Consider the following 228,959-nt stretch of genomic DNA (forward strand, 5'->3'; position numbering starts at 1 on the left):
TGCGCGCGTCTGGAATGACAGCCGAGCAGATCAACCGGAACTCGTATCAGACTGTCGCCCATCGCGAAGCTCCGCTCTTCATCCAACAAAGAGGTAGCTTCTCAAGGCGCGAGAGACTTCGGACGATCGCCTCAATCGGATTGGGCAATATTCCTTTGCGGCGCGGTTCAGGCGGCGGGCGCGTCTCCGACGATTCCCGCGCCGATCGCCAGCCAGACGAGATGGGCGTCGGTGCGCGCGCCGATCTTGGCCTTGATCTGATAATGATAGTTTTGAACCGTTTTCGGACTGAGATTGAGGATCGCGGCGATATCCTCGGTGGTTCGGCCCGATGCGACGAGCCGCAGGATTTCCGTCTCTCTCGGGCCAAGCTCGTCGATGAGCGCGCGACCCGCGCCCAATCGCTCCGCCGCGATCTCGCGCGCAACATCATCGCTGAGCGCCCGGCCGCCCTTGGCGACGATCGCGACGGCGCGAAGCAGTTCGGCGGCGTCGCTGCTTTTCGTGACATAGCCCGAGGCGCCGGCTTCGAAAGCTTTCAGCGCGAAGGCCGCGCCGCCATGCATGGTGAAGATCAGTATGCGCGCGCTCTTGTCCCACTGGCGGATGTGACGCACCGCCTCGACGCCGCTCGCGCCAGGAAGCGACAGGTCCATGATCACGACGTCAGGCGAAGTCTTGCGATAGGCCTGATAGGCCTCCGTGGCATCCCCGGCTTCGGCGACGATTCTATAGTCCGGCTGGCGTTCGAGCAGCCGGCGATATCCTTCTCGAACGATCGGATGGTCGTCGACGAGAAGTATCGTGGTCATGCGAGCGCGACGCCTTTCAATGGCGCGGGCCCGACCGGGATCAGCGGCAGGCGCGCAACGACGCGGACGCCGCGCGCGGCGTCGCTAATCGAGAGACTTCCGCCGAAGGCCGCGATGCGCTCGCGAATCCCGAGAATGCCGTGGCCGGAAGCGGTCGCGAGGCGCGATGCGTCGCCGCCGCCGTCGTCCTCGACCGTCAGCGCGACGAGTCCGTCGATTGAAGCGGCGCGCTCGATCCGCAGATAGACATTCTTCGAGTCGCCGTGCCGCATGGCGTTGGTCAGACATTCCTGCGCAATACGATAAAGGCTGGTCGACATCGCCTGCGGCAGGTCGGAAAGCTCGCCGAGCAGTCGAAGATGGACGACGGCCTTTCGCTCGGCCTTGGCGTTCCAGCTGGCGGCGAGCTGAACCAGCGAGGCTTCGAATCCGAGTTCCTCGAGGTCCTGCGAACGCAGTCGGGCGAGCGCGTCGCGCAGCGTCGTCATCATGCGCTTGGCGACGCGGGCGATGGCGCGCGCGTCTTCCGCGACGCCGTCGTCGATCTTGGCCGCCGCCGTCTCGATCGAGCCGGCGAAGGCGAGGGTCGCCGTCAGGCATTGGCCGAATTCGTCGTGAAGATCGCGGGCGAGGGCGCGGCGTTCCTCCTCCTGAACCTCGAAAAGCCGCTTGGTGAGCGCGGCGCGCTCCGCCGTGGTTTGCGCGAGCCGCGCGGCGAGATCGTTGACGGCGCGCGCGATCAGTCCGAATTCGCCTTTGCTGACGGCGTCGAGGCGGCGGTCGTAATTCCCCTGCTCCAGCTGGCGCAGTCCTTCGACAATGGCGCGCGTCGGCGCCAGCGCATGGACAATGGCGGCGGCGGCGAGCGCGCATATGCAGATCGCCATTGCGGCCGCGACGCTGACGATGATCGAAATCTGCCGCCAGGCCTGCCGGATCGCCGCGTCCGGCTCCGCCCTGACCGAGATTGCGCCGGTTTCGGGTTGCCGCACGGTCAAGGGGCGGATGATCGGCGCATGGGCGCCGAATATCATCTGATAGGCGGTCGAAAACCATTCAGGCGCCGCCGCGCCGACTCCCTCGAGCTGGCTGCAGAGCGTGCGCGGCTCCTCGTTCCCCGGCCCGTAGCTGATGCAAACGCCGGGCGAGACAAGCTTCAAGGTCGCCAGCGACTCCCAATCCGGACGCGGCAGAATATTGTCGCGCCGCATGCTGCCGCGCCACAAAATGGCGTGCCAGTAGAGATTCTCAAGTTGATGCGCGACGCGCTCGGCGGATCTCGCCGCTTCGGTTTCGATCGCGCGATGGGCGTCGACCATCACCCAGCCCGCGGTCAGCGTCAGAGAGAGAAGGGTGATGGCGACAAGCTGCAAGACGAGCCTGATGATCAACCGCATTGGCGCATTCCTTGCTGCGGGGATTTGTCACACAGTAGAACAGGAATTGCGAGAAGCGCCAATGCGCTCGGCTCGTTTCGGCCAATGATCGGGCAATTTGCCCGAGCGGCTACAGCCGATTTGAATTCCTTGAAATATTCGGCGCGGCGAGAGCGGATATGCTAATGTAAAGCCTGGACGAAAACGCCAGCGACGCTTCGGACCGGCCGGCGAGGGCCCATGCGTCTTCGCGTCTTCGCGCGCCCATGGACTCCGGCTTGTGATCGAAAAGCTCGAATTCCTCATCGCCGTCGCAAAAGAGAAGAGCTTTTCGCGCGCCGCGGAGATTTGCGGCGTCACTCAGCCGACGCTCTCGGCCGGCGTCAAACAGCTCGAAGACACGCTCGGCGTGTTGCTGGTCAACCGTTCATCGCGCTTTCACGGGCTCACGGCCGAAGGCGAGCGGGTGCTCGAATGGGCGAAGCGCATCGTCGGCGACGCGCGGGCGATGCGCCAGGAAGTGCGAACGCTCAAGGAAGGCCTTGCCGGCCAGTTGAAGATTGCGGTCATTCCCACGGCGCTCGGCATCGTTTCGGCGCTGACCACGCCTTATCGCGAGAAGCACCCCGGCGTTCGTTTTTCGGTGATTTCCGCTTCGTCGAGCGAAGTGCTGACCATGCTCGACAATCTCGAGATCGACGCCGGCATTACTTATCTGGACAATGAGCCGCTCGGCCGCGTGCGCACGGTGCCGCTCTGCTCGGAGCGCTACCGGCTCTTAACCTTCGCGGACAAGCCGCTCGGCGACCGCGAACGCGTCACATGGGCCGAGGTCGGGCGCATCGACCTCTGCCTGCTGACCCCGGATATGCAGAACCGACGCATCGTCGAGCAGCTCATTCGCAAGGGCGGCGCGGAGCCCGCGCCGGCGCTCGAATCGAACAGCGTCATCCTGCTCTTCGACCATGTGAAGTCCGGACGCTGGGCGACCGTTCTGCCCGAGAAGCTCGCCAAGACGCTGGAGATCGCGCCGCCGCTGCGGTCGATCCCGATCGTCGAGCCGGAGGCGGTCCATGAAATCGGCCTCGTCGCGCCCCAGCGCGAGCCGGTGATCCCGCTGGTCGCGGCGCTGGTCTCGGAGGCCAAGAAGCTCGCCGAAAGTCGAGCGCTTGGCGATTGATAGGCTTGCCCTATCGCGCAACGAAGGCTCGCTATTGATCACGCCCCGGATTTCCGGCACTGTCCTCGGAACCAATCCAAAAAGGGCGACCGTGACGCGCAACGCCCTGGACTGAAAGGGAAGAAATGGCTGGCGCTGCTCAGTATAGCGACGAGCGCGCGCGGGAAATCATCGCTGCTCATATGGGTCTTGAAGGACCCGCGATGCCAATTCTGCACGCTCTCCAAGAAGAATTCGGCTATGTGCCGGACGCCGCCGTCAAGCAAATGGCCGAGGCGCTCAATATTTCTCGCGCCGAAATGCATGGCGTCGTCACTTTTTATCACGACTTCCGCCGCGCCCCGCACGGCCGCCACACCCTCAAAATCTGCCGCGCCGAATCCTGCCAATCGATGGGCGCGGAACGGCAGGCCCGCAATTTCCTCGACAGATTGAAGCTTGACTGGGGCGGAACGACGCCGGATGGCGCTCTGACCGTCGAGCCGATCTATTGTCTGGGCCTTTGCGCGCACAGCCCGTCGGCGCTCTATGACGGCGAGCCGATCGGCTGCGTCGACGCCGAAAGGCTCGACGAAATCGCCGCGGAGGCGCGCGACTGATGACCAAGGTTTACATCCCGCTCGATATGGCCGCCGTCGCGATGGGCGCCGACAAACTGGCCGCCGCCGTCGCCAGTGAAGCCGCGGCCCGCGGCGAGAAAGTCGAGATCGTCCGAAACGGCTCGCGCGGCATGCTCTGGCTCGAACCGCTGATCGAGGTGGAGACTCCTTCCGGCCGCGTAGGCTATGGACCGGCCAAGCTCAAGGATGTCGCGTCGCTGTTCGACGCGGGCTTCCTCTCCGGCGGCGCGCATGCGCTGTCGATCGGCAAGGTCGACGATCATCCCTGGATGACCCGGCAGAACCGGATCACCTTCGCGCGCTGCGGGGTCATCGACCCGTTCTCCATCGATGAATATGAGGCGCATGGCGGCGGCGCCGGTCTCGCGCGCGCCTTTCAGATCGGTCCGGCGGCGACCATCGAGGAAGTCACGAAATCGGGCCTGCGCGGTCGCGGCGGCGCCGGGTTCCCGACCGGAATCAAATGGAAGACGGTCGCCGACGCGCCCGCCGACCGCCGCTATGTCGTCGTCAACGCCGACGAGGGCGACAGCGGCACTTTCGCCGACCGCATGATCATGGAAGGCGATCCGCTCTCGCTGATCGAGGGCATGATCATCTGCGGCTACGCGATCAACGGATCGAAGGGCTACATCTATCTGCGGTCGGAATATCCGCAGGCGGCGGTCGTGCTGGACAGAGCGATCGAGGTCGCGCGCGAGGCTGGCTGGCTCGGCCCCAATGTGCGCGGTTCGGGCTTTTCCTTCGACGTCGAACTGCGCATCGGCGCGGGGGCCTATGTCTGCGGCGAGGAAACTTCGCTGCTCGAAAGCCTCGAAGGCAAGCGCGGCATCGTGCGCGCCAAACCGCCGCTGCCGGCCCATGTCGGCCTTTTCGGCAAACCAACGGTGGTCAATAATGTGCTGTCGATGGCGACGGCGCCGATGATTCTCGAAAAGGGATCGCAGCATTACGCCGAACTCGGCGTCGGCCGTTCGCGCGGCACGATGCCGCTGCAGATCGCCGGCAATGTCAAATATGGCGGTCTCTGCGAAGTGCCCTTCGGCCTGACGCTCGGCGAGATCGTCAATGACATTGGCGGCGGCACGCGGTCCGGCCGGCCGGTACGCGCCGTGCAGGTGGGCGGGCCGCTCGGCGCCTATCTGCCGCCGTGGCTCTTCGACACGGTGTTCGACTATGAGGCCTTCGCCGCCAAGGACAGCCTGATCGGCCATGGCGGCCTCGTGGTGTTCGATGACACCGTCGACATGGCCTGGATGGCGCGCTTCGGGATGGAGTTCTGCGCCATTGAAAGCTGTGGCAAATGCACGCCTTGCAGGCTCGGTTCGACCCGGGGCGTCGAAACCATCGACAAGATTCGCGAAGGCCAGAATGTCGACGCGAATATCGAGCTCCTCAAGGATCTCTGCCATACAATGAAGTTTGGCTCGCTCTGTGCATTGGGAGGGTTTGCGCCCTATCCGGTTGAGAGCGCGCTTCGCCATTTTCCCGAGGACTTCCGCAAGCCGGCCCTTGAAGCCGCTGAGTGAGGTAGCCGCCATGACGCTCATCAAGGAAATCGATTTCGGCACGCCCGAATCACGATCCGAGAAACTAGTGACGCTGACCATTGACGGTAAGAGCGTCACCGTGCCCGAGGGCACCTCGATCATGCGCGCGGCGATGGAGATCGGCACCGAAATCCCCAAGCTCTGCGCCACCGACAGCATCAAGGCGTTCGGCTCGTGCCGGCTCTGCGTGATCGAGGTCGAGGGCCGCAACGGCACGCCGGCCTCCTGCACCACGCCGGTCGCTCCCGGCATCTCGGTCAAGACCCAGACGCCGCGCCTCGCCGCCATCCGCCGCGGCGTGATGGAACTTTACATTTCCGACCATCCGCTCGACTGCCTGACCTGCGCCGCCAATGGCGACTGCGAGCTGCAGGACATGGCGGGCGCGGTGGGCCTGCGCGATGTGCGCTACGGCTATGACGGCGCCAATCACGTTTTCGCCCGCAACAATGGCGAAGCGAATTTCGATTGGAAGCCGAAAGACGAATCCAATCCCTATTTCTCCTACGATCCCTCGAAGTGCATCGTCTGCAACCGCTGCGTGCGCGCCTGCGAAGAAGTGCAGGGCACCTTCGCGCTGACGATTTCCGGCCGCGGCTTCGAGTCGCGGGTTTCGTCCGGCATGGACGAAGCCTTCATGGAATCGGAATGCGTGTCCTGCGGCGCCTGCGTGCAGGCCTGTCCGACCGCGACGCTGATCGAGAAATCGGTCATCTCCGTCGGCCAGCCGGAGCATTCGGCGGTCACCACCTGCGCCTATTGCGGCGTCGGCTGCACCTTCAAGGCGGAGATGCGCGGCGAGGAAGTCGTCCGCATGGTCCCCTGGAAGGACGGCAAGGCCAACCACGGCCACAGTTGCATCAAGGGCCGCTTCGCCTATGGCTACGCCCAGCACGGCGACCGGATTCTCGACCCGATGATCCGCGAGTCGATCGATCAGCCATGGCGCGTGGTCTCATGGGACGAAGCGATCGGCTTCGCCGCCGAGCGGCTGAGGGCCACGCAGGAGAAATACGGCAAGAATTCCGTCGGCGTGATCACCTCGTCGCGCTGCACGAATGAGGAAAGCTACCTCGTTCAGAAACTCGCGCGCCAAGGCTTTAAGAACAACAACACCGACACCTGCGCGCGCGTCTGCCATTCGCCGACGGGTTACGGTCTGGCGCAGACCTTCGGCACCTCGGCGGGAACGCAGGATTTCGATTCGGTCGACGACGCCGACGTCATTCTGGTCATGGGCGCCAATCCGACCGACGCCCATCCGGTGTTCGGCTCGCGGATGAAAAAGCGCCTGCGCGAAGGCGCCAAGCTCATCGTCATCGATCCGCGCCGCATCGACCTCGTGCGCTCGCCGCATATCGAGGCGGATTATCACCTGCCGCTCAAGCCCGGCACCAATGTCGCGATGGTCACGGCGCTGGCGCATGTCATCGTGACGGAAAATCTCGTCAATCTCGATTTCGTGAAGTCGCGCTGCGACTGGGACGAATTTCAGGATTGGGCGGAATTCGTCGCGCTGCCGAAGAACAGCCCCGAGGCGATGGAAGCGACGCTCGGCGTTCCGGCGGCCGACGTGCGCGCGGCGGCGCGGCTCTACGCCACCGGCGGCAATGCGGCGATCTATTACGGCCTCGGCGTCACCGAGCACGCGCAGGGCTCGACCACGGTCATGGGCATCGCCAATCTCGCCATGGCGACCGGTAATCTCGGCCGCCGCGGCGTCGGCGTGAACCCCCTGCGCGGACAGAACAATGTGCAGGGCTCCTGCGACATGGGCTCGTTCCCGCACGAGCTGCCGGGCTATCGCCATATCTCCAATGACGCGGCCCGCCAGGCGTTCGAGAAGGATTGGGGCGTTTCGCTGGATCCGGAGCCCGGCCTGCGCATCCCGAACATGTTCGACGCGGCGATCGAAGGCACGTTCAAGGGACTTTACGTCCAGGGCGAGGATATTCTCCAGTCCGACCCCGACACGCGCCATGTGTCGCGCGCGCTCGGCAATATGGACATCGTCATCGTGCAGGACCTCTTCCTGGTCGAGACGGCGAATTATGCGCATGTCTTCCTGCCCGGCGCGACCTTCCTCGAGAAGGACGGCACTTTCACCAACGCCGAGCGCCGCATTCAGCGCGTCACCAAAGTGATGTCGCCGAAGAACGGCTACGCGGATTGGGAGGTCACTCAGCTCCTCGCCAATCGGCTCGGGTTGAATTGGAGCTACGCCCACGCCAGCGAGATCATGGACGAGATCGCGCGGCTGACGCCGTCCTTCGCCGGCGTGTCTTTCGAGCGACTCGAAGAGGCCGGTTCGCTGCAATGGCCGGTCAATGACGATTCGCCGGACGGCATGCCGATCATGCACATCAACGGCTTCGCGCGCGGCAAGGGCAAATTCGTCGTCACCGAATATGTTCCGACCGACGAGAAAGTCGGGCCCCGCTTCCCGCTGCTGCTGACGACGGGCCGCATCCTCTCGCAATATAATGTCGGCGCGCAGACCCGGCGCACCGAGAATTCGCAGTGGCATCCCGAGGATGTGCTGGAGATTCATCCGCATGACGCGGAGGATCGCGGCGTGCGCGACGGCGACTGGGTGAAGATCGCGAGCCGCGCCGGCGAGACGACGCTGCGCGCCAAGATCACCGATCGCGTCGCGCCGGGCGTCGTCTATACGACGTTCCACCATCCGACCACCCAGGCGAATGTGGTCACGACCGACAATTCCGACTGGGCCACCAATTGTCCGGAATATAAGGTCACGGCGGTGCAGGTCTCGACCACCAACGGGCCGACCGACTGGCAGGAGCAGTATCGCGAGCTGACCGAGCAGAGCCGGCGCATCGCGAGCACGATCGACGCGGCGGAATGACAGCAACGCCGTCGCCTACTCTTCGGGTGGAATGCCTGACGCGCCGTCACGATGTGACGGCGCGTTCTTCTCGCGTGATCCCCGAGGAGACGCCGATCGCCTTCACTTACGGCGGCGCCACCCATGCGGTGATGATGGCGACGCCGGCGGATTTGGAAGATTTCGCCATCGGCTTCGCGCTCACCGAAGGGTTGATCGACTCGCCGGAGCAGGCGGGAGAGGTCGAGATAATCGTCTCCGACGCCGGCATTGAATTGCGCGCCTGGCTCAAGGGCGGGCGACAGGAAGCCTATGCCGAACGCCGCCGTTCGATGGCCGGACCGACGGGTTGCGGCCTCTGCGGCATCGAGAGTCTGGAAGCGGCGACGCGCAAGCTGCCGACGCTCGACAATGCGCTCCGCGTAAGCGCCGACGCCCTGATCGAGGCGATGGAGCGGCTTCCCGCGGCTCAGACCTATAATCGCGAGACGCGCGCCATTCACGCCGCAGCCTTCTGGCATCCGGACACCGGCGCGCTGATCGCGCGCGAAGACGTGGGCCGCCACAACGCGCTCGACAAGCTCGCCGGCGCGCTGACGCGGCAGGCGATCGCCGCGACGCAGGGCGTGGTGCTGATGACCAGCCGCGTGTCAGTCGAACTTGTGCAAAAGGCCGCCCGAATGGGCGCGCCGATCATCGCCGCGGTTTCGGCGCCGACCGCGCTCGCCGTGCGCAATGCGCAGGCTTGCGGCATGACGCTGGTGGCGGTCATGCGCGGCCGGGATTTCGAAATCTTCACCCATCCGGGACGCATCCTCGAACAGGTTTCCGCACATGTCGCATGATTCGGTCGATAAGCTCGTCAAAATGGCCAACCAGATCGGCAAGTTCTTCGTGGCGCAGAAGCATCCCGAAGGCGTCGCGAGCATGACGGACCATTTGAGGAAGTTCTGGGACCCGCGCATGCGCAACGCGATCATCGCTCATGTCGATCATGGCGGCGCCGGCCTCGATCCAATCGCCATCGAGGCGGTGAAGCGCCTCCAAACTCGGGCTGGCGCCGCGGCTTCAGGCTTGCGCCCCGGCGAGGGCGGCGCCGACGGCTGATGAGAAGCATTCTGCGCCGGCAAAGCGATGACTGACCAAAACTGCCCCTGCCGCGCGATGGAGGCGCAACAGCTCGCCTATTCCGCCTGCTGCGCGCCTTATATCGAGCAAAGAGCGCCGGCGCCGACCGCCGAGGCGCTGATGCGCTCGCGCTATACGGCGTTCGTGGTCGGCGACATCGACTATCTTGTTGATACGCTCGCGCCGGAATCGCGTCACGACTTCGATCGCAAAGCGATCACGCATTGGGCGCGCAGCTCGCAATGGCTCGGACTTGAAATTCTTTCGACGGAGCAGGGCCTTCCGGGCGACGAAATCGGCTATGTCGAATTCATCGCGCATTTTTCCAGCGAGGGCGAACGCCATGCGCATCGCGAGCGTTCGCTGTTCCGCCACGATTCGCGAGACGGCCGCTGGTATTTTCTGGAAGAGGCCAATCGCAAAAGCGCGCCGATCGTGAAAGGCAAGCAGGCCGGCCGCAATGATCCCTGTCCCTGCGGTTCGGGCAAGAAGTTCAAGAAGTGCTGCGGCGCCGCCGCGTAAACCGGGCGTCGGCTTTCCATCGAGCCGCAAGATCATTTCGCATCGTCAAAATCTGGAACAAAGCGGTTTCGCCCGCGTTGCGTCGACGTGCTCTGTTGGAGAACGGCGATGGACTGGAATCGTGTCGAAGGCGTCTGGAAACAGTTCCGCGGCAAGATGCGCGAGAAGTGGGCCGAACTGACTGACGACGATCTTGCGCGCATGGACGGCAAGCGCGAGCAGTTCGAGGGGATTCTGCAGGAACGCTATGGCGCGGGCCGGGATCAAATCCGTGAAGACGTCGACGCCTGGCTCAAGACTCTGAATTGACGCCTCGGCTTCAACGCGCGGCGCGCGCCGCGGCCGCGACGCTGTCGTTCGGCGATCGCGAAGAATATCGAGCCTGCCCAATGCCGGAACATTCTCGGAAAGGGAGAGTTGTTTTTGTATTCTTCTCCAATGGAAGGAGAGCGTAATGAGTTCGAAGCCCAAATATGAAGTGAGCTGGCGACGGCTTATTGATGCGGCGTCTGGCGTCATCGCCAGAATGCTGCTCATCTACCCGGCGCTTCCGCGGGCGCGCCGAATCCATGTTCGCCAGCCGCGACGAGCGGAAATCGAACAATGGCTGCGCGATTGAATTTTGGTTCTTAGCGATTGCCGGCTGTTCATTCTCGGCAGGCCCGAAGGCGTCGGGAATAACAGCCAATCCCGTCGGCGAGAATTCATGCTTCTCTTCCGCGCCGCTGGCGCGCTGGCAAAGCTGATGGCCGCCGTTATTTTATTCTAGCGGGCCGGCAAGTCGCGCAAGCAGGTCGCGTATCCTGTCGGGCACGGGAGCGGATAGGCAGTCCCCGTATAAATCCCGCAGTTCAACCGTCATCTTGACATTAAAACCGAGCAGCGACAAAGGGCACGCGGCCTCCTTTCGCTTGTCGCGAAGCATTCGCCGCCGGTCTCCCGCTGCGCTCTGTTCGATCTTGCTGTCCATTTTCCAAGCTCTTGGAGGTCGGTCGCGCCCGGCGACTCCAATGCCCACGGCAGGCGAACGATTGTCGTTCCTGCATCCAACAAGGTGGCAGGTCGAATTGTTCCGTCGGAGGATGACAAACTTATTCTTCGTTCTGGAGCCGGGCGGAAGCGGAACCATGCGCTCCAAACAGAGTTGATTCGAGATGTCCTGATTTATGGTGATCCGGGATGGCGCCGCGGTCCTTCTGGAAGGGCTATCTGAAGCTTTCGCTTGTGACCTGCCCGGTCGCGATGACGCCGGCCGTCACTGAAGGCGAAAAGCTCCGCTTCCATATCCTTAATCGAAACACGGGCAATCGGGTCGTCAGTCAATATGTCGATTCCCGCTCCGGCGCGCCGGTTAGCGAAGACGACGCCGCGAAAGCCTATCCGCGCGACGAAAATGATTATGTGCTGATTGAGGACGACGAGCTTGACGCGCTCAACCTCGACAGTACGCGAACGATCGATATCGACGCCTTCGCCGCGGCGGACAGCGTCGACTGGATATGGCTTGACAAGCCGCATTACCTCATTCCCGACGACCCGATCGGCGTCGAGGCTTTTGCCGTGATCCGCGAGGCGATGAAGGCGACGAAGACGGTCGGCCTGTCGCGTCTGGTGATCTATCGGCGCGAGCGCGCGGTGATGGTCGAGCCGCGCGACAAGGGACTTGTATTGTGGACGCTGCGTTTCGCCGACGAAGTGCGCGATCAGAAGGATTATCTCGACAACATCCACGCCGAGGCGCCGAATGCGAAAGCTCTCGGCCTGATTTCAAAGTTGATCGAGGAGCGCAAGAGTCATTGGGATCCTTCGATGGTCCAAGATCCGGTTCAAACGCATCTGCTCGACATCATTGCTGGAAAGAAGAAAGAGCGAAGGCCCGCGCGCGGCAGGAAGCAGGCGCCGGCGAGTCCCGACAATGTCGTCAATATCATGGATGCGCTGCGTAAGAGCATCGATGCGGACAGGGGCGGCGGCAAGCGTCGTTAGGCCTTCGTCTTTCCGCGAGGCTTTCCCCATTCGATCGGCGCCGCCGCCGCTCGAAAGTCGGCCCAGGGATCGCTCTTCAGGGAATCAAGGCGCGCCAGAGTTTTGGCGATGGTGAAATAGGCGGGTCCGATCGCCGCGCTGAGCTCATCCCAGGCGAGCGGAACCGAGACGGGCGCGCCGGGACGCGCGCGCGGCGAATAGGGGGCGACGGCGGTCGCGCCGCGCTGATTGCGCAGATAATCGACCAGTATCTTTCCGCGGCGCTTCGACTTCGCGATCGTCGAAACGAATTTGCCGGGGCTCTCCTTCGCCATGGCGTCGGCGATGCTTTTGGCGAAGGCTTTCGCTTGCGGCCATTCCGCTTTCGGCGTCACCGGCGCCAGCACATGCAGACCCTTGCCGCCCGATGTCTTGACAAAGCCGGCGAGCCCGAACGCCTGAAGCCGGTCGCGCGTCTCTTCGGCCGCCGCGATGACCGACTCCCACGCGACCTCCTCGCCCGGATCGAGATCCATGATGATGACGTCGGGACGCTCCCAATCCGACGCGCTCGAGCCCCAGGGATGAATTTCCAAGGCCGCCGACTGAACCAGCGCGATCAGTCCGTTAAGGTCCTTGATGCTGAGCAGAGGCTCTTCTTTCGACTCGTTCGGATCATTGATGAGAACGATGTTGCGATCGATGCCCTTCCACGGATGTTTCTGGAAGAATTTTTCGCCATCAATGCCATTCGGACAGCGTAGCAGCGCCAGCGGACGATCGACGATGAACGGCGCGATATAGCGCCAGACTTCAGCGTAATAATCCGCCAGCCCCTGTTTGGTGACGCCTTCCTGTGGCCAATAGAGGCGATCCGGGTGAGTGAGCGTCACGGCGCTTGTCTCCGCTTTCGTTGCGGATGGTTTGGCTGGCGGCGCTTGCTCGCGTATCACGTCGCGCGCCGGCTTGTCTTCGCGCAGGCCGCGAAAGGAAGCGTGGCGAAGCAGATGATCGGCCGTCCAGCCGCGAAATTCGACCTCCGCCACCAACTCCGGACGCACATAGCGCACATGGCGCGCGGCCTCGGCGCTGAGCGGCGCGTCAAAGGGACTCGACGATCTGCGCAGCGGCTCGAGTTTGGCGAAAAGCTCACGCGCCATATCGGCCGTGAATCCTGTCCCGACACGACCGACATGGCGCAAGACCCCATGCTGATACACGCCGAGCGCGAGCGCGCCGATCGAGAGTCGCGACGCCGTCGACGGCGTATAGCCGGCGATGACGAATTCCTGCCGCGCAAAACATTTGGCCTTGATCCAGCTCTTCACGTGTCCGGAGCGATAGAGCGAGTCGCGCCGCTTCGACACCACGCCTTCGAGACAGAGCCGGCAGGCATGCGCCAGCACGACCGCGCCGCTCTCCTCGAAATGAGCGCTGAAGCGAACCTTAGCGTCGATCTCGTCGCCGAGCAGTCTCGCCAGCGCGTTTTTGCGTTCGAGCAGAGTCGCGCCGCGCAAATCATAGCCGTCGAGATAAAGCAAATCGAAGGCCCAATAGACGAAGCGGTCGCTGCGTCCTTCGCTCAAATCAGCTTGAAGCGCCGAGAAGTCGGAGGCGCCAGATTGCGCCTCAACGACGATTTCGCCGTCGATGAGCGCCGTGCCGAGCGGCAGCGCGCGCAGCGCCGCGACGATCTCCTCGCCAAACTTCCTTGTCCAGTCGAGGCCGCCGCGCGAGAGCAGGCGCACGCGCCCCGCCTCGATGCGCGCCTGAAGGCGATAGCCGTCGAATTTGATTTCGTGAACCCATTCCTTGCTCGCTGGCGCGGCGCCGGCGCTCGCTTGCATCGGCGCGACGAAATTCGGCAGCAGCGCCTCCTTCGCGCCATTTACGCGCGAGGGATCCAACTTCTGCGCGGGCGCGACTGTCGCCGTGGAGGAGCTTGTCTTATCTGAGCGGGACGCGGCGCTCTGTTTCAGCATGGCGCATTTCTTGGGGCGTCGCGACGGCGGGCCCTGCGCGACATCACCGATCGCGCGTCCGGTTTTCGCCGAGCGCGGCATTTCTTCGAGTATGTCTTCATCTTCGGGCGCTCGCGCAAAATCGTCTTCGGCTTTGATGAGAAGCCAATTGTCATGCTTCTCGCGCGGCTTTCGCGCCATGCGCACCAGATGCCAGCGGCCGCCGAGCTTCTTGCCCTTCAATTCGAATTCGAGATGGCCCTTGGCGAGTCCATTGTGCGGATCGCCGTCCGGAATCCAGACGCCCTTGTCCCAGACGATGACATGTCCGGCGCCATATTGGCCCTCGGGGATGGCGCCCTCGAAATCGCGATAGTCGAGCGGATGATCCTCGACCTGAACGGCGAGCCGTTTTTCGCCGGGCACGAGGCTCGGCCCTCTCGTGACCGCCCAGCTCTTCAATACGCCGTCCATCTCCAGTCGAAAGTCGTAATGCAGCCGCCGCGCGGCATGTTTCTGAATGACGAAGCTGGCGCCTTTCTTTCGCGCGCCGCGCCCCCGCGGTTCGCTGGTCGCCGAGAAATCGCGCTTCTTGCGATAATCGGCGAGCGACATGCGCGGTCAGCTCGCTTTCCGGCGCGTCGCGGCCATACGAGCCTTGCGCGCCGGCGCCGCGCGCTTGCGGGTCGCAGGCTTGCCCGCCTTGTCCGAAAGAGCCGCGCTCTCGCGCAGCGCGTCAAGCAGATTGACGACCTTGGCGTCGCGCGCCTTGCGCGGCGGCGCGACCGCTTTGCCGTCGAGCTTCGCCTTCACGAATTCGGCGAGCGCCTGTTCATAACGGTCTTCGAATTTCGACGGATCGAAGAATCCGCGTTTCGTGTCGATGATGTGCTTGGCGAGCTTCAGCATCTCGCCCTGAATTTTGACGTCGGGCGCGTCATCGAACGCCTGATCCGCGGATCGCGCCTCATAGTCGAAATGAAGCGTGATCGCGAGAAGCCCGTCGCCATGGGCGCTGATCAGAAGGGTGCGCGCGCGTCTAAACAGCGTCGCTTTGGCGATCGCCGCGACCTTGTTCCTGCGCAGGCCCTCGCGAATCAGCACGAAGAGTTCGCTCGCGTCGCTTTGCGACGGCGAGAGATAGTAGGGCTTATCGAAAAAGACAGTGTCGATCTCGGCCCAGCCCAGGAAATTCTCGATCGTCATGGCCTTGTCGCTCTGCGGACGAGATAGCGCGATCTCTTCGGGTTCGAGAATGACATAGTCGTTCTTATCGACCTCATAGCCCTTGACTTGATCGTCGGAGTCGACTGGCGCGCCGGTTTCGCTGTCGACGAAGGTTCGGCGCAGGCGATGGCCGGTCGCCCGGTTGATCATATGGAAGGCGATCCTGTCGGATGTCGACGTCGCTGAATAGAGCGCCACCGGACAGGCGAGCTCGGCGATCTTGAGAGAGCCCTTCCAATTCGCTCTCGGCGACAACGCACACCTCTTACGCTTGCGGGGCCATTGGCCACGGCTGTCGCATTACGCTTCCGGCGTTTTGGTCCTGTCAAGCTTTTCGGCAAGTTTCGAGGCGACCATCAAACCGACCGCCGCGCCAATGATCAGATGAAGATGAGGCTCAACTCGTTCTGCGACGGCCTTGGCGGCGACCGGCGCGAGCGATCCGATCGCCTTAACCATGTCGCCATTCGAATTGAGCAATTGGTCGGCGAACGACAGAGCGGAATGGTTCTGAGCTTCGAGTTCCGCCGCCGATCGCGTAACGCGCGCACCAAACCGAGCCGCCGTCGCGAAATGAACGACAATCGCGGCGATGAGAAAGGCGCCGGCGATCACCAGATTTCCAGCGATCTCGCCCCAGGTCGCGGTCGCGTAGGCATGGGCGGCGGCCGTGGCGAAGCCCAGCGCGAACAGAGCGAGGACGAAAACGATCGTGAAACGGGACGCGCCCTGCGTCGCCTTCTCGACGGTTTCGTCAACCCGGCGGAATATCGGGTCCAGGATCATCATCGTCGCCTAACGACTAGCTGCGGCCTTTCCACATCGCGCCGACCAAAAATCCCCCGGCGACGGCGAGCAACAGCGCAGTTATCGGCTGCTCGCGCACCGCCTCCTCAATGCTGGTCTTGAAGCCTTGGCTCGCGACCTTGGCTTTCTCAGCCGTTTCGCGCGATTGCCGCGCTGCAGTCGCCAGCGCTGCGTCGGTCTCGTCCATCTTGGCGTTCTCGTCATCGGCGAATGACGCTGCCTTGGCGGCGGCGTTCGCCGAGGCTTTGGCGATGGCGTCCTGCGCCTCGTGAATTTTGGTCGTGACTTGAGAAGTTGCATCCATCTCGGCTGCCCCGCTGGTCGCATATTGAACCTGCGGACAGTTTGATTGTTCCTCGACAAGCTGCGCTTTGGCTCGAATTAGTTCGAAAGATGAGCGGCGATGCCCGCTATTGGCGCCCGCATTCCACGACTTGAGGTTCGACGCGAGATAACGCCGCTAGGCCGAAGGGAAAAATGCGCCGTTCACTTGAATGGGCTTTCCACGCCTTCCGGCAAGGCGACGTCAAAGCCCTCGTTGATCCCCGAAAACATCTGATAGAAGCCCGATAAAACGACGAGTTCGACGAAGCCTTGGAGGCCGAACGCCCTAATGGCTTCATCCTGAACGCGCGACGGAATATTTCGCCACGACAATGTCGAGTCGAGCGCTTGCACGACAAGATCATAGGGTGGGGCGGCGACGGCGTTCACATCCTCGCCCCGCTGCAGCGCGCCGATGAGCGTCGATGGAACGCCCGCGGCTTCGGCGTGCTGAATGTGATCGATCCATTCGAAGGCGGCGCCGGTATGACGCGCGACGTAAAGCACGACAAATTGATAGATGTCGCGCGGCAGATGTCCTTCGAATTTCAGATAATAGCCGAGGTCCTCGATCCTTTCGCAAAGTTGCGGATGATTCATCAGCGCGGCGTAGGGGCCGCCAAAGCCTGCGCCCTGCGCCTTGCGCCGCTCGACCATGCGCTCGTAGAGCGCGCGATCGGCCGGCGATAGCGTTGAAGGATCGAAAGGCAATTGAGCCATCGGCGCTCGCTCACTCGTGGTAGGAATAGGTGGAGATCGCTTCGGCCCAATCCTTCACCGGCGTCGTGAAGGCCTTGTCGGCTTTGACATCGATGAGGCAGGGCCCATCGCCTTTGAGCGCTCTCTCGAAAGCGCCGGCAAGATCGCCTGGAGAGCGCACGGTTTCGCCGCGAGCGCCCAGGGCCTGCGCGAAACCGGCCCAGTCGTGGTCCGGCAATCGAGTCAGTTCGTCGGGCGTTGGCCCCAGCCCGTGCGCGCGCAGCCACACGTTCCCTAACGCCGCATTGTTGATGACGACATAGACGATCGGCAGCCGATAGCGCGCTGCGGTGGCGATTTCCATGCCGCCCATGCGCATGCAGCCGTCGCCGGTGATCGCCGCCACGCGCCGGCTTGGCTGCGCGCATTGGACGCCGATCGCGGCGCCGATCGCCCAGCCCATCGGGCCGAGATTGGTGGCGGAAACGTATGTTCTCGGTTCGTAAGACTCCCAATAATGGCCGGCGAAGGCGCGATGCGCGCCGGAATCGACGACGAGAACGCCGTCGCGCGGAAGCGCCTTTCTCAGCTCGCTGACGACGCGCGCCGGATGAATCGGAACCGCGTCGCTGTTGCAGTTTTCCGGGTCCTGCAGCCGGGGCGTCGACCGAATTTCCGAAACCCAAGTCGCACGCGCGGCGAGCGTCGGTTCGAGAGAGTCGCGCAGCTTGTCGCTTTGATCGAGTAGATAATCCAGATAGGCGCCGCAACTCCCGATGACGCCGCCATCCAGCGCATGCGTCCCGATCGCCGCAGGAAGCAAGTTCACGCAAATCGAAGCGTCTGGCTTCAGCTGCAGCGCCCAATGCATCGTGTCGCGCTCATTCAGTCCCGAACCCAAGATGATCAGCAAATCGAGCGATGGATCGGTCAGCGCGGCGCGGGCGTGATGCGTGCCCGCATAGCCGAAGACGCCAAGCGAAAGCGGATGGTCCTCTGGAAAAATGCCTTTGCCGCGCAGCGTCGTCGCGACGGGAATGCGCCACAGTTCTGCGAATTCCTTGAGCGCCGCGGCGGCGTTCGGATGTTCGACGCCAGCCCCGGCGAGAATCGCGATTTTTGCCGGCCGCTTGCCTTCGGCGCCGCCAGAAAAGTGTCGCAGCGACGATTCGGCGGCGGCCATCGACAGCGCGTCATAGTCGACCAGCGCCCGGTCGATCGGAACATGGCTCACTGAAAGGTCAGCGGCCAGACAGTCTCCAGGCAATGAGAGATGCACCGGCGCGGTCGGGCGAGTGCGAAGCCGCAACAGCGCGTGCTGGAACAAATGCGGCATATTCTTCGGATTATCGATTGACGAGGAATAGCGCGTCAGCGGCTTCATGATCGCGACGTCGTCGAGCGTCTGCGGGCTTGCGTCTTGAAACACGCCTAAGCCCTCGAGAAGCGTCGCGACTTCGCCGCTCAACAGAAGAAGCGGCGCGCCGTCCGACTGCGCGGTCGCCACGGCGGTGACGGCGTTGGTCAAGCCGGGGCCGCCGATGCAGAGCGCAGCGCCGAAATTTCCGCTGGCCCGCGCATAGCCGTCGGCCATATAGGCGGCGCCGCCTTCCTGCGCGGCGACGATCGGGGCGAGCGCCTTCTGCCTTCCTAAAGCCGGCAGAAAGGGATCGACGAGTCCGCCGGGCACCATGAACAAATGGTCGAGTCCTTCGCTCGCCAGCGCTTCGAGGATGAAATCGACCCCTAGCGGCATTGTCGCTCCAGTTCGGGATTCACGCGCCCGGCGTGGGCTGGCGAGTTTTTCGTGTGAAGCATAGTCGAACAAAAGCGTCGCGATCAATCGTGATTTGCGCGAATGGTCGTATGCGCCGCTTCGGGGGCGAACTAATTCTTAACGTCGATGGCGCGCGGCGCTTCCGACGCAAGCGTCTCGGCTTCGTCTTTCAACTCGACGCCGGTCAATTGGCGTCGGCGCGCCTCGTTGCAAAGATAAAGCAGCTTTCGCGTCGCCTCGTCATAGGCGAGGCCTTGCGGGCGGATGTTCGAGAGACAATTGCGCTCGGCGTCGGTGCGGCCGATGCGCGGCGCATAAGTGAGATAGACGCCTAGGCTGTCCGGCGAGGAGAGTCCGGGCCGCTCGCCGATGAGCACCGCTGCGAGTCTTGCGCCGAGCGTTTCGCCAATGTCGTCGCCGAGCGCCACGCGTCCCTGTTCGGCGAGCACGATCGGCGCGATTTTCCATGATGGTTGATTGAGAAATTGCAGTGTCTTTTCAAGCAGTGGAACGGCGTGCCGGGCGATGGCGCGTGCGGATAATCCTTCAGCGATAATGAACACGAGGTCGTAGTCGCCAGCCAAAGTTTTCAGCCGCTCGCGGGACTCGTCGTCCAGTCGCCGGCCCAGGTCCGGTCGCAGCAGAAAGCTGCGCCGGTCGCGCGCGGCGCTTTTAACGCGAACGGCCGCGAGCCCGCGCGACGTGAGTTCGTCGAAGAGGGTTTCCACGTCGAGCCGCTCTTCGACGGCGTCGCGCGCCTCGGCATGGGCCAGTTGAAAGTCCAGCGTGGCGCGCGTCGTGAGCGCCGCCCCGGCGCGCGGCAGGAAAATTCGCGCTGGCGTCGCCGAACGCAGCTTCGCAATCATGTCGAGCGGCGCCGGCCGACGATCCGCCATTCTCAGGCTCTTTCGAGAAGCGGCGCGAAGGCGGGGGGAAGCGCCGGCGCCTGCGGCTCGCCGCGCGCGTCGCTCAGTCCGACATCGTTCAGCCATTGCGCGAATTCCGGCGCCGGCGCGAGATTCAGCATGCGCCGTACGGCAAGCACGTCATGATAGGAGGTGCTCTGGTAATTCAGCATCACGTCATCCGCGCCGGGAACGCCCATGACATAATTGACCCCGGCGACGGCGAGCAGCGTCAGAATATCGTCCATGTCGTTCTGGTCGGCTTCGGCATGATTGGTGTGGCACACGTCGCAGCCCATCGGCAGTCCGAGCAGCTTGCCGCAGAAATGATCTTCGAGCGCCGCCCGCGAGATTTGCTTGCCGTCGAAGAGATATTCGGGCCCGATAAAGCCGACGACGGTATTGATCAGCAGAGGTTCGAACACTCGCGCGACGCCGTAAGCGCGCGCCTCCAGCGTCTGCTGATCGCAATGCCAATGGGCGTTGGCCGAAAGCGCGCTGCCCTGGCCGGTTTCGAAATACATCACATTGTCGCCGATCGTCCCGCGCTTTAAAGCGAGCGCCGCTTCATGGGCTTCACGCAACAGCGCGAGGTCGATTCCGAAGCTGGCATTGGCGGCCTGCGTGCCGGCGATTGACTGAAACACCAGATCGACCGGCGCCTGCCGTTCCATGAGCTGCAATGTCGTCGTGACATGGGCAAGAACGCAAGATTGGGTTGGAATGTTCAGCGTCGCGCGCAATTCGTCGAGAAGGCGCAAGAGTTCATAGCATTGTTCCGGACTGTCGGAGGCCGGGTTGACGCCGATGACGGCGTCGCCATTGCCGAGCAGCAGCCCGTCGATGGCGCTGGCGAGGACGCCGCGCGCGTTGTCGGTCGGGTGGTTGGGCTGAATGCGCGACGACAATCGTCCGCGCAGGCCGAGCGTATTGCGAAATCTGGTGACGACGCGCCGCTTGGCGGCGATGAGGATCAAATCCTGGTTGCGGCAGATTTTCGAGATTGCCGCCACCATTTCCGGCATGAGCCCGAAAGTAAGAGCCGCGAGCGCATCCTCATCGGCGGCGTCGGAGAGAAGCCAGTCACGACATTCGCCGACGGTCAACGACGCGATCGGCGCAAAGGCCGTTCGATCGTGACTGTCGACGATGAGGCGCGTGACCTCGTCTTCTTCATAGGGAATGAGCGCTTCGTTGAGGAAGACGCTCAAGGGGAGATCGGCGAGGGCCATCTGCGCCGCGACGCGCTCCGCCGCGCTGGTCGCGGCGATTCCGGCGAGGCAATCTCCCGAACGCAGCGGAGTCGCCTTCGCCATCAGCGTCTTAAGGTCTGGGAACCTGTAACTCGTGCCGCGAATCGTCGTCCCATACATGGCTCGACCTCGAACGACCATTTCTCAGGCTAGGGCGCCGACGCGAACATGTCACCTTGTGTCGGCAAGGTTTTCCCCAGCGCCGGCGCCGCCCATGGCCTTTGCGCCCGACCCGAATATACTCGCCGAGCCAAAGTTTGTTTGATCCCGCCGGAGCCGATGCCAGCCCAAGCCGCAGACCCCGAAACGCTGATCCGCGCGCTGCCGCTGTGGCGCGGGCCGATCGACATCGCGCCCTTGCTCGGCGGCATCACCAATAAGAATTATATCGTCACTGACGGCGACCGGCGCGTCGTCGTTCGGCTTGGCGGCGACATTCCGGTTCACGGCGTGATGCGCTTCAACGAGCTTGCGGCGAGCAGGGCGGCGGGCGCGGCGGGCATATCGCCGAAAGTTCTTTGTTCGGCGCCTACGGCGTTGGCGCTCGAATATATTTCCGGCTGCACTTATGACGCAGAGGATGTGCGCCAGAACCGTGGACGCTGCGTCGAACTCGTCAAGCGGGTTCATCGCGAGCTGGCGCGGCATTTGCGCGGGCCGACGCTGGCGTTCAACGTCTTTCACGTCATTCGCGACTATGCTCTTACGCTCGTCGACGATCAAAGCCGGATAGCGCCGCAATTGCCGCGCTTGATCGCGGCGAGCGAGGTTCTGGAAAAAGCCGTCGGCCCGATCGATCTGGTTTTTAGCCACAACGATCTCCTCGCCGCCAATTTTATCGATGACGGGCGCCGTCTCTGGCTCGTCGACTGGGATTATGCGGGCTGGAATACGCCGCTGTTCGATCTCGGCGGGCTCTCGTCGAACAATGGTTTCGACGCCGCGGACGACGCCGCGATGCTGGAAGATTATTTCGAAACGCCGCCTACGGATGCGCTGAGGCGACGGTTCAAGGCAATGCTCTGCGCCTCGCTGTTGCGCGAGACACTGTGGAGTCTCGTCTCGGAAAGCCGGTCCGAGATCGAATTCGATTATGTCGCTTATTCCGATCAAAATATCTCGCGCTTCGAGGACGCCTTCGCGGCGTTCCAGCAAGTGGAAAAAGCATGACCGACCTTCCGCATAGCGCGCAGATCATTGTTATCGGCGGCGGCATCGTTGGCTGCTCGGTCGCCTATCACCTCGCCAAGCGCGGCGTCGAGACGCTGCTCATCGAGCGCCATCAGCTGACCTCCGGCTCGACATGGCATGCCGCCGGACTGATCGGACAGTTGCGGACCAACGCCAATATCACCAAGCTGCTCGGCTATTCGGTGGAGCTTTACAACCGGCTCGAACAGGAGACCGGCTATGCGACCGGCTGGCGGCGCAATGGCGGGCTGCGCCTCGCCTGCAACGCCGATCGATGGATTGAAGTCAAACGGCAGGCCACGTCGGCGCGGAGCTTCGGTCTCGACATGCAACTCCTCAGCGCGAGGGAGGCGCAAGAGCTCTGGCCGCTGATGAATATCGATGACGTTATCGGCGCCGCCTTCCTGCCGACCGACGGGCAGGCGAATCCTTCCGACATCACTCAGGCGCTGGCGAAAGGCGCGCGGCTCGCCGGCGCGAAGCTTGTCGAAGGCGTCGCGGTCACGGAATTTCTCATCGAGAACGATTGCGTGCGCGGCGTCGTCACCGATCGCGGCGTCATCGCCTGCGAAAAGCTCGTGCTCTGCGCCGGCCTGTGGACGCAGCCGCTCGCCGCGCGCGCCGGCGTCGCCGTTCCGCTCTCCGCGGTTCACCATCAATATATCGTGACTGAAAAAATCGACGGCGTGACGAGCGATCTGCCGACCCTGCGCGATCCGGATCGGCTGACCTATTACAAGGAGGAGGTCGGCGGTCTCGTGATGGGCGGCTATGAGCCCAATCCCGTGCCATGGTCGTCTGGCGTCGTTCCCGAGGATTTCGCCTTTCGGCTGCTTGAAGACGACTGGGATCATTTCGAGCCGATCATGAATCTTGCGCTTGGCCGTGTGCCAGCGCTCGCCGAGGCCGGGATCAAACAAATGATCAACGGTCTCGAAAGCTTCACGCCCGACGGCAATTGGATGATCGGCGAAGCGCCGGAGGTGCGCAATTTCTTCGTCGGCGCCGGCTTCAACGCCTTCGGAATCGCCTCGGCGGGCGGCGCCGGCATGGCGCTCGCGGAATGGGCGGCCGACGGCGAACAGCCCTTCGATCTCTGGCCGGTCGACATTCGCCGCTTCGGCGCGCCGCATCGCGATCCGAACTGGGTGCGGGTGCGGACGCTCGAAGCCTATGCGCGCCATTACAGCATCGCCTGGCCCTTCGAAGAGTTTACGTCGGGCCGACCGCTGCGGCGCTCGCCTTTGTATGAGCGGCTCAAGGCAAAGGGCGCATGCTTCGGGGAGAAGATGGGTTTCGAACGGCCAAACTGGTTCGCGGATTTGGCGGCCGGCAAAGCGCCGCGGGACCGCTATTCCTTCGGCCGACCGGGCTGGTTCGACGCGGTCGGACGCGAGCATCGCGCCTGCCGCGAGACGGCGGCGCTGTTCGATCAGACGAGCTTCGCCAAGGCGCTCGTCGTCGGCAAGGACGCCGAAGCGGCGCTGTCCTGGATCGCCGCCAATGACGTCGCCAAGCCGCCTGGGGCCGTCGCCTATACGCAATTGCTGAACGCCAAGGGCGGTATCGAATGCGATCTGACGATCACGCGATTGGCGAGGGACCGCTATTATGTGGTGACCGGGACGGCCTTTGCAACGCATGACTTCGATTGGATCAGGCGATCCATCCCTGAAGGACTGGACGCGACGCTCATCGACGTCACTTCCGCGAATTCGGTATTGGCGCTGATGGGGCCGCGCGCCCGCGACATCCTGCGATCCTGCAGCGACGATGATTTTTCCAACGCCGCCTTCCCCTTCATGAGCGCCCGCGACATCCGCTTGGCCGGCGCGCCGGTTCTGGCGATCCGAGTCACCTATGTCGGCGAACTCGGCTGGGAGCTTCACATCCCCGTCGATTTCGCGGTCTGCGTCTATGACGCGCTGATCGAAGCAGGCGCGCCCTTCGGACTTGTCGACGCCGGCTACAGAGCGATCGAATCGCTTCGCCTTGAGAAGGGCTATCGCGCCTGGGGCGCCGACATCGGCCCCGATCACTCGCCGCCGATGGCGGGACTGAACTTCGCCGTCAAAATGAAATCGTGCGCGCCGTTTCAGGGGAGAGAAGCGCTGGTTCGATCCGCCGCCGCGCCACTGCCGCGCCTTCTCGCCGGTTTCGCCGTCGACGATCCCGACATCACGCTGCTCGGACGCGAAACAATCTATCGCAACGAAGCGCGCGTCGGCTGGTTGTCGAGCGGCGGCTATGGCTATTCGATCGGCAAGGCGATCGGCTACGGCTACGTTCGCTGCGCCGACGGCGTCGATCCGACATTCGTTCTCTCGGGCGACTATCAGCTCGAAATCGCCGGCGAGCGCCGACCGGCGATAGTCTCGCTGTCGCCTTTCTATGATCCGAAAGGCGAACGCATTCGCGCCTGACCGCGGCTTATAGATCACGCTGCGTTTAGGCGGAATCGCCTAAACGCAGATGACGTGATCGATCCCTAAAGTTTAGAGCGCGCTTTGCGCAAAAAACCGGCTTCCACTTTTTTCGTAGCGCGCTCTATGCTTCGAGCCGCTGGCCGGCGCCTGACGCCTTCCCGCCGAGTTCTCGCGGGGCGTCAAACGTCGCGAGCGTTTCCTCGACCGCGTCGAGCGCAAGATCTAGGTCGTCTTGGGAGATGACGAAGGGCGGCGCCAGACGCACGACGGTGTGATGCGTGGCGGTGGTCAGCACGCCTTTGTCGATCAGGCGCTCGCAAACTTCTCGCGCGCTTGCGTAGCGCGGGTCCAGCTCCACGCCCGCCCAAAGGCCGCGCCCGCGAATCTCCCTGATCGCCGGCAGGCGCATCGCGTCCAGACGTTGCAGCATTCGCGCGCCGAGCGTCTGGCTGCGTTCAACCAGCCGCTCATCGCGAATGATTCGCAGCGCTTCGAGGCCGACGGCGGCGGCGAGCGTGTTGCCGCCGAAAGTCGACCCATGCGAGCCCGGCGTGAACACGTCCATCACTTCGCGTTTCGCGACGAAGGCGGAAACCGGCAGCACGCCGCCGCCAAGCGCCTTTCCGAGCGTGACGCCGTCGGGGACGACTTTCTCATGTTCGAAGGCGAACCAGGTGCCGCTGCGCCCCAGCCCGGATTGTACCTCGTCGAGCATCAGCAAGACGCCGCGGGCGTCGCAGAGTCGGCGGAGCCCCAAGAGCCAGCCGTCGGGCGGCACGATGACGCCGGCTTCGCCCTGGATCGGCTCGACGAGGATCGCCGCCGTGTTTGGCGTAAGGGCGGCTTCGAAGGCCGCGAGATCGCCAAAGCGCGCCGAGCGAAATCCAGGCATGAACGGGCCAAACCCGTCGCGATATTCTTCCTCCGACGAGAAACTGATGATCGTCGTGGTGCGGCCATGAAAATTGCCGTCGGCGACGATGATTTCCGGATTGGCGATTCCCTTGACGCGATGGCCCCAGCGGCGCGCCGCCTTGATCGCCGTCTCGACCGCTTCCGCGCCGCTATTCATCGGCAGAGCGGCGTCGAGCCCGGTGACTTTGCACAGTTCTTCGAGAAAAGGGCCAAGCCGGTCATCGTAAAAAGCGCGCGACGGCACGGCGAGCCGCTGCGCCTGTTCGTCGAGCTTTGCCAGAATTCGCGGATGCGCGTGACCGAGGCTGACCGCCGAATAGGCGCTCATCATGTCGATGTAGCGCCGGCCCCCCGTATCCCACAGATAGGCGCCCTCTCCGCGCGCGAGCCTGACCGGCAGCGGATCATAGTTTCTGGCGACGTGCTTGTTCCTGAACGTCGTGCGATCCATTTGCAAGAGCTTTTCGCGCCTGCCCGCGTCAGGTGGCGACTGCGGACATTTGCGCCTTTCATGCTTACATAGGCAGTCGTGACATAAGGCGCCAGCCGCGTGAGACGGCGGTCATCGGGGAATAGAAATGGAGCCGCGCGTTCCGCATGCCGAATTGGCCGCCGAAGCCGCGGCCCTTCTGCAAGAATTCGGGGTGGACTCTCGCAGGTTCACGGGCGGGTCTCTGACCATTCGCTCGCCGATCACTGGCGAGATCATCGCGCGCGTCGAAGGCGCCGATTCAGCGATCGCGCAGCAGACGATCGCGCGCGCCGAGGCGGCGTTTCGCGTCTGGCGCAATGTCCCGGCGCCGCGTCGAGGCGAATTCGTGCGTCTGCTCGGCGAGGAGCTGCGCGCGGCCAAGGCCGAGTTGGCGCGCCTCGTCACGATCGAGGCCGGCAAGATCACGACCGAGGGACTCGGCGAAGTTCAGGAGATGATCGACATCTGCGACTTCGCCGTCGGCCTGTCGCGGCAGCTTCATGGACTGACCATCGCCACCGAGCGTCGCGGCCATCGGATGATGGAGACCTGGCATCCGCTCGGCGTCGCCGGCGTGATCACCAGCTTCAACTTTCCCGTCGCGGTCTGGGCCTGGAACGCGGCGCTCGCCTTGGTCTGCGGGAATTCGCTTGTGTGGAAGCCGTCGGAAAAGACGCCGCTGGTCGCGCTCGCGTCGCAGGCGCTGGTCGCGCGCGCCGCCGCGCGTTTTGGCGACGCGCCGGATGGTCTTTCCAGCCTGCTCATCGGCGGTCGCGAGATCGGCGAAGCGCTGGTTGAAGATTCGCAGATTCGACTAGTGTCCGCGACAGGTTCGACCGCCATGGGACGCGCCGTCGCGCCGCGCCTCGCGCGTCGCTTCGCGCGATCGATCCTCGAACTTGGCGGCAACAACGCCGCGATCGTCTGCGCCTCCGCGCCTCTCGATCTTGCCGTGCGGGCGATCGCCTTCGCGGCGATGGGCACGGCAGGCCAGCGCTGCACGAGCCTGCGCCGGCTGATCGTGCATGAAGACATTCATGACGAGCTTCTGAGCAGGTTGCGACGCGCATATGGCTCGGTTCAGGTCGGCGATCCTCGCGACGGCGGGACGCTGATCGGACCGCTCATCGACGAGAGCGCGTATGCGGCGATGCGCGCCGCGCTCGACGAGGCGCGCGGCGCGGGCGGCGCGGTCTTTGGCGGCGAACGCGCGTTGGCCGAAAAATATCCCGACGCTTTTTACGTGCGTCCGGCGCTTGTGGAGATGCCGGGCCAGACCGAGGTCGTGCGGCGCGAGACATTCGCGCCCATTCTCTATGTGATGAAGTTCCGTAGCCTCGGCGAAGCGATCCGATTGAACAATGATGTCGCCCATGGCCTGGCGTCGTCGATCTTCACCGCGCGTCTGGATGAGGCCGAATATTTCATGGCCGCCGACGGCTCGGACTGCGGCATCGCCAATGTGAATATCGGCCCGTCCGGCGCCGAAATCGGCGGGGCCTTCGGCGGCGAGAAGGACACCGGCGGCGGTCGCGAAGCTGGGTCGGACTGTTGGAAGGCCTATATGCGCCGCGCCACCAACACGATCAATTATTCTGGCGAATTGCCGCTGGCGCAGGGCGTCAAATTTGATTTGGAGGCATAGTCGGCGCCGGCTTGTTTGCAGCCATGCGAGCCTGGAGGCTCGCGGTCCAGGGTGCGCCGTTCTTGGAACGCGAGCCTCCAGGCTCGCACTGCCTCCGCCGGTCGCGCTCGTGGTTTTGCGACGCCGACGACTTAAATGACGAGATGGCAAACCTCGATCGGTCAGGGCTGCGATGAACGAACCTTTTGCTTCCGCCGACGCCCTTCGGGCGATGTTCGCCTCGGCGATTTCGGAAATGTATCAGGCCGAAGCGCCGCAGTATCGCGCGATGAAAGCGCTCGTGGCCGAGACGAATCGGCAATGCTTGGCCGATGAGCCGCAACTGAAGCAGCGCCTTCTCGAGAGCGGCGAACTTGAGCGACTCGACGTCGAGCGCCATGGCGCCATTCGCATCGGCACAGCCCAGGAGCTGTCGATGCTGCGTCGGCTCTTCGCGATCATGGGCATGGCGCCGGTCTCCTATTACGACCTGTCGATCGCCGGACTTCCGGTGCATTCGACCGCCTTCCGGCCGATCGGCGAAAGCGCGATGCGTGCGAGCCCGTTTCGGATATTTGCCTCGCTGCTGAGACTGGATTTTATCGCCGATGCGCAAGCACGGGAGATCGCTGCAAAAATCCTTGCTCAGCGCGATATATTCACGCCGCGATGCCGCGAACTGATCGACATTCACGAAAGGCGCGGCTTCGACGATGAAGAGGCGCGGGAATTTGTGATTGAAGCGGCGAAGACATTCCGTTGGAGCGGGCAGGCGACAGTCTCTTCAGCCGTCTATCGCAGGCTCCATTCGACGCATCCGCTGCTCGCCGACATTGTTTGCTTCAAGGGGCCGCATATCAACCATCTCACTTTGCATGCGCTCGATATCGACGTCGCGCACGCCGCGATGGCGGCGCATGGCATGAATCCGAAGGCGATCATCGAAGGACCGCCGCGTCGCCGCTGCCCGATCCTGCTGCGTCAGACGAGCTTCAAGGCGAATGCCGAGCCTGTCGACTTCACCGAGGAAGATGGTCGGCGCCTAAGCGGCGCCCATGCCGCGCGCTTCGGCGAGATCGAGCAACGAGGCGCCGCGCTGACAGCGAAGGGGCGCGCGCTCTACGACAGGCTTCTCGCCGAAGCTCAGTCCGAGGCTCCGCTCGCGCCGGATGGCGCGAATGCGCATGACTTCCATGCAGCGCTGACCCGGCGCTTCGCGGCGTTTCCCGACGATCGCGAGACGCTGAGACGCGAGAAGCTCGCCTATTTCCGCTATTCTCCCGATGCTGGAGCGCGGACAGGGGAGATTACGTCCCCTGCTTCGGTGGACGATCTCCTGCGGATCGGCGCGCTGCGCGCCGAGCCGATCCTTTACGAGGATTTTCTGCCCGTCAGCGCCGCCGGCATTTTTCGCTCGAATCTCGGCGACCGGCGCGCTGAAACATTCATCGAGCGCGCCGACCGGCGCGCCTTCGAGACGGCGCTCGGCGCGCCAGTCCTTAACGAACGCGCGCTCTATGAAGATCAGGAAACGCGCTCCTTGTCGGCAAGCCTTGAGGCGCTCGGCCTCGATGCCGTCGCCGCGCTTCAAATTTGAACAGGCGCATTCGGCCGATTTTGGCGCGGCGGAAAGGGACTGACCATGGACAGCGCGCGTTACCACAAGGCCAGCATCGGCAACCATCTGCTCCAGCCGGAAACGCTGATGCTGAGCTATGGCTACGACCCGGCGCTGTCGGAAGGGTCCGTCAAGCCGCCGGTGTTTCTCACCTCGACCTTCGTGTTTCGGACCGCGGAGGATGGGCGCGACTTTTTCGACTATATGGCCGGCCGTCGCGCGCCGCCGGAAGGCGAAGAGGGCGGCCTCGTCTATTCGCGCTTCAACCACCCCAATCTCGAAATCGTCGAGGATCGTCTGGCGATCTATGAACATGCCGAATGCGGTCTGGTTTTTTCCTCCGGCATGGCGGCGATCGTCACGACAATTCTTTCCTTCGCGCGGCCGGGAGAAACGATATTGCGCAGCCGTCCGCTCTATGGCGGCACGGAGGTTCTCATCGACAGGACTCTGGCGCCGTTCGGTCTGACGGGCGTCGGCTTCACCGATGGGCTCGACGAGGAAAACATCCGCGCCGCAGCCGCCCGCGCGATGGATATCGGGCGGATTGCGATGATTTTCATCGAGACGCCGTCCAATCCGATGAACAGCCTCGTCGACATTGCGCTGGTGCGGCGCATCGGAGAGGACATCGCGGGCAAGCAGGGCGCGCGGCCAGTCATCTGCTGCGACAACACGCTGCTCGGCCCGGTCTTCCAATCGCCGCTGCGGCATGGCGCCGATCTGTCGCTCTATTCGCTGACCAAATATGTCGGGGGACACAGCGATCTCATCGGCGGCGCCGTCGTCGGCGATTGCGCGCATCTCAAGACGATCCGATCGATGCGCAGCGCGATCGGCACGCAGCTCGATCCGCATTCCTGCTGGATGCTCGGCCGGTCGCTCGAAACGCTGTCCTTGCGCATGAACCGGGCCGCCGAGAACGCGGCGATCGTCGCGAATTTTCTCGCCGGCCATCCCAAAGTGGCCTGTGTCCACTACCCGCCGCTGCTGCCGCGCGATCATCCGCAGCGCATGCTGATGGAGCGTCAGTCGACTTCCGCCGGATCGACCTTCTCATTCGAGGTCGTCGGCGGGCAGGCGGAAGCCTTCGCTCTTCTCAATCGACTTCAGATTTTCAAGCTCGCCGTGAGTCTGGGCGGCTCCGAATCCCTGATCTGCCATCCGGCGACCACGGTGCATTCGGGCCTGACCGAGGAGGCCCGGCGGGAAATCGGCATCACCTCTTCGCTCATTCGCGCGTCGATCGGCATTGAGCATCCCGACGACCTCATTGCCGACCTCACGCTGGCTTTTGGCTGAAAAACCCGAGCTTACGGCGTCTCACGGCCAGAGGGCGTCACAAGCTTCGCGTAAGACCCTGTTAAATGTGGAGGCGTAGACATATGTAACCAATCAGTTGTTTGGTTCCGAAATCGAGCAGAGACTGGACAATGAGAGTAGCGAACGAAGTGCGCGACGATCGCACCGTTTTGAGCATCCAGGAAGATCGCATCGATGCGCATAACTCAGGCGAGCTCAAGAATCTGGTGCTGAAGACGCTCGAAGGCGGCGCAAAGAATGTCGTGATCGATCTCGCGCGAGTTCAATTCATCGACAGTTCGGGTCTGGGCGCTCTGCTCTCCGGCTACAAGAACGCCAATCTGCGCTCGAGCGGCTTTGCGTTGGCGGGCCTGCAGCCGCGCGTGAGATCGATGTTCGAGTTGACCAGGCTGCATCGCGTTTTCGACATTTATCCAAGCCTGCAACTGGCGCTGAGCGCCTGAATGGGAACGGGCGGTGATCGACATGTGCGAGACGGCGGTCAATCTGGACATCGTCGTTCCCAATGAAACGCGATATTTGCGTTTTGTCGGCGCGATCGCCGAACAGCTCGCCAAAGAGTTGGATATTCAGGAGGATCAACGCGACGCGCTCGCGTTCAATCTCAATCTGGCGCTGACCGAAGCCGTCGCCAACGCAATTCAATACAGCGCTGCGGCGCATTCGAAGGATTCGGTTCGGATCAGTCTTTCCGTCAAGGACGCCTATCTTTCAGTGCGCGTCTTCGATCATGGCGGCGGCTTCGATCTTGCTTCCGTGCCGACGCCTGATTTTGACGAACTTCGCGAACGCGGCCGCGGCATATTCTTCATCCGTTCGGTGATGGACTCGGTTCAATATCGCAAGACGGATTCGGGCAATGTGCTCGAAATGCGCAAGAAGATCGCATAGCCCTCCCGTGTTTGGCCCTCCAGAAACATCGGCGCCCGATACATTCCGCCCCGTTGACTGGGATGCGTCGGTGCGCCGCTTCCTGCGTCGCGCCGGACGCCGCGTCGGGCGCGAATTCTCGGCGGAGGCGCTTCGCCGACTGCCCAAGTCCTATCGCTATCTCGTGCCGGCGCCGCGCGCCGCGCGCGACCTTGCGCTGATCGAGGGCGGCAAAGACAGCGGGCGTGAAATCGTTGAACTCCGTCCGCTGCGCGGCGTCGGCGTCGGGCGCTACGAGATTCGCCTCATCGGCGCGACGGAGCGTTCGCTCGACGAACTCCTGCCGATATTGCAGAATTTAGGCTTGCGCGTCTCGGACCAAATTCGGTTCGAGCTCGATCTCGGCGTCGGGACGCGGTTTATCCGAAGCTTTACCGTTGAGCCTTCGGCGCCAAGCGCCATCGGCCTTGCCCATTGCCGGCGGCGATTGTTGCGGGCGCTCGAAGCGGCGCTTGCGGCGGAGGTCGAAAGCGACGCCTTGAACGGCTTAATCCTCGCGACCGAACTCGACTGGCGTCAGATCGATCTCTTTCGCGCTTATTGCAATTACTATCAGCAGCTCGGCGTGAGGCTGGGGCGCGCCCGCATCTATCAGGGGCTCTTGCGAAGTCCGGCGGCGGTCAACCTGCTCTATCGCTATTTCGAGGCGCGGTTCGAACCGGATCATGAGAGGCGCGACTCGTTTGAGATAGAACTTGAATTGCTCACGCCGATCCGCGCTCAACTCGTCGACGTTCTCGACAAGGTCGTCGACGGCAGCGACGATCGCATTCTGCGCGATCTCTTCAATCTCATCGACGCCACGGTGCGCACGAATTTCTACTTTTCGGGAGAATGGGCGCGCAACTTCATCGCTTTGAAGATCAGCAGTCTCGGCGTCTTCAACATGCCGTCGCCAAAGCCAATGGCGGAAATCTACGTTCACTCCGCGTCGATGGAAGGCATCCATCTTCGCGGCGCGAAGGTGGCGCGTGGCGGCATTCGCTGGTCGGACAGGCCCGAAGACTTTCGTAGCGAAATCCTCGCCCTGATGCAGACCCAGATGATCAAGAACGCCCTCATCGTGCCGCAGGGCGCCAAGGGCGGCTTTATCCTGAAACTTCCCTACACCGACGCGACGCAGCGCCAGCGGCTGGGGAAAGCGGCCTATTCGCAATTCTTGCGCGGGCTTCTCGATCTCACCGACAATCTGAAGGAATCGAAAATCATTCGGCCGCCGGAGCTTGTCGCTTATGACGATCCGGATCCTTATCTCGTCGTCGCCGCCGACAAGGGCACGGCGACCTGGGCCGACGTCGCCAATGAGATTTCTCAATCTTATGGCTTCTGGCTGGGCGACGCCTTCGCTAGCGGCGGCGCGCATGGCTATCACCACAAGAAATTGGGCATCACCGCGCGCGGCGCGTGGGTCTGTGTAAGGCGGCACTTTTATGAGCTTGGCCGCGATGTCGACGCCGAGCCCTTTACCGTCGTCGGCGTCGGGTCGATGGATGGCGACGTCTTCGGCAATGGCATGTTGCATACGCCAAACATCAGATTGCTCGCCGCCTTCGACGGCCGGTATATTTTCCTCGACCCCAATCCCGACCCGCTGGTTTCCTTCGCCGAGCGCCGCCGTCTGTTTGACCTGCCGCATTCGACGTGGCGCGACTATAATCCAGCGCTGCTCTCGCCGGGTGGCGGCGTTTATCGGCGCGACGCCAAGGATGTCGCGCTCAGCCCCGAAGTGCGCGCCTGGCTCGGCGTGCGGCACAGCACGACCGACGGCGAGGCGCTGGTTCGCTGGCTGCTGACGGCGCCCGTCGACCTGTTGTGGATGGGCGGCATTGGCGCCTATGTCAAGGCGAGTTCCGAAACGAATGAAGGCGTCGGCGACCGCGTCAACGACAGCGCGCGGGTCGATGCGCTGCAGCTTCGCGCCAAGATCGTCGGCGAGGGCGCCAATCTGGCGTTCACCCAGAAGGCGCGCATCGAATATGCGCTGAAGGGCGGCCGCATCAACACCGACGCCGTCGACAATTCGGCGGGCGTCGATCTCTCCGATCACGAAGTCAATCTGAAGACTTTGCTGCGCATACGTCCTGATACGGAGGCGCCGGAAATTGGCGACGCCAATGCGCTTATTGCGTCCCTCACCGAGGACGTTTGCGCTTCGGTATTACGAGATAATGACCAGCAGAGTCTTTGCCTGTCCCTGGACCGCGCGCGGTGTCTCGTCAATCTCGACCCATTCATGGATATCGCCGAGCAACTCGAAAACGCCGGCTATATCAATGCGGCAGCCGAGGCGTTCCCGACGCGCAAGGATGTCGCCGCGCGCGAGACGAAGGAATTGACGCGGCCGGAGCTTGCCTTGCTGATGGCGAATGCGAAACTCGCGTTGAAGCAGCGGCTGCTTGAGGATGAATCTTTCCTGCAAGGATCCTGGGCCGAAGATTTTCTGGCGAATTATTTTCCCGAATATGTCCGATCTCATTTTGCGGAGCGGATCAAACGCCATTCGCTCGCGCGGGAAATCGCCGTCACGGCGATTTGCAACGCTGTGATTGATCAGGCGGGCGTCCGCTTTCTGCTGTTCGGCGAGGGACTGACGCCGGCGCTGCTGAGCTACGCCGTGAAGCTCTACCTCGCCTTCGATCGAATTTTCGAAGGCGACAGATGGCGCGCGGCGTTTCGGTCGCAGGGCGGGTTGGACGCCGCGCATGAATGTGGCTTGCTGCTTCAGCTTGAAGACGCTCTCGCCGACATGTGCCAATGGGCGATGCGGCGCGGCTATCGACTAAGCCCGGACGATAAAGAGATCGAACGCTGGCGTCTCGATCTTCGCGACTATCGGGCGCGCGTCGGCGCCAGTAAACCGGCGGATGGGCTGGGAGAGCCATACTTCGATCGCGTGGGCGATTTTCCTTTCCTTGTCGCGCTCAGCCGGGAGTCGGGAGAAGACATGCGCGCGGCAGGCGCCTGTTTCGATCAGGCGGCCAATCTTTTCGGGCTGAAAAAGCTTACCGCCTTTCTAGAGGAGGTGAAGCCGAGAGACCGATGGGAGCAGCAGTTGCAGGCCGCGCTCGACGCGAGGATGAGGGATGCGGCGGCGCGCATCGCCTCAATGCAGTTCCTGACCGGAATCGCCGACCCCCGCGCCTTATTCCGTAACGTCGGCCTGGAATTCCGGCTCGCCGGGCTTGAGCGGCTGGCCTTCAAGCTGGAATCCTCGATGTTCACGACGCTCACGCCGATCGCGGCCTTTGTCGCCGAACTGAACGCGCTCGTCGACGCCTGCGACGCAGCCTATCGCAAACAGGCCGGCGACCGCGGGGAGGGTGAGCGACGGCGCCCGGGCGTTTCGGCGCAATCGGGAGTTTCTTAGCGCGATGGAAACGCTCGCCGCCGATCGCGCCATTCTCGACGCCTTCGATGAGGCGCTGTGCATTGTCGAATCCTCAGGCGCCGTGCGAGCGATGAACCGCGCCGCCGAACGGCTGACCGGCTATTCCGAGAGCGAGCTTCGCGGCCGGTCTTTCTTCTCGCAGCTTGTCGCGCGGCACGGCGCCGATCGCGCGCCATCATGGTCGCCGCTTGTTCGCGAGCGGCTGTCCGTGCGCTTGCGACGCAAGGATCGAACCTCGATCGAGATTCGCTGCGAGATCGATCCGCTGGGCGACGACGGCGGCGGCGCGCTCATCAAGCTTCGTCCGATCGACGAAGAGGCGAGCGAGTCGGAGGCGCTCGACGACATCAAGGAAAAACTGGAAACGATCTTCGGCGGCATGGCCGACGGTCTCGTGGCGATCGACGAGGCCGGCGAGATATTGCTGTTCAGCAAGGGCGCTGAGAGGATTTTCGGCTATCGCGCCGAGGAAGCGCTCGGCGCCAATGTCAAGATACTGATGCCTTCGCCCTATCGCGATGCGCATGACTCCTATCTTGCCGCTTATAAGGAAACCGGCGTCAAGAAAATCATCGGCATTGGCCGCGAGGTCGTCGGTAGACGAAAGAACGGCGCGACCTTTCCGATGTATCTCTCGATCGGCGAAATCCGGCTCAAGGGAAAGCGCTATTTCGTCGGCGTCACCCATGATCTTACCAGACTGAAACGCGCCGAGGAGCAACTGCTGACGTTTTCCGCCGCGATCGAGCAAAGTCCGATCGCGGTGATGATCGCCAATCAGCATGGCGAAATTGAGTATGTGAACAGCCGCTTCGCCGCCCTGACCGGCTATCGGCCGCATGAGCTCATCGGCCAGAACCCGCGCATGCTTCAATCGAAGCAGACGGTGAACGATCAATATCGTCGACTGTGGGAAAGCATTTCCGCCGGCGTCGAATGGCGCGGACAGATTCAGGACAGACGCAAGGACGGCAAGCTCTACTGGGCGTCCGAAATCATCACGCCGCTGCGCGACGCCGCCGGGGCCATCACCCATTTTCTCGCCATCCAGCAGGACATCACCGAACAAAAGCGCGACAAGGAGGCGCTGCTCGAGAGCGAGCAGCGCTTCCGGCAGATCGCCGACATGGCCGGCGAATGGCTGTGGGAGCAGGATCGCGACGGCCGCTATACTTACAGCAGCGGCGCGGTCGAGGATGTGTTGGGGATGACGCCCGAGGAGGTCGTCGGCAAGACCTATCTCGATCTCTTCGCCAAGGAGCCGGCGAGCGGCGCCGTCGCAAACAGCGCGCCGAGCCTCATCGCGTCGCGCCGGCCGTTCCACCGCGTCGTCAATCATTACCGGCATAAGAACGGCGGCGACGTCTATACCGAGTCGACCGGCGCGCCGGTGTTCGACGACGACGGCCGGCTGGTCAAATGGCGCGGCGTCGACCATGACATGACGGCGCGCAAGAAATATGAGGACGCGCTGCGCGTGCGCAATCGCGCCATCGAATCCGTCCCGATCGGCATCGCGATCTGGGATGCGCAGGCGCCCGGCGTGCCCAATGTCTATGTCAATCCGGCGCTCTGCCGGATCACCGGATTCGCCCGCGAGGAGCTGCTCGGACACAGCATGCATCTGTTGCGTGGGCCGGCGACCGATCCCGCGGCGCTCGATGAAATCCGCAACGCGATCGCGCATCGCAAGAGCTGTCAGGTTACGGTGAAATTCTACCGCAAGGACGGCGCGCCCTTCTGGGACGAATTGTTCATCTCGCCGGTCGCCAATGAGGCGGGGCGGATCACCCATTTCGTCAGCGTTCACGCCGACATTTCCGACCGGCGCCGGGTCGAGGAAAGCCGCCACGAGCTTGAAATCGCGAGGCACATTCAGCTGTCGCTGCTGCCGAGCGCGCCGCTGCGCACGGCGCATATGGAAATCGCCGGAATCTGCGTGCCGGCGACTCATGTCGGCGGCGATTATTTCGACTATTTCGAAAATTCCGGCGTCATCGACATCGCCATCGCCGATGTTTCCGGCCATAGCGTCGGCGCGGCGCTGATCATGACCGAAGTGCGCAGCACGCTGCGCGCCGAGACTCGGCGGTCGACCAACGCCTCCTGCGGGCCGGCGGAGCTTTTGCGCGACCTCAATGAGCTGCTGCACGACGATCTCTTCGCCGCGGACCTCTTCATCACCATGTTCTATTGCCGCTTCCTGCCGCAGACACGGGTGCTGCAATATGCCAACGCCGGTCAGAATCCGCCGCTGCTGCTGCGCGCCGACGGCGCGGTCTGCGCGCAGCTCGACGCCGACGGGCTGGTGCTCGGGGTGATGCGCGGCGTCGATTTCAAGCAGGGGAGCATCGATCTTGCGCCGGGCGACAGGCTGCTGTTTTACACCGATGGAATCACCGAGACGCAGAACCGCCAGGGCGAGTTCTTCGGGGTCGAACGACTGTCCGCGTCGTTCATGCGGCATCGCGGCCTCGCACCGGGCGATCTGATCAAGGCGACGCTCACCGATGTGCGCGCCTTCCGCGGCGAGCCGCCAGCGACGGACGACATCGCCATGGTGGCGGCGGAAGTGCGCTGAGGCGTGGCGAATGCGGTACGCGCCAACTGACACGGATGGTGTCATTCCCGGCAGGCCGCGGGCCTGACCGGGAATCCAGAGCGAATTCAAGAATGCTGATTTTACTCTGGATTCCGGATCGCGCTTCGCGCGTCGGGAATTACAGCCGAGCGGTTGAAACGGCGCGACACAACGGGCGCGCGAAGATTTCCCGCCGCCTTGCGGCGCGGGGGCGAGCGGTCCGGGACGCCCCGGCCGTCGCTGGCCGCAGCGCTAAGAAATGTCTTCGACTGCCGGTTTCTCCCGGACACGGATCGCGTCGTCTCGCCGCCTCCGGGCTGAGGGAGCCGCTCCCCATCGTTCGGGTAACCGACGCCTGCGCCATCCTCGGATATTGCGGTCCGGGCTTTCAAAGCCTGCACATGAGTTTCGTTGAGCCTTGCGGCTCATCGAAGGGGCTCATGCGTCTCCGCGCAAAGGAGAGAAGCCCAGACCGGCGACGCGCCGCCGGACCAGGGAACGAGGGTCGTTCGTCCCGCCGGATCCGTCCTTCGCCGGCGCCGCCCGACCCTGAGCCGCGCCCTCGCTTGACGAAGGCGAGAGGAGGATAGGAATTTATTCCAGGAATGTCAAGACCGGTTGAAATCGGGCAGGGTCTTGAGTCCGAATTTTGATCGGTTGGGTAGGCGGTCAGGCTAGCGGGTCATTTTGAAATTTGGCGGGGTAGACCGGCCACCGGTTTATCCCCACTTTCGACGCTCCATGCTAAGCGATTGGCTGCGAGCACGAAACCGCCGATTCGTCCGCACGATCCCAATCAGCTCGCGAAACTGGTCATTGATATCGCTACTAGCGAGGCTCAAGATACGCCCGAATCGGACAAGGATTCGATGTCAATTTTGGGTAGAGCGGGCGGCTTAAAAGGCGATCGCGCGCGCCGAAAGTCTTTCTTCGGAAGCGCGAGCCGATATTGCTCGAAGCGCCGCCGCCGCAAGGTGGCATAGGGATGACGGCTGAGATCGCTATTTTGAACAAGACTGCGGTCGCATTGGCTGCCGACAGTGCAGTTACTATTTCCGCAGGCCGCAAAGAAGAAAAGATTTTTGATTCTGCAGACAAGCTATTTGAGCTTTCCAATCATAATCCAATTGGCATCATGATTTACAATGGCATGAGCTTCATGGAAGCCCCGCTCCCGTCCTTGATCCGTCAATTCCGCACTATTTGCCCAAGGGTCCATAACGTCGAGGACGCGGCCAACAAATTCTTATTATTTTTAAATGAGTTTGGAGAGCGCTCTCCGGAAATCGTCAAACAGGCATCGGTAAAATCGATAGTTAGTCAAGTTTTGACTGACATTATGGAAAGATTTAACAAGAAATTGCAAAATAGATTTTTTTCTCTCGGAAAAGAGGCGAGGCATGTTGAAGATTATCAGCCTATCTTCGAAGAGATTTTAGACACAGAGATCAATCTATATTTGCATGTTTTTAGGTCGTGCGAAAATGCATCTTTTGTCGGGAGCGATAGGCCTGTCTCTATTACAAGGTCAAAGAGTGATCTTCTTAAACGGCTGATTGCTGAGCAGATGCCGATTGCCAGCCAGGCTCAAGCAAAAAAACTGCTCGAAATTACAAAACTCTCTCTCCGAAAAAATATCTTGTCCCGCGGGAGAACAGGGATCGTTGTAGCAGGCTTTGGCGACAGGGAGTTGTTCCCAACACTATTTTCGTTTGAATTAGACGGAATGGTCTGCGATCGTTTGAAATATGTGAAGACTAATTGCGTTGACATTGATCGTCAGGGCACAAAGGCCAAAGTTTTGCCATTTGCTCAAAAAGAAATGGTGGAACGATTTTTGTATGGCCTAGATGACAAAATACAAAAAGAAGTTACAAAGTTCTGCCAAATAACTATCCCGGACATAAGAAATGGTATTATAAATGAGATATCGTTCGAAAACGAAGGAGACAAGGCGGAAATTGGGAATAAGGCGCAAGAAGCTGAGTCAGCGTTTTTGAGCGGTCTGAAAGAGAAGGCGTTTGAGAAAATACGCGACCAGTCACAGGCTGAAATCGAGGACATGGTAGAGTTTATGCCCAAGCCAGAGCTCGCAAAAATGGCGGAGGCCCTAGTTAACCTGACGTCGATCAAAAGAAGGGTATCGCGCGGAGTCGAGACCGTGGGCGGCCCAATCGATGTGGCGGTTATTTCTCAAGCCGAGGGATTTGTTTGGGTCAAGAGGAAGCACTACTTTCCGCCCGATCTAAACTCGCGGTATTTCGAGCGCGTTCGTGCTGGAGGAACAATGAGACAAGGGGAAAACGGCGATGGAAAAGCTCCAAAACCTAGAAGCTCTAATACAAGAACAAGAGCAAAAACAGAGGCTTAAAAGTGGGAACGACGAACCTTCTCCGCTGCTTCAGTCTGCAATTTCTGAAACGCGAAAAGACATTAAAAAGGCATTTGGCGCACAGAAAGCTGTAAGGCCGGCCAAATTAAAAATGAAAGTTTCTGCTTGACGGTCAAGCATCAGAGTCATTACGGCCATTGCCCCCAGTAAATTGCACTGGGGGCACCGCAGTACGTCGGCATAGTGCCGTGTTCCGCTCTCCTCTTTGCCCGTACTGGCCAGCGGGGGGGAGCGTTTACCGCGCTGTTACGCGGTCTTCCCGGAATTCAAAATGTGCTTCAACATGGTACGTCTCCATTACATCCAAAATGGAGTTGGGTGCATCTTTCGTATTTTCAAGAACCAAATTTCAATCTGACTCACGATTGCAGACGGCCGCCCATCGCGGCTCACACACTAAAGCCGTTAACTCCCCCGCTTCGATGGCGATGCGCGCTTCGTTCGGCGTTGGCGTTCCGCGTAAATTTTCGCTTCGGCGAAATGATTTTCGTGGCCCCTTATCTTCATGAAATGCGCGCAATCGGAGAGACAGTTCAGCAGTCGCGGCGACGCCTCGGGAAGCCTGATAATAAGCTCGATCAATCTTGCGATAATTTTTTGATTGGCGATGTCCTCGTCGGGCCGAACTTTTCCGGACGCGAGAATATGCGCCGCGATCTGCAGGACGCTTTCTTCCGATATCGGGACATGCCGCTCTGTCGCTTTAGCCACTGATGATCCTGCTGCGCGTCCAGGAGACGCCTGATGCGTTGCTCGTTTGATCGCTTCGTGCGAGCCGGAGGCTCGCGGTCCAGATCGCCCGGGACCGCTCTTGTGTTTAAGGGCGCTCAAGGTCGTCATTGCGAGGCGCGGAGCGACGAAGCAATCCAGAATCGCGGGCGGATTCTGGATTGCTTCGCCTCCGGCGCGCAATGACGACTCTCAAGGCTTTTTCCGATCGCGCGTCTTGCGCGCGATCGGGAATGATATCCGCGCCGTTCAAACGGATGTCGTCTGACGCATCATTGTGACGCGACGTGCGTCGCACGCGCCGAAACGATGGCCCCTAAACCCAACCCTCTCCCCGCAAACGGGGAGAGGGAGTCGCGCGTTGCGTCGATTCGGTTTTTTCCGCTCACGGATCGACGGTCAGAGTCTTTCCCGCCTTATTCGCCGCGATCCATTTGTCGAGTTCGGCGACATGCGTGCGTTCCTCGGCGACAAATTCCTTGGCGAGAGTCTTGATTTCGGGATCGGTCGTCGTGTCGAGAACGCGCTGGTAATAGTCGAGCCCCGCGGTTTCGGCGTCGCGGGCGATTTCGAGCGCCTGTTCGCGTCCGATGAACGGATCGGCCGCCCAGATCGCCGCGGTCTCCGGGCTCTCCAATTCGGGCCAGACGAACTCGTCCACTTTCATCTTGGGGATGTCGCGAAAGCCGCCGCGGGCGCGCGCCTCCGCGAGATGAAGCCTGGAATAATCCGCCAGGCGGCGAAACAGTTTGCACACTTCATGATTGCCGCCGGCCTCCATCGCGTCGGCCAGCAGCCCATAGCGGTTCGCCGCTTCGAGTTCGAGATTGATTGCGTAAGCCAGAAATTCCTCGACCGATTGCATCCCGTTCCTCGCTCGTCGATCCAATGGCGTTAACGCGAGGCGGGCGCGAAAGATTCGCCTCCCGCCTCACGCCAATGTTTTCAGGCGCTCTCGATCAGGCGTTGGCGCTCGGCGGGTTCTTCGCGGTCCATTCCTCGCGCGTGATCCAGGCTTCGAGAATCTTGACGTGCTCGGCTTCTTCCTTGACGAATTCCTTGGCCATCGCTTCGATCTCGGGCGATTTGGTCTTGGCGACGACGGCCCGATAAAACTCATAGCCTCGGCGTTCGCCCTGCAGCGCGGCCTTCAATCCGTCGAGCCGCGACAGCGTCGGATCGGCGGCCCAAATTTCAGTGCGCTCCGGGGTTGCATGATTGGGCCAGACGTAATCGGGCGGGATGACTTTCGTCAGGTCGATCGAACCCGCGCGCTTCTTGGCCTCGGCAAGGTGCAGGCGCGAAAAGCCGGCGAGCTGGCGAAACAGTCGCGCCACTTCCTGATTGCCGCACGCTTCCATCATCGACGCGAGTTCGTCGAAATGGATCGCCGCGTCCTCTTCGACCTTCACCGCGTAACCTAGGAATTCATCGACCGTGGCGATTTCGATGCCGCCGGTGAATCGCTTGGCGGCATGGGTAATATGCGGTCCCTGCGCCGGCAGGGTCTGATCGCCCTCGAATTTAACCAGGATATCTTCGTTGCGGACGAAACATTGGCAGGCCAGGCGATAGTGCGGCGGCATGTCATTGACTTCGGCGTTCTCGATCTCGGCCTTGGTGATCTTGCCGAGCTGGCGCAGCATTTCCTTTTCCTTCTCGGTCAGCGCGATCCCATATTTGGGATTCTGACTGAGATGCGTGACCTCGACGAGGCAGGAGCCGCATTCGCCGTCCTGACAATCGAAAGGAATGGGGATTTTGTGGGCCTTGGCCACCGCCAAAATCGTGCCCCGGTCTCCGGCGATGGCATAGACGGTGACGTCCCGCGCAAGGGCGGGCGATGAGAATGTCACATTGGCCACAATATTCGCTCCTTTTGTCCGATTGTCTGATCTCAGACAATGTCCCGCATCCGATGGGGAATCCGGGTCAAACGTAAGCTCTCCGGTGTTTTTTAAGAGCGGCGGCCGAGCCCGTTATCTTGCCCGACGCCGCGGGAAGCAGAAGTCTCGCCATGTCATGCGCCGCGGCGTAGGGCTTATTGTCGCATGCAGCCTGTATTGCTGATGCAAATCCATTGAAGCGGACAGGATTATTGTGCGGCGCGGGGCTCGTTCGGCGCAAAGCCAATCGATAATGGCCAATTCATCACGCCAGATTTAGAATTGTTCAAATTTAATCTCGGGCAGGGCGTGTCCGCATTTTCAATGGGTTGTTTCGTGCAAGGGTTAAACGTGACAGTTGATGGTCTTGATTGAACCAATGGCGGAATAGCTCGGCGGTTTCGAGGCGACGTTCGCGTCGCGACCATCGCCGCGGCGACGCCTCTTGACTCGCGGACAAAGCAGCCAATTTCACCTTTGTGCCCGTTGCTGACGGGGAGTGAAAACCATGGCTGTTTTTCGCATTCGTGAAGTCAAATTCATTGAGACCGAAGGCGGTCACGTGAAGCTGAAGCCGCTGCGCGAATATGAGCGCGAAGCCTCCGACGCGGCGAGCGTCATCGCAGAGGTCAGCCATTTCTTCGAATTGGAGCTGAGCAGCCCGAAGGCGCTCGACGTCGTCGATTTCGACGAGGTGATCATTCTCGACGAGAAGGGGGCGATCGTCGCGCGTTTCGGCGTCGCCGATTTCTGGGTGCAGGAATGGAACGCCGTCGCCGCCAAGGGCGACGCCATCTCCATGAAGGGTGAAGCTACTGCTCCGATCGCACGCACGGCTTAGGGCGAGGTCAGGAAATAACTGCGGCGCGCCTGGAGGCTCGCGGTCCGGGGGGCGCGTCCGGTCAGCGAGCCTCCAGGCGCGAGTCATAATTTGGCGCCGACTAAGCGGAATCGCCGCGAAACGCCGCTTCGACCTTGGCGATGTCGATTTTCACCATGCCGAGCATCGCCTGAAAGGCGCGCTCGGCGGCGGCGCGATCTTCATCCATGAACATGCGCGGCAAGGCCTCCGGCACGATCTGCCAGCAGAGGCCGTAACGATCCTTGAGCCAGCTGCACTGGATTTCAGAGCCGCCGCCGGCGAGGAGCTTTTCCCAAATCTCGTCGGTCTCGCGCTGGTCTTTCGTCATCACCGAGATCGAAAAGGCTTCGTTGCGGGTCGTGTCGCAACCCATGTTGAGCGCCTGATAGGGCGTCCCGGCGAGGGTGAAGGAGACCATTATCGCCGGCCCGTCCGGCGCGCGGCGGAAGGCGCCTTCGAACACTGAATCGGGAATGACCGAAACATAGAATCGCGCCGCTTCCTCGGCCTCATCCTTGAAGCCGAGACAAGTTCTGACTTTCGGTTGCATGACTGCTCCTTGCGTCGTATCCGTGATTCCAATGCGCGATCGGGTGAAGGTTCCTCATCCTAAAGGAGCGTGCGGAGCACGCGTCTCGAAGGACGAGGAACCTTCAGGCGCCGTCTTCTGGAACTCGCCCTCGTGCTTCGAGACGCCGGCCCGAGATCGGGCCGGCTCCTCAGCATGAGGGCGAGGATGGTTGCGCTTCATCCATTTGCGTTCGTCCTCGAATGAAAGACTCGACAAGGCCGATAAAGGTTGATATCAACATAAAGCGGCGTTGTCAAAATAGCCATGTCGAAGAAACTGCCGATCGAGGTCGTTCATGAGGTTCGCGACGCCTGTCTCTGTCTTGCGACGCAACGCGCGGCGCGGCGTCTCGCGCGGCGCTTCGATCGCGCCTTCGCGCCGCTCGACATCACCAATGGGCAGTTTTCGCTGATGATGGCGCTGAACGCGCCGCAGGCGCCGACATTGGGACGGCTCGCCGATTTTCTCGCGATGGACCGCACGACGCTGACCGCCGCGCTGAAATCGCTTGAGCGGCGCGGACTCGTCGTCACGCGTCTCGACGACAAGGACCGCCGCGCGCGCAGATTGTTCTTGACCGACGCGGGGCGCGCGACGCTCGTCGCCGCCGTTCCGATCTGGCGCCGCGAACATGAAGCGCTCGACGCTGAATTGTCGCAAAGCGAAGGCCAAGAGCTTCGCAAAGCGCTGCGAAAGTTAGGGGCTGCAACGCACACTGAAGGAAAGGACTCCCAGCATGACCGCCAATGTTGAGAAAAATGCGCCATGTTTGCGATCGATCACGCCGCATCTCATTTGCGCCGGCGCGTCCGACGCGATCGAATTTTATAAGAAGGCTTTTGGCGCCGAAGAGACCTTCCGCCTGCCGGGCGTCGACGGAAAACTGATGCACGCCTCGGTGAAGATCGGCGATTCGGCGGTGATGCTGGTCGACGAAATGCCGCAATGGGGCGCGCTCGGGCCGAAGGCGCTCAAAGGCTCGCCGGTGACGATTCATCTCATGGTCGACGATGTCGACAAGGTCTTCGCGCAGGCGGTCGCCGCCGGCGCGACGGTCAAGATGCCGGTCGCCGACATGTTCTGGGGCGACCGCTACGGCCAAGTCGTCGATCCCTTCGGCCATGTCTGGTCGATCGCGACGCATGTGCGCGATCTGACGCCGGAAGAGATCGCGGCGGCGGGAAGAGAGGCGATGGCCAAGGGCTGCGCCGAGGCGACGGCTTAACGCCAAGTTGAACGGCGGATCGGCGCGCTTGCGCCGATCCCAGCGCAGCCGATACCGCTTCTGGCCCTTTCGCCCGGTCTGGTGTAGGCATCCGCCTGCATGAGCACTGACGATGGCAAGAAACGCGGGATGTTTTCCCGCCTGTTCGGCGGCGGCCAGAGCGAGGCCGCGCCCGAACCGGCGGTCGAGGCCGCGCCCGAGGAGGAGAAGCGCTCCTGGTGGTCGCGGCTTTCGGGCGGGCTGTCGCGCACCTCTCAGGCGATCACCCAGGGCGTCGCCGACGTCTTCACCAAGCGCAAGCTCGACGCGCTGACGCTCGAAGAGCTGGAAGACGTGCTGCTGCGGGCCGATCTCGGCGTCGGCGCCGCGACTCGGATCACCGAGGCGGTCGGCAAGGCCCGCTATGAGCGCGACATCGACGCCGAGGAAGTGCGCGAAATCCTCGCCCGCGAAGTCGAGCGCGTTCTCGCGCCGGTCGCCGCGCCGCTCGTCGTCGACGAGAGCAAGAAGCCCTTCATCATCCTGGTCGTCGGCGTCAACGGCTCCGGCAAGACCACGACGATCGCCAAGCTCGCCGCCAAATGGCGCGGCGAGGGCAAGTCGGTGCTGCTCGCGGCGGGCGACACGTTTCGCGCCGCGGCGGTCGAACAGCTCAAAGTCTGGGGCGAAAGGCTCGGCGCCGAGGTGGTTTCCGGCGCAGAAGGCGCCGACGCCGCCGGCCTCGCCTTCGACGCGATCCGGCGCGCCAAGGAGCAGGGCGCCGACATTCTGCTGATGGACACGGCGGGGCGGCTGCAAAACCGCGCCGAACTGATGGCCGAGCTTGAAAAAATCGTGCGCGTGATGAAAAAAGCCGAGGCCGAAGCGCCGCACGCGGCGCTGCTGGTTCTCGACGCCACCGTCGGACAAAACGCGCTCCAGCAGGTCGATGTCTTCGAGCGCGTCGCCGGCGTCACCGGCCTCGTGATGACCAAGCTCGACGGCACCGCGCGCGGCGGCATTCTGGTCGCCATCGCCGAGACTTACGGATTGCCGATCCATTTCATCGGGGTCGGCGAAGGCGCCGATGACCTTGAGCCCTTCGCGGCGCGCGACTTCGCGCGGGCGATCGCGGGGCTTGAAGAAACGGCGGATGCGGAAAGTTAAACAAAGATGACGCAGGAAACGGCCGTAGCGGTCAAGAAGAAACTCAATCCCTGGCTGAAGCTCGCGCTGGAATTAGGACCGCTGCTGCTGTTCTTTCTCGCCAACGCCAAATATGGGATTTTCACCGCGACCGGCGTGCTGATGGTCGGCGTCGTGCTGACGCTTGCCGTCTCCTGGGCGATCACCCGTCATCTGCCGGCAATGCCACTTGTCACCGCGGCGCTGGTGCTGGTCTTCGGCTCGCTGACCTATTTTCTGCATGATGAAACCTTCATCAAGCTGAAGGTGACGATCCTTTATACGCTGTTCGGCGCCGGCCTCATCGGCGCGCTTTATTTCGGCAAGTTGCTGCTGCCGATCGTCTTCGACATGGCGATCCATATCGACGACGCCGGCTGGCGCAAGCTCACCATCCGCTGGGGCCTGTTCTTCTTCGCTCTCGCCGGGCTGAATGAAGTCCTGCGCCGGGTGCTGACCACCGACGACTGGGTGAATTTCAAGGTCTTCGGCATATTGCCGCTCACGCTCATCTTCGCCGTGACTCAGGCGCCGCTGATCATGCGCCATGAAATCCGCCCCGAGGACGAAGATAGCGAAGCGCATTTTTAAGGGTCGGTCGGCGCGGCGAGTTCCAAGCGAGCCTGGAGGCTCGCGGTCCAGCGACCTTCGAGTTTTGCAACCATGCGAGCCTCCAGGCGCGCAAAGCGGGCGCCACCATCCGCATGAGCGGTCGAATCGCCGAAGCGGCTTTCGATCTCGACGGCAATCATTCCTTTCGCCGGCGCCTGCCTGACGACGCCGATATTGATCAAGGACTTCAGTCATTTGATTGCACTCGACCGACCTGCGGGTTGCAATCGCGGCGCGTTCGGGCGAATAAAGTTCCAGGCTTTTCGGGGGCGAGTCGAATCATTGCCCAGTCTCATCCGCTTTCTGATCGTCGTCGCCGCCGTCGTCGCCATCGTCTATGGCGCCATGGTCGCGCTCGTCTCCTATGTGACGCCGCAGCCGCGCGAGATGACCTATACGATTCCGGCGCAGCGGCTGAACAAATGACGTCGGTCATTCGACGCCTGCGCTAGGCGAATCGGAGTTGAGCGCATGACTCCAAAGGCGGCGCGGCAGCTCGACGCCTTTCTTGATATGCTGGCCGCCGAACGCGGCGCGGCGCGCAATACGCAGGACGCCTATCGGCGCGACCTTTCCGACTACATCGCGCATCTTTGCGCAAACGGCGGCGATCCCGGCGCGGCGACGACGGAAGAGATTCGCGCCTATCTCGCCGCATTGACGCCGCGCGGCATGTCGGCGGCGACAGTGGCGCGGCGAATCTCCGCCATTCGCCAATTCCACAAATTTCTCTATGTCGATCGCCATCGCGGCGACGATCCCGCGGCGGCGCTCGAGGGACCGCGCCTGCGGCGCAGCGCGCCGGGCGTGTTTTCCACCGCGGAAATCGACCGGCTGCTCGCCGTCGCCGGCGAGGGGCTCGACGACGACAGCAGGCCGGTTCGCGAGCGTCTGCAGGCTGCGCGCCTTTATGCGCTGCTCGAAACGCTTTACGCCACCGGCCTGCGCGTCTCGGAACTGGTCTCACTGCCGAAAAGCGCCGCTTTTGCGCGCGATCCTTTCATCGTCATTCGCGGCAAGGGCGGCCGCGAACGCCTGGCGCCGCTGACCGATCGCGCCCGCCGCGCGTTGCTCGCCTATCGCAAGCTGCTCGAAACTTGCGCGCCCGAGCGCGCCGCCTCCGGCTGTCTCTTTCCCGCCGACAGTGACAGCGGCCATCTCACCCGCCAGGCCTTCGCCCGCGATCTCAAGACGCTCGCCGGCGCCGCCGGGCTTCGCGCGGCCGACATGCATCCGCATGCGCTGCGTCACGCTTTTGCAAGCCATCTGCTGCAGAATGGCGCTGACCTGCGCGTCGTGCAGGAATTGCTCGGACACGCCGACATTTCAACGACGCAAATCTATACGCATGTGCTCGACGAGCGCATGCGCGCCATGGTGCGCGATCTGCATCCGCTGTCGGAAGAAGTCGAGAAGCCGCGCTGAGCGAGAGCGGGCATTTTCCCGTTGAATATTGCGACGCGCAACGTAAGCTTCCGCGCGCATGTTCCGCGACCGAGGAGCTGGGCGATGGCGAAGAACGCGATGGACTTTCGACCCGAAGAAGAGAATGTCGCCTATATCGGCGCCGGCGTGACGCTGAAGGGCGAAATCTCGGCCTCCGACCTTATCGTCGTCGACGGCGCCATCGAAGGCGACGTTTCGGCGCGCGTCCTGAAGGTCGGGCAGGGCGGCGTCATTCGCGGCAATGTCAGCGCCACGGAAGCCGACGTGAGCGGCTGGATTTCCGATTCGGTCGAGATCAAGCAATTGCTGGTCGTTCGCGCCAGCGGCCGCGTCGAGGGCAAAATCGCCTATGGCGAGATCGAGCTGGAGAAGGGCGCCGTCATCGCCGGCGAACTGACCGCGCTCGAGGATTATCGCGCCGCCAAACCCGCGCCGGCGGCGAAAGCGGGCGCCGAACGCGCTGAACGCGTCGAGGTCGCGGCTCCGCCGGCAAAGCCCTCGTCTTCGTCAATCGAGCGCATCAATGAGGCGGTGCGCAGCGCCGCGGCCGCCAGGACCGCCAAGGGCCCGCTGTATCTCGCCGCAGAAAGCGACGGCAAGCGCACCGCGCCGCGCGCGCTCGTCGGCCGCAAGACGTCGGCCGGCGGCTGACAGGCCTGCGCGACGCGCTTGTGCGGCGGGAACCGGCAGTTTATAGAACGCTCCTTCCCGCTCCCTTCGTCTAGCGGTCTAGGACGTCGCCCTCTCACGGCGAAAACAGGGGTTCGAGTCCCCTAGGGAGCGCCATTAAAAACAATGGCTTATTCAAAATGTACGTATCAAATTTAGGTGTGTGCCCAACATTTGCCCGATAAGCGTCGGTGAACATGGGCGAACGTTGGCGCCGTAGGAACAGTTATGGGAGAGGCTCAGCGGCGCACGAAGCGTCTCGTCGAGATCGCAAAATTCAGCCGGCCGATGAAACCCGCGCGGTTCAATTTATTCTCGATCGGGGCGCGGATGGCGCATGTCCGGCTTCTCTCGGAAGAGCTTTCCTATTGGAGCGATCCAGAGGAGCGAGTGCTGGGTCTTGTCTTCCGAGACCGCGTGGACAACGATTTCGGCTGGGCGCTCTTCGCGCGGGACAAGGTCGGGCGCTTTCGTTGCGTCGACATTTGCGCCAGCATCCAGACCGAGCCTCGGGCCACGGAGGCGCTCCGAGAGCGGATCGAACGGGCTGTCCAGGCGGGCGACTTCAGCGCGCTCGGGCACCAGGGCGACGAAACCAACTATCCGGTCGACCTATTGAGGGTTCCAGAGGACACAGACCCCGCCGGCCTGCATCCATATTTCAAGCAGTTGATCGAAACGCCCGCTCGAGCCCCGGCCCGCGCCGTCTTCAAGGAGATTGGCCCGTGGCTCACGCCAAGCGACCCGCACTTCGTCAAGGAATTCCAGCAGACCGCGTTCGATCAGCGCCTTTGGGAACTTTACCTCTGGGCGGCGTTCAGGGAGATGGGCTTCGATATTGAACAGCCGGAAGCGCCTGACTTCCTCTGCTCTGAGACCGGATTCGCCTTCACTGTGGAGGCGACCACCGTCGCACCATCAACCTCCGGGGCGCTCGCCGAGCATCCAAATCCCAAAACGCCCGAAGAAATGAAGGCGTTTTTGGCAGGCTACATGCCGATGAAGTTCGGTTCAGCGCTCACGAGCAAACTGAACAAGACAGACAAGCGCACTGGCAAGAACTATTGGGAGCGCGACGAAACGGCGAATAAGCCGTTCGTCATTGCAATTGCTGACTTTCACAAGGCGAGCAGCGAGGAAGAGCCCGGCTCTATGGTCTACACGCAGTCGGCGCTATGGCCTTATCTCTATGGCCATCGCATTGAATGGGAGCTTATCGACGGAGAGATAGTCACGCGCGCCGTGAGGCATGAGACTCACTCGTTCGGCGACAAGATAATTCCTTCCGGCTTTTTCGATCTTCCCAGCGCCGAAAATGTCTCTGCAGTCCTGTTCTCGAATGCGGCGACGATAGCGAAGTTCGACAGAATGGGCGTCGTCGCCGGCTTCGCGACCCACAATCACCGCTACTTCCGTCGCGGCTTGCGGCAGAACCCGGACCCAAACGCCGCCCATGGCGTGCCATTCGCTGTTGAAGTGAATCCGGAAGGATATGAGGAATTCTGGTCAGAGGAATTACAGATGTTCCACAACCCCAACGCGAAACGCCCTTTGTCGCCGGAGGTTTTCCCAGATATTACGCATCACTTTTTTAAAGACGGGAACCAATACACGCTCGCATTGCCGGGAGCCATCCTGTCCTCGGAGACAGTGATTCTAGGCAAGACAGGGAAGCAGCAATAGTTGCACGCTTCATCTGTTAAGTGGCGCGCTACAAAGCGCGCTCCTATCGCGGGCGAAGGAAGGGACAGATGCCGCTGGAAATAAGGCGGCGCCTGGAAGGTGCAGGTTATGCCGGGCTGTCCACCGTATCGGGCGCAGAGGGGAGCCATGTGCGACGCTGCCCAGACCTTTGGATGTCGATAACTTGGCGAATCCCTGGGCGCGATCACCCACTGCCACCTGCATGCAGGACGGCTTCCTCGGCAGGGTTGGAGAAAGCACCGCAGGTTGGTGCGGGATCAAAACGCCCCGCCGTTACATTCACGGTCGGGGCGTTCACTTGCACCCCTCTCGCATGAAAAAGCCCGGTCGTTGCCGGCCGGGCTGGAGGTGATCTGACAAAGGAGGGTGACGGCCATGAGGAAACCGTCGACCTGCGTTCCACGGCCTCAGCCTTTTCCGCAGATCGTCCGCCTTAATGGCGCTGCGTTCGGCGCTCTTCTCGGCTTTTGGCAACTTGAGCAACTGCAGGCTGAGCATCGAGAGCCCCGGCCAGCGTCCCAATAATCTTTAGGCTCGCATAAAACGCGCCTTTTTCAAGTTGGCTCAGATAGCTGCGGCTAACGCCCGCCCTCTCTCACAACCCTCGTGTGCATGCTCGCTTTGCGGAACGTCAAGTGATGGGCGGAGGACAAGAATTTCTTTTACCCGTTATCCACCATTAGAAAACGGCGCGAAAGACGCCGCCGCCCTCAATGCCCGAACGATCGCCACGGCGCGGGGGGGACGAGCTTCGCAAAACACGTTGCGCGCGCCCCCTACGGGCTTCAGCCCTCACCTAATCGACATCAATAGTAATGACATTACATTTATTGTAATTAACGAGGCATATAGGTTTCCTTTCAAAGTATTTTCTGCCAAATCCACGTCCACACTATTCTTCAGCCAGAATTTGCGGTAGCGCTCAACAATAGCATAGCTGATACCAGAAACAATAAGCACTCCGACAAATCCTGCAACAAATGAATAAATATATTCTTCGACAGAAGCAGGGCTTATTCCAATAACCCTTGTCCTCACCGCCGAAAATGTTACCGCCGTAACGCCTACCAATGCCATCAAACGGCTCGATACTGATTTTTCCATTTCAACTCTCCTTCCGCCATTGTCCTTGCGCTACCTATGGCTGTTCAGGGGGAGCACGAGCCACGAGCAAGACGGCCCCCTTTGGGGGGACGCTCGGGTTGGGAGAAAGGCGGCCGCCGTCGAAATCGGCTGTCAGCTTCTTGCGCCCCACGGCTGGAAACGAGAGCGGCAGAATCGTAGTGTCGGTCATTGGCGGGAGAGGCTGGCGCGGAATGCGCGTAAGGTTGGCTTAGACACCAGAATCCTACGCCGTATCAGCGCTCTATGCCACGCTCGCCAGCCTCAAAACACTCGCTTCATGAATAATTGCGGCTAGATCGCTATTCTTCCAGCCCGCAGCACTGCAGCAGCGCCAACAGATCAGGTTCGACGCGGGCGGCGCGACGCACCGCATCGCGGTTGATCCGCCGCGCGAGGTGCTCCCGCGACATGGGCTTGCGGTAGCCCGGCCACTCGCGCTCCAGCACCCGCACTGCCTCCGGCGTGTTGGGCGGCCGCCATGTGGCCCGGTCGGGCAGGTGCCGCAGCAGCATGGCCTCGAAGCAGGGCTCTTGCCAGATGATCGCGATATCGTGCTCGGCGGCGAGACGGCGTGCGTTCGCGGCGCAATCGGGAGCGCGAGCGGCTTGGTCACCATCGAGCAGCATAAAACGCTCGGGCGGCGCAATGCGTGTGCGCCGCAGTTGCGCCAGCCGTTGGACGGCGAGCCGGACGCGGGCGAAGGGATCGCCGGCACCGCGCCCGAGGTTATGCACGACAAGATGGACATGCAAGCCTTCCTCGCGCAGCAGGTCTTGCAGCCGCCCCGCATAGGCCGCTTCGGATTCCCCCTCGCAACCGATGAATACCGGCCTGCGTTCGGGAATCGAAGGGGGACGCCGGCGTGTCATCCGATGTTCGGCACGCCGCCATAGATACCGCTCAGGTATTTCCGATAATGATTGTCGTCGCGGCGCACCTTCACGTCCATGAGGCTATGGGCGGAGGTGCGGCCCTGCCGGTCCTTCTCGCAGATCACGATTTCCTCTTTCGTGAGGTCATCGAGCAGCGAAGCCGAATGGCAGGAGAGCCAGAGCTGGCCGTCGAGCTTGTTGCGCGTGTGCGCGTCATGGAACCAGCGGATGAGCTCGGGCAGCACTAGGGGGTGAATGGCCGCGTCCATTTCGTCGATCACGACGATGCCGCCGCTATCGAGCGCTGTGTTGAGGAAAGGGAACATCTTGATGAAGGCGCGGGTGCCATGGCTTTCCAGCATCCACGGCATTTCGACATGCAGACCCTTGTGCTTGAACAGCAGGATCGGGCCGTTTGGGCTGTCCTGAAACCGCATCCCTTCGATGCCCACGTCGATCCGGCCCAGCTCGTTGTTGAGCTTCGACATCATCGCGGGTTGCGTCTTGAGAAAGTCGATCACGCTGGCGTCGCCGCCCCCGTGGATTGGTTCAATTTGGAAATAGACACGCCGCGCCACCTGCTCGAAGAGCTGGGCGGTCGGATGCTGGAATTTCGCGAAGGACGAAATCACCGTGTGATTGCCGGCGAGCGTTTTCACGAGGTGCTGATAGCCTGACAAGCTGAAGGAGCGGGAATCCTTCACCTGGCCTTCCGCATCTCGCTCGAAGACGCGCTGCCACTTGCCTTGCCCCTTCGGCTTCTGGCGCAGGCTTTCGCTGGCGATCCGGCGCACCAGCCCATCGATCACTTCCAGCTCCAACTCATAGCGGTAAAGCCCTTCCTCGACGGGCTCCCCGTCGATTGCCCGCTTTTGGACTTCCGATGTGAGGTTTACGGCCCCGCCAAATTCGATCGAGAAGCGCATCGGGCGCGAAGCGGATTCCTCGTCGTTGAAGCGCTCGCAGCCGCCAATGCCGGCACCGGTGTTCTGCACGCTGTCGCGGATCAACGTAACGAGGAACGTGAGCGCCCGCAGCAATGTCGTCTTGCCCGAAGCGTTCGCCCCGAAGAGCGCGACCACCTTGGGCGCGCGAATATCCGCACCCGCGAAAACCGGCGCGAAGCGGCCTTCCGGATCGGGCACCTTCCCGTCGATCGTCAGGTCGATGACCTGGCGATCCCGGATCGAGAAGAAATTCTCCACCTCGAGTTTATAGAGCATGGCGACACCTTGTCATGCTGAAATATAGTTTTCAACGCAATTCTGTCAAGAAGAGCGTTTCGGCCAGCGTTGATGGACCGCAAGATTGACCGCCAGGTTTCCTCAAAATACGGCAGCCGCGATGCAGATGGTCGAGAAGAAGGCGTGAGCGCATCTGTCGTAACGTGTGGCGATGCGCCGCCCGGCAATCACGAGCAGGGCGAATAGCGGGTGTCTCATGCGATATACACAATCCCGCGCGCCGATGGCAGCCAAACTGTGTTTTGGCGTGCAAATTTGACCCCCTAAGCCTGGGGATCGGCGTCCAAAATTGACCCCCTTGAGAAGTGTTTGCAGGTCTGTCCGCTTTGGCATCGAGCGGACGGTGGGGGGGATGCTTGTTGTGGAGACGATTGGCCGGATTCGGCGGGAGCATTTCCAGAAGGGCAAGTCGATCAAGGAGATTGCCCGCGATCTGAAGATATCACGCAACACGGTTCGCAAGGTTCTGCGGTCGGGCGAGACCTCGTTTTCCTATGAACGGGAGGTCCAGCCCCGTCCCAAACTCGGCGCCTGGAAGGCTGAGATCGACCGAGTGCTCGCGGCGAACGCAACGAAGCCGGCACGCGAGCGGCTGACGCTGATCCGTGTGTTCGAAGAGCTGCGGGCGCTTGGCTATGACGGCGGCTACGACGCGGTGCGGCGTTACGCCCGGAACTGGGCGCGCGAGCATGCGAGCGAGACGGCGAGCGCCTTTGTGCCGCTGAGCTTTGCGCCGGGCGAGGCTTACCAGTTCGACTGGAGCCACGAGATCGTTCTGATGAACGGCGTGACGATGACCGTGAAGGTCGCGCATCTGCGGCTCTGTCACAGCCGGATGTTTATCGCCCGAGCCTATCCGCGCGAGACACAGGAGATGGTTTTCGACGCGCATGAGCGTGCCTTTGCCTTCTTCAAGGGCGCCTGCGGCCGGGGCGTCTACGACAACATGAAGACGGCGGTCGAAACGATCTTCGTCGGCAAGGACCGGCAATATAATCGCCGATTCCTTCAGATGTGCTCGCACCATCTCGTCGAGCCTGTGGCCTGCACGCCGGCGTCGGGCTGGGAGAAGGGGCAGGTCGAAAATCAGGTCGGCCTTGTGCGCGAGCGCTTCTTCACGCCGCGCCTGCGGTTCAAGAGCTTCGACGAGTTGAACGCGTGGCTGATGGATAAATGCATCGCCTACGCCAAGGCGCACGCCCATCCGGAGCGCGCCGACAGAACCGTCTGGGAGGTCTTCGAGGAGGAGCGGCCGAATCTCATTCCCTATCGCGGCCGCTTCGATGGATTCCACGCTGTCCCGGCCTCGGTGTCGAAGACCTGCCTGGTCCGCTTCGATAACAACAAATACTCGGTGAACGCCGGCGTTGTCGGACGCCCGGTCGAGATCCACGCCTATGCCGATCGCATCGTCATCCGCCAGGATGGGCGCGTCGTCGCCGAACATGCCCGCTGCTTCGGGCGCGGCGAGACGATCTACGACCCTGGCACTATGTGCCGGTTCTGGCCAGAAAGCCGGGCGCGCTGAGGAACGGGGCGCCGTTCAAGGACTGGGTGTTGCCCGGAGCGCTGGAGCGTGTGCGCCGCAAGCTCTCCGGCTCCGACGACGGCGACCGTCAGATGGTCGCCATTCTCGCCGCGGTGCTCACCGACGGATTGCCGGCGGTCGACGGCGCCTGCGCTGAAGCGCTCGAAAACGGCGTCCATTCCGCCGACGTCATCCTCAACATCCTCGCGCGACGCCGCGATCCTGAACCGCCGGCAATCATCGCGACTCCGCAGGCGCTTCGCCTGCGGCATGCGCCGATCGCCGACTGCGCCAGATACGATCAGCTCAGGAGCCTGTGACCATGGAAAGAACCGAAGTCCTCGACATGATGGGCGAACTCAAGCTCTATGGCATGCGCGGCGCTTATGACGAGACGCTCGCCGTCGCCGTGAAGCGTAAACACGAACCCCAGCGTTTTGTTGGCGATCTGCTCAAGGCAGAGATATCCGAGAAGCAGGCGCGCTCGATCAAGTATCAGCTCACTGTCGCCAAACTACCGCTCGCTAAAGATGTCGACGACTTCGCCTTCAAGGACACGCCGATCAATGAGGCGCTCGTCCGCGATCTCGCCGGCGGCGCCTTCATCGCTCAGCAACGCAATGTCGTTCTCGTCGGCGGAACTGGAACGGGCAAAACGCATCTCGCGATCGCCATCGCCCGCAGTTGCATTCGCGCCGGCTCGCGCGGACGCTTCTTCACCACCGTCGATCTCGTCAATCGCCTCGAAGCTGAAGCGCGCGCCGGACGCCAAGGACGGCTCGCCGACTATCTGACTCGTCTCGACTTCGTCATTCTCGATGAACTCGGCTATCTGCCCTTCGCCCAGGCCGGCGGCCAGCTCCTGTTCCATCTCATCAGCCGGCTCTATGAGCGAACATCGATCATCGTCACGACCAATCTCGCCTTCGGCGAATGGCCGAGCGTCTTTGGAGATCCGAAGATGACGACAGCGCTGCTCGATCGTCTCACCCACCACTGCGACATCGTCGAAACCGGCAACGAGAGCTGGCGCTTCAAAAATCGCGCCTGATCATGCCGCCGCGTGCGTCGTAACTCCGGTCGGGCTACGCCCTCCTTCCGTCACGACGCGCGAAACAAAGGGGTCAATGTTGGACGCCGATACGGGGTCAAACTTCAACGCCGATTGACAGCCAAACGGCCCTCTCTGCATTTCCTGAATTACGCAGCGGCATTCATTGGCCGCCAATGGCGTCAAAGCCGCCACGCCGCCCAGTATTCTCCAGTAGAAACCGGTCAGCTGCGGGTTCGCTGTGCGGCCGTTTCCCGATAGGCTTGATGGGACACGCCTCGCGCGCGCTTACGCACAACATTCTCGGCTGCCGCAGGCGATCATGTTTTTGTCCCACGCGACCAGTTAACGGGAATTTTTGTCTCTCCTGCGGGAACGCATCTCGGATCGGTAGCCTTGGTTCCAAGCCTCTGAGCCTTCGTTCGCGCGCGGCTTCGGCGAATTGTGAGCGCGGGCGGAAAGGTAGCGACCTCATAGCGCGCCCCCTTGTTGAGGCGGCACGGACTCGCGCCAGCTTTGAATTGCGGTTGTCAGCGCGCGGCGCGAGGTCCACAGGCGCGCCTCGACGGCTGGCACATCAGCAGCCGCAGCCGCGGCAAGCAATGCAGCGGACTCGACGCACATGACTGACGCAAACTCGACGAGTGCATCGCAGGCGAGCAGCTGCGCGGCGGTCGGCTGCGCGGCCTCGATGGTGGGCGGGCGAACGGGCGCGTTCATCGACCGTCCTCCGCGAGGAAGCTGATCAGCGATTGAAGATCATCGCCCTTCGCGCCTGTCGCCCTTAGCTGGGCGAGCCATTTACCCATCGTCTCGCCCGCGGATTGATCGAATTTGTCGCGCGGACTTGCGTCAAAGTTGAACCAGCGACACCTTTCTTCGCCGGAAAAAAATTTTTCGACACCAGAGGGGCTGAGCTGCTTCGCAAGTTCGTCGAGACGGCGCGGATGACCGTTGTCGCGTTTGTGAAGCTTCGCATATTCCTTATTAATACGCGGCTTCAGATTCGCGACATGCTTTGCGCTATCATTTTCAGCCCTCAGCCGAGCGCGTCTGAGCCTCGCCCGCATGGTGTCCGGCTTAACGCCAGCCGCACGCGCCATGGCCGCGACGCTCTCTTCGCGCAGCGCTACGCCATCCTTCCGACGGCGTTCGCGTTGCTTGTCAGCGCGCCTTTGACGTATAATTTCCGCCCATTCCTCGGCGCTGAGATCGCAGCCGACTTGCCATGCTTCGGCGGCGAGCTTCTCCGCTGCGGTGATCTGAAGAGCGCGGCCGATATCTTCAGCGGTGAACCGGATGCGCCGCCCGCGGGCAATCGCATCGGCGACGCCTGCTTCGACGGCGGTAGCGATCTCGGGCGGGGCCTGATCAAGCGTGTCGAACAAGCGGTGGCGGCCGTAGCAGAGCGCGACGGCAGCGTTTGGCGCCGGCCAGCGGATGACCCTCACGCGGGTCGTCGTCGTCGTCGTGCGGTCGAAGCGACGATCGGTGACCTGAGTCTCCGACCGCCGGTCGACGTGGTCGCCAGGCGTAGCAGCCAGCAACTCATTGCCGGCGTAGTATCCTAACCTGCGCCACCACGCCGAATCCGGCGGATCATTCAGTCGGCGGCGAGCGATGCGTTGCAGGTCACCGACCCGCCGCCGAGCGACGAGCAAATGATTTGTGTTGACGCGGCGCGGCTCTTGTTGATCGGGGCAGATCGGCGTATTTTGCGCATCGCAAGCCGCCAAGCATTGCAAATTACGGGGGCCGCCGTCCGCATCATGCGGGGGTGGCCTTCCCCATTTTTGGGCGCCCATGGTATCAGGCGGCTTCCGTCGCGAGCGGCAGCGACGCGATCCAGCGGCGCAGGTCTTCGTCAGCGATGATCGTGCGGCGCCCGATCTTCCGGGCCAGGAGCCGGCCAGCGCGCATTTCGGCATAGATCGCTGTTCGAGATGAGGACGTGATCCGCTCAACGTCCGCAACAGAATAAGCCAGCGGGCGGAGTTCTTTCGGGGTTTCATCGGCCATTTTTGTTCCTCGAAACGCGCTGCAATTCAGCGCATGTGCAGGAACGTAGCCGCACTCGTCATCCAAGATTAGTCGTCACGAATAAATTCGCGTCATGATTTCCGCGTCATGATTTTTTGGGACGACCGGCGCGGCTCCATCCAGCGCTCGGCACGTCTTCGGCGGCGCCTTTCCAGGCGGTTTCGAATTGCCCTGGCCCTACCTTGAATGAATTCTTCGCTTCCAGGGCATATTCTTGTTTCGTCTTGGGTTGTGCGGGATGAGCTCTACGTTCTTCAGCGAGCCATTTTCGGCATGCTGAAAGATTTTTCGCGTTGGCCGTCGCTTCGGGCCAGAGGTCCAAAACTTCATCTCGCCAAAAGACAATGTCGTCGTGCCACTTGTCGTAATGTGCAATCCAGTATTCGCGATCGACGCGATTTCCGTTCCTAATGGCTGCCAAACGCCCAGCCCTGACCCAGGACATAAGCACCTGCAAAGCGTTTTGATCTTTTTGGGTGCCTGAAATGTTCGTAGGACCATACCAAACCGCTGCGCGCACAGTTCGAAATGTATTGATCATTGCCGGTTCACGATACGCGATCCATGAAAGGGTTTGGAACAGTGTCCAATCCGGCCGTTGAAAATCGATAGCGGCGACTTCAATTTCCCGACATTTGGCATCGTCAGTCGAAATCAGGTCCATCGCGTGCATCCGCGAGCATCGGGATGAGCGCAGGGAAACCGAGCGATGCATTCTCGGCTTGTCGGATGCCTCCTATCCCCACGCGTTCATTATGCCTTCGCCCGGTTCAGGATCGAGGCGACGTTCGACTTGTCCACAATCCCTAGCGTTGGCAACGCAGCGCGGACCGTCTCGGCGACGTAGTTCGGCGCTAGATGAGCGTAATGCTTTTCGGTCATGCGCGTGTCCGCGTGCCCGAGCTGCGCGGCGATGACGCCCATCGGAACGCCCTTCATCGCGAGTGAGCTGGCATAGGTGTGGCGCAGGATGTGGAAGGTCGCAGCGGGCGAGACCTTTGCCCGATTGCTGGCATCGGCGAGCGGGCGTTGCTGATGAGACGCTCCCCAAGGCGCGCCATCGTAGCGAACAAAGACAGGCTCACGGCCCACCTTGCCTGCCGTCAGGGTGGCGAATAGGGCGCGACCTTCATCAGTCAGGGCAACATGGCGCGGCTTTCCCGCCTTCGATTCACGGACGGTAATTGTTCCCGCCTCGGCGTTAAAGTCTATGGCGCGCATCCTGGTCAGCTCGCCATAGCGGCAGCCAGTGAGAAGCGCCGCCCGGACAAGATCACGAAAGGGGCCATTGCAGGCGTTCACCAGTCGCCGGCATTCATCCTCTGAGAGGAAGCGGACGACCGCGGCGTCGACTTCCCGAAACGGCTTCGCCTTGCGCCAAGCGTCATCGCTCGCCACCCGGCCCTCATGAAAGGCATGATTGAGCGCGGCCTTCAAGACAGTCAGCGTCCGGTTGGCTGTCGAGCGGCGCGCCCGAACTGCGTCGGAGTCCTTGGGATTAATTGCTTGCGACTTGCGCTTCTTTTTTGTCCTTGCCGCGCGCGTCAACTTTGGCGCCGTCGCTAAGCCAGTGTGCCAGTCGCGGATGCGCTTAGCCGTCAACTTGCTAAACTCGATCTCGCCAAGTTCGGGCCGAATGCGCAAGTTTGCAGCGGCCTTATCTTTTGCGACTCCTTTCGATCCTCGGCGTTCGCGGTCAGCAAAATAAGCGTCCAACGTCCTGCCGACGGTATAGGGGCCATGGTCCGGAGCGTGACCGAGTTCCTTGCGCGCCTCCGCCCGCCACCATGCGCGCGCCGCCTCCTGGGCCTGCGCAAAGGAGTGCAGCACCACACCGTCGGGGTCTTGCAGGTCGTCAGCGGTTCCGACCTTGGTCTCGTTGTAGCGGCCATCGCCGACAAAGCGGCGGGCAATCCAAGAGCCGCCGCCTTCCTTTGTGCGCCGGTATCCGATATGCAAGCCGGTTTCGAGGACACGCCAATAGGGCTTGCGGCGAGGCGTCAGTCTCAGACGAGCGGAGCGGGTTTCGAGGTTCGTGTCGCGGACGGTCCGAGCCATGGAAGGGCCTGCGAAATGGGAGAATGAGCTTGTGCCCAACTCGTGCCTAATATACGTATGCGAACATCGGCGGACACGCAAGGCGGTCAACGGCTTATTTTACAGGCTATACAAAGAGCGATGCCGTTCGCCAGCGTTCGCCGAAATGCGGGTTATCTCTCTCTCACGGCGAAAACAGGGGTTCGAGTCCCCTAGGGAGCGCCATCCAAGTCACTTATCATTGAAAAATCTGGATTACCCGGCCCATAGTGTCCCACTCTTTTGAAAAGTGGGACACTTATGTTCATCCTTTGAGCTTCGCCATGCCGGAGTCGGCGAGCTTTTTGCGCTGCGCTGCGCGCGTATAGCGCTCGACCTCTTCGAAGCTCTGGTGACCGGTGATCGCCATGATCTCGTAAACGGTCGCGCCCCGTTCGGCGAGGCGGGCGGCAGCAGCTTTCCGGAGTCCGTGCGCTGAGCAATGCGCCAGTCCCGCCTGTCGGCACCAGTCCTTGAACTTGTTGCCGAAGCCGTTTGCGGTGAATGCCTTGCCGAATTCCGTGGTCATGAAGGTCAGGTGTTCGTGCGGCATGGCGCCAAGACTGCGTTGCAGGTCAGGATGAACGGGGATGTCGATGTCCACCGGATTGCGATGCTCGTTTTTTGCCTGCCTGTAACGAATCCGTCCCCCGCGCACGTGCTGAGGCCCGAGGCGCACAACGTCCTCACGGCGGCATGCGGTGTAGAGAAGAATGTCGAGCGCGAGGCGCGCCTTCGTCCCGACGGGAAAGGAGGCCTCGTAGCGTTCGACTTCTTCCAGTTCCCATGAGTGATGGCCGGCCGAGGCGTACTTGATGCTTTGCACGCCAAGGGTGGGGTCAAGCTCGACGTGATCTTCCTCGATGGCCCATTTGAACATCGCCCGCATGGCCTTGAGCCGATGGTTTCCCGCGCTGGGTGCATCTTTCCGTTCGTCCCGGATCGAGCGGACGTGTTTTGCGCGCATCAGGGCGACCGGCTTGTGACCGTGTTTTTCGCAGATGGAGTCCAGGGCGCGGCGGCGCCATGACTGCGTGCTCACGTCCTTCGACGTGAAGGCCGTGCTCGCGAAATAGAGCCGGCACAGTCCGCGGAACGATCCGCGGCCTTCGCGTTCGGTTTCGGCACCGATAATCTGCCCGGCAAGCGCGTTCCTGTATTCTTCAAGGAACGCGGCCGTGCCGGGGGTCTCCCGGAGGCGGACCTTCTTCAGCCCCTTGCGGCGGACGTAAATGCGCACGTTCCCGTGGCGGTCTACGTCCTCGACCAGGTATCTGAGATCGACGCTGCCGGTTCCGTCTCGCATGCGGAAAGTCACCATCGAATGTTCTCCGAACATTTTACGGCTCGTCCCACGGGTTTTCCGGGCGGGACTCTCCATCAAGAATCGCCTCGAAGGCGGCGTCAAGTTTCCTGCGGTCCCATATCGTCCGGCTGTTGATCCGCTTCGGACGCGGCATGCGGCCGTCTTTCACCAGCTCGTCGAACAGCGATGGCGACACGCCGATATACGCAGCCGACTCCGTGCGCGACAGCCCGCGGGGCGGAAGTGAAGGCGGAAGTATCTCGGCACGGCCAGGCATGACTGATCCCATCGGGGCAGGCCCCCGTTTGCCTGCAATCCAGGTTGTACTTTCGTACAGGAGGAGCATGCGGCGGCGCTTGGTCATTAGCTGGCCACTCCGGCTTAATCCGCCGGAAAGCCAAGCGCAGCAAGGCGTTCAAGACTAATCTTAAGATGTTCTAAATATTTACATAGTACTATTGTAGGTAGTACGAGCTATTATACAGAGGTATAGAATGTCAAATATTCCTTGTTATATAAATCTTCGTCAGGCTAGAATCGTATTATCCGATATGGGGGTTGCTCTGAGCGACCGGCAGATGAAACGCGCTGCGGAAATGAGCGCCCATGGCAAGCGAAAGCTTCCATTTTTTATCGACCCTATCGACGGGAAGCTGAAAATAGAGAAGGGCACTCTCGTTAAAATCTACAGAGAGCTTCAGGTCGACGCCGAAAACAACAGCATTTCGTAAGTAATAAGCTATTGTGGCTCTGAATCCATTGTAATACTGTATTTTGTAATGTCGGATATTAGAAAAAGAATTAGAAACAAGGGAACGACTTATCAGGTTCGGTATTTGAGCAAAGCGGCCAATTCCGTTTACGCCTACGCGAGCTTTCCGACGCTCAAGGAGGCGCGAGATTTCGTCCACAACCTCGGCAGCCTTCGGCATGCCCCTTCGGAGACAATCCTGCGGGTGTCGGAAGGAGTAGATCGCTGGATAGACATTTGCGAGAAAATCGGGCGGGACGGCCGCGAAACGGTCGAGCCCGAGACGCTCAAGGAATATCGCCGCCGTGCGAAAGTCATGAAGGAGTATGACTGGCAGAAGTGCCTTCATGAGCTTGAGCGAACGGACATCGTCCATTTCCGTAACTGGCTTCTTGAAAACAAGACCCGCGACCTGGCGCGCCGTACTTTGTCGTCCTTTCATTCGGTGCTGATCGAGATGAAGCGGCAGGGAGTCACTGGAGATGACCCCGCAGCCGGGATCACGATCCGCAGCGGGCGATATGAGGACGAAGAAAGCGAAGTTGAAATTCCCTCAGACCAGGAAATGCGCGACATCCTCGGCGCGGCCGATGACCTCGCGAAGAAAAACAAGCAGTATGAAAAATGCTGGGCGCGGTACCGCCCGATGATTTATCTCGCGGCATTTTCCGGAATGAGGCCGTCGGAATATCGCGGATTGCCGTGGAGCCATGTGTTCGAGGACCGTGTCCTTGTGCGGCAACGCGCCGACGCCAGCGGCATTATTGGCCCTGTCAAATCGAAGGCGGGTCGCCGCACGATCTATCTGCCCGCGCGCGTAACCGAATTGCTGTTTGGATGGAAGGAGCGCTGCGTGAAGACGCCCGACGATCTCGTGTTCCCCACTTCCGAGGCGAAGCCTTTATCCTTGCGAAACTTCCGGCGGCGCGCGTGCGTCCCTTTGATGAAGGAAGCCGGATTTCTGCAAACGGAAAAAATTGACGGCAAGCGAGTCGAGTCGACGAAATACCGTCCGTACTCGCTGCGGCACTACTACGCTTCAAAGCTCATAGAGAAAGGCAAAGACTTGAAATTTATCCAGCAGGCGATGGGGCACGCCCAGATCGAAATGACGCTGAATATCTATGGGCATCTCATCAAGGATCGCGAAGAAGCACACCTGAAAACGGTGGCAGACATCGCGGCCGAATTACTCCCGGTCTAATTTCTTGTGGCATAACTGTGGCGAAGCAATCTCAACATATTGATTTCAAACACTTTGGAATAGCTTCCCAAGCTGAGGGCCGCGGGTTCGACCCCCGTCGCCCGCTCCATAATGAAATCAATAGCTTATCACCTATCTGATTTTCATAAACATAGATTTTTTGAGTTTCCTGCCACAAAACACCGCTCTTCGGAAACCCGCAGAAATCCGCCGTTCTCTTATTTAACCCGCGGCGGCTTGTGGCGAGTTTGTGGCGAGTTCCAGTTCTTGCTCGAATACGCGAGCCAACATTCTTCCATTCCGTGTGACCGACCAGCTCGTGGTTAATCTGGATACATGGAGAGATTCTCAAGCAATAAAAGCCTATGTCAGCAATAATAGTTAGATATTGAATAGCACAGGTGGCCTCAGGTGAGGGTTTTTGCCTCGACAAGGCTGTTTTTTGCCGCCCGCTGCATCCGTTCTTCTTCTTGGACGGTCAACGAATTGGCGGAAGGCGGGCAGCCCCTAAATCGTCCAGCGCAGACCCGCCAGCGCCACTGACGAGGATGCGGGGCGTATGTGTAAAGCGTAGCTTGACACAAAACACACATTCCTGCTAAGCTAAATCATGAAGATCAGGAACGTGATCCACAAGGGATTGCGTCGATTTATGGAGGATGACGACGCGAGCGGGCTTGCCCCGGTGGCAGTCCCCAAGCTGAGACGCATGATTTCCTTTCTGCAGGACATGGCGCGCGAAGATGAATTGCGCACCGTCCCGACCTGGAAGGCGCATCAGCTCACTGGCGACCGAAAAGGCACATGGAGCCTGTTCGTCACCAAAAACTGGCGACTGACCTTTCAGATTGACAGCGAGGGGATCGAGATCATCGACCTGGATTACGAGGACTACCATTAGGAGGACACCATGACCGCAGCGACCGGCATCCGTTTGAAGAGTCCCGCCCATCCCGGCGGATTCGTCAAAAGCGAGATCATCGAGCCCCTGGGGCTTTCTGTCACTGAAGCAGCCCGCGTCCTGGGCGTGACCCGTCCGGCCCTTTCCGCGCTGCTCAACGAGCGTGCCGCGCTGTCGCCTGAAATGGCGCTGCGCATCGAGAAGGCGTTCGGCGTCTCGATGGATACGCTCATGCGCATGCAGAACAGCTTCGACATCGCCGAGGCCCGCAAGCGGGAAGGGGACATCGCTGTCACCCGCTTCACCGGCAAGCCGCGCGATCAGCAGCCGTCATTGCAGTAAGCGAGCGCCGCGCATGTCTGAAAACAGTTCCATCGAATGGACAGATACGCCGTCGAATCCCGTAACTGGCTGCACCAAGATCAGCGCGGGATGCGATAGCTACGCAGTTTCATATTCAACAATTTCAAGACTGCGATAAAGCAGCGAAAGTAGGATACATGGCAGCGCAACGGAACCGCGAGGAAGCAGTCAACACTCAGCTCGCTATTCTCATTTCCCGCTACGGCGTCACCGCCGACGGCGAAACCATTCATGTTCACGGTAAACACCGCCCCGATGTCCTTTTCCAACTTCGCGGCCTTCGCGTAGCCATTGAAGGCAAATTTCCTGATACGCCGAACGCTCGCGATGTTGTCCTTGAAGACGCGCGTAAGCGCGTTCGCAGCGGCGTTGCTCACATTGCGGCGGCGGTCGTTTATGCCCCGCCCCTTCGGACTGCGCCGACGACGAAAATCATTGAGACCCTCGAAAAGACCCAGCTTCAATTTCGGATTGCCTCAGAAACCTACGAGAGCGAATCGTGGTTTTCAGGCCCTCCGATTGCGCTTATGGATGCCCTGCGCCGCGCACAGGAAGCCCTCACCAAAGATGACATTGTCGAGCAGACGGCGCGAGCCTTATCCGCTCAGCTAGAAACAGTTGCCCGCCTTTGGAACGGGCAGCCAGGGGCTTGCGACAGACTATCCGATATCCTGCGCATCTCCCCGCCACCTGAGGAGACTGAGGAAAAGCGCTTTGAGCGTAGGAACACGGCGGCCAGAGTTGCCGCGCTCGTCCTGGCGAACGCGTACATTTTTCAGGAACAGCTCGCGCAGACCGACGAGCGCGTTGACACGCTGAGAAAGATTGAAAAAAGCAGCAACATCATAGCAACCACATCCGAGCATTGGCGCTGGATTTGGGAGAACATCAATTATGTTCCGATTTTTCAGCTTGGCGAGAAGGTCTTTGACGAACTACCCGAAAGCCCCAACTCAACGATTGCCGTTAAGGCTCTGCTCGGCGAGGCGCAGGCGATTTGCCGCCAGCAAGCGGCGCTCCGCCACGATCTCATGGGGCGCATTTATCATTGGCTCTTGCATGAGGCGAAATTCCTAGGAACGTATTATACCTCGGTATCAGCAGCTACGCTGCTCTTGAAGCTCGTTTTTTCCCTTCCGTGGCAAAGCGATTTTTCTACGGCACGTCATTTGGCCGACTTCAAGGTTGGCGACTTAGCTTGCGGCACCGGCACGCTTTTGATGGCCGCCGCGCAGGCGCTCACAGACCGCTATATCAGCGACCGCGCCGCCAAGGATTTGTCTCTTAGCGAGAAGGACATCTCAAATCTTCATCAAACGCTGATGCAGAACGTCCTTTATGGCTATGACATCCTCCCTACAGCGGTTCATTTGACGGCTTCCACTCTGGCGCTCTTGGCTCCAAATGTGGCCTTCCGAAACATGAATCTCTTTGTCATGCCTATTGGGCTTGACCACGGGAGCCCGCGCCTCGGTAGTCTCGATTTTCTCGCGGGGCCAGAAATCAAAACGCAGTTTTCCCTAGATGACACGCAACTCGATACAGTGCGGACAGGTGCCGCGCGCTCCACCTACGCGAACGCCAAAGTGCCTGTGCTCGACCTGTGCGTCATGAACCCGCCGTTTGTTAGCAGCCGCTACGGCAACCAGTTATTCGGTTCTTTGCCGCATGTACGGGACGCCTTGCAGAAAGAGCTATCCAAGCAAGCCAAGAAGTTTGGCGTGAGTGCAACCGCAGGACTCGGCGCGCTCTTCGTTCCTCTCGCCGAGAAGCACGTTAAAGCCGGAGGACGCATCGCCTTCGTTCTGCCCGTGGCTCTCGCGACCGGCGAGGCGTGGGGCGCTATCCGAAAGAAAATTGCCGACAAATTCCATCTGGAAATTGTCATCACCAGCCACGATGCAGAGAGACCGAATTTCTCGGAAAACACGGCTCTTTCGGAAGTTCTTTTCATAGCGCGCCGTTTGGAGGGAAAACAGAAGGCGGGCGCGACTACCTACATCAATTTGTGGCGTAATCCCCGTTCCATCCACGAGGCGCTCGATCTCGCTGCGCGCATATCCGAGGGCATAGAAACTATCGGCGGGAAGGCCGGGCAAACCCATATCATTCGATCCGGCTCCGCTGTTCTTGGCGAAATTACAACCCTTCCAGCTCCGCGAGATTCGAGCAACTGGACAGGAGCCATCTTGCCCAGAGCTACCTCATGCAAGCCCATTGGGCGCTCGACGCGAAGAGCGAAGTGCGGCTCCCCGCAGACAAAAAATCCTATCCTATCGTTCTTTGCCGGCTCGATGAGCTTGGCGGTCTTGGCTACGACGCACGCGATATTTTCGACGCCTTCTCGGTCGATAAAACTGCCAAAACGTGGTCGCCATACCCCGCATTTTGGAACCATGACGCAAAGACGGTGCGAACAATCGCGCAAAAGCCCAACGCTGTGCTTCACGCTCTCACGGAGGCATTACCGGGTCGAAAGCTCAAAGACGCTGCGACAGTTTGGTCCAAAGCGGGCAAGACCCTCTTGGTTTCTCGGCTACGCACGAACACACATCGCGTTATCGCTATTGGTTTCGGCAAAAACGTCCTTGGCAACACATGGTGGGCCTTCGACGACTCCGCGCTCAGCGACAAGCAACGAAAGTCGTTGCTTCTATGGTTCAATTCAACACTAGGCATCCTTTCTTATTACGGCCGCCGCGCGATCACCGAAGGCGCGTGGATGCAGATGAAAAAACCCGCATGGTCGTCCATGCCTGTGCTTGACGTGCGGCAACTGAAAAAGCCGCAGCTCGACGCGCTTGCAAACGCCTATGACGCGGTTTCAAAAAAGGAGCTTGGTGCAATCGCACATCTTCACACGGACGCCACGCGACACGAGATTGACGCGGCGCTGGAAAAAGCTTTGTCGCTCCCTAACCTTTCCCCAATTCGTGAGCTTTTGGCACGGGAACCTGGCCTGTCCGCCGAGGATATTGCCGCCGCAACCGACGAGGCGGAGGACGAAGATCAAGAAGAAGTGACCGAGGCTTTAGAGCGTTCCTGACTTCTGCCCGCCGCAGCCTGGCGGCCTTCGACCCCTTCCAGGGGTGTAAGGCGAATACGGGCAGGCAGCAAACACCAATCGGTAGCAGCGAATGCTTCCGAACTTTTGATCGTTTCCCGCACAGGCAAGCCGCAGACGGCCTCTCATCCGGGGACGTGTGACCGGTCCCGCCTCGGGATCAACGCGGCTCGCTTCCGCGCTGCGCTTGTGCAGCTCCGCCCCGCACGGCGGCGCGCTGGCGCACGGCGTTTGATCCCTCGTCCAATGGTCCCGGTCCCTTTTGCCCCACGACGCCGCAATCACGCGGCCCGCAAGCAAAGGGAAACGACCATGACAAAACTTTTCGCACAGCCCTACGACATCACCGCCAACGGCTTCTTTTTCGAGACCGCAGGGGCACTGCGTTTCGCCAACAGGGAAGGGGGGCCGTTTCTGGCGGCCGAACGCTCGCGCATTCCGCCGCTCATCGAATTGCCTCGGCTTCTTTCGGCCACCGAGCGGCTGCTGGACGAAGACGACACCGACGAAGATTTGCGCCTGCTGCTTGCTCCCGGCTCATCCCTGGGCGGGGCGCGCCCGAAGGCGTCCGTCAGGGACAAGGACGGACACCTCGCCATCGCGAAGTTTCCGCGCCGCGACGACGAAATCAACACAGTCGCCTGGAAAGCCTTTGCCCTCACGCTCGCCGCCAGATCAGGGCTGCCGGTTCCGGACTGGCGGCTTGAATCGGTTGCAGACAAGCCGGTCATTTTGCTGCGTCGTTTCGACCGCACAGACGGCTGCCGCGTTCCCTTCCTGTCGGCGATGAGCATGCTGGGCGCGACCGATAACGAGTCCCGCAGCTATCTCGAATTCGTCGACGCCCTGCGGCGTCATGGCGCCGCGCCGAACAAGGATATGGAGCAACTTTGGCGCAGGATCGTCTTTAGTATTCTCATTTCCAACACCGACGACCATCTGCGCAATCACGGATTCCTTTATGCAGGCGGGCAGGGCTGGCGTCTTTCGCCTGCCTATGACCTGAATCCGGTTCCCGCCGACGTCAAACCCCGCGTGCTGACTACAGCGATCGATCTCGACGACGGCACCGCATCGCTCGATCTTGCGTATTCGGTTGCGCGGTATTTCGGTTTGAAAGAGGTGGAGGCAAAACAGATCGCGCGCAGCACAGGCGAAGCAGTGTCCAACTGGCGCGATATCGCCGCCAACATGGGGTTGGCGCCGGCTGAAATAAGCCGCATGTCGTCGGCCTTCGAACATGGAGACCTGGATGCGGCACGCGCGGCGTAGGCTTTGGGCAATTCGCTATCGTCGCGGTCACGGGCAGGCCGAGCATCTGCTCTTGACTATGGGTGGCACGGACGCGCCTTTTAAATGTTTCAACAAACGAACGTTTTCTTTACATCGCTTTGACGGTGGAAAATCAGCGTCGTCGACTCCTTCTAGAGACAAACTCGCATTGAAATAACACGCAGCTAGCGTTCTCATGCTCATCCCATACAGCAATGCGGCCTGTCGCACCGTGAGACAAGGTTTGCGTCCGATACTCCCGGGGAGGCTGTATGACGTATCTAACCCATATCGATCGCGTCGGGTGGTTGTTCCGAGTCATGCACACCTTTTGGCCATGTGTGTGCCACCACCAGTCTGTTATGTATGAGGAACACTCAGCCGACGCTGAGGTAGCGCTAAGACCAAGCGTTGTGAGTGCAAGCGCCAGTTTGCTCATTTGTTTTCCGAACCGTCGCTGGGTCCGCCATGACTGACTATCAATCGAGCGCATCGCTCTAACGCCTCCCACCGTACGAATTTGGTCCCCAGTAGTTGCAGGAGACAATCAAGCCACTCGTGCTGCAAGTTTTGTTGATACCGCGTGGGGACCCGTCAGGATTGAAAAAAGAATGCCTGCCATTTGGTTCTATCACTTCTTTAGAGCCATCTCGATGAGTGACAGTTGTACGCACAGTGCGACCAACAATTTGCCCCGCTGCCTCGAATGAGGGTAGGGCAGTGCAAACCACTATGGCAATGAATGCCAGCCTTCGACTCATCTCTCTTTTTCCTCGCGCCTAAATTGTTTAGGGGCGCTATCAATTTCCAGGAGCAAGGGATGTCCTGAACTTGGCTCAAGGTTTCGCTTAAACCAGCACGTTGCTTTAATACGATTTTTCGTACTTCAGTCCGGGCGGGTCAAATGTGGGAGACAACCCACCAGAGGGTGCCTTATTTTCACTGCTTGGTATCTCCCCGCGTTCCAGCTTTTCGAGGGCCGTAGGCGGCGGATTCGGTTCGACCGGGTTTTCTAAAGAGCGCTGCAGGTCACTTTTGGGCTCTGGTGGAGCTGGCTTATATTTATCAAGATCGCCAGCCAGAGCGGGCCAGACGATAAAAATGGCTAGCACACCGAACATTGATTTCATGATTCCCCTCAAACTTTTATTTGTCGCGCAATTTGTTGGCATAACGCGCGAAACAAGAGTTCGTTGCATGACCCGCGTCTGATAAAGGCCCTTTCCTCACGACAGCACTATCCAATCCTGAAAACCTACAGGTGGGACACTGTTCCCGAAAAACCTCAGGATTGGGTGGAAAGAAAACTGTCCCACTTTTACGATAACTACCTGATTTGATTGATTTGCAGCACTCCCCTAGGGAGCGCCAGTTGACCGGGAATTCCGCGGCCGCGCTTGTTAGCCCGGCGCCGTCTCCCGTGGCCAGAGTGGTCCATCACTATCATCGCCATTATCGCCATGCATGATTTTTGGCGGCGGGGTTCTCAGCCTCGCCGGCAAGCACGGCGGTGGTCCGGCAAGCGGCGCGCCGTTTGGCCGAGGAGTTGAGAAATGTTTTTCAAAGACGGTCGGATAAACGTAGTGGTGGTCGTTGCCGGCGTGCTTGCGGCGCTCGCATGGCTCTCCTTTCTGATGTTTCTCGTCGGCGTGCGCGCCGGCCGCTATTCTCTGTAGAATTGGCTTGAGGGAGGGTTGAGATGAAGTGTTTCCACACTGTTTCGGCCGCACCCGCGTTAATGTACTGTTGATAAACTGGAGTGAGTCCTCATCGAGGCGGTCGCCGATAATCGGCCGGCCCAAGAGGACAGCTCTATGAAGAAAACTTCGTTCGCTGCAATGGCTGCAGGCGCCGCAATCGTTCTCGCCAGTTGCTATACGCCCGCCAATCCGTCGCTGGGCGGCGTAGCCATGGCTCAACAGCCGCTCGCGATAGAATCTGAGCTTATTGTACTGCGTCAACTTTGTTGGAGCGGTAGTCGTCAGGCATGCATTCGGTTTGGAATGATGATCGGCGCTAATCAACAGCGACAGGCCGATTGGCGCCGAGCGCACCCGGATTGGTGGGAGTGGGAGCGTTGGTAAACGCGACGCGGCCGAAAAACGGTTCCCGGCAAAGCAAAATGGCCCACCGTTAGTAGAGGGTCGGGAAGCTTTCGCTATGCCGACTGGATGACGGCGGACCAACGGGGCCAAGCCGTCACACGATCCAAATGCGAAGCGAAATACAGATCCTCGCATTTGTTCAATAACCTCGCCAATGATTCCTCTTCCAGGCGAAGCGATCGTTCGGGCGGGCGCGCGCAATCACGCCGTCGAATCTGAACCGCAAAACTTCTGTCGAGAGCGTTGCGCCAAGCCAACGCTCTCGCCGCGTCAGTCGACGCGCCTTCTTCAAGCTGACCGTCAGCGATGCGGCAAGCTGATGCTCAGTCACGCTGTAGTTCAATTGAGCGGTCGTTTCATATGAGCGATCGATCGTAGGCAGACGAAAAAATTATTTTAGTCGGGGGAATAAAAGCCGGTCGAATGAAGTCTTCTCAGCGAGGCGGCGCTTCCTAGTTCTTGCCGTATCCCTCGTCGGAAGAGGAGATGAGCTATGGCGACAAAAATTGCGACGGCGTTCGCTGCCGCGCTCGCGATTGTGGCTTTGACGATGACCGCAAACCAAGACGCATTCGCGCGCGACGGCTATCGGGTTCACAGCGGAAAGGGAGGCGGCTTCGGATATTATGGCGGCTATCCGTATGTTTATAACGGCTACGATTATCGACGCGGCTTGGGGTTTTACGGCAGCAATCCCTCCTTTTATCGAGGATCGTCGGCGACCTATGACAGCGAGGCCTGCAAATACACAGTCTATTGGTGCCCATGAGCGCGCCGGCGGGCGTTCTCCCGCAGTGACGGCGCTGTGCGCCTGAGCGCGAGCTATGCTATCATTTTTTATGGCGACCTATATTGCCTTTCTGCGCGCTGTGAATGTTGGCGGCACGGGTAAGCTCCCGATGGCCGAGCTCTGGGCGATGTGCGTCGATTGCGGCTTTAAGAATGTCCGCACCTACATTGCGAGCGGCAATGTCGTTTTCGAAAGCGGCGCTACCGCTTCAGAGGTGAAAGTTGAAATCGAAAAGCGGCTTGCGGCCTATGCGGGAAAACCTGTCGGGGCGATCGTCCGAACCGCGACCGAACTGGCCAAAGTGCTATCGACAAACCCGTTTCCGAACGCCGAGCCCAAGCGAACCGTCGCAATTTTTCTCGACGCGTCTCCTCCTTCCGACGCCCTGACGCATGTCGTTGGCCAGCGATCGGAAGAGATACGCCTTGGCGCCCGCGAGATTTTTGTTCACTACGGCGCCGGAATGGCAAATTCAAAGCTGCGAATTCCGGCGGCGAAGGATGGCACGGCGCGCAACATGAACACCATCGCGAAACTCGTCGAGATGGCGGCGCAGTAATTTGGCGCGGGCCAATCCGAAGCGGACTTTCAAAAGATGTTGTCGATATAGGCCTTGAACGGCGAACTTGATTCTCCACTGACGCGTTCGATAGCGCGCGCTGACTACTGCGCGTCGGCTCGATCACATCGAGACGGGGCGGAGATGAGGCTGCGAAACAGCGCAATGTGCTGTCGCGGCATGGCGTCTTTCTCGGTCCTTTCGAGTTCGCTCCAATGAGCGACGACCCAGCGATCGAGCGACTCGAGCAGCGACATCGTCGCATCGATCAGCAATGATTGCGGCAGATCGGTCCGCACGACGCCCAGCGCCTGACCGCGCGCGATGATCAGCGCGACCCACTCTCTTGCCGCTCTAAAGAGCCGTCCGGTCGCCGATCCCTGCCTTGGATCGCTGCGCAGGCGATAGAACATGCCGCCAAATTGCACGAGCCAGGCGTTTCTATCGACGACCGCGATGGCGCGTCGATAGAGCTCCTCGAAACCGTCCCAGAACGTCTCCGCGTCGAGCGCCGCCGGATCGAAGCCGCCGATCTCCTTGAAGAGGACGGCCAGCGATCGCTCGATCATCGTCGTGAACAGATCGGCCTTGTCGTCGAAGTAGTAATAGAGCGAGCTTTTGCTCATCCCGGATGTTTCGAGAATGCGATTGAGGGAAGCGCCGTCGAAGCCGTGCGCGGCAAACTCTTCCGCGGCGCTCTCGAACAGGCGCTTCTGGCGTTCGGCGTCGAGCTTGTCGAGGCGGCGACTCATCGCATTGACCATATCTCAATCTTTCGGTAGAAACGACAGTGTGTACCATTGGTACACACTGTCGTCTGAGTCGATTGCCGAGGGGCGCGCGGCAGGCGTCCCGAAACGAAAGGAAGTCGCGATGAAGATTGCGATCAGCGGCGCCGGTATCGCCGGAGCGACGCTGGCCTATTGGCTGTTGCGCGCCGGGCACGAACCGTTCCTGATCGAGCGCGCCCCGTCGCTCAGGACCGGCGGCTACATCATGGACTTCTGGGGGGTCGGCTATGAGGTCGCCGAACGAATGGGCGTTCTCCCCGCCGTGCGGCAGGCCGGCTATCGGGTTGGGGAGGTTCGTTTCCTCGCTGACGACGGGCGCAAGGTCGGCGGCTTCGCCGTCGACGCGCTCCGCGATCTGATCGGGGGGCGAATGACGAGCGTGGCGCGGGGCGATCTCGCTGCGGAAATCTATCGCTCGATCGAGGGGCGCGTCGAAGCGATCTTCGACGACCAGATTTCCGCAATCGATGAACATGACGACGGCGTGCGGATCGCGCTGCGAAGCGGCGAGTGGCGCGACGCGGATATCGTCGTCGGCGCCGACGGGTTGCGCTCGCAGGTGCGCGAATTGATTTTCGGCGCCGAGGAGCGTTTCGAAAAGGACCTCGGCTATCGCTTCGCCGCGTTCGAGACCGCCGGCTATGAGACGCGCGACGAGAACGCCTATATCCTCCATGCCGCTACGTCGCGCCAGATCGGTCGCTTCGCGCTGCGCGACGGCCGAACGCTTTTCCTGCTCGTCTTCAGAAGCGAACTTTTAAACGGCGCCGAACCGCTAGGTCCAGCGGAGGCCAAAGCCGCGCTGAAAACGATCTTCGGCGACGCGGGATGGGAGTCGGGCCGTATTCTGGCGGCGATGGAAAGCGCCGATGATCTCTACTACGACCGAGTCAGCCAGATACGCATGCCGTCCTGGAGTCGCGGGCGGATCGCGCTCGTTGGCGACGCCGGCATGGCGGTGTCCTTTCTCGCTGGCGAAGGGGCCGGGCTCGCGATGGCCGAGGCCTATGTGCTGGCGGGAGAGATTTCGCGCTCGTCGGGCGATTACGCAAAGGCCTTCGCGGCCTATGAGTCCCGGCTTCGGCCCTTCATCGAGGGCAAGCAGCATGCCGCTGCGAATTTTGCCTCCACCTTCGCGCCGCGAACGGCGTTTGGGATTTGGTTCCGGAATCAGGCGACCAGATTGATGGCCTTGCCCGGCGCCGCCAATCTCATGTTGGGCAAGAGCCTCAGAGATGATTTTGCGTTGCCCGAGTATGCATGATCGAGACGGCGCTGGGGCTGTCGGCGCGGGCGCCACACTGGGTATCCAGCAAAACGGGGAGACCTCCGCGCCGGATCAACGGCAGTAATAGGACGGCATGACCCGCTGATAGCGAACCCAGGCGCCTCCCGGGCTGCCGTTAATTTCGCTTGCGACGCATCGCCGCCCCACTTTGACGAAGGGAGTCGTGTAGCCCCAGGGGTATTCCGCGGTGCTGGAAGGAAAGCCGGTTTGGGGATCATAGTTCCACGGCGCCGAAAAGGCCCAATCGCGGATCGCTGGGGCGCGGGACCAGTCCTCGCAGCACCATCCCTTTTCGATCCATGGTCCAAGCCGCGGAGGACCCGGCGCGCGCCAGACCTGCCGCCTATAGGCCGACGCCGCGTCGGGCGACAGCATGGCGGCGCAGAAGATGAAAAGACTTGCGGCGCATAAGGAACGCGAAGACACGGCGACCTCCGACTCCGATGGAGACGAGAATTTAAGTTGCGTGGGCGAATTTGATCAAGCGCGACCCTGCGACGATGAAGCCTGCGACATCAGCGCGCGTCGCCGGCCGGCCAAGCTGAGGAACCGGCGGGGGGACCTGCGCGTTTAATACAATCGCCTAGGCCAAGTAACGGGGCTTAGAAAGATTTGCGGGAGGGGCCATGAGCCGCAAAATATTGATCGCAGGCGCCGCAGCCTGCCTTCTCTCGACGGAGGCGCTCGCCGCCAACGCCGCTTGTCCGAGCGTTTCCGTGTCGCAACTGCAAAATGCGCTCAGAGCGGCGATCAGCGAGACGGGCTATGGCGGTGGCCTCGCGCTCGGCCTCAATATGTGGGCGACGATCGTGGCGCCGGACGGCGTCGTATGCGTCGTCGCCAATTCGAGCGGCGATCCGATCCAGGGTCAATGGCTCTCGGGCCGCGTGATGTCGGCGCAAAAGGCCTTTACCGCCGTGACGCTGAGCCTCGGCCTGACGCCGAATTCCGGCTCGGGCACGGCGCTGGCCTATGGCAAGCTCGCCTTGTCGTCGGCTAATCTTTACGCTGCGGTCAATCCCGGCGGCAGCCTCTATGGCCTCCAGCACGGCGATCCCGTCGCGGCGGCGGGGGCCTATGGCGACCGGATCGGCTTTGGCGCTTATCAGAGCGGCTTCGGCAGCTTTAGCGGCGGCTCGAGCAACACCGGCAATCTCATCTATACCGGTCCGACCAATACGACGACTTATGGCACAGGCGCCGACCCCATGATCGGACAGGTCATCGGCGGTCTGAATGTTTTCGGCGGCGGGCTCGCCCTCTATGCGGGGGGCAACGTTAAGGTTGGCGGCCTCGGCGTCGACGGCGATACGTCCTGCGCCGATCACCTTGTCGCCTGGCGCGTTCGCAAATATCTTAACCTCGACCATCTCAGGTCGATCGCCGGCGTTGGCGGCGCGCCCGACCGGCCAGACAATATCGTGTTCGACATCATCCCCAATCCGAACGGCGGCATGGGCGTCAGCCCCAGCGGCTGGGGCCATCCCTCCTGTCTTGGCGTCGCCAACGCCGCCGCGCAACTCATCGCCAACTCGCTGCCGCCGGTCTCGCCCTAACGCGCCGGCCGCCGGCGGTTGCGGAAAGCCGCCGCCGGAGGCGCGCCGGCTTTCATTGCCTTGTCTTGTTTTTCATCCTAAAAATCGCCCATGGCGCCTGCAAGAAAGCCTTTGCTCCCCGGCATGTCGGAGTCTCGCGTCACAAGCGCGAGAGAAATCGCTTGGCGAGTCTTGCTGAGCGGCGTCCTTTTGATCTGCGTCGCGCCCGCCGAGGCGCAAATCAGCGTAAGGCCGGAGGCGCTCACGCATTATTCCTATTGCGTCAGCCAGGCGAAGGATCGCGCCAGCGTCTTCCTGTTGGACCGCGGCACGCTCTATCGCTGCCGCGACGAAATCGCGGTTTCCTATTTCAATTACCTCGGACGTCAAAGGGCGCCCGAAAAGCGAGTCGTCGAACTTGAAGGCGTCTTTATTTATCGGCTGATCGCCGGCGTCGGCAAATGTTGGAACATGATCGAAGATCCGGCTGGCGCCCCGACGTCGGTCTACGGTTGCGACGTCTATGTCGAACTCTAAATCCCCTTTATTGCGGCTTGAATCGGCCGTGCATAAAATGACTTCCGTTCGCGCGCGTCGCGCGCGGACCTCCGCATGAGATAGGATGTAGGAATGCACGGCGTCGCAAAGAGCATTCGTCATGATTTTTTGAAGCAGGCCCATGTCGCGCGCCGGCGGCGCGTCTTTCGCGCGCAACGCCGACGCGCGGGCTTCACGCTTGTCGAAATGCTCGTCGTGCTGGCGATCATCAGCTCCATCGTCGGGCTCGTGGGACCGCGCGTGCTGAATTACCTGTCCGAGTCGAAGGTGAAGACGGCGCAGATTCAAATGGAGAATCTGGCAAGCGCGCTCGATCTCTTCTATCTCGACGCCGGCCGCTATCCCTCGACCGAAGAAGGCTTGAACGCGTTGGCGCAAAGGCCAGCGGGCGTGTCCTCCTGGAGCGGGCCATATCTCAAGACGGCGAGCGTGCCCAAGGATCCCTGGGGACACGCTTATCTTTATCGCTCGCCTGGCCAAAGCGGCCCCTATGACATCGGTTCGCTCGGTCCGGAAGGCCGCGAAGGCGGACCGGGCGCGATCTCGCGCGGCCCCTCTCAGGCGAAATGACCAAGGCGCCAAGCCTTTCGCAAGCGCAGGGAAAAAGGACACGCGCGGGGTTCGCGCTTCTTGCCGTCATTTGGGGCGTCGGGATCATTTCGATCCTCGTCGTTTCCTTCATGACGACGGGGCGTCTTCGCTTGCAGACGGCTCATAATATCGCGAGCGCGACGCAAGCGAATTACATCGCCGACGGCGTGATTAATCTCGCGACGCTGACGCTCATGGCCCAAAGAAACGCGAAAGCCGGCTTGCCGCAGAACGCGCCGATCCAAGACGGCGCGCCGCGCTACTGCGTCTTCGAAGGGGCGGCGATCGCGGTCGCCATCGAGGACGAGGCCGGCAAGGTTGATCTTAACGCCGCTTCCCCGGAATTGCTGGAGTTGACGCTGGTCGGACTCGGCGTCGAAGCCCGCGCCGCGAAGTCCGTCGTTCAGTCGATTCTCGCGTTTCGCGCGCCGCCCGGCCTCCTCGGCCAGCAAGCGTCGGCGCCGCCATCGGATAAGCCTTTCGGACCCAAGCAGGCGCCCTTCGAGACAGTCCTCGAACTCGATCAGGTGGACGGCGTCACTCCCCCGCTGTTTCACGCTCTCGTGCAATTGGCGACGACTTACTCGCGTAGCGCGGGCGTCGACGCGCGAGCGAGTCCGCCCGCGCTGTTCGCCGCGCTCGCCGGCTTTCAGCTCGCCGACGTGCAGGCGCTGCGCGCCGTCCCTTATCCCAATGCGCTCGATCGCGGCGATCGTCGTTTTCCGGCCCAATTCAATCAGCAAAGCGGCCAGAGCGCCTTCCTCATCCATGTCGAGGCGCTGCTCGCGACGGGCCAGACCGTCGCCAAGGATGCGGTCCTGGATCTGTCGTCCACGAGCGGGAAGCCGTTCGCGCTCAGGGAAATGCGTCGCGGACAATCGAAATATGTCGGTCGGCTTCGCGAGATGATCGCGACCAACGGCGCGGGCGTTCCCGATTGCTGATCGTTATCTGGATTCGCGATCAGCCCGCCAGGGGCTGTGCGACCAGGGATCGAACAGGGTGCGCCGGGTGGACTGCTCGATATCGTGCGGCCGTCCGATCGCCCGCGTCGAAATGTCGAGCAGCTTGCGCTTGAACTCCTCGGTAATCTCGCGCCCCTCGGTCAGCGAACGCACGACATGCGGTGTAATCATGATGACAAGTTCGGTCTTGTCGACGGCGTCGCCCTTGTCCTTGAACAGGTTGCCGACGAGCGGCACGTCCCCAACCACGGGCAATTGTGTGGCGGCGCGGCCACGTTGATCCTTCACGAGACCGCCGAGCATTAGCGATTCCGAATCGTTGACGACCACTTGAGTCTTGACCCTGCGTTGCTGAATGGTCGGAGTCGTGCTTCCCGGCGGCGTATTGGGATCGACGTTCGAGACTTCCTGTTCGAGTTCGAGCATCACCCGCCCGCTCTCGCTGATATGGGGCGTGATCTTCAAGATGACGCCGGTATTCGTGTAGTTCACCGAGTTGAATGTATTGCCGATGGCGGACACGCTGGTGAGCGTTTGCACCGGTATCTGGTCGCCCACCTGCAACATCGCTTCGCGATTGTCGAGCACGGTCAGCGACGGCGTCGAAATCACATTCACTTCGGTGATCGCGTTCAGCGCATTCAGCGTCACTTGCTGGTTCAGCGCCCGAAAGGCGTAGGCGAAGCCGGGGAAGTTGGCGGCGACGTTGACGCCGAGAAGATTCTGGCCGAGCGTCGTGTTCGCCGCCGGCCCCGCCTGGTTGCCGGCCACGCCGAATCCGAAGAGATTCGCATGGTTCTGCATGAACCAGCGGACGCCGAAGCGCAGCGTGTCGTTGAGCTTCACTTCGGCGATGGTCGCTTCGAGGAAAACCTGGTTTGGAAGGACGTCGAGTGTTTCGATCACTTGCCGGATGCGTCGATAGTCCTCGGGCGTGGCCATGACGACAAGCGCGTTCTTGGCCGGGTCGACGCCGACCTTGTAGCGATCATTGTCGAGCGAAACCGCCGGCGTGGGCGCCGCCGACGAGGCGGACTGCTGTCCCCCCGGCACGCTGAAGCCGCTGGGCCCGCCCGATCCCGTACCCGAACTCAACGGACCGCCCGAGCCGCCGCCTCCCAATCCGCCGCCTCCCAGGCCGCCGCTTCCCAAGCCGCCGCTGCTTCCCAATCCGCCGCTTCCTAAACCGCCGCTGGCGCCGCCGGCGCCGCCGCTCGCCGATAAGGCCCCGAGCGGGCTGCTCGACGGCTGGCCGCCCCCCGACGCGCTGTCGCCGGAGGACAGCGCGGCCGATCCGAAGCGGGGCGATACGCCGGAGTCGGCCTGCTGGCCCTTGGCGCCGAAGATGGAGGTCAGCACGACCATCAATTCCTGGGCGGGGCGGTTCTGGACGCGATAGGTGAAGAACTGTTTCTCACTGTGCTCGGCGCGCGCGTCGAGTTTTTGAATCCAGGAGCGGGCGCGGGCGAGATATTCCGGCTGCGATGAAATGACGAGAATCGATGAAAGCCGCTTGTTGCCGATGAAACGGATCATACCGCTCATCGGCCCTTCCTTTTCCGAGCCGAAGACGTTCTTCAAGTCTTCCGCCAGCATATCCGCGTCGCCGCTGCGCACCGGCACGAGCGCGAACGACATGCCGCGCATCATGTCGATGTCGAACATGCTGATGGCGTCTTGCAGCGTCGCGATGTCCTGCGCCGATCCGCTCAAGGTCAACGTCTGGCGGGCGTCGTCGGCGCGCACGATCGCGCCTCTCTCGGCGATCGGCTCGAGCACGCGTTTCATGTCCGAGGCGGAGACGTATCGAAGCTGCACGACGCGCGCCACGTCGCCGAGCGGCTGCGACGTCGGGGAGACGGGTTCGGCGGTAATCGTTTCGCCGGAGGTCGCCGCCTGATCGGCGGGAACCACCTTGTAGATTCCGCCGGCGTTGACCACTGCGGCGCCGGAGACGCGCAAGGCGGACTGGAACAGGTCGAGGGCGACGCTTCTGCGCACCGGATTGGCGGTATGGACCGTCACCTTGCCGTCGAGTTTGGGGTCGACCACGAAGTCGGCGCCGAGAATGTCGCCGATGACGATTTTCGCGGCTTGCGCTATGGGAAGATTGACGAGATTGAGGGTGACCCCTTCCTCTCCCGCCTGCTCGGCCGGAGTTGGGCGATTGCTGACCGAGCCGATGAATTTCCCCGTGCCGGCAGAAACGATCGTGCGGGCGGAGGGAGATCGCGACAGCGACACCGCATTGGGCCCGCCGCCGCCCGAACCTCGCGGCCCGCGCTGGATCGGCTCGACATTCCACTCGGCGACCGGCGGCCCGCCCAATGTCGAAGACTCGCATCCCGCGACGCTGACGGCGACTGCCAGAACCCATAGTCGAAGGAAACGACGCAAATCGCTACGACCTGACTTTGATGACGAGCTGAGCAGACCTCCGTCTCCGTTTAGCATTTTCACCAAGGCTTCGTCACGCGGGAGGCAACCTTGGGTGTCCCTCCCCCAGTACTTTGATTTACAATGGTGAGCAAGGAAATCGGAATCATCTTGAAGCGCGACTGCGGCGGAGCTTCCGTCGGACCGGTTGACACAAGCTTAAAAACCGATGCGCGGTCGCGCAGTTGCGCGTCGAACGGCTGGTATTGTGAATAAATCGAGATCATCCAAGCGCTGGGTTGAGGCAGCGCCGTAAGCTTGGGGGCGCAAACATTTCGAATTGGCTACGCGCATGTATTACCTAAAATGTTCTTCTGCCTGCGCGCGTCGGCGACGCGCGCTCGCCCCCTTGGCATGGGAGGCCTTACGCGCAAAAGGCGAAGGAATTGTGCTTGCGCCCCCCGCATGGGCGGCCTTGATCGGATTTTTCTATCTTCTCGCGCAGCCCGCCGAGACGCGCATTTTTTTTATTGTCCCAAGCCTTGCGCTCTTCGCCGCCCTCTGTCTGATTTCGCTTTTCGACGCGCGCTATTTCGTCATCCCGGACGGACCGGTCCTGTCCCTGCTCTTCGCCGGCGCGGCGACCATCCTGGCGAGCGCGCCACATGAGGCCGCGAGCCGGCTCGCGGCGGCGGCGACCGGCTTCATCGCGCTGCGGCTCTTCGGGCATGGCTATGAGGCGCTGCGCGGAACGCCCGGCGTCGGCGAGGGCGACGCCAAGCTCTTGGGCGTCGCCGGCCTCTGGGTCGGTTTCGCCGGCCTGCCGAGCTGTCTGATTTACGCGGCGCTGTCGGCCCTTGTCGCCGCGGCCTTCGCCGGCTGGCGGGAGCTGCTGCGCAATCCGCGCCAGCCGATCGCTTTCGGTCCCCATCTCGCCTTGGGTCTGTGGCTCGTCTGGTCGGTCGGCCCGCTCGAATTGGGCTGAGACGGCGTTATTGCCGGGGCAGGGCGACGGTGGCCGCCGCCTCGATCACCCGGCCGAGGCGATAGGCGCCGATCTTGATCGAAACCAGCTGGGGAAGACTGTCCGACTCGTTCCAACTTTGGCTCCAGCCGAGCCCCTTTGCTTCCCGCGATGGTCCGAAAAAGGCGAGTTCGAAGGACGCAACGCCCTTTAACAGCACCGTCCGGCGCATTCCCGCTCGACCGGAGCCCGCCGCTTGCTGACGCCTGTAGACGCCGGTCCAGACGGCGAGATCGCTCCCCTCGCCGCCGATCTCGACGAGGAGGAGGCCGCCCCATTGCGCGCCGCCGTCGCTGAGCGCGACAAAGCGGCATGCTTGCTGGGTTCCTTGAAAAATCACTTGCGGCGCCGATGTGGTTCGCGCCTCGGACGCCGGCGCGAAACTGCGCGCGAGGAGGCTGGCGACGCCGCGCGTGGCGGTTTCGACCTCGTCGAGCGCTTCGCTGGCGTGGTTCGTCTCCCAGGCGCGGCGGCCGATGCCGACGCCGCCCATGATCGTGGAGACGATCAGCGCCATCAGACTGATCGCGAGCAATAATTCGAGCAGGGTGAAACCATTGGGCGGGGGACGTTTCATGGCCCAGGCCTCGGCGGCGGCGGCGCGATCTTGAACGTCGAGAAAATCGCCGTTTCGCCATAGCCCGTAGGCCGCTCGATGACGAGCCGCGCGCGAAAGCTCTTCGCGATAGGCTCGCCGGCCGGTCCGTCGATGGTTTTGCCCGGCGCGACGAAAAGCCTCCAGCTCAGCCCGTCCGGGTAGCGGCCCGTCGTCACGCCGACGGGCGCGGGCGCCTCCACGCCGAGCCTGTCGAGATGCGACGCGCCTTGACGCGCCGCGCGCAGCAGAAAATCGGCGCGCGCTTCGTTGCGGGCGCCGCCGCTGACTCCCCGGAGAAGCTGCGTGAGAGCGAGCGCGAGGATGGCGAAGGCGGCCAGCGCCTCGATCAGCGTGAACCCTTCTCTCGATTTCAGGCGAGCGCGCATGTGGCTTCGCCGGTCAGCCAGTTGACGCCGATGGTCGCGCGCGCCTGCGGCGTCACCAGCGTGACGTCGCCCCCCGTCGACGTGCCGTCGGCGAAAAAGGAGATGGCGCCGAGGCGGTCGGTCAATCGCTGCGTATGGGCGATCTCGAGGAAAATCTGGGCGTCGGCCGGAAATTTCCCCTCTCCGCCGACCGGCGACGTATAGCTTTTTCGGGCGAGATTGAACACAACCGCGGTCTCGGCGTTGGTGGCGATGGCGCGGGCGCGCGTCGCGCGCAGACTCGCGCATAGGGCGCGCGTGGCGCTTTCGAGCCGCAGACGTCCGGAAGGCGGTCGCAGCAATTGCGCCGCCATGCCGGCGAAGAGCGCCATGAGCGCGACGACGACGAGCGACTCGAGCAGGGTGAAGCCCGCCCGGCGCCGCGACAGGCGACGACGCCGCGCCATTATTTCACCGCAAGCTCGTTGACGCCGAGCACCGCGTCCATCACCGTCATGATCAACCCTCCGACGACGGCGGCGATCAATATGGTGAGCGTCGGGGTGAGCAGGCCCATGGCGCGTTCGATGGCGCGCTGCCCCTGCCGCTCGAACATGGTCGCGATGCGCAACAGCATGTCGTCGAGCTGGCCGGTCTCCTCGCCGATCGAGATCATCTGCGGCGCCACGGTCGGAATATAGGGAATCCCGCCAAGCGCCGTGCTGAGATGGGCGCCGCCGCGCACCGCCTCGATCACGCCGGCAAGTTCATGGTTGAAGAAAGCGTTGACGACGGCCGCGCGCGCGCTCTCCAATCCTTGCAGCAGCGGCACGCCCGCTTTCAGCATTGAGCCGAGCGTGCGCGCGAAACGCGCCGTCGCGAATTGCGCGAGCAAGGGGCCGATCACAGGAATGCGCAGATAGAAGCGCGCGATCGCGATCCGCCAGGTCGGTCGCGTCTGCGCCATTTTGCGAAGCAGCAGCAGCGCGCCGATAATGATGGCGAGAACGACGCCGATCGTCCCGGAACTGTCTTCGATATCCAGGATGAATTGCAGGCCGGCCGGCATTTCCTTGCCATTGTCGGCGAAGATCGGCGCAATGCTGGGAACGAGCGAGCCGAGCACCACGCCGGTCGAAATCACCGCGAGCGTGATGAGCAGCGCCGGATAAATCAGCGCGCTCTGGATGCGCGCGCGCAATTCGAGTTCGCGCTCCAGCATGTCGGCGAGATCGTTCAACGCCGCTCCGACCTTGCCGACCGTTTCGCCCTCGCGCACGACATTCACATATTGGGGCGCGAAAACATCCGGCCGGCGCGACATGGCGTCGGAGAGCGACGCGCCGTCGACGATGCGCGCGAGCATCTCCTGCACGAGGTCGCGCAAGGCGGGGGTAGGGCTTTGCGCCGAGAGAATGCGCAGGCTCTGGTCAAGCGGCACGTCGGCGATTTCGAGCGTGGCGAATTCCCGCGTGAAGGAGGCGATCTGCGCCGCGTTCGGCGTGCGCCGTCGCATCGAGAATCGAGCCAACACTCCCTGCGCCGCCGCGCCGGCCGCGCGCGTTTCGAAAGGGGTAAGGCCGCGCCGAAACAGCGTCTCCTCGGCCTCGTCGCTGGTCTTGGCTTCGATCTCGCCTTCAAGCAGATCGCCGGCGGCGCTGTAGGCGCGATATTTGAACATCGGCATCGGCGTCATCAATCCATGCGCGTAACGCGGGCGACTTCCTCGATGCTGGTCTCGCCGCGCCAGGCTTTGCCCATGCCGCATTGATACATCGTCGTCATGCCGTTTTCGCGGGCCGCCGCCTCTAGGGCCGCGTCGGGCGAATTCTCGCAGACGAGACGTTGCATGCGGTCATTCATGATGAGGAGCTCGGCGATCGTCGAACGACCCGAATAGCCGAGATTACGGCAATGCGCGCAGCCCTTGGGCGAGGACAGACGCTCGGGCTCGGCGGCGAAACTCTCCGCCGCGAGCTGCGCGCGCCAGCGGTCGCGCGTTTCCAGCGGCGCCGCGCAATGCCGGCAGAGCCGCCGCACCAGCCGCTGCGCCAGCACCGCCTTCACGGTGGAGGCGATGAGGTAATTTTCGACGCCCATGTCGATGAGGCGGGTAATCGAGGCGGCGGCGCTGTTGGTATGCAGCGTCGAGAAGACGAGATGGCCGGTGAGCGAGGCCTGGATGGCGATGCGCGCCGTTTCGGCGTCGCGAATTTCGCCGATCATGATGATGTCGGGGTCCTGGCGCAGAATCGCGCGCAGCGTATTGGGAAAATCGAGACCGATCGCGGGCTGAACCTGCACCTGATTGACGCCGGCGAGCTGATATTCGATCGGGTCCTCGACGGTGAAGACCTTCACGTCCGGCATCGTCAGTTCTTTGAGCGCGGTATAGAGGGTCGTCGTCTTGCCGCTGCCGGTCGGTCCCGTCACCAGCACGATGCCATTGGGGTTGCGCATGACCTGGCGCAATTGCGTGGTCGTTCGCGGTTCAAAGCCGAGCCGGTCGAAGTCGAGCGCGACCTGGCTGCGGTCGAGAATACGCAACACAATGCTCTCGCCATGCGCCGTCGGCAGCGTCGAAACGCGAAAATCGATGTCGACGCCGCGTATCGCGAGCTTGATCCTTCCGTCCTGCGGCAGCCGGCGTTCGGCGATGTCGAGACGGGCCATGATCTTAATGCGAGAGGCGATGGCGGCCTTGAGCCCCGGCGGCAGCGTTTCCGCGGTGCGCAAGGCGCCGTCGATCCGGTAGCGCACCTGCACGGCTTCCAATGACGGCTCGATGTGAATGTCGGAGGCCCGCGCCTCGATCGCGTCGGCGACGATCTGATTGACGCGGCGCACCACCGGCGCCTCATTGGCGATGTCGCGGAGGCGCTGCAGGTCGAATTCGCTCGCCTCATGCGCGCGCTGGTCGCTGTCGACGAGCGACACGCCGTCCTGGCGTCCGCCGTAGAGCGTCGACCACGCTTTCTCGAATTGCGCCGGCGTCGCGAGCCGAAGTTCGATTTCGAGACCCGTGGCATAGGCGATGGCGTCGACCGGTTCGAGGTCCAGCGGATCGGTCACGGCGAGGGTCAGCCGGCCGCCTTCGGTCGCGAGCGGAAGAAGTCCATTGGCGCGGATGAATTTTTCCGGGATGGCGTCGCAAAGCGGCGGCTCAAGCGGCACATCGCCCGCTTCGAGCGGCGGAATGCGCAGGAATTTGCCAAGATGCGCGCAAAGATCGGCCTCCGGCAGGAGACCGAGCTTGGTAAGAACGCGGTCGAAACGCTCGCCGCTCTGGCGCGCCGCGCGTTGCGAACGCTGCAGGGCGAGTTCGTCGATCGCCTTTTCGCTCAGCAGAAACTCGCTGAAGGCTTCAGCGAAATGCGGACTGTTCGCGTCTATGCGGCGCGGCTTGGACCCGCTCTCCGCGCCTTCTTCGAAATGCAGGGGCCGCGTTTCCATGATCGACCTTTCGCTCCCGGGACTCGGACGGGCGCGCCTCTCGCCGAACTGACGACGCGCCCATCATACGCCCTTCGCCCGACCGGCGCATATCCGTGATGTCGATGGGGCCCGAACGCCCGTCGGCGGCTCGGACGTTGGAAAGACATATTTAAGGATAAGGTTGCGCCGGTTCGGTTCATCTCGAGCGCCTAGCATATGTCAAATAAGCGCGTGTTCTCAATGAGTTGCCCTGGACGAGGGGCGGGCATTCGCCTGTCGCCCATCGTCTCCCTCGCCGGTCTCCTGTCTTTTTTCAACGTCGGCGCCGCCCCAGCGGCGACAGCCGGCAAGGCCTATTTTTTCGCCTCTCGCGACGCTTGCATCGCATCGCAGACCTTCAGCGCGCGCGACTGCGCCGGCGCCTTCGCCAATGCGCGCGAGCAGCTCTTGGATCTCGCGCCTCGCTTTTCGTCGGGCGGCGAGTGCCGCCTGCGCTTCCAGCTCTGCGAAATTCTCGGCGGCGGACCGCAAGAGGACGAGGCGCTGGCCTATGCCGAGGCGGAGGTGCCGACGATCTATACGCCCGTTGCGCTCGGCGTGGAGATGGTGGCGACGGCGAATGGCGTGGAGGCGGCGCCGACGCTCGCCGTCGACACGCCGGCGAAGCTTTTTCCCCAATTCCCGGTTTCGGAAATTTATGAGCGGCGAGAGGACGTCGATCGCTACGCCGCGATTTTGCCTGCCGGTCGCTTCCACCCGTTTCCAAAGCGCAAGCCCTTGGACGTGAACCAGGTTTTCCGCCCCTTCGCGCTTGGCGCGATCGAGAAGACGCGGCGGTCGGCGTCGCAGGAAACGCCTGAGGCGCGGCGCGAGCGATTGAAAAACGCGCCCTTCGTGGAATAGGCGCGGACAAAAAATGGCCGGCGGTTGAAGGCGACTTGCCTCGACCGCCGGCCTTTTCATTTGGGCAAGCCCCTACTCAGGAGACCAGCCGCCAGCGCCAGCCTCACGGGGGGTTGCCGACCGGGACCGGCGTGCTGATCGAATACTGTGGCGGCGTCGTCCCTACGCTTGCCTTCGCCACTTCATTGATCTGCGCGCACCAGGCGGCGGTGTCCGGAGGACTGACCGAACAATCGACGACATTCGGATCGAACACCTTAGGCGCCTGCGGGGTAAAATCAGGCCACACATGTATCGGGAAGATCGGCAGGCTTATGTTATATTTCAGTATTTTGAACCGGTAGATTTTGCCCTTCTCATCCTCGGCCGAGATGATGCACCCCTGGGGCTGCTGGGGCAGCAAGCGCGCGTCGATGCCAATCCCGTCCGGATTTGTCTTGTTGACGAACTCCCAGTCCGGCGTGGGCTTGCAGATGCCGAATTTTTTCCAGCGGATGATCGGCGGTTGAGGGGGATCTTTCAGGCCGCCGAAGGTGACGGTGAACAGATACCATTGCGCGGGCAGCGGCGGCTTAGGTGGAATCTTGTTTTGATTGGGCAGGCCGTTGCCGCCGCCGATGGTGAAGACCAGTCCGTCACCCGGAAAGTGTTGGAAGCTTTGCAGATCGTCGATGGAATAGGCGTAAGCCGACGCATCGAGAAAATTAGGCTGAGGGCCATGGACGAATTCAACATATTTGTTGAATTGTCGGCCTTCGACCGGCTTGAGAAAAGGCTTATTGGCGAAATTCATGAAGTCATACTGGAGCACCTGATAATTTATGACCGTTTGCCCCCAAGCCGTCGGAGGCTGGTCAGCTGTCGGCAATTCGGGCACCTGGGCCACCCCGCAGTCTGGTCCCACCCGGAACGGCACCCAGCCGTGCACGAACTGCAAATATGCCTCTAGCGACGGCAGCTTAATGTTTCTGGCCGTGCGAACCGGCAGTAGATAAGGCGTCGCCGCCGGCTTGCATTTCCGCAAATACAGCGTGTAGTTATAGTCGAATATCCCTCCGAGGTTGGAATACACGCCGTACCAGGCGATAAGCGGACATAGCTTGACATCAGGCTTTTCGTAGCAATTCTCCCAGTTCACCAAAACATTGCGGAATGTAATGGGCAATGTCCTCCAGCTTTCGGGAGGCGTGAACTTGTAAGGCGTGGGAAGCGGCAGGATTTCAGGCACACTCTTGCCTTGGTCGATAAACATGCCTGGAGACGCGTAGAAGGCCAAGGCGGCGAGTGTCGATGGCACTCTGATGCCGGCGTCCGGGTATCTTCTGGGACTGTCCTGCTTTGCCGGATCTTTCTGCGGATTATTGTAAATCGGCCATTTGAGCAGGCTCGGGTCGTATTGCTGGGTTTGTTGGTTGACCGGGGGATTTCCGTTGGCGTCCGTTCCGGCGAAATTCTGCATGGCCTTCCGGAAGTCCGACACATTCAGAATCGTCCCCATGTATCCCGCGTCGGCAGGGCCGTTGATCGGGGCCATGGCGATGGGCAGATACACCTGATCGACGTTCGACACATTGTAGTTCACGCCCAGGTTCCGAAGCACGCCGCCCACCGCCGGCTTATCGACGGACGCTAACGTATATTCGTTGAGCTGATAGGGGATGTGCTTGCCGAGCGAGTTGTCGATCGTCTTGGCTGGATTTCCACCAACATTTACCGGACCGGCCCGAAAGGCCGCCAATTCGGCGGCGACGCAGACGTTGGTGAATTGGTCGGTCGGCCGTTTGGGGGTGCAGGAGGGTTGAGGACCGTCGCTTTGATAAACGAGTTTGATGTCGGCGTTTGCAACTCGGCTCTTAACAATGTCGAGGCTGGCCTGATAGCTCTCGTTCAGAGCGGTCAGATCATCAAGAATATATATTCTGCCCGCGTTCCACCAATCGACGAATTCGTCGAGTTTCGCGTTCTTATCCCGATTGATATGCGCCCACCAGGGGATGAGAACCGACACTGTCGCCCCTGGCGCGACGCCCGTCGTCGGATTGACGTAGAGATAATAGTCGCTCCGCACGGGAAAGCAGAGCTCGGGCCATGACTTTTTGTTCCGCGGATTGGGCACGCCGGTCACCCAGGAGGTGTATTCGAGCGCCCTCTGCAGCCATGGGTCTCCGAGCTGAGGATTCGTCCCCGTTCCGTCGCAGGGGCCGCCCCATTTGTCGCCGTTAAGCGGTTTGCTGAGCGCTGGCTGCACAATTTGGGAAGCTTGAATAACGACCCAGATTTTCTTGTTGGTGTTGTTGACGACGCGGATTTCCTTGAAGCACCCGGCTTCGGGGCTGCCGCCTTCGCATTTTGGCGGGAGAACGCCCTCGGCCGCCGCCAAGTCGACCGGCGCGGCCGCCGACAGAAACGCCGCGGCGATCATGCTGGCGTAGAAAAACAGGCGTTTTCGAGTTGCGCTAAGCTTTGTCTGGCGGTTCATGTGACCAGCCCCCATTTCATTCGTCGCGTTCAAGGCGCCGCGCGCGCTTGGCGCGCGGCGGAACGCTTCCCTGCCCGCAAGGGTCGCGTCGCTTCGGTTGCTTGCTGCGTTTTGGACGGTCAAGGCGCCAGCGCTAGAACTTTGCCACGATCGGAGTCTCTCCCCAAGTGAAATGATAATTGAGGCCGGCGCGCGCGATGACGCCGTCATATCTGACCCGCGTCACCGGGCTGTTGGCGAAGAGCGGCGCGCCGGCGAAGCCGCCGCCATTGGTGCCGTCGGGGTCCATGGCGCCCACCGGGCTCGAAGCGAAACTCGCAGAGCCCAGGTCGTAATAGAGCGCCTCCGCCTTCAGCGTCCAATTCGGCGTGAAGGCCCATTCCAGGCCGCCGCCGGCCGTCCAGCCGACCCTGATGTCGGAATAGCGGCCGGCGCCGCCGAGGGTCGGATAGATGGTCGTCAGATTATCGTCGACGAAGCCCAGCGAGTGAACCGCGGTGGCGCGGACTCCGCCATAGGCGAGGCCGCCGGTTCCATAAGCGAGAAGCGTCGGCATGACGAGATAGCCGAGACGGCTGCGCGCCGTGCCGATCCAGTCGACGCCCGCGACGACGACATGCGCGCCGAAGGCGGTATCATTGGCGGCGAAGAGATCGGGCCCGAATTGCGCAAAGCCGACGCCGCCCGCCGAACCGCGAATAGCGGCGCCCTGAATGTCGGTCTCGAAGCCCGCGACGATGGCTGGGCTCCATCGATAATTGAAGCCGAACTGCCCGCCGCCGACATAGCCGGACTGATTGACGCTTGTGACGCCCGAACTGGCCAGGGCGGTGAAGCCCGGGGGCGTTCCCCACGCCGCCGCGATATTGTCGAGAACGGGGATGGCGGCGGTCGTGACATTCGTCGTCGCGCCCCAGCCATAGCCGGCGTTGAGGCCGGCGTAAAAATCATTCCAGGTCGGCGGCGGCGCCGGCGGGGCGGCCGCGGCGTTCGCGCCCCAATTCAAATGATAGTTGACGCCGGCGCGCGCCATGACGCCGTCGAAGCGCACCCGCGTCGTCGGAAGATTGGCGAAGATGATGTTGCTGCCGTTGGAGAAGAGGGCGCCCACGGGGCTCGAGGCGAAGCTCGCCGCGCCGAGATCGTAATAAAGCGCCTCGGCCTTTAGGCTCCAATTCGGCATGAACATCCATTCCAGGCCGCCGCCGGCCGTCCAGCCGACCCGTATGTCGGAATAGCGGCCGACGCCGCCGAAGGTCGGATGGACGGTCGGCACGTCGTCGGTAAAGCCAAGCGCGTGGCTGGCGATCGCGCGAGCGCCGCCATAGGCGAGGCCGCCCGTGCCATAGGCGAGCAGAGTCGGCGTGACGAGATAGCCGAGACGGCCGCGAACCGTGCCGAGCCAGTCGACGCCCGCGACGACATTGCTTGAGCCGATGGCCGTATCGATGAAGCCGGAAAGATCGGGTCCGAACCGCGCAACGCCGGAGTTGCCGCCCCTGCCGCTGATGGCGGCGCCCTGAATGTCGGCCTCAAGTCCGACAACGAAAAGCGGGCTCCATTGATAATTATAGCCAATCTGCCCGCCGCCGATGAAGCCGGATTGATTGACGTTGGCGACGCCCGAGAGCGCCGCCGCCGTGAAGCCGAGAGGCGTTCCCCAGCCGGGATCGTTCGCGATGTTGTCGACGATGGGGAGAGCCCCCGTTGTGGCGCTGGTCGTTCCGCCCCAGCCGTAGCCGGCGTTCAGGCCGGCGTAAAAGCCGGTCCACAGCGGCGGCGGGACCGGGATCGGGGCAGGGGTCTTGCGCGAGGGCAAATCCGCGGCGATCGCCGGCCCGCCGATAAGCGCCGCCGTCATGAACAACGCCATGTGAAATTTTGCGGTCATTGGTCGGCCCTCTCGCGATCCTGGTCACAGGAAATTCTCGTCGGCCGAATGTTGTCGTTTGCCGCTGCCGTCATCAATGGCGCTTTGTACATTTGCCGCCAAGCTTGCCACTTTATTTCGCGGTTGTGGCAAAAAGGGCACAATCGCCGTCGCACGGCACCTTTCAGGCGCAAGCTTTACGTCAGCCATAAAAATCATGCGCGCGGGAAGCGTAAGCTGGTCTGCTAACGAAGCCGCCGACCAGTCGGCGAGAGCGTGCGACAAATTGGAGCGCCGTTTCGCCTTAGTTTGACGGAACCTCCGATCGGATCAGCTCATTGTCAGCGTGGAGCCTGACGGCTATCGTTCCGCGTCTCTTCGCATCGGCGCCGGGCTCCGCGCCCGGCGTCTCGATGACGCGCCGGAGTCTGCTCTGCTTGTCAAACGAGTTCTGGACGCGAGATGTGCTCAACGGCTCGCTGAAGCGCGCCGCCGGACGATTTCTCTCTTGGCACCGGAGAGAATTCTTTTCCCTTTTTCCTCCCAAGACCGTCGCCTGGCTCACCGATCGCGACAATCGGCAGTTGATCCTCAAAGCGGGGAGCAGCGATCTATGGTGCCGCGATCGGCGCGGCGCGCCGCTTTGGCGGGTCTCCTCTGACGAGATCGCGGCCTCCTCTCTTGCAGAGGCGCTGGCGCGACGCGGAGTTGCGCGAAATGCGACGAGGATCGAACTGGAGATCGACGCGAGCGCTTTTTTCGTGCGCCGTTTCGACATACCCGCGGCCGCCGCGGACAATCTTTCAAAATTGCTCGCCGTCGACATCGAGCGAAAGACGCCGTTGCGTCTGGAGGACGTGGTCTATGGCCACACGACTGCGAGGCACGCTTCCTCGCCCGACAAATTAGGCGTCACGCTGTGGATTTTGCGGCGCGATTTTATCGCCGGCGCGATCGCGAATGCCGGAATCGCCCTTTCAGATATTTCCTCGATCCGACCAACAGGATTGCGCGAATCCGAGGAAGCGCCGCTGATCGAACTCGAAAGCCCGCAGCGGGGCTCGGACATCTTTCGCATCGCCGCGATTGGACTCTGCGCCGCGACTTTTCTTTTGGCGGCGATCGGCGTCGGCGTGACGCTGTGGCGCCAATCCGCGTCGATTGCGGAACTCGACGCCAAGATCGAGGAAATGTCGGCGCGCGCGGCGCGCGTGCGTCGGGCCGTCGACCTTGCCTCGTCCGAAAGTCGACTTCTCTCGGTGCTCCGCGAAGCGCGACGCGGCAGTCCTCGCTTCGCCGATCTCTGGGAGGAAGCGGCGCGCATTCTTCCCGATGGGGCCTTTGCGACGACTTTGGCGCTCTCCGAGCCCAAGCCCAACGAAAAGACGCTCGAAATCGAAGGCTTCGCGGATTCGGCCGTGGGTCTTCCGGCGCTTTTCAACAAGTCGCCGCTTTTCTCCGACGCGGGACTGACCGCGCCGATCATGCCGGACTCGCTTGAGAAGCGGGAAAGATTTTCGCTTGCGGCGAAGATCAATGAACGGCAGCGGATGACGTCGCAATGAACTGGAAGAGCATTCGTCGCCTTCCCGCGGTTCGGCGCGGGATTTTCATAAGCGCCAATCTGTTCGCCGTCGCGCTTTGCTATCTCATTCTCGTCGAGCCCGTACGGCGCTTCCTCGCGGCGGGCGCCGAGGCTGTCGCGGAACGCCGGCAAACGCTCGCGCGCTATGAGGCAGTCGTTTCGCATGAGGCGCAGATTCACGATTACGCGCGGCAGGTGGCTGACATCAACGCGGGCGGCGAGCTCATCGAAGGGGACAGCGAGGGCGTTATCAACGCCAATTTGCAAGCCCGGCTCAAATCGATGGCGGAAGCCGCTCGAGTGACGGTGAAATCCATCGAGATGCTGCCCGCAAAGGAATTTCGCGGCGTGACGCTTGTCGGCGCGCGAATCCTGGCCTTTGGAAGTTACGAAAACGTCCATGAACTGGCGCGCGCGATCGAAAGCGAACCGCCGCTGCTGATCGTCACGGCGGCGGCCTTGCGCAACCCAGAATCGCTCTGGGGCGGAGCGCCGATTCAACCCGAGCAGAACATTGACGTCGAGTTCAGCGTATTCGGCGGCGCGTCGCAGAAGGGTCGCCGATGACGCCGCCTATCCTGCAAAAGCTCGTCGCGGACATCGTCGTTCAGACCGAACGACTCGCCGCGCTGCGCAAGCAGGCGCGCCTGTCGCCCCTCTCGACGATCATCCTGGCTGTTCTTCTCGCCACGACCTTGATGGCGGGGCTCTTCGCCCTCGCCGCGATATTCGGATCGAACGGTCTGGACGGCGAAGTCGCGGCGCCCGATTGGAAGCCGCCGACGCTGACGATTGGCGAATTGGATCCTCCCACGCCCGCGAGCGCGGATGTGGAAACGCTGTCCCGACCGATTTTTTCGAAAAGCCGGCGGCCGTCGAAAGCCAAACCGCAAGTCGAAGTCGAACTTGCTCCGAACGCGATCGCGCCGGGCGGCCTGACGGTGAGCGCCATCGTCACGAACAAGGAAGCGCAACAGGCCTATGTCGTCTCCCAGGATACGCCGGAAGGCGCCTGGCGGAAGGTCGGCGATACGGTCGATTCTTGGACGATCTCTCGGATCGATCGCCACGAAATCATCCTCAAGAGCGGCGAACAGACGGCGAGCATAAAGCTCTACCCCGATCCGCCGTCGATCGATAACGCCGAAAACCGTCCCTAGACGCGAGCTTGCAATCTTTTGTCCGCTCGGGCCGGCGCGCAATAGAGCGCGCAATAGAGATTGACGAGGTCGATCCGCGCAATCCAAACTTGACGAAGTTCGGAAGCGAAGGAATTCGACAATGATTCGCCCAGCAGCAGCCTGTTTCGCAATCTCCGTTCTACTGACAGCGTCATTCGGCGCCGCCGGGGCCGCGCGGGCGGCCAATATTAATGCGGTCGTCTTCAAGAACGGCACCAATGTAACTTATTACGCGACGATCCAGCGTCCGATCAGCGGCGTCAACAAGGGCGATCTGTCCGGCGGCGCATGGAGCTGCCCGACAAACAACAACCAATATCTCAAACTGGACCCCGGCAAGTCCTGCATGTCCAAGAGTTTCGATTGGACGAATTACGCTTCGGCGATCGCCTGCTTCAAGCCGTCGGTCGCCGGAATCCTCGGAAACTGCGCCGACAACGTCACGACGCTGATCGAACTGTCGCCTTGGGCGAACCGAGGGCTCTTCCCCGACATCAGCCTTCAGGGAACCTGCACGAACGAGCAATGGCTTTCCCGTACGCCCAACACCAGAGGCTTGCCGCCGCCGACCGACGACAGTTACGCCTGTTCGACAAGCCCCAGTCCCGAAAATTTCTGCAAGGACGCCTTTCCGGCGCGCGCCAATTACTCCAACGCCGTTCTGATCGCCTGTCCGCATATGCCGACGCTGAGATGCCGAGGCAATCCGACTCTGGGCGACAGGAAATATCCCGACGATTGCGGCTACCGGGCTCTGACGCCTAACGTGCCCTATCTGAATAATAATTGCGTCGGCGTTCAGCCGAATGGCCAATCATACGGATGTTATCAGGCGTTCTTTTGGCCCATGTGGGACGGCTCGGGCGTCTGCCCGATTCCGAGCAACGTCAATCTGCCCAATCCGCAATGCGCCTTTCCCAATCCGATCGTGATCGAAGTCATTCCGAGAACCGGGGCCGTTTCGACCGATTTTCCCCACTGAGTCGCGATCTTCGGAGCCGGCGCAAGAGCGAGCGACGAGAAATCGCGCGCGCTCCGGCGCACGCATATTCTCGCGCCGAGCTTCCCGGCTAACGCGGCGCCGGCGATTATGCCGGCGCCGTTGGCGCTTGCGGATTCACATGCCGACTTTGATCCGCCTCAAGCCTCCTTTTAGGGAGGAGGCCAAGCGGCTTGTTCTCGGTCAGCTACGTCAAGCCGGGAACGCGATTTTGGGCGATCACAGATAAGGGGCGACCTTCGGCAGGGTCTGACTCGTAGGCGTCAGATCGGGAATCGTTTGGCGGGTCGCGCGGTCTCCTGATACTGGCAACAGCGCAGGAGGATTGACGGTCGGATCGACGATGACATGGTCGGACACGCTTATTGTGTACGCGACAATAACCTTTTGGCCCGCAAGCACATTACGGAAACTGAACGGCACAACAACCTGGCACGAGAAATTTTGGCCCGACACCGTGGCTTGAGATGACGCGCTGGTGAGCGCGCTATTCGCCAGAATGGCGGCGCTCAAATTGGCGACAGTCGGCGCGCCCGAAGTGTCGGGAGCAAGGAAGGCCGTCGCCGAACATTTGACGCTGCCGTATTTGTTGATCGGCGCCTTCAATATACCTGCAACGTTGAGGATATAGTTACCTGACGCGGGCGCTGCAGAGGCATTCGTTGCGCCAAGCGACAGCATGACTCCCAGCACAGTAAAAAGCTTATTCGTCTGCATTATTTTTCCCCAGCTAAGGATCTCAATCAGTGAGAAAGATTTACATTCTTGACGAGCAAATCGCGAACCGCTCCTGCCCCCAAGAACGGAATTTGAGAATAAGCTGAACCTATTCTTTTTCGCAAGAGCTTGGGCATTTTTTCCCCAAGCGCGCGCGCATTTTAGCATGCAAGCCCAGCGCGTCGCTCACGCATCATCGCCATGCGATGTTCGGACGCGGCAATGATCTGCTTGACGCGTTGCGCGGCGCCCAATGGCTATTCGAGGTACGCGCCGGAGGCGACGGCATACGCCATTCGTCGGGCGATACGTCATTGAGAAGCCGTCATTCGACCATTGCCGATTGCGCGCTGATTGAAGTCAACGCTTGCGGGCTTTCCTTTGCGTATGACTTAGTGGATCGCCCTGGGCGAGGGCGAAGGGATGGGAACCGGACCCCCGAGCTGCGGTTGCGCCTGGGGCGGATTTGTCCCGGTGAGCGCGCGGGTCGGCATGGGGACTCCCACCCCAGACGGCCCAACGACCCCCGGGACTGGCGCGGCTCCAGTGTGGCTCATGGTCGCGACCGGGCCGCTGGGGATCGAAACCTGCGAATGCTCCTGCGCGCTTGTCGGCGCAGATGCAGCCAAAAATAATACCGCCAGGACGAGTAATTTCGTCGCGCTACGAAGACTTTCGAGCATTGCGTCTTGCTCCTGTCGCTGCTCTGCATCGCCTGGCGTTTCGTGCCGGCGTTTGAAGGCGAGGATTTAGGCCGAATCGATTTGGATCGCTCATCATATTTTTGCGGATCGTCCCATTATCGGCGATTTTTCGCAGCAACCCAAACGGGCGGCGGCGCAACTCAGCGAATCCAGCGAAGCCTTTCGCGCGGGCTTCTTTGAGTTTACATCTGCAGGTCTTATGATCCGAGAACATGATTGCATCGATGTCCTTTCAGGGCTCATAGCGATGCGCACGCGTGGGCGCTTGACCACGAGGGAGATCCCATGAAGATCCAAAGATCCGGGAGTCGCTTCAGCAACAATTTGAGAGCGGGCGGCATTGGCGTGGGCGCTTGCGTTCTCATGGCCGCACACCCAGCGTTCTCCGGCGACGCGCCTTCGCCGGCTCCCGCGACGCCGGCGCAAACCAGCGCCGGCGCGAACGCTCCCCCGCCTCCCGCAGGCTTGACGGTCCATGTCGACCCGAAAACAGGCGAGTTCGTCGCCACGCCGCCGCCTGGAAGCCCACCGCTATCGCTGACTCCTCAGGAACAAAACGCTTTCAGCACTTCCCATGAGGGATTGACGGAAGTCCCGACGGCGAAGCCGGGCGGCGGCTACAAGCTCGATCTCAAAGGCCGTTTTCAGAGCCCAACAGGCGTCACGACCGGCGGCGGGAAATAGGCGCCAAAACTTTCCAATCCCTTTCACTCGAGCAGGATTCTTCGATGCAATTTCGTCACGCTTGGACGCGCATCGCGCCGTTGACATGCGCTCTTCTTGTGGGAGCCGTTCTCCAGCCCGTCGCCAACGCGGCTTCCGTCGTCGTCGTCAACAAGAATGCCGCCGGCATTGGCTTCAACGATCCGACGCCCGCCGCGCCGGTTGGCGGAAACACCGGCGCCACGCTAGGCGCTCAGCGGCTGATCGCGTTTCAGGCCGCCGCCGACATCTGGGGCGCGCTCGTTTCGAGCCCAGTTCCGATCCGGGTCGGCGCCCAAATGACGCCGTTGTCATGCAATGCAACGTCGGCGATTCTGGGCTCCGCCGGCCCGGTTAACGCGTTTCGCGACTTCACTGGGGCTCCGGTAGCCGGCGCCTGGTACGCCTCCGCCCTGGCCAACGCCTTGGCGAAAACCGATCTCGACGCAGCGCAGGACGACATAAACGCCAATTTCAACAGCAATATTGGGACGGCAGGCTGCCTGACGACGAGCGGCTGGTATTACGGGCTGGACTCGAATCCGCCAGCCGGCAAGATCGATTTCGTAAGCGTGCTTGTCCACGAACTGTGCCATGGGCTGGGCTTTCTGACCTTTGTCGATCTGGCGTCAGGCGCGAAGGCTCTGGGCTTTAACGATGCGTTCATGCGCTTTTTGGAACGCCACGGCGCCACGCCGCCTGACTATCCGAGCATGAGCAACGCGCAACGCGTCGCGGCCAGCATCGACACCGGCAATCTGCACTGGGTCGGCGCCAATGTCAGGGCGGCCAGTGGTTTGTTGACGGCTGGCAAAGTGGGCGATCACGTCCGGATGTACGCCCCTAATCCTGCCGAATCTGGCTCCTCCGTCTCGCATTGGGATACGGCTGCCACGCCCAACCAGATCATGGAGCCGATCTATACCCAGCCTCTCCACACGCCGATCCTGGAGCGCCCGCTCTTTCGCGACATAGGGTGGAGCCTGACGTCGCGGATGGATTATAACGGCGACGGCAAGAGCGACATTCTCTGGCGCTACACCAATGGCAGCCTCGCGATGTGGCTGATGAACGGCGCGAGCGTATTGCAGACCGCCAATTTGGGAATAGTGCCCTCGAGTTGGTCGATCGCCGGAACCGGCAATTTTAACGGCGACGGCAATCGCGACATTCTCTGGCGCAACACCAGCGGCGCCGTCGCGGTCTGGCTGATGAATGGCGCAACCGTGTCGCAGACCGCCAATATTGGAAATGTGCCCATTGCCTGGTCGTTCGCTCGAACGAGCGACTTTAACGGCGACGGCAAGAGCGACTTGCTTTGGCGTCACACCAGCGGCACAGTTGCGCTGTGGCTGATGAATGGCGCAACCGTGTTGCAGGCCGCCAATCTAGGAGTTGTTCCCGTCTCCTGGACGATCGCCGGAGCCAGCGACTTTAACGGCGATGGCAAGAACGACATTCTATGGCGAGACGCTGGCGGCAACGCCGCGATCTGGCTGATGAATGGCGCGACCGTGTTGCAGGCCGCCAGTCTTGGCAATGTGCCCGTTAGCTGGACGATCGCCGGAACCGGCGATTTTAACGGCGACGGCAAGGGCGACATTCTCTGGCGAAACAGCAATGGCAAGGTCGCGATCTGGCTGATGAATGGTGCAGCCATCTTGCAGAGCGCCAGCATTGCGAATGCGCCCCTCGGCTGGACGATCGCCGGAACCGGCGACTTTAACGGCGACGGCAAGAGCGACATTCTCTGGCGCTACTCCAATGGCAATGTCGCGATTTGGCTGATGTCCGGCGCCACCGTGGTGCAGAACGCCAATTTGGGAAATGTGCCCACCGGTTGGTCGATCGGGGGAGTCAACGCGGATTGAGGCCGGTCTCCGCTCGTTCGTCGATGTCAATGTCGTCTCTCATCGCCACTGGCGGAAGAGCCGTCGGATGACGCTGCTTGAGCCTACGCCGCCTCAGATCGCCGAACGCCGCGATTTCGCCCGCCCTGCGTCCGGCATCAGCGAATCGCCTTGCCGCGGCCCCGGCGAGAGGTCGCCAAATTCGAGCGCGGCGGGATAGTTAGGTCAGGCAACTCGCTGTCAGGAGACCGCATGGACCCTTGGATTTCGCACATATCCAATTCAGTCCGCGCAGATCCTGACGTTGTGCGGTTGGCGATCGGCCATGTTTTCGGGTTTTTGCTGAAACGCTATCCGGACGGCGAGGCCGATGAAGTAATCGACATGATTCCGGGCGCGCGCGATGTCGTCGCCGAGGCGGCCAAATCGAAGCCGCCGAAGCGGAAACTTGCCAGCCGCGCGCTCAAAAGCATCGGCGAAATGGTTGGAGGGCGAAAAGGGGAAACCTTTCAACTCACGTCGAAACTCTTGGCGCTCGGTCTGACGAATGACCAGCTCAAACGCCTGACCCATGAGATTTTCGGCGGCGCGGCCCTGATTGCCGGACGCGAGAAGGTGCAGCGGCTGACCGATCCGATCCCTGGTCTCTCCGGATTCTTGTGGCCTGACGCGAAGGCAAGGAAGTGACGAGCGACGCGGCGGCGAAGGCCGAGGAAATGGCTGCGTCGTTGCCTTCCGCCATCGCCAGCGTATGCTGCTCGCCGGCCCGCTTGCCCGAACGACAGGAGAACGAGCGATGACGACCCCGAGCGAACGAGAAACGCTTGCGATTTCCGGCGCCGCCGTCGGCGCGACGGTGGGCGCGGTGGTTGGGTCATTGTTCGGCGTGATCGGAACCGCGGTGGGCGCATTCACCGGGGCCACGATCGGCGCCGCCGCGCGTCTCGCGAAAGCATGAGTTGACCCGACGATGTTTTCGCGGCCTCGCTGTCGCCGAATCAGTTGATCGCGATTCCGCCAACCTCAGTCGGCGCGGCTCCATTCCGGATCGCCGCGAATTTTCGCCTTGTGCGTTCCGTGCGGTCCGAGCAGGGGCGGCGACATCGGGCGCGATCGGGGCCGGCGGAGAGTCGCCGGTCATGCGCGGCCGGTTCGGAGGCGTTGAATGTCGCTTGAAGTCTATGCGGCCTTTGTCGTCGCGACAGCCGCTCTTGCGATTCTGCCGGGTCCGAATGTCGCGCTCATCACTGCGAATTCGGTCGCATACGGGCGGCGGTTTGGATTGATCACCGTTCTGGGGACCAGCGCGGCGATGGCGCCGCAGCTGGCGCTGACCGCGCTCGGCATGACCGGCGTTCTCACCCTTGTTGGCGAAATGATCGAATGGATTCGTTGGGCGGGCGTCGCCTATCTGGCCTATCTCGGCGTTCAGGCGTGGCGCGCGCCCGTCGTCAATCTTAGCAGGATCCAGCCGCAGCCCCGTTCGGCGCGGTCGATCTTTCTGCGCGGTTTCCTGGTGTCGTCGTCCAATCCCAAGACCCTGCTGTTCTATGGGGCCTTCTTTCCTCAATTCTTGACGCCCGACGGCGACGTCATGTTGCAGCTTGGCGTTTTGTGCCTGTCGTTTCTCATCGTCGTCTCGATGCTCGATTGTTGTTGGGCGCTCCTCGCCGATCGTCTTCGCGCGCTTCTCGCGACGAGAGGGCGATTGCGCAATCGCCTAACAGGGGCATTTTATTTTATCGCGGCGACGGGATTGGCGAGCGTCAAACGAACTGCCTAGACCGGCTTCTCGCATCGGCCCTATTTCGGGCAGATCAGGCGATGCAGTCGCGGGCGGTCGTGACGAGAGTCAGGAATCACGAAACAATCGAGGAGCGGCGAATGGACATGGGTCGAGAACTCGCCGGGGCGCAGGCGGACGAAGACGCCCGCCGTTTGGGGGTTATCGAAGCGCTGTCGTGGCGAGAGACTGTTGCGCGGCTGTTTCTTTCCGCGACGCTCGTCGCGCTCGGCCTCTATGTGCTGGGAAATTATCTTCGCGGCTTGGCGTGGGCGCTCGTGCTGGCGGTGGCGCTTTGGCCGATTTACGAACGCGCGCGGCGGCGGGCGCCGTCCTGGGCGGCCAAGGAGATTCTGCCGATTGTCTTTACGGCCGTCGTTGGCCTTGCGGTCTTTCTGCCAGTCGCGACGCTCGCCGTCGATGCGGTCCGCGAGCTGCGCGACCTCATCGACTACGGTCGAGAGGCGGAGAAATCCGGAATTCCGGCGCCGGATTTCATCGCGCGCCTTCCTTACGTCGGCCAATGGCTCGCGAGTTGGTGGAGCGATCATTTGTCCCATGCCGGATGGGCCAAAGAGATCGTCGCCAAGGTCAACACCTCATGGCTTCGCGAACTCGGCGCGCATCTCGGCGCCAATGTGCTGCATCGCGCGGTGATCTTTGGCGTCTCCCTGCTGACTCTGTTCTTTCTGTTTCGTCACGGCGAACATATTTCGGCGCAATGCCGCTCGGCGTCGCGCAAGCTGTTCGGCGACAGAGGCGAGCGCGTCGCCCTGCAAATGGCCGCCTCGGTGCACGGAACGGTCGCCGGACTGGTCTTCGTGGGGATCGGCGAGGGCATGCTGATGGGCGTCGTCTATTACCTGACCCATCTGCCGCATCCGGTTCTGTTCGCGATGGCGACCGCGGTCGCCGCGATGATTCCTTTCGCCGCGGGAATCGCCATCGCCGTCGCGGCCGCGACATTGCTTGGCGCCGAAGGGATCGCGCCGGCGATGATCGTGGCGTTGGCCGGAACGCTCGTCATCTTCCTGGCGGATCATTTTGTCAGGCCCAGGCTGATCGGCGGCGTGACCAAGCTGCCGTTTCTATGGGTTTTGCTCGGCATCCTTGGCGGCGTCGAACGGTTCCAGCTTCTCGGCCTGTTCCTCGGGCCGGCGATCATGGCCGCATTGATGCTTCTGTGGCGTGAACTTTCCGCTCCTTCCGACGATTGCAGCGCTGCGTTAGATCGATCCGATCGATCGGATGATTTATGAATTCGCCTGCGCCGGCGTCAGTGATGAATATGAAAGCTTTCGACGCAAGGGTTGATGCTTTGCGCCAAAGTCAGGAGCGCCGCGCTTTTCGACGGGTTTCCGGCCGCCAAATGGATCTGCGCGGCCTGATGGCAAAGCTTGGCGGAAGAGGCGCCGGAATTGAGCGCGCGGTCGCTCCAAAGGACCGCGTCCGTGAAACGGCCGGCTCGAAAATAGGCCCAGGCCAGCGCCGCCTGCGTCGAAAAGTTCTCGCGCAGCGCGATGTCCTTCAGCGCCCATAGCGTCGCATTCGCGCCATCCTCGGCGACGTCGGCGTAATAGTCGACGAGATGGTGGTAGTAATGGACGTCGCCAGACTGCGCCGAGCGAAGATAGGCGCCGAGCGCTCGCCCCTTCCAAATCTTTGCCGTCTCCTCGCGTCCCGCCAGCTCGTATAATTCGCCGATCGCCTGCTCCAGGTCGGCGCGATCGACCCCGGCGGCGATCTCTTCGAGCAGCGCGGCCGCGTCAAGATAGCGCCCCTGCGCGCCCCATAATTCGGCGATGTGTTCCTTGACCAACCAATAGCCCGGATAGGCTTTGTCCGCGCGCGCATAGCGGCTCTCAGCCTCCTTGTAGCGTCCGCGTTGAAAATCCATGAGCCCGATTTGCGTCTCGAGCCAGGCGAAGTTCCGCATCTGCTTCGCGGTCAGTTCGTCTTCGGCTTCTTCGTATAAAAGCGCGGCGCCAGCGGCGTCGCCCATCTTGAACCGAAAATGCGCGAGACGCGCAAGGCCGTCCCAGCTCCGCTCCTCGATGAGCAATTCGTCATAACCCGCGCGCGCCGCCTCATAACGCCCTTCCTGAAAGGCGAGATCAGCGGCGAGCATACGCGCCTCGCGGCTGTCGCGCACGAGAGGCGCCGCCGATAGCGCGGCGCGCACGTCGTCGAGGCGATGGAGCTTAAAGGCGACATTGGCCTTGAGCAGATAGAGGTCGGAAGGATCGGCAAGAAGCGCGATCGCTTTGTCCAATACGCCGTCGACGGCTGCGAGCTCGTTCAAATCGCCGGCGACGGCGGCTTTCTGATAGCGCCGCCATGCGTAGCGGGTGATCTGTTCGGCGTCGGCCGCGCGATCGAGCGCATCGTCGCCCATCTCATCGAGCGCCTGCTCGATATGGCGCATCTCCGTTTCATATCCGTCCGGCGTCTTAACCAGGGAGATCATGCTCAGCTCCACCTCCAATAGAGGGATCGATCTCGCGCGATGGATCCACGCTTCATCGCCATCGAAGCGAAGCCATCCGAATGCGGAAAACGGGTTGCGTTGAGCGCGCGCGCAGCTACCAAGGTTCGGCCAGATAGGGGAAACTCTTCAAGAACGGCTTGTCGTTCTTCATTGGATTGGGCGGTGTTTTCGGTTCGATCGGCGCGCTTTGCCAAAGCGCCGGATCGTTGAGCGTTTCGACATTATATTTCTTCCCATTCAACGTCGCGCTCATGTCGAGGAAGAGCGAGAGGAAGCGGGTCGCCACCTGATCTTCCAGGCGCCGGCCGAAAGGCCATGTGCCGGTCGTGTCCATGTCGATCGAATTGACATTGGGAATGAAAACGTCGACCGGCCGACGCAACGGGATCGGCAGACCCTTCGGATTCCAAGAGTCGTCAGGCATGTTGAGCTCCTGGAACAGCATCTTCTTCACCCGCGGGAAGGCCTCGATGACGCTCGCATAGGTGCGATGGACCGAGATCGGCGAATTGTCGTGGTCGAAGGCGCTGGCGAGTCCGAGCGCGGTGACCGACGGGCCGAAGCCCCAGCCGAGATGGCCGAGACGCCTGACGAAATGCGGCGCGAGCCAGAAGTTATTTGCGCCGAGCTGGCGGTTATCCTCTCTCTCGCTCAACGCCGCATCGGCGAACGCCTGACCGTCAGTGTCGACGAGCTTGTATTTTTTCAGTTCGTCGTCGAGGGTCCAGGCGTCGAGCAGCACATGCGGATGCTCGAGCCAGAACGGCTCGTCGGGGATCGTCTCGATCTTGTTCGCCGCCTTCAACACCCAGCTTTCGCCCCAGGCGTTGACGATGCGATCCTGCGCCGGATTGTCGGTGAGGAAGGCGAGCGGAATTTCAAGGATGATCGCATTGCAGTTTTGACCCGCGCGCGCGTCATGGCCGGAATAGACGAAGCGGAAATTGCCCTTGGCGTCCTTCTTGAATTTCGTGCCCTTCCACTCATAGGGCCCCGGCGGCAATTCTTTTTTGAACCCGTTGCCCCAATTGGGAAACGCGGGATCGTAGTTGAAGAGATCATTGCCTTCGAGTTCGATCAGCGTCTTCGGGATTTTCAGCTCGCGCAGCTCGGGCAGCGAGTGCGGCACGTGATAATATTGCGGCGCATAATTGATCGAGCGGAAGAACCCCGGCAGATCATTGAAGAAAGCGTCGTCGCGCCCGCCGATGAAAGTCTGGATGGCGTGGCCCTTTGGCGATTTCAGCGTCGTATTGACGTTGGCGTCGATCACCGCTGAGAAATCGCCGCCGGGAAAGTTGAAGAAGCGGATATGCGGGCGATTGTCGCGATCGACGGTTACGCGGATCTCCGCAGGTTTGAGGACGCTGAGGTATTTCGACTTCACGCCGTCGAGATATTTGAGCAGGCCCTCGAGACTTTGATCGTCTTTGCCCGGCCGCGCGATACGTTTGTCCGGCGCGATCAGAATGCGATAAAGCATGTCCGTGTCGAATACGCCCGCGTCGGGGACAGAGGCGAAAGTCAGCGCGATGACGACCTTCTCGCCGCCATCCTTATCGTCGGAGGGGAAGCCGAATATGTCATAGAGATCGGCGGCGCTGACATCGATGTCGGAGAAAATCGAATTTACGGCATTTGGGTCGTTGTGGTCGGCCATGGAAGGGCCCTCCTGTCAAAAAATTGCTTGGGACAGCCGGCGAACGTTCCAATAAAATTGGCGCCGTCACCGCTCTCCTTCGGCGCCGCCGCAATCAATCCTCCGCTCATTCGCATCGCGCATGAGACACTTACAAAACAATCGCCGTCCTTTTTGGTTCCAGTCGCCTGCAAAGATTCTGCTTGTCACTTCGCTTCTTAGGACGGGGCGGAGAATCATGGCGAGGTTGATGCAACTTGGGCGAGCGCCCAGCTCGCTCGACCCGACCCGCCGAGACGGCTGTTCAGACATTCGCGCGCGACTGCGCGCGCGACCGCTTGAACCATCGGTAAAATCCCATTTTGGCGATTTGGACGATCGCGAGATAGGCGACCACCATCGCGGCGAGGATGACATAAAATTCGCCCGGCGGCGGCTCGAATCCGAAATAGGCGGCCAGCGGGCTGAACGGCAGCGACGCGCCGATGACGGCGATCGCGCATGACGTTGCGACGAGGACAGGATTGGCGCGACTCCTGAATGGGTTGCCGCGCGTGCGAATGATGAAGATCACCAGTACTTGAGTGGACAGCGATTCGACGAACCAGCCGGTGTGAAACAAATTCTCATCGGCGTTCAGAACGAACAGCAGGACGTAAAAGGTCAGAAAGTCGAAGGCGGAGCTGATCGGACCGATGACCAGCATGAAGTTGCGAATAAAGCTCATGTCGAGAACTTGCGGTCGGCGAACGTCCTCGACGTCGACATCGTCCAAGGGGATCGGCACTTCGGAGAGATCGTAGAGGATATTGTTGAGAAGAATTTGCGTCGGCAACATCGGCAAGAAGGGCAGCAGCAGCGAGGCGGCCGCCATGCTGAACATATTGCCGAAATTCGAGCTGGTGCCCATCATGATATATTTCATGACATTGGCGAAGGTTCGGCGTCCCTCCAACACGCCGTCGTGAAGGACGTGCAAATCCTGGTCGAGCAGGATCATGTCGGCGGCTTCCTTGGCGACGTCGACGGCTGAATCGACTGACAGGCCGACATCGGCGGAATGCAGGGACGGGGCGTCATTGATGCCGTCGCCCAAATAGCCGACGACATGGTCGCGCGCCTTCAGCGCGAGAATGATCCGGTCCTTTTGCGAAGGATTGACGCGGCAAAAAAGATTGGTCTGCTCGGCTCTGACGCGCAGCGCCAGGTCGTCCATCTCGCCGATTTCTTTGCCGGTCAGCACGCCCTCGACGGCGATATTCAGACTGGCGCAGACATGCTGCGTGACCAATTCGCTATCGCCGGTGACGATCTTTACCCTCACGCCGCTTGCGGCGAGGGCCGCGAGCGCGGGACCGGCGCTCGCCTTGGGCGGATCGAGAAATCCGGCGAAGCCCTCGAACACCAATTCCGCCTCATCGCCGACCACCGCATGCCGATGATCAAGCGGAACGCGCCGCCAGGCGATGCCTAAAAGCCGAAAACCGTCCTTTTCGAGCGCGATTCGCTGCGCGCCGATCTGCGCTAGCGCCGAGGGATCGAGCGCGCGCTGCGCGCCGCTTTGCGACTCCTGATAGAGATTGCAGAGCGCGATGATTTCCTCGGCGGCGCCCTTGACCACCAGCAGTCGCTCCCCGTCTTTTTCAACCAGCACCGAGACGCGCCGCCTTTCGAAATCGAACGGAACTTCGTCGATTTTTTTCCACTCATGCACGTCAATGTTTTGATGATCGAGGATCGCGTCGTCGAGCGGGCTCTTTAAGCCGGTCTCGAAAAAACTGTTCAGATAGGCGAGTTCGAGCACGCGGTCGCTCGGCCGTCCGGCCGCGTCCACATGGCGCTCCAGCCTGATCTTCGCCTCGGTCAAGGTGCCGGTCTTGTCCGTGCACAGAACGTCCATCGACCCGAGATTTTGAATCGCCGATAATCGTTTGACGATGACCCGCCGCTTCGCCATGTGCAGCGCGCCGCGCGACAGCGTGACGGACACCACCATGGGCAACAATTCGGGGGTGAGGCCGACGGCGAGCGCGACGGCGAAGAGGAAGGACTCGAGCCATGGCTTGTGCAGCAGCGCATTGACCAGGAGAACGAACAGCACAAGCAGGATCGTGAGCCGCATGATGAGCAGACCGAAGCGATGCGTCCCGATCTCGAAGGCCGACGGCGGCGGCTGACGCCTGACGCGTTCCGCGACGGCGCCGATCGCCGTGTCGGCGCCGGTTTTCGCCACGAGCATCTTGGCGCTGCCGCTGATCACGCTGGTGCCCATGAATACGGCGTTGGCGGCGTCCTGGATTTCGGTTGCGTCGGCCGCGAGCGGCCCCGGCCGTTTCTCGACCGGATAGGGCTCGCCGGTCAGCAGCGCCTGTTTGACGAAGAGATCGCGCGCTTCCAAAACCAGACCGTCGGCGGGAATCATGTCGCCGGCGGACAATAGGGCGACGTCGCCCGGGACGACGTCGGCGACAGGCGCCTCGATCTCCTTCCCGTCGCGAATGAGCTTGGCCCGCACCGAGACCGACTGACGCAATCGCTCCGCGGCTTTTCCGGCGCGGCGCTCCTGAATAAAGTCCAGCGTGACGCTGAACAGAACGATCGCCGAAATGATCGTAAAATTGGCGACTTCTCCGGTGAAAGCGGAAATCGCGCTGGCGACGAGCAGGAGAATGACGAGAGGATTACGAAAGCGCGAAAGAAATTGCAGGAACAGCGGCTGCTGTTGACGAACGTCGAACAAATTTGGGCCGAATTCGGCGAGACGCGCGCGCGCTTCAACGCTGGTTAAGCCCGTCGCTTCGGTCGTCTTGTCCGCGCCTCCATCGGCGACCGCGTTCACCCACCAGGCGGAGTCGTCATGCCGGCCTTTCGACATCGCGCCTTTCCTCTCACACGAGTTCCGTTTGACCTGCTCGGCTGTCATTCCAGACGCGCGCACCGCGCGCGATCCTGAATCCAGAGCTAAACCAGCGTTCTTGGATTGGCTCTGGATTCCCGGTCAGGCCTGCGGCCCGCCGGGAATGACACAGCCCAAGCGAACCGATCGGCCGGAATTCGTATCATGCTTCGTAAATCGACGTCGCAACCAGAGGACGGCGATCAGCCCAATGTAGAACGCCGGAAGCCGATCGAGAATACGAGAAATTTTTGATGTGGACGCAGGCGTAGCGACAGCAGGCTCAGCAACATCTTTTTATTGCGCGGCGGTCCCGCGTTTAAGCCGCGCGTCCGCTTTCTCGCGCGCTCAGCGCATATTTGCAACAATGCTCCAATATGCACGAACAAACGGCCGCGAAAGCGACAAGAGGAAGCGACGGTTCCTACTCCTCCGACATCGGGCGGATTACCGTCGCTCCATAAAATGTGCGCTTACAGCGCGGACGCATCGGCGCTAATCGTTCTAGGCTGCGTCGCGCAATTGTTTGATGACGTCGTGATTTTCCACTACGCCCTTGTATTGCCTTTCGATGATATCGTGAACGTAGGGAGGAACGTCTTCTTTCAGCGCCTTTTGGTAGGCTGTTTTGGCCGCATCTTCCCCGCGCTCGCATTCTTGAAGAATTGCTTTGTCGTCGCCGCCGGTGATGGCGGCCTTTAGATTCGTCCAAGCCCGATGGAACGCGGCCGATATCACGCCTTCGGTCGGAGCGGAGCCGCCAAGATTGGAGACCTCTTCTTCCAACTCCTTCGCCCCCAACGCGCAACGGTGTGAGGCCGTCTCGAAAACGCTGCGCAGCTTTGCGTCCTTTACGGCTTCCGCTGCGGCGGCGAAGCCTTTTTCGCCGTCGCGGCTAACCTCGGCCAAACTCTTCAAGACAGACTGAGCGTTCATCGTCATCGTCGTCATTGTCGAACTCCTATGCAACGCCGATGTGCAGCAACGGCGTTCGCGATGAATTGTTCCAAGGCGAATGGATCCGATTCGCAAATTCGGCGCATAACCAGCATCGCGCGTATTCCGCTCCCGCTAGTCGCAGCGGGTCCCCGAGCTGCTCGCGGACAAGCGCTCGCGAAACTGTACGAAGAGGACGGACCCATCAGGCCCGTCCTAGCTACGCGGCGCGCGGGAGAAGATGTGCGTGCGATTGATGGGAAGGTTGAATTCGAGTGGATTAATCGGGCGCGACCCACTGGTCGACTTCGTGTCTGACCTGTTCCTTGGAATAGCCGTATCGCTCTTGCAGCGCGCCTTCGAGCTGTTCGCGTTGACCGTTAATTCGCGTAATGTCGTCGTCAGTCAGCTTGCCCCATTTTTCCTTCACCTTGCCCGCGAACTGCTTCCAATTTCCGGCGATCGTGTCCCAGTTCACGGCCGGACGATGAACTTCGGGTTTGGCGACCGTTTCGTGATATCCCGGCATGCCGGGCACATTGGGGGGAGCCCATTGAGTTTCCGCGCGCGCCGGCATGGCGAAATAAGCGAACGCGGCGCCGAGCGCGATCGCTGACATCAAAGCTTGGCCCATTTTCATGCGCGCGTCCTCCTATTGTCGGCGCAGTTTGATCGTATCGCCGAAGTGTAATCCTAAGCAGCCGAACTCGATGGAGATGAGTTTTGTTCCAACGTCGCTTTTGGTTTGGCGCGATGAACATCGGGCGAGTGAGGAAGCGAGAACCAGACGACGTCGACCCTGCGACGATCATCCGCCAAGCAAATCGCTACATGCGTTTCGAGCGCCCCGCGCTTTTCGCGGCGTGAGAGATGTCGTTCCGCCTAAACGCAGCGTGATCGAGGACGGCGCCGATTCGACCAATTTTGGATTACGCCCGTCGGATCGAGCGACGTTCGTGGGCCAAAAGTCAGTGTTGAATATGAAAGCTCTTGACGCAGGCGTTGAGGCGCTACGGTCTCGCGTTCAAGCCGCGCGTTCGCTTTCTCGCGCGCTCAGCGCATATTTGCGACAATGTTCGAGATAAGCTCTTTCGTGGATGCCGAGGAGTTCGACAACCCCCTTCCACAGCCAGGTCGGCGCATCGAGCTGCGACGTGCGATTGCGCTCGAGTTCCGATAGCCATTGCTTTCGCGACACAGCATCCAGCTGGCGGCTGTGCGCCTTGCCGACAACTGCAGCGAGATAGGCGGCGATTCTTGTCGCCTCCTGCGCCGTCAGCTGCTCGACTTCGACCTTAAGGTCTTGAGGCAGAAGCTCCCTGACAAAAACGGACTTGCCCAGCAGCGTCGTCGCGCGGACGCGTTTGCCGAGATAGGGCGAAAGATAACGCGCGCCTTCCACCACTCGCTCAGCCTGGTTTTGCGGCATTTTCGCGCCTTTCGCGCGGGGCGCGGCGGCGGTCTTCGCCTCTTTGAAATCCATGAGGCAATATTGTCTGTCCGATCTGCGATGGCCGACGGATAGTATGGCGGCGTATCGCAACAGTCCGAGCGAGCTGCAGCCCTTCATCCAATAGGCGGCGTCCTGCAGCTTGACGACGGCGTCGTCGTCGCGCGATCCAAGCATGGTCGCCAGTCGCCGGATTTCATCGCTCTGGGCAAGCTGCGTAAGCTGATCGTTTTCCTGTCTGGAGATCGGCCAGAAGCGACGCCCCAAGGGGATTTGCGGCTTTGGGCCGTCGATACGTTCATTCGCCAATGTTTTCCATGTCGCTGCGGCCGACTGTCGAATAATGAGCCGGACGGTGTCGGGTATCGGCAGGTCGCTTTCTTCGTCGAAATCCGGCGCGAAGGATTTCTCATAGCCCTCCATCATCGCTTCCAGCATCAGCGCGGTCGTCACGCCAGGAAGGTCGGAGCCGCGCGCCGCGGAAGCGAGCGACAGCGCGAGGCGCAAAAGGTCATGCGCCGGATTGCCGATGACGGTCTGGTCGAGATCTCTGATCTGAATTTCGATGGCGCCGCGGTGATTGGCGACCGGACCGAGATTTCCGACATGACAATCGCCGCAAATCCAAATGGACGGTCCCTCCGGAATCGCGCCAGCCTGGATTTTGTCCAGCCATTCGTAAAACATGACGGTAGAGCCGCGCACATAGCGATGCGCCGAACGCGCCATTTTAAGATTGCGCGTGCTCTCCAGAATCGCCGAGCGCTGCCTGGGTTGGGGATATTTCGCCTTGCTGTGCATGGGGATTGGACGCCTTCGCAGAGCCGCTTTTGATTCTAGTTCGGACAGGTTTTCGAGTGGTTCAAATTCTACGACTCCGCGGCGGCATCGGCTTCCGTCGCCGAACCGCATGAATAGACAATATGAAACCATGCGAACTTGTCCAGACCGCCAACATGCGCTTCGTCTGATCGGGCGGCGCGGCAGAGCTTCAGGAAAGCGAAGGCGACGACGCTTAACCCTGCGGGTGTTTGAGGATAGCGCTCCTGTGGAGCCGCGTAGGCCGCGTCATGTTGATGCGTCGCGACGATCCATTCGCGGATTTTGGCGCGCCAACAGGCTCTGCTTTCGCCCATAGAAAAAATACAGGGCGAGTCCGATCGCCATCCAAATCGCGAAGCGTTCCCAGGCGATCGCCGGCAGCCGCGACAAAAGCCAGAGCGAAAAGCCGACGCCGATCAGCGGCGTGACGGGAACGAAAGGCGCGCGAAAGCTACGCCGCGCGTCGGGACGCGTGCGGCGCAGCACGATGATCGCCGAACAGATGACGACGAAGGCGGAGAGCGTGCCGATATTCACCAGCTCCGCCACTTCCTTGATCGGATAGAGGGCGGCGACGAGCGCGGTCAGCGCGCCGGCGATCAGCGTCGGCCGATAGGGCGTCAAAAAGCGCGGATGAAGCTTGGCGAACCAGGCGGGAAGCAGCCCGTCGCGGCTCATCGCGAACCAGATGCGCGCGCAGGCGAGCAGAAAGGCGAGCATCACGCTGATGATGCCGGCGACCGCGGCGAGCGACACGATGAAGGCGACCCAGGGCAGGCCGAGCGCGGCGAAGGCCGTCGCGACCGGCGCCGGATTGTCGAGCGTGTCGTAACGCACGACGCCGGTCAGCACGAGCGACATTGCAACGTAAAGCGTCAGCGCCACGACCAGCGACAGAAGCACGGCGCGCGGCACGTCGCGCTGCGGCGCGTGGGCTTCTTCGGCGGCGGTGGTCAGCGTGTCATAGCCGAACACGGCGAAGAACACGACCGCCGCGCCCTGCGCCACGCCGGAAAAGCCGAACGGCATGAAGGGCGACCAGTTCTCGACGCGCACATAGGGAATGCCTGCCGCGATTACCAAGAGCGTGGCGGCGATTTTGATGATGACCATCACCGTGTTGAAGCGGGCGCCAAGCTCGATGCGCAGCGTTAGGAGGCCGGCGACGCCGAGCGCGCCGAGCGCGGCGAAGAGATCGACGACGCGGCCCGCGCCTGTGCCGGCCGCGCCGCTCGCCCATTCGGGGAGAGCGAGGCCGAATTGCGCGAGGAGCGCCTGCAGATAGGCCGACCAGCCGATCGCCACCACGGCGACGACGAGCGCATATTCGAGCAGAAGATCCCAGCCGATGATCCAGGCGGCGAGTTCGCCAAGCACGGCGTAGGCATAAGTATAGGCGCTGCCGGCGACGGGAATCATGCCGGCGAATTCGGCGTAGGAGAGCGCCGCGGCGGCGCTGGCGACTCCGGCGATCAGGAAGGAGAGCGCGACGCCCGGCCCCGCCTGAGTCGCCGCGACGACGCCGGTCAGCACGAATATGCCGACGCCGATCAGTCCGCCAAGGCCGATTCCGGTGAGTTGCCAGACGCCGAGCACGCGACGGAAACCGCCCGGTCGGTCGGCGTCGGCTTGCAGCGATTCGATCGATTTGGCGCGCAGCAGCGAGGAGGAAAGCTTCATCAAGAGTCCGTCGGCGGATGCGCTTCCACAATGTCAATAAGCGATCCGCGCGGCGCTGTCATGGCGGCTCTGTCATGGCGGCGCGACCTCGCGCGACCACAAAAAAGAGCGGCCGTCAAAGACCGCTCTCTCGCTTTGTCAAGGGCGTCGCGCCTATTTCTTGGCGGCCTCGAGATGAGTCAGCGCTTCTTCGGCGTGTTTGGTCGCGACGTCGGCATGGTTCTGCTTGCCATGGTCGATGGCCATGTCGAGATGCGAAATGCCCTGTTTGGTGTGTTCATTCGGCTTCTCGGCCTCAGCCGCCTTGGCGTGCTTCAGCGCTTCTTCCGCATGCGTCGTCAGCGCATCGGCCTTTCCCGCCTTGCCCTCGCTGATCGCCTGTTTGGTATGGGTGATGGCCTCACCCAAATGATCTTCCGCTAGGGCCAGTCGCGGCGCGAAAAAGGCGGCGACCGTCAGGGCCAGCGCCGTTGCAAAGATTCTACGATTCATGGGCATCTCCTCAATGCTTCGCCGCACGACCTAAATATGGTCGCTTCGGCCGCCGTATCTAGGGCGGCTCCGGCCTTGCTTCATCTCGTCGCAGCCGCCGCCCGCGCGCCGCATCGCGATGCGCTTACTGCCGGTCGGCGGCGTAAAGCTCGCAGCTTTCGCCAAATTCGGCGAGCCCGCCTTCAAGAAACGAGGCAAGCAGCGGAACGCCAAGCAGATAGGCCGATGTCGAGCCCTCATGCCGCGCTCGCGCCTGCGCCACGGCCTCTTTCCATTCGCTCTCGGCGAAGTCGCCGCGTCCCACCCACATCAACGCGACGAGCTCGATCTGCTCGTCGATGTCCATGGCGTCGATAAAGGAGGAAATCTCGTCGCGCGTGCTGGAGAACGCCTCCTCGGTCAATACGCTGACGAAACCGTCGTCGGTGGCGTTCGACGCGTCCGCCTCGACGCCTTCGTCTTCGCTTTCAAGCTCACGCGCCTTGACGACGACGAAACAGACTTTGTCGGTATTGATGGTCGGCATTTCTTCCGCTCCAATGTTAAAAGTCGCTTGAGCTTTGCCCTTGCCGCGACAGACGTCGATTTGCATATATTCCTCCACGGCGAGATTTTTACCGAGGTCGACGCCGCTATTTGGAGCCGGAAATGCGTGTCGGCGCGCCGAAGGAAACCAAGGACAATGAATATCGCGTGGGGCTGACGCCCGCTTCGGTCGCCGAACTCGTCCACGCGGGACATGACGTCTTCATCGAAGCCGGCGCCGGCGAAGGCGCGGGATTATCTGATTTGGATTACGCCGCCGCCGGCGCGAGGCTCGTCGACGGACCCGAAGCGCTCTTCGCCGCATCGCAATTGATCGTGAAGGTGAAGGAGCCCCAGCGGCGCGAAATCGCCTATCTGCGTCCTGACCATGTGCTCTTTGCCTATCTCCATCTCGCAGCGGATGTGGAGCTCACGCGCGAGTTGATGGCGAGCGGCGCCCATTGCATCGCCTATGAGACGGTCACCGCGCCGGGCGGCGGACTGCCGCTGCTCGCGCCGATGTCGGAAATCGCCGGGCGCCTCGCCACGCAGGTCGGCGCGCATTTTCTCGAAAAACAGGCGGGCGGCCGCGGCGTTCTGCTCGCCGGCGCGCCGGGCGTTCCATCCGCCGACGTGCTGGTTCTTGGCGCCGGCAGCGTCGGCGTGCAGTCGACGGCGATCGCGCTCGGCATGGGCGCGAGCGTGCTGGTCGCCGACCGCAATCCGGACGCGCTCCGGCGGCTCGAAACGCGCTTCGGCTTCGCCGCACGCACCCTTTATTCGACCCGCGCGGCGATCGCCGAATCGGTGAAGCGCGCCGATCTCGTCATCTGCGCGGCGCTCACGCCGGGCGCCAAGGCGCCGATCCTGATCACGCGGGACATGCTGGCGACGATGAAGCGCGGCGCGGTGATCGTCGATGTCGCGATCGACCAGGGCGGCTGCTGCGAGACCTCGCGGCCGACCAGCCATTCCGACCCGGTCTATGTGGTCGACGGCGTCGTGCATTACTGCGTCACCAACATGCCCGGAATCACCCCGCGGACTTCCACCTTCGCGCTCAACAACGCGACGCTCCCCTTCGCGCTGGCGCTCGCCGACAAGGGCTGGCGCCGCGCGCTGGAGGACGATCCGCATCTTCGGGCGGGATTGGAAATCTCCGCCGGACGGATATTTTCCGCGCCTGTCGCCGCCGCGCATGGCCTGCCGTTTTCGTCGAGCCTTAATGTGTTGGACAGCGCCGGGGCGGCGTAGCGTTTTCCTCGCCTTTCGGCGGCCTGCGACCATTTCGCCTACCCGCTTCGCAAAAACATTTTGGCGGTCAATCATCAATATTGCATTGTAATATTTAGAGCTTATGTCCCAAGATGCAGTTTCTGCCCGCCTGGCAGGCAGAGCTTTTCCGATCGACGGGCAATTGTTAGACGAGTAGCACGCGGGCCAAGCGGCGCGGCGGCTCCTCAATTGGACACAGGCGGTTAAGGCATGAGCGCGAGAGAGGACCAGGACCCCGCTGCCAACCGAAGGCGACGGGGCCCAGCCGCAAAGGATTCCGCGCGCGCAAAGGCGGCGTCGCCAAAGAAGGCTCCTAGCAAGGCCAAGAAAAAGCCCGCGGCGGAGCCCCCCGCCGACGTGAGCGTTCCCGCGCTCGCTGTCCCTCCGGCGAAGCCCGAGGGCGTCGCTGGCGCGCCAATGCTGGCCAATATGGAGGCGTTCGGCCGTCTCGACTTCGAAACGCTGGCCGAAAACATGGCGCAGCTCGTCGATCAGGGCCGTAAGGCGCTCGCCGCCGCGATCGGCGGCGCCAATCCCGAGGACGCGCGTAGCGAACTCGCCGCGAATGTCGCCGACGCCACCAAGACTCTCGGCGCCGTCGCCGAATGGTGGCTGTCGAAGCCTGAGCGCGCCGCGGCGGCCCAGGCCGATCTTTACAGCGGACTGAGCACGATTTGGCGGCAGACGATGCGCCGCTACAGCGGGGAAGACGTCCCCCCGATCGTCCCGTCCGATCTCTCCGACAAGCGATTCGCCGCGCCGGAATGGAACGAGAATCCATTCTTCGATTGGCTGCGGCAATCCTATCTGCTGACGGCGCGTTGGGCCGGCGAGATGGTGGAGAAGGCCGAAGGCCTCGACCCGCAGACCAAGGCGCGGGCCGCCTTTTACGCGCGGCTCATCTCGAGCGCGGTCTCGCCGTCGAATTTCGTGCCGACCAATCCCGAGCTGTTGCGCGCGACGATCGACGCCAAGGGCGAGAATCTTGTCCGAGGCTTGACGATGCTTGCCGAAGACATTTCCGCCGGCGGCGGCGTGCTGAAAATTCGGCAGAGCGCGGCGCAGCGATTCGAACTCGGCGTCGATCTTGCGAATACGCCCGGCAAGGTCATCTGGCGCAATGACGTGATGGAGCTCATCCAATATGAGCCGACCACCGAGGAGGTCTACGCGCGGCCTCTGCTGATCACGCCGCCCTGGATCAACAAATTCTACGTGCTCGATCTTAACGCCGAGAAGAGCTTCGTGCGCTGGGCGGTGGAGCAGGGCTTCACCGTCTTCATCATCTCATGGGTCAATCCCGACGAGACCAAGGCCACGAAGGGCTTCGAGGCCTATATGCACGAAGGCGTGCTGACCGCGCTCGACGTTATCGAGAAGGCGACCGGCGAACGCAAGGTCACGGCGGCCGGCTATTGCGTCGGCGGCACGCTGCTCGCGTTGACGCTCGCCTATATGGCCGCGACCGGCGACGATCGCATCGACAGCGTGACCTTTTTTGCAACGCAGGTCGATTTTTCGAACGCCGGCGATCTGCAGATTTTCGTTGACGAGGCGCGGCTCGCGGCGCTCGACGAAAGCATGGCGCGCACCGGCTATCTGGAAGGCGTGAAGATGGCCAACGCCTTCAACATGCTGCGGCCGAACGAACTCATCTGGAATTATGTCGTCAACAATTACATGAAGGGCGTCGAGCCGGCGGCCTTCGATCTGCTCTATTGGAATTCCGACTCGACGCGCATCCCGCGCGCCAATCACTACTTCTATCTTCGCGGCTGCTATCTCGAAAATCGCCTGGCGCGCGGCGAGATGGTCATCGACGGCGTGCGGCTCAATCTGCGACAGGTCAAAATTCCGGTCTTCGAGATCGCGCCGAAGGAAGATCATATTGCGCCGGCGCAATCGGTGTTTCGCGGCGCGAAGTTCTTTGGCGGCGAAGTGACTTTCGTCTTGGCCGGTTCGGGCCATATCGCGGGGATCATCAACCCGCCCTCAAGGAACAAATATCAATATTGGACCGGCGGTCCCGCGAGGGGCGCCTTCGAGGATTGGATCAAGAAGGCCAAGGAGACCAAGGGCTCCTGGTGGCCTTATTGGTTATCCTGGGTGACGGCGCAGGCGCCGACGAAGGTCCCCGCGCGCCAGCCTGGCGGCGGCAAGCTCAAGATCATCTGCGACGCGCCGGGCGAATATGTGCGGGTGAGCGCATAGAGGTCGCGCGTCGCCTATCCCGGAAGCACCCCGATTCGTTCCAGAAACCAGTAGAGTCCCGCGACCGCGATCAGCGCCGAGAGCGCATAGACGAGCTTTTCGCTTCGCTTGCCGCCCGTCTGCTTGTCGACGAAGAACAGCAGCGGCATCACCGCGAAGACGATCGCGATCTGGCCCAGCTCGACGCCGATGTTGAAGGCGGCGAGCGCCGGCACGACGCCGCCCTGCGGAACGCCCATTTCGGTAAGCGCCGAGGCGAAGCCAAAGCCGTGGATGAAGCCGAAGAAGAATGTGTTGCGCCAGCGGTTGTCGACGTCGCGCGAGAAGAAATTCTCCACCGCGACGAAAATGATCGAGGCGGCGATCAGCGCCTCGACCAATGTCGAGGGCAGCGTGAAAATGTTGAGCGCCGCGAGCGACAGCGTGATCGAATGCGAAATGGTGAAGGCGGTGACGATCTTGACGACCGGCCAGATTCGATTGGCCCACAGAATGAGGGCGAAGAGGAAGCACAGATGATCATAGCCGGTGACGATATGTTCGACGCCGGCTTTCAGAAACTTCCACATCAGCTGCGCGGTCGTTTCCATCGGCTTTGACAGATCGAGCGGCGGATCGTCCGGGTAGAGCATGGTCTGGCCGGCGTTCTCGGTTCCCTCCAGTGTGACGAGATGCTTGCCCTTTGCGCCTTGAGCGGCGAGGAGCTTGGTCGCGTCATAGAAGAGCGCGCCATCGGTCGCGCCGCAGTCGAAGCGGACAACGACGAGGGCGCTGTCCTGATTTTCCGGGTCTTCGCCGGATTTCATGACGCTTTCGACGCAGGCGCGGCCGATTCCGTCGCGCATCGCGACCCGTTTTTCGACGAATTTGCCGATTTCGTCTTCGAGCGCGCCGGGAGGCGATAGGTCGACGCCAGCGCGTTCGCTCATCGTGTCCTGAAACATCCGTTCGAGGTCGGTGGCGAGAAAGCCGACATCGACGACGAAGACGCGATTGTCCTTCGGGACGATCTTAGCCGTTGAAATGTCGGGGGTATGCGCCAAGACCGGGCTCGCGAAGCCGACACAAAACAACATTGCGGCGGCGATTGTCCTGAATATCCCGGTCATACGCGCTCCCTTCACTTTGTTGGCGCGCACCATGCCAAAGGAGGCGGCGCCGGACAAGACAGCGCAAGCGCAAGCATTAGAGCATTTTCCGCCGAAGTGGATGCCGGTTCGGCGTAGAAAATGCGAAAATTCAAAAAATTAGATCGCAGTCATGAATCGATGATTCATGACTGCGATCTAACGCCCGTTCCGACGCGCTTCGCCAGCGCGATTATGCTATGGCGTCGCCGTGACGCTCCAGCCTCCACAGACCGAACCGGCGACATGACGCTCAATCGCGATCCTGGCGAGGTCCGCTCGACAGCCTTGTCGTCAACCGAGAGCGGCCTGTTGGCGCTCGCGACGCTGGCGCTGCTGGTCGGCGCCGTCGCGGGTCTCGTCTGCGCGCTTTTCCGGCTCACGCTCCAGCAGGCCGACCAGTTTCGGGGCGCCGTCGTCGCTTGGGCGCATGGCCATTCGGCGGCGGGATTCATGGCGCTCGTTGGCGGCTGCGCCTTTGCCGCCGTCGCCGCCGCCTGGCTGGTGCGGCGGTTTTCGCCTCATGCCTCGGGGAGCGGGATTCCGCATGTCGAGGCGGTCTTGCGCGGCGACGCGCCTCCGGCGCCTTTTGTCCTCCTGCCGGTGAAATTCGTCGGCGGAATCCTCGCGATCGGCTCGGGCCTGGCGCTCGGCCGGGAGGGCCCCAGCGTGCAGATGGGCGCGGTGATCGGCCAGCTCTTTAGCGGCGCCTTCCGTCGCGACTGGGCGGATTGCCGCGTCTTGCTGGCGGCCGGCGCGGGCGCGGGCCTCGCCACCGCCTTCAACGCGCCGATGGCCGGCGCGGTCTTCGTCTTGGAGGAGCTCGTTCAAAAATTCGAGCACAGGATCGCGATCGCCGCGCTGGCGTCGTCGTCGACGGCGATCGCCGTCGCGCATCTCATTCTTGGCGACGCGCCTGATTTTCAGCTGCCGGCGCTGTCCTATCCCGCGCCGGCGATCGGCCCGTTATTCTTCGCGCTTGGCGTCGTCTGCGGCGCCGTCGCGGTCGCCTATAATAAGGCGGTGCTCGCGACTTTGGCCGCGGTCGACCTCATGCGCGGCGTTCCGGCCGAGACCTGCGCCGCCGCGATCGGCGCGGCGGCGGGCGTGATCGCCTGGTTCGGGCCGGAATGCGTCGGCGGCGGCGACAATCTCACCCAGAATGCGCTGCTTGGTTCGCCGGGCCTGTTCGTCCTGCCGTTTCTTTTTCAGCTGAGATTCTGGTTCGGCGCCTTGTCCTATTCGGCGGGAACGCCGGGCGGTCTTTTCGCCCCGCTGCTGACGCTCGGCGCGCAATTGGGGCTGCTCTTTGGCGCGGGGTGCGGCTTGGCGTTCCCCGACCTTCCGATTCAGCCGCAAGCCTTCGCCGTCGTGGGGATGGCCGCGTTCTTCGCCGGCGTCGTGCGGGCGCCGCTCACCGGGCTCGTGCTCGCGACGGAAATGACCGGCAGCGCGCTTCTGCTGTTGCCGATGCTGGCGGCCTGTTTCACCGCCATGCTCATCCCGACGTTGTTGAGCGATGCGCCGCTCTATGACGCCTTGCGCGCGCGCCTGAGGGGATCATCTTAAGCGCCCATTCGGCGTTAAAGGCTTCGCGCGCCATCTTGCCATCTCTTCCTTGCGGCGGCCCCTTTCGATAGAAGTGTCGGAGGAAACTTAAGTCTATCGACGAAAGCGAGCGTATCGGGTGTCGACAAGATTGGGAACAAAATCGAAGACGCTCAAATCCCAGGAGCAGCTCATCATCCGGCGCGCCAACAGTCGCGACGTCCCCGACATCATCGCCATGATGAAACGCGCCTATCCATCGCTTCCCGTTTACACGCGCGGAAATTTGCTCGGACAGATCACGGCTTTTCCGGAAGGCCAATTCTTGGCGGAGTATGAAGGACGCGTCGTCGGTTACGCCGCGACCTTCCGCATCGACGAAGCGACCGCGCTGAAGCCGCACAATTGGGCGGAAATTACCGGCGGGGGCTACGCCTCTCGCCATGACGCCACTGGCCCTTGGCTCTATGGCATGGAGGTTTGCGTCGACCCGGACTGGCGCGGTCTGCGCATTGGCCAGCGGCTTTACGAGGCGCGAAAGCGGCTCGCCGAAGAATTAGAGCTCAAGGGAATTGTTTTCGGCGGTCGACTGCCGGGACTGGCGCGTAAAATCAAGGAATTCAAGACGCCGGAGGCCTATCTCGAAGCTGTCAAGGTTCAGAAAGTCCGCGATCAGGTCGCGACTTTTCAAATCGGCAATGGCTTTGAGCCTATCGGCCTGCTCAAAGGCTATCTGCCCAGCGATCATGAGAGTCTCGGCTACGCCGCCCACATGGTTTGGCGCAACCCCTACGTGGACCAAGAGGGGCCGCCAAAGACGAGCGCCATCCGTCCGAAGGATTGGGTTCGGGTGGCGACCGTTCAGTTTCAGCAGCGCGCGGTGAAGAGCTTCGACGAGTTTCTGGCGAATATCGAATATTTCGTCGACGTCGTTTCCGACTACAAATCCGACTTTGTCGTCTTTCCGGAACTGTTCACGCTGCAGCTTTTGGCGCTGGAAAAAAGACGTCTCGGCCCGGTCGAAGCGATCGAGGCGCTGACTCGACGGACGGAGCCGTTCGTCGCGGCGCTCAGACAGATGGCGCTCTCATACAACATCAACATCATCGGCGGTTCGCATCCCACCCGAGTCGCGGATGGTGACATCCGCAACGTCGCCTATGTTTTCTTGCGTGACGGGGCCGTGCACGCGCAGGAGAAAATTCACCCCACGCCGAACGAGCGCAACTGGTGGAACATTAGGGGCGGCCAGGAGATTCGCGCCATCGACACCGACTGCGGGCCGATCGGCGTGCTCGTCTGCTATGATTCGGAATTTCCCGAACTCGCCCGGCTACTGGCCGACGAAGGCGCGAAGCTGCTTTTCGTGCCGTTCTGCACCGACAATCGTCAAGGCTATCTCAGGGTGAGATACTGCAGCCAAGCGCGCGCCATCGAAAACCAATGTTATGTCGTTCTCTCGGGCAATGTCGGCAATTTGCCTGGCGTCGAGAACATGGACGTGCAATACGCCCAGTCCTGCATTCTTACGCCATGCGACTTCCCCTTCGCGCGCGACGGCGTGGCGGCGGAAACTACTGAAAATGTCGAAACCATCGCGGTGGCCGATCTCGATCTTTCCGATCTTGCCTGGGCGCGGCGGGAAGGCACCGTCCGCAATCTACGGGACAGGCGTTTCGACCTTTACCGTCTCGTCCGCCACGACGAAACGAAATCGTGAGGTTTCGACCTCCGGCGCCGCTTTCGCGTCCGCTTCACTGACACCCCGCGGCGGCCAACCAACCCGATAAAGCGCCTTCATGCGTCCCGGTAGACGGTCCGCCAGCGCCCCAGACGTATACATCGTTGGCGAGGCTGGTCGCAGCGGGCATATTGGCGGAAGCCGGAACGCCTGAGGAAACCCCGATGTAGATCTGATTATTTGGATCGTAAACATAAGTATAAGGCCAGCTGTAGGCCGTGGCCTGGAAGTGGCCCGATCGGGAGCCAAAATTAACTTCAGCCCAACCGAAGAAACACTGAAAAACGCCTCCGACCGCCAAGCCCCCAGGCGCGCTCATAGCATATCGAGGAGGCGTGGCGCCTGTGGTTTTTAGGCCAATGAAACCATTAGCGGCGTCGTAGAGGTAATTGAACCCCTGCAAGAAACGCACGGTAGTGTTCAAAAACGGCGCGCCAGTGTGGTCGACCGACACAGCATAGGGCGAGACTGGGTTGCCTTTTTGAGCTCCATTATTGGGGCCAACAGTATAGTTTAGCGAAGCGACCCAGTTGGTTTGATCTGGAAAGGAAACCTGAACAGTCGTTCCACTGACAGCGCAGGTCGGCGGGTTCGTGTTGCACTCAGCTTTATGGGGCGTCGTCGGCCCCATTCCGGTCTGGACCGTCACGCCTATCGGCGGCGTTAAAAAGCCCGTATTCACGCCGGTATCGAACAATATGCCGCCGCTTCCCGACACCCCATTCACGGTGATCGTTCCCCGCGCATGTTGCCAATCGGTCAGCACATTTGGAGATGCCGGGGCGGATTGCCATTGCTCAAAACTCGGCGCCAGCAGCGGCTCCAGTTTAATCAAAGCAAAGCCTTTGGTATTATTCGATGTCAGACCGATCAGTGCGCCTTGCGTCGATAAAATATAGCCTGGCGAAGGCAGCGAGCTGCTCCCCGCTATTTTCGTGACATTCAAAAAAGCGTTCTTATCCGGCGTTCCCTGAGGCAGGCCCGCCCCGCCGGCGAAACCGACGCCAAAATAATGCACGTCAGCGCCCTTATGATCAACGACATGACAATCTCTGGCGCCCTGTATGCAGGTAACGTTGGTTACAGCCATAACAGGCACTGTTGCGCTTGCAACCGCCGTTTTGTCGTTAAACAAGTGCACAGTGGTTCTATACCAGTCACCGGTGAAGTAATAGCCGCTGCTGGTAAGCGTTTCGGTTCCTGGACCGATAAAACTCGCATCCGATCGCCCTTTTGCCGGCGGCGTGAAATAATTTCCGCCGACGATTATTCCAACTGAGCCGGTATCCATCGTGACGGCGAAGGAAGAGTTGTAGTTGCTACTGAACCCGACTCGGATTTCAGGGCTGGCGTCCGACTTGCTGACTTCATTTGCGTTAACAAATGGAACAAAAACGCTCACGCCATTGGTATAAGGCGGACTGGAGTCAGCTTGCGCGGTCAAAGAACAAACCGGGCTTGCCAACAAAATAACGGCATATACGACCAAGCGTAAAACAAACATCCGTTTATCTTCCATTATCGAACCATAAACGGACTCCGCATGATCGACGCGGCGCCAGCCAAGCCTCGCGAAGACCGACGGCCAGGATTCAGGCGACCATGCGACGTTCGGGTTTGAATATGATCTCCCCATAACCCTTCCTCGCTACGGGTTCGGCACACTTGGCGTTAACCGGACGGGCGCCGATCCGGACGCCAAATTCTCGCGATATGGCGCTTTTGACAAGGCCAAGCCGCCGCTGTCGAGCGCCCGGGTTCGGAATTTCGATAGAGAAGGGATGGTGGGGGAAGTAGGACTCGAACCTACGAAGGCTTAGCCAGCGGATTTACAGTCCGCCCCCTTTGCCGCTCGGGACATTCCCCCATCGTCTCGCGAAGGAGACGGCGGCCGCGTTGTGCGCGGCCGGTTGGCGGCATATGCGGCTCCCGCCTTCCGGTGTCAACCTCAAAGTCCCGGCTGGCCGAGTTCCGACGCCGTCGCGGCGGGCGGCAGGAGCGCCAGTTCGGCGTCGGTGAACAGCCGCGAGCGCGTGAGGAACCGCGACCCTGAGCCATTGTCGAGCGAGAACATGCCGCCCTGACCCGGCACCACGTCGATGAGGAGCTGCGTATGCTTCCAGTAATCGAATTGCGCCGCGCCGATGTAGAAGGGCGCGCCGCCGATCTCGCCGAGCCGCACGTCGCCGTCGCCGACCAGGAACTCGCCCCGCGGATAGCACATCGGCGCCGAGCCGTCGCAGCAGCCGCCCGACTGGTGGAAGAGAAGGTCGCCATGTTGGCGGCGCAGCCGCTCGATGAGATCGAGCGCCGCCGGCGTGGCGATGACTCTTGCTGGAGTCTCGGTCGTTCTCACCGCCCCCTCCCTGTCCCTTCCCCGCTAAAGCGGGAGAGGGGACGCTAGCGATGCAGGTTGCGTGGATCGTTGTCGCGACCCGAGTCGGACTCCCTCTCCCGCGCGAAGCGCGGGGGAGGGCTGGGGAGGGGGCCTAGAAGAACCCCAGCTTCTTCTCGCTGTAGCTCACCAGCATGTTCTTCGTCTGCTGATAGTGATCGAGCATCATCTTGTGATTCTCGCGGCCGATGCCCGACTGCTTGTAGCCGCCAAAGGCGGCATGGGCCGGATAGGCGTGGTAGCAATTCACCCAGACGCGCCCCGCCTGAATGGCGCGGCCGAAGCGATAGCAGTGGTTCGCTTCGCGGCTCCACACGCCGGCGCCAAGGCCGTAGAGCGTGTCATTGGCGATGGCGAGCGCCTCGTCGTCGTCCTTGAAGGTTGTCACCGACACGACGGGACCGAAGATTTCCTCCTGGAACACCCGCATGCGGTTATGGCCCTCGAACACGGTCGGCTTCACATAAAAGCCGCCGGCAAGTTCGCCCGCGAGCGTGTTGCGCTCGCCGCCGGCGAGCAGCTTGGCGCCCTCCTGCTTGCCGATGTCGATATAGCTGAGGATTTTTTCGAGCTGCTCGGAGGACGCCTGCGCGCCGACCATCGTCTGGGGGTCGAGCGGATTGCCCTGCTTAATTTCGCCGACCCGTTTCAGCGCGCGTTCCATGAAGCGATCGTAGATTTTCTCGTGCACAAGCGCGCGGCTGGGGCAGGTGCAGACCTCGCCCTGGTTGAGCGCGAACATGACAAAACCTTCGACCGCCTTGTCGAGATAGTCGTCGTCCTCGCGCGCCACGTCCTCGAAGAAAATATTGGGCGATTTTCCGCCGAGTTCGAGGGTGACGGGAATGAGGTTCTGACTGGCGTATTGCATGATCAGCCGGCCGGTCGTCGTCTCGCCGGTGAAGGCGATCTTGGCGATGCGGCTCGATGAGGCGAGCGGCTTGCCGGCCTCCAGTCCGAAGCCATTGACGATATTGAGCACGCCTTTGGGGAGAAGGCAGCCGACGAGCTCCGCCCAGACGAGAATGCTCGCCGGCGTTTGTTCCGCGGGTTTGATGACGACGCAATTGCCGGCGGCGAGCGCCGGCGCGATTTTCCACGCCGCCATCAGCAGCGGGAAGTTCCAGGGGATGATCTGGCCGACGACGCCAAGCGGCTCATGGAAATGATAGGCGATGGTGTCGTGGTCGATTTCGGAAACGCCGCCTTCCTGGGCGCGGATGGCGCCGGCGAAATAGCGGAAGTGATCGATCGCCAGCGGCACGTCGGCGGCCATCGTCTCGCGGATCGGCTTGCCATTGTCCCAGGTTTCGGCCGTGGCGAGCAGGCCGAGATTTTCCTCCATCACATCGGCGATGCGATTGAGAATGACGGCGCGTTCCGCCGGGCTGGTCTCGCCCCAGGCGGCTTTGGCGGCATGCGCCGCGTCGAGCGCGGCTTCAACATCGTCCTTGTCGGAACGCGCGATCTCGCAAACCTTCGCGCCGGTGATCGGCGAGATATTGTCGAAGACGCGGCCGGATTTGGCGTCAACCCATTCGCCATTGATGAAATTGCCGTAGCGCGGCTTGAACGGCGGCTTAAGCGCGGCGAAAGTCTCGTGCTTGGTCATGGGGCGTTCCTCTCATTTCCGCGGACGTTTTTTTTAGGAAAGTAATTGGAGCGCGGCGTCACGCCAAGTGCGGCAATGAGAGTGCGGCCAAGGAGCGACTATTCCAAACACGCCTTCGCCAGCGCCTGAAACGCCCGCGCCCGGTGCGACAGCGCCTGCGAGCCGTCGCCGGGCAGGGAATGTTTTTCCGCGGACATCATTTCGCCGAAGGTCTTGTCGAGTCCGTCGGGCTTGAAGATCGGATCATAGCCGAAGCCCTTCTCGCCCTTGGGCGGAAAGACGAGGACGCCGTCGACCCGTCCTTCGAACTCTTCGACATGCCCGTCCGGCCAGACGATGGCGAGCGCGCAGGCAAAATGGGCGCGATAGGGCGGCTTGGCGCCGCGCGCCTCAAGCTCGCGTTCGACCCTGATGCAGGCGGCTTTGAAGTCGCGGTCCTCTCCCGCCCAGCGCGCCGAATAGACGCCGGGCGCGCCGTCCAGCGCGTCGACGCACAGGCCCGAATCATCGGCAAAAGCGGGCAGTCCCGAAGCCATGGCGGCGCCGCGCGCCTTTAACAGGGCGTTGCCGGCGAAAGTCGCTTCGGTCTCCTCCGGCTCTTCGAGCCCGAGTTCGCCGGCCGAAATGGCGTCAACCCCGTGCGGCGCGAGCAATTGCCTGAGTTCCCAGAGCTTTCCAGGATTATGGGTGGCAATGACGAGTCTGCCGGCGATTTTGCGCGAATCCATCAGCTTCACCTCCGCCGCGCGCTTGTAGCGCGCCGGCGGACGCCGCCATAGCGCGGATTTCCTACAAAGATGAAGCGATTCGGCACGTTATCGCCCATATCGCCCGTTCGGGTGTTGGACGGCCGGACGGAAGGCGCTAGAAAGTTTCATATCGGCGCGGTTAACCCCGCCTTTACTATGCTTGGCAACGATTGAGGAGCCGCAATGACGGCTCCGGGAGGCGCCGGGCCTGTGGCGGCGGATTTCGCCGCCCGATATGCTCCCGGAACGCAAGGGATGAAATGACGTCAACGATTCTCATTGCCGACGACGATCCGGTTCAGCGTCGTCTTCTCGAAGCGATGACGCGGCGATTTGGTTACGAGGCCGAAACCGTCGAAAGCGGCGAACAGGCGATCGCGCGGCTGACCCAGCACGGCGCCAAGCCCGTCGCGCTGTTAATTCTCGATCTCGTCATGCCTGATCTCGACGGCATGGGCGTGCTTACCCGCATGCGCGACATGAAACTCGCCACGCCGGTGATCGTGCAGACGGCGCACGGGTCGATCGAGGCGGTGATCTCCGCGATGCGCGCCGGCGCCCATGATTTCGTGGTCAAGCCGGTCGGCGCGGAGCGCCTGCAGATTTCGATCAAGAACGCGCTTTCGGCCGATGCGCTGGCCGTCGAGGTGCGCCGTATCAGCCACCGGGCGCAGGGCGCGCTGACCTTCAAGGACCTCGTTTCGCGCAGCGACGACATGGCGCGCGTCATCAGGCTCGGCCAGCGCGCCGCGCATTCCTCCATTCCGGTGTTGCTCGAAGGCGAGTCGGGCGTCGGCAAGGAAATCGTCGCGCGCGCCATTCAGGGGGCGTCGGACCGCAAGGGCAAACCGTTCATCACCGTCAATTGCGGCGCGCTGCCGGCCAATCTCGTCGAATCGATTCTCTTTGGCCATGAGAAGGGGGCCTTCACCGGCGCGACGGAAAAGCACGCCGGCAAATTCCTCGAAGCGAATGGCGGCACGCTGTTTCTCGACGAAATCGGCGAATTGCCGCTCGACATTCAGGTCAAGCTGCTGCGCGCCCTGCAGGAGGGCGAAATCGATCCCGTCGGCGCCAAGCGTCCGATCCGGGTCGATATCCGATTGATCTCGGCGACCAATCAAAATCTCATCGACCTCGTCAAACGCGGCCTGTTTCGCGAAGACCTGTTCTATCGATTGAACGTCTTCCCGATCAGCATTCCGCCGCTGCGCGGCCGGCGCGAGGACATCGCCGATCTCGCCAGGCGTTTCGCGGCGCGCTTCGCCGCCGAGGAGGGCCGCAACATCCGCGGCCTCAATGCGGAAGCGCTGTCGCTCCTGACGAGCTACGACTGGCCCGGCAATGTCCGCCAGCTGGAGAACACCGTGTTTCGCGCCGTCGTGCTCGCCGATGGCGACGAGCTGACGATCGCCGAATTTCCGCAGATCGCCGCCCATGTCCAAGGCTTTGAGGTGCGCGTGCCGCCGGCGCCGGGAGCGGCCGCGGCGGCGGCGCGCGAACGCGAGATCGTGCGAGTCGAAATCCGCGATCCGAACGCCATGTCGCTGTTGGCGGCGAATGGCGAAATGCGTCGCCTCGACGATATCGAGGCGGCGACGATCCGCTTCGCCCTGACGCATTATCGCGGCCAAATGTCGGAAATCGCGCGCCGGCTCGGAATCGGGCGCTCGACTCTCTATCGCAAGATGAAGGAATATGGGCTGGAAGAGGAATCCGAAAGCGACTCGGAATCTTCCGGAACGCTGGTTGCATAGAGCGCGCTCTAAACTTTCGAAATCGATCACGTTATCTGCATTTGGGCGATTCCGCCCAAATGCAGCGTGATCTAACCGAAGAGCTGGCGCGCCGCCGTCACTTGCGAGGGGTTCATGACTCTGTTCGACATCGAAGCGACGACGATCGACGGCGCTACCAAAAAGCTTGGCGATTATGCTGGCAAGGTCATGCTGATCGTCAATGTCGCCAGCCGCTGCGGCTTTACCCCTCAATACGCCGGACTTGAAGCGCTCTACCGCAAATTCGCCGATCGCGGGCTCGTGGTGCTGGGGTTCCCCTGCAATCAGTTCGGCGCGCAGGAGCCGGGCTCTGAGAAGGAGATCGCGTCCTTCTGTTCGGCGAAATATGACGTCACGTTTCCGATGTTCGCCAAAATCGACGTGAATGGCGACAACGCCCATCCGCTCTATCGCCTGCTCAAGCATGACGCGCCGGGGATTCTCGGATCGGAGGCGATCAAATGGAATTTCACCAAATTCCTCGTCGATCGCGAGGGACATGTGGTGAAGCGCTACGCCTCGACCGACACGCCCGATGCGATCGCCAAGGACATCGAGGCGCTGCTGTGACCGCCGTTGAGGCGCGAATGATCGGCGGCGGCGATCCGCTGGTCTTCGACGTAAGGGTGCGGGAGGGCGCAAGCGAAACCCGGCATCGCGTCACGCTGTCGCAAATGGATTTCGAACGGCTGGGCGGCGGCGCCGATGCGGAAAGATTTATTGACGCGGCCTTTCGCTTCCTGCTCGACCACGAAGCGAAGGAGAGCATTCTCGCACGCTTCGACGTGAGCGTCATCGCCCACTATTTCCCCGAATTCGAGCGGAAGCTGCCGGAATATCTCAAGTGAAGGAGTGAATGTCATTCCCGACGCTCGCGAAGCGAGCGATCGGGAAACCAGAGCGACATCCATGATGCTTGTTGTGACTCTGGATTCCCGATCAGGCCTTCGGCCTGTCGGGAATGACAAGGGCGAAAGCCTTCTTAAAACGCGGCGCGAAATCTCAGGCCGAAAATATTGACCGGCCCGCGCGCGCTGTTATGCGCCGGATTGACGAGGAGCTGATAGTCGAAGGTCGCGTCGATGTTCTTGCCGAAGCCGATCTTGTAATAGGCTTCCATATTCTTCTCGCCGGCATAGGTCATCGCGCCGTCGCCGATATAGACGCTGGTTCCGCCAAGCTCGAAATAGCGCACGCGGTCGCCGTGCAGCCCGCTCAAGGCGCCGGCGAGGCCGATCTCGTCGTCGTCTCGCTCCCATAAGGCGCCGCCGGCGACCACGCCCATCGAGAGCTGCCGGTCAATGTCGGTGTAATCGACGGTCTCGTAGCGACCGTCGGCCATGCTGGCGCGCAGGAAGAAGCCGAGATGCGGCGCGAGCTGCTGCTTGACGTTGACGCCGCCGCCGGTCTTGACTGCGCGGCCTCGCGCAGTGTCGACGCTCGGCGGAAACTCGCCGGCAAGATAAGCGTGACGAATGACGTCTTCGATCTTGCTGATATAGCCATTGTCGCCGAAGGCGAGGAATTTGATCGCGCCTGGTTGAGCAAAGAGATCATAGCGCGCCTCGAATTCGACGACGCTCATGAATTGTCGAAACAGTTGCGGCTCGATGTCGAAACTGTTCGGAGTCTTTGAGAGCTGAAACACGCCGCCGCGCGCCGTCCACCAGTCCTGTTTCCACTCCGCGGCGAGTCCGTAAGTGTAGCCCCAGGCGTCGGCCGCGTAGTCGAGACCGCCCATGTCGTTGAAGGCGAAATTGAGAAAGCCGGTCGTCGGGTCATGCGCATAGACATTGTCGTCGAAGACGTCGGGCACGGCGAATTTTCCGAGCGTGATGATGACGCGGTCCTTGTCGACCCGGCCCGAAATCTGGTTTTGCGTCGATTCGAGAACTTCGCTTCGGGAGCCGATGTCGGGATCGCGCTCCCCCTCGCCGCCGCTCAGTCCGATGATCTGCCGCAGGAAGTATCGCTGGAAGCGCATATAGGGAGCCGTGCGGCCGACCTTGGCGACGGCGCCGTTCACATAAGAAGCGGCGCCGACGGAATTGGCGAGACCATAGCCTTCGTCGATCTCAGGATTGAGATAGACGGCGCCGCCCTCCCACAGGCGCAGCCCGAGAAAAAGATCGCTCGTCGAGCCGACATTGGCCTTGCCGCCGGAAGGGAAGCTATTTAGTCCATCGTAAAGCGCGCGAAACCGCGGATAGGCCTGAACGACATTCGTCGTTTGAGCATGGACGCTATATAGCTCCGGCGTCTCTCCGTCCCGCGCATCGGCGCCGCCATTTCCGCCATTGTGGTGGTTCTGCGGCTTCCCATATTCGATCGCGCCGGGAATGCGATTTTCCGCGCCGAAATGATAGTTCAGGCCAAAGCGGAGAAGATGGTTCTCGTTACGTATGCGCGGCGCATAGAAAGAGTCGGCGCCATTGTCGAAAATCTGCGTGTTCAGCGCCTGATTGAGGAAGAGATATTCGACCCGCGCCGACCATTTTTCAGCGAAAGCGTATTCGAAGCCGGCGCCGACCGCATATTTCATGCGCGAGGATTGCGACCAAGGCGCATAGAAAATCGCGTCGGGCCCGCCGGCGCCGAGCGTCAGGGTCGACGGACCACGTCCGCCGCCGGCCGCGACGCCGCCGGCAAGATAGAGCAGCGCGCGGTCCCAGGCATAGCCGACGCGCCCGCGAATGCCCGCGAAGAAATTGGCGCTCGAATTCGACACGAGCGTAAAGACCGGCGGCGCCGGATAGGCGGGCGACGCCGGAGAGGCGCCGGTCGGCCCGCGCCTGCCGTCGAGCAGGCTCAGTTCAGTCTCGATCCCCCAGACCCAGGGACCGCTTTGCCAATTATATCCGGCCTGGGCGCCGACCGTGACGCCTGGACGCGTCATGCTCGGCGGATAGAGATCGAAGACCGGCGAAGCGAAGCCGTTCGACGCCTGCAGCCGTTCGCCCTTATGCAGCGGAAAGCCGCCGCCGAGACTGGCGCCCATATAGAGTCCGGCCCAGTTAACGTCCGAAGGTCGCGAACCGTCTTCAGCGCGCGCGCTCGACGCCAAGGCGCAGAAGGCGACGCAGGGAATGAGCGTGGAAAGAACCCACGCGACCTTGATCGCCGGCGATCTCGGTCCGGTGGCGGCGACGCTCCGATGGCGCCAGGATCGCGGCCTAGGCATGCGCGTTCTCAAAACCGTTCGGCGGCGGTTCCGCTGGACAGATGATCAGGCCGCGCCAAGACACATCATGTGTCGCGCGCGAATCATCACTCGGCGATAGTAAAACTATGTGACAGATTTTCGCAGGCGCTATTGGCGCAGTCCTTGCTACGTTAGGAAAAAATAGGCCAGCAGCCTTGGAAAATCCGGGACGCCGTCGCCAAAGGGAGTTCCCATAATGGACTCACGCCTGACGCAGTTCGATGAACTGGCTGGAACTGACGGCTGCACGCGCCCCCCTTATCGGAAGCTTTCGCAGTGGCTGGCCGAGACGCCGCCGGAGCTTTTGGCGTCGCGGCGCGAGCAGGCGGAGTTGTTGTTTCGGCGCATCGGCATCACTTTCGCGGTCTATGGCGCGCAGGAGGCGACGGAACGACTCATTCCCTTTGACATCTTGCCGCGCATCATCTCCCGCAGCGAATGGACGGCTCTCGAAAAGGGCTTGATCCAACGCGTCGCGGCGCTCAACGCTTTTCTCGCCGACATCTATGGCGCCGGCGAAATCCTGAAGGCCGGAATCGTTCCGGCCGATCTCGTCTACCGCAATCCTGCCTATTGCCCGGAGATGGCGGGCCGGCGCGCGCCCTACGACATTTATGTCCATATCGCCGGCGTCGACATCGTGCGCACCGACGATCAGGGCTTCTTCGTTCTTGAGGACAATGCGCGCACGCCTTCGGGCGTCTCCTACATGCTCGAGAATCGCGAAGTCATGATGCGGCTTTTCCCGGAGCTCTTCGCGATGCATCGGGTCGCGCCGATCGAAAATTATCCCGACGAACTGTTGGCGACCCTGCGTTCGGTGGCGCCGCCCCGCGCCAATGGCGATCCGACCATCGTCCTGATGACCCCCGGCCAGTATAATTCGGCCTTCTACGAACATTCGTTTCTTGCCGATAAGCTCGGCGTCGAACTTGTCGAGGGACGCGATCTCTTCGTGCGCGACGATGTCGTCTATATGCGCACGACCGAGGGGCCGCGCCGGGTCGACGTAATTTATCGGCGCATCGACGACGATTTCCTCGACCCGCTGTGCTTCCGGCCGGATTCGGCGCTTGGCGTCGCGGGCCTGATGGGCGCCTATCAGGCGGGCAATGTGACGCTCGCGAATGCAGTCGGAGCCGGCGCCGCCGACGACAAGGCGATGTATACTTACATGCCTGAGATCATTCAGTTTTACCTTGGCGAAGCGCCGCTGTTGCAGAATGTTCCGACCTTCCGCTGCCGGGAAGCGGAGGCGCTCGCTTATGTGCTCGATCGCCTCGACGAACTTGTGGTCAAGGAAGTGAACGGCTCCGGCGGCTACGGCATGCTCGTCGGACCACATGCGACCAAGGCGCAGATCGAGGAATTCCGCGCCAAGCTTAAGGCGCATCCGCAGAATTTCATCGCCCAGCCGACCTTGGCGCTGTCGACATGCCCGATCGCCTTGGCGAGCGGCGTCGCGCCGCGCCATGTCGACCTGCGGCCCTTCGTCCTCCAGGGCGCGAATGGCGCGCGGGTCGTGCCCGGCGGTCTGACAAGGGTGGCGATGACCGAGAATTCGCTCGTCGTGAATTCCAGCCAGGGCGGCGGCACCAAGGATACCTGGGTGATCGACGACGCCTGGGTCGACGAGAAGGCGATGGGCCAAGCGTGATAGTATGCTCGCAATGCTTGGCAATGAGTGTAGATGATCGCCGAAGCGAATCGTAATCGGACGAGCTAATGCTGTCACGCACCGCCGACAATCTCTATTGGCTTGCCCGCTACATGGAGCGCGCCGACTTTCTGGCGCGCGCGATTCAGGCGTCGCGCCGTCTCGCCGCGCTGCCGAAGGCTTATGGCGGCGACGAAACTGAATGGGAAAGCGTTTTGCTGTCCTCTGGCGCGGCGCAGACGTTCGAAGAGTCCGGACGCCCGGTCGACGAAGCCAATGTCATCGGATTTCTCACCTTTGCGCCGGAGAATCCCGGATCGATCCGCAACTGCCTGGAGCAGGCGCGCGCCAACGCCCGCGCCGTGCGCACGGCCTTGACCATCGAAATGTGGGAGTCGATCAACGACGCCTATCTCGAAATGCGCTCGCTCGAATCGCGCGGCGGCGTTGCTTGCGCCCAGGAGCTGGCCCGCTTTCTCGAACTCATCAAGCAGACGTCGCTGACCTATGACGGCGGCGCCTATCGCACGATGCTGCGCAATGATGCTTACTGGTTTTCGCGCGTCGGGCTGTTCATCGAACGCGCCGACAATACGGCGCGTCTATTGGATGTGAAATATCATGTGCTGCTGCCCGAAAAGGAGATCGTCGGCGGGTCGCTCGACTATTTCCAATGGTCGGCGATTCTGCGCGCCGTCTCCGCGCATACCGCCTATCACTGGGTCTATCGCACCAGCATGAAGCCGTGGCTCGTCGCCGATCTCCTCATCCTGCGGCCGGAAATGCCGCGCTCGCTGATTTCCTGCTATGAATCGATCGTGCGCAATCTCGACAATCTGGCGCGCGCCCATGGGCGCCAGGGCGCCGCCCAGCGCCATGCCCGCGGACTCTATGGCAGGCTCGAGAAACTCAGCATGGAAAGCGTCTTCCAGGGTGGGCTGCATGAATTCGTGCAGTCTTTCATCGCCGAGAACAATCGGCTGGGCGCGCTGATTTCCGAGCAATATCTCTTTTGAGCGACTTCCGATGCGCATTCGCATACGCCATGAAACCACCTACAGTTACGCCGACGCGCCGCGCATGGCGGTGCAGCATCTTCGCCTGACGCCGCGCAATCACGACGGCCAGCATGTCATCAGCTGGCGCATCGACGTCGATCGCGACTGCCGGCTGGTTCAGTCCGAAGACGCCTTCGGCAATTTGCTCCACCGCTTCACGGTGGACGGGCCGATCGACTCCATCTCGACGGTGGTCGAGGGGGAGGTCACGACCTTCGACATCGCCGGGGTCGTGTCGGGCGCCGTAGAGCGCTTTCCACCGATCCTCTACATGCGCGAAACGCCGTTGACCGCGCCGAGCCCGGCGATCAGCGCCTTCGCGCGCGAAACCACGTCGAGGGACAGCGGAACGCTCGCCAAGCTCCATGCGCTTCTTGGCGCGCTCCATGATTCATTGACATTCGACGCCGACGCCACCCGTGCGGAGACGACGGCGGCGGAATGTTTCGAGCATCGACAGGGCGTCGGCCAGGATTTCGCGCATCTCTTCATCGCCTGCGCGCGCGAGATCGGCGCGCCGGCGCGCTATGTGAGCGGGTATTTCCTGCGCAGCGACGCCGAGGATCAGGTCGCCGGCCATGCATGGGCGGAGGCCTATGTCGAGGATCTCGGCTGGGTCGGCTTCGATCCCGCGCATGGCGTGTCGCCCCATGAGAATCATGTTCGGATAGCGGCGGCGCTCGATTATCTCGGCGCCGCGCCGATTCGCGGCGCGCAGTCCGGCGGCGCGGGCGAAACCATGGACGTCAAGATTTGCGTTGTGCAGGCGCCCGCCTTCAGCCCGTTTCAATCGCAGTCGCAGTAGCTTCGCTCAGCGGAAAGACGGCTGCGCCGCGGGTTGCGCTTTCATGCGCTCCGAAGCCGCTTCGCGAAGCTTCGCGCAGTCCGGCCGCGTCGGGCGACGCGAGGCGCAAACCAAATTCGTCATATTGAAAATCGCATGCGCCGTGTTGGCTCAGCGCCACGATGACGCGCGGCCAGACGCCTTTCCTCTCCCAGCGATGATAGCGGGTATAGGCCGTGTACCATTTGCCGAACTGTGGCGGCAGCTTGCGCCAGCCGGAACGGCTGCGCAGAATCCAGAACACCGCTTCGAGAAAAAGCCGATTGTCGCGCCCGTTGCAGCCGGGGTCGCCCGCCTTTCCGGGAAGGACGGGGGCCACGGCCAGCCAAAGTTCTTCGGAGAGATAATTTTCGATCAATTGATCCTCCGTCGCCGCGATGCGACGGCGCGCAGCTCGAACGGACCCGGAGGTCAGGGACGTCCGCAACCGAATGAGACTCTAACTCTAACTCTACCTTAAGTTGTATATTATTGCAACACAACCTTATTGAGCGTCGGCGCCGTCGCCGGCCTTCGGCGTCGCTGAGTTGGAGAGCCGTGCGCTTGCGACTTGCGCGCCCCTGTGGCACACAGTCGCCGAATGCGCCGACGCGGTTTTTTCGAATGTCGGGCGATCAAGCGCTGCAGTAGCTCAGTGGTAGAGCACTCCCTTGGTAAGGGAGAGGTCGAGAGTTCAATCCTCTCTTGCAGCACCATTTTTATCCCATTTGCGACCTGCCCACCATGGCGCGATAACAAAACAGGTCTGAGGGATGGCGAGGCGCTTCGAACAACTCTCTTCGCAATGCGATTAGAGATGCTTTCCTTGCGACCATTGACGACGGCCGAGGCGTTTTGTTCAGCTTCGATTTTGCGCGATATTTCAGGAAAGGAATGGCCACAAGGCGTCTCTTGCAGCAGGGCCAATCCGCAAAGCCGCCAGCGTTCTGCGTTAAACGCGCCCCTTGAGCCTCGCGCCGTCTCTTGGGGGAGACAACGTCTCCAACAGATCGAGAAGCGCTTCGAACCGTGCCGGCTTAGTAAGCAAACCGTCGAAACCCGATGGACATGCCGTCTCCAGGCGCGACCGGCTGAGGGCCAGGAGAGAGACTGCGTTGCCTCCGGGCGACGTACGGATGCGGTGGATCATCTCAATTGCGTCGACATAAGGAATACTGATGTCGACAAACACCAGTTGAGGCCTAAACTCATTCAGCGCGCTCACGCCATCTGCGCTACTGCAAGCGAACCGGACACGGATCCTGACTGTTTCAAGGAGCAGCGCAAGCATATTGGCGGCATCGCGATCCTTATCAATAACCAGAGCCTTCAGCGGCTCTACCGAAGTCGCAATGATAGGTGGGCGCGCGGCCGGCGTATGCTTGTCACGTTGCGCCGTAATATCGTGCGCGACCCCGATCATTCGAAGAGGCTGCCCGAGTTGGTCTCGCTCGACGATCCCCAGTTCCCGAAACCACGATACAATTCCGTTCGGACTTAGAACGCGGATTTCAGTTTCAAACCGTTCAGTCTCGCCGCTCAGCGCTGCTTCGATGTCTGCACAAAATCTTTCTCTGTCGGCTGGATGGACAGCATCTCGGACGGCCGCGAAACGGCTGAACATTCCTGTGCTCGAGGAATTGTCCGAGTCAAACGGATCGAAGCGTCGCACGATGTCCCGCACGACGTCCCACTCAAAGCTGATCATGGGAACCGTGCGCAGCGCTAATCGGAGCGCAAGTTCATTACGTCGCGCACGTTCCTCGCGCGCGGTTGTAAGTCTCAATCTCGATTGCGGACGAAATTGCGTCATGAAGCTTTGCCGTGGTGAACCCCTAAAACAATTCCCGCCGATTGTTCCTCAGCGGGAGTTGACTTGAATAGTAAGGCATTATCAATCTCTTGACCAGCGACCGGCCCTTAGTGATTTGTGCGCTAAACGGCGCTACCGGCTTAGCTAATGCTTCCCTGCAGTCGGTTGGCTACCGAATGATGCGACCGCCAGGGTCTTTGCGGATTTCCCCTGACAAGTCGGCATCCGTCGTCTCATTGAACTGATCGTTCGAAGGAGGGCCGAATATGAGCGCTGAGACGACCAAAACCCAGCCAACGCCGGTCGAAGCGCAGATGGCGTCGCCTAAAGCCATATATGCCGAGATCAATCCCGATCCCGCAACTTGAAGGCGGACAAATCGGGTTACGCCGCTCATCGCGTGCTTGGCCACAGCCAGGAAGCCGCGCACCCTTCGAAGCGCGTGAGACAAGTTGCCACGGCCGTGATTCGACCGGCATTGGATAAGTTTCGGGGCATAAATGATCTTAGGAGGCCAGACCAATGATCGAGCCGACAAAATCATTAAGTCCCGAAGCTTCGCGGGAGGAAGCCGCGCAGTGCGCGCGACGCGCGGTCGCCAATCTGATCGCCGCGCAGTCGATCCCTCCAGGCAAGTTCGGCCGCAAACGCGCGCTCCGAGACGAAGGCCAGCGGGCGTTAGGCTGCGCGATCAGGCAGTCGTGAATTTAGCTGCGTCGGCCGCGCGCGATTGCGCAAGCGTCGAATGTTCACCTCAAAAGGGAGCCGGCCTCCTTTGCAAGAGGCCGGCGAGTGCGGAGGAAAGCGTGTCGGAAGTTCGCGCCATTAATCAACGCGCGCCGGGGTTCCACTAGCTGACCTTTTGTCGCAGAATTCTACGCGCGTCATTTTCCGGTCATGCGCGCGCCGCGCGTTAGATATGTCGTGCGAGCGACTGATTCGGAGAGATCGCCGTTCATGCCAATCGGGTCAGCGATCAAGGAACGATTCATGCGCGCCGTCGAGTCGTTCTGGCTCGGCGGCGCCAGCCGCGCTATGAAGGAATTGAGTAGGCGTTAGAGCGCATGAAACGCGCTCCATATTTTGGAATCGATCGCGTCATCCGCATTTGGGCGAACCCGCTTCAATGCAGCGCGATCCAGCGCCGCGCAGAGTGGGAGGCGGGGATGTATAAGAAAATTCTGGTGGCGGTCGACATCAGCGAGGCCGACGTCACGCAGCCCGCGCTCGAGGCGGCGGTGGCGCTCGCAAAAGTGGAGCCGGACGCAGCGCTTCGGCTCGTCAACGTCCAGCCGCTCGTGCCGGTGGCCTTCATCGATTACATCCCGCCAAATTTCGACGAGGAAATGCGCGAGGCGACCGAAAAGGACCTTGCCGTCCTGCGCGGCAAGATCGCTCTTCCGGCGGCGCGCGTGTCCTCCATCGTGCGCTTTGGCGCCGTTTATCCCGAAGTGCTCGCCGAATCCGAGGAATGGGGCGCCGACCTGATCGTGGTCGGTTCGCATCGACCGACGATGGCGACCTATCTTTTGGGCTCCAACGCCAAGACGATCGTGCGCCACGCCAAATGTTCAGTGCTGGTGGTGCGCCAATAAAACGCGGCGACATCGGCCGGGGCGGGGAGCTAGAGTCGCTCATGCTCCGATTCGCGCCTCAGGCCTTTGCGTGCTGCCTCCTTCTTGCCGCCGGCGCCGCGTCGGCGAAGACGCCTGCCAATGCGCAGCTGTTGAAGCGCGGGCAGGCGATCGCGCAGCATAATTGCGGGCGCTGCCATGCGGTCGGCGCGAAGGGCGAAAGCGCCAATCCCAAATCGCCGCCGTTCCGCTCTCTTGCGCGCAAATATCCGCTGAATAATCTCGAAGAGGCGCTCGCCGAGGGCATCGTCGTCGGCCATGAGGGGCTCGAAATGCCGCAGTTCCGCTTGAACGCCGCGCAGATCGAAGCGCTTCTCGCCTATCTCGGCTCCATTCAGAAATAGCGCGGCGCGCGCTCGGCTCATTCTGCGACAAAGTCGATTGCGCTCGGCGTCGCCATGCGCGACGTTCACGCCGCCGCTCACGATAGGCCGGGGCGCCGCGCATACCTCGCAGGCAGTCGATGAAACATATGGACAGGAAGGAACACCCGACGGTGCGTCGAATGCTCGATCGGATCGATCCGATCGGCTATCTGCTCACCGAAGTCTTTCACCTTCTCGGTCTGTTCGCGATTGGCGGCGCGACGGTCTGGGCGGCGGCGAAGGCGTTTCTCGACATGACGGTGAGGGGCCACGCGACGATCGAGGACCTGCTGCTGCTCTTCATCTATCTCGAAATCGGCTCGATGGTCGGCATTTATTTCCGCACCAACCACATGCCTGTGCGCTTCCTGCTCTATGTCGGCATCACCGCGCTCACTCGCCATATGATCGGCTATGTGCAGACGGAGTCGATCCCCGACGCCGGCATATTGATCCTCGCCGGCGCGACGCTCACTCTCTCGCTCGCCGTTCTCACCATCCGCTACGCCTCGGCGCGATTTCCCTCGAAGGCGTCGGACGGCATGGACGCCGAATAGGGGCGATCCTCCCGGTCAATTCTTGACCCTGGAGAGCGCGTCGCGGCAGTCCGGCGAGACTTCGTCCTTATGCGCCTGAAAACAAGCGAGGATGCGCCCGCCGCCGGGCATCACGCCGCTGCACAGGCGCGAATAATCCGCCTTGCATTTTTCCTTCACCTCGTCGGGAATCTGGTTTCCGGCGAAGGCCTGCGCGGACGCGGCGAAAGCGCAGAGGGCGATCAGCGGCAGGCTTAAGGAAAGGCGCATGAGAATTTCCTGGGTTGATTCGAGACGCGGGCGATCGCCCATGCGCCCGATTGTGGCCCGGCCAGCGTGACCGGGGCAAGGGGGCGCCAGCACGAGAAGGCGACGAGGCTTTGTTCGTGGATCATCGGCGATCCACTTTTCTACAGATAAGCCGAATCACGCAGCTGGCTGACGAGCCGCAACACATCGTCGATGCGGCCTTCCTGGATCAACGCCGCCGGCGACGCGCCGCTCAGCAATTTCTGAGGCGAGAAAATCCATTGCCGGGCTTCGTCCGGTTCATACAGCTCGGAGAGCTGGTCGACGATATATTCAAGTTCGAGGAGCGTCTTCTCAGTGTTCGGATGCGGATAGGCGCGCCCTTGGTTCCAACGCGAGACGGTTTCCGGGCGCGTGCCGAGCAGATTCGCAACCTCAATATTCCGCATCGCGCCTTTCGACCGCAGCGACTCAAGCTTTCTTGCTACCGCGCTACTCATTTTTGCCTCGCCGAACGAAATCTTGCCCGTTCATGATGGCTTCGTCGGGAAGACTTTATCATTGACATTTATATTGCGCAATAAACTGATATTTAAGTTGAGTTTTTGCGCCAATTGGCGACTTTTGGCGCGGCTTTGCGCGCTCGCCCCCTCTGGTTTATGACCACTTGGTAACCTTTGAGGAAAAAATGGCCGCGATCCCCGATTTCACGCAGATTCCCTTCGCGCCCGTCGCGCCCGAGCAGGAGGCGGAGGCGCGCCGCTGGCTGACGCCGGAGGGGATCGAGGTGAAGAACGCCTATGGGCCGGCGGACATCGAGGGGCTTTCCTTCGTCGACGGCTATCCCGGCGTCGCGCCCTATGTGCGCGGACCCTATCCGACCATGTATGTCGCCCAGCCCTGGACGATCCGCCAATATGCCGGCTTCTCCACGGCCGAAGACTCGAACGCCTTCTACCGCCGCAACCTCGCCGCCGGTCAAAAGGGCCTCTCCGTCGCCTTCGATCTCGCCACCCATCGCGGCTATGATTCCGACCATCCGCGGGTGATGGGCGATGTCGGCATGGCGGGCGTCGCGATCGACTCGATCTACGACATGCGCACGCTCTTCGACGGCATTCCGCTCGATCAGATGTCGGTGTCGATGACGATGAACGGCGCGGTGCTGCCGGTTCTCGCGCTCTTCATCGTCGCGGCGGAAGAGCAGGGCGTGCCGGCCGAAAAGCTCACCGGCACGATCCAAAACGACATCCTCAAAGAATTCATGGTGCGTAACACCTATATCTATCCGCCCGAGCCGTCGATGCGCATCGTGTCGGATATTTTTGCTTACACGTCCAAACATATGCCGAAGTTCAATTCGATTTCGATCTCCGGCTATCACATGCAGGAGGCGGGCGCTTCGGCCGATCTCGAATTGGGCTATACGCTCGCAGACGGCGTCGAATATGTGCGCGCCGGCGTCGCGGCCGGCCTCGATATCGACGCTTTCGCGCCGCGTCTCTCCTTCTTCTTCGCCATCGGCATGAATTTCTTCATGGAGGTGGCAAAGCTGCGCGCCGCGCGTCTGCTGTGGGCGCGGCTGATGAAGGATCTCGGCGCCAAATCCGAGAAGAGCCTGACGCTGCGCACCCATTGCCAGACTTCCGGCTGGTCGCTGACCGCGCAGGACGTCTACGTCAACGCCATCCGCACCTGCGTCGAGGCGATGGCGGCAACTCAAGGCCATACGCAATCGCTGCACACCAATGCGCTCGACGAAGCGCTCGCCTTGCCGACGGATTTCTCGGCGCGCATCGCCCGCAATACGCAGATCGTGCTGCAGCAGGAGAGCGGCACGACGCGGATCATCGATCCCTGGGGCGGCTCCTATTATGTCGAGCGCCTGACCGCGGAACTCGCCAAAAAAGCCTGGGCGCATATCGAGGAAATCGAATCGCTCGGCGGCATGGCCAAGGCGATCGCCGCCGGCGTGCCCAAGCAGCGCATCGAGGAAGCGGCGGCGAAGACCCAGGCGCGCATCGACAGCGGAACCCAGATCGTCGTCGGCGTGAATAAATATCAGCCGGTGAACGACGCCAAGCCCAATGTGCTCAAGGTCGACAACGCCGCCGTGCGCGCCGCGCAGCTTGAGAAGCTCGCGCGTCTGCGCGCCGAGCGCGACGAGGCGAAGACGCAAGCAGCGTTGAACGCGCTGACCGAGGGCGCGACCTCTGGCGCCAATCTTCTCGATCTCGCGGTGAAGGCGGCGCGGGCGAAGGCGAGCGTCGGCGAAATTTCCTTCGCGCTCGAAAAAGTCTTCTCGCGTCATAAGCCGAAGGCCAATGTGATTTCCGGCGTCTATGCGCGCGAGGCGGGCAAGGAGAGCGTTCAGGTCGGCCGCGTGATCGGCATGACTCGCGACTTTAAGGACAACACTGGGCGCCAGCCGCGCATTCTCGTCGCCAAGATGGGCCAGGACGGCCATGATCGCGGCCAGAAGGTCATCGCCTCGGCCTTCGCCGACATGGGCTTCGACGTAGTGATCGGCGATCTCTTCGCGACCCCGGACGAAGTGGCGCAAAAGGCGAAGGAAGCCGACGTGCATATCGTCGGCGTCTCGACGATGACCGCGGGCCATCTCACTTTGACCCCCGAACTGCGCGACGCCTTAAAGCGCGTCGGCCGCGACGACATCATGATGGTCATCGGCGGCGTCATTCCGCCGGACGATTTCCAGGCCTTGTATGATTCAGGCGCGGCGGCGATCTTCCCGCCCGGCACCAATATTCCGGTGGCGGCCGAGCAATTGCTGCATGAGCTGAATATCCGTCTGGGTTTCGCGCAGCGCGAAGTGGCGAAGGCGGGGTAGGCGGCGGACATTCATGTGAAAGCCATGCAGGACGATCCGACGCATATCTACAACTGGCTCAGGATCGACTCTCGCCTCACGACATCCGGCCAGCCGAGCGAAAGCGAGCTTGGCGAGATCGCGGCGCTCGGCGTGCGCACGGTGATCAATCTCGGTCTCTCCAGCCATGAGAAGGCGTTGCCGAACGAGGCCGCGACGGTCGGCGCGCTTGGCATGGCCTATCGCCATATTCCGATCGACTTTCAGCATCCGACCGAGGCTGATTTTCAGGAATTTTCCGCCGCGCTGGCGGACACGGGCGACGCCCCGACCCATGTCCATTGCATCGCCAATTACCGCGTATCGGCGCTCCTCTACCGCTATCGCCGCGATGTGCTCGGCGTCGATGACGCGATTGCGCGCGCCGACATGGCGCGCATCTGGACCCCGAACCCGGTCTGGGCGGCGATGATCGAAGCGCCTCGATGACGCTGATTGAAAATGCCCTACCTAGTTTCGAGCAAGGGAGTCGGGCGATGGACGAAGACGCGTTCAACATGGCGGTGCGCAAATTTTTGAAGGAAGTCGGCATAACTTCGCAGCGTGAGATCGAGCGCATCGTGCGCGAGCATAAGGTCGCCGGCGGCCGGTTGAAGCTGCGCATGGCGCTGACGGCGGAAGGCACGCCGCTCAACCATATCGTCGAGAGCGAGATCGACATTCGCTGAAAAAGTCAGATCGTCGGCGCCTCGACGAAGCGGACGGATTTGCGCTTCGTTACTGCGGGAGCGAGGATCTGCCGCCTTTCGACTGGATCATTCCGTTAGTCGTGCTTCAGCGCTCGAGCGCGTTGCAGAACGCGATAGCGATTTTTGCGCTGGCGACACAAATTTTCAAAACCTCGCGGGCGAAATCAGCCCGCGAGCAATTCTTTGGGCGGCGCCGCCAAGGATACGCATTTTATTTCGTTGCCGAAATCTGAAAGTCAATCGACTTGACCGTCAGGCGCGCCTTGGGATTGATCTTTGCTGATTCATCGCCGTTATGGCGTCCGCTGGTCGCAACGAAGGCTACCGTTACGTCAGTCAGTGCGCCTTTTTCGTTATGGAGCTTTCGTAAAGCTTCGGTGACGTCGAACTCCCGGGTGAGGCCTTGTTGGGGAACCACCGCCTCGGCTTCGTGATCGTGTGAAGACGTGTGAGGCTCTGCGGCGAAGAAGTTGATGGTGCCCGCATATTCTCGCCGCTGCGGGTTTGCAGCGTCCTCAAGATAAACGTAAAACTTTGTGGTCGGCGGCGCATCGAAGGTAATTCCGCTAAGGATCAAACGCGTTTTAGTCGGCATCGCCGGACTACCCTGGAGCGCGAGCGAATTCAATGTTTTCATGTCGTTATCATCTCGCAGCGTAACCTTCACCTTGGTCGTCGGGTCTTTCAGCGAGACTGGCTTTGTCGGAACGTTTAGGGACTTCGGCTCCGCAAGCAACTCGTTGAATTTTTCTCGTGTCATTTCCGCAATCTTAGTTGCCGCCAGCGGTTCTTCGCGCGACGTGCTGTCCAAAGCCAGCAGCGTCGATCGAGAGCAGTTCGTTTCCTTTTCATACCTGTAGTCAATGAGCGCGCCGTTGAAGAGGTCGCCGACCATTTTGCTGACTTTCTGACCGCTTATGTCCACGAAGGAGAAAGATCTATCGAGGAAGGCGTTGTCGCTTGGGTTTCGATGGCCTGACGCATTGCTCCAGCAGCTCCAGAGACGGTCGATATTTGCATGGTGAATCCAAAAAATCGGATCGTTTGACGAATAAGGCACCGAGCCCATGTCGACGACGGGACAGTCGACCGAAACTGTGCAGTGGACATAACCGTGCACGTTGCTTTCAATGTCGGACTGGTAAGTCGGGAAGTTTCTATCTCTGAGCGCCGAGTCGACGTTCGTCGAATCGGAGTCGAGCGACGCGCCACGATCCCACCCCGGCGCCCTGCGCTTTTCAAACAGTGGATTTGGCTGGCGGACGCCATTTCCATGAACATACGTGGGTTGAGTAAATTCCGCGGGCATCGTCAAGTGGTTGGGATTGGTATAATCCCAATAGGGCAAACGAAGCGTCGGATCGCCCGCAGCATCCTGAAGCTGCTTCTCAAAATAGAATAAATAGAGCCTGTGCCAGGCGAAGAACCAGCGCGTGCCGTGCTGACAGTTGGCCCAGACATCCTTTGCCAGTTGGTCGGGCGGCGTAGCATCCGAGAGTCCATTGAAGTATTGACGATACATCGAAGGAACTCGGCTCCGAGCGGATGCGACCGTTCCGAAACGCGACTGCGGGCCGAAATAGCCGTGAATATTCGCCCAATACTGCCAACTCTTTCGATAGGCTGCGCTTCCATGATCAGCGGAGTTCCGCGCTTTCATCATGGCGACGGCCTTCCGAAAACTTTCTACTCGCTTCCCGTCTTGCGCGAACTCCTGCCAACTTAGGCGGACCGCTTGTTGCGCGCGGACCGTAACCGGAAAGCCGACGATCAAAATCGTGGCTATCGCCCGACCGATTGCAAGGGAAGCGTTGCGGCAAATATTGTGATTCGAATACATGACACGCTCCATCATAATCTTGTCCGATGGCGCAACTTCGATAAAATGACGTCTCGGACAAAGCGCCAAGAACTGATCGCTTGGCCCAGTGGAATTTCCTTGCGCCGCATGCAAGGATTTTCCGATTCTTAATCCGATCATTGTAATGATCAGGAGCCCGGGCCCACCGATCAAGTTGTAAGTATCCGACTTCGCATCTTCGACAAGATCCCCGATCCACGACGCCAATAACTCGGGTGGCGTAAACAGGCGTCTGCGTGAGCGTCCGTCTTGACCTTGAGCGCGCGCAGCGTTGCCGGTTATCATTGTCTAGAGCAGATGCGGAAATGCTGGTTTTGCTCTGGATTCGATCCATTCAATCAGATTTCGTATCCGATCGTCGGCGCCTCGACGAGGCGTGCCGCCTCGGCGAATTCCGCAGCGAATGCGCGTATCTGCCGCGTTTCCGACTCAAGCGTCCCTTTTTGTCAAGGGAGCCGCGTTGAAGCTTGCGAGAGGAAGTAGCGCGCGCAAGGAGGCAAGCCACAGCGGCCGTTTGAACCAACGCGCTCGCTTAATCGCAAGGGCGAAACGATTGCGCCTGTGCGTTGACGGCGCCGGCGTAACCGTTTTGAGTGCGGGAGCGGCTATCTCCGCTGACCGACCGAGGATGCGCGATGTTGAGGCGTCTGATCGAGCGCTACATTTTCTTGACGCGCTGGCTCTTGCTTCCCTTCCTGTTGATGCTCGGCGTCGGCTTGATCGGCATGGTTTTGAAGGCGGGAAAGAATACGCTTCATATTATACAAGTATTATTTTCGGAGAATGACGCGAATATCAAAGTCCATTTACTGGAATTGGTCGATCTTACGCTAATTTCTGCGCTGGTGATCATCGTAACGATCTCTATATATGGCAATTTTGTTTATAAAATCAACGAAGAGGATATGGCTGGTCGGCCGGCCTGGATGGCTTCGGTGGATTTTTCACAGCTTAAGTTGAACCTTCTCACCACGATCGTCGTGATATCTGCAGTTAGGTTGCTTGAAGTATTCATGGAAGTGCCGCAAATGTACAGCCCCGATATATATTATTATATCGCTTTGCATTTAACTTTGGTTTTCTCACGGCTGGCGATGGCTTTCTCGCCAAAGAGCCCCGTCAAGGAATGAAATTCTGGATTAAGCGCAATCGGGGTCGACGTCGCCGAGCATTGCCGCGCCACACGGACAGCCGGTTGCATCGCTGACAATGATCATGGTGCGCGCGCGCCGAAAACCGCGGCTTTCAACCAGCTTGGCCAAACGCTCCAATTGCGGCGAAAGACCGCCGGAACGCGGCGACGGCGGCGTCCCGCCACGCTTGCGAAAAACGCCGAAAATGGCGATCTGCGGGGATCGTTTAGGATTTTCGCTCTGCATGGCGAGAGAGACGGGACTTGAACCCGCGACCTCCGGCGTGACAGGCCGGCGCTCTAACCAACTGAGCTACTCCCCCGCGAGCGCGCGCGGACGCGAGAGGCGCCAGATAGCGCAGGCGCATCTTGAGGTCAAGGAAGTTCGATTCCGACGTCGTGAAACGCGCTCGGGCGAAGAGTCGGGGAGCGTCTCAGCGGGGCGACGCGCATTCGGACGCCGGCGCCTTTCCCTTCCCTTTACGCGCCCTTTGCCTTTCCTTTGCGCCTGGATTAAGCCTCGCGCCATCTAGGGAGACCGACTTGGACGACGACATGCGCAGGCGGCGCATCAAGGTGCGCGCCTGGCGCCGAGGCCTGCGCGAAATGGATATATTGATGGGGCGATTCGTGGATGCGCGCGTCGAAGCGCTTCCGGCTGAAGCGCTCGACGAGCTTGAGACGCTGCTCGATTTGCCGGACGACGCGGTCTACCGTTGGCTGTCGGGAACCGAAGCGCCGCCCGCCGAGCATGATACGCCGCTTCTGCGGCAGATCATCGCCTTCCACCGCCACGACGGACCCATCCATTGAACGTCGCCGTGAGCAAGCAGAAGAAAGCGGCGGCGGGGCTCGAAGCGGCGCGCTCAGGCCTCATCAAGGGCGAGAGGCTGATTTTCGCCCATGCGCCGGAAGGCTTCGACGCCTTCGTCGGCGCCGATCTCGCGCGCGCGCTGGCGCGCGAGGCCGAGGGACGCGCGGCGGTCTTCGTCCATGTCGCGCGCGACGCCGCGCGCTCGGCCGCCTTTCGCGCCGCCCTGCGCTTCGCCCATCCCGACGCCGAAATCCTCGACATTCCCGGCTGGGACTGCCAGCCCTATGACCGGGTGTCGCCGCACGCCGGCATTGTCGCGCGGCGCATGACCGCGCTCTCGCGGCTGACGCGCGCCAAATCCGCGTCCGAACGGCCGCGCGTCGTCACGACGACGATCGACTGTCTGCTGCAGCGCGTTCCGCCGTATAAGCTCGTCGCCGCCGAAAGCTTCGCCGCCGCGCCCGGCAATGTGGTGAAGCTCGACGAATTGGCGCTCTGGCTCGAAGCGAATGGCTATCTGCGGGCGAGCACGGTGCGCGAGACCGGCGAATACGCCCAGCGCGGCGGCATCGTCGATCTTTTCCCGCCTGGATTGCCGGCGCCGATCCGTCTCGATTTCTTCGGCGACACGCTCGAATCGATCCGTTCCTTCGATCCTGATACGCAGCGCGCGACGGGACAACTCCGCGCGCTCGACCTCACGCCTATGAGCGAATTGCGCTTGACGAGCGAGACGATGCGCCGGTTTCGCCAGTCCTACGCCGCGCGCTTTGGCGGCCAGACCCGCGGCGACGCGCTTTATGAGGCGGTGAGCGAGGGCCGGCGCTTTCACGGCATGGAACATTGGCTGCCGCTGTTTTACGAGCGGATGGATACGCTCTTCGACTATCTCGGCGAGGCGCCGATCCTACTCGATCCGCTGGTCGACGACGCGGCGACCGAACGCGTCAAGCAGATCGAGGATTATTACGACGCGCGCAAATTCGCGCATGATCTCGATCCCGCCGCCTCGAACTACAAGCCGCTCGAACCGCGCGAACTCTATCTGTCGATAGACGAATGGCGTACCGCGACGGAAGCGCGCGCAGCGGCGCAGTTCTCTCCCTTCGCGGCGCATGAGGGCGAAAGGGCGATCGATTGCGGCGCGCGGCCCGGCCGCGACTTCGCGCCCGAGCGCAACACGCCCGACGTCAATGTGTTCCAGGCCGCCGCCGACCATGTCCAGGCGCTGAGCGACGCGGGTAGGAAAATCGTCGTCGCCGGCTGGTCGGAAGGCTCCTGCGAGCGGCTGGGCCATGTGCTCGCCGAACATGGCCTGTCCGATCTGCCGCGCGTCGCATCGCTGCCGCAGGCCTTGTCCCACAGCGTTTCCGTCGCCGTCCTCGGGCTCGAACATGGCTTCGAGACCGACGCCTATGCGGTCATCGGCGAGCAGGACATTCTCGGCGATCGTTTCGTGCGCCGCCGCCGCGCGCGCAAGCCGAATGAAAATCTCCTCGGCGAAGTCGCCGCGCTGTCCGCCGGCGATCTTGTCGTCCATGTCGATCACGGCATCGGCCGCTTTATCGGACTCGAGACCATCTCGGCCGCCGGCGCGCCGCATGACTGTCTCGAACTCCACTACGCCGGCGGCGACAAACTCTATCTCCCCGTCGAGAATATCGAGCTTCTGACGCGCTACGGCGGCGAGGATGCCGAGGCGCAGCTCGACCGGCTGGGCGGCGCCGGCTGGCAGACGCGCAAATCGCGGATGAAGAATCGCATCCGCGAAATGGCCAAGGGCCTGATCGAAATCGCGGCGCAGCGGCAGTTGCGCGAGGCGCCCAAGCTCGCGCCGCCGGAAGGGCTCTACGACGAATTCTGCGCGCGCTTTCCTTACGATGAAACCGAGGATCAGCTCGCCGCCATCGAGACGACGCTCGACGATCTCGCTTCCGGACGCCCGATGGACCGGCTGGTGTGCGGCGACGTCGGCTTCGGCAAGACCGAGGTCGCGCTGCGCGCCGCCTTCTGCGTGGCGATCAACGGCAAGCAGGTGGCGGTCGTCGCGCCGACCACGCTGCTGGCGCGTCAGCATTACAAGACCTTCACCGAGCGTTTCGCCGGGCTGCCGGTGCGCATTGGACGGCTGTCGCGCATGGTCGGCGCCGCCGAGGCGCGCGAGACGAAGAAGGACCTCGCCGACGGCCGCATCGAGATTTTGATCGGCACCCACGCCGTGCTCGGCAAGACCGTGAGCTTCAAGGATCTCGGACTCGTCATCATCGACGAGGAGCAGCATTTCGGCGTCGGCCATAAGGAGCGCTTGAAGGAGCTGCGTGCGGAAGTGCATGTTCTGACGCTCTCGGCGACGCCGATACCGCGCACGCTGCAGCTCGCCATGACCGGCGTGCGCGAACTTTCGATCATCGCGACGCCGCCGATCGACCGGCTCGCGGTGCGCAGCTTCGTTTCGCCCTTCGATCCGCTCATCGTGCGCGAGGCGCTGCTGCGCGAGCGCTATCGCGGCGGCCAGGCCTTTTTCGTCTGTCCGCGCATCGAGGACCTTGAAGAGGCCGCGGCGTTTCTGCGCGAAAACGCGCCTGAATCGAAATTCGTCATCGCGCATGGGCAGATGAGCGCGAGTGAACTCGAAGATAAAATGTCGGCCTTCTACGACGGCAAGTTCGACATTCTTCTGTCGACGACGATCGTCGAATCGGGCCTCGACATTCCGCGCGCCAACACGCTGGTCGTCTGGCGGGCCGACATGTTCGGCCTTGCGCAGCTCTATCAGCTGCGCGGCCGCGTCGGACGCTCGAAATTGCGCGCCTATGCGCTGTTCACGACGCCCGCCAACCGAACGATCACGCCGCAGGCGCAAAAGCGCCTCGACGTGCTGCAGTCGCTCGATACGCTTGGCGCGGGCTTTCAGCTCGCCAGCCACGATCTTGATATTCGCGGCGCCGGCAATCTGCTCGGCGAAGAACAGTCCGGCCACATCAAGGAGGTCGGCTACGAACTCTATCAGCAGATGCTCGCCGATGCGATTATGCTGCTGAAGGCGGGCGTCGAAGAGCCGCAGGAGGAAGCCTGGTCGCCGACCATCGCCATCGGCGCGCCGGTGACGATACCCGAGGATTATGTCGCCGATCTCACGCTGCGCCTGCAGCTCTATCGCCGGCTGTCGACGCTCGAAACGGATCAGGACATCGAGGCATTCGCCACCGAGATGATCGACCGATTCGGTCCGATTCCGCCCGAGGTGGAGCAACTCCTGGAGATCGTCGCGATCAAGGCGCTGTGCCGGCGCGCCCATGTGGAAAAGATCGACGCCGGTCCGAAGGGCGTCATTGTCGCCTTCCGCGAGGACAAATTCGCCAATCCCGCAGGGCTCGTGCGTTTCGTCGCCGAGCAGGGGACGGGCGCCAAGGTGCGTCCCGACATGCGACTCGTTTTCATTCGCGAATTCGACACGATGAAACAGCGACTCACGGGCACGCGCCGAATTTTACGCACGCTGGTCGAAATCGCCGAGAAGAAAGCGGCTTAACGCCGTCGCGTCGCTTCGCTGGCGGCGCGCGTTCTTTCGCGGCTGCGAAGCAAATCTGCGGCATTTCGGCGCAACGGTCATTGTAGAAATTACGACACGAAAAAATAGCATTCTATGCGCGCGGAACCCGCGCGCCTCTCGCCGCCAATTGGGAATGGCCGGCGGGAGATATTCAAATCATCAGGGAGAGGAAACATGGCTTATAAGCTTTTCGCCGTCGTCGCCCTCGCTTCGGCAGCGACCCTGACGGGTCATGCCTGCGCTGGCGAGCAAACAGCGGCCAGCGATTGGAAGGCGCCTCAGGTCGTCGGCCAGCCCGGCTACAAGGAAGAAGCCGCCAAGCCGCGCGAGGCCGCCGCGCCGCGCGCCGTCGGTCAGGATCCTTATGCGGCGCATAATCCGAACGCGTCGTCGGACAAGCGCTGAGGACGGATCGAGCGGTCTTCGCGGCGCGCCGCAGCGCCAAATGAGATCGCATCGATTATTTGGCCTTACAGAAAACATGCGAGCGGCGGGCCCGCGTCCGCCGCTTTTTGCATTGCATGATTTGTTGTGGCGATCGCGTGACGATTCGCCCATCGCGCAACGGCTCGATCTGTGACAAAGTTGCAGACGATCAAAGGCGCCTGATGCTGGGTTAGGCGCGCCACTTGCGCGAAACTCCAAAAAGATTCGTCGCGCCCGCGACGGCAGGAGCAATCGCGACAAACATCGCCAGGGGAGGACGCCATGACAACGCGACAACAAGCCTCGCGCGGAAAATTGCTTGCGGCGAGCGCCGCCGCTTTGCTTCTCGCCGCGGGAGTCTCCGTGGCCAAGGCGCAACAAAGCGGCGCCGAACATGGCGGCATGGACCATAGTAAGATGGATCACGGCGCCGCCGGCGCGCCGGCGCAATGGGCGGACCCCGGCAAGGCTGAGTCCGGCGCGGCCGAAGAACATCAGGCGGAAGCCGGCAAGGCCGACGAAGGCCATGCGGGCCATCACGGCGGCATGGGCGAGATGAAGGGCGGCATGTCCGGCATGGGCCATGGCGACGGCAAGAGCGGCGACGGCAAGAGCGGCGACGGCAAGAGCGGCGGCGGCATGGGCGGCGGCATGGGCGGGATGATGGGCGGCATGTCGGGCATGAGCCATGGCGACGGCAAGGATGGCGGCGGCATGGGCGGCATGATGGGCGGCATGATGGGCGGCATGATGGGCGGCATGTCGGGCGGGATGTCGCACTCCGGCGGCGGGATGATGAACAAAATGGTCTGTGGCTTCGCCGATCATCTCGAAGGACGGCTGGCCTATCTCAAGGCGGAATTGAAACTCACCGACTCGCAAACGGGGGCGTGGAACGTTTTCGCGGATTCGTGGCGCGCCGCGGCGCAAAGGGCGAAGCAAAAATGCGACGCCGCCGATATGCGCGCGGACCATTCCAAGCCGGCGGTGCTGAACAAGCTGACGATGATGGAGAACCATATGGTCGACCATCTTGACGTCGTGCGCGCGCAGAAGGGCGCGATCGAGTCGCTGTTTACGAATTTGAGCGACGAGCAGAAGAAAATCGCCAATGAGACGCTGACCGGAATCATGAAGGTCGGCATTTCGATGGGCGACATGATGGGCGGCGGCATGGGCGACATGATGGGTGGCGGCATGTCGCATTCCGGCGGCGGCGGCGGCAAAGGCGGCATGATGGGCGGCGGCATGGGAGGGATGCAGCATTAATACCGCGCCAAATCATTCCCGGCAGGCGCGCAGGCCGGCCGGGAATGCGTTAGGCGGATTGCCTGATTGTCAGCGCTCGCGCCGGCGCGCGGAGCCGCTCTATTCCACCGAGAACTCGCGCATCATGCCCGCATCCTCATGTTCGAGGTTGTGGCAATGATACATGAAGCGGCCTTTGAAATCGCCGAACTGCTTGACGATCCGCAGCCGCTCGCCAGGCGCGACGAGAACGGTGTCCTTCAACCCGCTGTCGATGAAGCCTTCGCGTATCGTGGCATAGGCGTCCTCATCGCCCTCGAAGCCGCGCTCGATGATTTCGAATTGCTGGCCGTGCAGATGGATGGGATGGGCCATCGACATCATGCCCATCATGCCCATCCCTCTTCCCATGCCTCTTCCCATGCCGCCCATGCGTCCGCGCATCATGCCGCCGCCCATTCCACCCATGCCGCCCATGCCCATGCCCATGCCCATGCCGCCGCGCTCATGAAAAATCTCGATGAGCTGCGTCGTGTCGACGGGGATGCGCTCGCGCGGCTCGATATCGTCGTGATCATAGGGCCGGCCGTTCAGCAGCATCGCCATATGCGCCATGGTGATCGCAATTGGGATCGGATTGTCGGGATTGGCGATGTCCTCCTTGCGAAATCGCCGGATCGTCGAGAGCTTCTCCGGCGGTTTCCACGGTTCGACTAAGCTTCTCGTCACCGTCGCCGCAAACAGAGGGAATTCTTCGCCCATCGGCACATCGCTTCCCATCATGCGCTGCGCCATCGGCGGGATAAGGCCGTAGAATTCGCCGCTCATCATCGTCAGCTTCGCGCCTTGCGGGCGACCGCTGAAATCGACGATGAGATCGACGCGCTCGGCCGGCGCGAGCATCACGTAAGGACGAGTCTCCGCCTTCTCCAAAAGTCCGCCGTCGACGCCGATCACGTTCAGCGGCGTGCGATCGTCCCAGCACAGCTTGTAGATGCGCGCGTTCGAAGCGTTGAGAATCCGCAGGCGATAGGGACGGCTCGCCACGTCGAGCGTGAGATTGCGTCGCCCGTTGACGAGCAGGCGGTCGCCGTAAAAGCCGAACATGCTCGTATGCATGTCGCCGCCATAGGCGAGCTGATTGTCGTCGTCGAAGGAGCGATCCTGAATGACCAGCGGAATTTCGAATTCGCCGGACGGCAGACCGAGCGCGCGCTCCTCTTCGTCCTCGACGATGATCGCGCCGGCGAGGCCCCGATAGACCTGCGTCGCGGTCTTTTCATGAGTGTGCGGATGGTAGAAATACATGCCGGCGCGATTGCGGATGTCGAATTCATAGACGTAGGTTTCGCCAGGATCGATCGCCGCCGCCGGATGGCCGTCCATCAGCATCGGCACATGCAGGCCGTGCCAATGGGTGATGGTTTCCTCCGGCAATTCATTGCGCAGCCTGATGCGGACCTTCTGTCCTTTGGAGAACCGCAGCTGCGGGCCGAGATAGCTCTCGGGCGTCGCGGTCAGCGCATGCGCCGGACCTTTGATGAGATTGCCGGCGTAGCGCCAGACGCGCGTCGGCTTGCCGGTCAGGATCGGCGTCTCGGCGGGCTTGCAGATCAATTCGAGGTCGACGTCGGGATCGAAGGCGTCGGACGCGCGGTTGGGCGCGATCCGCCGCATCGCATGGCCCTGGCCATGGGCCGAGGCGCCGATCGTCGCGATCGCGCCGGCGCCGAGCAGAAATCCGCGGCGCGACAGGCTTCCAAAACGCTCCATGCATTTCCCCCGCTCGCGGCGTTCGAGCGCCGCTTAAATTAGCAGTATCTTATATATGATCGGCGCCGCGCCCTGATAACTGCGGCAAAAGGCTCATCGTTTTGCGGGGGCGCGTTTTTGCCCAAAGCCGGCTATAAGTTGCGTCGTGGCGCGGCCCGATCACCCATTCAGATCAATTACGCAAGCAGCGGCGCCGCTGGAGCTCGGCTTTCCATCGCGATGAACGACAGCATCGGACAACGCGCCATCAGCGGGGCCTTGGCCGTCGAATTCCTTCGGCGACGCCGTGCGGCCGGGATACGGCCACGCTTCGTCGTCTTTCTCCTGCTGTGCCTCCTGGCGCATCTCTGCGTCATTCTTTTCCTGCTGTGGGAGGATTGGCGCCTGGCGCGCGAAGCGCCGCCCATCGCCGAGGAAATCCCGGTCGAGGTGATCACCGAGCCGCCGCCGCCTGCGGCTGGGCAGGAGACGCCTCCGCCTCCCGAGCCGGAAAAGCCGCCCGAGAAGCAAGAGGAGCAGAAGAAGCCCCCGCCGTCGCCGCCCGTCGAGGACGAGAAGCCGGCCTTCGACGCGCCGGAGGCTGAAAGCAAGACCAAATCCGACGTCAACGCGCCGGAGGAGAAGGAGCTCAAGAGTCCGAAAAGCGAGCAGAAGAAGGACGATCTCACGCCCAAGGACGACAAGCCCGAGGGCATGAAGGAGGGCGTCGACGAAACCGGAAAGGCCAAGGCGCCGGAAGAGACAAAGGAGAAGCCGGTCGAGGACAAGAGCGACGCCGAGATCATCGAGGAGGCCGCGCCGCAAGAAAAGCCGCAGGAGAAGCCCGATCCGAACGAGAAGGGCGTGGTGAAGAAGGGCGACTCCAATTCGATCGCCGATCAGCTCGCGGCGCTCGCGCCGATACCGGACTATCAGCTCGCGGCGCCGCGCAAGCCCTCGCCGGTCGGCGGCGGCCACGCCAAGACCACCTATCTAACGATCCTCTATGGCCTCATCATGCCGCATATGCACATTCCGCCGCGGGTGAGAGGGAGCGGCGTGGTCGGCAGAGGCGCGATCGTGTTCTACATCGACGAGATGGGCAATCTCACCCATCAGGCGGTGCATCAGGCGAGCGGCGCGCCTGATTTGGACGCCGCCGCGCTCAACGCGGTCCGCCGCGCCGCCCCCTTCCCGCCGCCGCCACGCGGCCTGCCGCATTCGATGTTGTTCAGCTATGCGACGAAGTGAGGGGCGGGGTTGTTGGCGTGCGTCTGCGATGCGCTGACGATGGTGGGCGGCACAAGGATTGAACCTGTGACCCCTCCCGTGTGAAGGGAGTGATTCAAGCTTTTTCCGTTTTGTTCCTGTTTGCATAAAATTGACAAGATACTGATTTTACATTGATTTAGTTTTATCTGATTTGAAGCCGGTTGCGCGGATTTGTTGCGCCGTGGCAACTAGTTGGTTGCTAGAAGACCACTCCCTACCCGTGATCACGCTCAAAGATATAGCCGCGCTCGGCGCAGATTCCGTTGTTTGGGACGCCGGAAAGGGAGCCGTCGCGGGATTCGGCGCGCGGCGTCAGAAAGGCGTGGCCGTCGCCTACATTGTCAAATATCGGAACGCCGCAGGAAAACAGCGCTGGCACACGATAGGACGCCATGGGGCGCCATGGACGCCCGACATGGCGCGCGCCGAGGCCCGTCGCATCCTGGGCGATGTCGCCAGGGGTCTTGATCCCGCCTTCGCCAAGCGGGCCGAGCGGCATATGGAGACCGTCGCGGACCTTTGCGAACTATACAGGCAAGAAACCGCGGCCGGGCGCATCCTCACGCGCCGAAAGGTCATGAAAAAGCCGGGCACACTCGACGGCGACCGTGGGCGGATCGATCGCCATATCGTGCCGATCATGGGCGAAATGAAGATAGCAGCGGTGACGCGGAAGGACGTTGAGCGGTTCCGTGACGCCGTGGCAGAGGGGAGGACGGCTATCGAGATTAAGACCGGCAAGCAGGGCCTCGCGCGCGTCACTGGCGGAAAGGGAACCGCCACGCGGGCGTTGGGCCGTCGACGAGAATTTGCACGACCGCTTCTATGACGTTCGCGACGCCGTTGCAGTCGCCAAGCAGGTCAAAGAAACAAAGCGAGCGGCCGAAGTCGCGGTCGTCGATGCGCGAACGAAGAAATCGGTCATCAAGGTCGACGACTGAGGAATTTTTCCTGCTGTGGGGCTCGCGGCGCGCGAAAAAGCCCGGTCGTGGCCGGCCGGGCTGACGCTGTTACGGATGGACCAAACTCGCGCCGACCCGGTTGGCGTCGACGCATAAGGGTCACGTAAGCGCGGAACCAATGAATGCAACCGCGGCAAAATGACATCGGTCGGCCCTATGCCCTGCCGCTGGCGTGCGCAAGATGGGCGAATCCTACTTCGTTGCAGAGATAGACGGCTGCGCTCGCCTATGTCCATTTCGAAGACGAGCCGACCAGGCGGGCACTTGTCAGTCGCCTATCGGGCGCCGGGGCCAAGGCCGTCGCGCAGACGATCGAAAGGGCGCTGACGGCGGAAGTGGAAGGAGGAGCATATGATTGACGGGTCCGCTCGGTCGCCAGAAGCGGCCAAGCATCGGTCGTCTTTTAGCCCTGCAACTAGCCTGCGCGACAGATTGAGCGCGTCGGACGTTTTTTGCCTGCCTTGCCGCCCAATGCGGCAAGGCTAGACGCTAAAGCCGCCTATGCGGCCGACAAAGTTGCAACGTCGCGCTCTAGTCGCGCGTGCATCGCGAATCTCGCGTGCATGGCGTCGACGATGCGCTTGGCCGCCTGGCCATCGCCGTAAGGAAAAACCGGGACGGACATGCGCGCGTAAACCTCAGGACGGTCGTAAAGCCTCGAGATCGCGTTCAACACCGAGGCGGAGTTGGTGCCGACGACGCGGACCGCTCCGGCGCGAACCGCTTCCGGCCGCTCGGTCGTGTTCCTCAACACGAGGACCGGCTTGCCAAGCGCTGGCGCTTCCTCTTGGAGGCCGCCGCTGTCGGTGACGACGATCCAGCATCTCTTCAGCGCCGCGACCATATCGCCATAGTCAAGCGCCTGCGCGACCACAATTCGCGGATGGCCGCCAAGGATGCGGCGCGCCGGCTCATGCGCGCGGGGATTAGGATGCTCGACGAAAAACACCCCAAGGTCGTCATGCTGGTCGGCGGCGGCTCTTATGCCCTGCAGCGCGTCTTCAAGAGGCGCGCCGAAGCTTTCGCGGCGATGCGCCGTCGCGAGAATGACTCGGGGCAAATTCGGGAACCCTTTCGGGGCTGGCGATTGCCGCGCCGCGGTCTGCAGGAGGGCGTCGATGCCGGTATTGCCGGTGACGAGACAGTCGCCGGCAGGCACGCCTTCGCGCAACAGATTATCGAGCGACGCCCGCGTCGGCGCAAAATGCATGGCCGCAGTCAGCCCCGCGATTCGCCGGTTGAGTTCTTCCGGATAAGGGTCGTCGAGCTTGCCGGTCCGGAGCCCTGCCTCGATATGCATGAAGGGCACGTTCTTGTGGAAGGCGGCGAGCGACACCACTGCAACCGAGGTCGTGTCGCCCTGGGCGATGATGCAGTCAGGTTGAACCTCGTCGATGACGCGATCCATCTCGCCGATCACCATGCCGAAGAGCTCGTTAAGCGAACCGTTTCGACGTTCGAGGCCGAGCCGGCGCGAAGGGCTTACGCCAAAGCTTCTCAGAGCGCCTTCGACGACGTCGGCATGTTGGCCGGTCGTCACCACATAGGGGAACGCCCAGTTCGAACGTTTGAGTTCGGCGATGATCGGCCCCATCTTGATGGCTTCGGGCCGCGTCCCAACGATGCATAAACAGCATAATTTTGATTGGGTTAGCCGAAGTTCGCCTTTCCTTAGTTCATTTTTGTCAGAATTAGCCAAGACGATCTCCAATGGATATCAGGGAGCGCTTCATTTGATCTATTTTGACGCAAGCTTGCGCCGAAATAGGGCAAGAACGACCAGCCAAATATTGTGGATCAATCCTTGTGCCGTCTTTAATCGTTCAATCGCTAGTAAAGAAAAACGGGAACGAAGTGCCTCTCCCGCAGAAACGCGAAACGCCCCGCCGTTACATCCACGGTCGGGGCGCTACGGCGAACTTCTGCCAGCGGGATGACTGCATTTTGGATATGGCTAGTTCTGAGAGCGTTTTTGACGCGGTATCACCAGGCGACCGCGTCGCCCCTCGGTCAGTTCCAGGTTCGCGCGCTCCCTTCGCCTTATCCATGTCTCGAAGCAGCGCGCCGGCCTTGCGCTCCGCGCGCGCCTTGCCCCGCCTCTCGCCAAGTTTCACTTTCTCGGAAACCGTGAAAGCCTACGCCGCAATTCATCCGACCTCATGGCGGCGTGCTCGGCGTTTTCGACGATGCGTTGAGATATTCGCATGGCGACGCCGGCGCGAAGACCGAAAGTAGAGCGCTGTTCAGCGTGGCTTCGCGTTTGGTAGCTATATGGTAGCTATGGCGTCTTTTACGGCTAGAGCGCCGCTATGCAATTCATTGATTTTAATGGTGGGCGGCACAGGGATTGAACCTGTGACCCCTCCCGTGTGAAGGCATCTCTCAATGTTTGTTCATCAATGACTTATGCGCGCGCCTTACCTTTTTCCACGGATTTTCCAGGAATCCTCTTCTTCCCAGTTTCGACCGGCAGTAGGTCCGCGCGTCGGGCCTCTTCCGTTGCGACCACATGCTCGTAGCGGGCAGCGGACTTTTCGTCGGCCCACGCACCGGTCCCGACCAAGCCGCGCGTGTCCAGACCGCCATAGCGGCGCATCCAAGTGCCCCAGGTGTGTCGTAGTACGTGGAATCCGGTTCTAGGCGGCAGTGCAATACCTGCCGACGCGAGGGCCTCATCGAGCCACGTATAGAGCCGGCCGCATTTCCGAAATCGGAAAACCCGCTGCCCTTTGCGATCGAGGCCGCGTGGGTGACTGGCGAGTGTAGCGACGATGACGGGCGGGAGATGGACGCCCCGCGGTTCGCCATTCTTCGTCGTCGGAACATATGCAAAAGCTTCTGCGAGCTCGAGCCGGTCAAGAGTCATGCCGGTGCATTCGCTCAGGCGCATGCCCGTGTAGGCGAGAACACGCAGGAATATGCCGAACTCTAGGTCGCGCGCGTCCGCCGCCTCGAAGAGGGCAAACGCCTGCTCCGGGCGGAGCCAGGTTGTGCGCTTCGAGCCGCGCCAGCCCTTTGGGCGCTTGATCTTTATCTCAACGCCGGCCGACTTCAGCACGGCTGAGATTGGCGTGTAGACTTGCCTGTTCCGCGTCTGCGGCGTCCCGTTTGGAAGGAGCTTCGCCGCCGCTTCGTTGATACCCTCTTGCGTGATCTCTGAGAGGGGCTTCTCGCCGAAATGGGCGATCAACCCAGACCACTGCCCGGTCTCCTCGTCATAACCGCCGATGAAACGACCTTCGCCGCCTGCCTCGAGGTACGCGATGGCCGCGGATAAGAACGTCGGCGTCGGCGCTTTGACCTGTTCTACCGGCTTGGGGGAAAATCGATCACGTTCGATCTGTTCCCGCCGCGCCGCGAGGACCTTGCGCGCGACTGCTTCCCGAGGAGTTCTCGTGCTTTCGTCCACGTAGATTCCGAAGTGGGTTCCTCGGATCGTCCAGTTGGGGCTTTTGCCGGGACGGGGCGGGATGAGCTTGAGGGGCATGGGAGGGCGCTAATGATGTTGGCGAGATCTTCTTCGGTGAAAAGCCGTTTACGGCCTGCCATCTTGCCAAAAGGTCGCCCCCTGAGGAAGCCCTGCAACCAGCGACGGGAGACGTGAAGGAAAGCCGCGACGTCGTCGAGCGTTAGGATAATCGGGGCGCCACGTTGGGTCACGGAAAGGGCTTCAAGGGCTGGCTAGTGCCGACATAAAGCGGATGGCGCGGGAAACCTTCCCAAATAATTCCGAGACAAGAGAGCCCGGTACCGGCGTCGCGCAGCATCCGGCCCGCGCAAACGGCCACGACACGACCATTCGCAGTCGATCGGCATCGCATGCCAATAGCGTGCGCTACGAGTGTGGTGAGCGCGTCGTCGTGCTTGGGTTGATTGGATGGATGTCTTCACGGAGTGCGATGGGAGACCGCGAGTGCAACGCGAAGAGGCTGCTCCCATGGTCTTACCGACGCAAAAAAAAAGTTTTCCAGAATTTCGCGGAATTTTCCCCGAAGCTGGGGGTCCGGTCGCGGGGGAGGCGACCTAAACTTTTGATGGCCCCCCCCCTTTAGCGCGCTCTTCGGCCTGCTTGACGCTGTTGTGATGCGGGTCGCAAAGCGATTGCAGCTCGCCAAACCAGAACAGCTCGTAATCGCCTCGATGCGGAACGATGTGGTCGGCGTGACGCGCGGGGCGAATGACGTCTTCTGCTGCGTACATGCGGCAGAGCGGCTCGATCGTCAGCTGATGCTTCGCGCGTTTGCGCCAGCGCTGCGTTCCATACCAGGCGCGCCATTCCAGTCGGTCGCGCCGTCTCTTCTCATAGTCAGCGTTAGCGTCGGCGCTCGATTGCGCGCGCCAATAGGGCGTTGCCGTTCGCGGCGCTTTCGCCATGTTCGCTTCGCTGCAATGAAAGCTGTCGCACTCTCGCTCGCTTCATGCGAGCTAAGCGCTCTTACGGCGATCCCCGATCGGACGCTGGCAGCGTGGCTCCACAGGATCGACGTGTCCGGCTTCGAAAGTCACAGGCGTCGGACGGCCGAATATGTCGATCTCAATAACGCCGCCGCCGCGCTTGTCAACGTCTGTGATGACGCCGCAATGCTGAGCGAATGGACCAGCGTTCACGCGGCCAATGTCGCCAATGCGCAAAGCGCTCTCAAATTCAATCTGTTTCCCAATATTGGCGCGATAGAATTCAATCAAGGCGTCGGGCACGCGCGCAGGCTCATTCGTGCCTGCATAGCAGAGCCAACCATAGACGCCTCGCGCTTCTCGGATCGCGGCGCGAACCGAATCATTCATGTCGACGCAAACGAAAAGATAGCGACCGAAGCGCGCGACGTGGCGCTTTTCGGTTTTCCGCTTCGCCAGTCTCTTGCCTTCGCGCCTCAACGTCACGCGCACTTCGCGAACAGGACGCGAGACGTTAAAGCCGGCCGCCACCAGAGTGAGCCGCACAAAGGCGTCCTTGACGTCGAAACACTCAATCACATACCAGGCTCTCGCCATCGAACGCTCCAACTGTCCAACCTGTCTAACCTCTCCAACAAAGGTTAGACACCCTAAGCATTTGAAATCACGTCGCTTGTCTAACCTGTCTAACCTGTCCAACCCCTTTTCGCATTTGACGCCATGAAGGGGGTCGCGGCGGAACCCCCAAGAACAGGTCGGACAGGTTAGACAGGTTAGACACCGCCTTTCGTTTCAAGTCGTTGTCGTGGCCAACCTTGCGACGCGAGGTCGGACAGGTCGGCCATTTCAATCATGTCACGTCGTCGCCCTCGCCGTCATCGCTGCGCTCGCGCGGCTCGCCCCAAGGGAATTCCTGCTTCAGCGCCGCCTCGAAAGCGTCGCGACAATCATCGAGCGAAGGGAATTGCAGACACCACACGCGCCGCGTCACCGTCGTCGTCGTGAACGTCTGTTCGTCATAGACTTCGGCGTCTTCCGTCGAGCGCACGCTCTCTGCGCTGGGCACCAGGCGGCGAAGCTGTATGCCGAACTCTGTTTCGGCCGCGCGGCGGCGCACGCCAAGCTTTTTCGACAGTGCGCAGATAGTCGTTGAAGAGCGTCTGATTGGACACCTTGTGCCGCCAGCCGGCGGCGCGATGCGTCTGCGAACCGTCAATGAGGCGACCGAGCCACCAGGCGGTGATCGGATCGAGCGAACGCACCTTCTGTTCGAGCAGCGCCTTGGTCTTCGGAATAACGCGAAGATTGGGCGCTTCCGGCGCGTCTAGAGCCACAGAGAGAAGATCCGCCAAAAGCGCCTCTCGCCCGCCATTGGCGAGTTCGGCGTAAAGATCGGCGAAGCGCTGATGGTCTTCTTTCCATTGATCGGCGACGTCGAACACGGCGAAACGACGTTCGTCCGTGCCGGCCGGCACGACCCAATTTTCGTTCGAAGAGAAGAGCAGCCACCGTCTGCTGCTGGCGTTGAAGCCACCGTGGCTCGGGCCCACTGTCGACAATGGCTCAGCATTCACATGGAACAGAAAATTCGGGAGTGACCCCGCTATAAATTAACGACGTGGATCATGACGCCTGAGATTTTGTGTGTTGATGCCGTGCCGTTTGGACCTGCTTGACCAGTTAGTGACGTACAGGAATCTCCATTCTCGAAGACAAGCGCCCGATTCAGTGGTTGTCCGCATTAAAGGACGATGAACTCGAAGAAGTGAGAAAGGCAAAAGGGCGACGCCCGACCATCTATGCCTGCTAACAGCGGAGCTTCCCTTGCATGGCGGAGTGCCGTCAATCACAGCCACGGCGCCTGTGAAAGGGCGGCCTGAACCAGCACCCTCTTGCAAACTACCGCCGATCCTGCCAAATTAAGGAAAGAAATGGACGGCCAAAGTCGAGTTGCTTTTACGTTCGGTTGGCGTGACTAAATTAAACTGAACTATACTGCAGTTAATAGTCGAGTGGAGGTTAGAATTGCGCGACAATTACAAGATAATGCTGTATTTATGTACTGCTATTTGCTTGCTAGGCTCAGCACAGAAGTGTCGAGGGGTAGAATACACCCTGGGACCTATGTCATTGAGGAAGCCATTATCTAATGACTTACTTGCGCGTTATGCTTGTTTCTCTCGCACGGAGTTCGCAAATGCTATTCAATGCAATTTGAAAAGTTTTCCGCAGGTAACGGCCCGCACTTCTATGGCGGAAACATTAATTGTGTCTTCCGATGGGCAAATATTGTACGCGCACCGGAAAACTTTGCAATCAGGCACCCTCGATCAAATATCAAACAATATTGCCTCTGACATATCTGATGTGTTGGCAGGTATGACGCCAAGGCGCTTCTCGGCAGAGGACGTGACTGTAGCGATCTGGGGCGATGTAAAGTTGGAAGAAATTTCATCTGGTACTGAGGAGTACCGCGAACTTAAAGGCTTGGTCGAACAAAATTATGGTCTGCTCGTCGGAACTGCTGGCGATCTTAAAGCTACAAAGGATCATTACAAACCAGTATATCGCGTTATTGGGGGGGATGGCCTAGTTGTCATTGTTTCTCAAAACGACCAAAGACAGGTGTTAGTGCAGAGACTTATTGTTGCAGCAGGAACGCTGGCGGAAAGGAATTTTAACTCGCAAATACGTCAATTCTTCCTGCGAGATCGTGCATCTCTGGCAAATGATTTTTCGAAATGGCCAGAAGTGGCATTCATGATACGTCGCCTTGCCTTAAACACGACACCGGAAAACGCGAATAGGATTGTTGACGAAACTTTCAGCGCTGCATCAAGCAAAAAATATTATTCACACGTCTGGGCATTTCTTCCGACGAGCGTAATAAAGCACTTGAGCATTGGAACCTATAGAGCCGCCGACATTTTCGGTGAAAAAACAGAATTTCCAGAAATCAGAGACCGGATCATTACGGAGCTGAAACTCAACCCCAAAGAGCCATTTTCAGAATTCTTGCTATACACGCTGGGGCGCTTCGGCGATGGGGTGAAATTCAATTCTAAATCTCCAATACACACAACGCTGGTATATGCGCGGGCGCATTATAATCTTAGAAAAGTGATGTCCGGTGTTTTTGAAAGGATTCGTAAGCCTGATGACAAGCTATTGGTATCCGACAAAATAATTGATTATTCGTATCGCGACAATTCCGAGAAAGAACGTACTTATTTTTACGGGCCAGAAACGGTTGACGAGAAAAATAGAAAACTTGCGAAAAAGGATTTCTTTAGCGGTCACGCGTTCGAATATATGCCAGATTCGAACAATGACTATAAAGACAGCGATCCATCGCTGACACAATTTCTTAACTTCTTTAATCAATTTCCTGAACGCTATGACTCTCGTCCGATTAGTTTTAAGGTTGCAGACTTTGTAGCCTTGACCGACACTTTGTCGTTGCAACTCGAGGAGGTTTTGAAGGATCAAAAATCGCCACATTTTGACGATGCGGCTTATCTTCTGGGTTGGCTCGCGTACCATCGTGGAAACATTGCCGTCGCATTAGACTTTTTTGGATCTGCGGTGGCCCTGATCCCCAAAAACAGTGCACTGGTAGATAGTTATAATGAGCACCTGGACTACGCGCCCATGGCCTTACATGAACTCATTCGCATTTTGCGAACCGTGCCACCCGAAGATGCGATTAATCGGGTTCGGAATAGCGAAGTATTATCCTCCCAATCTCAAGTATGGTACGAAGTTCTAGCTTCCTTCTATCATTCTCACCAATATCATTCTGTTATGGCCGGCGCTCAGCTGGCGCTTGATAATTTTGGTATCAGCATCGAAAATATGCCAGTGACGACTGATCCTGAGCGAATCGCGGCAATCTTTACCAACTTAGGCTTAGCCGGTGACAGGGGACTGCAGGAAATCGTTTATCTCTATCATTCCTCGCGGGAGATCGCACAAGTCGAGAAAATCTTATCAGATTTGGACAATCATTCGCCTTCCTCGATTGCGACAAAACTCAAAGAGGTAATCATAAAATATTCCCTCACCAGAGATTCGGATCTAGAAAAAAAGCCTTTTGACCGAAAACCACATCCTCTGCATAAGGACTTACGACAGAGCCTATTCGTCGTGCAACAATCGCTCGATCTTCTACCAAAAACACCCATATTTTCTAAGTTGCGAGAATGGCTCCATTACGAGCGCATAAGGCTGCTTGCGCAATTTGACCCGATTAAGGTCGATGCTGCTAACGCTGAATTCGAAAACGAGTTTCCCCAATCTTCGCTTTTGGATGACGGTTTGGCTGAGCAAATTTTTGCCGAGGGTGTCATCGTGGGAGACATGGACAAGGCGGCAGAGACGTTCGACAGGCTGCGACGACGGTACCCAGGAGCGAACGCAATTGATAATGCGTATAGTTGGATGGCAATCGGCTGGACTTGTGCTGGGCAGCCAACTAGGGCACGCGAAATTGATCAGGAAGTCGTCCGTCTTTTCCCCTTGACGAGACATGCTCGTTACGCAGGCGAGCGAATGGAGAATCCGGCGGCTTGTAAGAACCTGGAAGAACTTTACCTGTGGGACTATTGGGCTATGCGTTGGCGAGAGCGAAATCGGATCAACACGATTCAAGACTCCCTCTCAGCGAGCGGTATTCGGTCGACACCTTTAAAGCTGAGGTGAAAGCGCGCCCTATGTCCTCCGGACGCGTCGACCTTCTTCGACCAACTAGGAAATCGTTCATTTTGCGAGAGCCTAAGGACTATCGCTGAAGCGCCTTCCCCGTAACAGCGCCGTAGCCTCGATGAAGGCTCGCCGACAGACTCGGCTCTTGCCGCAAACAGGAAATTTCCAATCCACGTGAAACATACGCCCCTTCGCGTTAGCCCGGAAGTGCGGTAAAAGTTACCATACTAATCATGTAATTGGTGGGGGACGATGTCCCGACTTTTCATAAGCCATTCCAGCCGCAATGATGATTGGGCGATAGCTCTGCGCGATTGGTTGCTGGCGGAGGGCTGGGGCGGACGCGACGACATTTTTCTCGATCTCGATCCAGAGCGGGGCATTGCGGCCGGCCAAAAGTGGCAACATGCATTTGCGGATGCGGCGACACGCTGCGAGGTGGTACTATTCATTGTCTCAACGGAATGGCTTGCCTCGCGCTGGTGTCATGACGAATATGAGCTTGCCAACAAATATAATAAAAAGCTCTTTGCATTGCTGATCGATGACTGTCCGCTTGAGAGTTTGCCTGGCGGGCTCACGGCACAGTGGCAAATCGTTCCGCTGAAGGGCGAGCCAGCCGAGCGCTTTGTCGCCGTGCATCCATACACACAACAGCAATGGCCGATTCATATCGCCAAAGCTGGGCTCGCTAAACTCAAGAGCGGCCTGCAGAAGGCGGGCATAGGACCCGAGAATTTCGATCTTCAGCGAGAGGAGACTGGCCCATTTGGGTGGCGTTCGCCCTATCGTGGACTTGAGGCGCTAGAGCCTGAGGATGCCGCGGTATTTTTCGGCCGTAGCGCCGACCTCATCCGCGGCATGGACGCGTTGCGTGGTCTCGCCACACGTGGCCCCCCGCGGGTAGCGGTGATCCTCGGCGCCTCCGGGGCCGGCAAATCGTCGTTTTTGCGCGCGGGGCTCTGGCCACGGCTATTGCGCGATGACGCTCAATGGCTGCCGCTAAAGACGATTCGGGCAGGTCGCGGCGGCGCGGTCGAAGGACAGGAAGGCCTGCTCACCGCTCTGCAGGATGTGCATCAACGATTCGCGCTTCGGGCTAGCCGCAGTCAGTTGCGTGAGCGGCTGCGAGGCGCCGATGAGTTCGTCAGTCTCCTGCGTGAGCTGCGGCAGGTTGCCTCAAAACGGGCCCTCTTGACGGCGCCACCGCTCCCGTTGCCGGTGATCTGCCTCGATCAGGGCGAGGAATTCTTTGGGACCGATGCCGAGGATGAAAGTGAGCGGCTGCTTTGCCTTGCGCGTGCTGCAAGCGAAGCGGATGAAGCGCTAATCCTCGCCACCATCCGATCAGATGCGTATAGCCGGATGCAGAATGCAAAGGCTTTTGCAGGGATCGACCAGGTACCGCTCAGCCTCGGACCAGTACCGCAGGGCGAGATCGCCAGCGTCATTCGTGAGCCTGCACAAATCCTGCGTCGCAAAGTAGGGTCCGACGCACCGGTTTTTGATGCGGCTGTAGTGGAAAAGCTTCAGATCGAGGTCGAGGGCGAGCGCGACGCGCTGCCGCTGCTCGCCTTTGTGTTGCAACGGCTCATGCGCGAGCACGCCGGCGAAAGCGTTATCGGACTTTCGCAGATCCATCAGTCCGGCGGGCTCGCTGAAGCAATAGAATTGGAAGCCCAGGCGGCATTTTGCGATGCCGGCTATACGGACAGCCATGTCAAACGTCGCGAGGCACTGCGGAAGCTATTCGTGCCGCCGCTTGTGCGCATCAATCGCGACAACAAAACAGCCCAAAGGCACGTAGCATCACAGACCGAATTGCCGGTCGAACTGTTGCCTCTCGCTCGCGCGCTGACCGAGCGGCGGCTCTTAGTGGTGCGGGCGACCTTTCCGGCGGGGAATGGTGCTATCGGCGACGCCACCAACGTCGACAGCACCGCAAGCGGGCCCGACCGCCCAAAAGGTTCCACGATCGAGGTGGCGCACGAGGCCCTGCTGCGCCATTGGAAGATGTTGGCGGAGATTCTTGGCGAGGATCGAGACGCCCTGCTGCTGCTCGACAGCGTGGTGCTTGCGGCCGCCGACTGGGCGAAGGCTGAAGATTTGCGTAAGTCGGATTTTCTTGTCCATCGCGGGTCGAGATTGACCGATGCTCAGGCGCTTGGCCTTCGCGGCGCCAACTGGGCTCGCGAAATCGCCCCAGCGCAGACATATTTGGCAGCTTGCAAGGAGCGCGAGAGCGCCGAAAGATGGTCAAAGCGCCGCTCTCGTATGACAGTTAGCGCATTATTGGCTGTCATCGGTGTTGGAGGATTAGCCGTGCTGAATTTTGATCGGCTGCGAATTGCTTCATATTGGTTTTTTAACGTACGTAATTTTGTGAAGTCCGCAGCTCAGGACCGAATTTTACTTGAAAAGCGGACGCCGTTTACGGAATGTCGCGATTGTCCAGAGATGATTTTTGTTTCGGCTGGCGCATTGCGCCGTGGCGGACCTCTTCGTGGGAGCCCCGATCCAAATAGAGAATCTCCTCTCACGAATGTCGAGATAGGGAGGAGTTTTGCTGTATCGATTACTGAGATCACGTTTTCGCAGTGGGATGTTTGCGCCAACCATGGCGCATGCAGGTCAAATGTTTCCGCAGGGGAATGGGGAAGAGGGAACCAACCGGTAATTCGGGTGTCCTGGGCAGATGCACAGAATTATGTCAAGTGGATCTCGAATTTGACTGGGAAGCGATACCGATTGCTTTCCGAAGCTGAGTGGGAGTACGCGGCGAGAGGAGGCCGGGAGACGAGCTACTCCTTCCCCGACGCTAATATCGATCAATACGCGTGGCATGCCGGCAATTCAGAGGGTAAGCCTCATGAAGTTGGAAGGTTAAAGCCCAATCCCTATGGGCTCAAAGATATGCACGGAAACGTAGCCGAATGGGTGGAAGATTGCTTTCACGAAAACTACGAGGACGCGCCGCTTACCGAAATGGCATGGACGACGGGCCGGTATTGTAATCGCCGTGTGGTTCGAGGCGGCAATTGGCTATCTGATGTCAAAGCATTGCGCTCCGCCAGTCGCGATTGGCACCCAATCAATGATGACGGCAGTGATCAAATAGGATTTCGGGTGGTGCGGGAAGTCAGTGTGTCCGGCGGGCGTTGAGGAGTGAGATCGTGGCGAGCGCGTCATGGGGCGGCGAACCCGGTATTATGGCGCAAACGCCACAAGCGGTTTAGCGACCACATCGCCACGTCTTAGAAAGAGAGGCGATGACTCGGAGTCGCGTGCTTGTTCGGAGCAGCGCGTTGCGCGTTAATATTTCTTCACATAGTGATGGGGAACCAACAAAGTGACGAAAGTCACTGGACTGCCCAAGATTGGATCTTCTCCAATCCACTGAACACAATATATCTTCTCTCGATATTCCCCCAAAAAGTCCTCGTATCCAATTATTCCATAGACCCAGAGCGATGCCTTCCTCTCTCGGACAGCATCTCTCTGTTCCCTGCTCAGTTGGAAATTAGCGCAGAAGATTCGTCCGGAAACATCGTCCGGTCTCAGAACCGTGTCAGGAGCAAATGGGAAGAACGCCTGACAATCCGGTTCCGCGGGCAACCCGAAAGAAACTCGCCATTCGACACACTGCATTATAAGCCTTGTGGGAGTCCTCCCGACATTTTTAAAATGCAGGTCGAGACCGCAAAATTCCCTCAAATCAAGGCCGCCGTCGACAACACCTCCGTTTACGGAATGAACATTTTTCAATCCGATCAAAAAGATTTGCTTCAGTTCGAGAGAGGCCAACGCCACCCCGATGGCGGCCTTGGCCTGCAGCGTGGCCGCTTCGGCGGCGGCTAAAGCCGCGCCAGCGGATTCCTTGGCGATGGCGATTTGCTTCTCGCCCGCTTTCCACAACTTGTCGGTGGGAATCGGTGACTTTCAGCCGACAACCGAAGATCGGTGCCCAGCATTCAGTTCCATCCTCTTGGCACTGATGGCCTTGGGGAGAGGTGGTCGGGATGTTCATGCCAATCTCTTTTTGGGTCCATATCCAAATTTGACGGCGTAAGTTGGAATGCAACGAACGCGTGAGTTGTATGTTTATGGCATTCCGCGTTGTGCAATAAACATGCGACTACGTGCGTCGGCAGGACAATCTATCGAAATGATGATGGCCAGCAGGGTGAGCGCTTAAAGTCTTTCGGCGAGGGCGGTCGACAGTCGGCGGAAAGCAGCGCGTCTGCGAGCGCGGTAAGCTCACTCAGAGGGGGCATGACGAAAGCTCTCGTCCACCGCCCATGTTCCGCGACGACGATTTCGGAGCTTTTCGTAAAAGTTGCACCGAGATATTTATAATCGGAGCCGAGATCGAACCACAGCTGCTTGCTCGGCAAGGCATAGAGCCAGCCTTGATAAATGGCGCCGCTGACGTGTTCCTCGAACAGCAGTCGTCTTTGCTCCGCGTCGAACTCGGCATAGACGATAGGGTTATCGGCGCGAAAAACCTCCTCGCTTTGCCACGCATGGTCTTTCGTCCTTCTCCAGAGAAGCACTTGGTTGCTGAAGTCCGTTGTTGAGAAAGTCTCGCCGGCGGCGTCCGCAAAGAAGGCCGAGGAGACGTTCTTGATCTGTATAGATGCGACTTCGGTGCCTGCGAGGTCACCCGTCGCGAGGACCTTCGAGAAATCGAAAATTTTCACATTGTCGTCTTTGGAGACAAGCAGCTTTCGCCAATCTGAGGATATTTCCGCACAGGCATCGTCGGCACCCAATCGGATTACCATTTCGCCAGCTGGTCCTGTCACGCGCAGCTCACTCAAGTTGTCCGACTTTTCGAAAGCGATCGACCGACCATCTGGCATGGACACCGTGTTCACGGAATTGACGTATGACCACCCGGCACAATTGCTGCGTCGACGGATTTCGGCACCCTCTTCGGTACCGATTAAAGATTTGGTTGTATCGGACAGCTTTCCGATCTGCGGTGCCGCGTCGAGATTATGAACGATGATGCGGCCGGTCGCTGCTTCGACGACCGCCAATTGATCACGCCCGATCAGGCGAGCATGTTCGACCATCCTTGGATGTCGATAACTCAAAACTAGTTCGCCTCCGCCGCCCTCAAGGTCGATAACATAGACACTGCGATTGACGACGACCGCGACGCGCTCGGAATCGTCTCGCGCCGCAGTCCAGGAAGTCTTGCCTTTCGGCACATTGCCCTCCGTCAGTTGTTCGAGCATTTCTCTAATGTCGACTTTCTTGCCGTTCTGGCGAATGAGTTCATCGGATCGAAAGTCTCCGCCGCTGCTGGAGTACGTGTATGTAAGAATAAATTTCTCGCCAAAGTCGCGGCAGGAATCCAAATGTGGGGATTGATCCGGATTCACTGCTTTTTTCGCCTGCGGCGACAATTTGGCGACGCAGTCGCGAAGGTTTGAATCGTCCGACGAATAGTTTGCGCCGGGAGTGTTCGGGGCATCCAAGATTCGGTCGACCACCCGGCGCTCCCCTCCCCGCTCATTGATGCGCTCGATCTGAAAATTCTCCCGGACGATTATGTAGTCATTTCCGCCCGCGACGAGACTGGCTTGGATAATAGGTCTGTCTTCGGGCTGGCCTTTGACGAGGCGGCGTGCGTCGATCGAATCCGTTAATGTCCAAATATCATTCGTAGCAGGATCGACGAGCAGCAGCGCGTCTTTGGTTTCGAACACTTTCATGTTTGGGAACATTCGGCGCGTCTCGATCTTCGCCCTCTTTTCTATGGCTCGCGTCAAGGCGATGCGGATTTCGTCCGGCACCGAAGCGTCGTCGAAGACGCGCGCGGCGTCGAGCATTAGCAGTAGCGACTGGTCCAGCGCCCCGTCTTGAGTTAGGGACTGCGCGAGATTAGCGGCCAACACGGCCGAGCGCTGTTCGGTCTTCACCGCTTGGCTCAAACCGAAAACCGCCGCGCCTGTGGCCACAAGCAAAAGCGCGCCCGCTGCGATCAACCCCATACGCGTGCGCTGAGCGGTTCGCCCCTGTTCCTCGGCAACCTTCCGCTGTTCTTCAGCGACCCTCCGTTGCTCTTCGGCAAGCCTCTTGGCCGCTTCCAGTTCGCGGTATTTCTTTTCATCCTCGCTGACGCGACAGGCTTGTAGATAGGCCTGTTCGATGGGCGTGACAAAGCGTGCAAAGTCGGCGCGTTCACGCAAGCGCTCGGTATCCTCCAGTCGCCCGGCTGAATGCGTGAGCCAGTTGTCAGATTTGTCGTGACCCTCCCAATCTCGTGCCGCCTGCTGAACACCGCCAAGCGTGAGAAGAGCAGCTGTATCTTCCTTCAGCCACTCTCGTAGCTCTCTCCACTGGCGCAACAGCGCCTCATGCGCCGGTTCGATAGTGGTTTGGCTCTTCCCGTTTTCCGTTACCTCATCGGTCGTAAGCAGGCGCGCCTCAACAAGACAGTTGACAAGACCTCGCGTCTCGGACGGGATCTCCGACAACCGCGCTACACGCCGGCGCGGCGTTCGCGTGTCAGGATCGACTACTGCGAGTGCAGGTATCATCGCGCGGCGCAGTAACACGAGTCGCTCGTCTGGGTCCTTTGTAATCGTCGGATCTGCGTCACTCGCCCTCAGCGCGTTTTCGATCGCCGCCTTGATCGATCCGCTGATGCCGCCCAATTGCTGATATTCACCCAGCCGAAGATCGCCGTCAGAGCCATATTCGCGATAGAGCCGTTCCAAGGTGAAGGCGAGCAAGGGCAGCGCGTCCTTACCGCCGCCTTCCTCGATGTCACTGAGAAGCCGCGCAGTTAGGGCTGGATCAAGCGTCAGCTTGCGCTTGCTGCTCTGCAGCCGTTGAACCGGCCCTTCGATAATCGTTTGAAAAGCGCCGCGCGGCATTGGCGGGAGGGGAAAAGCCTCCTGCCGAACCCCTTCCAGCTCCTTCGCCGTCTGCAGGCGCTCATAAGAATCGGAGCGGATTGTGAACAGGATGATGATATTTGGCGCGCCTGTGATCGCCAGTTCCTTTAACAAAACGAGAAAGAACCGTGCCTCTTCTGCGCCCTCAGCCAAAAACAGCTCCTCTCCCTGGTCGATCGAAAGAACCAGCGAGGGCGGGATGGAGGAAGCCGCGTCATTCAGGCTTGGGCCGCGCACCTTGTCTGTAAGCCGCGCGAGCAGCGTGAACGTCTTGGAAGCGCCGTCATTGATCGCCTCTGCGATCTCCGCGCGGTTGAGAGGATGTCCTTGGCCTTTGAATGCTTCTTCGATCGCGCGGATCAATCCTGTCGCGCCGCTAATAACAGCCCGTTCCGGACGGATTATTGGCAGCGGCAGAAAATGCGTATCGTCTCGCTTCAATCTCGGAATGAGGCCTGCGCGCAAGAACGAAGACTTGCCCGCGCCTGACGCCCCCTGAATGACCAGCAGTCGCGGCGGCGCCGCCTCCCACAGCCCTCTTAATCTGTCGAGCGCAAGCACCGTCGGCGCTTCCCGGCCAAAAAAAATGCCGGCATCCTCTGGCTCCAAGGGCCGCAACCCCGGATAGGGCGAGCGATCCTGATCATCCTTCGGCGGCCACTCAAAATAGCGAGCGTCAAGACCAGCCCGCATGAGACCAGATCGCAATTGATTTAGACCGTACCTCGCAAATCGCACCGTAGCAGTCTTATCGCCCGGCGGTAGGACGACCGAAATTTCGTAGTCGCGTTCGCCGTCGGTTAAGTCGACAACCTGCCATTCGGCCGTCATCTCGACTGGCATGGCGTCGAAATTCGTCGGCTCTATGATTGCAGCGAAGATTCTCTTGTTTAGGCTCTTGGCGAGGAGGAACTCGGCCAAGCACCACTTCGACGCGGCCCAGGCTGGCGAGACAAGAAAGATCACCAATTCGCAGCGCTCAGCCGCCTGTTTTAAGGCCTCCTGCCAACGCTGGCCTGCTGTCAGCCCGCGTTCCGGATCAAGGTCAAGAAATATGTCCTCCCAGCCTTGGGAGATCATCCAATCGCGAACGCCGATGGCCTCCGCATTATTGGCGCTCGAATGACTTATGAAAATGCGAGACATGCGCGCCTCACGCTATGACCTAGTCAGCGCATTCGAATGAAGCTAATTTATCGCAAGTTTCGGTTGTTGCAATTAAGTAGCGCCAATGTCCCTACGCGACCGCATTTTTTCCCCTGGCCCCAAAAAGCTTCTCGCCATCGACGGCGGCGGTATTCGCGGTGTTCTCGCGCTGGAAATATTGGCTAAGATCGAAGCCATTTTTTCTAAAGGGCGAGAGAATTACGTTTTGGCCGACGACTTCGACTATATCGCCGGCACAAGCACGGGCGGTATTATCGCTGCGGGGCTTTCATATGGAAAAAGCGTTTCTGAGCTGATGAAGTTCTATAACGATTCGGGTCCGAAGATGTTTGAGAAAGAGTGGCTGCTCAAGCGTCTCTATGCCGATTTCAAAAGCGAACCTCTTGCGCAGAAATTGAAGGAGGTCTTCGGGGCCGACACAACATTGGGCTCCGATAAGCTTCGCACCTTGTTGCTGCTCGTTGTGCGCAATGCAACAACGGACTCGCCCTGGCCGATATCTAACAATCCCTTTGCTAAATATAACGATCCCAAACGCAAAAACTGCAATCTCAATATTCCGCTGTGGCAATTGGTTCGCGCCAGCACGGCGGCACCGACCTACTTTCCCCCGGAGGCGATCGAGATCGGCGACAAAATCCATCTCTTCGTCGACGGCGGCATGACCGTCTATAACAATCCTGCGTTTCAGATGGTGTTGATGGCTACGCTGGATCGTTACTGGCCGCTGGCGCCGGAGGGCAAGCGCGGCTGGGTGACGGGCGAGAAGGATATGCTTGTAGTCTCGGTTGGCACCGGGCTAGCACCGATCGCCAACGAAGCTTTGACCGCCGCCAACATGCACCTCCTCTATAACGCCAACAATGTTCCAGCGGCGCTAATGAACGCAGCGCAATTCGAGCAAGACATGCTTTGCCGGGTGTTTGGCAAATGTCTTTGCGGCGATGGGCTCGATCGCGAGCTCAATGACATGATCGGCGCCTCGGGGCTCATTCCCGAGAAGCGGTTTACCTATGCGCGCTACAACGCCGAATTGTCGAAGGCAGGCCTTGAGAGACTTGGTTGCGGACATATCGATCCAGCGTCAATCAGCGATCTCGCCGCAGTGTCGACAATTTCCCAGCTGCGCGAAGTCGGCAAAGCGTGCGCCGAGCAGCACGTGAAAGCAACGCATTTCGAGGAGTTCTTAACCTGAACTCGCTCTTAGCGCTCTTGCTTACCCATCGGCAATTCCGGCTTGCATCAGCCGCAAGCCTCATGCCGCGACCTTGAACGCAGCGCCACAACCTCGCCGTCTTCGTCAAAGCCGCCATAGTCCGCATACTAGAGCACGTTTGTGATTTACCGATTCTGACGGGGATTTCCGAACCGGCCCGAGCATGATTTTTTCCTCACGATAGCGGCGGTGCCGCGTCTACATAATCCTCTTCCAACCTCTTCCGAGGAAGCATCCGGCAAATTGCGCTTGACTGATCCGGCTTGCAATGTAGAGAAAATACGGGATATGGCGTTTGGCAACGTCCTAGCGGGTTAAATTTGGAGCGCACAATGAGGCTAATTTCCTCGCTTATATGCATAATAGTATTGAGCACTCCAACATTAGCTCAGTATAAATCAGATTTGCCATTGTCTAAGGGAGTAGAGGTTGTTGTCGACACCTATGACCAAAAAACCAGAACATTCGCGGTCTATTCGGCACGTTTCCCATGCGAGGGGCACAGCTACGTGTTACCGGAAGCGTTACAAGCTGCGTTTTCATCAGTTAATTTGGTTCAGCTCAAGCGCGATCCAAAAAGTATGATCGGCAAACAGTTCGTTACGACCGCGGAGTTGAAGACGATCACAGACCCGGATGTGACGAAAAACCACGACGCGCAATACGAGACGAGCGCCCTCCGCAAAATCTGCTCGCAGTAGGCTGAGCACTTACCAATTCCCGATAATCCGTGTTCAAATATTTTGACTTTCTCGGCCTTCAAGAAGAGGTCGGCCCGGGGTCCGCTTCGCATTTCCGAGTCACACAAGACTTGCTGTGCTTATCTTTGTAAACGCTCGTGATCACGATAGCGTGTGGAGAGTTTTATATTCTGCTGATCACCGGTGCTTGGCAGGATGAGCTTTGCTGCAATGCGTGCCGCTGCCAAGAACGGATTGCTTGAAGTCGATCCCTCGGACAAGGCCGACAGTTCGCCTATTTCGGCAAGAGGCAGGCGGCGCGCCAAATTCGCCCGCTGTGCCAAAACTCGATAGTAAGACTGCTCTGACTCTTGCGGGAAGCGCGCTCCATAGGCACGAGCAGTTCGATTCAACAGCGTGAACGCGCTCCGCTTATCGAGCTCGATTGAGCAGTCGGACCCACCGATCCAATATAATTCACCCGCCTCTGCATCGCTTTTCGCGCCGCTGGTTACATAGGGCTCGCCGTTTTCCAGGATCTGACAAGATGTTCCACGTTTGCGGGGGGGCCCTTGTTTATTGTCGTTCGAGTCTGGATTGAGATCTGCAACCCGCTGAATACCGAACTCTCGCAGCTGCGCCGCAGTCATCGCCTGCGACATTGAGCTTTGCAAGTATCCGATAAGAGCCTGGACACTCGGTACTCCCTCCCAGACACGCAAATTCCCGCTAACACTCGCGGTAACAATCGTCGTCGCAAGAATCGAGGCTGCTGTGATCTCTCCGTCCTCGCCCTGGAACACTTGCAGGGTCTCGCCAGATGCGAAGTCCCATAGCCGCGCGCTCCCGTCGCTTGAACCTGTCAATATTTGCGTTCCATCGGCATTGAGCGACATCGTACTGATTGATCCCTCATGCCCTACGAGCGTCCGCATAAGTTTGCCCGTGTGGATGTTCCATATTCGTGCTGTACCGTCATCTGATGCAGAAATGGCCCACTGGCTATCCGGTGTCACCCTTAACGCCGTGACGCGTTTTGAGTGCCCCGTCAACACATGCAGGAGGTGCCCACTCTGGGCATCCCATACGCGCACTGTCCGATCATCTGACGCTGAAACTACGCGAGCGCCATCAGGCGTAAACGCTACTGACAGCACCGGGCCCTCGTGGCCTTTGAGACGATGAATTAAGCTCCCGCTGTCAGATCTCCATATGGCGATCTCGCCGTTATATGGCAACGTAAAAATAAATCGCTCATCGAAGTTGAAACCAGCGTCGGAAATCGGCTGCTCGTGACCGCCAAGCGTGAAGAGCAACTGGCCAGTTTGGCTGTCCCAAAGACGTGCGGTACCGTCCTCTGAGGCGGTCACAATCTTTGTGCCGTCGCGACTGTAATGCACCGCCCAGACGGTAGCTGTATGTCCCTTTAGCACGGCCACGTTAGCCAAGCTTACCGTATCCCATACCCTTGCTGTATGATCTTCCGAAGCTGTAACGAGCCGTGCCCCATCTGGACTATAGCCCACCGCGAGAATAGCGCCTTCGTGCCCGCGAATAGCTTGGGCCTTTTCCCCGGCAGTAAGATCCCAGACTTCCGCCACCCCGTCATCACCTACGACCGCGACGCTCTTACCACGTGGGGAATGTGCTAACGAGACAATCTTCTTCCTAAAACCGCCAAGGGTTCTCACAAGCCCTTGCGGCTCAATGCCCCAAACTCTGGCGATGGGGTCGAACTCTTCACACGCGTCGTGACTGCAAACCCGAGCATGGGGCAACGACGATGCGCTGATGACATGCCTGTTGTCACGACTAATATCGAGTGAATGCACAGGTGCCCTGTGACCTCGCATCACCCGGATGCTACCACCGGTCTCAATATCCCACTGCCGCACGGTTGTATCGTCGGACGCTGTCCAAACCCGCGTATCACTATGGCTGAAGATCGCCCTGTAAACGGCACCAGAATGACCTCGAAACGTCTGGATTTCCCGACCCGTCTCTACGTCCCAAAGTCGAGCAGTCGCATCAAATGATGCCGTTAGAAGCCTATTTCCATCCGCGCTAAACTTAGCATCGTATATAGGACCCGTATGTCCTCTAAAAGTCTGCATGAGACGGCCATCTTTCGCGCTCCATAGATACGCTTCCCACGGATAATCATAACCATCATAAGAGCGAACGATCTCTGGCCTTTTATTCTCATCGAATATCATCACCCGATCGTGCGCTGTTGCCAAGACCTCGTTCTTCCCAGGACGGAAGCTCGCGATGCGTACGCCGAAACCAGAGTTGGCTTTTCTCCGAACCACAGGAATGTGCGTAGACAGAATACCCGTTTGCACGTCCCAAACATTCAACCACCCATCATCCCCTCCACTAACTATCAGCTGCCCAGATTCATCAAACGAGAAAGCTTCACCGGCCTCCTTCAGGACCCGAACGCTCTCTCCGTCAGTAACTTTCCAAATGTGAATTGTGCCTCCGTAGATGGCTGCGGCGCAGAGACTGCCCTCGGGACTAAACCGTATTGATTGCACTTCACTAACGTCACCCGCCAACACACGCAGCGTTTCACCGGTTTTGGCATCTGATAACCGTGCCACACCACCAAAACCATCATCCCATGCGCTTGCGATGCGCCTTCCGTCAGGACTGAATGCAGCCACCTTTGCTTTGTCTGGAAGGACGAGTAACCTCTGCCCAGTCAAAGCGTTCCATACAGCAGCGGCTCCATCTTCGGAGACTGTCAGAACGCGGTACCCGTCGGGGCTTAAGACCGTTAATTTCAAAGGTGATTCGCTGCCAACAAGAAGGGCTTTGAGGTGATCGTAGCGGAGGATTTCTGCCCCCACGGCTATGTTTCCCGGCACGAGTGGGTGACTGCCGACAGCCTCGGTAGCCTGGGTAAACGCCCACTTCGCTAAGTCAACGTCGCTTTCCTTAACGGCGTTTTCTGCACGCGCACCAAAATAGCGAGCTTTCTGTTCCTGAGCGAGCTGCGTCCGACTTTCCGCTTGCGACCACTGCCAGACGGCTAGTCCCGATAGAAACAGCGCACCAGAAGTAACTCCAAGTGCGGCGCTGATCCATCGTCTTTGCCTTCTTGTTGCCGCCTGATGACTCGCTAAGAGGAGATCAAGTACTTCCTGTGCAGGAGCAGGCGCTTTTGCCGGTCTAAGGGCCTTCCAACGTTCGGCGTCTGCCAGCGCTCCGCGCGAAAGCAGAAGTGCCGGCGTTCGTTTTTTTGTCAGCCACTCGGTCGCACGATCTTGAAGGCGCGACGCTTCCTTGAGCCAACTACGGTCCGTCTCCAGTACTTGTACCAGTGCGTCGAGGTCGCGGCCGAGATTGAATACGCCCTCCACCGGCAAGATATGGATCTCTCCGAGTTGACGGGGCAGCATCTCGCGAGCCGTTGGACCAACCATCACTGGCACAAGGCGTTTGCTACGCTTCGTAACTTCATCAAGCTCCCAGTTTACCCAGCTCGAATGCACGGAAGCATAGCTGATAAGCCAGATAACGGTGTCAGAAAGTCGGATGAACTCCGCAAGCTCCCCTTGCCATTTTTCGCCAAAGGGCAAGTCGCGCCTATCAATCGTTACTTCAAAGCCGCGACTAATAAGAGCTCCCACAAGTGCATCAGCGGCTAAAGCATCGCGCCGCGAATATGAAATAAAAATCTTGAGCTTTTCTAGTGGCATGTCTTCGCTAATGTCCCCGCACAACGCGCTACTCGAACGAGGCCAGCAGTAATTCAAATGATACGTCGAGAGGGATATTTTGCAATAACTTCGGACCGCTTTGTGCCGCAAAAAAGTTTCGGTGCTTCTGACCGGTGCTATGTTGACCATATGTGGCAAATGCTGATTTTCACGGGGCATCGCGTTGACGCGCCGGATCGCGCCAAGTCGCGCTTCCCTCCACGACTGGTAGACGCCGCCGGTCGCGCAATTGGCAAGGCAATCGATGAACTTTCGCCCGCACACTGCATCGCGAGCGCGTCACGTGGGGGGGACATCCTGTTTCTGGAGGCGTGTCGCGCCCGAGGCATCCCATCGACGATCGTGCTGCCGTTTTCACCGGACGAATTTGAACGGAGATCGGTTGCAGGCGTCTCAGAAGGCGATTGGGTTGCGCGCTATCGCTCGCTGATCGCCTCAACGCGTCCCGAGCGCCTGATTGTTCTTAATCTCGTCGCAGAGCCAGACCCCTATCGTGCCTGCAATCTTGCAATCCTCAAGCGTGCTCAGGCGGCATCACCCTCGGCGCCACTTTTACTCGCGCTGTGGGACGGCGAGGGAGGGGATGGTCCTGGTGGCTCCGCCGATATGGTTGAGAGAGTTCGCAAAGCAGGTGGGCGGGCAGTCATCATTAACCCGTCCGCTTTACCAAAATGAATTTTATTGGAAGCGCGCTACTCCGCTCTAGGGAATAACCCGGCCTTCACACTCCGCTGGCCTTCCTTTCTGACGAACATCAGTCGAACATATTCCACGAATTTTCCACGGATCGAAACGCCATGTTCTGGTTTCGACCTGCGCTGACATGCGCAATCCGCCAGCCTACCGACTTTTCTATGCTAGTAGATTCAGTGTCTTTATGGTGGGCGGCACAGGGATTGAACCTGTGACCCCTCCCGTGTGAAGGGAGTGCTCTCCCGCTGAGCTAGCCGCCCGTCGCCATTGGCGATCGATATCTCTCGTGTAGGAGAGCCCGGCGCCTTCCGTCAAGTTCGGAGATCGCGCCTGCCGCGCCGAGGCTCAAGCCTGGGCGCCAGCGTCGGCGAACGTCGCTTCCGCCTTCCTGCTCACGGCGGCGTCCAATCCTTGGCCAGAACCCTGCGCACCATCGGCTCGAAGGTCGCGAGCGGCTCGTTCTTATAGTCGGGGTCGAACGACACCTCGTCATATTTGGCGCAGAATTCGACCGTCCGCTCATAGGCCGGGTCCGACTTGAACTTGTCTCGGGCGTTGGGGTCGAGGCCGAGATGCGCGGCGTAGAAATAGGTCTGGAACAGGCCGTGCTGCGCCAGCATCCAATAATTGTCGCGACTGATGAAGGGCTTCAAAATCCCGGCGATCACCTCGCCATGGTTGAAGGGGCCGAGCGTTTCGCAGGAATCGTGCAGCAGCGCCACGACCACATATTCCTCGTCCTTGCCGTCGCGCAGCGCGCGGGTCGCCGATTGCAGGCAATGGTCGTAGCGGGTGATGTTATAGGCGGTGTCCCGGCTCAGATCGCGCAGCAGTCCGAAGAGCCGGTCCGGCAGTTCGTTGAGCGTATGCTCGTGGACCTGTTTGAGGATTCGAAAGTCTTCGTCGGTGCCCTGGTCCATCCGGGTGAAATGCATTTTCTCCATGGCGGACCTTTCTGCGGAAAGCCGGAGCGACGTTAGGAACTGAGGGATCGCGCCGGGGGCGCCGCTGCGAACAGCGCCGCATCCAGCGACGCGACCGCGTCCCACAGCTCGTCGAAATGAGAGATAAGGCGATCGGGCGAGAAGGCCGCGACCGGCGTGTCGGTATAGCCGAAATCCACCGCCACCGCGGGGGTTCCGGCGGCGCGGGCGGTGTCGATGTCGGTCTTGGAATCCCCGACCATCACCGCCCGGCGCGGATCGCCTTGCGCCCTCTCGATCGTCAGCCACAGCGTGCGCGGATCGGGCTTGTGCATCGGAAAGCTGCCGCGCCCGCAGATCGCCGCGAAACGGTCCGCCGCCGAGAGCTTTTGCAGGAGCAGGCGCGCCAGGGGCTCGGGCTTGTTGGTGCAGACGGCGAGGCGAAAGCCGGCCGCCCTGAACCGGTCGAGCGCCGCCAGCGCGCCGGGAAAGAGGCGGCTTTCGTCGGCGATATGCGCCTCGTAATGAACCAGAAAGTCGCGCACCAGCGCGTCGGTGCGCGGCCCGTCGAGCGGCGCGCCCTGGCGGGCGAAGCCGCGTTCGATCAGCGCCCGCGCGCCGGCCCCGACCAGCGGCCTGGCCGTTTCGAGCGCGACCGGCGACAGTCCCTCGCGCCGGAGCAGCATGTTGAGCGCGCCGATGAGATCACGGGCGGTGTCGGCCAAAGTGCCGTCGAGATCGAAAACCAGAACGGGAGGGCGGATGCTCATGGCGTCAGGGCGTAGCCGCGCCGCCGCCAAGGATCAAGCGGCGCCGGGCGAATCGCGAAAATTACCGGCTCCGCTCACGAAGGCTCTGCGTGTAGACTGCGCCGAGCGATTCGCGACAGGGAGCGCAAACATGCGTGGAACGGGCCACTTCCTACAGCGCCGACACGCCGTTTTTTCGGCCGGCGCGCTTGTCTTGGCGGGTCTTTTCTTGGCCGGGCTTTTCTTGGTGGAGCTTGGCGCGCCGGCGTCGGCGGCCTCGGTCGCCAATTATGAATTTCTGGCGGCGCCGCAGACCGACCTCAATCGGGTGTTTCGCCTCGACCGCTCCAATGGCGAGGTCGGCGCCTGCCAATATGGCCTCAAGGAAGGAGCCGCCATCGGCGTGACCCTGTGCTACCCGCCCGGCGAGGGCGCTAGGGCCGGCGCCTTTAGTGAATATTCGCTGGTCGCCTCGCGCCACACCGGCGAGGGCGGCGTGTTCCGCGTCGATCTGCGCTCGGGCATGATGTCGATCTGCTTCGTCCTTAACGAAACCTCGGTGGTCTGCACGCCGCCGGCGAAATAGACGGGCGACGCAGCGAATCGCATGACCGCATGACCGCACTTTCCGCCGACGCCATGAAGCGCGCCGCCGCGCGCGCGGCGCTCGACTCCGTGACGCATGGCATGCGGCTGGGGCTCGGCACCGGATCGACGGCGGCGCATTTCGTCGATCTTCTCGGCGCGCGCGTCAAGGACGGATTAGAGGTGATTTGCGTGCCGACCTCGGAGCGCACCCGCGCGCAGGCGGAAAGCCTCGGCATACCGCTGTCGACGCTCGACGAGACGCCGCAGCTCGATCTGACCGTCGACGGCGCCGATGAATTCGACTCCGCGCTTCGTTTGATCAAGGGCGGCGGCGGCGCGCTGCTGCGCGAAAAGATCGTCGCCGCGGCGTCGACGCGCATGTTCGTCATCGCCGATGCGACAAAAGAGGTCCGCACGCTCGGCGCCTTCCCGCTGCCGGTCGAAATCGATCGATTCGGCGCGCGCTCGACGATCCTGCAGATCGAGCGGGTCGCGCGCGGACTTGGGTTGATCGGACCGTTGACGCTGCGCGAAGCGGCGCCCGGCGAGCGCTACGTCACCGACGGCGGCCATTACATCGTCGACTGCGCCTTCGGCGCCATCGGCGATCCCGAAGCGCTCGCCGCTCGGCTGTCGGCGATCCCCGGCGTGGTGGATCACGGTCTGTTCATCGGACTCGCCACAGCCATCTTCATCGCCGGCGCCAAGGGCGTGCGCATCATCGGCAACATCTCAGGCGACAACTTATGAGTTTCGACTATGACCTGATCGTCATCGGCGCGGGGTCCGGCGGCGTCCGGGCGGCGCGCATCGCCGCCAGCCATGGCGCGAAAGTCGCCATCGCCGAGGAATTTCGCGTCGGCGGCACCTGCGTCATCCGCGGCTGCGTGCCAAAGAAGCTTTACGTTCTCGCCAGCCGATTCCGCGACGAATTCGAGGACGCCGCCGGCTTCGGCTGGCGCGTCGGCGATGTTTCCTTCGACTGGCCGTCGCTCGTCGCCGCCAAGGAAAAGGAGATCACGCGACTCTCCAATCTTTACGCCGAAACGCTGGCGAATTCCGGCGTCGAGTTGATCCGCGCGCGGGCGATGCTCACCGATCCAAACGGCGTGCGCTTTTCGAATGGCGGCGCCGCCCGCGCCGGCCATATTCTCATCGCCACCGGCGGCGCGCCAGTGCTCGCCCCGCATATTCCGGGCATCGAATTCGGCATTTCCTCGAATGAGATTTTCGATCTGCCGAAATTTCCACAACGGCTGCTGATCGTCGGCGCCGGCTATATCGCGGTAGAATTCGCCAGCGTCTTCGCGCGGCTTGGCGCCAAGGTCGATCTCGCCTATCGCGCCGATCTGCCGCTGCGCGGCTTCGACGACGATCTGCGTTTGCGCCTTGCCGACGCGCTCAAATCGGCGGGCGTCGCGCATCGCGCCGGCGCGCTGCCGACGCGGGTGACGAAATGCGTCGGCGGACTCGAAGTCGAGATGAGCGACGGCGCGCCGCTGACCGTCGACAGCCTGCTGGTGGCGACCGGGCGCAGGCCGTTGACGCAAAATCTCGGATTGGAGGCGGCGGGCGTCGCTCTGCGCGAGAATGGCGCGGTGGCGGTCGACGAACATTCGCACACCAATGTCGAATCGATCTACGCGGTCGGCGACGTCACCGATCGCATCAATCTAACGCCGGTCGCCATTCGCGAGGGGCAAGCCTTCGCCGACAGCGTCTTTGGCGCGACGCCGACGACGATCGATTATGAACATACGCCGAGCGCGGTCTTCACGACGCCCGAAATCGGAACCGTCGGATTGACCGAAGCCGAGGCGCTGGCGCGGCATGGCGCTGTCGACATATATGAGACGCAGTTTCGGCCGATGCGCGCGACGCTCTCGGGACGCGGCGAACGCGTCTATATGAAACTCGTCGTCGATGGCGCGAACGGGCGCGTGCGCGGCGCGCATATTCTCGGTCCCGAGGCGGGCGAAATGGCGCAGCTCGTCGCGATCGCCCTCCGCATGGGCGCGACGAAGAGCGATTTCGACGCGACCATGGCCGTGCATCCGACCATGGCGGAAGAGCTCGTGACGATGCGCGCGCCTGCGCGGCGGCTTGGGCCGCAGAGTTAAGCTTCGATCCGCTCGCGTTTCCGTTGCACGGCGGCAGGATGCTGCGCCGGAACGGGTTGCTGCGCGGGCGCGGGTGTGGGAGCCGCGCCCTGGGGCGCCCATCTGTCGAGGAGGGCGCGAAGCTTGCGCCGCGCCGCGCCGGTCTTCGCCTCGGTGACTCGCGAGAAGAAATAGCCGCTGACGATGGCGATCCCCATCACTGAAAAGCCCACGGCGTAATTTCCCGGCGTCGCCAATTGCGTCGCCCACTCATTCCCCAATGTGCTGCCGACCGCCGCGCGTACGAAAATCAGGATCGGCATGTGGATGCTGTAGAGCGAGAAGGAAAAATCGGCGAGCGTCTTGTGGAATTTGAAACGCAGCAGCGAAAAGCCTTCGGACGGCCCATAACGGAAGGCGAGCAGGACAATGATGAACAGGGCGGAAGCAAGCAGATCGGCCGCGTCCGCCATCCAGGGATGGGCCTCCAGGAGATGGCCGCGCACCACCAATCGGATGATGACGACGACGACGGCGTAAAGGAGGAGCGCCGCCCAGCGCGAGCTTATGATTGGCCGGGGCAGGAGAGTGGCGAAGGCGCCGCCGGCCCACAGAATATAGCCGAATTTGAACCAGCTCGGCGGCGTGGAAATCGCGGCAAACAGTCCCGCGCCGAGCGCGAATCCCAACAGGCGCAGCGCCAGCGGATAATTGCGCGCGAAGGGCAGCAGCAGCAGCGGAAAGGTGATGTAGTACCAAAACTCGCAGGCGAGCGACCAAAGCGGCCCATTGGTGCCGAAATAGTCGAAGCCGATGCCCTGCAGATTGATGAAGCTTGCCAGAAACAGCAGCGCCGAAAAATGGCCTTTGAACAGCGGCCAATCGTAAACGCCGCTGCTGGCGAAGAGCCATCCGCCGAGCGTATCGAGAACGAGCGTGAGCACGACGGCGGGGCCGACCACGAGATAGATTCGCGAAACGCGATGGATGAAATATTCGCGCAGGAAATCCTGATTCTTGCGCAGATGCGCCAGCACCGCGCCGCCGACGAGGTAGCCGGACATCACGAAGAAGGCGAGAACCGCCTGATGGCCGAGTTCGAAGGCGGAGTAGAACCACCAGACATAGACCAGCGGGGCGTGCGGCGCGCTCATAATGTCGGCGATGTTGATGTAAAGGTTGGACGTATGGACGGCGAGCACCACCAGCGCGCCGAGCCAGCGGCTCGCCTCGATGAACTGCGATAGAATAAACGGCATCGCCCCGGTTCGCCCCCTCGCTCGGCCGCGCCCGCGTCTTGACGTTATAGCCGCCGGCCGCGGCCATCGCCAAATTCGGGCGGGCAGGGGCGAGGATGGGACAAGGGTGCGGCAAGGATGGGGCAAGGTTCGGGCGAGGTTCGGGCGAGGGTCGCAATCGCCGTCATAATCCTCTATAAGCGCCGCTAGCGCCGCTTCGAGACGGCCGACGCGCCCTTGAGGCGTTGATCTAGCGGAGTTTTGCGAAGTGGAACGGTGGTCGCCAACCAGCTGGAGGAATTTGCCGATCGAGCAGACGCCGGTCTACCAGGACCAGGCGGCGCTCGCCGATGTCGAGCGCCAGCTCGCCGGCTTTCCGCCGCTGGTCTTCGCCGGCGAAGCCCGCAATCTGAAGCGTCACCTCGCCGAAGTTTCCGCCGGAAAGGCTTTCCTGCTTCAGGGCGGCGACTGCGCCGAAAGCTTCTCGGAACATTCGGCCGACAACATCCGCGACTTCTTCCGGGTCTTCCTGCAGATGGCGGTGGTGCTGACCTATGCCGCCGCCTCGCCGGTGGTGAAGGTCGGGCGCATTGCCGGCCAATTCGCCAAGCCCCGCTCCGCGCCGGTCGAAAAACAGGGCGACGTTGAACTGCCGAGCTATCGCGGCGACATCATCAATGATCTCGCCTTCACGGTGAAGGCGCGAGAGCCCGATCCGCAGCGCCAGCTGCTGGCCTATCGGCAATCGGCCGCGACGCTGAATCTCATCCGCGCCTTTGCGGCGGGCGGCTTCGCCAATCTCGAGAACGTCCATCGCTGGATGCTCGGCTTCGTCAAGAACAGCCCGCAGTCCGAGCGCTATCAGAAGCTCGCCGATCAGATCACCGAGACTCTCTCCTTCATGCGCGCCATCGGCCTCGATCCGGAGCATCACCCCGAGTTGCGCGGCACCGACTTCTACACCTCGCATGAGGCGCTGCTGCTCTGCTACGAACAGGCGCTGACCCGAATCGATTCGACGACCGGCGACTATTACGCCACTTCCGGCCACATGCTTTGGGTCGGCGACCGCACCCGGCAGGAGGACGGCGCGCATATCGAATTCGTGCGCGGCGTGAAGAACCCGCTCGGATTGAAATGCGGCCCGAGCCTCAAACCCGATGCGCTTTTGCGCCTGATCGAAACCCTCGACCCGGAGAACGAACCCGGCCGACTGACGCTGATCTGCCGCTTCGGCGCCGACAAAATCCAGGATGCGCTGCCGGCGCTGGTGCGGCCGGTGCTGCGCGAAGGCCGCAACATCGTCTGGTCCTGCGATCCGATGCATGGCAACACGGTCAGCGCCGCCGGTTATAAGACCCGGCCGTTCGATCGGATCATGTCGGAAATCAGCAGCTTCTTCGCGGTGCATCAGGCCGAGGGCTCCTATGCCGGCGGCATCCATCTCGAAATGACAGGCAAGGACGTGACCGAATGCACCGGCGGCGCGCGCGCCATTTCGGAGAGCGATCTGCGCGATCGCTATCACACCTATTGCGATCCGCGCCTCAATGCCGAACAGGCGATCGAAGTGGCGTTCCTCGTCGCTGAGCTCCTCAAGCGGGAGCGGCTCGCACGAGGCCTGCCGGAGCAGCACGCCGCGGAGTGACGCGCGAAACGATGCCTCCAACCGCCGCAGTCCGTTGGAGCGTCGAATGATCGTTTCGTCGGCTTTGGATTATCGACAGGCCGCGCAGCGCAGGCTGCCGCGATTTCTCTTCGATTATATCGACGGCGGCGCGAACGCCGAAGACACTCTGCAGGCCAATGTCGCGGATCTGCGGGCCGTGAATTTGCGGCAGCGCGTGCTGAAGAATGTTTCCGATCTCAGCCTCGCGACGGAGTGGTTTGGCCAACGTTCCGAACTTCCGGTGATTCTGGGGCCGGTGGGCCTCAGCGGCATGTTCGCCCGTCGCGGCGAGGTGCAGGCGGCGCGCGCCGCGGCGAAAAAAGGCGTGCCTTATGTGCTGTCGACGCTCTCGATCTGCTCGCTTGAAGAAGTCGCGGCGTGTTGCCCGAGCCCGATCTGGTTTCAGCTCTATGTGTTGAAGGACCGCGGCTTCATGCGGTCGATGTTGGAGCGCGCTCAGCGCGCTGGCGTCGACATCCTCGTCTTTACCGTGGACCTGCCGGTGTATGGGTCGCGCTATCGCGACGCTCAATCCGGCATGTCAGGACCCTTTAAGAAAACGCGGCGCCTGCTGCAGGCGATGACGAAGCCTCATTGGACGTTCAATGTCGGACTTTGCGGCCGCCCGCATGATCTCGGCAATGTCTCCAAATATCTCGGCAAGGCGACCGGACTTGAGGACTACATCGGCTGGCTAGGGAAAAACATCGATCCGTCGATCAGCTGGTCGGACCTCGAATGGATTCGCGAATTCTGGAAGGGCCCTTTGATCATCAAGGGCATATTGGATGCAGAGGACGCGCGGGACGCCGTGCGGTTCGGCGCGAATGGAATCGTCGTGTCGAACCATGGCGGACGCCAGCTCGACGGCGCGCTCTCCACGGTCAAAGCCCTGCCGCCGATCGCCGACGCCGTCGGGATTGATGTCGAAATATTCGCCGATTCCGGCGTGCGGTCGGGACTAGACGTGGTGCGCATGCTGGCGCTTGGCGCGAAAGGCGTGCTGCTCGGGCGCGCCGCCGCCTATGCCCTGGCGGCGGCCGGCGAGGCTGGCGTCGAGAATTTGCTCGAGATTTTCGCCAAGGACATGCGCGTGGCGATGACCTTGACGGGAGTCAATTCGATCGCTCAAATCGAACGCGGCATTCTTGCTTGAGCAGGCGTGAACGACTGGGGGCGAAGCGACATGTGCAACGATCATTCGCACAATTTATCTAGGCGATTATTCGTCGCTTCGGGCGCGTCGACGGTTCTGATGGGCGGTCTGGCCGACTCATATGCTCAAACTTCGCCCGCCGCCGCCCCGGCGCAAGTGTCGCCGGATGAGGCGCTCAAGCGTCTAGTGGACGGCAATGCGCGCTATGCGAGCAACACGGCGATCAACCGCGATCTGTCCGCCGGACGGGCCCAACGCGCCCAGGCGCAATATCCTTTCGCCGCTTTGGTCAGCTGTTCGGATTCGCGTGTCGCGCCTGAACTCGCCTTCGATCAGGGTCTCGGCGATCTCTTCGTCGTTCGCGTCGCCGGCAATTTCGTCAATACAGACGGTCTCGCGAGCCTCGAATATGGCGTGAAGATTCTTGGCATTCCGCTCATCGTCGTGCTCGGCCATTCCAATTGCGGCGCGGTCGCCGCGACGATCAAAGTTCTAAAGGAAAAGTCCAAACTGCCGGGCCATCTCCCGCAGCTCGTCAATGCGATCAAGCCCTCGATCGATTTGGTGGAAAAGCTGAAAGCTCCGGACCCGCTCGCCGCGGCGATCGCGCAGAACGTCCGCTACAATGTAAAGCGTTTGACGACGGCAAAACCGATCGTCGCCGAAGCCGTCGCCGCGCAAAAGGTGAAGCTCGCCGGCGCCGTCTATGACATCGGCACGGGAAAGGTGTCTTGGCTTTAGGCGGCAGGAGCCGCTTCGGCGCGTGAACAGATGCGCCGACGTCGAACGGTCGCTTCCATTGTCATTCCCGGCAGGCCGAAGGCCTGACCGGGAATCCAGAGCGATCCGATGACTCATGTTGTGATTCTGGATTCTCGATCGCGCTTCGCGCGTCGGGAATGACAAACCCTGGCCGTCATCGCGCGGCATCCAGAATCATTCTTTAGAAAGTCGCGCATCCAAATTCTTCGGTCCTCGGTAATGGCTGTGGTCGGTTCGACGACCGCATCCAAATGGAGGACGTCATGAAAATTATTGCTCCCATCATCGCCGGCGTCGTTTTCGCCTCGAGTTTTTCGGCGCGGGCGGCGGATACGCCGACTGATCCACAGATCGCGCATATCGCCTATACCGCCGGACTGGTCGATATCGGCTACGCCGAAATCGCGCTTCAGCGCTCCAAGAACAAGGTCGTGCGCGAATTCGCGATGGAAATGGTGAAGGATCACAAGGCGGTCAACGACAAGGCCTTGGCGCTGGTCAAGAAACTCGGCGTGACTCCGGAAGACAATGCGACGAGCCAGACGATCGCCAGTCAGGCGGCAACCAAGCGCGCCGAATTGAAGCGGCTCAGCGGCGCCGCCTTCGACCGCGCCTATGCGGAGAATGAAGTCGCCTATCATTCGCTGGTGAATGCGGCAGTCGACACGCAGCTCATTCCTTCCGCCAGCAATGGCGAATTGAAGGATCTTCTCAAGGTCGGCCTCAAAATCTTCGAGGGCCACCAGCAGCACGCGGAGCATATGGTCGAACGGCTCTCTCGCAAGCACGCAGCGAGCAAGGAGTGACGCCGATGCGAAACATCGCGCGCCATGCGGTGTTCTCGTCGCTGTTCTTGCTGGCGGGCGCTAAGTTCGCGCCCGCTGGCGAACCTGCGAGCATCGTGATCGCCGATCTCGAATTCAAGCCGTCCGTCGTCACCATTCGCGTCGGCGATACGGTGACCTGGATCAACAAGGATTTCGTCGAGCACACGGCGACATCCCGCGACGGCGTCTTTGACATTGCGACGCCCAAATCAAGGCCCGCCCATTGGCGCGCGCAGAAAGTGGGCGACTTTACCTATTATTGCCGACTGCATCCGAACATGACCGGAGTCATCCGCGTCACGCCGTAACGAATCCGACTGATCCGTTCGCTACAACAGCGTCATTCCCGGCAGGCCGAAGGCCTGACCGGGAATCGAGAGCAACTCCAATGACTCATGTTGTGATTCTGGATTCTCGATCGCGCTTCGCGCGTTAAGAATGACAGTCGATCCGTTCAAACGAATTTCATATAAAAACGGCCGCGAGCGTTTCGCGGCCGTTTTAATTACGTTTTGAAGCTGGTTACATCGCCTGAATGATGATGCAGCGGCAGCCGGCGCGGGTGCGATGCGCGGCGTGAAGACTGCCCTTGGGCGAGAAATGAAAGTCGCCTGGACCAAGCTCCACGCCGTCAAAGGCGAGATCGCCCGAAATCACGAAGATTTCTTCGTCCTGGGAATGTTCATGTTCGGGAAAGACGGCGCCGGGCTCGGCGTCGACGAGCAAGGTCCAGCGGTTGAGCGCGACGTTGCGATGCAGCTCCTTGAAGCGCACGCCTGGGCAAAGAACAATCCACTCGCCCTCATTGGCGCGAAGCGTCCGGCTCATCGATTCGAGTTTCTCGCGGGCGTCGAGGCGCGCCTCGATCCTGTCAAAGAGATCCGCTGGCGGCGCGACCTCGCCCGCGTGCATGGCGAGCGGCGCGAGCGCCTCCTCCCATTCGCGCGTTTTCGCGGCGAGAGCGGGATCGCCCTTCTGGCGCGCCTTCAGGGCCTCCGTTTCTTCGCGGCTCAACGCCCCTGCCGCGAACAGCGCCGCGTCGATGTCGTCGGGGTCGGTCATGAGATGCACTTTCTTAGGTCCGCCAGCCCCCTGAACAATGCGGATTTCATCGTGCCGAGCGGGCGCTGGAAACGCCTCGCGAGTTCTTCATGAGAATAGCCATGGATATAGGCGAGCAGCACCCATTGACGCCGCTCCTCGCCCAGCCTGTCGAGGCAATCGATGAGACGCCCCTTGGCCAAGGGATCATGCTCGGGAAGATCCGCCGCGATCTGCGGCGCCTCCTCATCTTCGAGCGAGGCATGCGCGCTGTCGCGCAGCCGCAATTCATTGAGCGCGATGCGTCGGGTCACCACGGTCATCCAGGCGAGCGCGGCGCCTTTTTCGGCATCATAGCTCGCCGCGCGCTCCCATATGCGGGTAAAGGCTTCTTGCAGCGCTTCCTCGGCGCGCGGGCGATCGCGCAGCAGGCCAAGGCAGACGGCGAAAAGCCGCGACGAGGTCGCGGCGTAAAGATCGCGAAAGGCCGCGCGGTCCCGTATTGCGACCCGCTGCAGAAGCGCTTCAAGCGAGTTGTGCACGTCCACAGTCGCTCCCCGACGAGGCGGCCTTGCGTCGTCCACAGCATAGCCAAGGCTCGCGGGGTCGTCGAGACGCGCCGCATGCGACTCGCAGTCGATGATCATTCAAGGAACGCGCCGAAATAGCGAGTCGTGAAACGCGGTCGCGTCAGGCGTTTGGGTATTTCGACGTCGCCTTTCTCGAGCCACTGGGTCTGGATCGGCGAAACCCGCGCGCCGAGGACGTCAATCGCCAGCCGGTTGTAACGTCGCGAAAAATCCTGCCATCGCGGCGAACAGGGATCGCTGCAGAAGGGATCGAACGAGAAGGAAACGCCGGGCCCGTCCGAATAAAGTCCGAAAGGCTTCTGGGCGCGAGGCGGACGGTTGACGAAATAAGTCGCCCAGCCGCCGGGCGCAAATCCTGTCTCCGCTTCAAAAGCCTTGGTGAAAGCGTAACTCTCGGCGATCACGTGCGGCAGCTTCAAAATATCGTGCTCGTAATATTGAAAGTCGAGACGTTTCTCGTCTTTGCGAGGACGCCAATATTCATTCACGAAATCGGCGCGGGAATAGAGGATGCCTTTCGGCTGCGGCGTCGCGACGCCATCGAACCCGCGTTGGATCGCGAGCCGTTTCGCGACGCGGAATTCTTCGCATTCGGACTGCGCGAATGGCGCGACGCTCCCTGGGCCGGCCGCGTAGCGCTGATCGTAAACGCCGACAAGCTTGTCGAGAAACACAATGGCGAGCAGGGCGTCGCATTGTCCTCGCTTTTCGAGGAGGCCGCACGCGATCTGCTGCGGCGTCTCATAAGTCTCGAGCGAAATGTCGCTCCGGCAGAGCCGCGCCTGTCGCGTTTCGACGCAGCACTCGACGACGATGCCCATCAGCCCGAAGCTGCATTTGAACTCATGAAAAGCCGCGCCGTCGACGCGGTCGAAAATGGTTCGCAATGCGCCGGTCTCGTCGACATAGGTCGCTTCGACGACATGGGCGGAGAAATAGCCAGGCGCGTCGAGCGAGGATTCTTTCGTATCCCCCACCGCGACCGAGCCGACGGTCGCTTCGCCGATCTCGGCCTGAAAGGGAATCTCGAGCCCGCGCTCCTTCAGCCACATGTTCAGCTTCTTCAAGCGGCAGCCCGCCTGCACGCGCACGACGTCGCGTCCGAACGCGTCGGTCTCGATTCCGAGAATTGCATCGAGCTTGCGCAGACAGACCAGCGTTCCGCCGTCGTTAACGATGGCGTCAGTGACCGACAGCATCGAACCGACAGGACTGACCGGCGTCGGAAAGCGTCGATAATCTCGCGCGATCGACTGCACATCCGCATAGCTGATCGGCTCGACATAGACGGCTGGCGTGGTGGCGCGATGTCCGCCCCAATTTGCATAGCTCCCGCCTTCGGCGATCAATCCGTGAACGGGCGGCGCGTCGCTTATCGAGCGAGTATCCGGCGCGAAGGCGGTTTCCATTGGCCGATCTCCCATGCTGAATGATCAATGCGCCGAGAAACGAGCCCGGCGCGGGAATAGTCACGCCGCGATGGCGTCGGCGATCGACTTCGTGTCGTAGAATTCGCGAAAGCGCAGCAGCTTGCCGTTCCTGAGCGTGAACACATGCGCCCAATCGCTGTCGAAGACACCGCCCTTTTTCACCCGCGCCTTGGTGCGGCCGAGCACGATCACGGTGTCGCCGGATTCAAAAAATTCCGTCGGTTCAAAGGCTTCGAAATCGAGATTGTCGGCAAGCGCCTGGAAGAAGGACGCCGCACCAGCGACGCCGCCGCGACGGCCGCCCCAGGGAATGATTTTCTCGTCGCCGTTCGACAGCCATTCGATGGCGGGGTCGAGCGCGTCGAGAATGGATTTGACGTCGCCGCGCCCGAAGGCGGCGTAAAGTGATCGGATCAAATCGGAATTGCTCATCACCTGCTCCTGTTTCCGGCCGCGTCGCGTCGCGCCCGCTTAGGGTTACGCAACGGTTTGGCGTTCGGATGCAGGCGGATGATTTTTTTTGGAGATTTCGAGCCTCGGCTCAAGCGCGGCCGGCCTGGAACGAAAAGATCAAAGCGAACGGATCAGGCAAAATTCATATGCAAAGACGGTCAAGCGACGATTGCTTCCTTTACGTCGACGCTCACGTCCAAATCCTGATTGCCGGCGCCCAGAATCACGCCGTCGATCGGCGAAACGTCGGCATAATCGCGGCCGATCGCGATCGCGATATGATCATTGCCGACCGCCATGGCGTTGGTCGGATCAAGGTCGATGAATCCAAATTCCGGTCCGCACCAGACGGAGACCCATGCATGGGTCGAATCGGCTCCTTCCAGCCGCGCCTGGCCTGGCGCCGCATAGGTTCGAAGATAGCCGCTGACATAAGACGCCGCCAGACCGAGGCCGCGTAGCGCGGCGATCATGATATGCGCGAAATCCTGGCAGACTCCGCGGCGGTTGTCGAAGGCCTGCACGATCGGCGTCGCAATATGCGTCGCATCCGGATCATAGGCGAAATCGGCGTGGATGCGTTTCGTCAGTTCAATGGCCCCTTCGAGAATGGGCCGATGGGGCGAAAAGCTTTCGCGCGCATATGCCGTCGCCGCGTCGAAAAGCGGCGCGTGGCGGCTCGCATAGATGTAATGGGCGGGAGACGACGCCTGGAGCGAATTGGCTTCATGGGCCGCGGTCCGCACGATTTCCCATGCCGGCGTCAGGGCCGAAGCTGGCGGCGCCGGCCGCTCCACCGCGACGCGCGCCGCAAGGCCGATGCGCAGCCTGGTGTGGGGTTCGAGGATGCGCGCCTCGCAGACGCGATTTCCGTGAAAGTCGATCCTGTCGTTGATGAATTCGGCCGACGGCGACAGTTCGATCTTGCTGGACAGGACGGTTTGGCCGCGATCGCCGCGCGGCAGCAGACGCATGGCGCAGCGCGCCGAGGCGACGGTCGCGTCATATTTGTATGTCGTGTGATGGGCGATATCGTAAATCACGCGATCCGCGACGGTTGAGAGTTTGCTTCGCCTTCGTCGCCATGCGTGAAATAGCGCTCGGCGATCCTATCGGCGAGCGTCATCAGGCGCTGCTCCCACGCGAGAATGGTCAAAGCGTCCAAGCGGCGCGCATCCTCCGATTCGAGTTCAGCGCGCAGTCTGACCGAGAGTCGCCGGGGCGGCTCCATCACGCCGTCATTTCGCAAAGAAGGCAGCGCCGCGAGATGTTCGTCGATCCGCATCGCCTGGAAAGCGACCGATCGCGGGTTGAACGGGTCGAGTATCGCCATGTCGAGGACGGGCGCGAGCGCCGCGCCGGCAAGATAGCGCGAGCGGTAGGTGATCTGCGAATCGAGAAGATCGAGCAAGGCGTCGAGCGTCTCGACCGTCGCCTGGTCGCCCGCGAGCTGTCGCGCGAAGCGACAGGCCCCGATGGCGCGCTCAAGCCTTCGGCCAAGATCGATAAAGCTCCAGCCGGCGACGCGATTGAAATTTTCGTCGATCAGTCCGGACAAGGCGGCCAGCGTATGCAGCGAGCGCTCGATGATTTCCAGCGTTTCCGGCTCGGTGATGGCGCGCGCCCCGAAGCGCGTCAGGCGCGATTCGATCCGTCCGATCAGCTGCCAGACATCGTTGGACATGCGCTCGCGCACGATCGAGGCGGCGCGTTTGGCGTTGCGCACCACCGACAGCGCCGAACCGTATGCGTCGGCGTCGGCGGCCGCCGCCCAGGCGATCTGCGTCGGATTCATGTCCTGCATGTTCTCCGGCGCCGCGCCCCATGCGATCAGCAATCGCGCGAGCCGTTCGATCGTCTGGCGCCCGTGCAGTTCGATGTGCTGCGGCTGGCCCAAACGCGCCGCGAGAGTCCGCACGATTCGCAATGTCGCTTCGGCGCGCTCGAGGTAGCGGCCCATCCAGAAGAGATTGTCGGCGGCGCGGCTTGGCAGATTGCCGAGGGCGCGCACGATCGGCGGGTCCTCGTCGGACGGCAGCAGCGTCGACCATTTGATCGGACCGCTGGACAACACCCAGACGTCGCTCGATTGCGCGCCGGCGTCCATCGAGACGGCGCGCACATCGGGCTGGTTGGAGACGCGGCAGAAGCCGCCGGGCATGACGACCCACCCCTCCGCGGTTGCGGCGGCGAAGACGCGCAAGACGAAAGGCCTCGGCGACAGTCGGCCGTCGATCCAGGCCGGAGTCGTGGAGAGCCTTGTCGGCGCTTGAGCGACATAGTCGACGCCCCGCTGATTGATGGCCTCGATCAGCCGTGCGCGCTCGGCGCTTGAGAGCGCGCCGCCGAGCGCCTCGCGACATTCGCCAAGACCGGGGAGCCGGTCGGCGAAGGCGCCGCTGATCGCGAATTCGTCCAGCGCGTCGATAATCCGCCTGCGTTCTTTTTCCCGACCGCACCACCAGGTTTCGACATTCGAAAGTTTGAGATTTTCGCCGAGCACGCGTTTCGACAATTCCGGCATGAAGCTCATCAGCGCGCGCGATTCGATGACGCCAGCGCCCGGCATGTTGGCGACGACGACGGCGCCTTTGCGAATGGCGTCGAACATGCCGGCGACGCCGAGCCGCGACGAGGCGTTCTGCTCTAGGGGATCGCACCAGTCGGCGTCGACGCGCCGCCAGATGACGTCGGCGCGCTTCAAGCCGGCGATGGTGCGCACATGCAGCTTGCCGTCGCTCGCCACGAGATCTTCGCCTTCAACCAGCGCAAAACCGAGATAGCGGGCGAGATGCGCCTGTTCGGAATAGGTTTCGCTCCACGGCCCGGGCGTCAGCAGGCAGATGCGCGGATCGACGCGCTGCGCGGCGCGGGAAATGCTCGCGCGAAAGTCCCGAAAGAATGGCGCGAGGCGCTCGACATTCATGTCTCGATAGAGGCTGGGCAGCGCCCGCGATAGGACGAGGCGATTTTCCAGCGCGTAGCCGGCGCCCGACGGCGCCTGGGCGCGATCGCCGAGCACCCGCCAATCGCCGTCAGGCCCTCGCCCGAGGTCGGCGGCGTAAAAGCGAAGCCAGCGGCCGCCCGGCGGCGACACGCCGCACATCGGCCGGATGAAATTCGTGGCGCCGGCGACGGCGGCGGCCGGAAGGACGCCCTCCGCGACGAGCCGCGCGTCGCCGTAGACGTCATGCAGGATTTGCTCGAGAAGTTCGGCCCGCTGCGCGATTCCCGCCGCGATTTCACGCCATTCCGATTCCGGGATTAAGAGCGGCAGACGCCCGAGCGGCCAGCTGCGCTCCTTGGCTTCGCCATGAACCCGGTAGGAAATTCCCATGTCGTCGATGCGGCGGCCGGCGGCGGCGAAGCGCTGCTCCAGGCCGGCGTCGCCGAATGCGGCGAATGAACCGAGAAATTGCCGCCAGTGCGCGCGCGGGAGTCCGTCTCGATCAAACAGCTCGTCAGGCGCGTCGCGCGTCGGCGCGTAGTCGGCGATCCAGGCGGCGACGCGCTGGGCGGCCTCGTCGGCTACGATGACGCGCTCAGCGGACAATGCTCCTCCGAAGGTCCAGAGTCAGCGGAAATTCCTGGCCCGGCTCTTCGCGCGGGGGATCGACAGGGCCGGGCGTATGTCCATGATCCTCAAATCGCGCCAGCCGCCGCGCTTCCGCTTCGTTACTGTTGACGGGGAAGGAGTCGTAATTGCGGCCTCCGGGATGGGTCGCGTGATAGACGCAGCCGCCGAGCGACCGCTTGCTCCAGCTGTCGATCACGTCGAAGGTGAGAGGAGCCTGGACCGGCAGCGTCGGATGCAGGCCGGAGTGCGGCTGCCAGGCCTTGAAGCGCACGCCCGCCACCGCCTCGCCGGGGACGCCGATGCCGGTCATCGGCACGCGGCGCCCGTTGCAGGCGATGACGTGGCGGCCGGGAACGAGGCCCGTCGCCTTGACCTGCAGGCGTTCGAGCGAAGAATCGACATAGCGCACTGTGCCGCCATTGCCGCCTTCTTCGCCCATCACATGCCAGGGTTCGAGCGCGCCGCGAATTTCGAGATGGACGCCGCCATGTTCGACGCTGCCCGCCAGCGGGAAGCGAAATTCGCGCTGCGCCTCGAACCATTCCGACTCGAACGGGTAACCGGCGCGGCGCAGATCGTCGAGCACGCCGAGGAAATCCTGCCAGACGAAATGCGGCAGCATGAATTTGTCGTGCAGCGCCGTTCCCCAGCGCACCAGATCGCCGTGCTGTGGCTCGCGCCAGAACCAGGCCACGAGGGCGCGAAGCAATAATTGCTGCGCGAGACTCATCCGGGCGTCGGGCGGCATTTCGAAAGCGCGGAATTCGACGAGGCCGAGGCGCCCGGTCGGTCCGTCGGGCGAATAGAGCTTGTCGATGCAGATTTCGGCGCGATGGGTGTTGCCGGCGACATCGACCAGCAGATTGCGGAACAGTCGATCGACGAGCCATGGCGGCGGCGCGTCGCCGTCGCCGGGCGCCGGCGCCTGAGCGAGCGCGATCTCCAGCTCGTAAAGCGAGTCGTGGCGCGCCTCGTCGACCCGCGGCGACTGACTCGTTGGGCCGATGAACAAGCCCGAGAAAAGATAGGACAGGGCGGGATGGCGCTGCCAATAGAGCACGAGGCTCTTCAAGAGGTCCGGGCGACGCAGGAAGGGCGAGTCGGACGCCGTCTCGCCGCCAAGCACGACATGATTGCCGCCGCCCGAACCGATCTGCCTTCCGTCGATCATGAATTTCGCGGTCGTCAATCGCGCCTGCCGCGCTTCCTCATAAAGCGCGGTCGTCGTCTCGACCGCCTGCCGCCATGAGGCCGCCGGGTGAATATTGACTTCGATGACGCCCGGATCCGGCGTCACCTTGATCACCTCCAGGCGCGGATCATTTGGCGGCGGATAGCCTTCAATATGAGGCGGCAGTCCGGCGACTTTGGCGCTCTCTTCGACCGCCTCAAGCAGTTCGAGATAGTCCTCGAGCGTCGCGACAGGGGGCATGAACACGCATAGATTGCCGTCGCGCGGCTCGATGGTGAAGGCTGTCCGCACCGCGCCCTCGACGATCGACTGTTCGTGCACGTCCTGGCGTGACTGTCCGCCGCCACCCGTCTGACCGCCGTCCTGGATGCGCCAGAAATGTCCGGGCTCCGGCAGCGGTTCGCGCGGGGCGAAGGGGTCTTGTGGATGAATATAGGGATATTCCTCCTCGGACAGTTTGGGCAGCGAGGCCACTGGAAGCCGCAACCCGATCGGCGAGTCGCCGGGCGCCAGGAAGAGTTTTCCGCGCCGCAGCGTCCACTTTTCTGACGTCCAACGTGGCGCGGATTCGGCGCGCGCATTCCAGCGTTGGATCGGCAGGACAAAGCCCGTAGGCTTGCTCAGGCCGCGCTCGAACACCCGCATCATGCGCGAGCGTTCCTCGGCGTCGTCGATCTTTGGATCAGAGGGATCGACATTGATCGGAAGGGCGCCCTCCTTGACCATCCAATGCGTCGGGTCCTCATAAGCCGGCACGGCGTGTTCGGCGCCGACTCCCAGCCGTTCCGCGAGCGCATGCACGAAAACTTCCGCGTCGGCGGCGGTCGCTTCTTTCTTCGCCGCGCCATTGGCGATGATTTGCGGCTGCGACCAGATCGGCTTGCCGTCGCGTCGCCAATAGAGGCCAAAGGCCCAGCGCGGCAGGCTTTCGCCGGGATACCATTTGCCCTGGCCGTAATGCAGAAAGCCGTTCGGCGCGAAACGTTCGCGCAGCCTGTGAATGAGATCGTCGGCGCGTTCGCGCTTGGTCGGGCCGGTCGCCGCCGTGTTCCATTCGGCGGATTCGAAATCATCGATCGAGACGAAGGTCGGCTCGCCGCCCATGGTGAGGCGAACGTCCTGCGCGTTGAGATCGGCGTCGACTTTTTCGCCGAGCGCGTCGAGCCGGCGCCATGCCTCGTCGGAGAAGGGCGCGGTGATGCGCGGCGCCTCATTGATGCGGTCGACGCGCATCTCGAAATTGAAATCGACTCGCGCAGGCTCCACCAAGCCCGACAAGGGCGCCGCGGAGCGATAATGCGGCGCGCCGCAGAGGGGCAGATGGCCTTCGCCGCAGAAGAGTCCCGAAGTGGCGTCGAGACCGATCCAGCCGGCGCCGGGAAGGAAAACTTCTGTCCAGGCGTGCAAATCGGTGAAGTCGTGATCCGTTCCTTTCGGGCCCTCGATCGGATCGATGTCGGCCTTCAGCTGAATGAGATAGCCGGAGACGAAACGCGCGGCGAGACCGAGCTTGCGCAGAATCTGCACAAGCAGCCAGGCGGAGTCGCGGCAAGAGCCCGACCCTAGCGCTAGCGTTTCCTCCGGCGCCTGCACGCCAGGCTCCATCCGGATCACGTAGCGAATGGCGTGATGCAGTCGCGCATTGATGTCGACGAGAAAATTAATGGTGCGCGTCTTTTCCCTTGGCAGGCTTTGGAGGAAGCCCTCAGTCAGCGGGCCGACGTCCTCGGGCTCGAGATAGGCGGCAAGCTCGATCTTCTGCTCGTCCGGATAGACGAAGGGGAAGTCTTCAGCGTAAGGCTCGATGAAGAAATCGAAGGGATTGTAAACCGCGAGTTCCGCCAGCAGGTCGACTTCGATTTTGAATTCATCCGCCTTCTCCGGGAACACGAGACGCGCCAGCCAATTGCCGTGCGGGTCCTGCTGCCAGTTGATGAAATGTCCCGACGGCGCGATCTTGAGCGAGTAGCTGGAGATTTTGGTGCGGCAATGGGGAGCGGGGCGCAGCCGGACGATCTGCGGGCCGAGCGCAACCAGGCGGTCATATTTGTAGTGGGTAATGTGATGAAGGGCGATCTGGATCGACACGTTATTCAGCGTCTCGTTTCAGCGCCGTCATCTTGTGAACTGGCGCGAGGCCAATTTGGAGTTTAGCGGGATGGGGCCGCGAAGTGTCAATCTAAAGAGCCGAGAAACTCGCGGCTTTGTCCGAAATTACGGCAATGAGCCTAGCGCGTGGATAGGTCCTGCGCAAAGAGCCGGCGCCGAAAATAGCCATTCGGGGAGATGAGTTCTCCGCCGATGACCGCTCCCCCCGGAGCTCGGAACTTTCGGTCCGGCGGACAGTTATGGCGCAGTGCGTCTCAGACGGGTCTCCCATGAAAGCCTTTCGCTGTCAGGTCTGCCGCCAGAGCATATTGTTCGAGAACGTCAAATGCGAAAGCTGCGGGCATCTGCTCGGCTATCTGCCGGCGCTCGCGGCGATGACCGCCGTCGAACCCGCCGGCGACGGATGGGTCGCGCTGGCTGACCGGGCCCGCCAATATCGCTTCTGCAAGAATTGGGAGCTGCATGGGTGCAACTGGATGGTCGAGAAGGGCGGCCGGTCGGAATATTGCCTCGCCTGCCGGCACAATCGAACCGTGCCTGACTTGTCAGATGAAAAGCGCCACGCCGCCTGGCAAAAAATCGAGACCGCCAAGCGGCGGCTGTTTTACAGTCTGATCCGTCTGAATCTGCCCGCGCCGGACGCGTCCGAGAATGACGGCGAGCCGCTCATCTTCGATTTTCTTGCGGAGGAGCCCTCACAGGCGCCTGTTCTGACCGGCCATAGCTCCGGTCTGATCACTATCGCCTTGAAGGAAGCCGATGATCCGGCGCGCGAGAAAATGCGCGACGAGATGGGCGAGCCCTACCGCACCTTGCTCGGCCATTTCAGGCATGAGATTGGCCACTATTATTGGGATCGCATCGTGGCGCAGTCCGACAATCTCGGGCCCTTTCGCGCGCTCTTTGGGGACGAGCAAGAAGATTATGCCGCCTCACTGCAGAGGCATTATGAAGAAGGCCCGCCGGCCGACTGGCGGCAGAACCACATCAGCGCCTATGCGTCCTGCCATCCGTGGGAAGATTTCGCGGAAACCTTCGCGCATTATCTCCATATCGTCGATACGCTCGAAACCGGCCGGAGCGCCGGGCTCGTGGTGCGACGCAGCGACGGCACGCCGGCGCGGGTCGATTTCGACCCTTACGCCTATCCCGACATCAATGAGATGATCGACAATTGGCTCGATATTTCATTCGCGTTGAACAACATCAATCGATCGATGGGACAGCCCGACATCTATCCCTTCGTGATCTCGTCGATCGTGAAAGACAAATTGGGCTTCGTCCAAAAGCTGCTCATGGAGCACGCGCGTCCTGCCGTCGGCAGAGCTGTGGCGCCGGGATTGATGTCAGCGGCGCACGCCAGCCGAGATGCCGCGTCGCATGCTACGCCAGCGCCTTGAGCGCGCTCTTGCCGGCATAGATCGCCGAGTCGCCGAGTTCCTCCTCGATGCGGATGAGCTGGTTGTATTTGGCGGTGCGATCCGAGCGCGCCAGCGAGCCGGTCTTGATCTGGCCGCTGTTCGTCGCAACGACGAGATCGGCGATGGTCGAATCTTCGGTCTCGCCGGAGCGGTGCGAAAACACGGTGGTGTAGCCGGCGCGATGGGCGGTCTCGACCGAGGCGAGCGTCTCGGTCAGCGTGCCGATCTGATTGACCTTCACGAGCAGCGAATTGGCGACGCCTTTCTTGATGCCCTCGTTTAGGCGCACGACATTGGTGACGAAAAGATCGTCGCCGACGAGCTGGACCTTGTCGCCGATCGCGTCGGTGAGCTTCTTCCAGCCCTCCCAATCATCCTCGGCCATGCCGTCCTCGATCGAGACGATCGGATAGGCGCCGGCGAGCTTGGCGAGATAGGCGACCTGTTCGTCGATCGAGCGCGTCACGCCTTCGCCTTCATAGACATATTTGCCGTCCTTGAAGAATTCCGTCGCGGCGCAGTCAGAGGCGAGATGAACGTCGACGCCGGGCTTGAAGCCGGCGGTTTCGATCGCCTTCATGACGAAGTCGAGCGCGGCTTCGGCGGAAGGAAGATTGGGGGCGAAGCCGCCTTCGTCGCCGACCGAGGTGCTGAGGCCCGCCTTCTTCAGCGCCGATTTCAGCGTGTGAAAAATCTCGGCGCCCCAGCGGATCGCGTCGCGCACATTCGGCGCGCCGGTCGGCATGATCATGAATTCCTGAAAGTCGATCGGATTGTCGGCGTGCACCCCGCCATTGACGATATTCATCATCGGCGTCGGCAGAACCCGCGCCTGCACGCCGCCGACATAGCGGTAGAGCGGCAGAGCGGTCGCCTCGGCCGCCGCCTTGGCGACGGCGAGCGACACGCCGAGAATGGCGTTGGCGCCGAGCCGCGCCTTGTTGGGCGTGCCGTCGAGCTTGATCATCGCCTCGTCGATGGCGACCTGATCTTCGGCCTCGAAACCGAGCAGCGCCCCGGCGATTTCGTCATTGACGTTGTCGACCGCAGCGAGCACGCCCTTGCCGAGATAGCGCGCCTTGTCGCCATCGCGCTTCTCCACCGCCTCATGCGCGCCGGTCGAAGCGCCGGACGGAACCGCCGCCCGGCCCGAGGAGCCGTCCTCCAGCGTCACCTCGACCTCGACGGTTGGATTCCCGCGGGAATCAAGAATTTCGCGGGCGTGGATGTCGACGATCTCGGTCATTTCAGCCTCTTATGATGCGGCGCGGAGCGGCGCGACTTCTTAGACCTATTGCAGCGTCCCGAAAAGCCTCGGCCGCAAAAAGCTTTTGCCTTGGGGCGCGCGCTTTTGCCGCGACGATGCTGCGCCGCGGCGTCAGCCGGCCCGCCAATCTGATTGACTGGCGAGGGTCTCAACCTATCCTTGAGATCGATCAAAGGAGCGGGCGTCGCCGCCGGGCGCGACGATCCGCCGGGAGGTCGGAATGGCGCGCTTCATCAGGCGAGCGGGTCGGGCCGTCGCCGTCTTCAGTCTTTGTTTCGAGTTTTTCTTTCCGACGCTTGCGCCCGCCCAGACGCCGGAGCATGTCGCCGCCGCCAAGGCGATTTTGGAGAAATCCCCGGTGCTCGCCAATTGCTCGACCGTCGAGAAGGATTTTCTCGGCTGGCCGGCAGCTCTCGTGCAGAGATGCGAATATCAAAGCGACGACATGCCGGGCCTCGCCTATGTGCTTGACGTAAAGCCGGAAACTCTGGCGCGCTGGGTCGAGGCCGGCTGCAGCGCGCTGATGGTCGGCGCAACCCATTGTTTCGATCGGACGCTAAAATGCGCGCTCGGCAGCACCGGCGCCGCCTTCGTGATCGGCGGCGATCTGATCGCGACGCGACAAGGCGCGAAGAAGAACCTCTTCTATCGCAACGGCGTCGCCATTGTCGCGCCGAACAGCGGGGCGCCCGGCGCCGTGCCGATCGCCGAACAGGAGCAGATCGCCCAGATGCCGGAAAAGGATGTGTCCGGAATGCTCGAACGCGGCGGCGTCGCCTTGTGGAACACGATGCCTTATCAATTCGCGGTGAAGGCCATCGATCTCGGGGTGCCGGCCGAGATGAACACGCCGGACAGGCGAGAGAAATGGCTCGAAATCGTGCGCGTCGAAATGCTCAAGGCGCTGGAGAGTCCGGAGAACCGCTTTCTCTCGGGCTGGATGTCGGCGCATCCGATCACGCTGCGCGCCGGGGAATGTCCGGATTCGCGCGACCCGTGAGCGGCGCGCCGCTTGACGGCGCCGCCGCGGCGCCTTTGTTACCCGCATGACCAAGATAAATAAGGGCGCGGCGCTGCTCGGCCGCCAGGCGGCGACGCCGGCGTCGCCGGACGAAGCCGAACTCGACCTCGTGCCTAACCCCCATAAGGACGCGGCCTATCTGGTGCGTTTCACCGCGCCGGAGTTCACCTCGCTCTGCCCGGTGACCGGACAGCCGGATTTCGCGCATATCGTCATCGACTATGTTCCGGCCGACTGGCTCGTCGAGTCGAAATCCTTGAAGCTTTATCTCGGGAGCTACCGCAACCACGGCGCCTTCCACGAAGACTGCACGCTGCGGATCGCGCGCGATCTCGTCGCGGCGCTAAAGCCGCAGTGGTTGCGAATCGGCGGCTATTGGTATCCGCGCGGCGGCATGCCGATCGACGTCTTCTGGCAGACCGGCGCGCCGCCGGAAGACCTGTGGCTTCCCGATCAAGGCGTCGCGCCCTATCGCGGGCGAGGCTAGCCTTCTCGGCTCCATGCGTCGCGCCCTTGTGCGCCCGGCTGAAAATCACCTACCAATGCATCGCTGCGGCCTCTCGACCTAGAGACCGTCCGATCGCGAGGCGAGAGAAGATGAAGCTTCGGACATTTTTCTCGGTCTTCTTCCTGTTGCTCGTCGCCTTGGCGGGCGGGCAATTGGCGCTCGGCTTTCTTCTCGAAAAAGCGCAAAGGGATTTGGAGACGTCGCATATCGAACTGGAATCTCTGACGACCCTTGCCGAGGATTTGATTCTTTCCTCGCAATGGCAAACGCGATTTTCGACAGGTTACATTTCCAACGGCGACATGAAACGACTCGATTGGTACAACGCAATCGAAGACATTCTGAACGGCAAGGCGGTTCGGCCGGAAGATTATAGCTTCGGCTATTGGGACCTTGTGAACGGCGGGATTATTCCGCCGCCCGAAAAGCAAGGCGACGGCGCAATTTCGATCGAAGATCGTTTCTTGAGCCAGAACATTACGGCGCATGAATTAAACCAGCTCAAGGAAGCTCAAACCATCCCCGACAAATTGGTCGCCATCGAACGCGCCGCCATGCACGCCAGCGCTGGCGAATTCGACGACGGCGCCGGAACGTTCTCGCGCAAGGGCAAGCCCGACCGCGCCTTGGCGGCCAAGCTGTTGTTGAGCAATGAATACCAAAAGCTCAATGGCGATCTGGTTCGGCGTCGAACGCATGCCGCAGTCCGAACATGAAGGCCAGGAGGGCGGCGCCCATCAGACCCGGATGATCGGAGAAGGCTGTCCAAGCCCACGCCCAGGCAAGAACGGTCGCCGCGACGATGACGGCATAGGTCGTCGCGGCCTTGGCCTTAACGTTGTCGCTCCGGTCGTCGAATGGATTGAGCGCCATGATCCCGTCCGCCTGAATGGCGGCATTGTAACTGTAATCGCTTACTTATGAAAGTTCATACCGCTACGTAGCGCGAAGCGCGCCAATTCGCCAGGACGACGACGATCGCGCGGCTTCGATTTTGATAGGATGCGGGTCGACGGGAGCAGGGCGGCGACATGCTATCGAAAGAGAATATCGCCGAATGGCGGCGTTGCGCGCCCGCGCTGCGGGAAGCGGAATATTCGGACGGCGAGACGCTCTATTTGCAAGGCGAAGCGCCGGATTTTCTCTATTGCCTGACGCGGGGCGTCGTCCGGCTGTCGCATGTCGCCGAAAGCGGCGCGCAGATCACGCTGGCGATCGTCAAAGCCGGCGACCTCTTCGGCAGCGCTTCGCCGGGAAGAGCGTCGGCGCATGCCGCGAGCGTCATCGGCGACGCGCGCGTTCTGACCTTTGCGCCTTCGGACGTGGAGCGTCTCGTCGCGAACAGCGCGTCGTTTGCAAGCTTTCTCAGCGCCGGCCTCGAGGCGTCGCGGGAACGCGCCGAGCGCAGGCTGATCGACCGCCAGACCAAGACCGTCGCCGCGCGGCTGATCGAGACGCTGGGCGAGCTTGCGCTCGCCTTTGGCGCGCCCTGTCCGCATGGCTATTTGCTCGAGATCAGGCTGACGCAGCAGGACATCGCCGATCTTATCCATGCGAGCCGCCCGGTGGTGACGCGGACCATGAATGAGTTGCGGCGCCGGGGGGCGCTCGATTATCGGCGCGACCTCATTTGCGTCAATCATCTCGCGCTCCAGGCGCTCGCGAAAGAAAATCCTGCCGGTTTGTAACGCAGGAGACAGACGGTCGCCGGCCGCGCGCTTACAAAGGCGCGGCGGCCGATCGGCGCCGCTGGGAGAAATCAAGATGAGATTCATCGCGGCGCGCTGGCACGGCTATCTCGACTACCTGACGGTTTTGATCTTCCTCATTGCGCCGAGCGTCCTTGGTTTCGGGGGGATCGCGGCGCAGCTCTCCTGGCTGCTCGCGGGTGTGCATCTCGCCATGACGCTCATCACGCGATTTCCGCTTGGGCTCATTCAGCGGTTGGCGTTTTCTCTTCACGGCTGGGTCGAGCGGATCGTCGGCCCGGCGCTGATCGCGATCGCCTTTCTTCCCGCGATTTCCGCCGAACGAACCGCCTTCGCCTTTTTCGCCGGCATGGGGCTCGTCATAATCGCCGTCGGCTGGCTGACGGATTATGCTGAGGCGGGTTAGGCTCGCCGGCCTTCACGGCCGCCGCGGCGCGGAGCGCGGGCCGACAGCTCATTGACGTTATAGCTACATGTAGCTACTTTTCTGGCTATGACCACGGTCTCGATCAAGGACGCGAAAAATCGCCTTACCGAACTCGCTCGCCGGGTCGAGAAGGGCGAGACGATTGTCGTGACGCGCAACGGAAAGCCAGCCTTCGATCTAGTCCCGCATCGGCGCAAGACCGGCTTGCGGTTCGAGGCCGTGGACGAATTCAAGAAGCGCCATGGCCTTAAGTCCCTCGTCACTTCCATCGCCGAGGATTTCGACGCGCCCTTGCCGGAAGATTTTCTGCTGCGGCCGTTGCCCGACGACGCATGAGGCTGTTGCTCGATACGCATATTCTTCTCGCTCTGATCGAGAGACGCATCGCCGCTTTAAACGCGGGGATAAGGACGTTGCTGGAAAACCCAGAGATGGAGTTCGTGGCGAGCGTCGCCAGCCTCTGGGAGATCGCAATCAAATGGCGGCTGGGCAAACTCGAACTCGCGTTCGATCTCGACGCGCTTCCGGAACTGCTTGAAACGATGGGCGTCGAACTTATTCCCATCAATGCGCGGCATGCGCTCTCCTCCGTCGAACCAGAGCCGCGCACGCGCGATCCGTTCGATCGTCTGTTGCTTGCGCAATGCAAAATCGAAGCATTGCGACTCGTTACGATCGATCGCGCGCTGGTCGATCATCCGCTGGCAGCGAAGACGGCGTAGGGGATTAGCGTCGCCCCTTCGCCAGCCGATCAAATTCCAGCAGTTCCTCGATCATCGCGCCAAGCGCGCCGAGCGGGATTTGCGTCTCGCTGTCGGAGACGGCGGCGCCCGGATCGGGATGCGTCTCGATGAACAGACCCGCGACGCCGATAGCGACCGCCGCGCGGGCAAGCGTCGCGACGAAGCGCCGCTCGCCGGAAGATGAAGCGCCCGCGCCGCCCGGCTGCTGAACGGCATGGGTCGCGTCGAAAATAACCGGCGCGCCTGTCTCCTTTAAAATCGGCAGCGCCCGCATGTCGGCGACAAGGGCGTTATAGCCGAAGCTCGTTCCGCGCTCGGTGACAATGACGCCGCCATCGCCCTCAGCGCGGGCCTTCTCGACGGCGTGGATCATGTCCCACGGCGCGATAAACTGTCCCTTCTTGATGTTGACCGGGCGGCCCGTCTTCGCCGCGGCGACAATGAGATCGGTCTGGCGGCAGAGAAAGGCGGGAATCTGCAACAGGTCGACGATTTCGGCGACCGGCGCGCATTGCCATGTCTCATGCACGTCGGTCGTCGTCGGCAGGCCGGTCTTATCCTTGATCTTGGCGAAGATCGGCAAAGCCACGTCGAGTCCGACGCCGCGCGGCGCGTCGCCGCTGGTGCGGTTCGCCTTGTCGAAGGACGCCTTGAAGATGATTCCGATGTTGAGACGCTCGCCGAGCCGCGCGAGTTCTTCGGCGGTCGCGAGCGCCATGTCGGTGCCCTCCAGCGCGCAAGGACCGGCGATCAGCGTCAGCGGCCGATCATTGCCGATCTCGACCAGAGCGCGCTGCGAAAAAGTGGGAACCGGTTTTTCGCGTAAAGCGCGCTCTGAACTTTTGGAATCGATCACGTTATCTGCATTTGGGCGATTCCGCCCAAATGCAGCGTGATCTAGGCGTGGGCCGTCTCCGATGATGACGCTTGTCACCCGCGCCTTGTCTCACGTTTTGACGAGCCGCGCGACTTCGGCGCGCAGGACGGGGAGAACCTCGGCTTCGAACCAGGGATGGCGCTTCAGCCAGCCCGTATTGCGCCAGGACGGGTGGGGCAGAGGGAAGATCAGCGGCCTTGCGTCCTGAAACTCGCGCCAGCGCGCCACGATTTCCGAGACGCCCGCGCCTTTCGGCAGCGCATGGCCGAGGCGTGCGAAATGATAGTCCTGCGCATAGCGGCCGATCGCGATGACCGTCTCGATCTGCGGCAGCGCCGCGAATAAGGAATCGTGCCAGCGGGCGCGGCATTCGGGACGCGGCGGCCGGTCGCCGCCGGCGGCGTCATTGCCAGGAAAGCAGAAGCCCATCGGCGTAATCGCGATGCGCGAGACGTCGTAGAAGGTCTCGCGGTCGACGCCCATCCAGTCGCGCAGTCGATTGCCGGAAGGGTCGTTGAAGGGAATCCCGGTCTGGTTGACGAGATTGCCGGGCGCCTGGCTCGCCAAGAGCAGCCGCGCGGTGGACGACACGCGAAACACCGGCCTCGGCTCATGCGGCAGTTTTGCGCCGTCGGGCGTCTCCACGCAAACGCGGCAGGCGCGGATGCGCGCCGCGATCTCTTCAAGTTTTCGGTCGGATTGGCGCCGGCTCATCTAGGGAATGACGCTCGGACGCGCCGCGACTTCCGTCCGCCATCGCGAGAGATGCGGCAAGTCCTGAGGGATTTCGACTCGCCCGAGCTTGGTCAAATCCATCGCGACGATGGCGGTGATGTCGGCGATGGTAAAATCGTCGGAGGCGATGAAGCGCCGCGAAGCGAGTTCCTGGTCGAGAAAGCGCATCATCTGTTGCGCGCGCGGTCGCTGATGCTCGGCGAATTCCGGCCTCTGCGGCGATTCAAGACGCGCCAGCGCCGGATGGCTGTGACGAAAGGCGAGCGCGACCGGAATGAACAGGCGGAACTCGACGCGGCGCTGCCACATCTCGACGAAGGCCTGTTCGCGCGCGCCTCGCCCAAGGAGTGCGGGCTCCGGATAAAGCGATTCGATATAGCGGCAGATGGCGACCGACTCGGTCAGCACGGCGCCGTCGTCTAGAACGAGCGCCGGCGTTTCGGACAGCGCGTTGATCTGCGAATAGGCTTCATTCTTGTGTTCATCCGCCAAGAGGTTGACGTCGTGCGTGGGAATCGCGGCGTTCTTTTCAGCCAGAAAAATCCGGACCCGCCTCGGATTGGGGGCCAGCGGCGTATTATAGAACAGCATGTCGGTCTCGTTCCGGGTTCGGATGTGGGGAATGCGCCGCGCTAATGTGGGGGTCGCCCGATCGTTTCAAAATATGCGCCAGTCGGAGAAGGCTCGCAGTTTTGCCGCCATGATTTAAGTTAGGCGCGATGACCGATGAACTTGTTCTCCAATCCCCCGCCGCCGCCCTCGTGCTCTTTTCCGGCGGGCAGGATTCCACCACCTGCCTCGCCTGGGCGCTGTCGCGCTACGACCGCGTCGAGACGGTCGGATTCGATTACGGCCAGCGCCATCGCGTCGAACTCACCCGCCGGGCGGGGCTGCGCGACGGGCTCGCGCTTCTCTCGCCGCTGTGGGCGGAGCGGCTCGGCGAAGATCGCTTAATTTCGATCGAGGCGCTCGGGGCCATTTCCGAGACGGCGCTGACCCGCGACGCCGAAATTGCCTTCGCCGCCGACGGGCTCCCCAACACTTTCGTTCCCGGACGCAATCTGCTGTTTCTGACCTTCGCCGCGGCGCTCGCCTATCGGCGCGGGATCGCCGATCTCGTCGGCGGCATGTGCGAGACCGACTATTCCGGCTATCCCGACTGCCGCGACCAGACGATCCGCGCCATGGCGCAGGCGCTCGGCCTCGGCATGGACCGCGGCTTCGCCATCCATACGCCGCTGATGTGGATCGACAAGGCGGAGACCTGGCGGCTGGCTGAATCGCTCGGCGGCGAAGAACTGGTGCGGCTCATCGTCGAGGAAACCCACACCTGCTACCTCGGCGAGCGCGGCGAGCGCTTCGACTGGGGCTATGGCTGCGGCGAATGCCCCGCCTGCAAGCTGCGCGCGCATGGCTGGGAGAAATACCGCGCCGGGCAGGCGCGCGCGACCGCCTGAGGCCCTTCTGACCGCCCGACTGTGGCATGTGCGCCACAGACGCCGCTGACCTCGTCACGCCGAACGAAGGCGCATTGACACGCTTCAGGCCGCGCTGGATATGTTATGTTATAACATCCTAGGAATGCGGGCGGCGATGAGGAGAAGCCTTTTTGGCGGCGCGGCGGTTTGCGGCGCGGCGGCGGCCTATGTGGCGGGCGTCGCGAGCGCGGTCGCCCAGCAGGCGTTGCCGCCGATCGAAGTCGGCGCCGTCAGTCCGATCAAACGCAGCAAGACTGTCGCTCCGCCGCAGTCGCCCCAGGCGCCCGGCGGGCGCAGCCGCAGCGCCCCGGGCCCAAGCGGACCCGAGCCGCACGAAACGGCGCCGCCGATGGGCGTCCTCCCGATCGTCGCCGACCAATTCGCGACGGTGACGGTCGTCACCAGCGGCGAGCTGCGGCGCTCGCCGGGGACGACGCTCGGCGACGTGCTCTTCGCCAAGCCCGGCATCACCGGATCGTCCTTCGCGCCGGGCGCGGCGAGCCGGCCGGTGGTGCGTGGCCTCGATAATTACCGGGTGCGCATCCAGGAAAACGGCATCAGCAACAGCGGGGTCTCGGAGCTTGGCGAGGACCATGCGGTACCGGTCGATCCCGCCGCCGCGAGCCAGGTCGAAGTGGTGCGCGGCCCTGCCACGCTGCGCTGGGGGTCGCAGGCGATCGGCGGCGTCGTCAATGTCGAGAACAACCGCATCCCCACGGCCTTGCCCTGCCGTCTGACGTTGGTTCCCAAGGCAGAGACGGAGGGTTGCTCGATCGTCGAATCGCGCGCGGCGGTGGCGACCGTCGACAATGGGTTGGAGAATGCGACTCTGCTCGACGCCGGCCGCGGCAATATCGCCATCCACGTCGATGTGCATGGCAGGCGCGGCAGCGACTATTTCATCCCCGGCTATCCCTATCTTTATCCGCCGGACCCGCCGCCGCTCGTTTTCGGACGCCAGCCCAATTCGTCGATGCGTTCGGCCGGCGGCTCGGCAGGCGCCTCCTATTTCTTCGATGGCGGCTTTGTCGGCTTCGCGGTGACGCAGTTCAATACGCGCTATCACATGCCGGGGATCGAGCCGTCGGAAACCGGTTCGCACATTGAGCTTCGCCAGACGCGGGTCACGACAAAGGGCGAATTCCGTCCGCCGTCCGCCTATATCGAAGCGGTCCGTTTCTGGGCGGGGCTGACCGATTACAAGCATCATGAACTCGCCAATGAAGGCGGCTTTGACGGCGTCCAGCAGACCTTCACCAACAAGGACATAGAGGCGCGGGTCGAAACGCAGTTGCGCCCGGTCGATTTGTCATTTGCGACCCTGACCAGCGCCTTCGGCGTTCAGGGCATGCATCAGATCCTGACCGCGCCCGGCCGCGAGGGCGGCCTCTTCGACCCCAATCGGTCGCGAAGCGTCGCCGGCTATTTGTTCAACGAATTCAGATTGACCGACGCATCGAAAATGCAGCTCGCTGGACGCATTGAACATGCGACGGTTTCCGGCGCATTTCCCGAACTCCTGGTTGATCCGTCGCCGCAAATCGCCCGCGTGCGCAATTTCACGCCAAAGAGCGCCGCCTTCGGCTTTCTGCAGGATTTGCCGGAAGGCGTCGTCGCCAGCCTCACCGCCCAATATGTCGAACGCGCGCCGCGCGCGCCCGAGCTTTTTTCGCGCGGCGTCCATGATGCGACGGCGACTTTCGATATCGGCAATCCCAATCTCGGAATCGAAGGGGCGAAAACGATCGAATTCGGCCTGCGGCGTTCCGCCGGTCCCTTCCGTTTCGAAGCGACGGCCTATGTCACGCGCTTCGACGGCTTCATCTTTCGCAATCTCACCGGCGCGCTCTGCGAAACCGATTTCGCGAGCTGCGCCTTCGACGGCGCGGGCGATCTGCGCCAGGCCTTCTATGCGCAGCGCAATGCGCTGTTTCGCGGCGGCGAGTTTCAAAGCCAGCTCGACGTCGCGCCGCTGGCCGGCGGCGTATTTGGCGTCGAGCATCAGTTTGACGTGGTGCGCGCGACATTTGTGGGCGGCGGCAATGTCCCCCGCATTCCGCCGGTGCGGCTCGGCGGCGGCGCATTCTGGCGCGAGTCGAACTGGTTGCTGCGGATCAATTTTCTTCACGCTTTCGCGCAGCGCAATATCGACCCGACCAATGAAACGCCGACCAAGGGCTATAATCTGCTGCGGGCCGACATCAGCTACCGGATGCTGTTTGAACCGGGCGACCCGCGCGGCCGCGAACTGACGCTGGGACTGGTCGGCGACAATCTGCTCAACCAGGATATCCGCAACAGCGTTTCCTTCAGGAAGGACGAGGTGCTGCTGCCGGGCGCGAATCTGCGGTTCTTCGTCAATGCGCGCTTTTGAGCGGGCGACGGGCAGTCCGGCTTGATCGTCGGGGCGAAATAGGGCATAGGCGGGGCCAACGAAGCGCTGGGCGTATCCCGGCCAGTTCTCCATTGCCGGGGTCAGACCGATGAAAATTCGTAACTCTTTGAAATCGCTGCGTTCGCGCCACCGCGCCAATCAGATCGTGCGCCGCAAGGGCCGCGTCTATGTGATCAACAAGGTGCAGCGCCGCTACAAGGCCCGCCAGGGCTGATTTCTTGCGGCGCTCGGAGGGGGCGCCGCGCTAACCGCCCATCAGCGCCAGCACATGGGCGCTGACGCAGAGGCTGAGGGCGTCGACGTCATAGCCGCCTTCCAGCATCGAGACGATCCGGCCGTCGCAGCGCTTGTCGGCGATCTCCATCAGCCGCTTGGTCGCGTCGCCGAAGTCAACTTCGCGCAGCCGAAGGCCGCCGAGCGGGTCGCGTTCATGGGCGTCGAAGCCGGCTGATATAAGAATTAGGTCGGGCGCGAAATCGCGCAGGCGGGGCAGGATGCGATCGTCGAGCGCCTCGCGAAAGGCGTCGCCGGTCGAACCGGCGAACAGCGGCGCGTTGACGATATTGTCATGGGCGCCCGTCTCATTGCGCCCGCCGGTGCCGGGATAGAAGGGCGCCTGATGGGTGGAGCAGAACAGGGCGGATTCATCGGCCCAGAAAATTTCCTGCGTGCCATTGCCGTGATGCACGTCGAAATCGACGATCGCGACCCGTTCCGCCCCATGCGCCGCCTGGGCGTGGCGGGCCGCCACAGCGACATTGTTGACGAAACAGAAGCCCATCGGATTGTGCGCGCCGGCATGGTGGCCGGGAGGCCGGGCGGCGACGAAGGCGTTATCGGCGCGTCCCGACATCACCTCCTCCACCGCCGCGACGGCCCCGCCGGCGGCGCGCCAGACGGCCTCGATCGTGTCCGGACACATCAGCGTATCGCTGTCGAGCGCCGAATAGCCCTCCCGCGGCGCCGCCTGTTCGAGCGCGGCGAGATAGGATTGCGGGTGAACGCGCTCCAGCGCCGCCAATTCGGCCCTGGGCGCGCTGATTCGCGCCAGAAGCGCGAAACGCGCCTCCTCGAGGCCGCGTTCGATCGCGCGCAGCCGTTCGGGCCGCTCGGGATGGCCGGGTCCCATCTCGTGACGGAGACCGCTCTCATGGGTGACGAAAAGGGTTTTCAACGCTGCGACGCACTCCGCGCGGGCGACGCTATGCTTATCGAAACATTAGTTTTCCGCCTTCCGCGGCTTTCTGTCCATGAAAAAGAAACGGTAAAGCTCAAGCGGCGTCTCGCGCCGCGCCGCGTGGCGCCGGCGCAACAGTGGGGGAATAATTCCGAAGACGTGATCCCAGCGCCAAAGTTCATGATAAGAAAATCGTAACGACAGTTTTGCGGCGGAAAGGAGTGCCCCAAATGAATTTCAAATATGTGACGGCCTCAACCCTTGTCGCCGTCTTGCTTGCCGGCTGCAACGGAGGAACGGCGCTTCCGGATCCAAGGCTCAGCGGCCGCGACGCCGAATTCATGGCGCTCGCCCCGAAGGCCGCGGTGAGTTCGCAATATGAACGCTACCTCGTCGATTACCGGACGAATGAGCCGGTCGGCTCGATCATCGTCGATAACCGCTCGAAATTTCTTTACTATATCATGCCGGGCGGCAAGGCGGTGCGTTACGGCGTCGCCACCGGCCAGGACGCGATGGCGTTCACCGGACGCGCTTATGTCGGCGCGATGCAGGAATGGCCGCGCTGGATTCCGCCAAAGGACATGCTCGAGCGCTGGCCGCATCTTCAGCCGACCGCCGACGCCGGCGGCCTGCCCGGCGGTCCTGACAATCCACTCGGCTCTCGCGCGCTCTATCTCTATCAGAACGGCAGAGACACGCTGTATCGCATTCACGGCACCAATGAGCCGGAGAAGATCGGGCAGGCCGTGTCATCGGGCTGCATCCGCATGCGCGACATCGACGCCATCGATCTGTACCATCGCGTGAAGGTCGGCACGAAAGTAACCGTACTCTAAGCCATTCACCCACTTAAAGAGTTTGGATGACGCCCTCCGCGCCTCGCGAGAGGGCGTCATCCATTTGGATGGTCCGATGCGTTTCGCGGCATCGCCATCGACGAAAAATCCGTAGCGGCGCTCAGCCCTCCAAAAACGAAATTAGTAAACCCCATTTGCGCGTCATGTGCGGCGTCGCACGGCGACGCGCCGTCGCCGCTCCTACAGTCGCGATGCTCGCAGGGAGCGGGAAGAGGGGGAAGACATGATGCGTTCGACGACAAGCATGGGCTGGCTGGGCCTGGTGGTTTGCGTTCTTTTTCTGGAATTTGCCGGCGCCGGCGCTTACCTCGCGTCGTCAGCGAAAGCTAATCCGTCCGACGCTTGTTATGGTTATGCGATTTGCCAATAAATTTTCATTCTTCGCGCACTTCCGTGGAACGCGCGCGCCCATGTTTGCGTTTATTCGACGAAAGGCCGGCGGATCCTATTTCGAAGCTCGCAAGAGCAGAGACGAGGGGCGCCGCCTTTCGAATTTTCAGCGATAGGCGGAATGTGGGGCCCGTCATGCGCAAGTTGGTTTTGTATGTGCTGATGCTGTTCATGTTCGCCGCGGGCGTTGCGAGCGCGACGACGATCTTGTCGCGTCCGTCGGACGGCGGCGACGACTTTTGCTTCGGATACGCCATCTGCGAGTAATGGCGCCCGACGGGTCATCACGTCGAACGTTGTTTACGCATGGGATTTCGCAGCCGGGCATTGCGCAATGGAGCGCGCTTAAAGGCATTTTTGCAACGAGCGCGCTCCAAGCCTGTCAGACCAAGCCTGTCCACATTTGAGCGATCCCGCCAAATGCAGTGCGGTTTTATGCGCAGCTTTGCTCGCCGAAGAGGCCTGTCTTCGCACGCGTGACGTCGACGCATTGTCGACCGCCAGCCCGATGCGAGTGCATGGATCACGAAATCGCGGGACGAAAAGCTCGCCGCGTCGCCGGTCGGCTCAAATGTGAATGGCTCTTTTGGCGACGGCAAGAGCCGCCTCGCGGACCGCCTCGGAGAGAGTCGGATGCGCATGGCAGGTGCGCGCGAGGTCTTCGGCCGAGCCGGAAAATTCTATCAGCACGGCGGCTTCGGCGATCATCTCGCTGGCGACGGCGCCAAGGATATGGACGCCGAGCACTCGGTCGGTCGCAGCGTCGGCGATGATCTTCACGAAACCCTCGGTCGCGCGCATCGCCCGGGCGCGGCCATTGGCGGTGAAGGGAAATTTGCCGATCGCGACATCGAATCCTTTGGACTTGGCTTCTTCCTCGGTCATGCCGACCGACGCGACCTCCGGCATCGTATAGACAACGCTCGGAATGACGCCGTAGTTAACGTGACCAGCCTGTCCGGCAAGGATTTCGGCGACGGCGATTCCTTCATCCTCGGCCTTGTGCGCCAGCATCGGCCCGCGCACCACATCGCCGATGGCGTAAACGCCGGGGATGCTGGTCGCGAAATGGTCGTCGATAACGATACGCCCGCGTTCGACGGCGACGCCGGCTTCTTCCAGTCCGAGTCCCTGCGTGAACGGGATACGGCCGGTGGCGATCAGCACCGCATCGGCCTCGATCCTCTCAGAACTCGCGCCGTCAACCGATGAATAGGAGACGACAGCGCGCTCAGTCCCGCCGCTCGCCTTGCGTTCGACGCCCGTCACTTTGGAGGAGAGACGGAAGGCGAAGCCCTGCTTTTCGAGAATCTTCTGGAAACGGCTGGCGATTTCGAGATCGAAGCCGGGAAGGATGCGGTCGAGATATTCGATCGCCGTCACTTGCGCGCCAAGCCGCCGCCAGACCGAACCGAGTTCGAGCCCGATGACGCCGGCGCCGACGACGACGAGCCGCTTCGGCGGCTCGGCGAGGGCGAGGGCGCCGGTCGATGAGAGGATGAGCTTTTCGTCGATCGCGATGTCCGCCCCGGCGGCGTCGCGCAGCGGCGCGGCGATCGAGCCGGTGGCGAGGACGATGTTCTTCGCTTCAATCGTCTGCACGGCGCCGTCGGCGCCGGCGACCTCGACCTGTCCGGCGCCTTTCAGCTTTCCGACGCCGCGAAACGAGTCGATCTTATGCTTCTTGAACAGGAAGGCGACGCCATTGACGTTGGCGCCGACGGTGTCGTCCTTATGCTTCATCATCGCCGCGAGATCGAGCCGCGGCGGATCGACGATGACGCCGAGCGGCGCCAATCCGTGCCCGGCTTCCTCGAACATATGCGACGCGTGAAGCAGCGCCTTCGAGGGAATGCACCCGACATTGAGGCATGTGCCGCCGAATGTCTTGTCCTTCTCGACGACGGCCGTCTTCAATCCGAGCTGCGCCGCGCGAATCGCGCAAACATATCCGCCCGGACCGGATCCGATCACGATAAGATCGTAAGTCATGTCATCCGCGATTCAAGATTGGCGCCGCTTGCGAGACCGGCTTCCCAGATGAACGCATCTGAGATGAACCTCTGATAAACACTACGGAAAATCAGCCCGCCGCCCAGACGTAGATCAGCGTCGCGGCGATGCCGAGCGCGGTCTGACCGAGTTCGAGCCGACCCCAAAGATCGATGACCTTGCGCGCCTCATGCGCCGCATCGGCGTTGATGAGCGCCAGGATGCGATTGTTGAGCGGCACGATGGCGAGATAGGTATAGGGCCAGCTGGCGATGGCGACGAAGGCGCCAAACAGCCATCTGATGTCGCCGAACTCGCGAAAGGCGATGAAGCCGAAAAGCGCGGCAAGGAACGCCAGACTTGCCAGCACGATGAAGCCGCGGTGGTCGGAGGGCTCCCATTCCTTAATGAGCGCGTCGTCGCTCAGCGCCAGCCGCGCCGGCTGCTCGACGTAATTGACGTAAAGCGACGCGCCGGCGAAAGCGCCAGCCGCCGCGAGCGCGAGCGAACCAATGATCATCTATAGAATCCTCTGACGGCCGGCGAAACTTTCGGCGTTGCTGGCGAATCGACCGCCGACCGCCGATCCGCCATGTTTATTTAAGCTGACTCGATCGCTTCCTCGTCGCAGACGACGCGGGCGTTCTCCTCGGCCTCCGCGGCGATGTCGATTTTCACCGCCTTGGCCGCTTCCCTTTCCTGGCGACGATCGGTGAAGTGGTCGAAGAACACCTGCATCGCGCGATCGACGCCGTAAGGATTGATGCGGCGCGTGTCCTCTCGATAGAACATCGACACATTCGGCGAAACAGTGGCGAGATCATAGGACGGGAAATAGGCGATGTTCGGTCGCGCCCGGACCACCTCGTCGGCGGCGGCGCGCAATATCGCCTTCACTGCGCTGTTCGATTCGATCACATGCCGGTCTTCATAGGTTGCGATAATGCCGACCGGCGACACGCTCAGCACCAAGCGAACCTTGGGGTTGACCTCGCGCATGCGGTCGGTCGCCGCAAGGAAGTCGCGCACGACCTCGCTGACCGTCATATTGTAGAATTCATAGACGTTCGGATCCCATTCGCCGCCGGCGACGCCGGGCGCGAGCTGCAGGATCGCGCCATCCGGCTTGTGGCGCCAGGTCTCGGTATGGCCGAAGGTGAAGACGAAAACGTCCATCGTCTCGAGCATGTGGCGGACTGCGGCGAGATGCCGCTCGCGATCGGCGCGCATGTCGTCGAGCGTGGCGTATCCGTCCGGCTCGATACGCGGCCGGAAGGGATCGACGAAGCGGCCGTCCTCCGGACGATTCCAGTAATCGAGCTGCGGTGTGAATCGTCCATAGGCGCGTTCGATCAGCTGCAGCAGCTGAGCGGTGGTGTAGAGATTGCCGTATCGGCAGGAATACATCGAGTAATTTCGGTCGAGCGCCTCCTTCGCCGACATGCCGATCGGCGGCTGTTCCGCGAGGTAGTAATGGTAACCGCTCGCTTGCAGGCGCATGGCGATTTCCTGGGCGAAGCAGCTGCCCCCGGTCGCGACCTTGTCCTGCGGCGAAATCTTGAACGGCGTGCGAATGATCGGATCGAGCGCGAAGGGCGGCAAAGAGGTCACCGCCTTGCGCCAAAAGCGATGGTCAGGTAGGGAGCTATAGGGGTTTTCCGCCATGGTCGCACTCCTTTCCGATCCGGCCGATTCGATCGCGGATCGCGCCTATTCCCGCGTCGTTCGCGAGCCGCCTTCTGGCGTCGCAACATAAACGGCGCCCGCCCGCTTGTCACCCGGCGCCGACGACGGCCGCGCCGCCGCCAATCGTGAAAGACCGCATGCTCGCCCAGCTTGACAAACAGATTTTGAAATCCTGGCGGCAATACGCCATCGAGCCGCGGATCGCAAAGTTCACCGGCCGCGTCATGCGCAATACCGGGCCGCGGATCGCCATCGTCGGCAACTGCCAGAGTTTCGGCGTCGCTTATGCGATGAAAGTGCTCGATCCGAGCGCCACGGTCGATCATTTCTCGATGATCGCTCGCGCGCGCTCGTCGATCGGGCTCTTCGTCAAGACGCTCGAGACCTACGATTATGTCTTCTCGCATGATTTCCTTGACGGACATGTGCGCGGCGGCGGGTCGGAGGAATTGTGCAAACGTCTGCCGAAGACGATGATCTTCCCGGCGGTCACCTTCGCCGCCTTTCATCCAGACCTCGTCTATATTCACGATCTGTCGCGGATGCATGGATTCGTCTGCGGGCCGATCGGTCCCTATCATTCGGCGATCTGCCTCTTCGCCTATCGCAAGGGCCTGTCGGTCGAGATGGCGAATGCGCTCTTCAATGAAAATGTCTACGACGCGCTCGGCTATCTCGACATGTGGAACGAGGCGTCGCGCGAATTGCTCGACACGACGCGCGATCGATTCAACATCGATCTTTCCAACGAATTGATGAACTGGTCGCGGCGCGGCGTGTTCATGTACAGCACGGTGCATCCGATGAGCTACGTGCTGTTCGATCTCTCAAAAAAGCTTTTCGAGAAGATTGGGCTCAAGCCGCGGACGGTGAATTTCAACTATTACGACATTCACGATCTGGCGCGCAGCGAAATCTTCCCGATCTATCCGCCGATCGCCAAGCGCTACGGCGCGCAAGGCGGCTATATGTTCAAGCTGCAGAACCACCATCTCGCGACGACGGTCGGCGACTTTTTGACGCTGCCGCAATATATCGCGTCCTGCTACAAAATTTACGGCAAGCACGATCCGGCGCGGCTCAGCAATCCCCGCGTCGACGCCTGGCTCGCCGACGAGGCGACGACCGGATTGCTGATAAGGCTGGCGCGCGAGAATTTCGCCGCCGGACTGACGCCAACGCTATAAGCTGCTTGCGTCATTCCCGACGCGCGCAACGCGCGCGATCGGGGATCGAGAGCAGACCGCCATTGTTGGATCTGCTTTGGATACCCGGTCAGCCTTTGGCCTGCCGGGAATGACAAGGTCCAAGCGCCTCGATAGCCGTACTATTTCCAGCGCGTGTCGAATGTCGCGAGGTTGAACGGCGGCTTGTAGGGATGCAGCGGATTTTCGCCGCTGAAGGGCTTCACCACGGTGAGAATGCGCTCGCGATGTTTCAAGGGCGCGAAGCCGGAAGGGTCCTGCGCGCCGGTGAAGCCGATAAGATGCGCCGGATCGATATTGAGTTTGAACGACGGCGGCGGACGCATCCAGCTCTGCGCGACGACATCCATATAGGCCGTCTTCAGCATATGGTTGAGGCCCCATTGTGTCGGCACGAAGCAGGATTTCGAGGAATCCGACATGTCCCAATAATAGGTGTCGGGCCGCAATTCGAGGGTGGCGTCGCCTTCGAAGACGGCGATCGAACCTTCGTGCATGAGATGGCGCACCTCGGCGAAGCCCGCGAAGGGATCGACGAGATGATAATAGACGCCGAGACAGAGAATGATGTCGAAAGTCTCGTTGAGCTTCGAGGCTTCGTAGATCGAAACGCTCTGATTGATCTCGACATTGGATTTCAAGAGCTGCTTGGCGAGGCGCAGGCCCGCGCCGCTCGCCCAATTCTGGCTCACGTCGTCGGTGGCGAGCACGCGTTTGGCGCCGCGTCGCTCGGCGTAAAAACTCCAATACCCGTCCCAGCACCCGACTTCGAGCACGGTCTTTCCGGCAAAATCGATCTTGTCGAGTTCGCTCTCGATGAAGCGCCAGATGCGGCGGTGATCCTCTGCCTGCGAGACGCTGACGGCGCGCAGACCGTCGCCGAAATCGAATTCATGATACCAATGAATTGCGTCAATTTCTTTTTGCAGCGTCTCAAGCGAAGCTGCGTCCTGCACGTCCATCGAATGTTCCCTGGATGATTGATGCGGCAGGCGCGCGAAAGCGCCCGCTCTTTATCTCGGCGACGGCGCGGAGTTTGCCTTTATTCCGCGCTCCATGCAAGGCGAGGCTGCGACGCCGGGCGGCCGAGGCGCTCCATCTCCGAGGCGAATTCGCAGATGCGCGGCGCGACCTCGGCGCGGAATCGCGAGCCGTTGAACACGCCATAATGGCCTACGCCCTTCTGCACATGATGGCTTTTACGCGCCGCAGGGATATTGGCGCAAAGCTCCAGCGCGGCTTCGGTCTGGCCAACGCCCGAGATGTCGTCCTTTTCGCCCTCGACGGCGAACAGCGCCGTACGCCGAATGGCGTGAAGATCAATCAGATTGCCGCGATGACGGAACAGGCCGAGCGGCACCTGGTGACGGACGAAGACGCGGTCGACGGTCTGCAGATAGAACTCCGCCGTCAAATCCATTACCGCGAGATATTCGTCATAAAAATCCCGGTGCTTTTCGGCGGAGTCGCCGTCGCCCTCGACGAGATGATTGAACATTTCGAGATGCGCCGAGATGTGCCGCTCGAAATTCATCGACATGAAGCCGGAAAGCTGCAGGAAGCCCGGATAGACGTGGCGTCCCATGCCAGCGTGAGGGAAAGGCACGGTATGAATGCAATGGGCGCGGAACCAGTCGATGCCGCGCTGCTGCGCGAGCTTGTTGACGGCGGTCGGATTGACGCGCGTGTCGATGGGGCCGCCGATCAGCACCATGGATTCCGGAACGTCGGGATCGTCTTCAGCCTCCATCGCGGCGACCGCGCAGATCAGCGGCACCGAAGCCTGACAGACTCCGAGCGTATGCAGAGGCGTGTCCGTCGCGCCCGGCGCGAGGAAGCGCATGATGTCGCAAAGGCAGTCGATGTAATCGTCGAGATCGAAAGCGCCGTCGGCGAGCGCCACCTGGCGCGCGTCGCTCCAGTCGGTGATGTAGACGTCATGGGTGGGCAGGAAGGCTTCGACCGTGCCGCGCAACAGCGTGGCGTAATGACCCGACATCGGCGCGATGATCAGCAGTTTCGACTGCCTCGGCGCGGGACCCGGAAACTGCCGATCGAAATGCAGCAGTCCGCAAAACGGACGACTCCAGACAATTTCCTCGACGATCTCGACCTCGGTTCCATCGACGATGGTCGTATCCAAGCCGAACAGCGGCTTGCCATAGCGGCGCGTCATCCGCTCGAAGAGCTCCGCGGAGGCGGCGATGCTGCGGCCGAACGACGTGTGATGCATCGGATTGAGCGGGTTCTTCATCGCATGCAACATGGCGTCAGTCGCCGCCCGCGCCGGCGCAAAGGCCAGGTGCATCATTTCGTACAGCTGGTAGGACATTCGATCCATCGTCACGCTTCTCCCGCCACCTCCCTCGCAGCCGCCGCGCCGCGGGTTTTATGTTGCACTGCACAAATCATCCTATAACAAATTCAAAATGGTGGAAATTGCAAATCTGACGAGTAGAGCAGACGCACAAACCGGCAAAAAATTCACACTTCTGTGATAATCACGCCGTCAAGACCCCGATTGCAAGCATAAACCAGAGAAAGGCGGCGGCTCTTCGGTAGAGCGCGAGCGCGCGACGAATATCGGCGGCTGTGGCTTCTCGCCGCCCATGCCCGAGAATCGCGCCCTGGATCACCCGACGTTCGCCATAGGCGCGTGGACCGCCAAGTTCAAGCCCGAGCGCGCCGGCCGCCGCGGCTTCGGGCCAGCCGGCGTTGGGGGAGACATGCTTGGGCGCGTCGCGCCGGGCGGCCGCCAGCGCCTGCGCCGGCGAGGCGCCCTTCAGCAGGAACGCCCCCGCCGCCAGCAGGCCGGCCGCCGCGCGCGAGGGGATGTAATTCATCAGATCGTCGCAGCGCGCCGCGGCCCAGCCGAAGGCGAGATAGCGGGACGATTTGTGGCCGATCATGCTGTCGGCGGTGTTGACCGCCTTATAGGCGAGCGCGCCAGGCAGGCCGAAGACGGCGAGCCAGAGCGCCGGCGCGACGACGCCGTCGGAAAAATTCTCGGCGAGGCTCTCGATCGCCGCGCGGGCGACCCCGGCCGCGCCGAGCGCCGACACGTCGCGGCCGACGATTTTCGCCACCGCCGCCCGTCCGTCTTCGAGAGACGCCGTCAGCCCCTCGGCGACCGCGGCGACATGGGCGTCAAGGCTGCGCTGCGCCAGCAGGGTCGATGAGACCGCCGCGAGCGCGATCCATCCGAAGGGGAGCGCAAGCGCCGCGCGTTCGATCAAGGTGCCGGCTCCGATAGCGATCGCCAGAAGCGCGGCGAGCGCGATAACGCCTTTCGATCGCCGAAGCGCGAAGGACTCGTCTTCGCAATTCAGGCGACGATCGAGCGCGTCGATCAGCGCGCCGAGCCAGGTCGACGGATGGCCGATCTTGCGAAACAGCGCGTCCGGATAGCCGACGCCCGCCTCGATGGCGAGCGCCAGCAGCGCGAGCGTGAAGTTCATTTGATTTGGACGCCAGGCCGAGCAGCGGCCGTCGCCGTCATTGCAAGCCGAAGGCGAAGCAATCCAGGGCCGCAAACCGGCGACTGGATTGCTTCGTCGCTACGCTCCTCGCAATGACGAAGGCGCCTCACCGCCCGAAGAGCGCGGTGATCGACGCCTTGGCGATCGCGTTCTGATTGATGGTGAAGCCGGCGATGGCGGTGCGGCCATGGGCGGCGTCGCCAAGCTTGTCGATCTTGAGCGCATAGACCGTGAAAACATAGCGGTGCGGCTTGCCCGGCGGCGGGCAGGGGCCGCCATAGGCCTTGTCGCCGAAGTCGGTCTCAAGCTGATGCGCGCCGGGCGGAAGATTCTTGCCGGAGGCGTCGCCGGCGCCGCGCTTCAAGCCGCGAACGTCGGCGGGAATGTCGACGACGAGCCAGTGCCAGAAGCCGGCGCCGCCGGTCGGCGCATCGGGATCATGCGCGGCGACGGCGAAGCTTTTCGTGCCAGGCGGCGGGTCGCTCCAGCTCAGCTCGGGCGAGAGGTTCCCGCCGGTGCAGCCGAAGGAATCATAGACATGTTTCATGTCGATGGTCTTGCCTTCGGCGATGTCGGGGCTCGCAAGTTCAAACGCCTGGGCGCCGCTCGAATCGGCGGCGGCCAGCGCGATAAGGCCGAGGAAGGATGATACGCTGCGCCACATGTTAGCGTGCTCCCTGATCTGAAAACGCCGCATCTTGTAACGGATTGGCGCGCCGGTGTCGCGCGTCCGCGCTTCGCGGTAAAGAGGGCGGATGAGCGATGCGGGAAGCGGGGGTCCATTGCGCCGCGGCTGGACGACGGGCGCCTGCGCGACCGCGGCGTCCCGCGCCGCCTTCGAGGCGCTGGTGACAGGCGCGCCGCCGCCTGACCCGGTCGAGATCGCGCTGCCGTCGGGAAGGCGCGTCGCCTTTGCGCTGGCGACATTCGAACGCGGCAAGGATTTCGCCCGCGCCGGCGTGGTCAAGGACGCCGGCGACGATCCCGACGTGACGCATGGCGCGCTGATATGCGCAAGGGTAAGGCGCGGCGCGCCGGGCGCCGGCGTGCGTTTCTCCGCGGGCGCCGGCGTCGGCACGGTGACGCGACCCGGCCTGCCTCTGCCGGTGGGAGAGCCGGCGATCAATCCGGTGCCGCGCAAGATGATGACTGAGACGATCATCGAGGCGAGCGCCAGGCTCGGCGTTGCACCCGACGCCGATATCGAAATCTCGATTCCGGGCGGCGAGGAACTCGCCAGACACACGCTCAACGGGCGGCTTGGAATCGTCGGCGGTCTTTCGATTCTCGGCACGACGGGAATCGTCACGCCCTTTTCCTGCGCCGCCTGGATCGACAGCATTCATCGCGGCGTCGACGTGGCGCGCGCCAGCGACCTGAGTCATATCGCCGGGACGACCGGCTCGACCTCCGAAGCCGCGGTGAAACTGCTTTATGATCTGCCGGAGACCGCGCTCATCGAAATGGGCGATTTCGTCGGCGGACTTTTGAAATATCTTCATAAGCATCCGGTCGCGCGCGTGACGATAGGCGGCGGCTTCGCCAAGATGACAAAGCTCGCCCAAGGGCGGCTCGATCTTCACTCGGGACGCTCCAGCGTCGATTTTGCGCATCTGGCCCAAACCGCGAGAGAGGTCGGCGCCGGTCTGGAAATCGCGGCGCTCATCGCCAACGCCAATAGCGCGCTCGAAGCGTTGCAGATCGCGCAGGGCGCGGGAATCGATCTCGCGGCGCCGATCGCGCGCGCCGCCTGGCGAACCGCGGCGCGGGCGCTCGATGCGACGGAGAGCGAATTGGAAATCATCATCTTCGATCGCGACGGCGTTCCGCTCGCCCGTGCGCCGTTTAGAAAGGCAATTCATGACCGCGATTGAAAACTCTCGCGCGTCATTGCGAACGAAGCGAAGCAATTCAGAGCGCTTGAGCGATAGCTGGATTGATTTGTCGCTCGCGCTGCTCGCAGTGATGGACGGACGATCGATCCTGTTTTTGCCCGAACAGCTCGCATGTCATTCCCGACGCGCGAAGCGCGATCGGGAATCCAGAGCAAAACCAGCGCTCCTGGATCGGCGCTGGATTCCCGGTCAGGCCTTTGGCCTGCCGGGAATGACAGGTCCAGCGAACGGATCAACTGGAATTCGTTCGTCATGAGCGAAAATCCGCATCTCACGCTCGTGCTCGGCGGCGCGCGTTCAGGCAAAAGCGCTTATGCGGAGCGCCTGATCGCCGCGTATCCGGCTCCTTGGATCTATATCGCGACCGCCGAGATTCTCGACGACGAAATGCGCGCGCGAGTCGAGACGCATCGTCAAAGGCGCGGCGAGAACTGGCGCACGATCGAAGCGGCGCAGATGCTCGTCGAAGCGATCGCCGAAGCCCCCTCCGATCGCCCGCTGCTCATCGACTGCCTCACGCTATGGCTGAGCAATAGGCTGCTCGCCGGCGCCGATCTTTCCTCCGATCGCGCGGCGCTGATTCACGTCTTGTCGCGCCGCGCGGCGCCGACTGTCACAGTCTCGTCCGAAGTTGGGTTGTCTATTGTGCCAGACAATGCGCTGGCGCGTTCGTTTCGCGATGCGGCAGGGGAATTGCATCAAGCCGTATCGCGGATTGCGGGCAAGGTTGCGCTCGTCGTCGCGGGCAATCCGCTGATCGTGAAGGACCTGCCGGTCATCTGATCCGCGGGCGTTTCCTGCGCCGGCATATCGTCAGCAATTATTTTAAAGGAGAAGTTCATGTCCCATGTCGTAAGCGCCCTCGTCTTCGCCGTCGCCCTGTTTGCAGGCGTGACCGCCGATCCTGCGTCGGGCGCCGAGCGCCTCGCGCCCTATGGGGCAAATCTTTCTCAGACGTCAGTGTCTGGGCTTTCGTCTGGCGCGGCGATGGCCTTGCAGTTCCATGTCGCGCATTCGGGCGTCGTCAAAGGCGCCGGAATCATCGCCGGGGTTCCCTATGATTGCGCGGAGCGAAGCCTGCCCCGCGCGACGAGCAATTGCATGCACCCCGACGCGACGCATCCCGTCCCTGATCCGGCGCATCTCAAGGACCTCACCGATGCGCTCGCGCGCGCCGGCGATATCGACGACGTCGCCAATTTGAACGGCGCGCGCGTGTGGCTCTTTTCCGGCCGCAAGGATGAGACGGTGTTTCCCGTCGTGATGGATGCGGCGCGCGATTACTACGCCTATTATGTGCCGCCGGACGGCATCGTCTATCGCAACGACATCGGCGCCGGACACGCGCTGGTGACGGAAGACTATGGCGACAGGAACTGCGGCGCGACCAAGTCTCCCTACATCGTCGACTGCGATTTCGACTCGGCGAAAGCGCTGCTCGAACAGATATACGGCCCGCTCAATCCAGCGAGCGCGCAGAACGCCGGAAAATATGTCGAATTCGACCAGAAGGAATTTCTGCCCGACGGCAATGCCTATGTGCACAGCATGAGCGATGTCGGCTACGCCTATATTCCGCATGTCTGCGCCATGGAGCCATGCCGCGTGCATGTCGCGCTGCATGGCTGCAAACAGCAGGCCGCCGAAATCGGCGACGCCTTCTATAAGCATGCCGGATATAATCGCTGGGCGGAAACCAACCACATCATCGTCGTCTATCCGCAAACCATCAGCCGCCTGGGCTGGGGCTTTCCGTTCTACACGCTAAACTTCGTGTGGAACCCCAACGCCTGCTGGGACTGGTGGGGCTATGACAGCGCCGACTACCCGACCAAGAAAGGGCCGCAGATCGCCGCGATCCGCGCGATGGTCGACAGGCTCGCGACGAAGCCTTGAGTTGGGCGCGTTCCTTCTCCCGTTTTTTGGCAGAAGCGCGCGCGCTAACCGCCCGCCGCTTTCAGCCCCTTCTCCAAATCGGCGATGATGTCGTCGATATGTTCGATGCCGATCGCGAGGCGCACATAGCCCGGCGTGACGCCGGAGGCGAGCTGCGCCTCTTCGGAAAGCTGCGAATGGGTCGTCGTCGCGGGATGGATGGCGAGGCTGCGGGCGTCGCCGATATTGGCGACGTGATAGAACATTTCCAGCGCGTCGATGAAGCGGCGGCCGGCCTCTAAGCCGCCCTTCAGCTCGAAGCCGAGCAGCGCGCCATAGCCGCCTTTCAGATAGGCGTCGGCGCGCCGGCGCGTCTCACCCGTCTGTTGCGAAGGATGAATGACTCGCGTCACTTCGTTGTGCTTACTTAGGAAGTCGACGACCTTCTGCGTGTTCTGCACATGGCGCTCCATGCGCAGAGTCACCGTCTCGACGCCCTGCAGCGTCAGAAAAGCGTTGAACGGCGAGGGCGCGGGGCCGAGATCGCGCAGCAGTGTCGCGCGCGCCTTGATGATATAGGCGACCGGCCCGATCGGCTTGACCGCCTCGACCCAGATCGCGCCGTGATAGCTCGGATCGGGCGTATTGAGCGCCGGCTGACGCTGCGCAAATTTCTCCCAGTCGAAATTGCCGGCGTCGACGATCGCGCCGCCGATCGAATTGCCATGGCCGCCGAGATATTTCGTCGTCGAATAAACGACGATCGCCGCGCCATGATCGATCGGCCGGCAGAGAATCGGCGCCGCGGTATTGTCCATGATCAGCGGCACGCCAATTTCGCGGCCGATCGCCGCCACTTCCGCGATCGGAAATACGGCGAGCTTGGGATTGGGCAGAGTCTCGGCGTAATAGGCGCGCGTGCGTTCGTCGGTGGCGCGGCGGAAATTTTCAGGATCGGACGGATCGACGAAGCGCACATCGAGGCCCTGATCCTTTAGCGTATTGGCGAAAAGATTCCAGGTGCCGCCGTAAAGATCGGTGGATGAGACGATATTGTCGCCGACGCGCGCGAGATTTTGAATCGCCAAAGCCGACGCCGCCTGTCCCGAAGAAAGCGCCAGAGCCGCGACGCCGCCTTCCAGCGCGGCCAGTCGCGCCTCCAAGACGCCCGTCGTCGGATTGCCGATGCGCGTATAGATATGGCCGAGCTCCTTCAGCGCGAAGAGACTCGCGGCGTGCTCGGTGTCTCGGAATTGATAGGAGGTCGTCTGATAGATCGGTACGGCGACGGCGCCGTTGGTTTCGTCCGCGCGCCATCCGGCGTGGAGCGCGATTGTTTCAGCATGTGTGCTGTCGACGGCCATCATCCACCTCCTGGCGTGAGCATAA

General features: G+C 61.4%; 206 protein-coding genes, 5 tRNA genes and 3 pseudogenes. 116 read left to right on the forward strand and 98 right to left on the reverse strand.

Annotation, left to right across the window (positions count from 1 at the left end; all coding sequences use genetic code 11):
- Positions 1-167: 167 nt before the first annotated feature.
- Both U1E20_RS00005 and U1E20_RS00010 read right to left on the reverse strand, forming a co-directional pair.
- Complete coding sequence (locus U1E20_RS00005; RefSeq protein ID WP_409978533.1) at positions 168-812, reverse strand: response regulator; 645 nt, start codon at positions 810-812, stop codon at positions 168-170.
- Entirely contained in the window at positions 809-2,209 is a 1,401-nt protein-coding gene (locus tag U1E20_RS00010; RefSeq protein ID WP_409978534.1) for a histidine kinase, read from the reverse strand. The genes U1E20_RS00005 and U1E20_RS00010 overlap by 4 nt, the downstream gene beginning before the upstream one ends.
- Positions 2,210-2,468: 259 nt before the next feature.
- Between U1E20_RS00010 and U1E20_RS00015 the strand changes: the two genes are divergently transcribed.
- The 9 genes from U1E20_RS00015 to U1E20_RS00055 all read left to right on the forward strand — a co-directional run bounded on the left by U1E20_RS00015 (position 2,469) and on the right by U1E20_RS00055 (position 10,655).
- Positions 2,469-3,368, forward strand: a complete 900-nt coding sequence (locus U1E20_RS00015; protein WP_409978535.1) for a LysR family transcriptional regulator — start codon at positions 2,469-2,471, stop codon at positions 3,366-3,368.
- Between the two features lie 125 nt (positions 3,369-3,493).
- Positions 3,494-3,967, forward strand: coding sequence for a formate dehydrogenase subunit gamma (locus U1E20_RS00020; protein WP_409978536.1), 474 nt, complete (start codon positions 3,494-3,496; stop codon positions 3,965-3,967).
- Positions 3,967-5,517: a formate dehydrogenase beta subunit gene (locus U1E20_RS00025; protein ID WP_409978537.1), complete on the forward strand. Its 1,551-nt coding sequence runs from the start codon at positions 3,967-3,969 to the stop codon at positions 5,515-5,517. Before U1E20_RS00020 ends, U1E20_RS00025 begins: the two co-directional genes overlap by 1 nt.
- A 10-nt stretch (positions 5,518-5,527) precedes the next feature.
- On the forward strand, positions 5,528-8,407 hold the full coding sequence (fdhF, locus tag U1E20_RS00030; RefSeq protein WP_409978538.1) for a formate dehydrogenase subunit alpha: 2,880 nt from the start codon (positions 5,528-5,530) through the stop codon (positions 8,405-8,407).
- Positions 8,404-9,231 (forward strand): formate dehydrogenase accessory sulfurtransferase FdhD, encoded by an 828-nt coding sequence (gene fdhD / locus U1E20_RS00035; RefSeq protein WP_409978539.1) that lies wholly within the window; start codon positions 8,404-8,406, stop codon positions 9,229-9,231. The genes fdhF and fdhD overlap by 4 nt, the downstream gene beginning before the upstream one ends.
- Positions 9,221-9,493: a formate dehydrogenase subunit delta gene (locus U1E20_RS00040; protein WP_409978540.1), complete on the forward strand. Its 273-nt coding sequence runs from the start codon at positions 9,221-9,223 to the stop codon at positions 9,491-9,493. The genes fdhD and U1E20_RS00040 overlap by 11 nt, the downstream gene beginning before the upstream one ends.
- 27 nt (positions 9,494-9,520) lie before the next feature.
- A complete protein-coding gene (locus tag U1E20_RS00045; protein WP_409978541.1) occupies positions 9,521-10,036 on the forward strand; it encodes a YchJ family protein in 516 nt (171 codons plus the stop codon).
- 108 nt (positions 10,037-10,144) lie between these two features.
- On the forward strand, positions 10,145-10,345 hold the full coding sequence (locus U1E20_RS00050) for a CsbD family protein (RefSeq protein WP_409978542.1): 201 nt from the start codon (positions 10,145-10,147) through the stop codon (positions 10,343-10,345).
- A gap of 145 nt (positions 10,346-10,490) precedes the next feature.
- The gene (locus tag U1E20_RS00055; protein ID WP_409978543.1) at positions 10,491-10,655 is read left to right on the forward strand and encodes a hypothetical protein; all 165 of its coding nucleotides are present in this window, start codon (positions 10,491-10,493) and stop codon (positions 10,653-10,655) included.
- Between the two features lie 141 nt (positions 10,656-10,796).
- Here the strand turns inward: U1E20_RS00055 and U1E20_RS00060 are convergent, their stop codons facing one another.
- A complete protein-coding gene (locus U1E20_RS00060; protein WP_409978544.1) occupies positions 10,797-11,006 on the reverse strand; it encodes a NepR family anti-sigma factor in 210 nt (69 codons plus the stop codon).
- A gap of 209 nt (positions 11,007-11,215) precedes the next feature.
- Here U1E20_RS00060 and U1E20_RS00065 point away from each other — a divergent pair, with 209 nt between their 5' ends.
- Complete coding sequence (locus tag U1E20_RS00065) at positions 11,216-12,022, forward strand: Ku protein (RefSeq protein WP_409978545.1); 807 nt, start codon at positions 11,216-11,218, stop codon at positions 12,020-12,022.
- Here the strand turns inward: U1E20_RS00065 and ligD are convergent.
- From ligD to U1E20_RS00105, 8 genes are all read right to left on the reverse strand, one after another.
- On the reverse strand, positions 12,019-14,577 hold the full coding sequence (ligD, locus tag U1E20_RS00070) for a DNA ligase D (RefSeq protein WP_409978546.1): 2,559 nt from the start codon (positions 14,575-14,577) through the stop codon (positions 12,019-12,021). The two genes, U1E20_RS00065 and ligD, sit on opposite strands and share 4 nt — an antisense overlap.
- Positions 14,578-14,583: 6 nt before the next feature.
- Positions 14,584-15,444, reverse strand: a complete 861-nt coding sequence (locus U1E20_RS00075) for a Ku protein (protein ID WP_409978547.1) — start codon at positions 15,442-15,444, stop codon at positions 14,584-14,586.
- 45 nt (positions 15,445-15,489) lie between these two features.
- A complete protein-coding gene (locus U1E20_RS00080) occupies positions 15,490-15,978 on the reverse strand; it encodes a hypothetical protein (protein ID WP_409978548.1) in 489 nt (162 codons plus the stop codon).
- Positions 15,979-15,991: 13 nt separating this feature from the next.
- A complete protein-coding gene (locus U1E20_RS00085; RefSeq protein WP_409978549.1) occupies positions 15,992-16,300 on the reverse strand; it encodes a hypothetical protein in 309 nt (102 codons plus the stop codon).
- Between the two features lie 182 nt (positions 16,301-16,482).
- Positions 16,483-17,040 (reverse strand): carboxymuconolactone decarboxylase, encoded by a 558-nt coding sequence (locus tag U1E20_RS00090; RefSeq protein ID WP_409978550.1) that lies wholly within the window; start codon positions 17,038-17,040, stop codon positions 16,483-16,485.
- A gap of 10 nt (positions 17,041-17,050) precedes the next feature.
- Positions 17,051-18,775 (reverse strand): thiamine pyrophosphate-binding protein, encoded by a 1,725-nt coding sequence (locus U1E20_RS00095; protein ID WP_409978551.1) that lies wholly within the window; start codon positions 18,773-18,775, stop codon positions 17,051-17,053.
- Positions 18,776-18,906: 131 nt separating this feature from the next.
- Positions 18,907-19,692, reverse strand: a complete 786-nt coding sequence (gene eutC / locus U1E20_RS00100; protein ID WP_409978552.1) for an ethanolamine ammonia-lyase subunit EutC — start codon at positions 19,690-19,692, stop codon at positions 18,907-18,909.
- Positions 19,693-19,694: 2 nt separating this feature from the next.
- Positions 19,695-21,074 carry an ethanolamine ammonia-lyase subunit EutB gene (locus tag U1E20_RS00105; protein WP_409978553.1) on the reverse strand — a complete coding sequence of 460 codons (1,380 nt, stop codon included), beginning with the start codon at positions 21,072-21,074 and terminating at the stop codon, positions 19,695-19,697.
- Between the two features lie 159 nt (positions 21,075-21,233).
- Here U1E20_RS00105 and U1E20_RS00110 point away from each other — a divergent pair, with 159 nt between their 5' ends.
- Together U1E20_RS00110 and U1E20_RS00115 are read left to right on the forward strand one after the other, a co-directional pair.
- Entirely contained in the window at positions 21,234-22,124 is an 891-nt protein-coding gene (locus tag U1E20_RS00110) for a phosphotransferase (RefSeq protein ID WP_409978554.1), read from the forward strand.
- Positions 22,121-24,568 (forward strand): FAD-dependent oxidoreductase, encoded by a 2,448-nt coding sequence (locus tag U1E20_RS00115; RefSeq protein WP_409978555.1) that lies wholly within the window; start codon positions 22,121-22,123, stop codon positions 24,566-24,568. The genes U1E20_RS00110 and U1E20_RS00115 overlap by 4 nt, the downstream gene beginning before the upstream one ends.
- A 124-nt stretch (positions 24,569-24,692) precedes the next feature.
- Here the strand turns inward: U1E20_RS00115 and rocD are convergent, their stop codons facing one another.
- Positions 24,693-25,937 carry an ornithine--oxo-acid transaminase gene (rocD, locus tag U1E20_RS00120; RefSeq protein ID WP_409978556.1) on the reverse strand — a complete coding sequence of 415 codons (1,245 nt, stop codon included), beginning with the start codon at positions 25,935-25,937 and terminating at the stop codon, positions 24,693-24,695.
- A gap of 127 nt (positions 25,938-26,064) precedes the next feature.
- On the opposite strand from rocD, the gene U1E20_RS00125 reads away from it, so the two are divergent.
- From U1E20_RS00125 to U1E20_RS00160, 8 genes are all read left to right on the forward strand, one after another.
- Entirely contained in the window at positions 26,065-27,603 is a 1,539-nt protein-coding gene (locus U1E20_RS00125) for an aldehyde dehydrogenase family protein (protein WP_409978557.1), read from the forward strand.
- A 172-nt stretch (positions 27,604-27,775) separates the two neighbouring features.
- The gene (locus U1E20_RS00130; RefSeq protein WP_409978558.1) at positions 27,776-29,179 is read left to right on the forward strand and encodes a VOC family protein; all 1,404 of its coding nucleotides are present in this window, start codon (positions 27,776-27,778) and stop codon (positions 29,177-29,179) included.
- A gap of 45 nt (positions 29,180-29,224) precedes the next feature.
- Complete coding sequence (locus U1E20_RS00135) at positions 29,225-30,502, forward strand: cystathionine gamma-synthase family protein (RefSeq protein ID WP_409978559.1); 1,278 nt, start codon at positions 29,225-29,227, stop codon at positions 30,500-30,502.
- A 131-nt stretch (positions 30,503-30,633) separates the two neighbouring features.
- A complete protein-coding gene (locus U1E20_RS00140; RefSeq protein WP_409978560.1) occupies positions 30,634-30,966 on the forward strand; it encodes an STAS domain-containing protein in 333 nt (110 codons plus the stop codon).
- A gap of 22 nt (positions 30,967-30,988) precedes the next feature.
- Positions 30,989-31,414, forward strand: a complete 426-nt coding sequence (locus tag U1E20_RS00145; protein ID WP_409979614.1) for an ATP-binding protein — start codon at positions 30,989-30,991, stop codon at positions 31,412-31,414.
- 70 nt (positions 31,415-31,484) lie between these two features.
- Entirely contained in the window at positions 31,485-34,820 is a 3,336-nt protein-coding gene (locus tag U1E20_RS00150) for an NAD-glutamate dehydrogenase domain-containing protein (protein WP_409978561.1), read from the forward strand.
- 4 nt (positions 34,821-34,824) lie between these two features.
- Positions 34,825-37,422, forward strand: a complete 2,598-nt coding sequence (locus U1E20_RS00155) for a PAS domain S-box protein (RefSeq protein ID WP_409978562.1) — start codon at positions 34,825-34,827, stop codon at positions 37,420-37,422.
- 949 nt (positions 37,423-38,371) lie between these two features.
- Complete coding sequence (locus tag U1E20_RS00160) at positions 38,372-39,793, forward strand: hypothetical protein (RefSeq protein WP_409978563.1); 1,422 nt, start codon at positions 38,372-38,374, stop codon at positions 39,791-39,793.
- 1,135 nt (positions 39,794-40,928) lie between these two features.
- On the opposite strand, the gene U1E20_RS00165 is transcribed toward U1E20_RS00160, so the two are convergent.
- Positions 40,929-41,408: a ferritin-like domain-containing protein gene (locus U1E20_RS00165; protein WP_409978564.1), complete on the reverse strand. Its 480-nt coding sequence runs from the start codon at positions 41,406-41,408 to the stop codon at positions 40,929-40,931.
- Between the two features lie 94 nt (positions 41,409-41,502).
- Entirely contained in the window at positions 41,503-42,408 is a 906-nt protein-coding gene (locus tag U1E20_RS00170) for a 2Fe-2S iron-sulfur cluster-binding protein (protein ID WP_409978565.1), read from the reverse strand.
- A gap of 529 nt (positions 42,409-42,937) precedes the next feature.
- On the opposite strand from U1E20_RS00170, the gene U1E20_RS00175 reads away from it, so the two are divergent.
- The gene (locus tag U1E20_RS00175; RefSeq protein ID WP_409978566.1) at positions 42,938-43,270 is read left to right on the forward strand and encodes a hypothetical protein; all 333 of its coding nucleotides are present in this window, start codon (positions 42,938-42,940) and stop codon (positions 43,268-43,270) included.
- Between the two features lie 100 nt (positions 43,271-43,370).
- On the opposite strand, the gene U1E20_RS00180 is transcribed toward U1E20_RS00175, so the two are convergent.
- Positions 43,371-43,841, reverse strand: a complete 471-nt coding sequence (locus tag U1E20_RS00180) for a VOC family protein (RefSeq protein WP_409978567.1) — start codon at positions 43,839-43,841, stop codon at positions 43,371-43,373.
- A 285-nt stretch (positions 43,842-44,126) separates the two neighbouring features.
- Here U1E20_RS00180 and U1E20_RS00185 point away from each other — a divergent pair, with 285 nt between their 5' ends.
- The 4 genes from U1E20_RS00185 to U1E20_RS00200 all read left to right on the forward strand — a co-directional run bounded on the left by U1E20_RS00185 (position 44,127) and on the right by U1E20_RS00200 (position 46,842).
- Complete coding sequence (locus U1E20_RS00185; RefSeq protein ID WP_409978568.1) at positions 44,127-44,615, forward strand: MarR family winged helix-turn-helix transcriptional regulator; 489 nt, start codon at positions 44,127-44,129, stop codon at positions 44,613-44,615.
- Positions 44,599-45,087 (forward strand): VOC family protein, encoded by a 489-nt coding sequence (locus U1E20_RS00190; protein WP_409978569.1) that lies wholly within the window; start codon positions 44,599-44,601, stop codon positions 45,085-45,087. The genes U1E20_RS00185 and U1E20_RS00190 overlap by 17 nt, the downstream gene beginning before the upstream one ends.
- A gap of 99 nt (positions 45,088-45,186) precedes the next feature.
- On the forward strand, positions 45,187-46,233 hold the full coding sequence (gene ftsY, locus U1E20_RS00195; RefSeq protein WP_409978570.1) for a signal recognition particle-docking protein FtsY: 1,047 nt from the start codon (positions 45,187-45,189) through the stop codon (positions 46,231-46,233).
- Positions 46,234-46,239: 6 nt separating this feature from the next.
- On the forward strand, positions 46,240-46,842 hold the full coding sequence (locus U1E20_RS00200; RefSeq protein WP_409978571.1) for a septation protein A: 603 nt from the start codon (positions 46,240-46,242) through the stop codon (positions 46,840-46,842).
- On the opposite strand, the gene U1E20_RS00205 is transcribed toward U1E20_RS00200, so the two are convergent.
- Positions 46,839-47,045, reverse strand: coding sequence for a hypothetical protein (locus tag U1E20_RS00205; RefSeq protein ID WP_409978572.1), 207 nt, complete (start codon positions 47,043-47,045; stop codon positions 46,839-46,841). The two genes, U1E20_RS00200 and U1E20_RS00205, sit on opposite strands and share 4 nt — an antisense overlap.
- A gap of 100 nt (positions 47,046-47,145) precedes the next feature.
- Here U1E20_RS00205 and U1E20_RS00210 point away from each other — a divergent pair, with 100 nt between their 5' ends.
- The 5 genes from U1E20_RS00210 (at position 47,146) to U1E20_RS00230 (ending at position 50,661) form a co-directional block, all read left to right on the forward strand.
- A complete protein-coding gene (locus tag U1E20_RS00210) occupies positions 47,146-47,289 on the forward strand; it encodes an oxidoreductase (RefSeq protein ID WP_409978573.1) in 144 nt (47 codons plus the stop codon).
- A gap of 45 nt (positions 47,290-47,334) precedes the next feature.
- Positions 47,335-48,288, forward strand: coding sequence for a tyrosine recombinase (locus U1E20_RS00215; protein ID WP_409978574.1), 954 nt, complete (start codon positions 47,335-47,337; stop codon positions 48,286-48,288).
- Positions 48,289-48,372: 84 nt separating this feature from the next.
- On the forward strand, positions 48,373-48,960 hold the full coding sequence (locus U1E20_RS00220) for a polymer-forming cytoskeletal protein (protein ID WP_409978575.1): 588 nt from the start codon (positions 48,373-48,375) through the stop codon (positions 48,958-48,960).
- A 59-nt stretch (positions 48,961-49,019) separates the two neighbouring features.
- Positions 49,020-49,095 (forward strand) — tRNA-Glu (locus tag U1E20_RS00225).
- A 171-nt stretch (positions 49,096-49,266) separates the two neighbouring features.
- Entirely contained in the window at positions 49,267-50,661 is a 1,395-nt protein-coding gene (locus tag U1E20_RS00230; protein ID WP_409978576.1) for a hypothetical protein, read from the forward strand.
- Between the two features lie 454 nt (positions 50,662-51,115).
- On the opposite strand, the pseudogene U1E20_RS00235 reads toward U1E20_RS00230, so the two are convergent.
- From U1E20_RS00235 to U1E20_RS00250, 4 genes and pseudogenes are all read right to left on the reverse strand, one after another.
- Positions 51,116-51,265 (reverse strand): annotated as a pseudogene (locus U1E20_RS00235) (hypothetical protein); the annotation flags it as partial.
- A gap of 209 nt (positions 51,266-51,474) precedes the next feature.
- Entirely contained in the window at positions 51,475-51,786 is a 312-nt protein-coding gene (locus tag U1E20_RS00240; protein WP_409978577.1) for a hypothetical protein, read from the reverse strand.
- 320 nt (positions 51,787-52,106) lie between these two features.
- On the reverse strand, positions 52,107-52,676 hold the full coding sequence (locus U1E20_RS00245) for an RloB domain-containing protein (protein WP_409978578.1): 570 nt from the start codon (positions 52,674-52,676) through the stop codon (positions 52,107-52,109).
- A complete protein-coding gene (locus tag U1E20_RS00250; RefSeq protein ID WP_409978579.1) occupies positions 52,673-53,902 on the reverse strand; it encodes an AAA family ATPase in 1,230 nt (409 codons plus the stop codon). Before U1E20_RS00250 ends, U1E20_RS00245 begins: the two co-directional genes overlap by 4 nt.
- 373 nt (positions 53,903-54,275) lie before the next feature.
- Between U1E20_RS00250 and istA the strand changes: the two are divergent.
- Both istA and istB read left to right on the forward strand, forming a co-directional pair.
- Positions 54,276-55,841 (forward strand): annotated as a pseudogene (gene istA / locus U1E20_RS00255) (IS21 family transposase).
- Complete coding sequence (istB, locus tag U1E20_RS00260; RefSeq protein WP_409978580.1) at positions 55,774-56,502, forward strand: IS21-like element helper ATPase IstB; 729 nt, start codon at positions 55,774-55,776, stop codon at positions 56,500-56,502. The pseudogene istA and the gene istB overlap by 68 nt, the downstream one beginning before the upstream one ends.
- Before the next feature lie 471 nt (positions 56,503-56,973).
- Here istB and U1E20_RS00265 read toward each other — a convergent pair whose 3' ends face one another.
- The 7 genes from U1E20_RS00265 to U1E20_RS00295 all read right to left on the reverse strand — a co-directional run bounded on the left by U1E20_RS00265 (position 56,974) and on the right by U1E20_RS00295 (position 62,288).
- Positions 56,974-57,222: a hypothetical protein gene (locus U1E20_RS00265; RefSeq protein WP_409978581.1), complete on the reverse strand. Its 249-nt coding sequence runs from the start codon at positions 57,220-57,222 to the stop codon at positions 56,974-56,976.
- The gene (locus U1E20_RS00270; RefSeq protein ID WP_409978582.1) at positions 57,219-58,307 is read right to left on the reverse strand and encodes a hypothetical protein; all 1,089 of its coding nucleotides are present in this window, start codon (positions 58,305-58,307) and stop codon (positions 57,219-57,221) included. The genes U1E20_RS00265 and U1E20_RS00270 overlap by 4 nt, the downstream gene beginning before the upstream one ends.
- Positions 58,308-58,311: 4 nt before the next feature.
- The gene (locus tag U1E20_RS00275) at positions 58,312-58,521 is read right to left on the reverse strand and encodes a helix-turn-helix domain-containing protein (RefSeq protein WP_409978583.1); all 210 of its coding nucleotides are present in this window, start codon (positions 58,519-58,521) and stop codon (positions 58,312-58,314) included.
- Positions 58,522-58,627: 106 nt separating this feature from the next.
- The gene (locus U1E20_RS00280; RefSeq protein ID WP_409978584.1) at positions 58,628-59,206 is read right to left on the reverse strand and encodes a hypothetical protein; all 579 of its coding nucleotides are present in this window, start codon (positions 59,204-59,206) and stop codon (positions 58,628-58,630) included.
- 89 nt (positions 59,207-59,295) lie between these two features.
- Entirely contained in the window at positions 59,296-60,600 is a 1,305-nt protein-coding gene (locus U1E20_RS00285) for a tyrosine-type recombinase/integrase (protein WP_409978585.1), read from the reverse strand.
- 283 nt (positions 60,601-60,883) lie between these two features.
- A complete protein-coding gene (locus U1E20_RS00290) occupies positions 60,884-61,957 on the reverse strand; it encodes a tyrosine-type recombinase/integrase (protein WP_409978586.1) in 1,074 nt (357 codons plus the stop codon).
- 1 nt (position 61,958) lies between these two features.
- Positions 61,959-62,288, reverse strand: coding sequence for a helix-turn-helix transcriptional regulator (locus tag U1E20_RS00295; RefSeq protein ID WP_409978587.1), 330 nt, complete (start codon positions 62,286-62,288; stop codon positions 61,959-61,961).
- Between the two features lie 130 nt (positions 62,289-62,418).
- Between U1E20_RS00295 and U1E20_RS00300 the strand changes: the two genes are divergently transcribed.
- From U1E20_RS00300 to U1E20_RS00335, 8 genes are all read left to right on the forward strand, one after another.
- Positions 62,419-62,655, forward strand: a complete 237-nt coding sequence (locus U1E20_RS00300) for a hypothetical protein (protein ID WP_409978588.1) — start codon at positions 62,419-62,421, stop codon at positions 62,653-62,655.
- A 105-nt stretch (positions 62,656-62,760) separates the two neighbouring features.
- Positions 62,761-63,879, forward strand: a complete 1,119-nt coding sequence (locus tag U1E20_RS00305) for a tyrosine-type recombinase/integrase (protein WP_409978589.1) — start codon at positions 62,761-62,763, stop codon at positions 63,877-63,879.
- Between the two features lie 610 nt (positions 63,880-64,489).
- Positions 64,490-64,780, forward strand: a complete 291-nt coding sequence (locus U1E20_RS00310) for a type II toxin-antitoxin system RelE/ParE family toxin (protein WP_409978590.1) — start codon at positions 64,490-64,492, stop codon at positions 64,778-64,780.
- A 9-nt stretch (positions 64,781-64,789) separates the two neighbouring features.
- Entirely contained in the window at positions 64,790-65,122 is a 333-nt protein-coding gene (locus U1E20_RS00315; protein WP_409978591.1) for a HigA family addiction module antitoxin, read from the forward strand.
- A gap of 13 nt (positions 65,123-65,135) precedes the next feature.
- Complete coding sequence (locus U1E20_RS00320) at positions 65,136-65,261, forward strand: DUF5131 family protein (protein WP_409978592.1); 126 nt, start codon at positions 65,136-65,138, stop codon at positions 65,259-65,261.
- A 19-nt stretch (positions 65,262-65,280) separates the two neighbouring features.
- Positions 65,281-67,818: an N-6 DNA methylase gene (locus U1E20_RS00325; RefSeq protein WP_409978593.1), complete on the forward strand. Its 2,538-nt coding sequence runs from the start codon at positions 65,281-65,283 to the stop codon at positions 67,816-67,818.
- Between the two features lie 47 nt (positions 67,819-67,865).
- On the forward strand, positions 67,866-68,189 hold the full coding sequence (locus U1E20_RS00330; RefSeq protein WP_409978594.1) for a hypothetical protein: 324 nt from the start codon (positions 67,866-67,868) through the stop codon (positions 68,187-68,189).
- Between the two features lie 330 nt (positions 68,190-68,519).
- On the forward strand, positions 68,520-69,479 hold the full coding sequence (locus tag U1E20_RS00335; RefSeq protein WP_409978595.1) for a type II toxin-antitoxin system HipA family toxin: 960 nt from the start codon (positions 68,520-68,522) through the stop codon (positions 69,477-69,479).
- Between the two features lie 866 nt (positions 69,480-70,345).
- Here the strand turns inward: U1E20_RS00335 and U1E20_RS00340 are convergent.
- Positions 70,346-70,609 (reverse strand): hypothetical protein, encoded by a 264-nt coding sequence (locus U1E20_RS00340; RefSeq protein ID WP_409978596.1) that lies wholly within the window; start codon positions 70,607-70,609, stop codon positions 70,346-70,348.
- A gap of 423 nt (positions 70,610-71,032) precedes the next feature.
- Between U1E20_RS00340 and U1E20_RS00345 the strand changes: the two genes are divergently transcribed.
- The 3 genes from U1E20_RS00345 to U1E20_RS00355 all read left to right on the forward strand — a co-directional run bounded on the left by U1E20_RS00345 (position 71,033) and on the right by U1E20_RS00355 (position 72,933).
- A complete protein-coding gene (locus U1E20_RS00345; RefSeq protein WP_409978597.1) occupies positions 71,033-71,155 on the forward strand; it encodes a hypothetical protein in 123 nt (40 codons plus the stop codon).
- Between the two features lie 922 nt (positions 71,156-72,077).
- The gene (locus U1E20_RS00350) at positions 72,078-72,353 is read left to right on the forward strand and encodes a hypothetical protein (RefSeq protein ID WP_409978598.1); all 276 of its coding nucleotides are present in this window, start codon (positions 72,078-72,080) and stop codon (positions 72,351-72,353) included.
- Positions 72,354-72,408: 55 nt separating this feature from the next.
- Positions 72,409-72,933 carry a DUF1697 domain-containing protein gene (locus U1E20_RS00355; RefSeq protein WP_409978599.1) on the forward strand — a complete coding sequence of 175 codons (525 nt, stop codon included), beginning with the start codon at positions 72,409-72,411 and terminating at the stop codon, positions 72,931-72,933.
- Positions 72,934-73,037: 104 nt separating this feature from the next.
- Here the strand turns inward: U1E20_RS00355 and U1E20_RS00360 are convergent, their stop codons facing one another.
- The gene (locus U1E20_RS00360) at positions 73,038-73,697 is read right to left on the reverse strand and encodes a TetR/AcrR family transcriptional regulator (RefSeq protein WP_409978600.1); all 660 of its coding nucleotides are present in this window, start codon (positions 73,695-73,697) and stop codon (positions 73,038-73,040) included.
- Positions 73,698-73,806: 109 nt separating this feature from the next.
- Between U1E20_RS00360 and U1E20_RS00365 the strand changes: the two genes are divergently transcribed.
- Entirely contained in the window at positions 73,807-74,988 is a 1,182-nt protein-coding gene (locus U1E20_RS00365; RefSeq protein ID WP_409978601.1) for an FAD-binding domain, read from the forward strand.
- Positions 74,989-75,063: 75 nt separating this feature from the next.
- Here U1E20_RS00365 and U1E20_RS00370 read toward each other — a convergent pair whose 3' ends face one another.
- On the reverse strand, positions 75,064-75,438 hold the full coding sequence (locus tag U1E20_RS00370; protein WP_409978602.1) for a hypothetical protein: 375 nt from the start codon (positions 75,436-75,438) through the stop codon (positions 75,064-75,066).
- Between the two features lie 200 nt (positions 75,439-75,638).
- Here U1E20_RS00370 and U1E20_RS00375 point away from each other — a divergent pair, with 200 nt between their 5' ends.
- From U1E20_RS00375 to U1E20_RS00390, 4 genes are all read left to right on the forward strand, one after another.
- Complete coding sequence (locus U1E20_RS00375) at positions 75,639-76,568, forward strand: hypothetical protein (RefSeq protein ID WP_409978603.1); 930 nt, start codon at positions 75,639-75,641, stop codon at positions 76,566-76,568.
- A gap of 171 nt (positions 76,569-76,739) precedes the next feature.
- Positions 76,740-77,084 carry a hypothetical protein gene (locus U1E20_RS00380; RefSeq protein ID WP_409978604.1) on the forward strand — a complete coding sequence of 115 codons (345 nt, stop codon included), beginning with the start codon at positions 76,740-76,742 and terminating at the stop codon, positions 77,082-77,084.
- A 93-nt stretch (positions 77,085-77,177) separates the two neighbouring features.
- A complete protein-coding gene (gspG, locus tag U1E20_RS00385; RefSeq protein WP_409978605.1) occupies positions 77,178-77,675 on the forward strand; it encodes a type II secretion system major pseudopilin GspG in 498 nt (165 codons plus the stop codon).
- Complete coding sequence (locus tag U1E20_RS00390; protein ID WP_409978606.1) at positions 77,672-78,640, forward strand: general secretion pathway protein GspK; 969 nt, start codon at positions 77,672-77,674, stop codon at positions 78,638-78,640. Before gspG ends, U1E20_RS00390 begins: the two co-directional genes overlap by 4 nt.
- 3 nt (positions 78,641-78,643) lie before the next feature.
- Here the strand turns inward: U1E20_RS00390 and gspD are convergent, their stop codons facing one another.
- Complete coding sequence (gene gspD, locus U1E20_RS00395; RefSeq protein ID WP_409978607.1) at positions 78,644-80,989, reverse strand: type II secretion system secretin GspD; 2,346 nt, start codon at positions 80,987-80,989, stop codon at positions 78,644-78,646.
- A 496-nt stretch (positions 80,990-81,485) separates the two neighbouring features.
- On the opposite strand from gspD, the gene U1E20_RS00400 reads away from it, so the two are divergent.
- The gene (locus tag U1E20_RS00400) at positions 81,486-82,022 is read left to right on the forward strand and encodes a prepilin peptidase (RefSeq protein WP_409978608.1); all 537 of its coding nucleotides are present in this window, start codon (positions 81,486-81,488) and stop codon (positions 82,020-82,022) included.
- A 7-nt stretch (positions 82,023-82,029) separates the two neighbouring features.
- Here the strand turns inward: U1E20_RS00400 and U1E20_RS00405 are convergent, their stop codons facing one another.
- Genes U1E20_RS00405 through U1E20_RS00425 form a run of 5 tightly spaced genes read right to left on the reverse strand, consistent with a single transcriptional unit; the run spans position 82,030 to position 86,477 of the window.
- A complete protein-coding gene (locus U1E20_RS00405; protein WP_409978609.1) occupies positions 82,030-82,638 on the reverse strand; it encodes a prepilin-type N-terminal cleavage/methylation domain-containing protein in 609 nt (202 codons plus the stop codon).
- Positions 82,635-83,045 carry a prepilin-type N-terminal cleavage/methylation domain-containing protein gene (locus U1E20_RS00410; RefSeq protein WP_409978610.1) on the reverse strand — a complete coding sequence of 137 codons (411 nt, stop codon included), beginning with the start codon at positions 83,043-83,045 and terminating at the stop codon, positions 82,635-82,637. Before U1E20_RS00410 ends, U1E20_RS00405 begins: the two co-directional genes overlap by 4 nt.
- Entirely contained in the window at positions 83,030-83,491 is a 462-nt protein-coding gene (locus tag U1E20_RS00415; protein WP_409978611.1) for a Tfp pilus assembly protein FimT/FimU, read from the reverse strand. Before U1E20_RS00415 ends, U1E20_RS00410 begins: the two co-directional genes overlap by 16 nt.
- The gene (locus U1E20_RS00420; protein ID WP_409978612.1) at positions 83,491-84,720 is read right to left on the reverse strand and encodes a type II secretion system F family protein; all 1,230 of its coding nucleotides are present in this window, start codon (positions 84,718-84,720) and stop codon (positions 83,491-83,493) included. Before U1E20_RS00420 ends, U1E20_RS00415 begins: the two co-directional genes overlap by 1 nt.
- Positions 84,720-86,477 carry a GspE/PulE family protein gene (locus U1E20_RS00425; RefSeq protein ID WP_409978613.1) on the reverse strand — a complete coding sequence of 586 codons (1,758 nt, stop codon included), beginning with the start codon at positions 86,475-86,477 and terminating at the stop codon, positions 84,720-84,722. The genes U1E20_RS00420 and U1E20_RS00425 overlap by 1 nt, the downstream gene beginning before the upstream one ends.
- A 222-nt stretch (positions 86,478-86,699) precedes the next feature.
- Between U1E20_RS00425 and U1E20_RS00430 the strand changes: the two genes are divergently transcribed.
- On the forward strand, positions 86,700-87,362 hold the full coding sequence (locus U1E20_RS00430; RefSeq protein WP_409978614.1) for a DUF1190 domain-containing protein: 663 nt from the start codon (positions 86,700-86,702) through the stop codon (positions 87,360-87,362).
- A 103-nt stretch (positions 87,363-87,465) separates the two neighbouring features.
- Here U1E20_RS00430 and U1E20_RS00435 read toward each other — a convergent pair whose 3' ends face one another.
- The 3 genes and pseudogenes from U1E20_RS00435 to U1E20_RS00445 all read right to left on the reverse strand — a co-directional run bounded on the left by U1E20_RS00435 (position 87,466) and on the right by U1E20_RS00445 (position 91,996).
- On the reverse strand, positions 87,466-89,964 hold the full coding sequence (locus tag U1E20_RS00435; RefSeq protein WP_409978615.1) for a hypothetical protein: 2,499 nt from the start codon (positions 89,962-89,964) through the stop codon (positions 87,466-87,468).
- A 1,008-nt stretch (positions 89,965-90,972) separates the two neighbouring features.
- Positions 90,973-91,732: pseudogene (locus tag U1E20_RS00440) on the reverse strand (outer membrane protein); the annotation flags it as partial.
- Between the two features lie 24 nt (positions 91,733-91,756).
- Positions 91,757-91,996, reverse strand: a complete 240-nt coding sequence (locus U1E20_RS00445; protein ID WP_409978616.1) for a hypothetical protein — start codon at positions 91,994-91,996, stop codon at positions 91,757-91,759.
- Positions 91,997-92,124: 128 nt separating this feature from the next.
- On the opposite strand from U1E20_RS00445, the gene U1E20_RS00450 reads away from it, so the two are divergent.
- The 4 genes from U1E20_RS00450 to U1E20_RS00465 all read left to right on the forward strand — a co-directional run bounded on the left by U1E20_RS00450 (position 92,125) and on the right by U1E20_RS00465 (position 95,459).
- The gene (locus tag U1E20_RS00450; RefSeq protein WP_409978617.1) at positions 92,125-93,276 is read left to right on the forward strand and encodes a PilN domain-containing protein; all 1,152 of its coding nucleotides are present in this window, start codon (positions 92,125-92,127) and stop codon (positions 93,274-93,276) included.
- Positions 93,273-93,863, forward strand: coding sequence for a type II secretion system protein GspM (gene gspM, locus U1E20_RS00455; RefSeq protein ID WP_409978618.1), 591 nt, complete (start codon positions 93,273-93,275; stop codon positions 93,861-93,863). Before U1E20_RS00450 ends, gspM begins: the two co-directional genes overlap by 4 nt.
- Positions 93,860-94,456: a hypothetical protein gene (locus U1E20_RS00460; protein ID WP_409978619.1), complete on the forward strand. Its 597-nt coding sequence runs from the start codon at positions 93,860-93,862 to the stop codon at positions 94,454-94,456. Before gspM ends, U1E20_RS00460 begins: the two co-directional genes overlap by 4 nt.
- 121 nt (positions 94,457-94,577) lie before the next feature.
- Entirely contained in the window at positions 94,578-95,459 is an 882-nt protein-coding gene (locus tag U1E20_RS00465) for a hypothetical protein (protein WP_409978620.1), read from the forward strand.
- 237 nt (positions 95,460-95,696) lie between these two features.
- Here the strand turns inward: U1E20_RS00465 and U1E20_RS00470 are convergent, their stop codons facing one another.
- A complete protein-coding gene (locus U1E20_RS00470; protein WP_409978621.1) occupies positions 95,697-96,194 on the reverse strand; it encodes a hypothetical protein in 498 nt (165 codons plus the stop codon).
- A 1,067-nt stretch (positions 96,195-97,261) separates the two neighbouring features.
- Here U1E20_RS00470 and U1E20_RS00475 point away from each other — a divergent pair.
- Both U1E20_RS00475 and U1E20_RS00480 read left to right on the forward strand, forming a co-directional pair.
- Positions 97,262-97,582: a hypothetical protein gene (locus tag U1E20_RS00475; RefSeq protein WP_409978622.1), complete on the forward strand. Its 321-nt coding sequence runs from the start codon at positions 97,262-97,264 to the stop codon at positions 97,580-97,582.
- A 98-nt stretch (positions 97,583-97,680) separates the two neighbouring features.
- Entirely contained in the window at positions 97,681-99,471 is a 1,791-nt protein-coding gene (locus U1E20_RS00480; protein ID WP_409978623.1) for an FG-GAP-like repeat-containing protein, read from the forward strand.
- A 261-nt stretch (positions 99,472-99,732) separates the two neighbouring features.
- On the opposite strand, the gene U1E20_RS00485 is transcribed toward U1E20_RS00480, so the two are convergent.
- Positions 99,733-100,023, reverse strand: a complete 291-nt coding sequence (locus tag U1E20_RS00485) for a hypothetical protein (RefSeq protein WP_409978624.1) — start codon at positions 100,021-100,023, stop codon at positions 99,733-99,735.
- A 223-nt stretch (positions 100,024-100,246) separates the two neighbouring features.
- Between U1E20_RS00485 and U1E20_RS00490 the strand changes: the two genes are divergently transcribed.
- From U1E20_RS00490 to U1E20_RS00500, 3 genes are all read left to right on the forward strand, one after another.
- The gene (locus U1E20_RS00490; protein ID WP_409978625.1) at positions 100,247-100,408 is read left to right on the forward strand and encodes a hypothetical protein; all 162 of its coding nucleotides are present in this window, start codon (positions 100,247-100,249) and stop codon (positions 100,406-100,408) included.
- Positions 100,409-100,615: 207 nt separating this feature from the next.
- Complete coding sequence (locus U1E20_RS00495) at positions 100,616-101,233, forward strand: LysE family translocator (protein WP_409978626.1); 618 nt, start codon at positions 100,616-100,618, stop codon at positions 101,231-101,233.
- A 101-nt stretch (positions 101,234-101,334) separates the two neighbouring features.
- Complete coding sequence (locus tag U1E20_RS00500) at positions 101,335-102,492, forward strand: AI-2E family transporter (protein WP_409978627.1); 1,158 nt, start codon at positions 101,335-101,337, stop codon at positions 102,490-102,492.
- A gap of 17 nt (positions 102,493-102,509) precedes the next feature.
- Here U1E20_RS00500 and U1E20_RS00505 read toward each other — a convergent pair whose 3' ends face one another.
- From U1E20_RS00505 to U1E20_RS00545, 9 genes are all read right to left on the reverse strand, one after another.
- Entirely contained in the window at positions 102,510-103,700 is a 1,191-nt protein-coding gene (locus tag U1E20_RS00505; RefSeq protein WP_409978628.1) for a tetratricopeptide repeat protein, read from the reverse strand.
- Positions 103,701-103,815: 115 nt separating this feature from the next.
- Positions 103,816-105,381, reverse strand: a complete 1,566-nt coding sequence (locus U1E20_RS00510) for a DUF4331 family protein (RefSeq protein WP_409978629.1) — start codon at positions 105,379-105,381, stop codon at positions 103,816-103,818.
- Between the two features lie 283 nt (positions 105,382-105,664).
- Positions 105,665-108,235 (reverse strand): magnesium-translocating P-type ATPase, encoded by a 2,571-nt coding sequence (mgtA, locus tag U1E20_RS00515; protein WP_409978630.1) that lies wholly within the window; start codon positions 108,233-108,235, stop codon positions 105,665-105,667.
- A gap of 525 nt (positions 108,236-108,760) precedes the next feature.
- Positions 108,761-109,207, reverse strand: a complete 447-nt coding sequence (locus U1E20_RS00520) for a PA2169 family four-helix-bundle protein (RefSeq protein WP_409978631.1) — start codon at positions 109,205-109,207, stop codon at positions 108,761-108,763.
- A 265-nt stretch (positions 109,208-109,472) separates the two neighbouring features.
- On the reverse strand, positions 109,473-109,832 hold the full coding sequence (locus U1E20_RS00525) for a CsbD family protein (RefSeq protein ID WP_409978632.1): 360 nt from the start codon (positions 109,830-109,832) through the stop codon (positions 109,473-109,475).
- A gap of 384 nt (positions 109,833-110,216) precedes the next feature.
- Positions 110,217-111,443: a DUF2252 family protein gene (locus U1E20_RS00530; RefSeq protein WP_409978633.1), complete on the reverse strand. Its 1,227-nt coding sequence runs from the start codon at positions 111,441-111,443 to the stop codon at positions 110,217-110,219.
- A 267-nt stretch (positions 111,444-111,710) separates the two neighbouring features.
- Positions 111,711-113,144: an amino acid permease gene (locus U1E20_RS00535; protein ID WP_409978634.1), complete on the reverse strand. Its 1,434-nt coding sequence runs from the start codon at positions 113,142-113,144 to the stop codon at positions 111,711-111,713.
- 153 nt (positions 113,145-113,297) lie between these two features.
- Positions 113,298-113,636, reverse strand: a complete 339-nt coding sequence (smbP, locus tag U1E20_RS00540; RefSeq protein ID WP_409978635.1) for a small metal-binding protein SmbP — start codon at positions 113,634-113,636, stop codon at positions 113,298-113,300.
- 124 nt (positions 113,637-113,760) lie between these two features.
- Positions 113,761-114,162, reverse strand: a complete 402-nt coding sequence (locus U1E20_RS00545) for a DUF3775 domain-containing protein (RefSeq protein WP_409978636.1) — start codon at positions 114,160-114,162, stop codon at positions 113,761-113,763.
- Between the two features lie 122 nt (positions 114,163-114,284).
- On the opposite strand from U1E20_RS00545, the gene ald reads away from it, so the two are divergent.
- Complete coding sequence (gene ald, locus U1E20_RS00550; RefSeq protein WP_409978637.1) at positions 114,285-115,415, forward strand: alanine dehydrogenase; 1,131 nt, start codon at positions 114,285-114,287, stop codon at positions 115,413-115,415.
- Positions 115,416-115,646: 231 nt separating this feature from the next.
- Positions 115,647-117,647 carry a class I poly(R)-hydroxyalkanoic acid synthase gene (phaC, locus tag U1E20_RS00555; protein WP_409978638.1) on the forward strand — a complete coding sequence of 667 codons (2,001 nt, stop codon included), beginning with the start codon at positions 115,647-115,649 and terminating at the stop codon, positions 117,645-117,647.
- A 14-nt stretch (positions 117,648-117,661) separates the two neighbouring features.
- Here the strand turns inward: phaC and U1E20_RS00560 are convergent, their stop codons facing one another.
- Positions 117,662-118,756, reverse strand: a complete 1,095-nt coding sequence (locus U1E20_RS00560; RefSeq protein WP_409978639.1) for a HupE/UreJ family protein — start codon at positions 118,754-118,756, stop codon at positions 117,662-117,664.
- 264 nt (positions 118,757-119,020) lie between these two features.
- On the opposite strand from U1E20_RS00560, the gene clcA reads away from it, so the two are divergent.
- Complete coding sequence (gene clcA, locus U1E20_RS00565) at positions 119,021-120,343, forward strand: H(+)/Cl(-) exchange transporter ClcA (protein ID WP_409978640.1); 1,323 nt, start codon at positions 119,021-119,023, stop codon at positions 120,341-120,343.
- Between the two features lie 118 nt (positions 120,344-120,461).
- Positions 120,462-122,042: a GNAT family N-acetyltransferase gene (locus U1E20_RS00570; protein ID WP_409978641.1), complete on the forward strand. Its 1,581-nt coding sequence runs from the start codon at positions 120,462-120,464 to the stop codon at positions 122,040-122,042.
- 34 nt (positions 122,043-122,076) lie between these two features.
- Here the strand turns inward: U1E20_RS00570 and U1E20_RS00575 are convergent, their stop codons facing one another.
- From U1E20_RS00575 to rdgB, 5 genes are all read right to left on the reverse strand, one after another.
- Entirely contained in the window at positions 122,077-123,582 is a 1,506-nt protein-coding gene (locus U1E20_RS00575; RefSeq protein WP_409978642.1) for a hypothetical protein, read from the reverse strand.
- Between the two features lie 263 nt (positions 123,583-123,845).
- Positions 123,846-123,930, reverse strand: a tRNA-Tyr gene (locus U1E20_RS00580).
- A gap of 81 nt (positions 123,931-124,011) precedes the next feature.
- Positions 124,012-124,419 carry a DUF779 domain-containing protein gene (locus U1E20_RS00585; protein ID WP_409978643.1) on the reverse strand — a complete coding sequence of 136 codons (408 nt, stop codon included), beginning with the start codon at positions 124,417-124,419 and terminating at the stop codon, positions 124,012-124,014.
- Positions 124,420-124,552: 133 nt separating this feature from the next.
- Complete coding sequence (gene adh / locus U1E20_RS00590; RefSeq protein WP_409978644.1) at positions 124,553-126,070, reverse strand: aldehyde dehydrogenase; 1,518 nt, start codon at positions 126,068-126,070, stop codon at positions 124,553-124,555.
- A gap of 98 nt (positions 126,071-126,168) precedes the next feature.
- Positions 126,169-126,798, reverse strand: a complete 630-nt coding sequence (rdgB, locus tag U1E20_RS00595) for an RdgB/HAM1 family non-canonical purine NTP pyrophosphatase (protein ID WP_409978645.1) — start codon at positions 126,796-126,798, stop codon at positions 126,169-126,171.
- A 281-nt stretch (positions 126,799-127,079) separates the two neighbouring features.
- Here rdgB and U1E20_RS00600 point away from each other — a divergent pair, with 281 nt between their 5' ends.
- From U1E20_RS00600 to U1E20_RS00610, 3 genes are all read left to right on the forward strand, one after another.
- A complete protein-coding gene (locus U1E20_RS00600) occupies positions 127,080-128,576 on the forward strand; it encodes a sigma-54-dependent transcriptional regulator (RefSeq protein WP_409978646.1) in 1,497 nt (498 codons plus the stop codon).
- A 114-nt stretch (positions 128,577-128,690) separates the two neighbouring features.
- Entirely contained in the window at positions 128,691-129,167 is a 477-nt protein-coding gene (locus U1E20_RS00605) for a glutathione peroxidase (RefSeq protein WP_409978647.1), read from the forward strand.
- Positions 129,164-129,445: a hypothetical protein gene (locus tag U1E20_RS00610; RefSeq protein ID WP_409978648.1), complete on the forward strand. Its 282-nt coding sequence runs from the start codon at positions 129,164-129,166 to the stop codon at positions 129,443-129,445. Before U1E20_RS00605 ends, U1E20_RS00610 begins: the two co-directional genes overlap by 4 nt.
- A 134-nt stretch (positions 129,446-129,579) precedes the next feature.
- On the opposite strand, the gene U1E20_RS00615 is transcribed toward U1E20_RS00610, so the two are convergent.
- Positions 129,580-131,778 (reverse strand): carbohydrate porin, encoded by a 2,199-nt coding sequence (locus U1E20_RS00615; protein ID WP_409978649.1) that lies wholly within the window; start codon positions 131,776-131,778, stop codon positions 129,580-129,582.
- A 217-nt stretch (positions 131,779-131,995) separates the two neighbouring features.
- On the opposite strand from U1E20_RS00615, the gene U1E20_RS00620 reads away from it, so the two are divergent.
- The 3 genes from U1E20_RS00620 to U1E20_RS00630 all read left to right on the forward strand — a co-directional run bounded on the left by U1E20_RS00620 (position 131,996) and on the right by U1E20_RS00630 (position 135,319).
- On the forward strand, positions 131,996-133,456 hold the full coding sequence (locus tag U1E20_RS00620; RefSeq protein WP_409978650.1) for a circularly permuted type 2 ATP-grasp protein: 1,461 nt from the start codon (positions 131,996-131,998) through the stop codon (positions 133,454-133,456).
- Between the two features lie 68 nt (positions 133,457-133,524).
- Positions 133,525-134,472, forward strand: coding sequence for an alpha-E domain-containing protein (locus U1E20_RS00625; protein WP_409978651.1), 948 nt, complete (start codon positions 133,525-133,527; stop codon positions 134,470-134,472).
- Positions 134,473-134,482: 10 nt separating this feature from the next.
- A complete protein-coding gene (locus tag U1E20_RS00630) occupies positions 134,483-135,319 on the forward strand; it encodes a transglutaminase domain-containing protein (RefSeq protein ID WP_409978652.1) in 837 nt (278 codons plus the stop codon).
- Here the strand turns inward: U1E20_RS00630 and U1E20_RS00635 are convergent.
- Positions 135,291-135,716, reverse strand: coding sequence for a transposase (locus U1E20_RS00635; protein WP_409978653.1), 426 nt, complete (start codon positions 135,714-135,716; stop codon positions 135,291-135,293). The two genes, U1E20_RS00630 and U1E20_RS00635, sit on opposite strands and share 29 nt — an antisense overlap.
- A 262-nt stretch (positions 135,717-135,978) precedes the next feature.
- On the opposite strand from U1E20_RS00635, the gene U1E20_RS00640 reads away from it, so the two are divergent.
- Positions 135,979-136,053, forward strand: a tRNA-Thr gene (locus U1E20_RS00640).
- 236 nt (positions 136,054-136,289) lie between these two features.
- Here the strand turns inward: U1E20_RS00640 and U1E20_RS00645 are convergent.
- Positions 136,290-137,150, reverse strand: coding sequence for a PAS domain-containing protein (locus U1E20_RS00645; protein ID WP_409978654.1), 861 nt, complete (start codon positions 137,148-137,150; stop codon positions 136,290-136,292).
- Positions 137,151-137,672: 522 nt separating this feature from the next.
- Here U1E20_RS00645 and U1E20_RS00650 point away from each other — a divergent pair.
- The 4 genes from U1E20_RS00650 to U1E20_RS00665 all read left to right on the forward strand — a co-directional run bounded on the left by U1E20_RS00650 (position 137,673) and on the right by U1E20_RS00665 (position 139,706).
- Positions 137,673-137,855 (forward strand): hypothetical protein, encoded by a 183-nt coding sequence (locus U1E20_RS00650; protein ID WP_409978655.1) that lies wholly within the window; start codon positions 137,673-137,675, stop codon positions 137,853-137,855.
- Between the two features lie 461 nt (positions 137,856-138,316).
- Entirely contained in the window at positions 138,317-138,745 is a 429-nt protein-coding gene (locus U1E20_RS00655; RefSeq protein ID WP_409978656.1) for a universal stress protein, read from the forward strand.
- A gap of 41 nt (positions 138,746-138,786) precedes the next feature.
- The gene (locus U1E20_RS00660; RefSeq protein ID WP_409978657.1) at positions 138,787-139,128 is read left to right on the forward strand and encodes a c-type cytochrome; all 342 of its coding nucleotides are present in this window, start codon (positions 138,787-138,789) and stop codon (positions 139,126-139,128) included.
- Positions 139,129-139,256: 128 nt separating this feature from the next.
- Positions 139,257-139,706: a phosphate-starvation-inducible protein PsiE gene (locus U1E20_RS00665; protein WP_409978658.1), complete on the forward strand. Its 450-nt coding sequence runs from the start codon at positions 139,257-139,259 to the stop codon at positions 139,704-139,706.
- A gap of 15 nt (positions 139,707-139,721) precedes the next feature.
- Here the strand turns inward: U1E20_RS00665 and U1E20_RS00670 are convergent, their stop codons facing one another.
- Both U1E20_RS00670 and U1E20_RS00675 read right to left on the reverse strand, forming a co-directional pair.
- Complete coding sequence (locus tag U1E20_RS00670; RefSeq protein ID WP_409978659.1) at positions 139,722-139,955, reverse strand: cysteine rich repeat-containing protein; 234 nt, start codon at positions 139,953-139,955, stop codon at positions 139,722-139,724.
- Positions 139,956-140,095: 140 nt separating this feature from the next.
- On the reverse strand, positions 140,096-140,434 hold the full coding sequence (locus tag U1E20_RS00675) for an antitoxin Xre/MbcA/ParS toxin-binding domain-containing protein (RefSeq protein ID WP_409978660.1): 339 nt from the start codon (positions 140,432-140,434) through the stop codon (positions 140,096-140,098).
- 188 nt (positions 140,435-140,622) lie between these two features.
- Between U1E20_RS00675 and scpA the strand changes: the two genes are divergently transcribed.
- From scpA to U1E20_RS00690, 3 genes are read left to right on the forward strand one after another with little or no spacing between them, the layout of a single operon-like run.
- On the forward strand, positions 140,623-142,785 hold the full coding sequence (gene scpA, locus U1E20_RS00680; protein ID WP_409978661.1) for a methylmalonyl-CoA mutase: 2,163 nt from the start codon (positions 140,623-140,625) through the stop codon (positions 142,783-142,785).
- Positions 142,786-142,809: 24 nt separating this feature from the next.
- Positions 142,810-143,253, forward strand: a complete 444-nt coding sequence (locus U1E20_RS00685; protein WP_409979615.1) for a protein tyrosine phosphatase family protein — start codon at positions 142,810-142,812, stop codon at positions 143,251-143,253.
- Between the two features lie 47 nt (positions 143,254-143,300).
- Positions 143,301-143,492, forward strand: a complete 192-nt coding sequence (locus tag U1E20_RS00690) for a DUF6494 family protein (protein WP_409978662.1) — start codon at positions 143,301-143,303, stop codon at positions 143,490-143,492.
- Between the two features lie 232 nt (positions 143,493-143,724).
- On the opposite strand, the gene U1E20_RS00695 is transcribed toward U1E20_RS00690, so the two are convergent.
- Positions 143,725-145,353 carry a tyrosinase family protein gene (locus U1E20_RS00695; RefSeq protein ID WP_409978663.1) on the reverse strand — a complete coding sequence of 543 codons (1,629 nt, stop codon included), beginning with the start codon at positions 145,351-145,353 and terminating at the stop codon, positions 143,725-143,727.
- 656 nt (positions 145,354-146,009) lie between these two features.
- Here U1E20_RS00695 and U1E20_RS00700 point away from each other — a divergent pair.
- Complete coding sequence (locus U1E20_RS00700) at positions 146,010-146,504, forward strand: YqhA family protein (protein ID WP_409978664.1); 495 nt, start codon at positions 146,010-146,012, stop codon at positions 146,502-146,504.
- 248 nt (positions 146,505-146,752) lie between these two features.
- Here the strand turns inward: U1E20_RS00700 and U1E20_RS00705 are convergent.
- A tRNA-Asp gene (locus U1E20_RS00705) sits at positions 146,753-146,829 on the reverse strand.
- A gap of 220 nt (positions 146,830-147,049) precedes the next feature.
- Here U1E20_RS00705 and U1E20_RS00710 point away from each other — a divergent pair.
- The 4 genes from U1E20_RS00710 to U1E20_RS00725 all read left to right on the forward strand — a co-directional run bounded on the left by U1E20_RS00710 (position 147,050) and on the right by U1E20_RS00725 (position 152,568).
- Positions 147,050-147,319 (forward strand): succinate dehydrogenase assembly factor 2, encoded by a 270-nt coding sequence (locus U1E20_RS00710; RefSeq protein WP_409978665.1) that lies wholly within the window; start codon positions 147,050-147,052, stop codon positions 147,317-147,319.
- 8 nt (positions 147,320-147,327) lie between these two features.
- Entirely contained in the window at positions 147,328-150,852 is a 3,525-nt protein-coding gene (gene mfd / locus U1E20_RS00715) for a transcription-repair coupling factor (RefSeq protein ID WP_409979616.1), read from the forward strand.
- A 195-nt stretch (positions 150,853-151,047) separates the two neighbouring features.
- Positions 151,048-151,278 carry a hypothetical protein gene (locus tag U1E20_RS00720; RefSeq protein ID WP_409978666.1) on the forward strand — a complete coding sequence of 77 codons (231 nt, stop codon included), beginning with the start codon at positions 151,048-151,050 and terminating at the stop codon, positions 151,276-151,278.
- A gap of 303 nt (positions 151,279-151,581) precedes the next feature.
- Positions 151,582-152,568, forward strand: coding sequence for a Spy/CpxP family protein refolding chaperone (locus U1E20_RS00725; protein ID WP_409978667.1), 987 nt, complete (start codon positions 151,582-151,584; stop codon positions 152,566-152,568).
- 99 nt (positions 152,569-152,667) lie between these two features.
- On the opposite strand, the gene U1E20_RS00730 is transcribed toward U1E20_RS00725, so the two are convergent.
- Positions 152,668-154,320: a multicopper oxidase family protein gene (locus U1E20_RS00730; RefSeq protein ID WP_409978668.1), complete on the reverse strand. Its 1,653-nt coding sequence runs from the start codon at positions 154,318-154,320 to the stop codon at positions 152,668-152,670.
- 219 nt (positions 154,321-154,539) lie between these two features.
- Here U1E20_RS00730 and U1E20_RS00735 point away from each other — a divergent pair, with 219 nt between their 5' ends.
- On the forward strand, positions 154,540-155,550 hold the full coding sequence (locus U1E20_RS00735; protein ID WP_409978669.1) for a TonB family protein: 1,011 nt from the start codon (positions 154,540-154,542) through the stop codon (positions 155,548-155,550).
- A gap of 202 nt (positions 155,551-155,752) precedes the next feature.
- Positions 155,753-156,400: an integrase arm-type DNA-binding domain-containing protein gene (locus tag U1E20_RS00740; RefSeq protein WP_409978670.1), complete on the forward strand. Its 648-nt coding sequence runs from the start codon at positions 155,753-155,755 to the stop codon at positions 156,398-156,400.
- Positions 156,401-157,032: 632 nt separating this feature from the next.
- Here U1E20_RS00740 and wecB read toward each other — a convergent pair.
- The 6 genes from wecB to U1E20_RS00770 all read right to left on the reverse strand — a co-directional run bounded on the left by wecB (position 157,033) and on the right by U1E20_RS00770 (position 162,487).
- Positions 157,033-158,244, reverse strand: coding sequence for a non-hydrolyzing UDP-N-acetylglucosamine 2-epimerase (wecB, locus tag U1E20_RS00745; protein WP_409978671.1), 1,212 nt, complete (start codon positions 158,242-158,244; stop codon positions 157,033-157,035).
- 693 nt (positions 158,245-158,937) lie between these two features.
- Positions 158,938-160,020 carry a tyrosine-type recombinase/integrase gene (locus tag U1E20_RS00750; protein WP_409978672.1) on the reverse strand — a complete coding sequence of 361 codons (1,083 nt, stop codon included), beginning with the start codon at positions 160,018-160,020 and terminating at the stop codon, positions 158,938-158,940.
- 536 nt (positions 160,021-160,556) lie between these two features.
- The gene (locus tag U1E20_RS00755) at positions 160,557-160,907 is read right to left on the reverse strand and encodes an HNH endonuclease (protein ID WP_409978673.1); all 351 of its coding nucleotides are present in this window, start codon (positions 160,905-160,907) and stop codon (positions 160,557-160,559) included.
- A 51-nt stretch (positions 160,908-160,958) separates the two neighbouring features.
- Positions 160,959-161,525 carry a transcription termination/antitermination protein NusG gene (locus tag U1E20_RS00760; protein ID WP_409978674.1) on the reverse strand — a complete coding sequence of 189 codons (567 nt, stop codon included), beginning with the start codon at positions 161,523-161,525 and terminating at the stop codon, positions 160,959-160,961.
- Positions 161,526-161,778: 253 nt separating this feature from the next.
- Positions 161,779-161,976 carry a hypothetical protein gene (locus U1E20_RS00765; protein WP_409978675.1) on the reverse strand — a complete coding sequence of 66 codons (198 nt, stop codon included), beginning with the start codon at positions 161,974-161,976 and terminating at the stop codon, positions 161,779-161,781.
- Complete coding sequence (locus U1E20_RS00770; RefSeq protein ID WP_409978676.1) at positions 161,945-162,487, reverse strand: hypothetical protein; 543 nt, start codon at positions 162,485-162,487, stop codon at positions 161,945-161,947. The genes U1E20_RS00765 and U1E20_RS00770 overlap by 32 nt, the downstream gene beginning before the upstream one ends.
- Before the next feature lie 466 nt (positions 162,488-162,953).
- Here U1E20_RS00770 and U1E20_RS00775 point away from each other — a divergent pair, with 466 nt between their 5' ends.
- Both U1E20_RS00775 and U1E20_RS00780 read left to right on the forward strand, forming a co-directional pair.
- A complete protein-coding gene (locus U1E20_RS00775; RefSeq protein WP_409978677.1) occupies positions 162,954-165,629 on the forward strand; it encodes a tetratricopeptide repeat protein in 2,676 nt (891 codons plus the stop codon).
- 255 nt (positions 165,630-165,884) lie between these two features.
- Positions 165,885-168,794 (forward strand): SUMF1/EgtB/PvdO family nonheme iron enzyme, encoded by a 2,910-nt coding sequence (locus U1E20_RS00780; RefSeq protein WP_409978678.1) that lies wholly within the window; start codon positions 165,885-165,887, stop codon positions 168,792-168,794.
- 150 nt (positions 168,795-168,944) lie between these two features.
- Here U1E20_RS00780 and U1E20_RS00785 read toward each other — a convergent pair whose 3' ends face one another.
- Both U1E20_RS00785 and U1E20_RS00790 read right to left on the reverse strand, forming a co-directional pair.
- Positions 168,945-169,547: a hypothetical protein gene (locus tag U1E20_RS00785; protein WP_409978679.1), complete on the reverse strand. Its 603-nt coding sequence runs from the start codon at positions 169,545-169,547 to the stop codon at positions 168,945-168,947.
- A 242-nt stretch (positions 169,548-169,789) separates the two neighbouring features.
- Positions 169,790-173,689, reverse strand: a complete 3,900-nt coding sequence (locus U1E20_RS00790) for a toll/interleukin-1 receptor domain-containing protein (protein WP_409978680.1) — start codon at positions 173,687-173,689, stop codon at positions 169,790-169,792.
- An 85-nt stretch (positions 173,690-173,774) separates the two neighbouring features.
- On the opposite strand from U1E20_RS00790, the gene U1E20_RS00795 reads away from it, so the two are divergent.
- Both U1E20_RS00795 and U1E20_RS00800 read left to right on the forward strand, forming a co-directional pair.
- The gene (locus tag U1E20_RS00795) at positions 173,775-174,905 is read left to right on the forward strand and encodes a patatin-like phospholipase family protein (protein WP_409978681.1); all 1,131 of its coding nucleotides are present in this window, start codon (positions 173,775-173,777) and stop codon (positions 174,903-174,905) included.
- 431 nt (positions 174,906-175,336) lie between these two features.
- Positions 175,337-175,627 carry a hypothetical protein gene (locus tag U1E20_RS00800; RefSeq protein ID WP_409978682.1) on the forward strand — a complete coding sequence of 97 codons (291 nt, stop codon included), beginning with the start codon at positions 175,337-175,339 and terminating at the stop codon, positions 175,625-175,627.
- A gap of 119 nt (positions 175,628-175,746) precedes the next feature.
- Here U1E20_RS00800 and U1E20_RS00805 read toward each other — a convergent pair whose 3' ends face one another.
- Positions 175,747-179,313 (reverse strand): toll/interleukin-1 receptor domain-containing protein, encoded by a 3,567-nt coding sequence (locus tag U1E20_RS00805; RefSeq protein WP_409978683.1) that lies wholly within the window; start codon positions 179,311-179,313, stop codon positions 175,747-175,749.
- A 159-nt stretch (positions 179,314-179,472) separates the two neighbouring features.
- Here U1E20_RS00805 and U1E20_RS00810 point away from each other — a divergent pair, with 159 nt between their 5' ends.
- Positions 179,473-180,009 carry a hypothetical protein gene (locus tag U1E20_RS00810; RefSeq protein ID WP_409978684.1) on the forward strand — a complete coding sequence of 179 codons (537 nt, stop codon included), beginning with the start codon at positions 179,473-179,475 and terminating at the stop codon, positions 180,007-180,009.
- Positions 180,010-180,212: 203 nt separating this feature from the next.
- On the opposite strand, the gene U1E20_RS00815 is transcribed toward U1E20_RS00810, so the two are convergent.
- The 3 genes from U1E20_RS00815 to U1E20_RS00825 all read right to left on the reverse strand — a co-directional run bounded on the left by U1E20_RS00815 (position 180,213) and on the right by U1E20_RS00825 (position 181,720).
- Positions 180,213-180,287: transfer RNA gene (locus U1E20_RS00815), tRNA-Val, on the reverse strand.
- Positions 180,288-180,419: 132 nt separating this feature from the next.
- Entirely contained in the window at positions 180,420-180,962 is a 543-nt protein-coding gene (locus U1E20_RS00820) for an HD domain-containing protein (RefSeq protein WP_409978685.1), read from the reverse strand.
- Positions 180,963-181,003: 41 nt separating this feature from the next.
- Positions 181,004-181,720 carry an HAD family hydrolase gene (locus U1E20_RS00825; RefSeq protein ID WP_409978686.1) on the reverse strand — a complete coding sequence of 239 codons (717 nt, stop codon included), beginning with the start codon at positions 181,718-181,720 and terminating at the stop codon, positions 181,004-181,006.
- A 130-nt stretch (positions 181,721-181,850) separates the two neighbouring features.
- Between U1E20_RS00825 and U1E20_RS00830 the strand changes: the two genes are divergently transcribed.
- The 3 genes from U1E20_RS00830 to gor are packed head-to-tail and all read left to right on the forward strand — an operon-like array spanning position 181,851 to position 184,407.
- Positions 181,851-182,285 carry a hypothetical protein gene (locus U1E20_RS00830; RefSeq protein ID WP_409978687.1) on the forward strand — a complete coding sequence of 145 codons (435 nt, stop codon included), beginning with the start codon at positions 181,851-181,853 and terminating at the stop codon, positions 182,283-182,285.
- Between the two features lie 29 nt (positions 182,286-182,314).
- On the forward strand, positions 182,315-183,037 hold the full coding sequence (gene rpiA, locus U1E20_RS00835) for a ribose-5-phosphate isomerase RpiA (protein WP_409978688.1): 723 nt from the start codon (positions 182,315-182,317) through the stop codon (positions 183,035-183,037).
- Positions 183,034-184,407: a glutathione-disulfide reductase gene (gene gor, locus U1E20_RS00840; protein ID WP_409978689.1), complete on the forward strand. Its 1,374-nt coding sequence runs from the start codon at positions 183,034-183,036 to the stop codon at positions 184,405-184,407. The genes rpiA and gor overlap by 4 nt, the downstream gene beginning before the upstream one ends.
- Here gor and U1E20_RS00845 read toward each other — a convergent pair.
- A complete protein-coding gene (locus tag U1E20_RS00845; RefSeq protein ID WP_409978690.1) occupies positions 184,404-185,645 on the reverse strand; it encodes an acyltransferase family protein in 1,242 nt (413 codons plus the stop codon). The genes gor and U1E20_RS00845 overlap by 4 nt on opposite strands.
- A 247-nt stretch (positions 185,646-185,892) precedes the next feature.
- Between U1E20_RS00845 and U1E20_RS00850 the strand changes: the two genes are divergently transcribed.
- The 5 genes from U1E20_RS00850 to U1E20_RS00870 all read left to right on the forward strand — a co-directional run bounded on the left by U1E20_RS00850 (position 185,893) and on the right by U1E20_RS00870 (position 190,346).
- Complete coding sequence (locus tag U1E20_RS00850) at positions 185,893-187,272, forward strand: class II 3-deoxy-7-phosphoheptulonate synthase (RefSeq protein ID WP_409978691.1); 1,380 nt, start codon at positions 185,893-185,895, stop codon at positions 187,270-187,272.
- A 46-nt stretch (positions 187,273-187,318) separates the two neighbouring features.
- The gene (lldD, locus tag U1E20_RS00855) at positions 187,319-188,449 is read left to right on the forward strand and encodes an FMN-dependent L-lactate dehydrogenase LldD (RefSeq protein WP_409978692.1); all 1,131 of its coding nucleotides are present in this window, start codon (positions 187,319-187,321) and stop codon (positions 188,447-188,449) included.
- A 30-nt stretch (positions 188,450-188,479) separates the two neighbouring features.
- A complete protein-coding gene (locus tag U1E20_RS00860) occupies positions 188,480-189,190 on the forward strand; it encodes a carbonic anhydrase (protein ID WP_409978693.1) in 711 nt (236 codons plus the stop codon).
- 284 nt (positions 189,191-189,474) lie between these two features.
- On the forward strand, positions 189,475-190,017 hold the full coding sequence (locus U1E20_RS00865; protein ID WP_409978694.1) for a DUF4142 domain-containing protein: 543 nt from the start codon (positions 189,475-189,477) through the stop codon (positions 190,015-190,017).
- 5 nt (positions 190,018-190,022) lie between these two features.
- Positions 190,023-190,346: a cupredoxin domain-containing protein gene (locus U1E20_RS00870; RefSeq protein WP_409978695.1), complete on the forward strand. Its 324-nt coding sequence runs from the start codon at positions 190,023-190,025 to the stop codon at positions 190,344-190,346.
- 214 nt (positions 190,347-190,560) lie between these two features.
- On the opposite strand, the gene U1E20_RS00875 is transcribed toward U1E20_RS00870, so the two are convergent.
- The 7 genes from U1E20_RS00875 to U1E20_RS00905 form a co-directional block, all read right to left on the reverse strand.
- Positions 190,561-191,100 (reverse strand): cupin domain-containing protein, encoded by a 540-nt coding sequence (locus U1E20_RS00875; RefSeq protein WP_409978696.1) that lies wholly within the window; start codon positions 191,098-191,100, stop codon positions 190,561-190,563.
- On the reverse strand, positions 191,097-191,627 hold the full coding sequence (locus U1E20_RS00880; protein ID WP_409978697.1) for a sigma-70 family RNA polymerase sigma factor: 531 nt from the start codon (positions 191,625-191,627) through the stop codon (positions 191,097-191,099). The genes U1E20_RS00875 and U1E20_RS00880 overlap by 4 nt, the downstream gene beginning before the upstream one ends.
- Positions 191,628-191,722: 95 nt before the next feature.
- Complete coding sequence (locus U1E20_RS00885; protein ID WP_409978698.1) at positions 191,723-193,078, reverse strand: FAD-dependent oxidoreductase; 1,356 nt, start codon at positions 193,076-193,078, stop codon at positions 191,723-191,725.
- A 60-nt stretch (positions 193,079-193,138) separates the two neighbouring features.
- Positions 193,139-193,531, reverse strand: a complete 393-nt coding sequence (locus tag U1E20_RS00890; protein WP_409978699.1) for a nuclear transport factor 2 family protein — start codon at positions 193,529-193,531, stop codon at positions 193,139-193,141.
- 179 nt (positions 193,532-193,710) lie between these two features.
- Positions 193,711-194,595 (reverse strand): transglutaminase N-terminal domain-containing protein, encoded by an 885-nt coding sequence (locus U1E20_RS00895; protein WP_409978700.1) that lies wholly within the window; start codon positions 194,593-194,595, stop codon positions 193,711-193,713.
- The gene (locus U1E20_RS00900; protein WP_409978701.1) at positions 194,592-197,105 is read right to left on the reverse strand and encodes a circularly permuted type 2 ATP-grasp protein; all 2,514 of its coding nucleotides are present in this window, start codon (positions 197,103-197,105) and stop codon (positions 194,592-194,594) included. The genes U1E20_RS00895 and U1E20_RS00900 overlap by 4 nt, the downstream gene beginning before the upstream one ends.
- Positions 197,095-200,409 carry a DUF2126 domain-containing protein gene (locus tag U1E20_RS00905; RefSeq protein WP_409978702.1) on the reverse strand — a complete coding sequence of 1,105 codons (3,315 nt, stop codon included), beginning with the start codon at positions 200,407-200,409 and terminating at the stop codon, positions 197,095-197,097. Before U1E20_RS00905 ends, U1E20_RS00900 begins: the two co-directional genes overlap by 11 nt.
- Positions 200,410-200,699: 290 nt before the next feature.
- On the opposite strand from U1E20_RS00905, the gene U1E20_RS00910 reads away from it, so the two are divergent.
- Entirely contained in the window at positions 200,700-201,830 is a 1,131-nt protein-coding gene (locus tag U1E20_RS00910; protein ID WP_409978703.1) for a putative zinc-binding metallopeptidase, read from the forward strand.
- Here the strand turns inward: U1E20_RS00910 and eno are convergent.
- Entirely contained in the window at positions 201,814-203,097 is a 1,284-nt protein-coding gene (gene eno / locus U1E20_RS00915; protein WP_409978704.1) for a phosphopyruvate hydratase, read from the reverse strand. The two genes, U1E20_RS00910 and eno, sit on opposite strands and share 17 nt — an antisense overlap.
- 241 nt (positions 203,098-203,338) lie before the next feature.
- On the opposite strand from eno, the gene U1E20_RS00920 reads away from it, so the two are divergent.
- The 3 genes from U1E20_RS00920 to U1E20_RS00930 all read left to right on the forward strand — a co-directional run bounded on the left by U1E20_RS00920 (position 203,339) and on the right by U1E20_RS00930 (position 205,363).
- Entirely contained in the window at positions 203,339-204,118 is a 780-nt protein-coding gene (locus U1E20_RS00920; RefSeq protein WP_409978705.1) for a hypothetical protein, read from the forward strand.
- Between the two features lie 46 nt (positions 204,119-204,164).
- Positions 204,165-204,626, forward strand: coding sequence for a preQ(1) synthase (gene queF, locus U1E20_RS00925; protein ID WP_409978706.1), 462 nt, complete (start codon positions 204,165-204,167; stop codon positions 204,624-204,626).
- 110 nt (positions 204,627-204,736) lie between these two features.
- The gene (locus U1E20_RS00930) at positions 204,737-205,363 is read left to right on the forward strand and encodes a hypothetical protein (protein WP_409978707.1); all 627 of its coding nucleotides are present in this window, start codon (positions 204,737-204,739) and stop codon (positions 205,361-205,363) included.
- On the opposite strand, the gene U1E20_RS00935 is transcribed toward U1E20_RS00930, so the two are convergent.
- Entirely contained in the window at positions 205,314-205,520 is a 207-nt protein-coding gene (locus U1E20_RS00935; protein ID WP_409978708.1) for a hypothetical protein, read from the reverse strand. The genes U1E20_RS00930 and U1E20_RS00935 overlap by 50 nt on opposite strands.
- 158 nt (positions 205,521-205,678) lie before the next feature.
- Between U1E20_RS00935 and U1E20_RS00940 the strand changes: the two genes are divergently transcribed.
- From U1E20_RS00940 to U1E20_RS00955, 4 genes are all read left to right on the forward strand, one after another.
- Positions 205,679-206,335 carry a Crp/Fnr family transcriptional regulator gene (locus U1E20_RS00940; RefSeq protein ID WP_409978709.1) on the forward strand — a complete coding sequence of 219 codons (657 nt, stop codon included), beginning with the start codon at positions 205,679-205,681 and terminating at the stop codon, positions 206,333-206,335.
- Positions 206,336-206,411: 76 nt separating this feature from the next.
- A complete protein-coding gene (locus U1E20_RS00945) occupies positions 206,412-206,762 on the forward strand; it encodes a hypothetical protein (protein WP_409978710.1) in 351 nt (116 codons plus the stop codon).
- An 87-nt stretch (positions 206,763-206,849) separates the two neighbouring features.
- A complete protein-coding gene (locus U1E20_RS00950) occupies positions 206,850-207,119 on the forward strand; it encodes a type II toxin-antitoxin system Phd/YefM family antitoxin (protein WP_409978711.1) in 270 nt (89 codons plus the stop codon).
- Positions 207,116-207,505 carry a type II toxin-antitoxin system VapC family toxin gene (locus tag U1E20_RS00955; RefSeq protein ID WP_409978712.1) on the forward strand — a complete coding sequence of 130 codons (390 nt, stop codon included), beginning with the start codon at positions 207,116-207,118 and terminating at the stop codon, positions 207,503-207,505. Before U1E20_RS00950 ends, U1E20_RS00955 begins: the two co-directional genes overlap by 4 nt.
- 4 nt (positions 207,506-207,509) lie before the next feature.
- Here U1E20_RS00955 and kdsA read toward each other — a convergent pair whose 3' ends face one another.
- The 3 genes from kdsA to U1E20_RS00970 all read right to left on the reverse strand — a co-directional run bounded on the left by kdsA (position 207,510) and on the right by U1E20_RS00970 (position 209,729).
- Complete coding sequence (kdsA, locus tag U1E20_RS00960) at positions 207,510-208,313, reverse strand: 3-deoxy-8-phosphooctulonate synthase (protein ID WP_409979617.1); 804 nt, start codon at positions 208,311-208,313, stop codon at positions 207,510-207,512.
- A gap of 159 nt (positions 208,314-208,472) precedes the next feature.
- On the reverse strand, positions 208,473-209,117 hold the full coding sequence (locus U1E20_RS00965; protein ID WP_409978713.1) for a uracil-DNA glycosylase family protein: 645 nt from the start codon (positions 209,115-209,117) through the stop codon (positions 208,473-208,475).
- A complete protein-coding gene (locus tag U1E20_RS00970) occupies positions 209,118-209,729 on the reverse strand; it encodes a glutathione S-transferase family protein (protein ID WP_409978714.1) in 612 nt (203 codons plus the stop codon).
- 128 nt (positions 209,730-209,857) lie between these two features.
- Here U1E20_RS00970 and queC point away from each other — a divergent pair, with 128 nt between their 5' ends.
- The 3 genes from queC to ykgO all read left to right on the forward strand — a co-directional run bounded on the left by queC (position 209,858) and on the right by ykgO (position 213,225).
- Complete coding sequence (queC, locus tag U1E20_RS00975) at positions 209,858-210,595, forward strand: 7-cyano-7-deazaguanine synthase QueC (RefSeq protein ID WP_409978715.1); 738 nt, start codon at positions 209,858-209,860, stop codon at positions 210,593-210,595.
- Between the two features lie 136 nt (positions 210,596-210,731).
- Entirely contained in the window at positions 210,732-212,990 is a 2,259-nt protein-coding gene (locus U1E20_RS00980; RefSeq protein ID WP_409978716.1) for a TonB-dependent receptor, read from the forward strand.
- 109 nt (positions 212,991-213,099) lie between these two features.
- The gene (gene ykgO, locus U1E20_RS00985) at positions 213,100-213,225 is read left to right on the forward strand and encodes a type B 50S ribosomal protein L36 (protein ID WP_409978717.1); all 126 of its coding nucleotides are present in this window, start codon (positions 213,100-213,102) and stop codon (positions 213,223-213,225) included.
- Positions 213,226-213,255: 30 nt separating this feature from the next.
- Here the strand turns inward: ykgO and U1E20_RS00990 are convergent, their stop codons facing one another.
- Complete coding sequence (locus U1E20_RS00990; RefSeq protein ID WP_409979618.1) at positions 213,256-214,140, reverse strand: histone deacetylase family protein; 885 nt, start codon at positions 214,138-214,140, stop codon at positions 213,256-213,258.
- Positions 214,141-214,161: 21 nt separating this feature from the next.
- Between U1E20_RS00990 and U1E20_RS00995 the strand changes: the two genes are divergently transcribed.
- The 3 genes from U1E20_RS00995 (at position 214,162) to U1E20_RS01005 (ending at position 215,705) form a co-directional block, all read left to right on the forward strand.
- Positions 214,162-214,386 (forward strand): hypothetical protein, encoded by a 225-nt coding sequence (locus U1E20_RS00995; protein ID WP_409978718.1) that lies wholly within the window; start codon positions 214,162-214,164, stop codon positions 214,384-214,386.
- 32 nt (positions 214,387-214,418) lie between these two features.
- On the forward strand, positions 214,419-215,027 hold the full coding sequence (locus tag U1E20_RS01000; RefSeq protein ID WP_409978719.1) for a L,D-transpeptidase: 609 nt from the start codon (positions 214,419-214,421) through the stop codon (positions 215,025-215,027).
- 546 nt (positions 215,028-215,573) lie between these two features.
- The gene (locus U1E20_RS01005; protein WP_409978720.1) at positions 215,574-215,705 is read left to right on the forward strand and encodes a hypothetical protein; all 132 of its coding nucleotides are present in this window, start codon (positions 215,574-215,576) and stop codon (positions 215,703-215,705) included.
- Between the two features lie 300 nt (positions 215,706-216,005).
- On the opposite strand, the gene lpdA is transcribed toward U1E20_RS01005, so the two are convergent.
- The 3 genes from lpdA to U1E20_RS01020 form a co-directional block, all read right to left on the reverse strand.
- On the reverse strand, positions 216,006-217,430 hold the full coding sequence (gene lpdA / locus U1E20_RS01010) for a dihydrolipoyl dehydrogenase (RefSeq protein WP_409978721.1): 1,425 nt from the start codon (positions 217,428-217,430) through the stop codon (positions 216,006-216,008).
- A gap of 91 nt (positions 217,431-217,521) precedes the next feature.
- The gene (locus tag U1E20_RS01015; protein ID WP_409978722.1) at positions 217,522-217,950 is read right to left on the reverse strand and encodes a DUF1772 domain-containing protein; all 429 of its coding nucleotides are present in this window, start codon (positions 217,948-217,950) and stop codon (positions 217,522-217,524) included.
- 80 nt (positions 217,951-218,030) lie between these two features.
- Complete coding sequence (locus tag U1E20_RS01020) at positions 218,031-219,095, reverse strand: GSCFA domain-containing protein (RefSeq protein ID WP_409978723.1); 1,065 nt, start codon at positions 219,093-219,095, stop codon at positions 218,031-218,033.
- Between the two features lie 158 nt (positions 219,096-219,253).
- On the opposite strand from U1E20_RS01020, the gene U1E20_RS01025 reads away from it, so the two are divergent.
- A complete protein-coding gene (locus U1E20_RS01025) occupies positions 219,254-220,303 on the forward strand; it encodes a WcbI family polysaccharide biosynthesis putative acetyltransferase (protein ID WP_409978724.1) in 1,050 nt (349 codons plus the stop codon).
- A gap of 140 nt (positions 220,304-220,443) precedes the next feature.
- Here U1E20_RS01025 and U1E20_RS01030 read toward each other — a convergent pair whose 3' ends face one another.
- From U1E20_RS01030 to U1E20_RS01045, 4 genes are all read right to left on the reverse strand, one after another.
- Complete coding sequence (locus tag U1E20_RS01030; protein ID WP_409978725.1) at positions 220,444-221,283, reverse strand: class I SAM-dependent methyltransferase; 840 nt, start codon at positions 221,281-221,283, stop codon at positions 220,444-220,446.
- An 80-nt stretch (positions 221,284-221,363) separates the two neighbouring features.
- Positions 221,364-222,653 (reverse strand): polyhydroxyalkanoate depolymerase, encoded by a 1,290-nt coding sequence (locus U1E20_RS01035; protein ID WP_409978726.1) that lies wholly within the window; start codon positions 222,651-222,653, stop codon positions 221,364-221,366.
- 169 nt (positions 222,654-222,822) lie between these two features.
- The gene (gene cbiB / locus U1E20_RS01040) at positions 222,823-223,779 is read right to left on the reverse strand and encodes an adenosylcobinamide-phosphate synthase CbiB (protein WP_409978727.1); all 957 of its coding nucleotides are present in this window, start codon (positions 223,777-223,779) and stop codon (positions 222,823-222,825) included.
- A gap of 127 nt (positions 223,780-223,906) precedes the next feature.
- Positions 223,907-224,464 (reverse strand): YbhB/YbcL family Raf kinase inhibitor-like protein, encoded by a 558-nt coding sequence (locus U1E20_RS01045; protein WP_409978728.1) that lies wholly within the window; start codon positions 224,462-224,464, stop codon positions 223,907-223,909.
- Positions 224,465-224,555: 91 nt separating this feature from the next.
- Here U1E20_RS01045 and U1E20_RS01050 point away from each other — a divergent pair, with 91 nt between their 5' ends.
- The 4 genes from U1E20_RS01050 to U1E20_RS01065 are packed head-to-tail and all read left to right on the forward strand — an operon-like array spanning position 224,556 to position 227,591.
- The gene (locus U1E20_RS01050; RefSeq protein ID WP_409978729.1) at positions 224,556-225,674 is read left to right on the forward strand and encodes a cobalt-precorrin-5B (C(1))-methyltransferase; all 1,119 of its coding nucleotides are present in this window, start codon (positions 224,556-224,558) and stop codon (positions 225,672-225,674) included.
- Positions 225,661-225,951, forward strand: a complete 291-nt coding sequence (locus U1E20_RS01055; RefSeq protein ID WP_409978730.1) for a hypothetical protein — start codon at positions 225,661-225,663, stop codon at positions 225,949-225,951. Before U1E20_RS01050 ends, U1E20_RS01055 begins: the two co-directional genes overlap by 14 nt.
- Entirely contained in the window at positions 225,948-226,478 is a 531-nt protein-coding gene (cobU, locus tag U1E20_RS01060; protein ID WP_409978731.1) for a bifunctional adenosylcobinamide kinase/adenosylcobinamide-phosphate guanylyltransferase, read from the forward strand. Before U1E20_RS01055 ends, cobU begins: the two co-directional genes overlap by 4 nt.
- Positions 226,479-226,535: 57 nt before the next feature.
- Positions 226,536-227,591, forward strand: coding sequence for a polyhydroxybutyrate depolymerase (locus U1E20_RS01065; protein ID WP_409978732.1), 1,056 nt, complete (start codon positions 226,536-226,538; stop codon positions 227,589-227,591).
- Positions 227,592-227,635: 44 nt separating this feature from the next.
- Here U1E20_RS01065 and U1E20_RS01070 read toward each other — a convergent pair whose 3' ends face one another.
- Complete coding sequence (locus U1E20_RS01070; protein WP_409979619.1) at positions 227,636-228,934, reverse strand: O-acetylhomoserine aminocarboxypropyltransferase/cysteine synthase family protein; 1,299 nt, start codon at positions 228,932-228,934, stop codon at positions 227,636-227,638.
- Positions 228,935-228,959 lie beyond the last annotated feature (25 nt).

The organism is Methylocystis sp., assembly GCF_046349115.1.
Lineage (GTDB): Bacteria > Pseudomonadota > Alphaproteobacteria > Rhizobiales > Beijerinckiaceae > Methylocystis.

Bases quoted from the DNA above. Each gene is read 5' to 3' on its own strand.
- U1E20_RS00005 (WP_409978533.1), bottom strand. From the start codon at position 812: ATGACCACGATACTTCTCGTCGACGACCATCCGATCGTTCGAGAAGGA.
- U1E20_RS00010 (WP_409978534.1), bottom strand. From the start codon at position 2,209: ATGCGGTTGATCATCAGGCTCGTCTTGCAGCTTGTCGCCATCACCCTT.
- U1E20_RS00020 (WP_409978536.1), top strand. From the start codon at position 3,494: ATGGCTGGCGCTGCTCAGTATAGCGACGAGCGCGCGCGGGAAATCATC.
- U1E20_RS00025 (WP_409978537.1), top strand. From the start codon at position 3,967: ATGACCAAGGTTTACATCCCGCTCGATATGGCCGCCGTCGCGATGGGC.
- fdhF (WP_409978538.1), top strand. From the start codon at position 5,528: ATGACGCTCATCAAGGAAATCGATTTCGGCACGCCCGAATCACGATCC.
- fdhD (WP_409978539.1), top strand. From the start codon at position 8,404: ATGACAGCAACGCCGTCGCCTACTCTTCGGGTGGAATGCCTGACGCGC.
- U1E20_RS00040 (WP_409978540.1), top strand. From the start codon at position 9,221: ATGTCGCATGATTCGGTCGATAAGCTCGTCAAAATGGCCAACCAGATC.
- U1E20_RS00045 (WP_409978541.1), top strand. From the start codon at position 9,521: ATGACTGACCAAAACTGCCCCTGCCGCGCGATGGAGGCGCAACAGCTC.
- U1E20_RS00050 (WP_409978542.1), top strand. From the start codon at position 10,145: ATGGACTGGAATCGTGTCGAAGGCGTCTGGAAACAGTTCCGCGGCAAG.
- U1E20_RS00055 (WP_409978543.1), top strand. From the start codon at position 10,491: ATGAGTTCGAAGCCCAAATATGAAGTGAGCTGGCGACGGCTTATTGAT.
- U1E20_RS00060 (WP_409978544.1), bottom strand. From the start codon at position 11,006: ATGGACAGCAAGATCGAACAGAGCGCAGCGGGAGACCGGCGGCGAATG.
- U1E20_RS00065 (WP_409978545.1), top strand. From the start codon at position 11,216: ATGGCGCCGCGGTCCTTCTGGAAGGGCTATCTGAAGCTTTCGCTTGTG.
- ligD (WP_409978546.1), bottom strand. From the start codon at position 14,577: ATGTCGCTCGCCGATTATCGCAAGAAGCGCGATTTCTCGGCGACCAGC.
- U1E20_RS00080 (WP_409978548.1), bottom strand. From the start codon at position 15,978: ATGATGATCCTGGACCCGATATTCCGCCGGGTTGACGAAACCGTCGAG.
- U1E20_RS00085 (WP_409978549.1), bottom strand. From the start codon at position 16,300: ATGGATGCAACTTCTCAAGTCACGACCAAAATTCACGAGGCGCAGGAC.
- U1E20_RS00090 (WP_409978550.1), bottom strand. From the start codon at position 17,040: ATGGCTCAATTGCCTTTCGATCCTTCAACGCTATCGCCGGCCGATCGC.
- U1E20_RS00095 (WP_409978551.1), bottom strand. From the start codon at position 18,775: ATGCCGCTAGGGGTCGATTTCATCCTCGAAGCGCTGGCGAGCGAAGGA.
- eutC (WP_409978552.1), bottom strand. From the start codon at position 19,692: ATGGCGGATCGTCGGCCGGCGCCGCTCGACATGATTGCGAAGCTGCGT.
- U1E20_RS00105 (WP_409978553.1), bottom strand. From the start codon at position 21,074: ATGTATGGGACGACGATTCGCGGCACGAGTTACAGGTTCCCAGACCTT.
- U1E20_RS00110 (WP_409978554.1), top strand. From the start codon at position 21,234: ATGCCAGCCCAAGCCGCAGACCCCGAAACGCTGATCCGCGCGCTGCCG.
- U1E20_RS00115 (WP_409978555.1), top strand. From the start codon at position 22,121: ATGACCGACCTTCCGCATAGCGCGCAGATCATTGTTATCGGCGGCGGC.
- rocD (WP_409978556.1), bottom strand. From the start codon at position 25,937: ATGGATCGCACGACGTTCAGGAACAAGCACGTCGCCAGAAACTATGAT.
- U1E20_RS00125 (WP_409978557.1), top strand. From the start codon at position 26,065: ATGGAGCCGCGCGTTCCGCATGCCGAATTGGCCGCCGAAGCCGCGGCC.
- U1E20_RS00130 (WP_409978558.1), top strand. From the start codon at position 27,776: ATGAACGAACCTTTTGCTTCCGCCGACGCCCTTCGGGCGATGTTCGCC.
- U1E20_RS00135 (WP_409978559.1), top strand. From the start codon at position 29,225: ATGGACAGCGCGCGTTACCACAAGGCCAGCATCGGCAACCATCTGCTC.
- U1E20_RS00140 (WP_409978560.1), top strand. From the start codon at position 30,634: ATGAGAGTAGCGAACGAAGTGCGCGACGATCGCACCGTTTTGAGCATC.
- U1E20_RS00145 (WP_409979614.1), top strand. From the start codon at position 30,989: ATGTGCGAGACGGCGGTCAATCTGGACATCGTCGTTCCCAATGAAACG.
- U1E20_RS00155 (WP_409978562.1), top strand. From the start codon at position 34,825: ATGGAAACGCTCGCCGCCGATCGCGCCATTCTCGACGCCTTCGATGAG.
- U1E20_RS00165 (WP_409978564.1), bottom strand. From the start codon at position 41,408: ATGCAATCGGTCGAGGAATTTCTGGCTTACGCAATCAATCTCGAACTC.
- U1E20_RS00175 (WP_409978566.1), top strand. From the start codon at position 42,938: ATGGCTGTTTTTCGCATTCGTGAAGTCAAATTCATTGAGACCGAAGGC.
- U1E20_RS00180 (WP_409978567.1), bottom strand. From the start codon at position 43,841: ATGCAACCGAAAGTCAGAACTTGTCTCGGCTTCAAGGATGAGGCCGAG.
- U1E20_RS00185 (WP_409978568.1), top strand. From the start codon at position 44,127: ATGTCGAAGAAACTGCCGATCGAGGTCGTTCATGAGGTTCGCGACGCC.
- U1E20_RS00190 (WP_409978569.1), top strand. From the start codon at position 44,599: ATGACCGCCAATGTTGAGAAAAATGCGCCATGTTTGCGATCGATCACG.
- ftsY (WP_409978570.1), top strand. From the start codon at position 45,187: ATGAGCACTGACGATGGCAAGAAACGCGGGATGTTTTCCCGCCTGTTC.
- U1E20_RS00200 (WP_409978571.1), top strand. From the start codon at position 46,240: ATGACGCAGGAAACGGCCGTAGCGGTCAAGAAGAAACTCAATCCCTGG.
- U1E20_RS00215 (WP_409978574.1), top strand. From the start codon at position 47,335: ATGACTCCAAAGGCGGCGCGGCAGCTCGACGCCTTTCTTGATATGCTG.
- U1E20_RS00220 (WP_409978575.1), top strand. From the start codon at position 48,373: ATGGCGAAGAACGCGATGGACTTTCGACCCGAAGAAGAGAATGTCGCC.
- U1E20_RS00230 (WP_409978576.1), top strand. From the start codon at position 49,267: ATGAAACCCGCGCGGTTCAATTTATTCTCGATCGGGGCGCGGATGGCG.
- U1E20_RS00240 (WP_409978577.1), bottom strand. From the start codon at position 51,786: ATGGAAAAATCAGTATCGAGCCGTTTGATGGCATTGGTAGGCGTTACG.
- U1E20_RS00245 (WP_409978578.1), bottom strand. From the start codon at position 52,676: ATGACACGCCGGCGTCCCCCTTCGATTCCCGAACGCAGGCCGGTATTC.
- U1E20_RS00250 (WP_409978579.1), bottom strand. From the start codon at position 53,902: ATGCTCTATAAACTCGAGGTGGAGAATTTCTTCTCGATCCGGGATCGC.
- istB (WP_409978580.1), top strand. From the start codon at position 55,774: ATGGAAAGAACCGAAGTCCTCGACATGATGGGCGAACTCAAGCTCTAT.
- U1E20_RS00265 (WP_409978581.1), bottom strand. From the start codon at position 57,222: ATGAACGCGCCCGTTCGCCCGCCCACCATCGAGGCCGCGCAGCCGACC.
- U1E20_RS00270 (WP_409978582.1), bottom strand. From the start codon at position 58,307: ATGGGCGCCCAAAAATGGGGAAGGCCACCCCCGCATGATGCGGACGGC.
- U1E20_RS00275 (WP_409978583.1), bottom strand. From the start codon at position 58,521: ATGGCCGATGAAACCCCGAAAGAACTCCGCCCGCTGGCTTATTCTGTT.
- U1E20_RS00280 (WP_409978584.1), bottom strand. From the start codon at position 59,206: ATGGACCTGATTTCGACTGACGATGCCAAATGTCGGGAAATTGAAGTC.
- U1E20_RS00285 (WP_409978585.1), bottom strand. From the start codon at position 60,600: ATGGCTCGGACCGTCCGCGACACGAACCTCGAAACCCGCTCCGCTCGT.
- U1E20_RS00290 (WP_409978586.1), bottom strand. From the start codon at position 61,957: ATGTTCGGAGAACATTCGATGGTGACTTTCCGCATGCGAGACGGAACC.
- U1E20_RS00295 (WP_409978587.1), bottom strand. From the start codon at position 62,288: ATGACCAAGCGCCGCCGCATGCTCCTCCTGTACGAAAGTACAACCTGG.
- U1E20_RS00300 (WP_409978588.1), top strand. From the start codon at position 62,419: ATGTCAAATATTCCTTGTTATATAAATCTTCGTCAGGCTAGAATCGTA.
- U1E20_RS00310 (WP_409978590.1), top strand. From the start codon at position 64,490: ATGAAGATCAGGAACGTGATCCACAAGGGATTGCGTCGATTTATGGAG.
- U1E20_RS00315 (WP_409978591.1), top strand. From the start codon at position 64,790: ATGACCGCAGCGACCGGCATCCGTTTGAAGAGTCCCGCCCATCCCGGC.
- U1E20_RS00320 (WP_409978592.1), top strand. From the start codon at position 65,136: ATGTCTGAAAACAGTTCCATCGAATGGACAGATACGCCGTCGAATCCC.
- U1E20_RS00325 (WP_409978593.1), top strand. From the start codon at position 65,281: ATGGCAGCGCAACGGAACCGCGAGGAAGCAGTCAACACTCAGCTCGCT.
- U1E20_RS00330 (WP_409978594.1), top strand. From the start codon at position 67,866: ATGCAGATGAAAAAACCCGCATGGTCGTCCATGCCTGTGCTTGACGTG.
- U1E20_RS00335 (WP_409978595.1), top strand. From the start codon at position 68,520: ATGACAAAACTTTTCGCACAGCCCTACGACATCACCGCCAACGGCTTC.
- U1E20_RS00340 (WP_409978596.1), bottom strand. From the start codon at position 70,609: ATGAAATCAATGTTCGGTGTGCTAGCCATTTTTATCGTCTGGCCCGCT.
- U1E20_RS00345 (WP_409978597.1), top strand. From the start codon at position 71,033: ATGTTTTTCAAAGACGGTCGGATAAACGTAGTGGTGGTCGTTGCCGGC.
- U1E20_RS00350 (WP_409978598.1), top strand. From the start codon at position 72,078: ATGGCGACAAAAATTGCGACGGCGTTCGCTGCCGCGCTCGCGATTGTG.
- U1E20_RS00355 (WP_409978599.1), top strand. From the start codon at position 72,409: ATGCTATCATTTTTTATGGCGACCTATATTGCCTTTCTGCGCGCTGTG.
- U1E20_RS00360 (WP_409978600.1), bottom strand. From the start codon at position 73,697: ATGGTCAATGCGATGAGTCGCCGCCTCGACAAGCTCGACGCCGAACGC.
- U1E20_RS00365 (WP_409978601.1), top strand. From the start codon at position 73,807: ATGAAGATTGCGATCAGCGGCGCCGGTATCGCCGGAGCGACGCTGGCC.
- U1E20_RS00375 (WP_409978603.1), top strand. From the start codon at position 75,639: ATGAGCCGCAAAATATTGATCGCAGGCGCCGCAGCCTGCCTTCTCTCG.
- gspG (WP_409978605.1), top strand. From the start codon at position 77,178: ATGCACGGCGTCGCAAAGAGCATTCGTCATGATTTTTTGAAGCAGGCC.
- U1E20_RS00390 (WP_409978606.1), top strand. From the start codon at position 77,672: ATGACCAAGGCGCCAAGCCTTTCGCAAGCGCAGGGAAAAAGGACACGC.
- U1E20_RS00405 (WP_409978609.1), bottom strand. From the start codon at position 82,638: ATGAAACGTCCCCCGCCCAATGGTTTCACCCTGCTCGAATTATTGCTC.
- U1E20_RS00410 (WP_409978610.1), bottom strand. From the start codon at position 83,045: ATGCGCGCTCGCCTGAAATCGAGAGAAGGGTTCACGCTGATCGAGGCG.
- U1E20_RS00415 (WP_409978611.1), bottom strand. From the start codon at position 83,491: ATGGCGCGGCGTCGTCGCCTGTCGCGGCGCCGGGCGGGCTTCACCCTG.
- U1E20_RS00420 (WP_409978612.1), bottom strand. From the start codon at position 84,720: ATGACGCCGATGCCGATGTTCAAATATCGCGCCTACAGCGCCGCCGGC.
- U1E20_RS00425 (WP_409978613.1), bottom strand. From the start codon at position 86,477: ATGGAAACGCGGCCCCTGCATTTCGAAGAAGGCGCGGAGAGCGGGTCC.
- U1E20_RS00430 (WP_409978614.1), top strand. From the start codon at position 86,700: ATGAGTTGCCCTGGACGAGGGGCGGGCATTCGCCTGTCGCCCATCGTC.
- U1E20_RS00450 (WP_409978617.1), top strand. From the start codon at position 92,125: ATGACGCGCCGGAGTCTGCTCTGCTTGTCAAACGAGTTCTGGACGCGA.
- gspM (WP_409978618.1), top strand. From the start codon at position 93,273: ATGAACTGGAAGAGCATTCGTCGCCTTCCCGCGGTTCGGCGCGGGATT.
- U1E20_RS00460 (WP_409978619.1), top strand. From the start codon at position 93,860: ATGACGCCGCCTATCCTGCAAAAGCTCGTCGCGGACATCGTCGTTCAG.
- U1E20_RS00465 (WP_409978620.1), top strand. From the start codon at position 94,578: ATGATTCGCCCAGCAGCAGCCTGTTTCGCAATCTCCGTTCTACTGACA.
- U1E20_RS00470 (WP_409978621.1), bottom strand. From the start codon at position 96,194: ATGCAGACGAATAAGCTTTTTACTGTGCTGGGAGTCATGCTGTCGCTT.
- U1E20_RS00475 (WP_409978622.1), top strand. From the start codon at position 97,262: ATGGCCGCACACCCAGCGTTCTCCGGCGACGCGCCTTCGCCGGCTCCC.
- U1E20_RS00485 (WP_409978624.1), bottom strand. From the start codon at position 100,023: ATGGGTCAGGCGTTTGAGCTGGTCATTCGTCAGACCGAGCGCCAAGAG.
- U1E20_RS00490 (WP_409978625.1), top strand. From the start codon at position 100,247: ATGACGACCCCGAGCGAACGAGAAACGCTTGCGATTTCCGGCGCCGCC.
- U1E20_RS00495 (WP_409978626.1), top strand. From the start codon at position 100,616: ATGTCGCTTGAAGTCTATGCGGCCTTTGTCGTCGCGACAGCCGCTCTT.
- U1E20_RS00500 (WP_409978627.1), top strand. From the start codon at position 101,335: ATGGACATGGGTCGAGAACTCGCCGGGGCGCAGGCGGACGAAGACGCC.
- U1E20_RS00505 (WP_409978628.1), bottom strand. From the start codon at position 103,700: ATGATCTCCCTGGTTAAGACGCCGGACGGATATGAAACGGAGATGCGC.
- U1E20_RS00510 (WP_409978629.1), bottom strand. From the start codon at position 105,381: ATGGCCGACCACAACGACCCAAATGCCGTAAATTCGATTTTCTCCGAC.
- mgtA (WP_409978630.1), bottom strand. From the start codon at position 108,235: ATGTCGAAAGGCCGGCATGACGACTCCGCCTGGTGGGTGAACGCGGTC.
- U1E20_RS00520 (WP_409978631.1), bottom strand. From the start codon at position 109,207: ATGACGACGATGACGATGAACGCTCAGTCTGTCTTGAAGAGTTTGGCC.
- U1E20_RS00525 (WP_409978632.1), bottom strand. From the start codon at position 109,832: ATGAAAATGGGCCAAGCTTTGATGTCAGCGATCGCGCTCGGCGCCGCG.
- U1E20_RS00530 (WP_409978633.1), bottom strand. From the start codon at position 111,443: ATGCACAGCAAGGCGAAATATCCCCAACCCAGGCAGCGCTCGGCGATT.
- U1E20_RS00535 (WP_409978634.1), bottom strand. From the start codon at position 113,144: ATGAAGCTTTCCTCCTCGCTGCTGCGCGCCAAATCGATCGAATCGCTG.
- smbP (WP_409978635.1), bottom strand. From the start codon at position 113,636: ATGAATCGTAGAATCTTTGCAACGGCGCTGGCCCTGACGGTCGCCGCC.
- U1E20_RS00545 (WP_409978636.1), bottom strand. From the start codon at position 114,162: ATGCCGACCATCAATACCGACAAAGTCTGTTTCGTCGTCGTCAAGGCG.
- ald (WP_409978637.1), top strand. From the start codon at position 114,285: ATGCGTGTCGGCGCGCCGAAGGAAACCAAGGACAATGAATATCGCGTG.
- phaC (WP_409978638.1), top strand. From the start codon at position 115,647: ATGAGCGCGAGAGAGGACCAGGACCCCGCTGCCAACCGAAGGCGACGG.
- U1E20_RS00560 (WP_409978639.1), bottom strand. From the start codon at position 118,756: ATGACCGGGATATTCAGGACAATCGCCGCCGCAATGTTGTTTTGTGTC.
- clcA (WP_409978640.1), top strand. From the start codon at position 119,021: ATGACGCTCAATCGCGATCCTGGCGAGGTCCGCTCGACAGCCTTGTCG.
- U1E20_RS00575 (WP_409978642.1), bottom strand. From the start codon at position 123,582: ATGGAAGATAAACGGATGTTTGTTTTACGCTTGGTCGTATATGCCGTT.
- adh (WP_409978644.1), bottom strand. From the start codon at position 126,070: ATGACCAAGCACGAGACTTTCGCCGCGCTTAAGCCGCCGTTCAAGCCG.
- rdgB (WP_409978645.1), bottom strand. From the start codon at position 126,798: ATGGATTCGCGCAAAATCGCCGGCAGACTCGTCATTGCCACCCATAAT.
- U1E20_RS00600 (WP_409978646.1), top strand. From the start codon at position 127,080: ATGACGTCAACGATTCTCATTGCCGACGACGATCCGGTTCAGCGTCGT.
- U1E20_RS00605 (WP_409978647.1), top strand. From the start codon at position 128,691: ATGACTCTGTTCGACATCGAAGCGACGACGATCGACGGCGCTACCAAA.
- U1E20_RS00615 (WP_409978649.1), bottom strand. From the start codon at position 131,778: ATGCCTAGGCCGCGATCCTGGCGCCATCGGAGCGTCGCCGCCACCGGA.
- U1E20_RS00620 (WP_409978650.1), top strand. From the start codon at position 131,996: ATGGACTCACGCCTGACGCAGTTCGATGAACTGGCTGGAACTGACGGC.
- U1E20_RS00625 (WP_409978651.1), top strand. From the start codon at position 133,525: ATGCTGTCACGCACCGCCGACAATCTCTATTGGCTTGCCCGCTACATG.
- U1E20_RS00630 (WP_409978652.1), top strand. From the start codon at position 134,483: ATGCGCATTCGCATACGCCATGAAACCACCTACAGTTACGCCGACGCG.
- U1E20_RS00645 (WP_409978654.1), bottom strand. From the start codon at position 137,150: ATGACGCAATTTCGTCCGCAATCGAGATTGAGACTTACAACCGCGCGC.
- U1E20_RS00650 (WP_409978655.1), top strand. From the start codon at position 137,673: ATGATCGAGCCGACAAAATCATTAAGTCCCGAAGCTTCGCGGGAGGAA.
- U1E20_RS00655 (WP_409978656.1), top strand. From the start codon at position 138,317: ATGTATAAGAAAATTCTGGTGGCGGTCGACATCAGCGAGGCCGACGTC.
- U1E20_RS00660 (WP_409978657.1), top strand. From the start codon at position 138,787: ATGCTCCGATTCGCGCCTCAGGCCTTTGCGTGCTGCCTCCTTCTTGCC.
- U1E20_RS00665 (WP_409978658.1), top strand. From the start codon at position 139,257: ATGGACAGGAAGGAACACCCGACGGTGCGTCGAATGCTCGATCGGATC.
- U1E20_RS00670 (WP_409978659.1), bottom strand. From the start codon at position 139,955: ATGCGCCTTTCCTTAAGCCTGCCGCTGATCGCCCTCTGCGCTTTCGCC.
- U1E20_RS00675 (WP_409978660.1), bottom strand. From the start codon at position 140,434: ATGAGTAGCGCGGTAGCAAGAAAGCTTGAGTCGCTGCGGTCGAAAGGC.
- scpA (WP_409978661.1), top strand. From the start codon at position 140,623: ATGGCCGCGATCCCCGATTTCACGCAGATTCCCTTCGCGCCCGTCGCG.
- U1E20_RS00685 (WP_409979615.1), top strand. From the start codon at position 142,810: ATGCAGGACGATCCGACGCATATCTACAACTGGCTCAGGATCGACTCT.
- U1E20_RS00690 (WP_409978662.1), top strand. From the start codon at position 143,301: ATGGACGAAGACGCGTTCAACATGGCGGTGCGCAAATTTTTGAAGGAA.
- U1E20_RS00695 (WP_409978663.1), bottom strand. From the start codon at position 145,353: ATGTATTCGAATCACAATATTTGCCGCAACGCTTCCCTTGCAATCGGT.
- U1E20_RS00700 (WP_409978664.1), top strand. From the start codon at position 146,010: ATGTTGAGGCGTCTGATCGAGCGCTACATTTTCTTGACGCGCTGGCTC.
- U1E20_RS00720 (WP_409978666.1), top strand. From the start codon at position 151,048: ATGGCTTATAAGCTTTTCGCCGTCGTCGCCCTCGCTTCGGCAGCGACC.
- U1E20_RS00725 (WP_409978667.1), top strand. From the start codon at position 151,582: ATGACAACGCGACAACAAGCCTCGCGCGGAAAATTGCTTGCGGCGAGC.
- U1E20_RS00730 (WP_409978668.1), bottom strand. From the start codon at position 154,320: ATGGAGCGTTTTGGAAGCCTGTCGCGCCGCGGATTTCTGCTCGGCGCC.
- U1E20_RS00735 (WP_409978669.1), top strand. From the start codon at position 154,540: ATGAACGACAGCATCGGACAACGCGCCATCAGCGGGGCCTTGGCCGTC.
- U1E20_RS00750 (WP_409978672.1), bottom strand. From the start codon at position 160,020: ATGCCCCTCAAGCTCATCCCGCCCCGTCCCGGCAAAAGCCCCAACTGG.
- U1E20_RS00755 (WP_409978673.1), bottom strand. From the start codon at position 160,907: ATGGCGAAAGCGCCGCGAACGGCAACGCCCTATTGGCGCGCGCAATCG.
- U1E20_RS00760 (WP_409978674.1), bottom strand. From the start codon at position 161,525: ATGGCGAGAGCCTGGTATGTGATTGAGTGTTTCGACGTCAAGGACGCC.
- U1E20_RS00780 (WP_409978678.1), top strand. From the start codon at position 165,885: ATGTCCCGACTTTTCATAAGCCATTCCAGCCGCAATGATGATTGGGCG.
- U1E20_RS00790 (WP_409978680.1), bottom strand. From the start codon at position 173,689: ATGTCTCGCATTTTCATAAGTCATTCGAGCGCCAATAATGCGGAGGCC.
- U1E20_RS00795 (WP_409978681.1), top strand. From the start codon at position 173,775: ATGTCCCTACGCGACCGCATTTTTTCCCCTGGCCCCAAAAAGCTTCTC.
- U1E20_RS00805 (WP_409978683.1), bottom strand. From the start codon at position 179,313: ATGCCACTAGAAAAGCTCAAGATTTTTATTTCATATTCGCGGCGCGAT.
- U1E20_RS00810 (WP_409978684.1), top strand. From the start codon at position 179,473: ATGCTGATTTTCACGGGGCATCGCGTTGACGCGCCGGATCGCGCCAAG.
- U1E20_RS00820 (WP_409978685.1), bottom strand. From the start codon at position 180,962: ATGCATTTCACCCGGATGGACCAGGGCACCGACGAAGACTTTCGAATC.
- U1E20_RS00825 (WP_409978686.1), bottom strand. From the start codon at position 181,720: ATGAGCATCCGCCCTCCCGTTCTGGTTTTCGATCTCGACGGCACTTTG.
- U1E20_RS00830 (WP_409978687.1), top strand. From the start codon at position 181,851: ATGCGTGGAACGGGCCACTTCCTACAGCGCCGACACGCCGTTTTTTCG.
- rpiA (WP_409978688.1), top strand. From the start codon at position 182,315: ATGACCGCACTTTCCGCCGACGCCATGAAGCGCGCCGCCGCGCGCGCG.
- gor (WP_409978689.1), top strand. From the start codon at position 183,034: ATGAGTTTCGACTATGACCTGATCGTCATCGGCGCGGGGTCCGGCGGC.
- U1E20_RS00845 (WP_409978690.1), bottom strand. From the start codon at position 185,645: ATGCCGTTTATTCTATCGCAGTTCATCGAGGCGAGCCGCTGGCTCGGC.
- lldD (WP_409978692.1), top strand. From the start codon at position 187,319: ATGATCGTTTCGTCGGCTTTGGATTATCGACAGGCCGCGCAGCGCAGG.
- U1E20_RS00860 (WP_409978693.1), top strand. From the start codon at position 188,480: ATGTGCAACGATCATTCGCACAATTTATCTAGGCGATTATTCGTCGCT.
- U1E20_RS00865 (WP_409978694.1), top strand. From the start codon at position 189,475: ATGAAAATTATTGCTCCCATCATCGCCGGCGTCGTTTTCGCCTCGAGT.
- U1E20_RS00870 (WP_409978695.1), top strand. From the start codon at position 190,023: ATGCGAAACATCGCGCGCCATGCGGTGTTCTCGTCGCTGTTCTTGCTG.
- U1E20_RS00875 (WP_409978696.1), bottom strand. From the start codon at position 191,100: ATGACCGACCCCGACGACATCGACGCGGCGCTGTTCGCGGCAGGGGCG.
- U1E20_RS00885 (WP_409978698.1), bottom strand. From the start codon at position 193,078: ATGGAAACCGCCTTCGCGCCGGATACTCGCTCGATAAGCGACGCGCCG.
- U1E20_RS00890 (WP_409978699.1), bottom strand. From the start codon at position 193,531: ATGAGCAATTCCGATTTGATCCGATCACTTTACGCCGCCTTCGGGCGC.
- U1E20_RS00910 (WP_409978703.1), top strand. From the start codon at position 200,700: ATGAAAGCCTTTCGCTGTCAGGTCTGCCGCCAGAGCATATTGTTCGAG.
- eno (WP_409978704.1), bottom strand. From the start codon at position 203,097: ATGACCGAGATCGTCGACATCCACGCCCGCGAAATTCTTGATTCCCGC.
- U1E20_RS00920 (WP_409978705.1), top strand. From the start codon at position 203,339: ATGGCGCGCTTCATCAGGCGAGCGGGTCGGGCCGTCGCCGTCTTCAGT.
- queF (WP_409978706.1), top strand. From the start codon at position 204,165: ATGACCAAGATAAATAAGGGCGCGGCGCTGCTCGGCCGCCAGGCGGCG.
- U1E20_RS00930 (WP_409978707.1), top strand. From the start codon at position 204,737: ATGAAGCTTCGGACATTTTTCTCGGTCTTCTTCCTGTTGCTCGTCGCC.
- U1E20_RS00935 (WP_409978708.1), bottom strand. From the start codon at position 205,520: ATGGCGCTCAATCCATTCGACGACCGGAGCGACAACGTTAAGGCCAAG.
- U1E20_RS00940 (WP_409978709.1), top strand. From the start codon at position 205,679: ATGCTATCGAAAGAGAATATCGCCGAATGGCGGCGTTGCGCGCCCGCG.
- U1E20_RS00945 (WP_409978710.1), top strand. From the start codon at position 206,412: ATGAGATTCATCGCGGCGCGCTGGCACGGCTATCTCGACTACCTGACG.
- U1E20_RS00950 (WP_409978711.1), top strand. From the start codon at position 206,850: ATGACCACGGTCTCGATCAAGGACGCGAAAAATCGCCTTACCGAACTC.
- U1E20_RS00955 (WP_409978712.1), top strand. From the start codon at position 207,116: ATGAGGCTGTTGCTCGATACGCATATTCTTCTCGCTCTGATCGAGAGA.
- U1E20_RS00965 (WP_409978713.1), bottom strand. From the start codon at position 209,117: ATGAGCCGGCGCCAATCCGACCGAAAACTTGAAGAGATCGCGGCGCGC.
- U1E20_RS00970 (WP_409978714.1), bottom strand. From the start codon at position 209,729: ATGCTGTTCTATAATACGCCGCTGGCCCCCAATCCGAGGCGGGTCCGG.
- queC (WP_409978715.1), top strand. From the start codon at position 209,858: ATGACCGATGAACTTGTTCTCCAATCCCCCGCCGCCGCCCTCGTGCTC.
- U1E20_RS00980 (WP_409978716.1), top strand. From the start codon at position 210,732: ATGAGGAGAAGCCTTTTTGGCGGCGCGGCGGTTTGCGGCGCGGCGGCG.
- ykgO (WP_409978717.1), top strand. From the start codon at position 213,100: ATGAAAATTCGTAACTCTTTGAAATCGCTGCGTTCGCGCCACCGCGCC.
- U1E20_RS00990 (WP_409979618.1), bottom strand. From the start codon at position 214,140: ATGGGACCCGGCCATCCCGAGCGGCCCGAACGGCTGCGCGCGATCGAA.
- U1E20_RS00995 (WP_409978718.1), top strand. From the start codon at position 214,162: ATGGGTGACGAAAAGGGTTTTCAACGCTGCGACGCACTCCGCGCGGGC.
- U1E20_RS01000 (WP_409978719.1), top strand. From the start codon at position 214,419: ATGAATTTCAAATATGTGACGGCCTCAACCCTTGTCGCCGTCTTGCTT.
- U1E20_RS01005 (WP_409978720.1), top strand. From the start codon at position 215,574: ATGCGCAAGTTGGTTTTGTATGTGCTGATGCTGTTCATGTTCGCCGCG.
- lpdA (WP_409978721.1), bottom strand. From the start codon at position 217,430: ATGACTTACGATCTTATCGTGATCGGATCCGGTCCGGGCGGATATGTT.
- U1E20_RS01015 (WP_409978722.1), bottom strand. From the start codon at position 217,950: ATGATCATTGGTTCGCTCGCGCTCGCGGCGGCTGGCGCTTTCGCCGGC.
- U1E20_RS01020 (WP_409978723.1), bottom strand. From the start codon at position 219,095: ATGGCGGAAAACCCCTATAGCTCCCTACCTGACCATCGCTTTTGGCGC.
- U1E20_RS01025 (WP_409978724.1), top strand. From the start codon at position 219,254: ATGCTCGCCCAGCTTGACAAACAGATTTTGAAATCCTGGCGGCAATAC.
- U1E20_RS01030 (WP_409978725.1), bottom strand. From the start codon at position 221,283: ATGGACGTGCAGGACGCAGCTTCGCTTGAGACGCTGCAAAAAGAAATT.
- U1E20_RS01035 (WP_409978726.1), bottom strand. From the start codon at position 222,653: ATGTCCTACCAGCTGTACGAAATGATGCACCTGGCCTTTGCGCCGGCG.
- cbiB (WP_409978727.1), bottom strand. From the start codon at position 223,779: ATGAACTTCACGCTCGCGCTGCTGGCGCTCGCCATCGAGGCGGGCGTC.
- U1E20_RS01045 (WP_409978728.1), bottom strand. From the start codon at position 224,464: ATGTGGCGCAGCGTATCATCCTTCCTCGGCCTTATCGCGCTGGCCGCC.
- U1E20_RS01050 (WP_409978729.1), top strand. From the start codon at position 224,556: ATGAGCGATGCGGGAAGCGGGGGTCCATTGCGCCGCGGCTGGACGACG.
- U1E20_RS01055 (WP_409978730.1), top strand. From the start codon at position 225,661: ATGACCGCGATTGAAAACTCTCGCGCGTCATTGCGAACGAAGCGAAGC.
- cobU (WP_409978731.1), top strand. From the start codon at position 225,948: ATGAGCGAAAATCCGCATCTCACGCTCGTGCTCGGCGGCGCGCGTTCA.
- U1E20_RS01065 (WP_409978732.1), top strand. From the start codon at position 226,536: ATGTCCCATGTCGTAAGCGCCCTCGTCTTCGCCGTCGCCCTGTTTGCA.
- U1E20_RS01070 (WP_409979619.1), bottom strand. From the start codon at position 228,934: ATGGCCGTCGACAGCACACATGCTGAAACAATCGCGCTCCACGCCGGA.